Consider the following 230686-nt stretch of genomic DNA (forward strand, 5'->3'; position numbering starts at 1 on the left):
GGTGGCTCATCACGACGCCCTTGGGGCGGCCGGTGGTGCCCGAGGTGAAGATCATGTACGCCGGGTCGGCGGGGGTGATCTCCCTGCGGTGCCGGACGCGGGGCAGCGGCGCGCGGTCGACGGCGAGCCCGTCAGGGCCGAACCGGGCGAGCCCGACCGACTCGGGCAGCCCCTCGCGGCGGCCGGTGTCGGCCTGGAGGTGCAGCGCGGGCTCGACGGTGTCCACGATGGCGCGCAGGCGTTGCGCCGGGGTCTCGGGGCTGACCGGGATGTAGGTCAGGCCGAGGGTGGAGCACGCCAGGAGGGCGGTGACGGACCAGGGCGTGGTGTCGGACTCCAGGATCACCCGGTCGCCGACGTCCAGGCCCAGCTCGTCCAGCCGGGCGGCGAGCGAGGTGACCCGGCGCTCCAGCTGCCGGTAGGAGATCGTGCCGACCTCGCCGTTGGCGCACTCGACGACCGCGGGCGCCTCGGGGGTCAGCCGGGCTCCCGCGAGCAGGAATTCGTGCAGCGTCGCGACTGATTCCTGCGCGCGCGCGAATACTTCTCGGACCATGCTCCGGAACACCTCTCAACCACGGTCGAAGTCACACGGTGAAAAGACTCGCCCCGACGCTATCAGCGCAGGTAGAAGACCTGCCCCCGAGTCAAACCCCTAGCGCCCCCCTAACCGCTGGAATCACCCCCCGACCTGGTGCGGAAATCATTCCGGAAGGGTTTTTGCGGTGCTAGCTTCGGGATGAGCCGGACCATTGACCCGTGAGGTGGACGTTCCATGTGGGACCAGCGTTTCGAGGAAATCCTGCGCAAGCACCTGCCGTTCGCCGAGCCGGGTGACGAGCTGGCCGAGGACGCGGACCTGCGCGACCTCGGCCTGGACTCGCTGGCGATGGTGGACCTGCTGGCGGACCTGGAGAAGGGCTTCGCGGTGCGCTTCCGCGACGACGCGCTGAAGGCCGCGACGTTCCGCACGCCGAGCACGCTGTGGGCGGCGCTGTCGGGGCTGCTGGAGCCGTCGGCCTGAGCGGGGGGCGGCACGGTGCCGGGCTGAGCGCCCGACGCGGAAGGGGGAGGTCCCGGACGGGACCTCCCCCTTCGCCGCGCTCGGGGTGGGCGGCTCGGCCGCCGGACCTCGATCGCGCCGCGCCCTACAACCCCTTCAGGAACTCCAGCAGCACCCGGTGGAAGTGCTCCGGGTTCTCCGCGTGCGGCAGGTGGCTGGAGTCCGGGATCACCTCGTAGCGGGCGCCGGGGATCAGCTCGTGGAACGGGGCGGTGGCCCCCTCGGTGATCTCGTCGTGCTCGCCGCGCAGCACCAGGGTCGGGGCGGTGATGTTCGGCAGGAGGGGGATCACCGAGTGGTCCTTGAGGGTGCCGGTGATGTGGAACTCGTTGGGACCGTTCATGGTCCCGTACACCGTGGGGTCCGCCGAGATCTCCAGCAGGCTGGCCTCCAGCTCTGCGGGCACCGGCTGGACGCGGCACACGTGCCTCCGGTAGAAGACCTCGCTGGCCGACCTGTACTCCGCGCTGTCGGTGGTGCCCGCCGCCTCGTGGCGCAGCAGGCGCTCGTTCACCACCGGCGGCAGGGTCTTGCGCAGCTCCGCCAGCTCCTCGATCCACAGCGGGTACGAGGCGGGCGCGTTGGCGATCACCAGGCCCTCCAGGCCCTCCGGCCTGCGGGCCGCCCACTCGGCGACCAGGACGCCGCCCCAGGACTGTCCGAAGAGGACGTTCCGGTCGGCGATGCCGAGCGCCTCCAGCAGGTTCTCCAGCTCGTCCAGGAACAGCTCGGACGTCCAGAAGTCCCCACCCCGGTCCCGCAGGTGGGTGGAGCCGCCGTTGCCGAGCTGGTCGTAGTGCACCACCGGCCAGCCGTCGTCGACCAGGCGGGTCAGCGGCAGCAGGTAGTCGTGGGTGCTGCCGGGACCGCCGTGCACCGCGACGACCGGCGGGCGGTCGCCGTCCAGGTCCCCGGTGACCCGGTACCACGTGCGGTACGGCCCGAACGGCACCGCTCCCTTGGCGCTGGGGACCATCAGGTCGCACTTCCCCTCGTGTAGAAAACCCCGGTGTGACAAGGAGGAGGGGGCGCGCGGACCGGCGCGCGCCCCCGGTCCCGCCTACAGGCCGCGCGACCAGTCCCGGACGGCGTCGGCGGTGGCGGCGACGGTCGACTCCATCATGGTGAAGTGGTCGCCCGGCACCTCCACGAGCTGGTGCGGCGCCTCCCACACCGCCCGCCAGGTGCCGTCGCCCTCCTCGCCGGTCAGCGACTCCTGCGGGCGGACGAACAGCACGGGCGCGGCCAGGTCCGCCACCGGGCAGCCCGGCAGCAGCTCCGAGTAGCGGCCCATCGCGGAGAGCCGGGCGCTGCCGAACTCGCCGAACTCCGACTCCCGCGCCAGCAGCGAGTTCATCATGGCCCCGAAGAACGTGGCCGACGTGTCGCCGGTGGTCGGGTAGGTGTCCAGCAGCGCGACCCCGGCGGGGCCGTGCCCGTCCCGCTCCAGCAGCGCCGCCGTGGCCTGCGCGAACAGGCCGCCGGAGGAGTAGCCGATCAGCACGTACGGGCGCCCCGCCTCGGCGATCGGGCGGATCGCCTCGGCGAAGTGCCCGGCCGCCGCCGCTGCGGTGGCGGGCAGCGCCTCACCGCGCTGGAAGCCGGGCGTGGGCAGCACGAGCACGTCCCGCTCGTCCCGGAACCGGGCGGCGAAGCGGGCGTACTGCTGCGGCCCGCCCAGCGCCATCGGCGAGGCGAAGCACACGATCACGGGCCCGCCGTCACCGCTGGTCAGCCGCACCGGCGGCTGGACCGGACCGGCCTGCGCGACGCTCTCGAACGAGTCGCGGACGTGCGCCGCCGCGCTGATCAGGGCGAGGCCCTGGGCGACCCGGCCCGCGTCCACCGCCTGCCGGAACAGGGCGCTGAGCGTGTCCTCGCCCGACTCGGCCCGCGCCGGTGCGGCCTGGGCCGTCCCGGCGGCGGGCGCCGAGGCCAGCTCGACGCGCAGGTGCGCGGCGAGCAGGGCGGGCGTGCCGTGGTCGAACACCACCGAGGTGGGCAGCCGCAGGCCGGTCGCGGCGCCGACGGCGTTGCGCAGCTCCACGGCGGTCAGCGAGTCCAGGCCCAGCTCCACGAACGCCCGGTCCGGCTCGACCGAGTCGGGACCGTCGTAGCCGAGCACCGAGGCCGCGCAGGTGCGGACCAGCAGCCGCAGCCGCTCGTCCTGGCTCTCGTCGTCCAGCCCGGCGAGGGCCCTGCGCAGGACGTCCGGGTCGGCCGTGGCCTGACCGCCCGAGGAACCCGCGCGGCGGGTGGGCAGCAGGCCGGTGAGGATCGGCGGGACCTGGCCGGGCGCGGCGTCCCTGAGGTCGAACCGGACCGGCGCGACCACGGGCGCGGGCAGCGCGCACGCCGCGTCGAACAGGGCCAGGCCCTCCGGCTCGGCCAGCGGCAGCACGCCGCCGCGCGCCATGCGGCCCCGGCCGGAGTCGCCGAGCGCGCCGGTCATGGCGCTGTCGGCGGCCCACAGGCCCCAGGCCAGGGACTGCGCGGGCAGGCCCGCCGCCCTGCGGTGCGTGGCGAGCGCGTCCAGGAAGGCGTTGGCCGCCGCGTAGTTGGCCTGCCCCGCGCCGCCGAGCAGGCCCGACGCGGAGGAGAACAGCACGAACGCGGTCAGGTCGGTGGTCAGCTCGTGCAGGTTGAGCGCCGCGTCGACCTTGGGTCGCAGCACCGCGTCGACCCGCTCGGGGGTGAGCGAGGCGAGCACGCCGTCGTCCAGCACACCGGCGGTGTGCACGACGGCGGTGACCGGGTGGGTGGCCAGGAGCCCCGCCAGGGCGTCCCGGTCGGCGGCGTCGCAGGCGAGGACGTCGACCCGCGCGCCGAGGGCGGTCAGGTCGGCGGCCAGCTCGGTGGCGCCGGGCGCCGCCGGGCCGCGCCTGCTGGCCAGCACCAGCCGCCGCACGCCGTGCGCGGTGACCAGGTGCCTGGCGACCAGCGCGCCGAGCGCCCCGGTGCCGCCGGTGACCAGCACGGTGCTGTCCGCGTCGAACGAGCCGCTGGGCTCGCCGACCGCGACCGCCCGCGCCAGCCTGGCGGCCCGCAGCTCGCCGCCGCGCGCCACCAGCTGCGGCTCGCCGGACGCGAGCGCCTTCGGCAGCGCCCGCGCCGACTCGTCCTCGCCGTCCAGGTCGACCAGGACGACCCGGTCGGGGTTCTCGGACTGGGCGGAGCGGGTCAGGCCCCACACGGCCGCGCTGACCGGGTCGGAGCCGTCCTGCGCGCCCCTGGTGAGCACGAGCAGCCGGGCCGCCGCGCGGCGGGGCTCGGCCAGCCACGCCTGGAGGGTGGCGAGGGCGCGGTGGGCGGTGGCCCGGACGGAGGCGGCGTCGAGCGGGCCGCCGGGCGCGAACTGGACCACGACCACGTCGGGCCCGTCGGCGTCGTCGGTGGCGTGGCCGAGCGCGGTGAGGTCGGTGTGCGCCTCCACCTCGCAGCCCTGCGCCTTGAGGGCCGCGCCGACCCGCAGGTCGTCGCCGCCGAGCAGGGCCCAGCGGCCGGTGACCGGCTCGGCGGTGACCCGCGCGGGGGTCCACTCAAGCTGGTGCAGGGCGTCGCCGCGCGGGGCGGTGCGGCCGGTGAAGGGGCGCAGCGCCAGCGAGCGCACCGACACCACCGGGGACCCGGTGTCGTCGGCCAGCTCCAGCGCGGCCTCGTCCCGGCCGAGCAGGGTGATCCTGGCCCGCAGCGCGCCCGCGCCCTCGGCGTGCTGGGCGACGCCGGAGAAGGCGAACGGGAGCGCGGTGGGCGCGTCGGCGCCGCGCAGCAGGCCGATGGCCTGGACGGCGGCGTCGAACGCGGCCGGGTGCAGCCCGAACGCGCGGGCGTCGGCGGTGGCGGCGCCGGGCAGGGCGATCTCGGCGAACAGCTGCTCGTCCCCGGCCTGCCAGACCCGGCGCAGGCCCTGGAACACCGGGCCGTAGACCAGCCCGGCCTCGGCCATCTCCGGGTAGAGGCCGTCGACGTCCAGCTCGGTGGCGCCGGGCGGCGGCCACTCGGTGAGCGCGACCCCCGGCTCCGGCGCGTCGGGGACCAGGACGCCCTCGGCGTGCGTGGTCCACGGGTCGTCGTCGGCCGCGTCCTGCTCCCGGCCGTGCACGGTGACGGCGCGGTGGCCGTTCGCGTCCGGGGCGGAGACGCTGACCTGGACGCTGACCCCGTCGTCCTCGGGCAGCGCCAGGGGCGCGTGCAGGGTCAGCTCGGCCAGCGCGCCGCAGCCGACCCGCTTGCCCGCCTGGAGGGCCAGCTCGACCAGGCCGGTGCCGGGCACCAGGACCGCGCCGCCGACGGCGTGGTCGAGCAGCCACGGGTGGGCGTGCCGGGAGAGCAGGCCGGTGGCGAGCAGGCCGCCGGTGCCGGGGAGGGTGGTGGTGGCGGCCAGCAGCGGGTGCGCGGCGGCGCGCAGGCCGGTGGAGGTGACGTCGCCGCCCTCGGTGGCGCCGTCCATCCAGTAGCGCCTGCGCTGGAACGCGTAGGTGGGCAGGTCGACGCGGCCCGCGCGGCGACCGGCGTAGAACGCGGTCCAGTCCGCCGACGCGCCGGTGACGTGCAGCCTGGCCAGCGCGGTGGCGGCGGTGGTGGCCTCGTCGTGGCCCTTGCGCTGGGCCGGGACGAGGGTGGCGGTGGTGCGGTCGGCGGCGAGGCCGGTGAGCACCCCGTCCGGGCCGATCTCCACGAACCTGGTGGCGCCCGCCGACTCCAGCGCGGCGAAGGCGTCGTCGAAGCGGACGGCCTGGCGCACGTGCCGCACCCAGTGGTCGGCGGTGACCAGGTCGTCGCCGGTGGCGGGCGCGCCGGTCACGGTGGACACGACGGTGATCACCGGCTCGTGGTAGGCGATCTTGTCGGCGACCTCGCGGAACTGCGCGAGCATCGGCTCCATGAGCGGCGAGTGGAAGGCGTGCGAGACGCGCAACCGCTTGCTGCGCCTGCCGTCCAGGGCGGCGGCGACCTGCCCGACCGCGTCCTCGGCGCCGGAGACGACCACCGAGGTGGGGCCGTTGACGGCGGCCACGCTGACCCGCTCGTCAAGCAGGGGAAGGACTTCCTCCTCGGTGGCCTCGACCGCGAGCATCGCGCCGCCGGACGGGAGCGCCTGCATCAGCCTGCCGCGCGCGGCGACCAGCTTGCAGGCGTCCACCAGGGAGAGCACGCCCGCGACGTGCGCGGCGGCGATCTCGCCGATGGAGTGCCCGGCCAGGAAGTCCGGTCGCACGCCCCAGGACTCCAGCAGCCGGTAGAGGGCGACCTCGAACGCGAAGATCGCGGGCTGGCTGTACCCCGTGCGGTCCAACAGCTCCTGGTCGTCGCCGAGGACGACCTGGTCGAGCGGGCGGTCGAGCAGCGGGTCGAAGTGGCCGCAGACCACCTCGAACGTCTCGCGGAAGACCGGGAAGGCCTCGCGCAGCCCGCGCCCCATGCCGATCCGCTGCGCGCCCTGCCCGGTGAACAGGAACGCCAGCTTGCCGGAGCCCGCGCGGCCCCGCGCGGTGGTCGGGGTCTGCGCTCCGTCGAGCAGGGCGCGCAGCCCGGCCAGGAGTTCGGCGCGGTCGCCGCCGACGACGGCGGCCCGGTGCTCCAGCGCGGCCCTGCGGGTCGCGGCGGCCAGCGCCACCTCCACGTCGTCGTGCGGCGCGCCGTCCACGAACGCGAGCAGGCGCTCGGTCTGCTCGCGCAGGGCCTCGGCGGACTTCGCCGACACCACCAGGGCGACCGGGGCCGCGCTCTGGTCGGCGGCCGGGGCGGCGGGCGCCTCGGGCGCCTGCTCGGCGAGGTCGGGGGCCTGCTCGACGATGACGTGCGCGTTGGTGCCGCTGATGCCGAAGGACGACACGCCCGCGCGGCGCGGACGACCGGTCTCCGGCCACGGCCGGGCCTCGGTCAGCAGCTCGACCGCGCCCTCGCCCCACTCGACCTTCGCCGAGGGCTCGTCCACGTGCAGCGTCTTCGGGATGGCGCCGTGCCGCATGGCCATGACCATCTTGATGATGCCCGCGACACCGGCTGCGGCCTGGCTGTGGCCGATGTTGGACTTGATCGAGCCGAGCAGCAGCGGCTCGGGCCGGTCCTGGCCGTAGGTGGCGATGAGCGCCTGCGCCTCGATCGGGTCGCCGAGGGAGGTGCCGGTGCCGTGCGCCTCCACGGCGTCCACTTCGGACGGTCGAAGGCCCGCGTTGGCCAGCGCGGCGCGGATGACCCGCTGCTGCGACGGGCCGTTGGGGGCGGTGAGGCCGTTGGACGCGCCGTCCTGGTTCACCGCCGTGCCGCGCACGACGGCGAGCACCTGGTGGCCGTTGCGGCGGGCGTCCGAGAGCCGCTCCACGACCAGCGCGCCGACGCCCTCGGACCAGCCGGTGCCGTCCGCGCCGGAGGCGAAGGACTTGCAGCGCCCGTCGGGGGCGAGCCCGTTCTGGCGGGAGAACTCCACGAACGTCTCGGGCGTGGACATGACGGTCACGCCGCCGACGACCGCCAGCGAGCACTCCCCCGACCGCAGCGCCTGCGCGGCCAGGTGCAGCGCGACCAGCGACGAGGAGCACGCGGTGTCCACCGACACGGCCGGGCCTTCGAGGCCGAAGGTGTAGGAGATGCGGCCGGTGACCACGCTGCCCGCGTTGTGGCCGGTCAGGTAGTCGTGGTACATGACGCCGGCGAACACGCCGGTGGGGCTGCCCTTGAGCGAGGCGGGGTCGATGCCCGCCCGCTCGAACGCCTCCCACGAGGTCTCCAGCAGCAACCGCTGCTGCGGGTCGATCAGCACGGCCTCGCGGGGGCTGATGCCGAAGAACTCGGCGTCGAACTGGGCCGCGTCGTGCAGGAACCCGCCCTGCGCCACGTAGGTGGTGTCGGGCCGGGTGCGCGTCGGGTCGTGCAGCCTGCGCACGTCCCAGCCCCGGTCGGTCGGGAACGGGCCGATCGCGTCGGAGCCGTCGGCGACCAGGTCCCACAGGTCCTCGGGCGAGCGCACGCCGCCGGGGTAGCGGCAGGCCATGCCGACGATGACCACCGGGTCGTCGCCGGTGGTGGCGCGGACCGGGGCGGCGGCGCGCTCGGCGGGCGCGCTGCCCGCCAGCTCGCCCAGGACGTGCTGGGCGAGCACGCGCGGGGACGGGTGGTCGAAGACCAGGGTGGTGGGCAGCCGCAGCCCGGTGGCGGCGGAGACCGCGTTGCGGAACTCGACGGCGGTGAGCGAGTCGAAGCCGAGTTCCTGGAAGGCCCGGTCGGGGTCGACGGCGGTGGCGGAGGCGTGGCCGAGGACGGCGGCGGCCTGCGCGACGACGACGTCGAGCACGGCGTCGAGCGCCTGCTCCGCGCCCAGGCCCGCGACCCGCTCGGCCAGCTCGCCGGTGGGCGCGGCGCCCGCGGCGGCGGTGCGGCGGGTCGGACCGGCGAGCGCGCGCCACAGCGGGGCGAGCGCCTCGCCCTGGTTGCGCAGCCCGGCGGGCTCGACGCGGACCGGGGCGACGAGCGCGCGGCCCGAGGCGAGCGCGGCGTCGAACAGGGCGACACCGTCCTCCTCGGACAGCGCGAGGACGCCGCCGCGCGCCATGCGGGCGATGGCCTCGGCGTCCAGGCCGCCGGTCATGGAGCTGCCGTCCAGGTCCCACAGGCCCCAGGCGATGGAGGTGGCGGGCTGGCCGTTGGTCCTGCGGTGCTGGGCGAGCGCGTCCAGGTAGGCGTTGGCCGCGGCGTAGTTGCCCTGGCCGGGCGCGCCGAGCACGCCGGAGAGCGAGGAGAACACCACGAACGCGGACAGGTCACCGGTCAGCTCGTGCAGGTTCCACGCGGCGTCGGACTTGGGGCGCAGCACGGTGTCCAGGCGCTCGGGGGTGAGCGCGGTGACGACGCCGTCGTCGAGCACACCGGCGGCGTGCACGACGGCCGACACCTCGATCCCGTCCAGGGCGAGGGCGAGCGCGTCCCGGTCGGCGGCGTCGCAGGCCTTCAGCGCCACGCGGGCGCCCAGCGCCTCCAGCTCGGCCACGAACCCGGCCGCGCCCTCGGCGGCCAGGCCCCGGCGGCTGAGCAGGACCAGGTCCCGCACGCCGCGCGCGGCCACCAGGTGCCGCGAGACGACCTTGCCGAGCGCGCCGGTCGCGCCCGTGACGACGACCGCGCCCGAGCCGAAGCCGGGGTCCTCCGCGTCTGCGGGCGGGGTGGCGCGGACGAAGCGGGGGTAGTGGCCGACGCCGTCGCGGAACACCACCTGCGGCTCGCCGGAGGCCAGCGCGACCGGCAGCGCCCGCTCCAGGTCGGTCCAGTCGTCCAGGTCCACCAGCAGGAACAGGTCGGGGTTCTCGGCCTGCGCGGTGCGCACCAGGCCCCACACCGCCGCACCGGCCAGGTCGGGGGCGGCCTCGCCGCGCACCGACACCGCGCCCTCGGTCACCACGACCAGGTGCGACGCGGCGAACCTGTTCTCCGACAACCAGGTCTGGAGCACCGCGAGCACCCGGTGCACCTCGGCGCGCGCCGAGTCCGGGTCGGCGCAGCCCGCGATGGGCAGCACCACGACGCCGGGCGCCTCCGCGCCCACCTCGCCCCACGCGGTCCAGGTCACCGGGTCGGCGGCGCCCCGCTCCAGCGCGGTCCAGCCGACCTCCAGCAGCGAGCCCCGGCCGGTGGCGGCCCGCCCGGCGTCGCGGGCCTGGCGCAGCGCCAGCGCGTCGACGGTGAGCACGGGCGCGCCGGTCGGGTCGGCGACGGCGAGGGCGACGGCGTTGCCGGTGGGCGTGACGCGCACCCGCACCGACGACGCGCCGGTGGCGTGCACGGCGACCCCGTTCCAGGCGAACGGGAGCGTGGCGGGCCGGTCCTCGCCGCCGGTGAGCGCGATGGCGTGCAGCGCGGCGTCGAGCAGCGCCGGGTGCGCCTCGTAGCCGGTGGCGTCGACCTCCTCGGGCAGGGCGACCTCGGCGAACACCTCGTCACCGCGCTTCCAGGCCGCGCGCAGGCCCCGGAACGCGGGCCCGTACTCCAGCCCGGCGGACGCCAGGCCGTCGTGCAGGCCGTCGAGGGCGACCACCTCGGCGCCGGTGGGCGGCCACTCGGTGAGCGCGGCGCCCGCCGGGGCTCCGGGGGCCAGCACGCCGGTCGCGTGCCGGGTCCACGGGTCGCCGGGGGTGGCGTCGTCGCGGGAGTGCACGGCGAGCGCCCGGCGGCCGGTCTCGTCCGGCGCGTCCAGGGTGACCTGCACCTGGAGCGCGGCGTCGTCCGGCAGCGCGAGCGGCGCGGCGAGCGTCAACTCCTCCACCGAGCCGCAGCCCACGGCCGCGCCCGCCCTGGTGGCGAGTTCGAGGAAACCCGTGCCGGGGAACAGGACCGCGCCGCCCACGCGGTGGTCGGCCAGCCACGGGTGGGTGCGGGTGGAGAGCCTGCCGGTGAGCACGACGGTCCCGGAACCGGCGACGGTCATGGCCGCGCCGAGCAGCGGGTGGTCGGTGGCGTCCATGCCCGCGCCGACCGGGTCGCCGACGACGGCCGGGTCGTCCATCCAGAACCGCTCGTGCTGGAAGGCGTAGGTGGGCAGGGCGACGCGCCGCGCGCCACGTCCGGCGAAGAAGGCGGCCCAGTCGACCGGGACGCCGTGCGCGTGGACCTGGGCGAGCGCGGTGACCAGCGCGGCGGTCTCGGCGCGGTCTCGGCGCTGGGCCGCGACGAGGGCGGCCCGCTCGGCGGTGGCCTGGGCCATGCCGGTGAGCACGCCGTCCGGGCCGACCTCCAGGAACCGGGTGGCGCCGCGCGCGGTCAGCTCCCGGACGCCGTCGGCGAACCGGACGGCCTGGCGCACGTGCCGCACCCAGTAGTCGGCGGTGACCAGGTCGTCGTCGGTGGCGAGCGCGCCGGTGACGGTGGAGACGACGGCGGTGGTGGGCGCGTGGAAGGCGATCGTGGCGGCGACCTCGCGGAACTGCGCCAGCATCGGCTCCATGAGCGGGGAGTGGAAGGCGTGCGAGACGCGCAACCGCTTGGTGCGACGGCCTTCCAGCTTCGCGGCGATCCCGTCCACCGCGTCCTCGGCGCCGGAGAGCACCACGGCGGTCGGGCCGTTGACGGCGGCCAGGCCGACCCGGTCGGTGAGCAGCGGGAGGACTTCCTCCTCGGTGGCCTCGACGGCGAGCATCGCGCCGCCGGTCGGGAGCGCCTGCATCAACCGGCCGCGCGCGGCGACGAGCTTGCAGGCGTCTTCGAGGGAGAACACGCCCGCGACGTGCGCGGCGGCGATCTCGCCGATGGAGTGGCCCGCGAGGAAGTCCGGCTTGACGCCCCAGGATTCGAGCAGGCGGTAGAGGGCGACCTCGAACGCGAAGATCGCGGGCTGGCTGTAACCCGTGCGGTCCAACGACTCCTGGTCCTCACCGAGCACGACCTCGGCGAGCGGGCGGTCGAGCAGCGGGTCGAACAGCGCGCACGCGGCGTCGAAGGACTCCCGGAACACCGGGAACGCCTCGCGCAGCCCGCGTCCCATGCCGACCCGCTGGGAACCCTGGCCGGTGAACAGGAACGCCAGCGCGCCGTGCGCGGCGGTGCCCCGCACGAGCGCGGGCGAGGTGTCGCCGTCGACCAGGGCGCGCAGCCCGGCGAGCAGCTCGTCGCGGCTCTCGCCGACGACCACGGCCCGGTGGTCCATGCCCGAGCCGGGGCGCACGAGGGCGAGCGAGTGGGCCAGGTCGAGCGGGTCGACCCCGTTCTCCACCAGCGGGATCAGCCGCGCGGCCTGGTCGGGCAGCGCGCTCGCGGCGCGGGCCGACAGCAGCCACGGCAGCGGGGCGGCGGGCTGCTGCGGGACGCTGGTCACGGCGGGCGCGGCGACCTCGGGGGCCTGCTCGACGATCACGTGCGCGTTGGTGCCGCTGATGCCGAACGAGGAGATGCCCGCGCGGCGCGGGCGGCCGGTCTCGGGCCAGGCCAGCGCGTCGGTGAGCAGCTCGACCGCGCCCGCGCTCCAGTCGACGTGCGTGGACGGCTCGTCCACGTGCAGGGTCTTCGGGATCACGCCGTGGCGCATCCCCATGACCACCTTGATGATGCCCGCGACACCGGCGGCGGCCTGGGTGTGGCCGAGGTTGGACTTGATCGAGCCGAGCCGCAGCGGTTCGTCCCGGTCCTGGCCGTAGGTCGCCAGGAGCGCCTGGGCCTCGATGGGGTCGCCGAGGGTGGTGCCGGTGCCGTGCGCCTCCACGGCGTCCACATCGGACGGTCGCAGGCCCGCGTTCGCGAGCGCCTGCCGGATGACGCGCTGCTGCGACGGGCCGTTCGGGGCGGTCAGGCCGTTGGACGCGCCGTCCTGGTTCACCGCCGTGCCGCGCACCACGGCCAGCACCTCGTGCCCGTTGCGGCGGGCGTCCGAGAGCCGCTCCAGCACGAGCACGCCCACGCCCTCGGACCAGCCGGTCCCGTCGGCGGCGTCGGCGAACGGCTTGCAGCGCCCGTCCGGGGCGAGCCCGCGCTGGCGGGAGAACTCCACGTACATCTCCGGCGTCGCCATGACGGCCACGCCGCCCGCGAGCGCCAGCGAGCACTCCCCCGACCGCAGCGCCTGCGCCGCGAGGTGCAGCGCGACCAGCGACGACGAGCACGCGGTGTCCACCGACACCGAGGGCCCTTCGAGGCCGAAGGTGTAGGACACCCGGCCGGTGACGACCGCGCCGGAGCTGTGGCCGGTGACGTAGTCGTGGTACATGACCCCGGCGAACACGCCGGTCGAGCTGCCCTTGAGCGAGGCGGGGTCGATGCCCGCCCGCTCGAACGCCTCCCACGAGGTCTCCAGCAGCAACCGCTGCTGCGGGTCCATGATCACGGCCTCGCGCGGGCTGACGCCGAAGAAGCCGGGGTCGAACAGGGCGGCGTCGTCCAGAAACCCGCCCTGCGCCACGTAGGTGGTGTCGGGCCGGGTCGAGTGCGGGTCGTGCAGCTTGGCGACGTTCCAGCCCCGGTCGGTCGGGAACGGGCCGATCGCGTCGCGGCCGTCGAGCAGCAGCTCCCACAGGTCCTCGGGCGAGCGCACCCCGCCGGGGTAGCGGCAGGCCATGGAGACGATGACGATCGGGTCGTCGTCGGCGCGCTTGGTGGCCACGACCTCGGCCTGGCCCGCCGAGCCGGACAGCTCGGCGAGCAGCAGCTCGACCAGCGCGAGCGGGGTCGGGTGGTCGAAGACCAGGGTCGCGGGCAGCCGCAGGCCGGTCTCCGCGCCGAGGCTGTTGCGCAGCTCCACGGCGGTGAGCGAGTCGAAGCCGAGGTCCTGGAAGGCGCGGGCCGGGTCGACCGCCTCGGGCGAGCCGTGGCCGAGGACGGAGGCGACCCGCGCGCGCACGAGGGCCAGGACGGCGGCGCGGCGCTCCTCGTCGGTCAGGCCGGTGAGGCGGCGGGCCAGCTCGGAGCCGGTGGCGGCCGTCGCGGACCCGGCGCGCCGGGCGCGGCGGCGCACCAGGCCGTCGAAGGCGAGCGGGGCGTCGTCGCCGAGGGCGCGCAGGGCCCGCAGGTCGAGCCGGGCGGCGACGACGGCGGGCGCGGTGGTGGACACGGCCGCGTCGAGCAGGGCCATGCCCTCCTCGGCCGACAGCGGCAGGACGCCGTTGCGGGACATGCGGGCGAGGTCGCCCGCGTCGAGCGTCCCGGTCATGGCGCTCTCGACGCCCCACAGGCCCCAGGCGATCGAGGTCGCGGGTTGGCCGTTGCCCCGGCGGTGCTGGGCCAGGGCGTCCAGGTAGGCGTTGGCGGCGGCGTAGCTCGCCTGTCCGGGCGCGCCGAGCACGCCGGAGAGCGAGGAGAACACCACGAACGCGGACAGGTCGCCGGTCAGCTCGTGCAGGTTCCACGCGGCGTCGACCTTGGGGCGCAGCACGGCGTCCACGCGGGTCTCGTCCAGCGCGGTGACCACGCCGTCCGCCACGACCCCGGCCAGGTGCACGACGGCCGAGACGTCGACGCCGGTGAGCGCCTCGGCGAGCGCGTCCCGGTCGGCGGCGTCGCAGGCCTTCAGCGCCACGCGGGCGCCCAGCGCCTCCAGCCCGGCCACGAGCTCGGCCGCGCCCTCGGCGTTCGGGCCGCTGCGGCTGAGCAGGACCAGGTCCCGCACGTCGCGCTCGGCCACCAGGTGCCGGGCGACGATCCGGCCGATGGCGCCGGTCGCGCCGGTCACCACGACCGCGCCGGAGCCGAACCCGGCCCGCTCGGCGGCGTCGGGCTCGGTGGCCAGCCTGGCGGCGGACAGCACGCCGTCGCGCCAGGTCAGCTGGGGCTCGCCGGAGGCCAGGGCGGTCGGCAGCGCCCGCGCCAGGTCGGCGGCGGGCACGTCGAGCAGCAGGAAGCGGTCCGGGTTCTCGGCCTGCGCCGAGCGGACCAGGCCCCACACCGCCGCACCGGCCAGGTCGGTCACCGCGTCGCCGACCGCGCCCTCGGTGACCACGGCCAGCCGCGAGGCGGCGAACCGGTCCTCGGCCAGCCAGGTCTGGAGCGCGGAGAGCGCGCGGTGCACCTCGGCGCGCGCGGACTCGGGCGCCACGCCGCCGGACACCGGCAGCACCACCACGGGCGGGACCTCGTCGCCGAGTCCGTCCCAGGTGGTCCACTCCACGTCGTCGGCGGCGGTGGTGTCGACCGGCTTCCAGCCCAGCACGCGCAGCGGCGAGCGCCCGGCGGCGGCCGGGGTCGCGGCGGTGGTGGCGCGCAGCACCAGCGAGTCCACGGTCAGCACGGGCGCGCCGGTCGGGTCGGCGGCCAGCACCTCCACCCCGCCCTGGGCGGCCGGGGCGAGGCGCACGCGCAGGCCGGACGCGCCGGTGGCGTGCACGGTCGCGCCGGTCCAGGCGAACGGCAGGCCCCGGTGCTCCTCCAGCGCGCCGAGGCCGAGCGCCTGCAGGGCCGCGTCCAGCAGCGCCGGGTGCACGCCGAACCGCTCGGCGCCGTCCGGCTCGGGCAGCTCGACCTGCGCGAACAGCTCGTCGCCGCGCTTCCAGGCCGCGCGCAGGCCCCGGAACGCGGGGCCGTAGTCCAGGCCGCCCTCGGCGAGGCGCTCGTGCAGGCCGTCCAGCTCGATCGCCTCGGCGTCCGGGGGCGGCCACTGGGTCAGCTCGAAGTCGGCCCTGCGGCGGGACTGGGACAGCAGGCCGGTGGCGTGCGGGACCCACGGGGCGTCGGCGTCGCCGTCGTCCGCGCGCGAGTGCACCTCGAACGCGCGGGCGCCGGTGTCGTCGGGCGCGCCGACCGCGATCTGCACGCGGACCGCGCCGCGCTCGGGCAGCACCAGCGGCGCGGCGAGCGCCAGCTCCGCCACGGAGCCGCAGCCGAGGTCCTCGCCGACGCGGGCGGCCAGCTCCAGGAAACCGGTGCCGGGGAACAGGATCGCGCCCGCGATGACGTGGTCGGCCAGCCACGGGTGGGTGCGGGTGGAGAGCCTGCCGGTGAACACCGCTCCCCCGGACCCGGCCAGCGCGGTGGCCGCGCCGAGCAGCGGGTGGTCGGTGGAGTCGAGACCGGCGGCGGTGACGTCGCCGGTCGCGGTGGCGGACTCGATCCAGAACCGCTCGCTCTGGAAGGCGTAGGTGGGCAGCTCGACGCGGTGGGTGGCGCGGCTCGCGAAGACCGCCGACCAGTCGATCGGCACGCCGACGACGTGGGCCTGCGCGAGGGCGGTGACCAGGGCGGTGGTGTCGGCGCGGTCGCGGCGCTGGGTGGCGATGAGCGCGGACTGCTCGGCGGTGGCCTGGGCCATGCCGGTGAGCACGCCGTCCGGGCCGACCTCCAGGAAGCGGGAGACGCCCTGGGCGCGCAGGAAGGCGACGCCGTCGGCGAAGCGCACGGCCTGGCGGGCGTGCCGCACCCAGTAGTCGGGGGTGGTCAGGTCGTCGCCGGTGGCGAGCGCGCCGGTGACGGTGGAGACGACGGCGGTGCCGGGCGCGTGGAAGGTGAGGGAGGCGGCGACGGCGCGGAACTGCGCCAGCATCGGCTCCATGAGCGGCGAGTGGAAGGCGTGCGAGACGCGCAACCGCTTGGTGCGCCTGCCTTCCAGCTTCGCGGCGACGGCGTCGACCGCGTCCTCGGCGCCGGAGACGACGACGGAGGTGGGGCCGTTGACGGCGGCGACGCTGACCCGCTCGTCGAGCAGGGGGAGGACTTCCTCCTCGGTGGCCTCGACCGCGAGCATCGCGCCACCGGCGGGCAGCGCCTGCATGAGCTTGCCGCGCGCGGCGACGAGCTTGCAGGCGTCCTCCAGGGAGAGCACGCCCGCGACGTGGGCCGCCGCGATCTCGCCGATGGAGTGTCCGGCCAGGAAATCCGGCTTCACGCCCCAGGATTCGAGGAGTCGGAAGAGCGCGACCTCGAACGCGAACAGCGCGGGCTGGCTGAAACCCGTGCGGTCCAACAACTCCTGGTCGTCGCCGAGGACGACCTCGGCGAGCGGGCGGTCGAGCAGCGGGTCGAACAGGGCGCAGGTGGCGTCGAAGGACTCGCGGAAGGCCGGGAACGCCTCGCGCAGCCCACGCCCCATGCCGATCCGCTGCGAGCCCTGCCCGGTGAACAGGAAGGCGGTGCGGCCCGCGTCGACCGCGCCGCGCACGGCGTTGGCGGACAGCTCCCGCAGCCGGTCGGCGGCGCCTGCGGTGTCGGTGTTGTCGGTGGCGCCGTCCACCAGCAGCACGGCCCGGTGCTCCATCGCGGCGCGGGTGGTGGCCAGCGCCGCCGCCACGTCCACGGCGGCGGACGCCGGGTCCAGCTCGTCGGCCAGGCGCGCGGCCTGCGCGTCGAGCGCGGTCGCGGTGCGGGCCGACAGCAGCCACGGCACCGGCGTGCCCTCGGGCCAGCCGGTGCCCGGCTCGGGGTCCTGAGCGGGGTCGGCCTGCTCGACGATGATGTGCCCGTTGGTGCCGCTGACGCCGAACGAGGAGACGGCGGCGCGGCGCGGGCGGTCCAGCGCGGGCCACGGCTTGGACTCGGCCAGCAGCTCGATGTGCCCGGCCGACCAGTCGACGTGGCTGGAGGGCGTGCCCAGGTTCAGGGTCTTGGGCAGCACGCCGTGGCGCACCGCCATCACGGCCTTGATGATGCCGCTGACGGCCGCCGCAGCCTGCGCGTGGCCGATGTTGGACTTGATCGACCCGACCCACAGCGGGTGCTCGGCGGTGCGCTCGCGGCCGTAGGTGGCCAGGAGCGCCTGCGCCTCGATGGGGTCGCCGAGGGTGGTGCCGGTGCCGTGCGCCTCCACCAGGTCGACCTCGGTGGAGGACAGGCCCGCGTTGGCCAGCGCCTGCAGGATCACCCGCTGCTGCGCGGGCCCGTTGGGGGCGGTGAGGCCGTTGGAGGCGCCGTCCTGGTTGAGGGCGGAGCCGCGCACGACCGCCAGCACCTCGTGCCCGTTGCGGCGGGCGTCGGAGAGCCGCTCCAGCAGCAGGACGCCGACGCCCTCGCCCCAGCCGGTGCCGTCCGCCTCGTCGGAGAACGGCTTGCAGCGCCCGTCCGGCGCCAGGCCGCGCTGGCGGGAGAACGCGACGAACGCGCCCGGCGTGGACATGACGGTGACGCCGCCCGCGAGCGCCAGCGAGCACTCGCGCTCGCGCAGGGCCTGCGCGGCCAGGTGGATCGCGACCAGCGCCGAGGAGCAGGCCGTGTTGACCGTCAGCGACGGGCCCTCCAGGCCCATGGCGTAGGAGACCCGGCCGGAGATCACCGCGGAGGTGCTGCCGGTGCTCATGTACGCCTCGACCTCGTCGGGCAGGTCGGTGAGCCGGTCCCAGTAGTCCTGGCCGCCGCAGCCCAGGTAGACGCCGACCTGCTTGCCGCGCAACGAGTCCGGGTCGATCCCGGCCCGCTCCACGGTCTCCCACGAGGTCTCCAGGACGATCCGCTGCTGCGGGTCCATGGCCAGCGCCTCGCGCGGGGAGATGCCGAAGAAGCCCGCGTCGAAGTCGGTGGCGTCGTGGACGAACCCGCCCTCGCGGACGTAGCTGGAGCCCGGCCGCTCCGGGTCGGGGTCGACCAGCGCCTCGGTGTCCCAGCCCCGGTCCTCGGGGAACTCGGTGATCGCGTCCACGCCGTCGGCGACGAGGTTCCACAGGTCCTCGGGCGAGCGGACCCCTCCGGGGAAGCGGCAGCCCATGGCCACGATGGCGATCGGCTCCTGGTCCTCGGACTCGGCCTCGCGCAGGCGCTGGCGCGTCTGGTGGAGGTCGGCGGTCACCTTCTTCAGGTAGCCCAGGAGCTTCTCTTCGTTCGCCATCGTGGTCCTCACCAAGTCTGCCGTGCCGGAAGGGAAGTGACGTGCCTGGCGAATCAGGCCATGCCGAGTTCGTTGTCGATGAAGTCGAAGACGTCGTCGGCGGAGGCCGCTTCGAGCTGGTCGGCCACGGCGGGCCCACCGCCCGCGACGGCCTGGTCGAGCTTGGTGAGCAGTGCGCGCAACCGGGCGGTGACGTGCCCGGCCTCGATCTCCTCCGGCGCGAGGCCGGACGCGGCGATCTCCAGCCGGTCCAGCTCGGCGAGCACCGAGCCGACGGGGCGCTCGCCCTCGTCGACCAGCTCGCCGTGCAGCAGCTCCACGAGCGCGGCGGGGGTCGGGTGGTCGAACACGGCGGTCGCGGTGAGCCGGACGCCGGTCGCGGAGCTGAGCACGTCGCGCAGCTCGACGGCGGTGACCGAGTCGAAGCCGAGGTCCTTGAACGCCCTGGTGGGCTGGACCTCGTCGGTGGTGGCGTAGCCGAGGGTGGCGGCCACGTGCGAGCGGACCAGGTCGAGCAGCAGGGCGCGCCGCTCGCCGTCCGGCAGCGGGGCGAGCCTGGCCGCGAGGTCGGAGCCGGTGCTCTCGCCGCCGAGCTCCTCCGCCGGGTCCAGCGCGGCCTTCACCTCGGGGATGGCCTCGATGAGCGGTCGGGGGCGGGCCAGCGCGTAGGCGGGGGCGAAGCGGGCCCAGTCCATGTCGGTGACGACCAGGTGGGCCTCGTCGCGGTCCAGCACGCCCTTCAGGGCGGCGAGGGCCAGCGCGGGGTCCATCGAGCCCAGGCCCATGCGGGCCAGGTGGTCGCCGGTCTCGCCGGAGGACATGCCGCCGCCGCCCCAGGTGCCCCAGGCGATGGAGGTGCCGGTCAGGCCGCGCGCCCGGCGGCTGCGGACGACGCCGTCGACGACGGAGTTGGCTGCGGCGTACCCGATCTGACCGCCGGAGCCCCACACGGCCGCGCCGGAGGAGAACACGACGAACGCGTCCAGCTCGCGATCGGCCAGCAGCTCGTCCAGGTGCAGCGCGCCCAGGACCTTCGCGTCGGCCAGCTCCGCCAGCTCGGCGACCGAGGCGTCGTCGACGCCCGCCTCGCGGCGCATCGCGCCCGCCGCGTGGAAGACCGAGGTGAGGTCGGGCAGCGAGGCGACGAGTGCGGCGACGGCGTGCCGGTCGGCCACGTCCAGCGCGACGACCTCCACCTTGCCGTCCAGCTCCGCGCACAGCTCGGCCGCGCCGGGCGCGTCCGGGCCGCGACGGCTGGCCAGCACCACGTGCTCCGCGCCGGTCTCGACCAGCCAGCGCGCCAGGTGCGCGCCGACGCCGCCGGTGCCGCCGGTGACCAGGACCGTGCCGCGCGGGGACCAGTCGGCGGCCACCGCGCCGCCGGGGGCGCGCACCAGGCGGCGGGCCAGCGTGCCCGCCGGGCGCACCGCGACCTGGTCCTCGGCGCCGGAGAGCGCGCCGACCAGCCGCTCCACCACGAGGTCGTCCACGTCGGCGGGCAGGTCCACCACGCCGCCCCAGGTCTGCGGGCGGTCAAGGCCCAGGACGGTGCCGATGCCCCACAGGGCGCTCTGGCGCGGGTCGGCGGGCTCCTCCAGCCCGGCGCCGACGGCGCGCGAGGTGGCGAACCACAGCGGCGCGGTGACGCCCGCGTCGTCCAAGCCCTGCACCAGCGGCACCGAGGCGGCCACGCCGCGCGAGAGCGACGGGAACAGCGGGTGCGGCCGGTCGTCCAGGCCCAGCAGGGACAGCACGCCCTCCGGCTGGCCGCCCGCGACGGCGGAGCGCACCAGGTCGGCGGCGGCGGACCGGTCGAACCCCTCCACCGCCACCGGCAGCACGTCCGCGCCGCGCGCGGTCAGGCCGTCCACGACGGCGATGACGCGCTTGTCCTCGCGCAGCGACTCGGGCACCACCAGCAGCCAGGAGCCGGTGGCCACCGGCGGGACCGGCTGGTCCACGGCCCGCCACTCGATCCGGTAGCGCCACGAGTCCACGGTGGACCGCTCGCGGAAACCGTCGCGCCACGCGGACAGCGCGGGCAGCACCTCGCCCAGCGCGGCCTCGTCCACGGACAGCTCGCGGGCCAGCGAGTCGACGCCGCCGGACTCCAGCGCGGCCCAGAGCGCGGCCGAGGCCGGGTCGGCCTCGGCGGCCGGGGCGTCGGTCAGCCAGTAGTGGGCGTGCCGGAACGCGTAGGTGGGCAGCCGGACGGCGCGCGCGCCGGGCAGCAGCGCGGCGAAGTCCGGGCGGACGCCGCCGCGCACGTGCAGCTCCGCGAGGGAGCGGGTGAAGCGGGCGAGGCCGCCCTCGTCGCGGCGCAGCGTGCCGGAGACGACGGTGGGCTGCTCGCGGGCGTCCAGGGTCTCGCCGATGCTCGGCGCGATCACCGGGTGCGGGCTGACCTCCACGAACACCGCGTGCCCCGACTCGGCGAGCGCCTGCACGGCCGGGGCGAACAGCACCGGGGAGCGCAGGTTCGAGTACCAGTAGCGGGCGTCGAGCTGGCCGTCCGCGACGAACTCGCCGGTGACCGTGGACAGCATCGGGATCGCGCCCGCGCGAGGGCTGATCGGCGCGAGGTCGGCGAGCATCCGCTGCTCCACCTCGGCGACCTGGGCGGAGTGCGAGGCGTAGTCGATGTTGACCCGCCTGGCCCGCACGTCCCGCTCCTCCAGGATCGCGGTCAGCTCGGCGAGCGCGTCCAGGTCGCCGGAGACGACCGTGGAGGCAGCGCCGTTGACCGCGCCGAGCGACAGGCGGCCCTCCATGGCCTCCAGGTACGGCTCGACCTCGGCCAGCGGCAGCCCGATGGAGAGCATCCCGCCGCGACCGGCCAGGCTCTCCCGGATCGCGATGCCGCGCAGGGCGACCACGCGCGCGCCGTCGAGCAGCGACAGGTGGCCGCCGACGACGGCCGCCGCGATCTCGCCCTGCGAGTGGCCGACGACCGCGTCGGGCCGCACGCCGTGGTGCTCCCACAGCACGGTCAGCGACACCAGGACCGCCCACAGCGCGGGCTGCACGACGTCGCCGCGCTCCAGCGACGGGGCGCCCTCGCCGCCGCGCACGGCCGCGATCAGGTCCCAGTCCAGGAACGCCGACAGCGCCTCGGCGCACTCGGCCATCCTCGCGGCGAACACGGGCGAGGTGTCGAGCAGCTCGGCGGCCATGCCCTCCCACTGGGAGCCCTGGCCGGGGTAGGCGAACACGACCTTGCCGACCACGTCGGCGGTCCCGGTGACCAGGGACGGGGACGGCAGGCCCTCGGCGAGCGCGGCGACCCCGGCCGCCAGCTCGGCGGCGTCCGCGCCGAGGACGACGGCGCGGCGCTCGAAGGCGGTGCGGGTGGTGGCCAGCGACCAGCCGACGTCGCGCGGGGAGCCGGTCTCGTGGGTGGCGAGGTGGTCGCGCAGCCGGGCGGCCTGCGCCCGCAGGGCGTCGGCGGTGCGGCCGGACAGCACCCACGGCACCACCGGGAGGGCCGGGACCTCGGCGGTCTCGGGCTCGACGACCTCGGGGGCCTGCTCCAGCACCAGGTGCGCGTTGGTGCCGCTGATCCCGAACGACGACACCCCGACCCGGCGCGGGCGGCCGGTGCTCGGCCACGCCGTCTCCTCGGTGAGCAGCGCGACCGAGCCCTCGGTCCAGTCGACCTCGGGTGAGGGCGCGTCGACGTGCAGGGTGCGCGGCAGGACGCCGTGGCGCATGGACAGCACGGCCTTGATCACGCCGCCGACGCCCGCGGCGGCCTGCGAGTGGCCGATGTTGGACTTGAGCGAGCCCAGCAGCAGCGGCTGCTCCCGGTCCTGCCCGTAGGTGGACAGCAGCGCCTGCGCCTCGATCGGGTCGCCGAGCCGGGTGCCGGTGCCGTGCGCCTCCACCGCGTCGACCTCGCGCGCGGACAGCCTCGCGTCCGCCAGGGCCGCGTGGATGACGCGGCGCTGCGATGGCCCGTTGGGGGCGGTGATGCCGTTGGACGCGCCGTCCTGGTTGACCGCGCTGCCGCGCACCACGGCCAGCACCTCGTGGCCGTTGCGCAGCGCGTCGGACAGCCGCTCCAGCACGAGCACGCCCGAGCCCTCGGACCAGCCCGCGCCGTCGGCGGCGGCGGAGAAGGACTTGCAGCGGCCGTCGGCGGCGAGCGCGCGCTGGCGGGAGAACTCGACGAACGTGTCGGTGGTGGAGATGACCGTGGCGCCACCGGCGAGCGCGAGCGGCGTCTGACCGGAGCGCAGCGCCTGGCAGGCCAGGTGGATCGCGACCAGCGACGAGGAGCAGCCGGTGTCGATGGTCAGCGCGGGCCCCTCCAGGCCCAGGTGGTAGGCGACCCGGCCGGAGACCAGGCTGCCGGAGCCGAAGCTGTTGGGGTAGTCGTGGTAGACCACGCCCGCGTAGACGGCGGTCCTGCTGCCCTTGAGACCGGCCGGGTCGATGCCCGCGTCCTCCAGGGCCTCCCAGGCGGTCTCCAGCAGCACCCGCTGCTGCGGGTCCATCTCGGCGGCCTCGCGCGGGCTGATGCCGAAGAAGCCGGGGTCGAACAGCGGCGCGTCGTGCAGGAAACCGCCGCGCCGCACGTAGATGCCGCCGGGGGCGCCGGGATCGGGGTGGTAGAGCCCGTCCACGTCCCAGCCCCGGTCGGTCGGCATGTCGGAGGTGGCGTCGACGCCCCCGCGCAGCAGCTCCCACAGCTGCTCGGGGGAGTTCGCGCCACCGGGGTAGCGGCAGCCCATGCCGACGACGGCGATGGGCTCGCTCGCCCGGTCCTGCAGCTCGCGCAACCGCTGGTCGGTGTCGTGCAGCTCGGAGGTGACGCGGCGCAGGTACTCGCGGAGCTTGACTTCGTTGGAGGACATCGAACCACCGTTCACGAGTTGCCGAGCTTGTTGTCGATGAAGCGGAACAGGTCGTCGTCGCTGCCGTCCTCGATCAGCCCGACCACGTCGTCGGCCTGCCCGGCGGGGGTGATCAGCGCGCGCAGCCGGTCGATCGCCTCGGCGCGCACCCGCTCGTCCACGCCGTCGGCGAACGCGGCCTCCAGGCGGGCCACGCCGTCGAGCACCGGGTTCCCGGCGGTGGGGGCGAGCTCGCCGCGCAGCAGCTCGGCGAGCGCGATGGGGTTGGGGTGGTCGAAGACCAGGGTGGCGGGCAGCTTGAGCCCGGTCTCGCCCACGAGCGCGTCGCGCAGCTCGACGGCGGTGAGCGAGTCGAACCCGGATTCGCTGAACGACCGCTCCGGCCGCACCGAGTCCGCGTCGGCGTGCCCGAGGACCAGGGCGACCTTGGCGCGCACCAGGTCGAGCAGCGCGGTGAGCTGGTCGGCCTCGGACAGCTCGGCGAGCCTGGCGGTGATCTCGCTCGGGTCGGCCGGGGTCGTGGTGGTGGCGCTCTCGTCCGGGGTGAGCGCGGCGCGCGCCTCGGGGACGGTGTCGATGAGCGGGCGGGGGCGGGCGAGGGCGTAGGCGGGGGCGAACTTGGCCCAGTCCACCTCGGTGACGACGAGGTGGGCCTCGTCGCGGTCGAGCGCGCCCTGCAGGGCGGACACGGCCAGCAGCGGGTCCATCATGCCCAGGCCCAGGCGGGAGAGCAGGGTCTCGGCGTGGCCGGAGGCCATGCCGCCGCCGCCCCAGGAGCCCCAGGCCACCGAGGTTCCGGTGAGGCCGCGCGCCCTGCGGTGCCGGACGACGCCGTCGATGACGGAGTTGGCCGCGGCGTACCCGATCTGGCCGCCGGAGCCCCAGATCGCGGCGCCGGAGGAGAAGACCACGAACGCGTCCAGCTCGCGGCCCTCCAGCAGCTCGTCCAGGTGCAGGGCGCCCACGACCTTGGCGTGCGCGATGTCGGCGAGGTCGGCGATCGTCGCACCGTCCACACCGGACTCCTCGCGCAGCGCACCGGCCGCGTGGAACACGGAGGTGAGGTCAGGCAGGGACTCCACCAGCGCGGCCACGTCGTCCCGGTCGGCCACGTCCAGCGCGACGACCTCCACCTTGCCGCCCAGCTCCGCGCACAGCTCCGCCGCGCCGGGGGCGTCCGGGCCGCGACGGCTGGCCAGCACGACCCGCTGCGCGCCGGTCTCGACCAGCCAGCGCGCCAGGTGCGCGCCGACGCCGCCGGTGCCGCCGGTGACCAGGACCGTGCCGCGCGGGGACCACCGCGCGGTGGTCTCGCCGCCGGGGGCGCGCACCAGACGGCGGCCGAAGACGCCGGAGCGGCGCACCGCGACCTGGTCCTCCCCCGCGCCGGAGAGCACGCCCGCGAGCCGGTCGAGCACCCGCGCGTCGGTGAGCTGGTCCAGCTCGGCGGGCAGGTCCACGACGCCGCCCCAGGTGCGCGGCCGGTCGAGGCCGAGCACGGTGCCCACGCCCCACAGCGCGGTCTGGCGCAGCCCGCCGGGCCGGTCGAACCGGTCGACGGCGACGGCGCCGGAGGTGCCGAACCAGACCGGCGCGGTGACGCCCGCGTCGTCCAGGCCCTGCACCAGGGTCACCGAGGCGGCGACGCCCAGCGAGAGCGACGGGGACAGCGGGTGCGGGCGCTCGTCCAGGCCCAGCAGGGACAGCACGCCGTCCGGCGTCTGACCGCCGAGCGCGGCGCGGACCCGGTCCGCGATGTGCGCGCGGTCGGCCTCGGCGACGTCGATCTGGACCACCCGCGCGCCGCGCGCGTCCAGCGCGTCCGCGACGGCGTCGACCCGCTCGTCGTCCGGGCCGACCAGCAGCCAGGTCCCCTCCACCGCCGGGACGTCCTCGGCGAGCGAGCGCCACTCCACCCGGTAGCGCCAGGAGTCCACGGTGGACTCGTCGCGGATCCTCCCGCGCCAGGCCGACAGCGCGGGCAGCACCTCGCCCAGCGCGGCGGCGTCCACCGCGAGGTCGCGGGCCAGCGAGTCGAGCCCGCCGGACTCGACGGCGGCCCAGAACTGCGCGTCCCGGTCGTCGGCGACGGTGGTGGCGGTCTGCTCGGGGGCGTCGATCCAGTAGCGCTCGCGCTGGAAGGCGTAGGTGGGCAGGTCGACGCGGCGGGCGCCGCGCCCGGCGTGGAACGCGGTCCAGTCCACGTCGCCGCCGAGGGCGAAGAGCTTGCCCACGGCCGTGGTGAGGGTGACGACCTCGTCCCGGTCGCGGCGCTGCGCGGCGATCGCGCCCGCGCCGCCGACCAGTCCGGTGAGCACGCCGTCCGGGCCGATCTCCAGGAACCGGGTGACGCCCTGCTCGGTCAGCGCGGTGACGCCGTCGTGGAAGCGCACGGCCTCGCGGACGTGCTGGGCCCAGTGCTCGGGGTCGGTGAGGTCGGCGGATTCGGCGAGGTTGGAGACCACGGGGATGGTGGGCGCGCTGAACGCGATCCCGGCCAGGACGGTCCGGAACTGCGCCAGCATCGGCTCCATGAGCGGCGAGTGGAAGGCGTGCGAGACGCGCAACCGCTTGGTGCGCCTGCCGTCGAGCGCGGCGGCGATCTGGCCGACCGCGTCCTCGGCGCCGGAGACGACGAGCGAGGTGAGGCTGTTGACCGAGGCGATGCCGACCCGGTCGGTCAGCAGCGGCAGCACCTCCTCCTCGGTGGCCTCGACCGCGAGCATCGCGCCACCGGTCGGCAGCGCCTGCATCAACCGGCCGCGCGCGGCGACCAGCCTGCACGCGTCTTCGAGGGAGAACACCCCGGCCACGTGCGCCGCCGCGATCTCGCCGATGGAGTGCCCGCTCAGGTGGTCGGCGCGCACGCCCCAGGACTCCAGCAGCCGGTAGAGCGCCACCTCGAACGCGAAGATCGCGGGCTGGCTGTACCCGGTGCGGTCCAGCGGCTCCCGGTCCTCGCCGAAGACCACCTCGGCCAGCGGCCGGTCCAGCTCCCGGTCGAACAGCGCGCACGCCGCGTCGAAGGCCTCCCGGAACACCGGGAACGCCTCCCGCAGCTCGCGCCCCATGCCGGGGCGCTGGGAACCCTGCCCGGTGAACAGGAACGCGGTCAGCCCGGACCCGGCGCTGCCGGTCACCGCGTTCGGCGCCGCCTGCCCGGCCGCGACGGCGCGCGCCCCGGCCAGCAGCTCCTCGGCGCTCGCCCCGACCACCACGGCCCGCTGCTCCAGCGCGGCGCGCGTGCCGCCCAGCGACAGCGCGACGTCGGCGGGCGCGAGGTCGGCGACCTCGGCGGCCAACCGCGCGGCCTGCGCGGCCAGCGCGTCCTCGCCGCGCGCGCTGATCGGCCACGCGACCACGTCGGTGCGCACGCGCACCACCGGTTCGGCGGGGGCGGGCTCGTCGGCGGGCGCCTCCTCCAGGATGGTGTGCGCGTTGGTGCCGCTGACGCCGAACGAGGACACGCCGATGCGGCGCGGCTTCTCGCGGGCGGGCCACGGCCGCGCCTCGGCGAGCAGCCGGACGTTGCCCTCGGTCCAGTCCACGTGCGTGGAGGGCTCGGTGATGTGCAGGGTGCGGGGAAGCACGCCGTTGCGCAGCGCCAGCACGGACTTGATGACGCCCGCGACGCCCGACGCGGCCTGCGCGTGCCCGATGTTGGACTTGATCGAGCCCAGCCACAGCGGCTCGGTGCGGTCCTGCCCGTAGGTCTTGAGCACGGCCTGCGCCTCGATCGGGTCGCCGAGGGAGGTGCCGGTGCCGTGGCCCTCCACCGCGTCCACGTCGGCGGGCGCGAGCCCGGCCGCCGCGAGCGCGCTGCGGATGACCCGCTGCTGCGCCGGGCCGTTCGGGGCGGTCAGGCCGTTGGACGCGCCGTCCTGGTTGACCGCCGTGCCGCGCACCAGCGCCAGCACCGGGTGCCCGTTGCGGCGCGCGTCGGACAGCCGCTCCAGCACGAGCACGCCCGCGCCCTCGGCCCAGCCGGTGCCGTCCGCGCTGTCCGAGAACGGCTTGCAGCGCCCGTCAGGGGCCAGGCCGCGCTGGCGGGAGAACGCGATGAACGGGGTCGGGGTGGCCATCACCAGCACGCCGCCCGCGAGCGCCAGCGAGCACTCGCCGGACCGGAGCGCCTGCGACGCCAGGTGGATCGCCACCAGCGACGAGGAGCAGGCGGTGTCCACCGACACCGAGGGGCCCTCGAAGCCGAACGCGTAGGACACCCGGCCGGAGAGCACGGCGGCCGAGGTGGCGGTGGCCAGGAACGCCTCCACCTCCTCGGGCGCGTGGTCGAGCAGGTCGGCGTAGTCCTGGCCGCCGGTGCCCGCGAACACGCCGACCCGCTTGCCGCGCAACGACTTCGGGTCCACCCCGGCTCGCTCGACGGCCTCCCAGGTCAGCTCCAGCAGCACCCGCTGCTGCGGGTCCATGGCCAGCGCCTCGCGCGGGGACACGCCGAAGAACGCGGCGTCGAACGAGCCCGCGTCGTGCACGAACCCGCCCTCGTGGACGTAGCTGGTGCCCGGCCGGTCGGGGTCGGCGTCGTAGAGCGCGGCCGAGTCCCAGCCCCGGTCGGTCGGGAACGGGGAGATCGCGTCCACGCCGTTCGCGACGAGGTCCCACAGCTGCTCGGGCGTGCGGACGTCGCCGGGGTAGCGGCAGGCCATCGACACGATCGCGATGGGGTCGTCGTCCACCGGGGCGGGCGCGGTCTCGACCTCGTCGGCGTCGCGCGCGCCCACCAGCTCGGCGCGCAGGAACGCGGCCAGCGCGACTGGCGTGGGGTGGTCGAACACCAGGGTGGCGGGCAGCCGCACCCCGGTCGCCGTGCCGAGCCGGTCCCGCAGCTCGACGGCGGTCAGCGAGTCGAAGCCGAGGTCCTTGAACGCTCGGCCCGGATCGACCCCGGAGGGGTCCGGGTAGGCGAGGACGGCGGCCACGTGGGTTCTGACGAGGTCCGCCAGTGCGCGGTGCTGCTCGGACTCGGGCAGCGCGGCCAGCCGTCCGGCCAGTTCGGACCCCGCCGGGGTCGGGTCGGTCCCACCGTCCAGGGCGAGGATCTCGCGGACCTCGGGCAGCGCGTGCAGCAGCGGCCGGGGCCTGGCGGCGGAGTAGGTGGGGGCGAAGCGCGACCAGTCGAGGTCGGCGACGACCAGGTGGTGCTCGTCGTGGTCCAGGGCGCGGCCGAGCGCGGCCGTGGCCAGGCGCGGGTCCATGGGCGGGATGCCGTGCAGGCGCAGCGCCTCGCCGAGGGCCTCCTCGTCGACCATGCCGCCGCCGCCCCAGGTGCCCCAGGCGATGGAGGTGACCGGCGCGCCCCGGTGGTGGCGGCGGTGGGCGAGGGCGTCGAGGCGGGCGTTGGCCGCCGCGTAGCCGGACTGGCCCGCGGAGCCCCACACGGCCGCGCCGGAGGAGAACAGCACGAACGCGTCCAGCTCGCGGCCGTCGAGCAGCTCGTCCAGGTGGTGGGCGCCCGCGACCTTCGCGCGGCCGGTGGCAACGAAGTCGGCGAGCGGGGTGTCGCCCAGGTGCGCCTCGTCGGGCAGCGCGCCCGCCGCGTGCACCACGGTGAGCGGGCCGTCGGGCAGGCCGTCGACCAGCGCGGCGACCTCGGCGCGGTCGGCCACGTCGCAGGCGACCAGGGTGGTGGTGGCGCCCAGCGCGTCCAGCTCGGCCGCGAGCTCCCGCGCGCCGGGGGCGTCCTGGCCTCGGCGGCTGACCAGCACGAGGTCCCTGGCGCCGCGCCCGACCAGCCAGCGCGCCACGTGCGCGCCGACGCCGCCGGTGCCGCCGGTGATCAGCACCGGGCCGCGCGGGGCCCAGTCGCGGGCGGGGGCCCCGGTGAGCGGGGCGCGCACCAGCCTGCGGGCCAGCACGCCCGACGGGCGCAGCGCGACCTGGTCCTCGGCGCGGTGCGCGAGCACGTCCACCAGCCGGTCCAGCGCGGCGCTGTCCACCTCGGCGGGCAGGTCCACGACGCCGCCCCAGGTGAGCGGGTGGTCGAGGCCGAGCGCCCCGGCCAGGCCCCAGACGGCGGACTGGGCGGTGGAGGTCAGCTCCTCGAACGGGTCGACGGCGACCGCGCCCCTGGTGAGCAGCCAGGTGGGGGCGGTGACGCCCGCGTCGCCGAGCGCCTGCACCAGGGTGATGGCGCGCTCGACGCCCTCGCTGATCGTCGGGTGCTCGGCGTGCGGGGTGTCGTCCAGCGCGACGAGCGCCAGCACGCCCTCCACCTCGGCGCCGCGCAGCTCCTCGGCGAGCGCGGCCCGGTCGTGGCCACCGGGGTCCACCGGCACGACGGACGCGCCGCGCGCGGTGAGCCGCTCGGTCGCGGCGGCGACCAGCGGGTCGCCCTCGGCGGCGACGAGCAGCCAGGCGCCGGACAGCCGCAGCGCGGGCGGCTGGTTCACCGGCCGCCAGGTCACCCGGTAGCGCCAGGAGTCGGCGACGGCCTTCTCGTTGCCGCGCGCCCGCCACCCGGCGAGCGCGGGCAGGACCCGGTCGACGTCGTCGGGGTCGGCGCCGAGCAGGTCGGCCAGCTCCGCGTTGTCGACCGCGCGCCAGAACTCCTCGTCCGCGCGCTCGACCGGGGCGGCGGTGGTCTCGGTGGGCTCCAGCCAGTAGCGCTGGACCTGGAAGACGTGGGTGGGCAGGTCGACGCGCTTGCCACCGGGGTGCGCTGCGGCCCAGTCGACGGCCTGGCCGTGGGCGTGCGCCCGCGCGACGGCGGCGGCCAGGGCGGCGACCTCGTCGCGGTCGCGGCGCTGGGTGGCGGCGAGCGCGGTGGTGTCCGGGTCCAGGAAGGCGCGGGCCATGCCGGTGAGCACGCCGTCCGGGCCGACCTCCAGGAACCGGGTGACACCACGGGATTCCAGGAACGCGACCCCGGCGTGGAAGCGCACGGCGGCGCGGACGTGCCGCACCCAGTAGTCGGCCGAGTCGAGGTCACCGGCGGTGGCGGACTCGCCGGTCACCGTGGAGACCAGCGGGATGCTCGGCGCGTGGTAGGCGAGGGTCGCCGCGACGGCGCGGAACTCCTCCAGCATCGGCTCCATGAGCGGGGAGTGGAACGCGTGCGAGACGCGCAACCGCTTGGTGCGGCGGCCTTCCAGGGCGGCGGCGATGCGGGTGACCGACTCCTCGGCGCCGGAGACGACGACGGAGGTGGGGCCGTTGACGGCGGCCACGCTGACCCGTTCGTCAAGCAGGGGAAGGACTTCTTCCTCGGTGGCCTCGACGGCGAGCATCGCGCCATCGGCGGGGAGCGCCTGCATCAACCGGCCACGCGCGGCGACCAGCTTGCACGCGTCTTCGAGCGAGAACACCCCGGCCACGTGCGCGGCGGCGATCTCGCCGATCGAGTGCCCGGCCAGGAAGTCCGGCTTCACGCCCCAGGACTCCAGCAGCCGGTAGAGCGCCACCTCGAACGCGAAGATCGCGGGCTGGCTGAAACCGGTGCGGTCCAACGACGCCTGGTCGTCACCGAGCACGACCTCGGCGAGCGGGCGGTCCAGCAGCGGGTCGAACAGCGCGCACGCCGCGTCGAAGGACTCCCGGAACACCGGGAACGCCTCCCGCAACTCGCGCCCCATCCCCACCCGCTGGGAACCCTGGCCGGTGAAAAGGAACGCGGACAGCCCGCTGCTCGCGACCCCGGACTCCACGGACGGCAGCGGTTCCCCGGCGGCGATCGAGCGCAGCCCGGCCACCAGGTCCTCGCGGGTCGAGCCGACCACGACGGCCCGGTGCTCCAGCGCGGCGCGCGTGGTCCCCAGGGACAGCGCCAGGTCCAGCCCGTCCGCGTCCCCGTCCGCGACGAACGAGGCGAGCCGGTCGGCCTGCGCGGCGAGGTCGGTCGCGCCGCGCCCGGACACCGGCCACAGCCGCACCGGGAACCGGACCGGGTCGTCCTCCTCGGCCACCGGCTCGGGCTCGGGTGCCTGCTCGACGATGGTGTGCGCGTTGGTGCCGCTGATGCCGAACGAGGACACGCCCGCCCGGCGCGGGCGCCCGCCGGTCTCCGGCCACGGCCGGGCCTGCGTCAGCAGCTCCACCGAGCCCGCGCTCCAGTCGACCTGGTCGGTGCGGTCCTCGGCGTGCAGGGTGCGCGGCATGAGGCCGTGCCGCACCGCCATGACGACCTTGATCACCCCGGCGATGCCCGCGGCGGCCTGCGGGTGGCCGATGTTGGACTTGACCGAGCCCAGCCACAGCGGCTCGGTGCGGTCCTGCCCGTAGGTGGCGATGAGCGCCTGCGCCTCGATCGGGTCGCCGAGCACCGTGCCGGTGCCGTGCGCCTCCACCAGGTCGACCTGCGCGGCGGACAGCTCGGCGTCGGCCAGCGCGGCGCGGATGACCCGCTGCTGCGCCGGGCCGTTGGGCGCGGTGAGCCCGTTGGACGCGCCGTCCTGGTTGATCGCGGAGCCGCGCACCAGCGCCAGCACCGGGTGCCCGTTGCGGCGGGCGTCCGAGAGCCGCTCCAGCACCAGCACGCCCGCGCCCTCGGACCACGCGGCGCCGTTCGCGCCCTGGCCGAACGAGCGGCACCGGCCCTCGGGGGACAGCGCGCGCTGCTTGGAGAACTCCACGAACAGCTGCGGCGTGGCCATCACCGCGACGCCGCCCGCCAGCGCCAGCGAGCACTCCCCCGACCGCAGCGCCCGCGCGGCCAGGTGCACGGCCACCGACGACGAGGAGCAGGCGGTGTCGATGGTGACGGCGGGGCCTTCGAGGCCGAAGGTGTAGGCGACGCGGCCGGACACGACGCTGCCGGAGGTGGTGCTGTCCGGGTAGTCGTGGTGCATGACGCCGGTGAACACGCCGGTGGCGGTGCCCTTGAGCGTGGCCGGGTCGATGCCCGCGCGCTCGAACGCCTCCCAGGTGGTCTCCAGCAGCAGCCGCTGCTGCGGGTCGGTCTCGACGGCGTCGCGCGGGCTCATCCCGAAGAACAGCGGGTCGAACTCGGCGGCGTCGTGCAGGAACCCGCCCTCGCGGGTGCAGGTCTTGCCCGGCTTGCCCGGCTCGGGGTCGTAGATGCCCTCCACGTCCCAGCCCCGGTCGACCGGGAACCCGGAGATCGCGTCGACGCCGTTCGCGACGAGGTCCCACAGGTCCTCGGGCGAGCGGACCCCGCCGGGGTAGCGGCAGGCCATCGACACGATCGCGATGGGCTCCCGGTCGCGGTCCTCCAGCTCGCGCACCCGCCGCCTCGCCTGCTGGAGGTCGGTGGTGGCCCGCTTGAGGTAGTCGCGGAGCCTGTCGTCGTTCGCCATCGGTGTTCCACCCATCTTCAAGCGCCGTCGGGACCGGTGACCGAGGTCAGGAGATGCCGAGTTCGTTGTCGAGCACCGCGAACAGCTCCTCGTCGGTGGCCTCGCCGAGGTCGTGGCCCGCGTCCTCGGCTCGGCCGCGCGCGTCGTGCCAGGTGCGCAGCAGCGCCTCCAGGCGGGCGGTGACCCTGGCCGCGTCCTCGTCGGCGACCGAGGCGAGCGCGGCCTCCAGCCGGTCGGCCTCGGCGAGGACGGACCGCGCGTGGTCCTCCTCCACGACGAGCTGGCCCAGCAGCTCGCGGGCGAGCGCCTGCGGCGAGGGGTGGTCGAAGACCGCGGTGGCGGGCAGCCGCAGCCCGGTGGCCGCGCCGAGGAGGTTGCGCAGCTCGACGGCGGCCAGCGAGTCGAAGCCCAGTTCCTTGAACGCCCTGGTGGGCGTGACCTCCTCGACCCCGGCGTGGCCGAGGACGGAGGCGGCGTGGGCGCGCACCAGGTCGAGCAGGAGCTGCTCGCGCTCGACGGCGGGCAGCCCGGCGAGGCGGCTGGCCAGCGGCCGGGCGTCGGCGCCGGACGCGGTGAGGGCGGCGCGGCGGGCCGGGACCCGGACCAGGCCGCGCAGCACGGCGGGCAGGTCGTCCACGCGGGCCCGCAGCGCCATCAGGTCCACCCGCATCGGCGCGAGCGCGGCCTCGCCGGTGGCGAGCGCGGCGTCGAACAGGGCGAGGCCCTCGGCGGGCGGCAGCGCGGGCATCCCGAGCCGCTCCATGCGGCGCAGGTCCGCGTCGTCCAGGTCCGCGCCCATGCCGCTGCCCGCCCACAGGCCGAACGCGAGCGAGGTCGCGGGCAGGTCGTCGGCGTGGCGGTGCTCGGCCAGGGCGTCCAGGAACGCGTTGGCGGCGGCGTAGTTGGCCTGCCCGGCGCCCGCGACCACGGCCGCCGAGGAGGAGATCAGCACGAACGCGGCCAGTCCCTCGGTGAGCCGGTGCAGGTTCCAGGCGGAGTCGACCTTGGCGCGCAGCACCGCGTCGACCTGCTCGGGGGTCAGGTCGGCGAGGAGGGCGTTGTCGACGACACCGGCGGCGTGCACGACGGCGGTGAGCGGGTGCTCGGCCGGGATCGCGGCGAGCAGCGCGGTGAGCGCGTCGGCGTCGGCGGCGTCGCAGGCGGCGATGGTGACGTGCGCGCCCTCGGCCTCCAGCCCGGCCTTGAGCTCGGCCGCGCCGGGCGCGTCCTGACCCCGGCGGCTGGTGAGCAGCAGGTGGGTGACGCCGTGCTCGGTGACCAGGTGGCGGGCCAGCAGGCCGCCGAGGCCGCCGGTGCCGCCGGTGATCAGGACGGTGCCGTCGGGCCGCCAGGTGGCGGCGGTGGTCTCGGGCAGCACGGCGCGGTGCAGGCGCGGCACCAGGATCTTGCCGTCGTGCAGGGCCAGCTCCGGCTCGCCTGAGCCGATCGCGGCGGGCAGCAGGTCCTCCGAGCCCGGCTCGACGTCCACGACGGTGAAGCGGCCGGGGTTCTCCGCCTGCGCGGCGCGCAGCAGGCCCCACAGCGGGGCGCGGGTCGGGTCGGCGGGGACGGCGGCGCGGGTCAGCACCACCAGGTGCGAGCCGGTGAGGCGGTCGTCGGCGAGCCAGCCGGTGAGCAGCGCGAGCGCGGCGTGGGTGGACTCGCGGACCTCGGCGGGCACGTCCAGGTCGCCGCGCGCGGGGGCGATCGGGGCGAGCACGACCTCGGGCGGCGGGGCGCCGCCGTCCAGGTGGGCGCGCAGGGCGGCCAGGTCGGCGTGCGCGGTCGCGGCGGTGGTGGGCCACCGGCCGAGCACGGCCCAGTCCTCGGCGGTCGGCACCGGGACGGCGCCCGCCTTGGCGGGCGTCCAGCGCAGCCGGAACAGCGACTCGTGGTAGCCGCGACCGGCGGTGCCGCCGAGCTGCTCGGCGGACACCGGGCGGACCACGAGCTGCGCGATGGTGGCCACCGGCGCGCCCTGCCCGTCCGCGACCGCGACGGAGAGCTGGTCGGGGCCGGTCTGGGTGATGTGGATCCGCAGCTCGGTGGCGCCCTGCGCGTGCAGGGTGACGCCGTTCCAGGCGAACGGGAGCGGGGTGCGCTCCTCGGAGCCGTCCGCCAGGTTGGCGTGCAGCGCGGCGTCGAGCAGGGCCGGGTGCAGGCCGAAGCGGGCGGCGTCGGCGTGCGCGGACTCGGGCAGCACGGCGTGCGCGAACAGCTCGCCGTCCGCCCGCCGCCACAGCGCGCGCAGGCCGCGGAAGACCTCGCCGTAGCCGTAGCCGTTGTCCGCCAGGCGCGGGTAGAACCCTTCCAGGTCAACGGCTTCCGCGCCCTCCGGCGGCCACGCGATCAGCTGCTCGGGCGCGCTGTCGCGGGCGGTGCCGAGCAGGCCGGAGGCGTGCCGGGTCCACTCCTCGCCGGGCTGGGCGCCCTCGGGGCGGGAGTGGATCGCCAGGGTGCGGCGGCCGTGCTCGTCGGGGGCGTCGGCGGTGACCCGCAGCGCCAGCGCGCCGGTCTCGGGCAGCGGCAGCGGCGCTTCGAGGGTCAGCTCCTCCACCAGGTCGCAGCCGACCTGGTCGCCCGCGCGGACGGCCAGCTCGACCAGGCCGGTGCCGGGGACGATCGGGGTGCCGTGCACGGCGTGGTCGGCGAGCCAGGCGTGGGTGCTCGCGGAGAGCCTGCCGGTGAGCACGACGCCGTCGCTGGCCGGGGTCTCCACGACCGCCGTCAGCAGCGGGTGCTCACCGCCCTGCAGGCCGAACGAGGTGGCGTCGCCGGACGGGCCGTCGGACTCCAGCCAGAAGCGCTTGCGCTGGAAGGCGTAGGTGGGCAGGTCGACGCGCTTCCCGCCGCGCCCGGCGTGGAAGGCGGCCCAGTCCACGTCGACGCCGTGCGCGAAGGCGGTGGCGACGCCGGTGGTAAGGGCGACGACCTCGTCGCGGCCCCGGCGCTGGGTGGCGGTGGCCGCGCCGCGCTCGACCATGCCGGTGAGCACGCCGTCCGGGCCGACCTCGACGAAGCGGGTGACGCCGTGCCCGGCCAGGTGCTCGAGGCAGGCGTGGAAGCGCACGGTGTCGCGGACGTGGGAGACCCAGTACTCGGTGGTGGCGACGGCGTCGGTGGCCGGGCTGGCGCCGGAGCTGGAGGCGAACGGGATGAGCGGGGAGTGGAAGGAGACCTTGTCGGCGATGCGGCGGAACTCGTCCAGCATCGGCTCCATGAGCGGCGAGTGGAAGGCGTGCGAGACGCGCAACCGCTTGGTGCGGCGGCCGTCCAGCGCGGCGGCGACCTGGTCGACGGCGGCCTCGGCGCCGGAGACGACCACGGCCGTGGGGCCGTTGACGGCCGCGAGCCCGACGTGGTCGTTCAGCAGCGGCAGGACTTCCGCCTCGGTGGCCTCGACGGCGAGCATCGCGCCACCGGCCGGGAGCGCCTGCATGAGCCTGCCGCGCGCCACGACCAGCGCGCAGGCGTCCTCCAGGGAGAACACGCCCGCCACGTGCGCGGCGGCGATCTCGCCGATGGAGTGCCCGGCGACGAAGTCCGGGGTGACGCCCCAGGACTCGAGCAGCCGGTAGAGCGCGACCTCGAACGCGAACAGCGCGGGCTGGCTGAAACCGGTGCGGTCCAGGGCTTCCCGGTCGTCGCCGAACACGACGTCCGCGAGCGAGACCTCCAGCTCGCGGTCCAGCAGCGCGCAGGCGGCGTCGAACGCCTCCCGGAACACCGGGAACGCCGCGCGCAGCTCACCTCCCATGCCGATCCGCTGGGAGCCCTGGCCGGTGAACAGGAACGCGGTGCGGCCGGTGTCGGCCGTGCCGCGCACCGAGCCAGGCGCGCCCTCGGCGAGCGCGGCGGCGAAGTCCTCGGGGGTGCGGCCGACGACGGCGAGGCGGTGCTCGAAGTGGGCGCGGGTGGTGGCCAGCGAGAAGGCCACGTCGACCGGGTCGAGCCCCTGCGCGGCGCCGCGCAGCCTGCGGACCTGGCCGGCCAGCGCCTCGGGGGTGCGGGCGGACAGCACCCAGGGCACGACGTCGGTCTCCACGCGCGGCTGCTCGACCTCGGCGGGCGCGGCGTCGGCCTCGGCGGGCGCGGTCTCCGCCTCGGCGGGCTCGGGGGCCTGCTCCAGCACGACGTGCGAGTTGGTGCCGCTGATGCCGAACGAGGACACGCCCGCGCGGCGCGGACGGCCCGTCTCCGGCCACGGGGTGGCCTCCAGGGGCAGCCGGACCGCGCCCGCCGTCCAGTCCACGTGCGTGGTGGGGGCGGTCACGTGCAGCGTCCTGGGCACGGTGCCGTGGCGCATCGCCATGACGACCTTGATGACGCCCGCGACCCCGGCTGCGGCCTGGGTGTGGCCGAGGTTCGACTTGATCGACCCGAGCAGCAGGGGGTGCTCGCGGTCCTGGCCGTAGGTGGCGAGCACGGCCTGCGCCTCGATCGGGTCGCCGAGGGAGGTGCCGGTGCCGTGCGCCTCCACGACGTCCACGTGCTCGGCGGACAGCCCGGCGTTGGCCAGCGCGGCGCGGATGACGCGCTGCTGCGAGGGGCCGTTGGGGGCGGTCAGGCCGCTGGACGCGCCGTCCTGGTTGACCGCCGTGCCGCGCACGACGGCGAGCACCCGGTGCCCGTTGCGGCGCGCGTCGGACAGCCGCTCCAGCACGAGCACGCCCGCGCCCTCGGACCAGCCGGTGCCGTCGGCGTCGTCGGAGAACGGCTTGCAGCGCCCGTCCGGGGCCAGGCCGCGCTGGCGGGAGAAGTCCACGAACGTCTCGGGCGAGGGCATCACGGTGACGCCACCGGCCAGCGCGAGCGAGCACTCGTCGCGGCGCAGCGCCTGCACGGCCAGGTGGATCGACACCAGCGACGAGGAGCACGCGGTGTCCACGGTGACCGCCGGGCCCTCCAGGCCGAGCGCGTAGGCGACGCGGCCGGTGAAGACGCTGCCCGCGTTGCCGTTGCCGATGAAGCCCTCGAACTCCTCGGGCACGGTGGTCAGGCGCGAGGTGTACTCGTGGTACATCAGGCCCGCGTAGACGCCGGTGCGGCTGCCCTTGAGGGTGGTGGGGTCGATGCCCGCGTGCTCGAACGCCTCCCACGCGGTCTCCAGCAGCAGGCGCTGCTGCGGGTCCATCGCGGTGGCCTCGCGCGGGGAGATGCCGAAGAACGCGGCGTCGAAGTCGGCGGCGTCGTGCAGGAACCCGCCCGCCATGGCGTAGCTGTGGCCGCGCTTGTCCGGGTCCGGGTCGTAGAGCGAGTCCAGCTCCCAGCCCCGGTCGGTGGGGAAGGACGAGACCGCGTCCACGCCGCCCGCCACCAGGTCCCACAGCCGGTCGGGTCCGGTGACCCCGCCGGGGAACCGGCAGCCGATGCCGACGAGGGCGATCGGGTCGTTCTCCCTGCGCTCCACCTCGCGGAGCCTGCGCCGCGCCTCGCGCAGGTCGGCGGTGGCCCGCTTCAGGTAGCCCAGGAGCTTTGCCTCGTTTTCCACGCACGCCTCCAGGACAGTTCCCGCTTCGCGTTCTGACCATTCCGACACGGCGGCCGGGAATCGTCCCGGCTGTCGTTTCTCCGCTTCGCGCCGCACGTCACGGGGCAGGAGCCAGCACCGGGAATTGCTCCCGGAAAGCATTCGCTGGACACCGCCGGCACGCACGACACCTCGGCCCGTTATTGCGCGAGCCGCTTTCCACGATGACGCTACGAAAGGCCGGACAGCACGGCCAACCCCTAGCCCGCCCTTAGCTTCCCCCTAGCGGGGTTTGGTCCGCCGGGGGTCGGTCGGGGCCCCTGCCGCGCCCCCCTGCCGCACCCCTGCGGACCCCGTGGAACGACAGGATCCCGGCCACACCAGGGTGCGACCGGGATCGGGGTTGACGGCGGTGGGGAGGGTCAGGTGACGAGCGAGCCCTCGTCGTCCTTCACGGGGCTGACCAGGGCGTCCGGGAGCTCCCCCGCGCCCCCGGAGGCGTCGCGCGCGGGCTCGGCGGCGGGCTGCCCGGCGGTCTTCCCCCGGCTCTTCCCAGGGATCTCCTGGGCGCTCTCCTCGGCGGTCGCGGCCCGGTCCCCGGCGCCCGCCCCCTCCTCGGTCGGCCCCCCTGCGACAGGGGTCCCGGCGGCGGCGCCGGGGTCGACCTCGGGGGTGGCGTCGGCGGCGGCCTCGGTGACCGCCTCGACGGCCGCGTCGGGCGCGGGACCGGGGCGGGGCACCTTGGCCAGCAGGGCTGCGGCGACGAAGGTGGTCACCAGCAGCACCCCGGCCACCGACCAGGCCGAGACCTGGACCTCCAGGGTGAACGCGGTCCTGGCGGCCAGGCGCAGCGCGTCCCCGGTGGCGGCGGGCAGCGCGGCGGCGACCTCGACGGCCGAGCCGAGCGTCTCCTTGGCGGTGGTCAGCACGTCCGGGGACACCCCGGCCGGACTGAGCTCGGCGAGCTCGGACCGGTAGACGAACGCGCCGAGGCTGCCCAGCACCGCGACGCCGAGCGCGCCGCCGAACTGGCTGCCCGTCTCGGAGAGCCCGGACGCCGCGCCCGCGCGCTCCTGCGGCGCGGTGGTGACGACCAGCTCGGCGGTCAGGGTGAGCACCATCGCCAGGCCCATGGCGCTGAGCGACTGGCCGACGATGGCCTGCGCGAGCCCGTCCTCCACCCGCACCTGCGACATCACGACGGAACCGCCGACGCCCAGCAGCAGGCCGAGCGCGACCACCCGCGAGTAGCGCAGCTTCGCCACGAGCACCGGGGCGAGCACGGCCGCGCCGAGCGCGCCGGTGAACGCCTGCGGCAGCGACCACAGGCCCGCCTCGAACGGTTCCAGCCCGAGCACCAGCTGGAGGTACTGGCTGGTGAAGAACATGAAGCCGATCATCGCGAAGTTGGCCAGCACGTTGGTGGCCAGCGCCGCCGAGAACGCGGCCTTGCGGAACAGGCTCACGTCGAGCATCGGGTCGTCGGCCTTGTTCTGGCGCACCAGGAAGACCGGCAGCAGCACGAGTCCGAGCGCGATGCCCGCGAGGGGCTGCCAGCCGAGCCCGCGCTCGGCGAGCTCCTTGATGCCCCAGATCACCGGGAGCACGGCGGCGAACAGCAGCGCGGAGTTGAGGAGGTCGAACCTGCCCGCGCCGGGGTTGCGGTACTCGGGCAGCAGCAGCGGGGCCGCGACGACGAGCACCAGCATGATGGGGACGTTGACCAGGAAGACCGTGCCCCAGTGGAAGCTCTGGAGCAGCACGCCGCCGAGCAGCAGGCCGAGCGCGCCACCGGCGGAGAAACCGGTGGCCCACAGGCCGATCGCGGCGCGGCGCTGCTGGGCGTCCTGGAACATGGTGCGGATCAACGACATCGTGGAGGGCATGAGGGTCGCGCCCGCGACGCCCATGAGGGCGCGGGTGCCGATGAGCAGTTCGGGGGAGCTCGCGTAGGCGGACAGCGCCGAGGCGACTCCGAACGCGACGGCGCCGACGATCAGCAGCTTGCGCCTGCCGATGCGGTCGCCGAGCGTGCCCATCGGGATCAGCAGTCCGGCGAGGACGAACGCGTAGATGTCCGTGATCCACAGGAGTTGGCTGCTGGACGGGCCTAACTCGACGCTGATGAAGGGCAGCGCGTAGGACAGCACCGTCATGTCCATGCTGATGATGAGGGTGACGAGGACGAGGACGGCCAGCCCCCACCACTCGCGCTTGCCCGCACGTGGGCCAGGAGTCATGGGCGCAACGCTACACCGGGATCTATACGCTTGTATATGACATTCGTATGAATGATCACCAGCGGTCGGGTACGATCATCAGGTGGGCCATCGTGATCAGCTCCTCGACGGGGCGAAGAAGTGCCTGTACGAACGCGGTTACTCGAACACGACGGCACGCGACATCGTCGCGGCGTCGAACACGAACCTGGCGTCGATCGGATACCACTTCGGCTCCAAGGAGGCCCTGCTCAGCGCCGCGCTCGTGTCGGCGTTCCAGGAGTGGGGCAACGAGCTGGACCGGGTCATGGCGGAGGTCGGCTCGGACCTGACGGTCGCGGGCAGGCTGGAGACCATGTGGGCCGGGGTGCTGAAGTCCTTCACCACGCACCGGCCGCTGTGGGTGGCGGGCATCGAGGCGTTCTCGCTGGCGGAGCGGATGCCCGAGCTGCGGGAGATGCTGGCGTCCGCGTACCGCCGCGCCCGCCCGTCGCTGGGGCAGCTGACGCTGGGCGGCACGGAGGCGGACGAGCGCACCCGCCTCGCGGCCGGTTCGTTCCTGCTGGCGGTGATGACGGGGTTGACCGTGCAGAGCCTGCTCGACCCGGAGGCGGTGCCCGAGTCGGGGGACCTCATCAGGGCCGTGCGCTCCATCTTCGAGCGCTTCGACGTGCAGCTCCCCCCGGAGCACGACCCGCTGGCTCAGCCGGGGGACGCGCAGTCGGGGAACGCGGAGCCGGGGGCCGAGTAGGAGGGGGTGGCGCGTGAGGAGAGGGGTGCGGCAAGGGGTGCGCTAGGGGTTGTCGCGGGGGCGCGGTGCGGGGAGCTTCAGGGGCGTCCTGATCGGCCGGATCCACCGCCCGACCGAACGAGACCCGGCCCGACCACCCCTACCCGAACGTTCCGGGGTGAACGGTCCCAGCCGGACGCCCCGACCGGACGACCCCGGCCCGACGCCCCCTGCCGGACGACCCCGGCCCGACCGCTCCAGCCGGACAGCTCCAGCCGGACCGCCGCAGCCTGCCCGCCCAGCCGGACCAGCCCAGCCGGTCCGGACGATTCCAACGGGACGTTCCCGGCTGGACGCACCGCCGGAACCACCCCGGCCGGACGGGCGCGCTCGAACCAGCACGGCTGAGCGAAACCGACCGGACGCACCGGCTTGCCCCCTCCGGTCGAACACCCCGCCCCGTCCCGATCGAACGCCCCCAGCCGAGGAGTTCCCGTGCCAGCGACCCGAAGCCACCAGTCCGGGCGGCGCAGCGCGGACCGGCGCGCGTCCCCCACGAGCGCGAGGACCGCCGGTTCCCCGATCACGAGCGGCCTGTGGTTGCGCCGGTTCCAGCGGACCGAGGACGCGGCCGTGCGCCTGGTCTGCTTCCCGCACGCGGGTGGTTCCGCGACCTACTTCCTGTCCACCGCGCGGGCGCACGCCCCGGCCACCGACGTGCTGACCGTGCAGTACCCCGGCAGGCAGGACCGCAGGGCCGAGCGCCCGCTGGAGTCGGTCCCGCAGCTCGCGGAGCGGATCACCGAGGAGCTGCTGCCGCTGACCGACCGCCCGGTGGTCCTGTTCGGGCACAGCATGGGCGCGGTGGTGGCGTTCGAGGTGGCCCGCAGGATGCAGGAGCGGGGCGCGCCGCCGGTCGAGCTGCTCGCCTCCGGCGCGCGGGCCCCCGAGTCGCACCGGGCCGAGTCGGTGCACCTGCACGACGACGCGGCGCTGCTGGCGGAGCTGGTGTCGTTGGGCGGCACCGATTTCCGGCTGGTCGACGACGAGGTGCTGCGCGCCGCCCTCCCCGCGCTGCGCGCCGACTACAAGGCCGTGGAGACCTACGCCTGCGCCGGGGTCCCGGTGCTGGACGTGCCGCTCACGGTGCTGGTCGGCGACGCGGACCCGAAGGTCGACCTGGCCGAGGCGCGCGCCTGGGAGCGGCACACCTCGGCGGGTTTCGCGCTGGAGGTCTTCACCGGCGGCCACTTCTACCTGACCGAGCACGCCGAAGCCGTGAACGCCCTGCTGGCCGAGCGGCTGGACCGGCACCGCTAGGGCGGCGGCGGGGTGGCGCGCCGCCTCCGACGCGCCGCTCTCCCCCCGCTCCGGTCAGGACTCGGCTCGGTCCACCCCGGCTCGGCCCACCTCGGCTCAGTCCACCTTCGCCAGCCCCACCGAGCACAGGTGGGCCGCCCACCGGCGCAGGTCGGCCAGCGTCGCCGAGGGCTCGACGTCCCACCGCTCGGCGAGCCGGTCGGCCGCGCGCGCGACGTCGCCGCCGTGCCGCCACAGCTCGATCCACATCCCCGTCTCCTCGGCCGCGAACAGGAACGACGCCCCGGTCGCGGGCACGGCCAGCAGGAGCCTGCCCTCGGGGTCCACCTTCGTTACCACCGGATTGGCCAGTCGCACGCGCACTCGTCTCCCCGATCAGTGACGCCGGAGCGTCAGCGGAAGGCCCAGGGAGCCGGACTCAGGCTCCCGGACCGCAGTGCGAGGTGGGTGTCGCACCAGTCCTGCACGGCCACCCGGTCGCGCGCGGTGCACAGCACCCCGCCACCGGCGGCGGCGAACTCGCGCAGGACCGCGCGGACCACCTCGGACTCCCAGCCGTCGACCCCGTCGAAGGGGTCGTCCAGCACCAGCAGCGCCCGCCCGCCGAGCATGGCGGCGGCGAGCCGCAGCAGCAGCTGCTGCCCGGTCGAGCACGCGGCGGCCTGCACGTGGGCGACGTCCCCGAGCTCGCAGGCGGCCAGCAGCACGCCCGCCTCCCGCTCGGCCTCGCCCCGCGCGGCCCCGGAGCGCAGCGCGCAGCAGACCAGCACGTCGAAGCAGGAGAGCCGGTCCGCGACGGGCACCCGGTCGGGCACCAGCCCGACGCCGGAGCGCGCGAGGCCGCAGTCCTCCCAGGGGTCGCGCCCGAACAGGCGGACCTCCCCCTCGTCCGGGGGCAGCAGCGCGGCGGCGACGGACGCGAGCACGGTCTTCCCCGCTCCCCGCGCGCCGACGACGCCGACCAGCTCGCCGGGGCGCACCCGCAGCCCGGCGCCGCGCAGCGCGACCTCGTCCCCGAACTGCTTGGAGACCTGGGACAGGCGGACCAGCGCGCCCGTCTTCAGCGCGGCGCGGACCACACCGGTGGCGACCGGGAGCCGGGCGCCCGAGACAGTCGAAACCATGAACCCTCCCTGTGGACGCTTCCCACGCTAGAAGCGCTCGGGGACGGGCGACATGGCTCTACGACCACAGCGGGGGTGGGGATAAACCGACCTCCGTTCGGGAAGCCGGCTACTCTCGGCTCACGTCCACCCGGCACCTCTGTGGAAGGGCTAACTCCAACGAGTGAGAACGTGGGTGGCTTGGCCGAACGTCGGGTGCCCCACTCCACCGACACCCCTCGCAACTTGCATTTTCAGGAGCAAACGGGACACGCGAGAGGGTTAGAACCAAAGATCACCGCATCGAAGGAAGTCCCTGTTCGGCAGCAGGATGCCTGCGACACCGAACCCGTCACGCGGTCGTGGTCGCCCCCAACCGAGGACGACCACGACCACCGCCATCAGGGCGCTTCCAGGATCCTGTTTCTGCGCCCCTCCAAACCGTCAGCCTCAATCATCACACGGAATCCCGATCTCGCCAGCATCTCACAGAGGGCTTCAACGATGATAATGCTTGAGTTCACCGCGTAACTGAGGAGTGGATGAGGTCCCGCGCCATAGTTTCCGCGCCGCGCGGAGGTGTACGAATCAGCTTGAAACAACGGAGGCTCCCAGTACAGAGAAACCCCAAACGGAAACATCTGGCTGATCCGAATCACAGCTCCACTCCGCAAGACGTCATGAAACTCGTCAGAAATACCTGCTACCGGAATACCTAGGCCTCGTAGAGTTTTATCGATACGTTCAGCTAGCTTTCGCCATGAATCGACGGCTTCTTCGGGGGCCCGATAAGGCAAACCAAATCCGGTTTCATTGTTTTTCAAAAAATTAAAAGGATCGAAGGTTTTCATTTTTACCCACTATTTTTACTTGTTAACTTCAGAGCCCTTGCCGGTAGATCCTATCCTGAAAAAAGGTCAACAAATCTTTCGCCTCCTGCCAAGAGTCTGAAGATTTTTGACCCATATATTTCACAGAATAATAGACCGGAGTCCCCTGCGGCAGTCTGCTCCCAAAAGCTACTGCACACTTTTTGCAAAAAGATCTCTCAGTATAAACTTCGACCACTCGACTGGGGTCAATCCCAAGCCTATTGAGCTCCTGAAGAATTCTAATTTCCGAATGCTTTTCCTTTCCCGCGCTCAACATCCTGATGTAATCATCCTTGAAGAATGGATCAACCCATCCTTTAACTTTGACGACAGCAAGGTTGTTAAAAAGGCTAGAAAGTGTCGCCCCGGAGACTTTGATTCTATATTCGAAAGCTTTGTTTACAATCTCCTGACTGCCGTTTCCGTAACTTGCCAACGGAATTTCATGATAACATGGCGGTTCAGCAGCAAAACTAGAGAACTTCGCTGTGAAGCAGGATTTGAAAACATGCTTGACCGCATCGACGACGAGGCTGGTGACCCCACTGCGCGCGGCGACGCCACCAAGAAACTCGAACTGCGTAAGCGCACTCAGCCTGGACGCCAGGAAGGCGTCCGTGGCAATACCGGTAATGAACTCAGCGCCGATCGCGACTTCCAACCCCGCACCCGCCGCCGTTGCGAGCATACCCGCCTCGGCACCAACCAAAGCACCCAACAGCGGGGCGACGCAGATCTCGGCGCAGTAGATGCCCAGGCCAATCAGGACCGCGCCGGAGACCACGAAGCCAGCGGTGGTCCACCAGTCCTCGGACTCCTGCTGGTCCTTGGCATCGGCGATCGCCTTGTTGACGAGATAGGTCAACGCGGGATTGTAGGCACCCTCAAGACAGTGGTTGAAGGCTTCTTCGCTGTCCTGCTTGAGCTGGTTGCAAACCGCGACGTTGCGCGCCGACTCTCCCTGAGGGTCAGCGATCATCCGCATCGCCCGGCTCATGCAGTCATCGCGGTCCGCCCCTTCAGGAACGTTTTTGCAGGACTCTTTGAGTTCCGCAGCGGCTTTGGCCTTCTCCGCTTCGACCTCTTGCTCCGCCTTAGCGACCGCCTTGTCCCTGGCATCGAGCGCGACCTTGATCGCAGCTTCGGCGTCCAAACCAGCGTCCAGGGCGTCCCGATAAGCCTGCTGAGCCGCCCGCATGGCGCTGTTCGCGTGCGAAGCTGCAATATTCGCCGAACTCCTGGCAGAAACGGCTGACCGAGTCGCCTCCACTGCGGATCTCGACGCACGCTCCGCCGCGTCTTCTGCAGCTTGAGCGGAGCGCTCTGCCGCTTCAGCAGAGTTCTCGGCACTCTTAGCAGATTCGATAGCTTCGAATGCTGAATTAATCGCGTTGTCGGCGTGCTGCTGCGCCTGGGTGGCGTAACCTCTTGCTTCCTCAGCAGCGTTCCGCGCTGTGGCGGCGACGGCTTGCGCGTTGGCGGCGTGCTCCGCAGCACGTGACGCAGCCGTTGCAGCCTGGGTGACCATGGTGGCGGTCGCCGCGTTGTGAGCCGCCGCTTCCCGGTCGTGCCGATTGGCGATGTGCTGACCGTTGTACCGGTACTGCCGCACCAACTCCGGACTGCCTTCCAGAGCAGCCGCCCCGAGCAGCTTCGCCTCCGGCCCGGTGTTCGGGTCAGCGATCAAGCGGTTGACCGCGATGCGATCGTCGTGCTCCCTGGCGGTGTTCTGGCCGGTGTCCAGAAATTTCAAGTAGCCTGAAACGGATTCCCCGTCCAAAGCGAGCTGCGCGGCGGCGATGAGCGTGTCGTTCTTCTGCTCGCGCGCCGTGGCCATCACCTGATTGACACGGATGCGCAATTCGGTGGCGCGCTGGGGGTGTTCGGGGTCGCGCAGGAACTGCCGAACCGCTTCGTCGCCTTCCGCCAGAGCGTTCTGCCCTGCCTGCTTCAGGCTCTCGGAGCCCTCTGCGATCAACTGCCGGGTGGTCTCCCGGTCGTCCAGCACGGCCGCCTGGCCGATCCCGGACTTCACGTACTCCCGAATCTCGTTGCCATCGCCCGAGATCGCGGTGGCGGCAGCCGCCTTGCCCCAGGGGCCTGCGGTGTCGATCAGGCGAAGCGCGATCTTGCGACCACGCGACTCAACGACCTCGACGGGCGCACCAGGAGCCTCGGCCTCGGCCAGCCAGGTGTGGACGTCCTCATCGCGCTGGTCCTCTTGGGGCGCTTTCCAGTTCCGGATGAGCCCGATCCGGTCTTCCACGTGCAGGGACTCGCGTGCGGCTGCGGTCGCCTGATCAGCTTGAAGCGCGAGGCGGTCCTCGTCGATCTTGCGGGCCGCGGCGTAGATGCGTGCCGCCTGCGCGGCAGCGTCCAAGGCAATCTGCGCTGACTCAGTAGCCGCATTGGCGTGCTGGGTAGCGAGCTCTGCGGCCTGACCCGCCTGCCCCGCGTGAGCGGCGGCATCCTCGGCCGCGAGGGACGCAGCGATCGCATCCGCAACGGCGCGCAGCGCGAGTTCACGTGCACGAGCCGCTGCAGCAGCGGCCTCGGTGGCATAGGCACGGGCGGAGGAGGCTGCCCTGACTGCCAGGGCAGCCTGCTGCCTGGACCTGTTCGCGGCAGCTTCAGCCTCGCTCGCGTCCGCGCCAGCCTGCTTCGCCCATTTCACCGACTCGTCAGCGGACTTGGCAGACTCCGACGCGTTCTTGCCTGCTGACTCAGCTGCGGAGATGGCTGCGTCAGCCTGCTTCAGCGCTTTTTCCGCTTGGTCGATGGCCTCAATCGCCTGCTTGGCCTCCGTGGAAGCTTTCGCGGCCTCGGCTGCGGCACGGCGCGCGTCACCAGCGCGTTCACGGTCACCCCGCGCCGCTGTCGCGTACTCCCACGCCTGGCTGGAGGCCTGTCCGGCCTTCACCGAGGCGGTAACCGCACGCGCCGCAGCATTGGCTGCAATCCGCGCGGCAGCGGTCGCCGCACTGGCGGCGCCGATCGCGGTGGTCGCCGCGCTCGCCGCGCGGTTGGCCGCTGTCGCAGCCTGGGCTGCGGCTTCAGCAGCCCCCGCCGCGTTGTCCTTCGCCGCTTCGGCGGCCTTGGCCGCCAACTCGGCCGCCTGCTTGGCGAGGTCGGCTTCCTGCCGGGCCCTCTCAGCACTGTCCTTCGCCGCCAGCGACTCCCGTTCAGCCTGGGCTCCCGCCTGCTTCGCGGTTTCGACCAGCTGCGAGATGGACGCGCTCTCCTGATCTCTGGCCTGCGCGACTTCCCACTCACGACTGATGAACAGCCTCAAGGCGTTGGGATCAGCTTCAGCGGCGTCCAGCGCTTTCTGCGCCGCTGCCTTGACCGCAGCGCCACCAGCAGCCGCGATCTGGTTAACCCGAATGCGCAGATCGATGTCAGCCGCTTGCACGGAAGCAGTCGCGAGGAAACTGCGCAGGGCGTCCGGATCGGTCTCGGCGGCATCCAGCGCTCTCTGGGCCGCCCCCTTGACAGTGGGACCGCCTGCGGCGGCGATCTGGTTGACCCGGATGCGCAGGTCGACGTTGGTTGCGTCGTACCAGCCTGTCCGCAGGAAGCTCTGGAGCGCGCTCGGGTCGCTCTCGGCTGCGTCCAGCGCCTTCTGGGCCGCCCCCTTGACAGTGGGGCCACCGGCGGCAGCGATCTGGTTGACCGCGATTCGGTCGTCGACCGAGGTCAGCCAGTCGAGTTTCTGGGTCAAAAACGCCTCGATGTCGGCGTCTGTCCCGAGCAGAGCCTTCTCGGCTTCGGCCTTGGTCTGAGCGCCGCTCTCCTGCCAGATCATGAGCACCTTGCCCCGTGTGCTCAGCGCGTGGGGCAAGTAAGGGGCAAGGGGCGTTTCGGCAGCGGCTGGAGCGGCCGCCGCCGACTGCGGGATCGCATTGGGGAGCAGAGCGGCTGTCAGAACCAGCGTCAGCGCTGCATGCGCCAGTCTACGACGTTTACTGAAGGGTTTCATACGCTCTTTCTTGTCAAAAAATTTAACAGGAAAACTTCCGGACAAGTAGATGACCGGTTTTGCCCAGAGATCTCCCGAAATTCAGAAAAGCATGACCCCGAGTTCACCTCCAGATGTGCAAAGTGAAGCCCAGGGTGCCGATTCAGAAAATTAACAGAAGAGGCCCACCCCGAAGAGAGCTTGACAAAAACTGAACCCAATACTATGAGGCAACAGCGCCAGCAGTAACTAGCACCACAGGATGCCCCTTCACGCCACCAAAAAGGGCCACCGCCTCCACGAGGGAGTGATCAGAATCACAGCAAGATGGTTACAACCCTTTCCGGTCAGTGGAGCGGATCTTCGGGTTCACCCAGAACCCGGTGCAGGTAGCCGCCGTCGTCCTGATGATCGACCAGAACCGCGAAACCGGCACCACCGAGAACATCCAGCATCACGCGGACCAAAACCTGGTTTGGCTCACTTCCATACCCGGTCCAGCCGTTCCCAGGAGGCATAGGCCAAGCGCTACCGGAAGGGATTTTCCAATCGAGCGTCACCCCGAAAGGAGACACTGGGTGAACGACGACCAAACCCCCGGCAGGAGCTGCATTATCTCCCGGTTCGACAACCGCCACAGAGAAGCCCATCAACACAAGTTCGACACGAGCCGCCTCGGCAAGCGCCGACCAAGATGCGAGCGCTTCCTCCGAGGCTCTGCGGGCGGGGTCACCCGAGAGCCTGGCCTCCTCGAGCACAGCGAGTGGATCCGTCATGAAGGCGGATGCTAGCGCTAGCCCGCCTGGGTGAAGACCTCGCCCTCTAGGGACGAAGGCCCTGCACGTACACAAGGGGTGATCACAGCGATACAGGCTGTGACAGAGATCATGATTGACATACAGAACGCCTTGACCTGCGGAAACAATCCACATACCCCCTAGCCTCACGGTGTCAAGGACTCGCAGAGAAGATCATCTGTTGTAGGTTCCCGCTACCCAGCCCCAAGAAGTGGCTGCAACATGATTCATTAAACGAACAACGGGGGAAACCGTGAAAGCGAGCGCGCTCGTACTTGCTGTCATAACAGCAGCAGCCCTGCTCGTAACCGGGGGAAGCGTCAGCGCCCAAGAAGTTCCTCCCTCCGACACCGGAAGTCAGCCTTCGGTGGTCGAGGACTACTCCTATCCCGGTGCTGAAAAAATCTTCACGGACACCGCAGTACGCCTGATCGCAGGTGATGGCCACATGTTGTTCGTTGATTGCGACAAGCCTCGCTCCGGGGATATCGGACTTCTACGCATCCGCTCTTCCAGTTTGCCGAACGACGGCCACTCCGGATTGGGTGTCGGCATTGACCGCGACGGCAGGGTGTGCTTTGAAATCACCGGCCGCACCGGTTACGTGACGATGACACTCCCGGCGGTCTACGAAATCCGCGGAAACGGGTACGCGCCTGGCGCAGGGCATTCGGTCACGGCTGAATTGACCACCGACTCAGGCGTCCGATCAGTTGTGGATATCCAGAAGGACAAGGCTACCCAGGTCGGCACGGGCAGCAGTTCCGCAGAGACCACCCTGCTGAAACTGGTCGCCAAGCCCTGAAGTGCGGAACCGAGGAACTGGTGAAGTGATGAAGGTTGCAAGAACCCTTGTCGGGGCTGCCGCAGTTGTGTTGGCCGCTTTCCAGCTTGGTGGCCTCGCGGTCGCGGTCTCCGGAGGAACGGAGGTCCCGCGAGGCACGCACCCCTTCCTGGCGAAGATCACCACTGAGACCGCCGGGTGCACCGGCGCGCTGGTGTCCCCGCACTGGGTCATCACCGCTGCGTCCTGTTTCCCCGGAAATGCTTCCGGAACGGCCCCGTCCACACCGCACGAGGTGGTGGTCGGTGATGTGGACTCCGGCACGGGGGCAGGGCAGGCGTCAGGCATCGTGAAGCTCGTGAAGCACCCCGATCGCGACGTCGCGCTGGTCAAGCTGGAGGTCCCCATCACCGGGGTCAGTCCGGTGGCACTGGCTACCCAGCCAGCTACCGCAGGTGAGAGCCTGCAGGTGACCGGTTTCGGACGCACCGCGACGGTGTGGGCGCCGAACCGCCCCAGGAGTGCTCCCTTCTCCGTTGAGGCCGTGTCACCGAACACGCTGTCCCTCATCGGTGCCAACAGCGTGGACACCTGCAAGGGCGACGCGGGCGGACCGGTGCTCCGCCAGTCCGCCGGGCAGGCATCGCTGGTGGCGGTGAGCAGCACGTCGTGGCAGCACGGCTGCTTGGACGTCGACGAAAGCAGGCAGGGAAGCACCGGCGCGCGAGTGGACGGCCTCGCAGACTGGGCAGCCGAGCACACCGGGGAGAGTTCCGGTCTGCGCAACGACCTCAGCGGTTGGTGCCTCGACCAGGAGTACCCGCAAGGGCCCGGCGGCACCGCGACGAACAAAGTCGGCGCCTGGGACTGCAATAGCGGGCCGAACCAGCAGTGGCACTGGCAGTGGCTCTCGCCCGACAAGGCTCGGCTGGTGAACACCCACAGCGGTTGGTGCCTCGACCAGGAGTACCCGCAAGGGCCCGGCGGCACCGCGACGAACAAAGTCGGCGCCTGGAGCTGCAACGGCGGAGCGAACCAGGAGTGGCGCATCGCGCCGACCGGTTCCGACAAACGGGTTCGCCTGATCAACGCCCTGAGCGGCTGGTGTCTTGACCAGGAGTACCCGCAAGGCGCGGATAAGCCGGGAACCCGCATCGTGGCCAGCTGGGAGTGCAACGGCGGCCGGAACCAGCAGTGGCTTGTCTTCTGATCTGTGAAGCGCTGATCTGAAGCGTGTCGGGGACTCGGCCGGTCCAGGACGTAGGCGGTGGCGTGGCAGCCGAGCGGCGACCACGCCACCGCCTGCTCGAGAAAGTGCCGACGCATCATCAGTCCTGACCAACCCAGCGTTGTCAAGCGTGCGCATGCGATCGCAGGTCACCCTGAAGTCGAGGACGATGGCACCTGCTCCGAGTCCAGGCCCCTTCTCTGAGCGGCAATAGCCGATCGCCAGCAGTGATCCTGACGCGGAGCTGCCAGGGCCCGCCCACTTCTTAAAAAAGAGGTCAAGGATCACGACTGATGCCTTGCCCAACACGAGCACAACAGCGCCCACGCAGTGGGAAAGCGCTTCCCTTCGGGTTCGCCCGCTCACGCCTCCGGGGCGAGCCGCGCCAGCTCGGTCCTGGTGCGGATGCCCAGCTTCGCGAACGCGTGCCGCAGGTGCGTGCTCACGGTGTGCGGCGACAGGTGCAGCTCGTCGGCGACCTGCCGGTTGGTGCGCCCCAGCGCGACCAGCCGGGCGACCCTGGCCTCGGACCCGGTCAGCCCGGCCCAGCCCGCGCCGGGCCCGTCGGGCGCGCGCCGCCGGACCCCGTGCCGCCGCAGCGCCCCGCGCACCCGGCCCGCGTCGTGGTCGGCCCCGGCGGCGGTCCACAGCTCCAGCGCCGAGTCCAGCAGCGCCACCCCGGCGGCGCGGTCCACCCCGGCGAGCGCGACCCCGGCGTCCTCGGCGACCCGCGCCCGCACCAGCGCCCGCTCGTCCCCCTCGTACTCGGCCGCGGCGCGGACCAGCAGCCCGGCGTCGCCCTCCAGCACGCCGCGCGCGTGCCACGCCGCAGCCCGGACCCCGCGCTCCCCCGGATGCCGCGCGCGCTCCCCCTCAAGCCGCGCCACCAGCGCCCGCGCCCGCTCCCGCTCGCCGGAGCGCAGCAGCAGCCGCACGAGCACCGCGACCTCGGCGGGCCCGTCCAGCGCCACCGGGTCGGCGCACCCGCCGTAGAAGTCGTCCACCCCGGCGTCGAGTCCGCCCACTCCCCCGCCCGCCTCGGCGACCAGCGCCCCCAGCACCGCCCCGCGCGCCCGCCACGAGGGCAGCCCGACCGCGCGCATCCGCTCGGCGGCCCGCCCGGCCTCCACCAGCTCGCCCCGGTGCAGCGCGACCTGCCCGAGCACCGAGGAGGCGAACTCGCGGAACACCGCCGCGCCGAGCTCCTCGGACAGGGTGCGGACCGACTCGGCCTCGGCGCGGGCCTCGTCCAGCCGCCCGGCGCGCAGCAGCAGCGCGGTCCGGATCACCACCCAGGTCCACTCGTTGGCCTGCTGCCCGTCCGCGCGGGCGAGGTCGACGCCGGTCCCGGTCAGCTCCCAGGCCTCGGCGAGCCTGCCCGAGGCGGCGAGCAGCAGCGCCTTGCACCCGTCGGGCAGCCACAGGGCGCGGGCGCCGGGGGCGGCGTCGCGCGCCCGGATCGCCGCGTCGGCCGCGCGCAGAGCGCCCGCCGGGTCGCACCGCTGGAACCGGGTCATCGCGTCCGTGATCAGCACCGACGAGCGCAGCACCGGGTCGGGGGAGCCCTCGGCGGCGGCGGTCGCGGCCTCGGCCTCCCTGCGGCCCTCCGCGCGCTCGCCCGCGACGACCAGCGCGGTGGCCAGCACGGCGTGCAGCTGGGCGCGCAGGTCGTCCGCCAGGCCGGGGAGCGCCAGCGCCTCCCGGCACAGCGCCGCCGACCGGGCCACGTCGGCGGGCAGCAGCACCTCGGCGAGCAGGCGGCGCAGCCGGGCGGCGGTGGCGGGGGCGAGCGCGGCGCCCGCGTACCGGTCGAACAGCGCCGACGCCTCGTCCACCTCCCCGGCGAGCACGAGCTGCGTCACGGCGTCGGTCAGCATGGGCCCCTTGGCCTCGCCGGGCCGCACCAGCTCCAGCGCCCGCGTGCTCAGCGAGGCGGCGACCACCGGTGAGCGGGGCGCGATCTCGGCCGCCGCGCGGCGCAGCAGGGCGATGGAGCGCTGGTCGCCCCTGGTGGCGGTGCGCAGCACGAGCGCGGCCACGTCGGCGGCGGGCGCGCCCTCGGCCAGGCTCGCCTCGACGGCCTGCCTGCGCAGGTCGCGCCGCAGCGGTTCGGGCAGCCCGCCCTCGACGGCCTCGCGCACGAGGTCGTGCCGGAACCCGAACCGGTCGCCGCGCTCGACCACCAGCTCGGCGTCCACGACCTCGCGCAGCGGTCCGAGCAGGGCGGCGGGGGCGCGGTCCAGCATCCGGGCGAGCTGCCCGGCGGTGAACGCGCGCCCGAGGATCGCGGCCAGCTCGACGGCCTCGCGGGCGGGGGCGGACAGCTGCCGCACCCGGCTGCGGACGGACTCGCGGAAGCGCAGGGGCGCGGCCTCGGTCCGCAGCGCCGCGACCCCGTCGCGCACGTCGACGGCGGCCTCGTCGAGCAGGCCGTTCAGCAGCTCGCCGACCAGCAGCGGGTTGCCCTGGGCGCCCGCGAGCAGCGCGGTGAGCGGGCCGTCCGGCAGGCCCCCGAGGACGTCCAGGGCGAGGTCGCGGACCGCGTCGGCGGGCAGGTCGCCCAGCCGCAGCACGGGGGCGTCGAGGTGGTCGTCCGGGGTGGGCCTGCGGGCGATGAGCCACAGCACCGGGTCGGCGGCCAGGCGGCGCACCAGGACGCGGGCGGCCTTGGCGGCGGCCGGGTCGGCCCACTGGAAGTCGTCCAGCACCACCAGCACGGGCACGTCGAGCGCGGCCCGCTCCAGGCTGTCGTGCAGCTCCCGCACGAGCGCGCCCGCACCACCCCCACCGCCCGCGCCCGGCAACCCGTCGAGCAGCTCCAGCACCTGCCAGCTCCGCTGGCCCGCGCCGGTGAACACCCGCAGGCCCGCGCCGAGCGCCCGCGCGGCGACCTCGTCCAGCAACCGGGTCTTGCCGCTGCCCGAGGCGCCTTCGAGCACGAGCGCGCCCCCGGCGCCGCGCGCGAGCAGGTCGACGCGCCGGTCGAGCTCGGCCAGCTCGACCTCCCTGCCGCGCAGGGGTGCCGGACGGCGGTGGGTCATCGGGTCCTCACTTCGGGTGCCCGCCGGGCGGCGGACGGGCGGGCGGTGGCGGCGGCGGGCGGTGACGGCAACCGGCCAACGCGGCGGGGCTCGGGCAGGTTCCTCGGGCGGGCCGGGCTCGGGCAGGCGGGGCTCAGGCAGGCGGGGCTCAGGCAGGCGGGGCTCAGGCAGGCGGGGCTCTGGGGCGGGCGAACCCTCGGGCGGGCGGGCATCCCAGACAGGTGGGGTTCTCGGCGGCCCTCGGCGGGCCCTTCGGGCAGGGGCCTCGGCGAACCCTTCGGGGCGGGGTCCTCGGGCGTGCGTTCCCGTCGCCCGACCAGCGCACCGGCCCGCCCCTGCCCCGGCCCGCGCCCCGCCAGGCCCACCAGACCCCGTCCGCGCCCCGCCTGGCCAGCCGATCCCCGCCCCGCCCCACGTCCCCCTCCCGCTCCCCTCCCCCCTACCGCGTCACCACCAGATCGCCGGTCGGCAGGGTCTGGCAGGCCAGCCGCCACCCGGCGTCGACCTCGGCGGTGGAGAACATCCCCCCGGTGTCGCTGTCGCTGGGCCCGCTGAGCACCCGCACCCGGCAGCTCCCGCACACCCCCTCCTCGCACGAGCGGGGAACGTCCACCTTCGCCCCGCCCGCCGCCGCGAGCAGCGTCTCCCCCGGTCGGCAGGGGAACTCGACGCCGTCGTCCGGCATGGTGACCAGGTACTCGTCCACCTCGGCCGCGAGCGCGATGGCGTGCGCGCGCTCCAGCCGGGTCCGCTTGCTCTCCCCCGACACGAACGCCTCCGTGCGCACCCGCTCGCGCGGCACCCCGACGTCCGCGAGCGCCCCGAGCACGTCCCGCATCATCGGCGCGGGCCCGCACAGGTGCACCCGCCCCACCCCCGCCGCGTGCGGCCGGAGCGCGTCGGCGTCGATCCGCTTCCCGCCGCCGGACGGGAAGAGCACGACCTCCAGCCCCGGCAACCGGTCGCGCAGCGCGGGCAGCTCGGCGGCGAACGGCAGCTGCCCCCGGTGCGCGGCGAGCAGCGTGATCCGACCGGTGTGCCCGGCCGTGGCGGCGGCCCTGAGCACGCTCAGCAGCGGCGTGATCCCGATGCCGCCCGCGACGAGCAGCAGCGGGCCGGGGTCCTCGGTGACGTCGCAGGTGAAGTCGCCGAGCGGTCCGGTGGCGCGCAGGGCCTGGCCGACGACGACCTCGTCGTTGAGGTGCACCGACCCGAGCCCGCGCGGTTCGCGCTTGACGGCGATCTCCACGAAGTCGCGGGACGCCGGGTCGGAGCAGATCGAGTAGGAGCGGCTGATCGGGTCCACCGCCACGGGCAGCTCCAGGGTCAGGTACTGCCCGGCGGCGAACGCGAAGGGCAGTTCGCCGCCGCCGAGGGGTTCGAGCCGGATGAGCTTGGTGTCGGGGGTGAGCGGGTCGATCGCGGCGACCCGCAGGTGCCCCTGCCAGTCGCCCGGCGCGGGGACCGGGTTCGCGATCCGCTCCCACAGCGCCCCGGTCCGCTCGGGCGGCAGGAGCATCGACGCGACGCGCAGGCCGCCGCCGAGCGCGCCGACGACGCCGGGCATCTCGGCGTCCTGCCCGGTGATCAGCAGGCCGTCGAACGGGGTGCGCGGCCCGGCGAGGGGTTCGCGCAGGCGCTCGGGCGTGGCGGGCAGGCCGTAGAAGACGCCGCGGTGGCTGTTCTGGTAGGTCTCGAAGGTGAGCGGGGTGGCCAGTTCGGCGAACGCGACCGCGTCGCTCAGCCCCGGCCACCGCGCGTCCAGCCGGTCCAGGACGCGGCGGGTGGTGTCGCGCTTGAACTGCTCGTAGGCCTCGTCCTTGCCGTCGCGCCAGCGGTCCACCGTGGACGGATCGACGAACACCAGCACCTCGGCGGTGTGGTGCCGGGCGGCGGGGTTGGTGAGGGAGGTGAAGGACGCGGAGATCGAGCCGCCGTCGGCGTCGACGAAGGAGTGGTTCTCGCCGCGCAGCCCCAACTCGGCGGGCGAGCGCTCGAACCCGAGGAACAGCACCAGGCAGGACCGCCCGCCCTCGGCCCTGAGCGGCGCGGGCAGGCCGAGCAGCCGGTAGGTGTTGTGGTGCCCCGCGTCGGAGACGACGGTGCGGGCGCGCACCTCGTAGACCTCGTCGGTGGCCGTGTCGAGCACCTCGACGCCGACCGCGAGCGGCCCGTCGGTGAGGACGCGCAGCACCCGCTGCCGCGTGCGCAGCTCGACCCCGTGCCGCCGGAGCCCGTCGAGCGCGAGCCGGGATACCTCGCCGGACCCGCCGACGGGGTGCGTGCCGCCGTCGCCGTAGTACTGGACGGCGACCATCGCGTGGTAGCCGAACGCGGCGCGGTCCGGGGTGGGGCCGTAGAGGTCGGAGCGGGCGGCGAGGATCTGGCGCAGGCGGGGGTTCTCGAACCGGGCGGCGAGGTGGTCGTCGACGGTGCGGAAGACGTCCGGGAAGCGCTCCTCGTGCGCGGCGAGGTCGGGGTCGGGGCTCATGACGAGGTCGTTGCGGGCCTGCAGGGCGCTCGCGACGTCGGCGGCCTCGGCGAAGTAGCGCGCGATGGCCGGGGCTTCGTCCGGGAACAGCGCCTGGAGCCGTTCGCGGTAGTCGTCCAGCGAGGCGGGGACGGCGAAGTCGTGGTCGGGGAAGTGCAGGACGTCGTAGTCGTGCGGCATGGGCGCGTACTGGAGGCGGCCGTCGGTGAGGTAGTCGAGGAACGGCTCGGCGGCGGCGAGGTAGTGCAGCCCGGTGTTGAACCGGAAGCGCCCGTCCCGCGAGAACTCGTGCGTCATGCCGCCGAGGACGTAGTGCTGCTCCAGCACGAGCACCCGCCGCTCCCCGAACTCGGCCAGCGCCCTGGCGACGGCCATGCCGCCCATGCCGGACCCGATGACCACGGTGTCGACTGCTTCGGACCTCATGGTGGTGCTCCCTGCTCGCGGTGGGGCGGACCCCTCGATCCGATCAAGCGGGGGCAGGGCGGCGCATCGCACGGATGAAGTATCTTGGCAGTGGCTAGATGGGGAGACCTGCGGGTGGTGCTGGTGCGCGGCAGCGGAAGCGGGCGCGCGCGGGGTGGTGCCGGGGCGTCACCCGTGCCGCGATCAGCGCCCCGGCCCTCGCCGAGGACGACGAGCACCGGCGGCGTGTCCGCACCGCCCCGAGCGCTGACGCCAGGGGGCGGCCACCCCGCCTCACCACCCCGTGTGCACGTGCCCAGCCCACCGCAGCGGCAGGTCCGGGTGCGCCGCGCGGTGCTCCCGCACCACCGCGTGCACCGCCCGCGCCGCCGCTTCGCTCGCCGCGCCCGGCGCCGGAGCCGCCCCGGCGACCGCCGCCGCCCGGTGCGCCGACTCCACCACCTCCGTCGCCACCACCGCGTCCACCGGCCACAGCGCCCCCACCGCCCACTCCGCCGCCCCGGCACGCCCGGCGGGCACGTACGACGACACCACCCGGTCCAGCGCCGACTCCCCGCCAGGCGACCCCGACGCGTGCAGCGGCAACCGCGCCAGCCCGCCCACCGGCCGCCACCACAGCCGGGGCAGCTCGCGCCCGTGCGGCCCCAGCGCGTCCAGCACCGGCCGCGCCACCGCCGTCCACAGCCACGCCAGCACCGCCTCCGCCGCCCGCTGCGAGTCGGTGTCCGTCCCCTCCACCGCCGCCGCCAGCTCCTCCCCGCGCGCCGCCAGCTCGGAGTGCGCCAGCCCCGGCAGCACCAGCACCACCACCTCCCGCCCCGGCCGCACCAGCAGCGCCCGCCCGCCGGTCGGCCCGCAGAACACGTGCGCCACCGGCCCCGGCACCACCGGCGGGGCCTCCGCGCCCACCAGCGCGTCCCCCACCAGCTCCACCAGCTCGACGGCCCGCTCCGGCCGCCCGCAGGCCAGCGCCGCCGCCCCGGCGACCGCCGCGAAACCCCCGTGCCCCACCGCCTGCGCCGCCGCGTCCTCGCGCGCCAGGTCCAGCGCGGCCAGCAGCGGCACCTGCTCCACCGCCAGCTCCACCAGCTCCAGCGCCCGCTCCGACTGCCCCAGCGCGACCCGCGCCCCGGCCGCCACGACCGCCGCCGCGAACCGGGTCGGCGGGGCCGCGCCCCCGGTGTCCTCCAGCGCTTCCAGCGCCTCCACAAGCAGCTCCGGCGCGTCCGCGCGGGCGGCCAGCGCCAGCGCCGCCACCCCGAACCGGTACCGCGAGCGGGCCGCCGACAGCTCGTCCGCCGGTTCCGCGAGCGCCCGGCGCAGCGAGTCCACCGACTCCTCCAGCGCCACCCGGTCGCCGCTGCGCTGGAAGTCCGCGAATCGGGCGCCCCCCAACGCCGACAGCACCCACGACCGCCCGAGCCCGTCGTCCCCGTCGCCCGCCGCGTCGCCGTCCCCGGCCCCGGCGCCCACCGCCGCGACTCCCCCGGACCCCGGCACCGCCTGCGCCACCACCCGCTCGTCCTCGGGCAGCGCGTGCACCCGGTCCAGCGCCACCGCCAGCGCCCCGGCGCGCGAGGTGTGCCGCACGTGCCACTCCGGCGTGGCCGCCACCGCCTCCCGCCCGGCCGCGACCGCCTCGCCGAGCGCCCGCGCGTCCCCGGTGCGCTCGTGCAGCCCGGTCAGCGCCGCGCACAGCAGCGCCCAGGACTCGGCCCGGTGCCGCTCGGGCGCGACCCGCGCCGACTCCCGGCACAGCGCCGCCGCCTCGCGCAGCAGCGCGGTGTCCCCGCTCCAGTCCGCCAGCACCATGAGAGCGCTTCCCGCCTGCGCCAGCGCGACCCCGCGCTGCAGGTGGTCGGGCGCCCGCTCGGCCGCCAGCCGCCCGTCGTCGGTGGCCGCCCGCAACAGCTCCGGGTCACCGGTGCGCACCGCGAGCAGCCGCCGCGACGTCACGTAGTTGATCATCCGGCCGGGCAGCTTCACGTGCCCGTCCGGGGTCGCCGCCACCGCGTCGTGGTCCAGGTCCACCGCCTCGCGCAGCGCGTCCAGGTCACCGGTCGCCGCGAACCGCGCCCGCAGCGCGTCCGCCAGCCCCGCGACCAGGTCCGGGTCGTTCACGGCCCCCAGCTCCAGCGCGGACCGCGCGTGCCCCTCGGCCTCGACCAGCGCCCCGACGTCCCCGGTCAGCTCCGCCAGCACCCGCTGCCGCTCGGCCGCCCCCGCCAGCGCCGCCACCCGGTCCGCGCCACCGGGCGCCACCTCCAGCGCCGACCGCGCCGCCTCCGCCGACTCGCGCAGCGGCGCCAGGTCGCCGGTCGCCTCGAACAGCCCGCCCAGCGCGGAGTGCAGCGCGGTGAGCGCCCGCGCCGACTCGGCGGCGTCCCCGGCCGAGGCCACCCCGGCCCGCGCAGCGCCCGCCGCCTCCCGCAGCAGCGCCAGGTCGCCGGTGGCGGTGTGCAGCATCCGCAGCGCGGTGCTGTGCGCGGTCGCGATCACCGCCCGCCTCGGGTCCTGGCGCGGGGTGGACGCGAGCGCCGCCCTGGACAGCTCGACCGCCCTGGCCAGGGTCTGCTCGCCGCCGGACGCCGCGAACGCCTCCAGCAGCGCGGCGCTCTCCGCCGCGAACACCCCGGCCTGGTCGCGCGCGTTCGCCACCGGCTCGGACAGCGGCGGCGGCGCGGGCCTGCGCGCCGGGCGCCTGCGCGGGACCCCCAGGCGCGCCAGCAGGTCCAGCACCGGCGCGGGCAGCGTCTCCGGGGCCTCGCGCGCCACCGGCAGCAGCAGCTCGACGGCCCTGCGCAGCTCGCGGCGGCTGCGCCTGGCCTCGGCGCGCAGCCAGTGGTAGAGCCCGAGCACGCGCCTGGCCTCCCGGTCGCCGAGCAGGTCCGGTTCGGCGAGGCGGCGCAGCCTGCGCGCGGCGAGCCGGGTGCGGCGCTCCAGCAGCTCGTCGGTGAACTCCAGCTCCAGGGCGTCCCCGACCACCGCGCTCAGGACGTCCAGGACCCGTTCGCGTTCCCCCATCAGCGACCTCCTTCGAGCTGCGCGCTCGGTCACCGTGCGTGGGAATCACGTTACTGTCACCGGCCGCGCCCGTGCGGGGTTTCCCGGCGACGAGCGGCCACCAGTGCCGGGGGACCTTCGGGACCGGGGACCGAGGTCCCGCTCCGGACACCGCCTGACCTGCGCGGCGGGCGTTGGGCCAGGTGGGCTAGCTTGGCGGGCATGGGAAAACCGACCCGGTGGGCCACCGACACCAAGCCCGGCCACTCGCAGTGGTACATCGAGCGCTTCCGCACCATGCGGCGCGACGGGGCCGACCTCGCCGGTGAGGCGCGCACGCTCGACGCGATGCTGCGGCGCGGGTCGCGGGTGCTGGACGCGGGCTGCGGCACCGGCCGGGTGTCCGCCGAGCTGCACGCGCGCGGGCACGTGGTGGTGGGCGTGGACGCCGACCCGGCGCTGATCGAGGCCGCCCGCGAGGACCACCCCGAGGTGCCGGTGCTGCTCGCCGCCGACCTGGCGGACCTGGACCTGGCGGGGCAGGGCGTGACCGAGCCGTTCGACGCGATCGTGTGCGCGGGCAACGTGATGACGTTCCTGGCGCCCGGCAGCGAGGTCGACGTGCTGCGCGGCTTCGCCGAGCACCTGGTGCCGGACGGCTTCGCGGTGGTCGGCTTCGGCACCGACCGGGGTTACCCGCTGGCCGACTTCGACGAGCACTGCGCGGCGGCCGGGCTGGTGCTGGAGCAGCGGTTCGCGACCTGGGACCTGCGGCCGTGGGACGAGTCGGCGGGCTTCGCGGTGACGGTGCTGCGCAAGCCGTGACGGGGTCCGGGGACCCGCCCCCGAGGGGTGGGCCGGGTCCCCGGAGTCTGCGGGGCGCCAGGTCGGCACAGGCCAGGTCGACGCAGGCCAGGTCAGCGCAGGCCAGATCGACGCGGCGCCGCTCAGCGGGTGGTCAGCGGGCGATCAGCAGCGCCATCTCCAGCGGCAGGTCGAGCACCCGCTCCAGCCGGAAACCCGCCGCCGCCAGCAGGTCCCGGTACTCGCCCACCTCGCGCTCCCGGCCGTGCACGTTGTTGACCATCATGTGCAGGTCGAACCCGAGCGCCAGCGGCGTGGGCACCTCGCGGATCGGCCGCTCCACCAGGCACAGCGGCTTGCCATCGGGCATCGCGGCGCGCAGGTTCGCCAGCAGGACCGCGCAGCGCTCGTCGTCCCAGTCGTGCAGGATCCGGGACAGCAGGTAGCAGTCGCCGCCGGACGGCAGCGGGTCGAGGAAGAAGTCGCCGGGCACCACGTCCGCCCGCTCCCCCAGCGCGGCCCGCGCCGAGCCCGCGACGTGCTCCCGGTCGAACAGCACCCCGCGCGCGCCGGGGACGGACTCCAGCACGAGCCGCAGCAGCGTGCCGTCCCCGCCGCCGACGTCCACGACCGTGCCGCCCGCCGGGACGTCCAGCAGGGGCGGCACGTGCGCGAGGAACCCGGTGCCCGCCGCCATGGCGCCCTCGAACAGGCGGGCGTCGTCGGGGTGGTCGGCGAAGTGGTCGAACGGGTCGGCGCCGAACACCTCGGTGAACGCGCAGCCCCCGGTGCGCACGGAGTGCGTCAGCGCGCCGAACGAGCGGTAGAACAGGCCGCCGTACACCCTGGCCAGGTCGCGCTGGGAGCCCTCGGCGCCGGTGCGCAGCAGGTCGGCGGCGGGGGTGAGCCGCCAGCGGCCGTCCTCGTGGGCGAACACGCCGAGCGAGGCGAGGAAGCGCAGCAACCGGTGCAGCGGGTCGGCCTGGGCGCCGACGCGGGCGGCGAGGTCCTCGGTGGTGCGGGGACCGTCCGCGAGGTGGTCGGCGACGCCCAGCTCGGCGGCGGTGGCCACGGCGGAGGTGCGCCACGCGCCGGTGAGCAGGGTGAGCACGTGGTGCCGCGCGGCGTCGGGGGCGGGGGCGTCGGGGGCGGGGGCGGAGGCGTCGTGAGCGGGGGCGGGTGCGGTGTCGGTGCCGGATTCGTTGGCGGACAACGGGAACGGCCCTCCGGTGGGGTTGGTCGTGCGCGGTCCGGACGCGGTCCGGTGGAACGCTGCGGCACCGACGGCCGCGCCGTCAAGATCCACGCCCCCGAGCGCTGCGGTACCGAGCGCTGCGACACCGGGGGCTGCGGCACCGGGGGCGCACCGGTCGAACACGCCCGCGCCGAACACGGCGGCGTCGAGCGCGCCCCCTGCGAACGCGCCTTCATCGAGTGCGGCACCGAACACGGCGGCGTCGAACAGGGCGGCGGCCTCGGTCGGGTCGCTCACAGCGGCTCGATCCCCAGCCGCATGATCCCTAGCCACGCGATTACCCACCTCGCGGTCCCTCGCCACGCGATTCCCCACCTCGCGGTTCCCCGCCACGCAGTTCCTCGCCGCGCGGTCCTCGGCCCCCTCTCCGCCTCCGGCCGCGTCTCCCTCACCGGCCCGGTCACCACCCGCCGCGCCCCCGTCGTCCGAGTCAGCGCCACCCGAGCCCCCACCATCCGAGTCCCGGTCCGCCGAGTCCCCGTCCTCCTCCCCCAGGTGGTGCCGCAGCAGCGCCCCGTGGTGCCCCGGCAGGGCCAGTTCCAGCCGGTGCTCGCCGCGGAAGTACAGCACCGACGTGCCCTCGTGCGCGTTGTGCCCGCCGCCGTCCGGCACGAGACCGGCCTCCAGCAGCGCGGTGTGCACCCCGCGCAGCACCACCGCGTCCCCCTCCGCGCGGAACGCCAGGTGCGCCTCGCGGTCCTGGTCGGCGGGGGTGAGCGGGTGGTCGCCGGTCAGCACGAACAGCTCCAGCTCGCGGCCGGGGAACCCGCCGCCGACCGCGCCGTGCACGATCTCCACCCGCACCGGGCGGCCCGCGCGCCTGGTCAGGCGGTCGCGGACGACGGTGCTCGGCACCGGCGGCCTCGGCTCGACGCCGAGCCCGCGCAGCAGCGGGGCCACCGCCTCGGGCGACTCGGCGCGGACCAGGACCGCCGCGTGCGCGAACTCCAGGTGCGCCTGGAGCTCCAGGGGCGCGGGGCGGCCGAGCACCAGTTCGAGCGCGGCGGCTCCGGTGGCGGTGCGGGCGAACTCGACGGCTCCGGCGACCAGCTCGCGGTCGTGGGCGGTTAACGGCGCGTCGATGGTGCAGGGCATCACGGGAGGCTCCTCGGGGTGGGCCTTGGGTCCGGCTGGGGCGTTCCGACTGTGGTCCTCGGGGTGGGCGCGGAGGCCGCGCGCTCGGCGTCACGGCTTCTCCGGCGGACGTCCGACCCTCGGTGCGGCGGAGCGACGGGGCGCGTCCGACCACAGCGGGAGAATATGCTCCCGACCCGCCCCGAATGGCCCATTCGGGGCGGTGATCATCCGATCGTGAATGCCTTTCACTCGACAGTGTGGCGCGCACTCGGCAATAGGTCGTTTGGGTATTTCCCCGCGCGTTCAGGCAACGCGGGGAACCGACTCCCGGCCGCGCGCGAGCGCCGCCGAACGGATCAACGACCGGGAACCGCGCGAACCAGTCGAGCGGGATTTCCGCAGCCGGAAACCCCTACTGGACAACGGGACTCGCCGACGAGCACCGCACCACCCCGACACCACGACCAGCGCGGACCACAATCGGAACGGGCCGGGAGGACCAATTCTGTGAAATCCACGTGAAAGCCGTGCACGCGCAGAGAGCATCGGCTCGGCGAACGGGGATCAGCATCGCCCGAACGGGTCAGAACGGAGAAAACCCCGGCGGCGGGCACCGATCTTCCGGCGCCGACCGTCGGGGTTCTCCGGCGCGGGGGTCGCCCCCAGCGCCGCACGGCTCAGATCGCGGGGACCCGGATCTCCAGCGGCTCGAACGGCTCGCCCGCCTGGTACACGTCGTTGAACAGCTCGACCCCCTCCGGCGCGAGCACGACGTCGCTCGCGCTCCAGGCCGACTCGCCGGGCTCGGCGTCCAGCGGCACGGCGGTGAAGGTGACGAGCCTGGTCCGCTCCTCGGACTTCAGGTACGGGTCGGCGATGGTCAGCTCGGCCCGCCCGTCCCGGATGGTGACCTCGGGGTCGGCGATGCGCACGTAGAGCATCCCGAAGTGCCCGGCGAAGCGCACGTCGCCCCGGAAGGGCAGCACGAGCGCGCCGTCCTCCTCGCGCGGCTCACCGGCCTCGTAGCGGATCGCGCCGCCCTCCAGCGGGTGCGCGCCCTCGCCCGCGCCCGCGCGGCCGTCGGGCATCCGCAGCACGTAGTCGACGAAGCTGCGCTTGATCGCCCAGCGCAGGCCCGGTCCCCCGGTCTCGTCCACCACGTCGTCCTGCTCGGCCACCACTGCCTCCCGCCGCGAAAGTCCACCAGCCCAGCCGACCCTACGCCGCCCGGACGCGCGCCGGGGGTCCGTCCCCGGTCACCGGGACGGACCCCCGAACCGGTTCAGCCCTTCTTCTCCTCGGCCACCAGCACCGGCTCCACCGGGTCCGCGACGACCGCCGGGGCGTCGGCGGCGGTGCGCGCCTTGACGCCGTAGGCGCCCACGAGCGCGGCCAGCAGGCCGAACCCGGCCAGCACCGGCCACACGCCGCGCCCGATGCCCAGGAACAGCATCCCGCCCAGCACCGGGCCGATCGCCGAGCCGAGGCCGAACACGAACTGGAAGCTGCCGATGTACCGGCTCTTCAGGTGCGCGGGACCGGCCATGCCGGGGTAGGCGAACACCACGGGCCCGCCGATGATCTCGCCGAGCGTCCACACCAGCGTGCCGATGACGATCACGGCCGGGCCGAGCGGCAGGCCGTACAGCGCGTACCCGACCGCCACGAGCGAGTAGGAGGTGAGCACCACCAGGCGCGGCTTGAGGCGCTGGGTCTTCTTGGTGACCAGCAGCTCCAGCAGGATCACCGCGCCGCCGTTGAGCGAGACCGCCAGGGTGTACCAGAACACCGGCACCCCGGACGCCTGCACGTCCAGCGGCAGCGTGGACATGTACTGCACGTACAGGATGGAGTTGAAGAACATCCCGAGCAGGTAGCAGAGGTACCGGACGTCCTTGAACAGCTCCAGGTAGCTGCCCGAGGGCGCGGCGCCGTCCTCGTCCGCGCCGCCCCGGCCGGAGAGCTCGCGCTCGCGCGCCTTGGTGGGCAGCGCGACGGCGGCCAGCAGCGCGTAGGCGAGCGCGACCAGCGCCTCGCCCCAGAACAGCAGGTGGTAGCTCTCGCCGCCGAGGTGGAACAGGCCGAAGCCGATCAGCGGGGCCGCCGTGGTGCCCAGGTTCAGGCCGAACCGGTACATGGCGAAGGTCATGACCTGCCGGTCCTCGCTGGTCAGCTCGGACAGCAGGGTCGCGGACGCCGGGCGGTAGACCTGGCTGACGGCGGCCACGACGACGATCGCGACGATCAGCGAGCCGTAGTTCGGCAGGTATAGCAGCGAGCCGATCAGCATCGCCGAACCGGCCATGCTGAGCACGGTGGCGTTGCGCGCGCCCAGGCGGTCGGCGAGCGCGCCGCCGATCAGCACGCCGATGACGCTGCCGACGCCGTACGCGCCGAGCGCGGACGCGGCCTGCGCCTCGGTGTAGCCGCGCGCGGTCAGGAAGAGGACGAGGAAGATGTTGAGGAACCCGCCGACCTTGTTGACGAAGACGCCGCCCAGCACGGCTTTCACCGCTAAGGGCGCTTCGACGAAGGTCTGCCAGATCCCGGCGGGCTTCGGTTCGGCGGGAGTGGTCTCGGTAGTCATGGCTTCATCACTTCTGGGCGACGGGGCGGGTGGGTCGGAGGGGTGGTGCGGGTCAGGCCGCCGGGTTCAGGCCGGGGTGACCGAGAAGGCGGCTTCGGCGGCGTCGAGCTGCCGGGCGACCTCCTCGCGGGTGGCGCCGAGGGCGACGGCGAACCCGACGCGCCCCCAGACCGTCCCCTTGGGCGGCGGGGAGACCACCGCGCCGGGCTGGGCGACGACGACCGCGAGGTGCAGGTCGGCCGGGAGCGCCGCCTGGTCGAAGCCGAGGGCGCCGATGGTGGTGTCCTCCTCCTCCACGTAGAAGAACCGGATGCCCGCGACGCCGGAGCGGGTGCGGGTCAGGTCCGGCGTGCCGCCGGTGGCCGCCGCCGCGGCGGCGAGGCCGGGGTCGACGCCGGTGGCGAGCTTGCCGAGGTAGGGGATCATGTCACCGCCGAGCCTGCCGTTGACCTCGATGACCTTCGGGCCTTCGGCGGTGAGCATGAACTCGGAGTGGGTGAAGCCGTCGGTGAAGCGCAGCGCCTCGTGCGTGCGGCGCAGCGCGTCGACGAGCGCGGGGTCGGTGAGCAGCGGGTCGTCGGCCGAGACGAAGTGGCCGACCTCCTCGGCGTACGGGTGGTAGCCGACGACCTTGCGGCCGACGAACAGCGGGGTGACCACGCCGTCCACCACGGCCGAGTCGACGCTGATCTCCTCGCCGGAGACGAACTCCTCCACGAGCACGGGCTGGTCGGTGTCGAACACGACCGGCTCGGGGCCCTCGGCGGCGAGGGTGAAGGCGAAGTTCGCGCGCACCTGGTCGGCGTCCTCGACCTTGATCACGCCGAGGCTGGCGCCGAGGCCGCGCGGCTTGAGGATGGCCGGGTAGCCGAGCCGGTCGGCGGCGGCGACGGCCTCGTCGACGGTCTTGACCGGGACCGATCCCGGTTGCGGCACACCGGCTTCGGCGAGCGCGGCGCGGGTGCGGCCCTTGTCGCGCAGGCCCCACACCACGTCGGGGTCGCCGTTGCGCAGGCCGAGCGCCTGGGCGGCGAAGGAGGCGGCGTGGATGCGGGCCTCGTCCCAGCAGAGCACGCCCGCGACGGGGCCGGTGGTGGCGACCTCCTTGGCGGCGGTGGCCAGCGCCTGGCCGTCCATGGTGCTGGGCAGCACGGTCCAGCCGTGCGCGTGCTCGCGCTCCCAGGTGGGTTCGGCGGTCAGGAACAGGTGCACCCGGTACTCGGCGCTGATCGGGCCGAGCAGGTACTCCCGGTAGGTGCGCATCCCGGTTCCGACCAGGATCAGCAGCGGGCGCGGGTCATCGGGTTCGGTCATGGCGTCCTCGTTTCGGCGGCGGGGTTCTCGGTGCGGGACAACAGCGGTTCGGGACAACAGCGGTTCGGGACAACAGCGGTTCGGGACGGCGCGGGAGCCCGGCGCGGCCGGTCGGCCGCGACGGGCGGTGGTCACGGGTGGGTGCTGAAGACCTTCTCCCGCTCGGTCTCCTCCTCGGTCACCGCGATGCGCCGGACGGCGTGCCGGAGCGTCGGCGGGGCCATGAGCGAGGTGACGACGGCGACCAGCACGACGATCGTGTAGCCGGCGGTGGTGAGCACCCCGAGGCGCAGCCCGGCCATCGCGACGATCACCTCCACGACGCCGCGCGCGTTCAGCCCCGCGCCCAGCGCCAGCCCCTCCCAGTGGCCGAGCCCGCTCAGCCTGGCCCCGAGGTAGGCGCCGACGAACTTGCCCGCGATGGCGATGGCCAGCACCGCCAGCGCCGCCAGGAGCACGGCCGGGTCGGCCAGCAGGGTCAGGTCCATGCGCAGCCCGGCGGTGGCGAAGAAGATCGGCGCCAGGACCGCCATGGTGAACGTGCGCAGCGGGGCCAGCTTCGCCCGGTTCAGCAGCCCGGAGGAGCTGAGCAGGATGCCGCAGACGAACGCGCCGAGGATGGCCTCCAGGCCGAGCGCGTGGGTGCCTGCGGCGGACGCGATCAGCAGCACGGCGACGACGGCGACGGTGGTGGCCGGGTCCTCGGAGCGGTCGGCGCGGGTGAGGGCGGCGCGCACCAGCGGCCTGCCGATCAGCAGGGCGACGGCGGCCACCAGCGCGAGGCCGCCGAACGTGAGCAGCAGGTGCCCGCCGCGCAGGCCGGTGGTGGCCATGGCGGAGACGATGGAGAGCAGCGACCAGCCGACGACGTCGTCCACGGCGGCGGCGCTGATGGTGAGCTGGCCGATGTCGCGGTGCAGCAGCCGCATCTCCAGCAGGGTCTTGGCGATGACCGGGATGGCGCTCACGCACATGGCCACGCCGAGGAACAGCGCGAACACCGGCCGGTCGGCCTTCTCCCCCATGAGCGAGGCGGGCAGCGCGAAGCCGACCGCGACGCCGAGGGCGAGCGGCAGCAGCAGGCCGCCGAGGCTGACCCCGGCCGCCTTGGCACCGGTGCGGCGGATCAGCTTGGTGTCGATGTGCATCCCGGTGAAGCCGACCAGCAGCAGCACGCCGACCTGGCCGACCGCGTCCAGGAGGTGGATCTGCTCGGCGTCGGCGGGGAAGAGCCAGTCCGACACGGCGGGCGCGAGGTTGGCCAGCAGGGACGGGCCGAGCAGGATGCCCGCCGCCAGCTCGCCGACCACGGCGGGCAGGTTGACGCGGGCGCACGCGCGGCCGAGCGCGAAGGCGACGCCGAGCAGGACCGCCAGCTGGAGCAGCAGCACCAGCATCGGGTGGGCCGCGATGGGCGGCGGGGGCGCGGCGGTGATCACGCCGGGTCCTCGGCGTAGTACCAGTTCTCCGGGTTGATCATGCCGTAGGGGTTGATCGGGCCGAACCCCTTGAGGTTGTTGGCCACCTCGAAGAGGCGGATGGGGAAGTTGGGCGTGAAGATCACCGGCACCTGCTCGGCGATGTAGTCCTGGTACTCGTAGAGCACGTCCAGGTCGTCGGTGGTGACGGTGCGCTCGATCAGCGCGTCGGCGGTGGGGTCGGTGTAGAAGCCGAAGTTGCCGCCCGCGCCGGTGGAGAACAGGATCTCGCCGGTGGGGTGGTGGTAGGCCCAGCCGCCGTTCCAGCAGCACATCTCCCACAGGCACGGGGTTTCCTCGGTGGGCACGCACGGGGCGTCCTCGGCGACCAGGACGGAGCCGTAGACCTCGCGCAGGCGCAGCTCGATGCCCGCTTCGGCGGCGGCGTCGCGGAAGCCCTCCATGAGCCTGGTGAGGGCGGGTCGGCCCTCGACGTAGCGCATGAGCAGGGTCAGCTCGGTGCCCTCGGGGATGCCCTCCCCCGCCTCGCCGGGGCCGGTGCCCGCGCGCACGCAGACCGCCGGGGTCCGGCTGGTGTCCCAGCCGTTGGCCTCCAGCAGCTCCTTGGCGTGCTTGGGGTCGAACGGGAGCGGCCAGGCGCCCTCGCGCTGGCGCGGGGAGACGTACTCGGTCTTGGGGTACATCGGGACCGGGCCGTTCTGCCGGTAGGCGTAGCCCTGGTAGATGTCGCGGACCGCGCTGTCCTGGTCCAGGACGCTCTGCAGCGCCTGGCGCAGGTAGGTCTGGGCGAACATCTTCCCGACGACGGTGGGGTTGTTGTAGTTGAGCGAGATGTACCGGATGCAGAACGCGGTCTGCGGGTGCATCGTGTAGTGCTCGGCCAGCGGGTTGGGGCCGCCGACGACCGGGTCGACGGCGGGCTCGGTGGCGAAGCTCAGCGGCAGGTAGCCGACCTGGAAGCCGCCCTCGGCGTCCGGTCCCTTCTTGAGGATCTCGTACTGCTCCTCGTCGGAGAAGGTGGGGATCTGCCGGAACTCGTCCAGGTGCGGCTTGTTCGGGCCGGAGTAGTGCTCGTTGGGCACGAACGTGACGACGCCGTCGAGCGTGTAGCTCTTGAGCCGCCACGGCCCGGAGACGACGCTCCACACCGGACTGTCGGCCCACCTGGTGCGGTGCTCGTTGCCCTCGTTGATGATGTCGCCCTGCTCGGCCATCAGGTGCTCGTAGACGGCCTCGACGTCGGCGAGGTCGCCGGAGGCGTTGGCCGGGCCGTCGGCGGTGCGGTCCCAGGCCTTGGGCAGCGGGGTGATGGTGCTGAGCTGGTTGTGCAGCACCCAGTGCTTCGAGTAGGGCTTGTCGAAGGTGAAGAACACCTCGTCGTCGGCGAGCTTGCCGTACTCGGTGAGGTTGTCCGGGAAGTAGCCGGGGACGTACTCGCCGTACCGGGCGCCCTTGACCTTCATCAGGTTGACCCAGAACAGCACGTTGTCGGCGCAGACGGTCTCGCCGTTGGACCACTTCCACGGCTTGATCCGCACGCGCGCGGTGCGGCCGTCCTCGCTCCACACCGGCTCCTCGCCGATGCTCTGGTGGTAGTCGACGTTCGGGGTGCCGTCGCTGCCGAAGTAGTACAGCGTGCGGTACATCAGCGCCTGGAACTCCAGGATGTTGCGGGTGCCCATGCGCTCGGCGGGCGTGAACGGGAAGATCACGGCGGGCGGGAAGCCCGGCGCGCAGGCCCAGGTGACGACCCCGCCCTTGCGGGGGACGTCGGCGGTCGTCGGGTCGGCGGTCAGGTCGGTGGCGGACTGTGCCGTGGTCATGTCTCGGTGCTCACCCGTCTCGTTCGGCGCACCGCGCTGCGCGCTGGTGCGCTCGGCCGTGCGCTGCTGTGCTGTGGGCTGGTGTGCTGTGCGCTGCTGTGGGTTGGTGCTCGGCGGCGCGGGGCCGCCGCCGGGCGCGCGGGGCCCGGCGGCGACTCCGCGCTAGGCGCCAGTCCCGGTGCCGATCTCCTCGATGACCGAGGTGCCCCGGTCGGCGTGGGCGCCGAAGCGCTCCCACACCTCGTTGAGCCGGACCCGGCCGTCGGCCAGCACCTGGGGCGTGCTGGTGCAGTGGCCGGAGACGACCCGGTTGTCCTCCAGGACCATGCAGTAGGCGAAGTCCAGCCTGCCGTCGGGCAGCACCGTCCCGGTCAGCGTGCCGCGCCGGGCCCTCCCGCCGAGGAACTCGCCCCAGAACAGGTCGCCGTCCTGGTGGTAGACCGCGACCCTGGACTCCTCGGGCGCGCCGTCCGCGACGGGGGAGAACCTGCGCCCGTCGTAGTCGATCGTCCTCGCCCCGGTGGTGGTCATCGCGCTCCCCCGCTCGTCCCGCGCAGTTCCAACGTGCAGCACTTGGCGCTGCCGCCCGCCTTGAGCAGCTCCGACAGGTCCACCCCGATGGGGGTGAAGCCGCGCGCGGCCAGCGCCCGGTGCAGCCCGAGCGCCTCCTGGGCGAGCACGACGTGCTTGCCGTCCGAGACCGCGTTGAGCCCGAACACCTCGGCGTCGTGGTCGTCGGCGAGCACCGCGTCCGGGTACAGCTCGCGCAGCACGGCCCGGCTGGCGGCCGAGAACGCGTCCGGGTAGTAGGCGACCTCGTCGTCGGACAGCGCGGCCAGCGCGGTGTCCAGGTGGTAGTAGCGCGGGTCCACCAGCTCCAGCGGCACGACCTCGCGGCCGAACCAGGTCGCGGCCTCGGCGTGCGAGCGCGGGTCGGTGCGGAAGCCGTTGCCCGCCAGCACCCTGCGGCCGACGACGAGGTAGTCGCCCTCGCCCTCGTTGACGAACTCGGCCCGGTGGCACGGGAAGCCGCGCTCGCGGAACCAGTCCAGGTAGGCCGGTCCCTCCGGGACGCGCTCGGCGTGCCGGAAGCTGGCGGACAGGACCTTGCCGTCGACGACGGTGGCGCCGTTGGCGGCGAACACCATGTCGGGCAGGCCGGGCAGCGGGTCGATCAGCTCGACCCGGTGGCCCAGCCCCAGGAAGAGGCTGCGCAGCCGCTCCCACTGCAGGACCGCGATGGCCGCGTCGGTGGGCTTCTCCGGGCGCATCCAGGGGTTGATCGAGTAGGTGACGTCGAAGTGCTCCGGTCGGCACATCAGGTAGTGCCTGGGTGTGGCCACGCGCATGGGCGGCGTCCTCTCGTGGCGGTTCGGTCCGGCGCCACCGCGTGCGGGCGGCGCCGGTGGGCTGGAACCGGTCGGGCCGGAACCGGTGCGGCTACCGGAAGTCGACGGTGACGCGCTGGGCGAAGTCGGCCATGGTGGCGAAGGCCTCGGCCTCGGAGTCGCCGGTGGTGCCGAGGAACCCGAGGATGGTGTTGCCGTTGGGGGGCCGCTTGATCACGTCTCCGGGCCGGGCGGTGATCTTGAGCAGGAAGACCCGGTCGGACTCGGCGACCTCCTGCGGCACCACGACCTCCTCGACCACGCCCGCACCGGAGATCAGGCACATGGAGGTGGTGTGGGTGCCGGTGGGCTGGAAGTGCCGCACGGCGGGCGCCTTGCCCGCGCCGATGTCGACCACGGCGGCGATCGGGTCGTGCCCGGCGGTGATGCGGGCGATCATGTCGAGCCCGCCGCCGCCGACCCGCGCCGCGATCTCCAGCAGGTAGGGCTTCCCCCGGTGGAACCGGACCTCGGCGTGCATGACGCTGCGCCGCAGGCCCTGGGCGAGCGCACCAGCCTTGACCACCGCGTGCACCGCCGCCAGGTCCTCGGGCGACATGGAGGTGGGCGCGTGGTGCACGTCGTCGTCGAACGTGCCGCCCTCGGCGGTGATCCGGTCGACCACGGACCCGAGGTAGACCTCGCCGTCCCAGGCGACCGCCTCCATCAGGTACTCCTTGCCGTCCAGGAACGACTCGACCAGCAGGGCGTTGGGCCCCAGGTCGATCCCGTCGGCCTCGGAGTTGGCCCAGAACAGGTCCTGGATGCCCTCGGCGGCCTGCGCGTAGTGCTCGGCCAGCTCGGCCTCGTCGTCGCACTTGAAGACGAAGTGGCTGCCCGCGCCCAGGGTGGGCTTGACGATGACGGGGAACCCGAACTCGCGGGCGGCCTCCCTCGCCTGGTCGAGGGATTCGACGTGCCGGAAGCCGGGGATGGGCGCGCCACCGGCCTCGTGGGCGCGGCGCATCAGCAGCTTGTTGCGGCTGTTGACGGCGGCCTCGCGGCCGATGGTGGGCAGGCCCAGCTCCTCGGCGATGACGGCGACGGCCACCACCGCCGCCTCGGAGAAGGTGATCACGCCGTCGAAGTGCTCGGCGGCGTGCCACTCCTTGGCGACCTCGACCATCCGGTCGATGTCCTTGGAGCCGACCAGGCGGTAGCGGTCGGCGGGCCAGAAGTCCTCGGTGCCCTCGCCGTTGAGCACGTGCAGGTCGACGCCGAGGTCCTGCACCTGCCGGTAGCGGGAGTGGTAGTAGTCCAGGTACTGGCGGGTCTCGACGGTCAGCAGCTTCACGGCGGCCTCCTACCGGGCGCTGTCGATCAGGGTGGTCGGCCGGGTCGGCGAGTCGGTCGCGGGCAGCCGGGGGAACCGGAACGCCGGGACCTCGGTCGCGGGCCTGCCGCCGAGTGCGAGGTCGACGCCGAGGCCGGTGAGGCGCTCGGCGGTGTCGACCAGGATCGGCGCGGTCCACGCCAGCAGGGTGCGGGCCTCCAGCAGCAGGTCGCCGGGGGCGGTGGGCGAGTGGCCGTTGCGGGCCGGGTCCACGGTCCCGGCGAGCGCGCGCAGCCTGGCCAGCTGGGTGATCGCGGTCTCGGCGGCGCGGCCGAGGGTGAAGCCGGGCAGCTCGTAGCAGAGCCGGAACCGCTCGTCCATCGCGGCGGCGCGCCTGCGGCCGTCCTCGGTGGTGGGCAGCGCGGTGCCGTCGACGATCCCGCCCAGCACCAGGGAGGTCGTGTCCGCCAGCGCGTTCCACGGGTCGACGAGCCTGCGCGTGGTGACCGAGTGCAGCTGCTCGCGGCTGAAGTTGGTGCGCTGGAACTCGGGCGCGGTCAGCGCGAGGTAGAACCGCACCAGGTCCCTGGGCACCTCGGCGAACAGGTCGGCGCCCCAGATGAGGTGGCCCCGGCTGGTGGAGAACTTCTCGCCCTCCAGGTCGTAGAACTCGTTGCAGACGTTGGCGTCCGGCGTGGTGTAGCGGTCGCCGTGCGCCATCAGCATCACCAGGTCGACCAGGCCCCAGTGGTAGACGTTGTCGAAGCCGTGGAAGTAGACCAGCTCCGCGCCGCTCTCGGCGCGCCACAGCTCGTCGGCGGCGCCGGGCGGGTTGCCCTGCTCGGTGGCCGCCCACCAGGTGCTGTACATCGCGGCGGGGACGGCCTCGACCCACGGGTAGACGATCTGGCCGGGGGTCTCCGGGAACGGGGCGGGGATGCCCCAGGAGCCGGGGAAGGTGACCGGCACGTCGGGCAGCGGGCGGGCCAGCAGCTCGCCGATGAGCTGCTTGGCGTGCGGGCGCCAGCGCGGGGTGCGCGAGGCGTAGTAGGAGGAGAGGCGCTCGCGGTACTCCTCCAGCGGCAGCACGAGGATGCGCTGCTCCCGGTAGACCACCGGGTCGCTGGGGTCGACCGTGTACTTCGGGTCGATCAGCTCGTCGAAGTTGTTGGGGTGCCCGCAGTTCTCGCAGGCGCCGCCGCAGCTGCCGGACAGGCACACCGGGCAGGTGCCGCTGACCAGGCCGTCGTACAGGAACACGCCCGCGTTCTTGGCGTAGGGCAGGCGCACGGTGCGCGGCTGGAAGCGGCCCGCGGCGTGCAGTTCGAGGAGGTAGTCGAGCACGGTGCGGCGGTAGCGCTCGTCGATCGGCGGCAGGCCGGGGACGAGGGTGCCCGCGGCGGCGAGCGAGCGGCTGATCTGCTCGGTGGAGGCGCGCACCAGCTCCTCGGGGGCCAGGCCCCTGCGGTGCGCGGTGGACACCACGTAGCTCTGGCTGTCGTCCGTGCAGGTCGTGTAGACCACGGGTCGGCCGGTGGCCTTGAGGTAGCGGGCGTACACGTCGGCGGACAGGTAGGGGCCCGCGAGGTGCCCGACGTGCAGGTCGCCGTTGGAGGTGGGCGTCGCCGCGATGACGACGGCGGGCCGCGCGGTGGTCACCGGCTCTCCGCGTGCCTGGCGGTGAACTTCTCGGACAGCTCGGCGTCCCACCAGATCGAGTAGAACTGGAAGTCCTCCTCGCCCCGGTTGACCACCTGGTGCTCCTCGTGCGGGGTGAAGTGCACGACGTCGCCCGCCTTGAACTCGGTGGTCCCCTCGGCGGTGACGATCTCGGCGGCGCCGGTCATGGCGACCCAGATCTCGTACTCGTGGTGGCCGTGCGCGCCGGACTCGGCGCCGGGGCGCACCACGCACCAGGAACCCTCGAAGGGGGCGTTCAGCAGCTCCCACGGGACCAGGCGCTGGGCGACGAGCCCGTTGTCCTGCTTGAGGTTCTCCCGGTCTAACTTGCGCAACTCCATCATGGCGGTGCGTGCCTTCCTGGCGGGGTGGGGTGTGGTCAGGAGCGGACGGCGTCGAGCAGCTCGGGCTGCGGGCGCGCCTGCGCCGGGGCCTGGATCTGGGCCTGGGACTGGGCCTGCGCCTGGGCGGGCGCGGTCGGCGCGCGGTCGTCGGCGCGCAGGTCGGCGACGATCTCGCTGGAGCGGATGGCGAGCACGCTGATCAGCGAGTCCGCGATGCCGTGCGTGGCCTCGTTGACGCCCTGCAGGTACACGCGGGCGCTCACGTGGCCGGGCAGGGTGACCCGGTAGTTGCGGGTGACGGTGAAGTCGTCGGCGCCGACCGAGGCGGCCAGGTTCCTGGTCACCAGCGGCATCTTCTGGCTGTAGCCGGTGCCCAGCAGCACGACGTCGCAGCGCAGCTCGGTGCGGGAGCCGTCCTTGCGGTCCACCAGGGTCAGCACGACCTCGTCGCCCTCGGAGCGGGCGTCCGCGACCTCGACCATGGTGATGACGGACATCCGCTGGTCGCCGCTGAGCTTCTCCAGGTAGATGGTGCGGTAGAGGTTCTCCAGCGTGGCGGGCGAGAGGCCGCCGTAGTTGGTGCGGTGCATCTCGCGCAGCAGCTGCTCGCGGGCGTCCGGGAGGGCGCTGTTGAAGGTGTCGACGAACGAGGGGTAGAACAGCTCGTTGGTGAACTTGCTGCTCTCGTAGCCGTTGAGGCCGATGGAGCGCATCACCATGGTCACCTCGGCGCCGGGCAGCGCCTGGTGCGACTCCCAGAACATCTCGGCGGCGGACTGCGCGCCGCCGACGACCACGACGCGCTTGGTGGTGGCCGGGTCGAGCTGCTTGAGGCGCTGGGCGAACTCGATGCTGTGCGCGACCTTCTCCTGCGGCAGGCCGAGGAACTCGGTGGGCACGTGCGGGTCGCGGCCGGTGCCGAACACCAGCGAGCGGGCGCCGGTGGTGGAGCCGTCGGAGAAGCGCACCAGCCACGAGGTGACCTCGCCGCCGACCTCGGCGCGCGGTTCGACCGCCACCACCTTGCGGCCGTGCAGCACCCGCACCGACTTGAGGGAGGCGGCGACCCAGGACAGGTAGTCGGAGATCTCCCTGCGGTACGGGGTGAACGTGCCGAGGTTGATGAACTCGTCCAGCCTGCCGTTGGCGTGCAGGAAGTTCAGGAACGAGAACTCGCTGCGCGGGTTGCGCAGGGTGACCAGGTCCTTGAGGAACGACACCTGGCTCTGCGACCAGGGCAGCAGCATCCCGCGCTGCCAGGCCACGGTGTCGTGCTGCTCGACGATGGTGGTGTTCGCGGCGATCTCGGGCGCGAGCTCCTCCAGCGCCACGGCGAGCGCGAGGTTCGCGGGTCCGGCGCCGATCGCCAGCAGCTCGACTTCCTGGTGCTCCACGGGTTCTCCCATCTTCGGTGGGCGGTGGCGGTAGGACCGCCGCCCTCGTCGACCCGCCGCGGCGGCGGCGGGGTGGTGCGGACCGCCCCTGGTGCGGGGCCGTCCCGGTCAGACCGGCTCGAACTGCGGGCTGACCAGGTCGACCACGTCGGCGACGGTCCTGGCCGCGTGGAAGGCGCGCAGGTCGACGCGCACCCCCAGCCCGGTCTCCAGCTGGGACAGCGCGTCCAGCGAGCTGGTGCTGTCCCACTCGTGCGCGGCGAGCACGGGGGTGGCGCGCAGCTCGCCCCGGCTCACCTCCAGCACGTCGCTGAGGATCTCCAGCACGGCTTCGGCAACCTCGCTCATCCGAGGACCCCGTTCCCTTCCTTCACCTTGTTCCCGGTCGACCGGCCATCGGCCCTCGAACCCCGAGGCCGGTCGACCGCTCCGTGCTCCCGCCCCGGCGGCGCGGTTGTCCGGGCGGCGGCGTCCGCGTGGTGCGCGGGCAGCGCCGCCCGATCCGCGAGCGCGGTGGAAGTGCTTGTGCGGCAAGAAGATCGATCGGATCGGCGGGCGATCCGCGGTCCCGCTCGGCGCTGCGGCCGGCGCGGGCGAAACCGAGTATTCACCGGGACCCGTTGTCCGCCAACAGGAATTCCCTATGTCCCCGATAGGCGGCGGGCTCCGGGGAAGCGGGCGCGCCGAGGTCACCCGACGCGGCGCAGCTCGCACCGGGTCAGGGCGCGGGGCATCGCCGCAGCGGGTCGGTCGGGGGTCGTTCGGATACGTCCGCGCAGGTGGGAGAACTGCTCATCACGCGGGACGGCGGACGCGCGGTCGGCCGGGAAGGGGCCGGTCGCGCTCGTGGTCCACTCGGGACCTTCAACGCTCCACTGAGGACTTCAGACGCCGCGAGGGCTCACGCGGCGAGCTCGCGCGCGGCCACCCGACTGGCGGCCAGCACGGTCTTGACCGATCCGCCGCTGCCACCGGCGAAGGTGCGCACGCCGCCCTCGACGCGCAGCCGCAGCCCGCCCGGCGGCCCGTAGCCGTCGCAGGAGGCCACCGCGCGCACCGGTTCCGGTCGGACGCCGAACCGGCGCAGGACGGCGGCCGTGACGTCCTCGGCGTGCCCGGTGTCGACCTCGACCCGGTCGGGGTCGACGTCCCAGCGGTCGCAGCCGAGGCCGAGCAGGAACCGCCCCGGCGCCCACGGCCTGCCGAACAGGCCGGTGACGTCGTCGACGAAGACGGCCAGGCCCGGCAGCTCGACGCGGTAGACGCCGAACTGGATCTGCTTGGTGCGCCACTGCCCCGGCGCGAGCGCGCCGGTCCAGGCGCCCGCCGCGACCACGACGGCGTCGTACCGGCGCTCGGTCCCACCCGCCACGACGGTGTCCGCCCCGGCGCGCTCGACCCTGGTCTCGCGCACGGTCGCGCCGTGCCTGGCCAGCCAGTCCAGCGCGCGCACGCGCAGCCCGGCCGGGGACAGGAACCCGGCGTGCCGCTCCACGACGGCGGTGGCCCCGTCGCCGCCGGCGAACCCGTAGCGGCGGGCCGCCTCGGCGGAGTCCACGACCTCGGCGGAACCTGGCAGCAGCTCGCGCACGGCGGTCAGTTCCGGCGGTCCGGCGTCCGGCGGCAGCAGGTAGACCGAGCCGGTCTCCCGGTAGCCGGTCCACTCCAGCAGCTCGGGGCTGTCGCGCAGCTCGGCCAGGCCGAGCGCGGCGAGCCGGGAGGCGCCGGGATCGCGCTCGTAGCCGCGCACCAGCCCGCCGGACACCCCGGAGGCGTCCGGAGTGGACGGTCCGAGGGTGAACACCTCGACCTCCGCCCCGTGCTCGCGGCGCAACCGCAGGGCGAGCAGCGCGCCCGCGATGCCGCCGCCGACCACCCCGACCTTCACCTGCGCACCTCGGCCGCGCGGAGCGCGCCCCCGGCGGCTCCGGGCGACGCGGTCCAGTGCGACGCGGTCCCGGACAAGGCGGTCCCGGACAACGCGTTCCCCGGCGACGCGCCCCCGGCTCCGGGTCTCCAGAGGATCAGATTCCGCATTGCATTCCCCCTCGCTGGTCAGGAGGGATAGTAGGGGGCGCAGGAGGGGAGTCAATGGGGACTGCGAACAATGTTTGCACCCCCACAAGGAACCCCTATGGGGTGCTGACCCCCTGAGCCGACCGGAGCACCCGCATTGGAACCCCCGGCACAGCGACTCACCGTTATCCCCCTCTTGATCAGCAGCGATGCGCCGGGGCGCGCACGGGCTTCACAGACTGCCCGCGCTCGCGGGTGACCCCTCTGAATCGATTTCAGCGCGGGCGGACGGGCCTTGATCGCGGCGACCGAAAGCCTTTCAGCGGGGTTCCTTTTGTCCGTTTCGGCCGCGCTCGGCGCATCCCCCGAACGGGGCCGGTGAACACGCCGCCGATCTTTCCGCCGCGCGGGCGCCCGGCGGATCACCCGGCGGGCGGGACCCACCCCCTGGTGTGCACGAGGTAGCAGTACTCGTCGAGGACCTTGGCCAGCGACCAGCCGGTGCGGCCGAGCCCGGCGACCAGCGCGGGCTCGGCGACGACGCCTGAGGCCTCGGCCGAGGCCTCGGCGAGGACGGCGCGGGCCCAGGCCCGGCCGGTGGCCAGGTGCGCGCGGTAGGCGCGGCCGTCGCGGGCGCCGTGCAGGCCTTGGGCGATCAGGTTGTCCCAGGGCATGAGGGCCTTGGGGCGCAAGGCGAACAGCAGCTTGGACGCGGCGGTCGGGCCGAGCGTCCTGGTGGGCGCGGCCGGGGAGGTGGCGAGCGCGGTGAAGCAGGCCGCTAACGCGTCGAGCCGGTCGTCGGCCAGGTCCGCGAGCCAGGCGCCGGGCTCGGGCAGCTCGGCGGACCAGCCGTCCCACCAGTCGGCGATCGCGGCGTCGAACACCCTCGGCTCGCCGGGGCGGGGCTTGCGGATGCGGCAGCCCCACGCGTTGAGCCAGGCGTGCGCGGCGTCGCGGTGCGCGGGCAGGGCGAGGTCGATCGCGGGCGCGGTGGCCAGCTCCAGCACCCGCCAGGACGGGTCGGGCTGGTCGGGCACCGGCGAGAAGGCGAGGGCGGAGGCGCGCAGCGCGGCGAGGGTGGGGGTCACGGGCGGCAGGGTAGCCCCGTTCGCGCGTCCCTCCGGGGTTCCGCCGCGAGAGCGCCGTCGGAGCGGGGCGTTCGGCCCTAGTATCCGGGGATGACCGAGCACCTGGCCAAGATCACCAGCGTCGACGACGACTACCGGCACTACCCCAAGGAGGTCGTCCCGCTCCCGGAGCGCGACCTGGTGCTGCCCGACGCGCACCTGAAGTGGTACGAGGTCCGCAAGGCGGAGGCGAGCATCCCCGACGCGCTGCGCGCCGAGGCGCACGAGTTCCTGTTAGCGCGGGTCGCGGACCGCGATCTGGAGATCTCCGGCAACCTCGGCTTCGTCGTCCACCACCTGTGCGGCGAGGCGTTCCACTTCCTGATCGCCTGCACCTGGCGCAACAACAACGAGATGTGGCTGTCGGTCTACGGCAGGGACACCGCGCGGCAGGACTCGTTCGAGCGCGTGGAGCAGGGCAGGCACCTGCAGGTGGTGTGCGTGTGGGAGATGGGCGCGGTGCTGCACGAGCAGCGGGCGTGGATCGACTACCTGAAGTCGGCCCGCGACGAGGCCGCGACGCGCGCGTACCTGGACGACCGGTTCGCCGGAACGGTCTGAGGCGGGCGGGCGGGCGGGCAGCCAGGCAGACGGGCAGGCAGACGGGCGGGCGGCGCGGACCGGTGCGCCGCCCGCCCGATACGCCCGCCCGGTAAGCCCGCCCGGTGCGCCCGGCTGGCGCGCTAGGTCCATGCTCCCCGCCGCGCGCTCCCCGCCCAGCACTCCCCGCCCGGCGCCCCCGCCCCGCTCAGCCGAAGCGGCCGTTGACGTAGTCGGAGGTGCGCTGGTCCTCGGGGCGGTGGAACATGTCGTCGGTCCCGCCCTGCTCCACGACGTGCCCCGGCGCGCCGTCCTCCGCGAGGAAGAACGCGCAGCGCTGCGAGACGCGGGCCGCCTGCTGCATGTTGTGCGTGACGATCACGATCGTCACCTCGGAGCGCAGCTCGCCGATCGTCTCCTCGATGCGCCGGGTGGACGTCGGGTCCAGCGCCGAGCACGGCTCGTCCATGAGCAGCACGTCCGGCCGCACCGCGAGCGAGCGCGCGATGCACAACCGCTGCTGCTGCCCGCCGGACAGCGCCCCGCCCGGCTGCCGCAGCCGGTCCTTGACCTCCTTCCACAGCCCCGCCTTGGTCAGGCACTCCTCCACCAGCGCGTCCCGGTCGCCGCGCGCGACGGACGTGCCGGTGAGCTTGAGCCCGGCGGTGACGTTCTCCGCGATGGACATCGCCGGGAACGGGTTGGGCTTCTGGAAGACCATGCCGATGCGGCGCCGCGTCTCGGTGATCCGCTCGCCCTGCCGGTAGATGTCGTTGCCGTTGAGCCGGACCTCACCGGCGAGCGCGGCGCCGGGCACCAGCTCGTGCATCCGGTTGAGGATGCGCAGGAACGTCGACTTGCCGCAGCCCGACGGTCCGATCAGCGCGGTCACCTCACCCGCGTTCATGGTCAGCGAGACCCGGTCGAGCACCTTGCGGGTCCCGAACCAGGCGGAGACGTCGACCGCGTCGAGCGTGGCGCGGTCGACCGACTGCGGGGTGTTCATCACGGCGGTCACGGGCGCGAGGCTAGGCGCGGGGTTCGTCCTGGCGGTGAACGCGCGGTTCACCCGGCATGGCCGAGCACGAGTTGGTGGGGCGTTCACCCCGGCGGTGAGGCGCGAGAGCGCAAGCTTCCCACGACCGTGGTGGTGATCGTCCGGGTGACCGGGAAAGGTTCCCCTCGGCTCCCACCGGGGCCAGGAAAACGTTGAGGGACAAGGAGAACTCCCGATGCGCTCCACCCTGATCAAGGCGGCCGTGGTGGCCGTGGCGCTCGTCTCGGCGGCCGGTGCCGCCCAGGCTGACCCGGCGTCCGGCGTCGTGCCCTCGGCCACCGACCTGGTCGGTGTCGGATCCGACACCAGCCAGGACGCGCTGAACCTGCTGGCAGGCCACTACAACGCCACCTCGCCCGCGGCGAAGGTGCACTCCTGGAACGCCACCGGCACCTCGCCGATCACCCCGAAGGCGGGTGCCCCGTCGATCACCCGCCCGAACGGCTCGTCGGCGGGCATCAGCGCGCTGATCGCCGACGGCACGGCGCACAACCTCGACTTCGCCCGGTCCTCGCGCAAGCCCAGGGCCACCGAGTCGAACTACGCCTTCATCGAGTTCGCCCGCGACACCGTCACCTACGCGACGGCGACGACGAGCACCGTGCCCACGACGCTGACCACGCTGCAGCTGAACCAGCTCTACAGCTCGGCTGCGGGCAGCGCCGCGTGCGCCTACAACGCCTACCTGCCGCAGGACGGTTCGGGCACCCGCTCGTTCTTCCTGGAGAGCATCGGCGTCTCCTCCCCCGGCACCTGCGCCAAGTCCGTCTTCAACGGCAGCCCGGTGCAGGAGCACAGCGCCGCCCCGGTGCTGAACGACCCCACCGCGATCGTCCCGTTCTCGGTCGGCCGCGCGGTCGGTCTCTCGGGCATCAAGGTGAACTCGGTGAACGACGACGTCCGCCCGGTGGGCAAGCCCGCCGCCGAGACGGCCACCGTCCGCCCGTCCGACGGTCAGCTGGCCGAGCCGGGTCAGACCGCTGTCAAGGCCTACGACCGGGGTCTGTACAACGTCATCCGCGTCACCGACCAGACCGTCTCGAAGTTCTCGTCGTTCTTCGGCACCCTCGGCTGGGTGTGCAACAGCGTGGCGGCCGAGAACGACCTGATCGCCTCGGGCTTCCGCCTGTCCGACAACTGCGGCGTCCGCGCCTGACGCACGGGTAGCCCGCTCGGGCCCGGTGACCGGTCGCGGTCACCGGGCCCTCCTCGCACCACCACACCTCCACGAGAGGAAAGTCCCTTGCGCGCCATCGCTTCCGCTGCGGCTGTCGCCTCCGTCGCCGCGCTCACCGTCCTGCTCCCCCAGACCGCGAACGCCACCACCGCCCCGGTCGTGGTCCCCGGTTACGAGTTCAGCCTGCTCGGCCAGCACAGCCTCCCCGGCGGCACGAGATACCGGGGCACCGAGGTCGGCGGCATCACCGGCGCCGACTACGACGCGTCCACCGGGGAGTTCCGCCTGCTGGCGGGCGACCCGAGGTCCCCGCGCTTCTACACCGGCAAGCTGAACGGCCACTGCGCGCCGAAGCTCACCGCTGTCACCTCCTTGCGCCAGGCCGAGAACACCGACCCGCAGGCCCTGCGGCACGACAGCGCCACCGGCACCCTGCTGTGGACCGACGGTGGCGGGGCGCAGGACCCGTCGGTGCGCGAGGCGGACAAGCGCGGCGGTTTCGTGACGCGGCTGCCCACCCCGGCCACGCTGGCGGGCGCGAGCGGGCTGACCGCGCTGGCACCGTCGGCGGACGGCACCGGCGTGCTGGCCGCGCTGTCCCGTCCGCTGGCCGCCGACGGCCCGGCGGTGCGGTTCACCCAGTACGAGCGGGCTTCCGCCACCGCGCGAGCGCAGTACGCCTACCTGCCGGAGACGGGCGCAGAGGTGACCGAGCTGCTGGCGGTGGCGGACACCCGGTACCTGGTGCTGGAGCAGGTCGAGGCGGGCTCCGCGAAGCTGTTCGAGGTGGACTTCGCGCTGGGTGCGACGAACATCGCCCGGCGGCCCGCGCTGGACGGCACGACCTACTCGCCCGTGGTCAAGCGCGAGGTGCTGGCGGTGTCCGCCCTCGGCCTGCGCAAGGTGGACGACCTGCAGGCGATGACCTGGGGCCCCGAGCTGGGTGACGGCGCGCGGACCCTGGTCCTGGTGTCGGACAACGGTCTGGACGACTGGCGCCGCACGCAGTTCATCGCGGTGAAGGTCGAGCTCGGCTGATCCCGAACGCGCGGAACGGGCCCGGTGGGATTTTCCCACCGGGCCCGTTCGTCTTCCGGTCCGCTCAGGTCACTCAGGTCACTCAGGTCAGGTTCGGCAGCAGCACGACCGCCGCGTGGTGGCAGACCTGCCAGGAGGTGGCCAGCACGGCGGGCGCCCCGACGAGCCAGGTCTCCCAGCGCCCCCACCGCAGCGCCGCCCAGGTGGCCAGGCCCACCGAGGCCAGCAGCACCTGCGCCCACAGCACCAGCGACACCAGGGCGCTGGAATCGCCCTTGAGCACGCCCTCCTCGACGCCCAGGGCGGTGGTGCGCCCCGACCCGGCGGCGGCGGGCTCGTCGAGCAGGGTGGCGTCCAGGTACACCGCGCGGTCCGCGCCGAGCGGCAGGCCCCACTGGGCCTCCCCCTCGGCGGTGGCCAGCACCAGCCTGCCGTCGCCCTTGGCGGGCGGGGCGGGCACCGGGTCGCCCGCGCGGCGCACCCGGTCGACGCGGTAGGTGAAGCGGCCCTGCCCGGTGGTGGCGACGATCTCGTCGCCCTCCCGCAGCTCGGTGATCCGCCCGAACGCCCGGCCGAAGCTGACCGAGCGCCCCATCAGCACCGAGACGCCCGGCTGGCCGGGCAGCGGAGTGGTGCGCAGGTGACCGGGCGCGTCGGCCAGCAGCGCGCCGGAGGTGCCCTCGACGACGACCTGGGTCAGGCCGAGTCCGGGCACCTCCAGCACCGCCACGGGCCTTCCTGGCTCGATCGCGCCGCCGGTGGGCATCTCCACCGCCGCCAGCTCCTCGCGCGCCCGCTCGTAGAGCACGTCCTGCGAGCGCTCGAACCGGATCGGCCCGACCACCAGCAGGTAGGCGACGAAGTCCAGCAGCAGCAACGAGAGCAGCAGCAGCGCCCGCTTGGCGAAGACGACCTCGGTCCGCTGGGTCACACCGCGTCCCGGCGGAAGAGCTTGCGCAGCCTGCGCGTCAGCGGGTGGTCGGCGTTGCCGAAGGTCGACACCAGCGGGGCGAGCGCGCCCGCGAGCAGGCCGACGCCGAGCAGCCCCGGCAGCAGCCAGCGGCCGACGGAGTTGCTGTCGCCGCGCGTGGCCACGCTGGTGATCGGCCGCGCGCTGGGCTCGGGGCTGCCGCTGGAGGCGGTGGTCGGGGGCGGGGTGCTGGTCTGGTTGGCGGCGGGGTTGCTGCTGTTCTTCGTCCCGGAGTTGGACTTGGCGGGGTCGCGCTGGTCGGGCAGCAGGTTCCCGGCGGGGTTGTCGCCGACGCCCGGCGGCGGCGGGGGGACCTCACCCGCCTGGTCCCGCACCGCCTTGGCCGCGTTGCGGGTCTGCTCGCGCAGCGGGTCGGACAGCGCCAGGTAGCCCAGTGGCAGGTCACCGGGCGCCGTGCCGTACCTCTGCCCGTCACCTGCGGCGTGCTCCAGCAGTTTCGCGTACTTCTCCGCGCTGTCCTTCGGCATCCCCGCCGTCTGCACACCCGCGTAGACCACGGTCGTGCCGGGGTAGGCGCGGCTGTCCAGCTTGGTGTGGTCGATGGCGAGCATTCCGGTCTTCGCGTCCAGGGTGGTGGACTGGAGGCCGTAGGACATGGACTCGGTGGTGGGGGCGACGAACTCGCCCTGCGGGGTGCGCAGCGCGGCGGAACGCATCCCGAAGACCGCGACGTCCGGCAGGTCCGTGATGGCCAGCAGCGCCCTGGTGCCCGCGTTCTGCCGCTCCGGCCGCTTGTAGAGGATCTTGCCGTTCTCCTGCGAGGGGGTGGTGGTGGCGGTGGGGCGGACCTGCACCAGCGCCACGGCGGCGGCCACCACGGAGGGCACCTGGTTCGCGGCGATGTTGAACCACAGCTGATCCGGGTAGCTGGACGCGTCCGCCGGGACTCTCCAGTCGTCGCGCAGCTCGACCTGGGCGTACGGGAGCGCCTGCGCCTTGAACTTCGGGTTGACCACCATGCCCCACTCGTCGGGCTTGCCGCCCAGCCACTCGACGGCCTCCCGGTCCGAGGCGAGGTAGGAGGTGAGCGCCCAGGTGAGGTCGAGGTCGCCCTGCACGAGCAGCGGGTACGTGGACGAGTTGATGTTCATGGAGTGCATCAGCAGGTCCGGGTTGGCCTTGGCGAACTCCGGGTCCGTCCCCCACCACTTCGGGTTGGCGGCGATGCCGGGGTGCTTCTCGATGCCCGGCGCCTCGGCGGTGTAGGACTGGGTGAGCATCTTCATCAGCAGCCTCGGCGTCAGGTTCAGCGACGTGACCTCGGTGTTGTCGCCGTTGTCGACGACGAAGCCGACGCTGAAGCCGGTGGTGGCCACCGGGGCGTAGACCACGGGCACCGGCGACTCGCCCTCGGGTGGCCGCGTGGTGAGCACGGCGGGGGCCACGCCCGAGGCCAGCGCGGACTGGAACTGCCTGCGCGCCTCGCCTTCGCCCAGCGAGGTGTACCCGAGCCGGAACAGACCTTCGTCCAGGCAGAACCGGGGCCGCCAGCTCGACATGAGCTGGCCGAGGAAGGGCGAGCCGACGGTGCGGGTCTCCGGCTTCCCGTCCAGCTCGCACACCTGGGCGCTCTTGCGGAAGCTGAGCGGGAAGGAGAACCTGCGCGCCCAGTTGGTCGGGCTCTTCCAGGTGTTGGAGTCGCGAGCGCCCGAGGCCGTGCCGGTGCAGCTGCGTCGGACGGTGGACCAGGGAATCTCCTCGACGGGCCTGCAGTGCGGGTCGCCGACCGGCACGACGACCAGCGAGCAGGTGCCCGCGTCCGAGCAGCCCAGGCTCGGCAGCTGGTCGCCGGGCAGCAGTTCGATGTCCGTGCTGCCGGTGCCGTCCGCGCGGGTCGTGCCCTGCATGACCGGGGGCAGCACGTAGTTGTAGGTGTCAGGTGACAGGTCCGGCGGCGGGCCCGCCTTGACCGAGCCGTCCGGCCAGGCGATCGGTCTGCCCTGGGCGTCCACCTCGACCTGGTTCCACGAGTAGCGCTGCCCGTCGCGGGCGGTGAACGACAAGGCGGACACCAGGTTCCGGTCGTCGGCTCCCGCGTCGCCGTAGGCCACCCGGTCCCACGCGGTGGCGTCGGCGAACGTGGCGTGCTCCATCGTCCGTCCCGCGCCCCAGCACCGCTGCTGGGTCACCTCGGAGGCCTCGCCCCAGCACTGCAGGACGACGACCGGGTAGCGCCCGGAGCTGTCGGTGGGCCGGAACCCGTCCCAGGACACCTTGACCCGCTGCCGCACCAGGTCACCGGTCTGCGAGACGGTGACGGAACCGGTGCCCGGCGCCGCGTCCTTGCGGTAGTGCTCGTCGAAGTCCTGGCTGATCGTGACCGGCTGCCCGCTCGGGGGCCCGGCCACCACCTCGGCGGCGACGACCGGCGCCGACGCCACGAGCAGACCGGCGACCAGCGCCAGCGCGGTGGTCTCGCGTCTCACTGCGCACTCCCCTGGTTGTTGCGCCTGCGCGCGATCGCGCGGGCGACGAAGGTCGGGACGACGAGCACGAGCAGCAGTTCCAGCGCGGCCAGCGCGGCCAGCGCGTCGTCGCCGCTGCGGGAGGACGCCAGCTCGGTGGCGCTGCCCGCGACGGCCGTGCCGTTGCCATTGCCCTGGCCCTGGCCGACGGGCAGGCCGGTCAGCGGGTCGATCGCGGCGTCGTCGCCCGCGCCGTCGGGGACGCCGTCGCCGTTGGCGTCGCCGCCGGTACCGTTCCCGTCGCCGTTCCCGCCGCCCTGGCCGTTCCCGTTGCCATTCCCCTGGCCGGTGCCGTTCCCGGTGCCGCCACCGCCGCCGTTCCCGGTGCCGCACGGGCCCTGGCCGACCTTGTCGCACGCCTCCGGCATGGGCGCGGTCTTGGCCAGCTTGTTGTTGTCCGGGTCGCTCGGGTCGAACGTGGGGTTGCCGCAGTCCTCCGGCTTGAGGGTGCTCTGGTCGGCGCCGGGGACCTTCCGCACCTGCTCGAAGCCCGCGCGCACCAGGTTCAGCGGCAGCGGCGAGTAGCCGAGGTCCGGCATGGCGACCTGGCCCGTGCACAGGAAGTACCGGGCGAACGCGCCGAGCGTGCGCCCGGACGCCTTGGTGAGCTTCCCGTCCTCGGAGATCGGCAGGATCATGTACGAGTAGGACGACAGCGGGTAGGTGCGCGGGTCCGGGCTGCTGTAGACGCCGTCGAGGATCTGGGTCAGGTACGTCTCCTTGGACGCGTCCCGCTCGATCTGCGCCGACTGGAGCGCCACCGCCACGTTCTGCGCGGTGGGCGCGACGAAGTAGTCGGCGGCGTTCTTCACCTTGACCACGGGGTAGTTCAGCGCCGTGGCGTACGAGTACTCGACGTACCCGATGGCGCCCTCGCCGTACTCGGCGGAGATGTAGCCCGCCATCTGCGAGGACCCGCTCTGCGCCACCGCGCCCTTGAACTCCGGGTAGTACGAGGTGAGGCCGCAGGGCTTGTTGCGGTTGACGTGCTCGGCGAAGAACGGGCAGTACTTGTCCTTGTGCTGCTTGGACATCCACAGCGTGAACTGCGCCGTGGTGCCCGAGCCGTCCGAGCGGACCACCGGGACGATGCGCTTCTTCGGCAGCTTGCGGCCGTTGTTGTCGGCCGTGATCCGGTCGTCGGACCAGTCGGTGATCTCGCCGGTGAAGATCGCGGTGATGGTCTCGCCGCGCAGCCGCAGGTCGCGCACGAGCTGCCCGCCCACGCTCAGCTTGTACATGAACGCGGTGCCACCGGCGACGATCGGCATGTACGCGAACGGCCTGCCGTTGGAGTTGTCGGCGTTGCCGGTGACCGGGTCGACGCCCTGGAACGGGATCTCCGAGACGGCGAAGTCGTTCATCTTCTGCGCGAAGTCGAGCCTGCCCGCGCTGGAGCCGGAACCGGAGTAGCTGACCGGCATCCCGTTGGCGTTGACGTCGGCGATCCACTGCTTGATCGCGTTCTCGCTCCACGACGAGCCCGAGCCGCGAAGCGGGTAGTAGCTCTGCGCCTGCGTCGGTGGCGGGGCCACCATGAGCAGCAGGAGCAGCACGAGCGGCAGGCGCTTCACGCGCGTCCTCCTCGGGAAGACCGCTGCGCGACCAGGCGCGCGACGATGAACAGCAGCAGGACCAGTGCGAGCAGGATCGAGGCCGCGCCGAACGCGCGGACCTGGTCGACCCGCTCGGAGGAGCGGGCGAGGCTGTAGGTGACCAGGGGCAGCGACACCATCGGCCCCGACGTGGGGTCGGCGTTGAGGTAGGTGGTGTACCCGGCGGTGAGCAGCACCGGCGAGGTCTCGCCGATGCCGCGCGCGATGCCCAGGATCAGCGCGGTGGCCAGCGAGGGGCGCGCGGTGGGCAGGACGACCCGCCACACCGTGCTCCACTGCGAGGCCCCCAGCGCCAGGCTCGCCTCGCGCAGCCCGTCCGGGACGACGCGCAGCACGACCTCGGAGGCGCGGGCGATGATCGGCAGCATCATGACGCTGATGGCCAGCGACGCGGCCAGGCCGCTGCGGTCGAAGCCGCCGACGACCAGGACCGTGACGTAGACGAACAGGCCCGCCACGATCGACGGCAGCGCGGTCATGGCCTCGACGACGGTGCGCACGGGCCGGGCGAGCCTCCCGCCGACCTCGTTGAGGAACACCGCGCAGCCGACGCCCAGCGGCAGGGTGATCACGACCGCGATGGAGATCTGGACCAGGGTGCCGACGAGCGCGTGCAGCACCCCGCCCTCCTCCAGCGGGTCGAGCGGCCCCGCCGCGCTGAGGTCGTCGGTGAAGAAGTTCAGGTGCCCCAGCGCTTCCGCGCCGCGCCAGAACGTGTAGCCGACCACCAGCGCCAGTCCGACGCCGAGCAGCGCGGCGAGCGCGTGCACGACCGCAGCGCCCACCCGGTCCTTGACCACGGAGACGGGGTGGCGCAGCGCGGTGACGGAGGCGTACAGCAGCACGAACGCCAGGTACCAGCACACGACGAAGCCGAGCCGGCCCGTGGCGGGCAGCAGGTTCAGGTAGATGATCCAGACCAGCGCCAGTGATCCGACGCCCGCGCCCGCGGCGGCGAGGACGTCGTCCAGCGTGCGTCCCCCGACGCGGCGCGGCACCGCCTCCGGTGGCGCCTCGCCCGGCGCGTCCGGCCGGGCCTCGGGTTCGACGACCGTTGTCATGTCTTTCCTCAGATCTCGGCGCCCGCGCCGCTGCGGCTGCGCGCCACGACGATCGAGGCGAGGACGTTGACCAGCAGCGTGAACAGGAACAGCACCAGCCCGGCGGCGAGCAGCGCCGAGAGCTGGAAGGGGCTCGACTCGCCGAAGCGCAGCGCGATGAGCTGGGAGATGGTGTTGCCGCCCTTCTCCAGCAGGCGGAACTTCACCTCGAACGCGGGCGAGATGATCAGCGCGACGGCGATGGTCTCGCCGAGCGCCCGGCCGAGGCCGAGCATGGTGCCGCCGATGATGCCGCCGCGCCCGAAGGGCAGCACCACCGAGCGGATCACGCCCCAGCGGGTGGAGCCGAGGGCGAGCGCGGCCTCGCGCTCCCCCTGCGGGGCCGAGGAGAACACCTCGCGCATGACGGACGCGGTGATCGGGACGACCATCATCGAGACCACCACGCCGCAGATGAACGTGGACGAGGTGTAGGCGGTGCGCTCCCACACGGCGGCGTCGAGATCGGTGTCCACCCTGAAGAACGGCAGGAAGCCGAGGTGGGTGGCGAGCCACCGGGACAGGTGGATGATCTCGGGCTGGAGGAAGAAGAACCCCCACAGGCCGTAGACGACGCTGGGCACGGCCGCCATCAGGTCGAGCAGCGCCACGAACGTGCGCTTGAGGCGCAGCGGCGCGTACTCGGTGATGTAGAGCGCGGTGCCGAGCGCCACCGGGATGGTGATGGTGATGGCGACGAGCGCGACCTGGACCGTGCCGAGCGCGACGGACAGGATGCCCAGGGTGTTGGACTCGGGGCGCCACGTGTTCTCGGTGAAGAAGCTCCAGCCGAGCACGCGCAGCGTCGGGACCGCCTGGTAGGCCAGGAAGGCCCCGATGCCGCCCATGACGAGCAGCACGAGCACGCCGGTGGTGCGGGCGACGCCGCGGAAGACCCGGTCGGAGAGCGGGATCGCGGGCGCGGTGGAACGGGGCCGATCGACTTCGGCCGTCATTGGACTTCTCCCCCTGCGTGCGGCGGTTCCGGGAACGGCGTCGCCTTCCCGGCATTCGAGACGGTGGCTGACGGCGGTGAACGCTCACCCAACGGGACGTTGGCGCCACACGTCGGAGCCGCCTCGGCTCGACCTGCCGCGCTTTCCCGTTCGGTATAAGGCGAGTTCGGGGTCCAGTCCGGCGTCGACGGCGCGCGTGCCGAAGCGGTTGGCGGCCAGCTCGGCGTCCACCCGGCGGGCGAAGCCCTGGGCGGACCGGGCGAGTTCCGCCAAGCGCCACCACCACGAGCCGTCGTCGGCGTGCCCGATGACGAACCCGGCGAGGGCGGCGCGGGCCCGGACGACGGCGACCTCGGCGCGGGCCGAGGCGAGGTCGTCGTGCTCGCGCACGCACACCCCGAGCACCCGGTTGTTGCCCCCCATCAGCCGCCACCGGATACCGCTTTCCGCCATGCGGTAGCACTGGAAACGTGTCACGATCGCCCTCCCGGTAACCGGCTCGGCCCGAGCCGGTGCGGCCGGGGACGGTTCCCACCGAGCCGGTCCCCGTTCAGCAGGGGGAGACGTTCACGCCGGGACGGTAAGCGCGGTGGTCCTGCGGGGTGAGCGCCACACGCACGGTCGGTTAACGGGAGCGGTCGCGCGCCGGGCGCCGGCTCCACCCTGGACCGCACGGCCGAGCGGGGGCGGCCGTTCGCGCGGGAGGCGGGGCCGGTCGGCGGATCACCGGAACGCGCCGGTGCCGCCGGGCGGCGGGAAAGCCCTTGCGGGACAACGGGTGTCGGCGGGCACGGGCGGGACGACGAGACGCGAAAGGCTCGTTTCCGCTTGGCGCGCAAGGACTTCCGCTGAGCGGTTGGCGCGCGCCGGTCGCGGGAGCGCGGTCCGCCGCGCCGCACTTCCGCGCCGCGCCCGACCGGTCACCCTCCTCGCGCCACGAGCCCGCGCCGCGCCCCGCCGGACGCCCCTCGCACCAGCACCACGGGCAGCCGCGCCCCGGCAGCACGGGCAGCACGGGCAGCACGGGCAGCACGGGCAGCACGGGCAGCCGCACCGCACCCTCGTGCCGCACACGACCGGGCGTCCCCTGCCCGGCACCACGAGCCGCCACACCGGACACGCGCCCCCACCGGATGCCCCTCGCACCAGCACCACTTGCAGCCGCGCCCCACCCTCGTGCCGCACCCCACCGGACGCCCCTGCCCGGCACCACGAGCCGCCACACCGGACACGCGCCCCCACCCCGTGCCGCGAGCCGCCGAACCGCACCGCGACCTCACCGGACACCCCTTCGCCCGGCGCCGGGAACGCGGGCCGCCGCGCCGCGCTCCCGCGCCTCCGGGCGACGCGTCCGACCTCCCGCGCCGACCCCGGTTTCGCGCGTCCCCGAAGCCGGTCACTCGCCGTCGCCCCCCGATGCCTTCGGGTAACCGTCGCCCGCCCCCGCGCGCGCTTGTCGCCCCCGGCCGCGCGCCGGATCATCACAGTGTTGACACGAGTCGAGCGGCAGGGAAGGCAGGGCGATGGGTCAATCCGAGGCTGCGGGCGGCCGAGGCGCGCCCCGCCGGACGCAGGCCCCCGCGCTGCGCCGGACGTCCGCCGAGCCGGGGGTCCGGCGAGCCCTGGGCCCACTGGCGCCGTGAGCGCGCGACTGCTCGTGGTCGACTCCGCCCCGTCGGGCGGGGAGCTGGCGGCCGAGCTGCGCGGCCAGGGCTACGCGGTCTCGGCCGTGCGGACCGGGACCGAGGCGAGCCACGCCCACCTCGGCGCGGACCTGGTGCTGCTGAACCTGGAGCTGCCCGACGTGGACGGGCTGGAGATCTGCCGGGCCATCCGGTCGGCGGGCGACACCCCGGTGATCGCGATCGCGGGCCGGGACGCCGAGCTGGACCGGGTGCTGGCGCTCCAGGCGGGCGCGGACGACTGCGTGGTGCGCACCTGCGGGTTCGGCGAGGTGAGCGCCCGGATCGAGGCGGTGCTGCGCAGGGCGAAGCCGCGCGCGCCCGAGGTGCCGGAGCAGATCTCGCTGTGCCCGCTGCACATCGACCTGCGCGCCCGCCGGGTGTCGCTGGACCGCGCGCCGGTCGCGGTGACCTCCAAGGAGTTCGACCTGCTGAGCGCGCTGGCCGCGAACCCGGAGGCGGTGCTGTCGCGCAAGGAGCTGATGGCGCGGATCTGGGACGACAACTGGGCCGAGACCAGCCGCACCATAGACACGCACGTGAGCAGCCTGCGCGCGAAGCTCGGCTCGGCGAACTGGATCAGGACGGTGCGGGGCGTCGGCTACCGCATCGGCCGCCCGCACGGCGCCGAGTGGCCCGAGGAGCACGACACCCCCTAGATATTCGGACAAATCCACCACGAGAACCCGTCGCGGCCACCGGCCGGGGCGGGTTCTTGACATTTCCGGCGACCAGCCCTGACGTTGATTTTGCATTCTTGACGCACGTGACAACCCCCTGACGAAGTTTCACAAAGGCGTGAAGTTGCGGGTGTTGACGCTGTTCGCAACCCTGGGCAAGCTTTAAACCTGTCAGGCGGAATCGGACGGAAAACCTTTCGAGAATCACGCCGGACGATTCACCGAAAACTTTCACGACATTCCTCGCGGCCCATCCGCGCACCGATCCGCCCAGGGAGGACGGGAAACACATGGACAAGCCCACCGCGGCGGGGGACACCCCCGCGCTGCTGACCCCGGCGGCCAGGTCGACCCGGCCGCTCCCCAGCATCTCGGACGCCACGCTGCGCGACTCGGCGCACATGGCGGGCGTCGAGTTCGGGGCGGAGGACGCCGCCCGCATCGCGCGGCTGCTGGTGCGGACCGGCGTCGAACTGGTCGAGGTCGGCATGGTCTCGGGCGCCCGCTCCGGCGACCGGCACCTGATCGAGGCCGCGCACGAGGCCGTCGGCCCCGAGCGCTGCCTGACCCTGGTCATGGTGCGCGACCGCCAGCAGACGGCGGCGGCGCTGGACGAGGCGAAGCGGCTCGGGGTGCGGTCGGTGATGTTCTCGATCCCGACCTCCGCCGAGCACGCCGCGCTCAAGCTCGCGTCGCCCAGCCCGAAGTACCTGTTCAGCCTCGCCGCCTCGGCCGTCGAGATGGCCAAGGAGCGCGGGTTCCACGTCACCTTCTCCGGCGAGGACGGCGCGCGCGCCGAGCGCGGCAGGCTCGTCGACTACGTCGCCTCGGGCTTCGCGGCGGGCGGCGACCGGTTCCGGCTCGCCGAGACCGTCGCGACCCTGGCGCCGTGGCAGGTGCACGACGTGATCTCCGACCTGGTCGCGATCGACGGCTCGCAGATCGAGATCCACTCGCACAACATGCTCGGCATGGCCACGGCCAACTCGCTGGCCGCCTACGAGGCGGGCGCCGAGTGGATCTCGGTGACGGCGGGCGGCATCGGCGAGCGCGGCGGCAACGCGCCGCTGGCCGAGGTGCTGACCTCGCTGCGCGTGGTCTACGGCGACGAGCGCTTCGACCTGACCGGCCTGACCGAGCTGACCGAGGCCGCGCTGGCGGGCGCAGGCCTCGGCGAGGCGTTCATGTCCGGCCCGACCGCCCCGCACGCGTTCGCCTACGAGCTGCCCGGCCAGCTCACCCACCCGGCGGCCTACGAGACGCTGCCGCCCGAGGTCGTGGGCAACAGCAGGCGGCTGCGGGTGCGCACCCGCTTCAGCGCCCCGCTGCTGACCTGGGCGCTGGGCGACGCGACCCCCGAGGGCCTTGACGTCGACGCGTTCGGCGCGTGGCTGTCCCGGCGGCAGGAGGCCGACGGCCGCCCGCTGCTGGACCGCGCGGCCATCCGCGACCGGGCGGTCGAGTTCACCGCCGAGCACCGGGCCGTGCTCGCCGCGGAGCTGGCCGCCGGGCTCCCGGCCGACAGCGCCGCGCCCGCCACCGGGGACGCCGCCGCGCTCGCGGCCCAGTCCCCCGCCTGACCCGCACCACCCACCGGAGGCGCTCCCCCGCCCCGGTGCGGGCCTGACGCCCGTGCCGGGCGGGTGGAGCGCGCCCACCCAGCGGTCCGCGCAGCGCGGACCGGAGAGGACCGACGATGACCACCACCCCGATGCTGACCGGCACCTGCCCCGAGTGCGAGACCCCGCTGTCCACCCCGCCCGTGCTCCAGGGCGAGACGCTGTCCTGCCCCGAGTGCCTGCTGACGCTGCGCGTCGACGAGGTCGGCGACGGCGCGATCGCGCTGACCATGGTCGAGGTCGCCCTGCGGGACTGGGGCCAGTGACCACCGCCCGGACGCGAGGAGAGGAGCTGTGATGGGCGGCAGGGTCGCCATCATCGCCGACCGGGTGGCCTGGGAGGAGCGCGGGCTGATCGAGGTCGGCCCCGCGCACGGCCTGGAGTTCACCTGGGTCAACGACGAGTCGCTGTGCCTCGGCGCCGAGGACGCCCCCGCGCTGCGCGGGTTCGACCTGGCGCTGGTGCGCAGCCGCAGCTACACCAGGGGCGGGCTGATCGCCTCGCTGGCCGCCTCGGCGGGCGTCCCGGTGCTCAACGGCCCGGAGGCCATCGCGGCGTGCGAGAACAAGCTGGCGCTGCGGGCGCTGCTGCGCGCGAGGGGCGTGCCGGTGCCGGACTTCCGGCTCGTGCTGTCCCGGCGCGACTTCGAGAGGGCCACGGCCGAGCTGCCGTTCCCGCTGGTGCTCAAGCCGATCTTCGGCGGCATGGGCAAGCGGGTGGCGCTGCTGCGCGAGCCGGACGTGGCGAACTCGGTCTACGACTACGTCGAGGACCTGGGCCACGCGTTCGAGCAGGCCTGCCTGGTCGAGCCGTTCGTGCGCGGCGGTTCGGTGCGCTGCCTGGTGGTGGGGCGCGAGATCGTGGCCACGGCGGGCTTCTCCAGCGGCGGGTCGGACTGGCGCAACAACGCGGCCATCGGCTCCGAGCAGACCGCCGTCGAGGTCGACCCGCTGATCGCGAAGATCGTGGACGACGTGGTGGGCGCGCTCGGCGAGGGCGTCTACGGCGTGGACCTGTTCCACGACGGGGCGGGCGGCTACACCGTCAACGAGGTCAACCACGCGCCCGGTTTCCGGGCCGTGGCGACCACGACCGGCGTGGACGTGGCCACCGCGATCGCCCGGCACGTGCGGGAGGTGCTCGGGTGAGCGGGCGCGTGCGGGTCGGCGTGGTCGGCGCCTCGGGCCTGGCGGGCGGCGAGCTGATCCGGCTCGTCGACGCCCACCCCGACCTGGAGCTGGCCTTCCTCGGCGGGTCGGGCAGCGCGGGCGCGCGTCCCGCGCAGCTGCACCCCGGTCTGCGCAAGGACTTCGGGCTGGTCGTGGAGCCGGTGGTGGACTCGGTCGCGGACCGGGTGGACGTGCTGCTGCTGTCCACCCCCGCGCCGGTGTCGGCGGTGCTGGCCGAGCGGTTCGCCGACCGGGTCCCGGCGGTGGTCGACCTCAGCGGGGCGTTCCGCGTCCGCGACGAGGAGACGCACCGCCGCTGGTACCCGAAGGTCCCCCGGTCGGCGGAGCTGGCGGACCGGTTCGTGCACGGCGTCCCCGAGCTGGTGGGCGACCGGTTCGCGGACGCGCCGCTGATCTCGCTGGCGGGCTGCTACGCCACCGCGATCACGCTCGGCATCGCCCCGCTGCTGCTGGAGCTGGGTTTGTCGGTGGAGCACGTGCTGGTGGACGGCAAGAGCGGCTCCAGCGGCGGCGGGATCCACCTGCGGACGGCGGACCTGCACCCGTTCCGGGCCGGGGCCATCGCCCCGTACTCGCCGGGCGGGCACCGGCACGCGGCCGAGGTCGCCGACTTCTTCGGCGGCAAGGCGGGCGCGGGCCGGGTCGGGCGGATCTCGATGTCGGCCTACGGCGTCGCGAACGTGCGCGGGCTGCTGGCGAGCTGCTACGCGCTGACCGACGAGGTCCCGGACGAGCGGACCCTGCTGCGCGCCTACACCCGGTTCTACCGGGGGCGGCGCTTCGTGCGGGTGCGCAGGCCGGGCGAGACGCTGATCCCGGTGCCGGACCCGCAGGCCACGCTGGGGTCGAACTACTGCGACGTCTCGGTGGTGCCCGACGAGGAGGGCGGGCGGATCGTCGTGCTGGCCGCGCTGGACAACCTCGTCAAGGGCGCGGCGGGTCAGGCGCTGCAGGCGGTGAACCTGCGGTTCGGGCTGCCCGAGGACGCCGGTCTCGGCATGGAGCCGGTGATGCCGGTATGACGCCGGTGGGCGCGACCCCGGTCGTGGTGAAGCTGGGCGGGAGCTGCCTGGAGGACATGGCGGGCGACTGGTGGGCGGACCTGGCCGCGCACGCCCGCGTGGCGCCGGTGGTGCTGGTGCACGGGTGGTCCAAGCCGCTCAAGCGGTTGCGCGCCCGGTACCGGGACCCGTCGGCGGTGCTGCGGGACCGGTACGGCAACCAGAGCAGGTGGACCACGCCCGAGGTGGTCGAGGACATCCTGGCGGTCAGCGCGGGGCTGGCGGTCGAGGTCGCCGACCGGTTGCGCCCGCACGGCGTGGCGGTGGACCGGGTGCTGGGCCGCGACGGGCTGCTGAGCGCCGCGCCGGGCGAGCGCTGGTACTGGCGGGACAAGCGGTTGGTCGAGATCGACAACCTGGTCGGTCCGATCAGCGGCGTCGACCCGGCGGCGCTGGGTGGGCTCGCGCCCGGCCGGGTGGTGCTGGTGACGCCGCTGGCCCGCGACGAGCGGGGCCGGACGGTGAACACCGACGCCGACCGGGCCGCCGCCGCCGTGGCGGGCGCGCTCGGGGCCCCGGCGCTGGCCTTGGTCACCGACGTGCCGTTCCTGCTGATCGACGGCGAGCCGGTGCGCGCCATCAGCGCGACGAGCGCGCGGCTGTTCCGCGACAAGCACGCCGTGGGCGGGATGCGCAAGAAGCTGCGGGCGGCGGACGAGGGGCTGGCCGGTGGCGTCGAGCGCGTCGTCATCGGCTCCGCCCCGCTCTCCGAGCTGCTCGCGGGCGCCACCGGGACCGTGATCACCCCCGACGAGCCCGCCGGGCTCGTCGCCGCGGCGGCCGAGACCTCCGCCTAGCGCAAGGGAAAGGAAGGTGGGGCCGATGACCAGCCCCCGCGTGCTCGTGGTGGACAACGGGAGCCTGTCGATCCCGCAGGTCCGCCGGAGCTTCGAGGCACTGGGCGCGCAGACCGACCTGGCGCGCGCCGACGAGGTCCCGGACGCGCTGCCCGCGAAGTACCAGGCGCTGGTGCTCAGCGGCACGAAGGTCCGCGCCTACGACAGCGACCACTACCGCAGGCTGATCGACCTCGTGCACGGCTCGGCCGTGCCGGTGTGGGGGATCTGCGGCGGGATGCAGATCATCGCCACCTCGGCGGGCGCCGAGCTGGTGGAGGGCCGGTCGCGGGTCGGCACGCACGAGGTGCGGGTGGACAAGACCGAGCCGGTGTTCGCCGACGCCAAGCCGACCGTGACCCTGTTCCAGCGGCACATGCTGTACGTGAAGGCCGCGCCGCCGGGGTTCACCGCGATCGGCTGGTCCGACGACGCGCCGGTGGAGTTCCTGCGCTCCGACGACGGGCGGGTCTACGGCTCGCAGGCGCACCTGGAGTTCCGCGAGGACGGGCTGTCCGTGCTGCGCGGGTTCGTCTCCCTGTTCTCGTAGCGGCACCACGGACCGTCCACAAAAGATCGTCCTTTTCGGACTATCAGTCAGCACTAAGCGAGGGGAAGCAGAAAACGATGACTGCTGTCGATGTCAACCCCGGCGCCGTCGCGGTCGCCGAGGAGCCCGCGTTCGCCGTCGAGCTCAGGGGCGACGACAAGAGCATCCGGGGTTGGGTGATCGCCGACTCGCTGGTCGAGGGCTGGGCGATGGGCGGGGTGCGGTTCACGCCCGGCGTCACCGAGTCCGAGGTCCGCCTGCTCGCGGCGGGCATGACGCAGAAGCTCGCCCTGGTCGGCTTGCCGGTCGGCGGGGCCAAGGCCGGGATCGTGGACGACGGGCAGGACAAGGACGCGATCCTGCGCACGTTCGGCCGCACCGTCGCGCCGCTGCTGCACGGCGGCATCCACCTCGGCGCCGACCTGGGCGTGACGCCCCGCGACCGCAAGGTGTTCTTCGAGGCCGCCGGGTACGACCCGCGCAGGCGGCCCCGCGCCAAGCCGATGCCCTACGACTGGCGCACCTACTACGAGCCGCTGGTCGACGCGACCGGCGACGGCGTCGGGCGGGCGGCGGTGGCCGCGCTGGAGGTGCTGCGGCGCGACGGCGCGGGCAGCGTGGTGGTGCAGGGGTTCGGGTCGGTCGGGCGCGCGGTGGGCCGCTTCCTCCAGGCGCGCGGGCACCGGGTGGTCGGGATCGCGGACGAGTTCGGCACCGTCACCGGCGCCGACCTGCCGGTGGACGCGCTGGTCGCGATCACCGACCACCTCGGGCGGATCGACCGCTCCCGGCTGCCCGCCGGGGTGTCGACCAGCTCCGAGCCGGACGCCTGGCTGGACGTGCCCGCCGACGTGCTGGTGCTGGCCGCGCAGGCGGACGCGATCAACGGCGGCAACGTGCACCGGCTCAGCGCGCGGCTGGTGGTGGAGGGCGGCAACATCGCCACCAGCCCCGAGGCCAAGGTCCGCATCGCCGCGTCGGGCTCGATCCTGGTGCCGGACGTGGTGGCGAACGTGGGCGGCGCGGCGGCGGCCGGGTTGGCGCTGACCGGGACGGTGCCGTTCGAGCTGCCGGGGCAGGCCCGCAAGGAGTGGGTGTTCGAGTGGATCGGCAGCCGGGTCGAGCGCAACACGCGCGACCTGCTGGAGATCGTCGACGGCGGCTCGGCGGACCCGCTGGGCGAGCTGCTGGCCGCGCGGCGCGGGACCCGCCCGTGACGGCGGACCTGGCCGGGGCGCGCGGGACCCGGTCGGCGCGGGGCGGATCGGCGCGGGACGGGTCGGCGCGGGGCGGGCCGACCTTCCTGGACGACCTGCGCCGCCGGGCCGACGAGCGCGGCGGGCACGCCGCGCTCGTCGCCCGCCGGGCCGCCGACGGCGCGAGCGACGTGCTGGACTACGCCGGGCTCGCGCGGCTGGTCGACCGGTACGCGGCGGCGCTGGGCGGGCTGGGCGTGCGGCCCGGCGACCACGTGGCCGTGCAGCTGCCGAACCGGTGGGAGGTCGTGCCGCTGACGTTCGCCTGCTTCGCGGTGGGCGCGGTGGTGGTGCCGCTGCAACCGGACACCCCGGAGGACGGGCTGCGGCACCGGCTCGCGGCCACCTCGGCGCGGGTGTGCGTGACCACGCCGGAGTGGGACGGGCGGCCGGTCGCGCCGGTCGTGGCCGGGCTGCGCGCCGAGCTGCCCGCGCTGCGGCACGTGCTCGTGGTGGGCGGGGCGGGCGGAGTCGCACCGGACCGGGCGCTGCCGGACGGGGCGGTCGACTTCCACTCCCGCTTCGGCGGCCTCGACTCGGCGCGGACCCCCGCGCCGCGCCCGAACGGCGCCGAGCCCGCCCCGCTCGCGCCCGGCGACCCGGCGGTGGTGCTGTTCACCTCGGGCACCACCGGCGCGCCGAAGGGCGTGGCGCACAGCCAGGACTCGCTGCGCGCCGCCCTGCTCGGCTACGCGGGCGCCCTGGGCCTGGACGACCGCTGGGTCGTCGCGGTGACCTCGCCGCTGGTGCACTACTCCGGCTTCGCCCAGGGCTTCCTGGCCGCCGCGCTGGTCGGCGGCACGGTCCTCGTGCAGGACGTCAAGGACCCCGACGCGCTGCTCGACCAGGTCCACGAGCACCGGGCCACCATGCTCTACGGCCCGCCCACCACCGCCGCCGCGATCGTCGCGGCGCAGCGGGCCAGGCCGCGCGACGTCTCCAGCGTCGAGCGGTTCGTCATCGGCACGGCGGCGGTGCCCCGGTCGCTGGTCGAGGACGTCCGCGACGTGCTGGGCGCGCGGGCGCACTCGCTGTGGGGCCTGTCGGAGTTCGGGCCGATCACGCTGACCCGCCCCGACGACCCGTGGGACGCGCCCGCCACCAGCCACGGCCGGGTGGTGGACGGCATGGCCGTGCGCATCGACCCGACCGGGCTGCCCGGCGACGGGTCGATCGGGCGGCTGTGGACGCGCGGCGCGTCGAGCGCGCTGGGCTACCACGGGCGGCAGGACGTGTTCGACGCGCAGCTCGACGACGACGGCTGGTTCGACACCGGCGACCTCGCGCAGGCCGACGGGCGCGGCGGGATCAGGATCGTGTGCCGCGCCGAGGACGCCGTGGTCAAGCGGGGCCGCGTGGTGCCCGCCGTGACCGTGGAGGCGGTGCTGCGCGCCCACCCCGACGTCGAGGACGCCGTCGTGGTCGGGATCGGCTCCAGCGGCGCGGAGGAGGTCCTGCTGGCCGTCGTCGTGGCGGCGGCGGGCCGGACGTCGACCGCCGGGGCGCTGCGCGGGCACGTCGCGGCCGAGGGGCTGGCCGAGGAGTTCGTCCCGGAGCGCGTGGAGTTCGTGGACGCGCTGCCCAGGACGTTGACCGGGAAGGTGCGCAAGGCCGAGCTGCGCGCGCTCTTCCGCTGACACCGGGAGGTTCCGCTCGTGCTCGACACCGTCATCCCGTCCGCGACGCTGGCCGCCGACGCGGTGCTCGCCGCCCGGCGGGCCGCGCGCCTGCCGGTCACCGCGCTGGCCAGCGGCGAGATCGGCCTGCCCGTGCACCCGCTGCTGATCGGGGCGCTGGTGGGCGCGGCGCACCACAACGGTTACGGGCCGGTGGCGGGGAGCGCGGGCCTGCGGGCCGCCGCCGCGGGCCACTGGTCGCGGCGCGGCCTGCCCACCGACCCCGACCTGGTCGTGGTGGGGCCGGGGAGCAAGCCGCTGCTGTACGCGCTGCTGCTGGCGATCGGCGGCGACGTGGTGATCCCGGCGCCCGGTTGGGTCAGCTACGCCGCGCACGCCGGGCTGGCGGGCGCCAGGGCCGTCCCGGTGCCGACCAGGCCGGGCGAGGGCGGGGTGCCCGACCCGGAGCTGCTGCGCGCGGCGGTGCGGGCGGCGCGCTCGCGGGGCCGGACCGTGCGGTCGGTGGTGGTGACGGTCCCGGACAACCCGACCGGGACCGTCGCGAGCGCCGCGACCGTGGAGGAGCTGGCCGTGCTGGCCCGCGAGCTGGACCTGGTCGTGGTGTCCGACGAGATCTACCGCGACCTGGCGTTCGACGGCGCGCCGGTCTCCCCCGCCGAGCACGCGCCGGAGCGCACCGTCGTGACCACCGGTCTCACCAAGAGCCACGCGCTGGGCGGGTGGCGGGTGGGGGTGGCCCGGCTGCCGGACGCCGGGCTGCGCGAGCGGCTGCTGGCGGTGGCCGGGCACGTGTGGTCGAGCACGAACGCGCCCGCCCAGGCGGCGGCCCAGGTGGCGTTCGACGAGCCGCCCGAGCTGGTGGCGCGGGTCGCGGCGGCGCGCGGGCTGCACGCGGCGGTGGCGGGCGCGCTGCGCGGGGTGCTGGTGCGGGCGGGCGCGGAGGTGGCCCCGGTGCGGGCGACCTGCTACCTGTACCCGGACCTGGCGCCGCTGCGGGAAGCCTTGTCCGCCAACGGTTTGCGCACCGACTCGGAGGTCGTGGCGCGGCTGCTGGAGCGGCACGGCGTCGGCGTGCTGCCCGGCTCCGCGTTCGGCGAGGCGCCGGAGCGGCTGCGGTTGCGGCTGTCCACCAGCCACCTCTACGGCGACGACGACGCCCGTCGGCTCGCCGCGCTGGACTCCGGGGACCCGGCAGCGCTGCCGTGGGTCTCGTCCGCGCTGGACCGGGTCGCCGAGGCGTTCGCCGACCTGGTCCGCTGATCGTCCCCGGCGATCGTCCCTGTTTCCCTTCGGCCGCCGAGGAGGCGCCATGTCTGTCCTGTTCGAGGTAGAGCACCGGGGCGAGCACCTGGTGGGGTTCGGCCTGCCCGCCGAGGGCGAGCCGCTGCGACTGCGGCGGATCGGCCTGGCGGAGCTGCACGACGCCGTCACGTCGGGCCGGGGGCTCGGTGAGCACCTGGCCGAGGGCGCCGAGGAGGTGGTGGCGCCCGCGAACGAGGTGCGCTTCCTGCCGCCGCTGCTGCCATCGCACACCGGCAACTCGCTGATCAGCGGCTTCATGAGCACGCACCGCTCGAAGTACGACCGGGCGCCCGAGCCGGACGAGCCGTTCAGCGCGCCCCGGTGGCTGATCAAGGGCATGGGGTCGTGGCTGCGGGTGTCCGGCGACCCGCTGGTGGTGCCCGCGTCGACCACGACGCTGCTGGAGGAGCCGGAGATCGCGGTGGTCTTCGTCAACGACGAGCACGGCGTGCCGCACTACGCGGGCCACTCGTTCGGCAACGACCTCAACGACATCGGCCTGCACCTGCGGAACCCGTGGGGGTGGACGCCGTACTCGAAGCTGTGCGACACGTCCATCTCGCCGTTCCTGTTCCCGACCGACCCGCCGGAGACCGCGACCGGCACCACCACGATCACCAGGGACGGCGAGGTGTTCTGGCGGGGGCCGTTCTCCTGCGGCGGCGACTCGCTGTTCCAGCGCATCCCCGACATGCTGGACAACCTGCTCTCCTACCCGGCGCTGCGCCGCCCGCACCTGGTGAACTACGTGCTGCTGGGCGCGGACAAGGCGAGCTTCCACGAGGGCAGCTTCATCGCCGACGGCGACACGCTGACCCTGGACTTCACCAGCCACGGCGTGACCCTGTCGAACCCGGTGCGGTACGCCGAGAAGGTCTGACCCCACAACGGGAAACCCCACCGGGACGGCCCCGCGCTCCAGTGCGCGGGGCCGTCCCGGCGCGCTCACGCCGGGGCGCCGTCGAGCGGCACGGGGTCGAGCTTGAGGTGACCGACCCAGTCGAAGTCCGCGTGCGCGGCGGGGCCGAGGCCGAGGTTCTCGGCCATCTGCTCGCGCAGCCGGTTGGTGGCGAAGCCGCCGATGACGTTCATCTGCGCGTCCCGGTACATCCGCTCCACCGGGTGCCCCGCCGTGACGCCGAACGCGCCGTGGATCTGGACCGCGCGCGTCACCACGTCCACCGCCATCTCGGTCGCGTAGGCCTTGAGCGCGCCGATCAGGTGCTTGGCCGACCGCCCCTGCGCGCGCTCGGTCATGGCCCGCACGGCGAGCAGCCTCGCGGCCTGGACGTCCGCGAGCGAGTCGGCCAGCTGCGCGTGCACGCCCTCCATGTGCGCGAGCGGGCGGCCGAAGGACTCGCGGGACAGCGCGTGCTCGGCGCTGGCGCGCACGGCGGTCTCGGCGATCGCCACCGAGGAGATGCCGATGAGCAGCCAGCCCCAGGCCATGCCCTCGGACAGCATGTCGAACGGCACCGGCACGACGTTCTCCGCCGACACCCTGGCGTCGTCGAACTTCAGCACGCCCCAGGGCATCCCGCGCAACCCCATGTGCGGCAACGAGTCCCGCTCCACGCCGGGCTGGTGCAGGTCCACGAACGCCAGGCACCAGCCGTCCCCGACCCGGCCGTCCGCGTCCGCCCTGCGGGCGAGCACGACGGCGAGGTCGGCGTTGGGGGCGTTGGTGATGCGGGCCTTCTCCCCGCGCAGCGCGAAGCCGTCGCCGTCGGGGCGCACGGTGGTGCGGTAGGTGCCCGCGTCGCTGCCGGACGCGCGCTCCACCACGCCGAAGGCGACCACCTTCTCGCCGCTGACGATGGGCCGCAGCAGGCGCTCGTGCGTCGCGACGTCCCCGTAGGTGGAGATGAGCTTGGCGCACAACAACCCGGAGACCGTCGTGGACCAGAACGTGCTGGGGCACGCGGCGGCCAGCTGCTCCATCGCGGCGGCCTGCGTCGGCCCGTCCGCGTTCGCGCCCCCGATCTCCTCGGGGTGGAACAGCCTCAGGTACCCGCTGGAGGCCAGCTCCGCCCAGCTCTCCTCGGGGATGACGCCGGTGGCGTCCACCTCGGCCGCGCGCGCCGCGATGGCGCTGAAGTCGAACCCGCCCGCGCTCTTGCTCACCACTGCCCCTCTCGTCGATCCCGCTCCGCCTGATCCGTCCGATGCCGGACTGTCCGGACCCGGACTGTCCGGGGCCGGTCTATCCGGTGCCGGTCTATCCGGTGCCGACCCGCCCCGCGCCGACCCGCCCAGCACCGGTCCGCCCAGCCCCGGTCCGCCCGGTGCCGATCCACCCCGCACCGCCCCATCCAGCGCCACCGCGCCCGACACAGCCCCGTCCAGCGCCACCGCGCCCGACACAGCCCCGTCCAGCGCCACCGCGCCCGACGCCGCCGCGCCCAGCACCGCCCCGTCCCGCCCGACCTCGCCAGAACCGCTGCGCTCCAGCACTTCCCGCTCCCCCGCGCTCAGCCGAGCCCGAGCACGGACGCGGCGATGACCGGTCGCAGCACCTCGACGCCGCCGGTGTCGGCCAGGAACAGGGCGTCCCGGTGCGCGCGCTCCGCGGTGCGCTCCCGCGCCGTCCCGGTCGCGCCGCACAGCTCGGCCGCGCGGTCGACGGTGAAGCGCGCCGCCGCCGAGGTGAAGTGCCGGGCGGTGGCGGCGTGCAGGTGCGAGGGCTCGCCGTCGTCGAACGCCCGCGCGGCCCGCTCGACCAGGCCCCAGGCCAGCTCGCAGCGCGCGGCCATGTCCGCGAGCGACAGCCGGGCCGACTGCACGTGCGAGACGGGCCTGCCGAACAGGGTCCTGGCGCCCATGCGCGCGGGCGCGTCGGCGGTGAGCGCCCGCATGACCCCCACCCACAGCGCGCTGGTGAACGTCCAGTCCAGGCTCGCCAGCAGCGGCTCGACCCCGGTCCCGGCGCGGCCGACCCCGCCGAGCACCGCGTCCGCGCCGACCGGGACGCCGTCGAGCACGACCCCGCCCCAGCCGCCGGTGGGCACGGCCAGCGGCGCGGCGGCGTCGACCGACAGCCCGGTGGCGCCGCGCTCCAGCAGGAACGCGGTGCGCGTGCCGTCGCCGTGCCCGGCCACCACGACCAGGTGGTCGGCGGACGCGGCCTGCGGCACCAGGTCCAGCGCCCCGGTGAGCACCCAGCCCGGACCGGTGGCGGTGGCGCGCACCCCCGGTTCGGCGGCCCAGCCCCTGGTCTGGCGCAGCGACACCGCGCCGATCCGGCTGCCCGAGGCCAGGTCGGGCAGCAGCCGGGCGCGCTGCTCCGGGGTGCCGAACGCGCGCACCGGCGCGGTCGCGAGCACCGCGTGGCCCAGCGCGGCGAGGCCGAAGCCCACGTCCCGGCCGCCCTCGCCGAGCGCCGCGAGCGCCTCGGCCACCTCGGTCGCGCCGCGCCCGCCGCCGCCCAGCGACGCGGGCACCAGCGCGCCGGTCAGCCCGGTGCCCGCCAGCGCGGCGAACAGACCGGGTTCCCAGCGGCGCGCCGCGTCGCGGGCCTCCGCCGTTGGCCGCACCCGCTCGTGCGCGAACCGGCGCACGGCGTCGGTCACCGGCGGTGCGGCTTCGCGCACCTGCTCGATCGTCATGGCACTCCTCCTCCGCTCCCGACAGGCGCTCTCGCTTGACGGGAATCTTGCGGTCCCACATTCCTCTGACATTTCCCTACCTCGCACAACCGAAGTCAGAAAACCACTCGCGATACCACCCCACAATGGTCAACCCACTATCATCGGTGATCGTTCGGGCAATCATTCCTCGACCGATCGGGGGACCATGGACCTGCGCCAGCTGAGCTGTTTCGTCGCGGTCGCCGAAGCGGGCAACTTCCGCAGGGGCGCGGCGCGCGCCCGCGTTCCGCAGCCGACCGCGACGCAGCTCATCCAGCGGTTGGAGCGGGAGGTCGGGCACCCCCTGTTCGACCGCGCGACCCGCCCGGTCGCGCTCACCGCCGCAGGTGGGAGGCTCCTGCCCGAGGCGAGGCGGGTGCTGGCGAGCGCGCGCGAGGCGCTGCGCGTCGCGCGCGGTGAGTGCGGCGGGAGCCCGCTGCCGGTGCGGGTGGGAACGGCGGAGGAAATGGGTCCGCGATTGACCGACCTGCTGCTGCGAGTGCGCGATTCCCACCCAGGTCTGCGGGTTGAGCTGCACGCGGAAAAAGCCGACGACCGGCTCAGGATGGTGCGCGACGGCGAACTCGACGCGGCTTTCGTGCGCGTCCGCGAGGAATATCCGGGATTGCACCTGGAACGGGTGTGGTCGGACGAGCTGGTGGTCGCGCTGTCGACCGCGAACCCGCTGACCGCCGACCCCGCGCTGGGCCTGGCGCGGCTGCGCGACCTGCCGCTGCGACTGCCCCGCGACGTGGACCCGCTGCTGCGCAGGGCGGTGGTGGGCGCGTGCGAGGCGGCCGGGTTCTCCCCGGTGCCGGGACGCCCGTTCACCACCGGCCAGGACGGGCTCGCGGAGCTGGGCCTGGACGCGGGCGCGTGGACGGTGGCGCACCCGGCGGCGGCGCGGCGGGCCGAGGGGGCGCTGGTGACGCACCGGTCGCTGACGCCCGCGCTGGTGGTGCCGGTGTCCCTGGCGACCAGGGGTGAGGCCGGTGACGCGCGGGCGCTGACCCTGCTCGCGGCCTGCCGGGACGTCACCCCGGTGTGACCGGCGAGGCGGCACGGCGGGCAGCGGGTCGGGGCGGCGGGCAGCAGTCGGAGCGGGTGGCTGGCCGAAGGCGGGCGATCGGTGCGGGCGGCAGGCGGCGGGCCGAGCGGTCGGGCGACGAGCGGCAGGTCAAGCGGTCAGTCGGGCTCAACCCCGGTTCGGCATCCCGGTCGACCCGTTCGGCACCCCGGTCGGTCACCCCGGCCCGCAGTCAGGTCACCACCGGTCGCACCGCCGGGCAGTCCCGCCCGACAGCCTCGCCAGAAAACCTCCCGCCAGGCAATACCCGCCAGGCAGTCCCCGCCGGGCGACCTCCGCCCGCCAGCCCCCACCAGGCAATCCCCGCCCGACAGCCCTCACCCGACAGCCCCGCCCGCCGCCTGCGCGGCGGGCGGGGCGCGCTCAGCCCTCGCCGATGCGGAAGCCGACCCCGCGCACGGTGACGATCCAGCTCTTCGCCCCGAGCTTGCCGCGCAGGCTGCTCACGTGCGTGTCGAGGGTGCGGCTGGCGCGGGCGCCGGGGAACTGCCCCTGCCACACCGAGGACATCAGCTGCTCGCGGGGCACCACCACCCCCGGTTGCGAGGCGAGCTGGTAGAGCAGGTCGAACTCCTTGCGGGTGGTGTCGATGACGCGCTGCGCCAGCTCCACCTCGCGGGTGTCGGCGTTGACCCGCAGCGCCCCGTGCTCGATGGCCTCGCGCAGCGGCAGCAGCAGCTTGGACGCGCCGCCTGACGGGCGGCGGGGCGCCGGGATGTCGACGGACGGGCGCGCGGGCGCGGTGCGCCGCCGCATGATCGCCTCGATGCGGGCGGTCAGCTCCCGCACGTCGAACGGCCGCTCCAGGCAGTCGTCGGCGCCCGCCCGGAACATGCGCACCCGGTAGGACTCGGTGCCCGCGCAGGTCAGCCCGATGACCGGGGTGTCCGCGACGGCCCGCACCCTGTCGCACACCTGCGGCCCGTCGATTTCACCCGAACCCACGTCGAGCAATATCAGTTCCACGTCCCGCGCCAGTCGCACGGCCGCGTCACCGTCAAGCGAATTGATTGTTGTGAAACCACGGCGTTCCAAACCCAGGGCGAGCTCTTCCGCACTCGTCGACTCGGAACTCACGATCAGCACGCGCAGCAATTTGTCCCCCAGTCGCGGACGCCAACCGGCATTGGCTCCGAGGAAAGTAGAACCGACCCGATGATCGTGTCAACGGGTCGGTTCATTGGTACTCCCGGAGCCTGCGGAAGCATTGCACCACATGGCCGCAGAGAAATCCGGAGAGCGAATCGGGAGGTATCGCGCGGGGCATGGGAGGCCCGGCTCGACCGCGCTCGCGCAGGCGCTCGGAGGGGCTCCGACGTGCGGCGGGGACACGCGTCACCCGCGCGTCGGACGCCCGCTCGCAGGAAGGCAGCGCCCCGTTCGGCGCACCGGGGTCAGGCGGGCGCGGATCAACCGGGCGCGGACAGGGCGAGCGCAGGCCGGGCGAGCGCGGGCCGGGCGCGAGCAGCGGTCAGGCGGACGTGGCCCGGTCGAGCTTGCCGTCGAGCGCGTCGCGCACGAGCCCCAGGTACTCGCTGATCGCGTCCCGGTTGCGGGTGAGGCAGTTGATGCGCGCCTCCATCCGCTCGCGCTCGCGCTCCAGCTGCGCGATCGTCTCGGGCATCAGCTCGTGGTCGAGGAAGTCGTGGATGTTCCTCGGCTTGTGCAGGCACGGCAGGAGCTGCTTGATGATCCTGGTCGGCAGGCCCGCGTCGAGCAGGCCCCGGATCTGGAGCACCCGGTCGACGCTGGACTCGTCGTACTCGCGGTACCCGTTGGCCACCCGCGTGGACACGATGAGCCCCTGCTCCTCGTAGTAGCGCAGCAACCTGCGCGAGGTCTCGGTGCGCTCGGCGAGCTGTCCGATGAGAATGTGACCCACCTCATATCACATCCACTGGACCTTCACACTGGTGTGAAGGTCTGACGATCTCCAGCATGGCGACTGCTGACACCACCGTACCGACCGGCTCACCACCTGCGGAAGCAGGTGGCGCGAAGCTCCCCATGCTCGCGCTGATCGCGCTGTCCACCGCGGCCTTCCTGGGCATCCTCACCGAGGCCCTCCCGGCGGGCGTGCTGCCCGCGATGAGCGCCGACATGGGCGTGGGCGAGTCCGCGATGGGCCAGGTCCTCACCGTCTACGCGATCGCGTCCTCCATCTCCGCGATCCCGCTGTCCGTGCTCACCGCGGGCTGGCGTCGCAAGCCGCTGATGCTGGGGTCGATCGCGACCTTCGCCGTGGCCAACACGGTGACCGCCGTGTCGTCGAGCTACTCGCTGACCATGGTGTTCCGCTTCATCTGCGGTGTCGCCGCGGGCTTCATCTGGGCGCTGCTGGTCGAGTACGCGCGCCGCATGGCACCGCCCCACCTGCAGGGACGCGCGATCGCGATCACCATGGCGGGCGTGCCGCTGGCGCTGTCGCTGGGCATCCCGGCGGGCACCCTGCTGGGCAACGCGTTCGGCTGGCGCGTGACGTTCCTGATCATGACCGGCATCGCGCTGCTGCTGCTGGCCTGGGTGTCGGCGTCGGTGCCGGACTTCCCCGGCCACAAGGCCGAGCACCGGGTGCCGATCCGCAAGGCGTTCACCAGGCCCGGCGTGATCGCCGTGCTGTTCGTGGTGGCGGCGTGGGTGCTGTCCCACAACATCCTCTACACCTACATCTCGACGTTCCTGATCGACTACGACATGGGCGCGCGGGTCGACTCGGTGCTGCTGGTGTTCGGCATCGCGTCGCTGGCCAGCATCCTGGTCGTGGGCGCGCAGGTGGACCGCAGGCTGCGCCTGCTGACCATCGTCAGCGCCGCGCTGGTGGCGGTGTCGGCGGCCATGCTGGTCGGCCTGGCGGACGTCCCGGTGCTGGTCTACGTCGCGGCGGCCCTGTGGGGCCTCGGTTGGGGCGGCGTGACCACGCTGCTCCAGACGGCGGTGACGGACGCGGGCGGCGACAGCGCGCAGGCGCTGCTGGTGACCACCTGGAACGGCTTCATGGCCGGTGGCGGCGCGGTGGGCGGCATCCTGCTGGACACCCTGGGCCCGAGGTCGTTCCCGTGGAGCGTGCTGGCCCTGATCGTGCCCGTCCTGTTCGTGGTGGTGATCGGTCGCCAGCACGCGTTCCCGGCGAAGCGCCCCGGAACCGCGTGAGCCACCACACGGGCCCGGTTCCGCGCCCCCCACGCGGAACCGGGTCCCGGAAATCCGGAGCGGTCGCGGAGGGCGCCCGCGACGCCCGGTGATTCCGAATTGACCGGAGGGCCGGACGGGTTCAGCCCGGAAGGCGGGGAAGAACGACCTCCGAACAGGGGACAGCCGCAAAAAGGGAAACGGGCGGCGATCCGAGGCCGATTGCCGGCCCCGGATCGCCGCCCTTTCCCGCGCCGTGCGTCGAACGGTCTACCCCAACCAATCGAAAGGGACATACCCCCCGGCGCGGCGGCGATCCGGGAAATCTTTTTCACCGTCGCCCCCGAGCGCCGGGGCATTCCGCGGAACCGCAGCGGTGCGGTCACCGCTAGGCGACCTCGGCGACCTCCCCGAGGTCGATCCGCGCCCTGGCGAGCGAGAGCATCCCGCACCCGTAGGCCTTGGCCCGCCCGATGCCGCTGCCGACCGCCTCGCGCAGCTCGTCCGCGTCGGTGACCACGAGGTGCCCGTCGAACCGCACCGCGTCCACGGTGATGGGCCGTCCGGCCTTCTTGCGCCCGGTCATCCTGGGCGCGGACCACAGCGTCACGTCCGGCGCCCCGTCGGACCGCGCGCGCAGCGCGAACCCGTGCCGCTGCCCCTTGCGCGCGAGCCACGACACCTGCGCCTCGGGCGTCCGGTGCGCGACCCGCAGACCCCGCCCGCCCGGCTCGGCGGGCACGCTGTCCTTGGTGGCGTTGGCCAGCAGCCGGAACGCCAGCACCCGGCCGGGCTCGATGGCGTCGAGCAGCGGGTCGAGCGAGCGCACCTCGGCGGGCTCGGTGAGCAGGGTGTCGGGTAACCCGGTCCAGTCCGGCTCGGTCAGGCTCTGCACGTACTGGGTGTAGCCCTCGGTCGTGGGGTCGAGCCGCCACAGCACCCCGTGGGTCTGCCTGGCGGGCGAGCCGTCCTCGACCCTGGGGTAGCCGGACATGACGGTGCGGTGCATCTCGTGCAGGTTCGCCAGGTCCCGGCGGAACTCGCGGGAGCGCACGTCGACGGTCAACTTGGTCAGGAACACCGCGCGATCAACCTTCCTCGGTCAGCTTCTCGGACAGCGCGAACCGCCCCGCGCGGACGGCGCGGGGTCGGGTGGCACGGGTGCGGGCGGCGCGGGGAGCGCGGCGCGGGGAGGGGTGGCCGGGCTCGTCGCGGCGGTCAGCGGAAAGCGCCCCGCTCGGGGCGAGCACATCGCTGATCGGCGCGGGACCCGGCGCGCGGGAGAGCGCGGTTCGAGCCGAGCGGATCATTCCGGGACGGGCGTTGGATAAATCGGGAATGGATAACCGGCGCGCACCGGGACCGTGCAGGCGCCCTGCGGGGCCGACCGGGCACCGCAGGCCGGAGCGCACCGCCCCGACCAGCGGGAACGCCCGCGCGCCCCGCCCCAACGCCTCCCCGGACCAGCCCAGGACCTGCGACGACTTACCCCACGCGGCCCACACCGGTGGAACCGGCTCGCCCACACCACCCTCCCCCACGCGCACTACCGCCCAGGAAGGACATGCAATCACAGGATTGCGCCCGGCGGGACGCGAGATAGCGGAAAGGGGCCGAAAGTCCCGAGGCAAAACAATTCGCCGCACAATTGCGGTCAGGCGTTCCGGTGCGCCGGGGAACCCGACCGGAGCGGTGCTCAACGGTCGGCGGAACGGGAACGGGAACGGGTGGCCGGGGGCCGGAGACGGCAGCGCCCCGCGCGGCGTGACGCCTGCGGCGGGGCGGGATGGGACGGGGTGGGACGGGGGCGTGCCTGGGGACCGGGGGCGCCGGCCGGTCCCCGCGGACCGAGCCGGCGTCGTCCCCCTCTGGCCTACCTCAGTGCTGGACCTTGTCCAGGTGCAGCATCTTCGCGATGACGGCGTCGAGCTCGCCGTCGTTGAAGATCTTCTTCCAGTCGTCCTTGACGATCGTCTCGCGGCCGTAGTCCATCGCGATCAGGCAGGCGTCGGAGAACGGGTTGTCACCCTTGAGGGTGTTCGCGAGCGCGACCTGGACGTGGCCGAGCAGCATGGCGCGGGCGGCGGGCTCGGGGACGCCGACGGTGTTGACGGTCTCCTCCAGCGCCTCCTTGAGCAGCGCGCCGACCATGCAGGCCACCGTCTCGACGAGGGTGGGCTCCAGGTACGCCAGCTGCTTGACGGTCACCCAGTGCACGTCGATGACCGGCGCGTACATGGTGCGGATGACCTCGGCGGCGACGGCCTGGGCCGCCTCGTCGCCCGACTCGATCGCGGCCACGACGTCCTGCGCGGCGGCGATGCCGCCGAAGGTGTCGGCGACCTCCTCCGGGGTCTTGCGCTGGAGGAACACCGACGGGTGACACGGGTGGGCGACGACGAACTCGACGTCGTCGCGCTTGGTGAGCAGACCGGCGTACGCGGCGGCCGGGTCCAGGGTCAGCACGATGGCGCCGGACTTGAGCTGCGGCACGACCTGCGCGGACACCGGGCCGAGCGCGATGTCCGGCACGGCGAGGATGACGACCTGGGCGTCCTTGACGGCCTCGGCGGTGTCGGTGACCTCGCGGCCCGCGTCCTTGACCCGAACCTGACCGGGCTCGGAGTTCTCGCTGTAGAAGACCGTGTGGGAGGTGCGCGCGAGGTTGTTCGACACGCGCATACCCATCTTGCCGCCCGCTCCGATGACGGCGATGGTCAGGTTCTCGGTCATGGTCGTGTGCTCCTCAGGTAGTCCACGCTGTGCGCGGTCCACTGTTGTTCGGTCTTGCGGGTCACGTCCTCGTCGCCCTGCCAGGGCAGCCAGTGCTCGACGATCTGGTTGACCCCGCGCTCGTCGGGGCGGACCCGGTCGAGCAGGTGGTCGTAGTCGAGCAGGCCGGTGCCCATGAGCGCGCCCGCGAGCTGGAAGCCCACCCAGCCCTCGCTGCGGGTGAACGCGAAGTCCTTCGAGTGCACGTTGAGCACGTGCTCGGCGCACCGGTCCACCACCGCGATCGGCTGCTCCAGGGCGGCCACGGTGTTGGCGGGGTCCAGGCAGATCCCCACGCGCGGGTGGTCGACGCCCTCGACGAGGTCGACCAGCGCGGACGTGGACACCTGCTCGTAGGTCTCCAGCGCCAGGTCCACGCCGCGCTCGGCCAGCTCCGGCGCGATGGCGCGCAGGTCGGCCAGCGCCTCGGCGGGGGTGGGCCGGTGGTCGGCGGTGTTGACCATGCTGCGCAGCACCTTCGCGCCCAGCACGTCGGCGATGTCCAGGTAGCGGCGCAGGTGCTCGGGCCGCAGGCCCCTGGTGCCCAGCTCGAACGCCACGCCCGCCGCGTCACCGGCGGCGCGCAGGGCGCGCAGCTGCTCGGCGTCGAAGTCCTCGATGGCCGGGTGGTCGCAGATCTGGAGCAGCCCCACGCCCAGCTCGGCGGTCTTCCCGACCACCTCGACCAGGGTCAGCGGCTTCTCCACCCGGGAGGACAGCTGCCAGAAGAACGCGTAGGTGCTCAGCCCGATGCTCATGCCGGAACCCCCTCCACCTCGGCGACCTCGTCCAGCACCCGGCGCAGCGCGGCGGGGTCGTGCGCGAACCGGCCGAGGAACAGCCCGTCGGCGTCGCCGCCGAGCGCGGAGTACAGGCCGGGCCCGGCGCTGCCGCCGTAGATGACCCGGCTGCCGGGCCGACCGGCCACGTCCCCGCGCAGCGCCGCGCACACCGCGCGGACGTGCTCGTGCGGGGCGGGCTCGGCCGCGCCGATCGCCCACACCGGCTCGTAGGCCAGGGTGATCGGGCCGGGCAGGCTGGCGGAGTTGACCAGCGCGGACGCGAGCTGCGCGCGGCACACCTCCACCGCGTGCTCGACGGTGCCGCGCACCGGCTCGCCGACGCACAGCACCGGCTCCAGCTGGTTGCGCAGCGCGGCGGCGAGCTTGGCGGCGACGATCCGGTCGTCCTCGGTGAACAGCCTGCGCCGCTCGGCGTGGCCGACCTCGACGTACCGGCAGCCGATCTCGCGCAGCGCCACGCCGCTGACCTCGCCGGTGTAGGCGCCCTGGTCCTCCCAGGACAGGTCCTGCGCGCCGACCGCGATCCCGGTGTCACCGGCCGCCGCGACCAGCGCGGAGAGCTCGGTGAACGTCGGCAGCACGAACAGCTCGGCGGTCCCGGAGGCGAGCGCCGGGTGGCCCGCGACCAGGGACAGCACCTCGTCGAACCACTCGCGGGTGCGGCGCGGGCCCAGGTACATCTTCAGGCTCACGCCGATCGCCACGCGCGGGCGGGGGGCTGGCATCAGCGCGTCCCCGCGGTCTCGCGGCCCTCGTCGTACTCGGTGATCAGGGCGACCTTCTGCGCGGAGGCCGAGCCCTCGTCGAAGCGGTACTCCAGCCACTCGCGGGCAAGGCGGCGGGCCAGCTCCAGGCCCACGACGCGCTGGCCGAAGCACAGCACCTGGGCGTTGTTGCTGAGCACGGCGCGCTCGACGGAGAAGCTGTCGTGCGCGGTGACGGCGCGCACGCCGGTCACCTTGTTGGCGGCGATGGCCACGCCGAGGCCGGTGCCGCACACCAGCAGCGCGCGGTCCGCCTCGCCCCTGGCGATCATCTCGGCGGCGGAGACCGCGACCGCCGGGTACGGGGTGTGGCCGTCGGAGTCGACGCCGACGTCGACGACGGACACGACGGCGCCGCTGGCCTCCAGGTCCCGCTTGAGGGCTTCCTTGTACTCGAAGCCGGCGTCGTCGGAGCCGACGACGATCCGGAGCTGCGCGGTCATGCGTGGTCCTCTCGAACGGGTGGTGATGTGTCGCGCCGGTGCCCGCTGCCCCCGTCAGGAGGCGGCGAGCACCCCGGCGACGGTGGTGACGACGAGCGCGAAGGAGATCGCGCCCGCGTCGGGCGTGCCGAGGCTGCGCTCCACGTGGGTGCGCGCCCGGCCCATGCGGGGCTTGAGGTCGGCGGTGGCCTTGGCTGCGGCGTCGGCGACGCGCGCCGACGTGGTCCACGGGTCCGCGTCGCCCGAGGCGACGGCCTCGGCGAACGCGGTGCGGTAGGGCACCAGCGCGTCGACCATGGTCTTGTCGCCGACCTCGGCGCCGCCGAGTCCGAGGATCGCGTCGACGGCGGCGGCCACGGCCTTGGCCGGGTCGCCGGGCTCGGCGTCGCCGAAGGCGCTGCCCGCCGCGTACAGGGCGACGCCCCACAGCGCGCCGGAGGTGCCACCGGCCTTGTCGGCCCACTCGTCGCCCGCGATGCGGAGCGTGGTGCCGAGGCCCGCGCCCTTCTCGACGGCGCGGGCGGCGGCGGCAGCGGCGGCGGTGATGCCGCGCTGCATGCCGATGCCGTGGTCGCCGTCACCGGCGATGGCGTCGATGCGGCCCAGCTCGTCGGCGGCCTCGTCGATCGCGGTCCTGGAGGCCTCGATCGCGGCGGCGGCGCGCTTGGCGGCGGCCTTCGACGCTTCGGTGGCGGCCGGGATGGCCTCCTCCAGGTCCAGGTGGGCCGCCTCGCCCGCGGCGGGGTCGGCGCTCGCCGCGGGCGCGGGGGTCTTGCGGTAGCCGGGCGAGTCGGCGGGAGCCCGCCAGTACCCCTCCAGCTCCTCGTCCAGCCAGACCAGCGAGAGCGAGAGCCCCGCCATGTCGAAGCTCGTGTAGAACTCGCCGACCTCGGGCTCGACCAGCTCGATCCCGGCCTCGGCGAGCAGTCGCGCCACCTCGCGGTAGACGACGAACAGCTCCTCGTACTTGACCGCGCCCAGGCCGTTGAGCAGCACCGCCGCGCGGGCGGGGCCCGCGACGGGGGCGTGCTCCAGGACCTTGCGGACCAGGACGGCGGCCATCTCGTCGGCGCTGGGGACGTCCTGCTCCTCGGTGCCCGGCTCGCCGTGCACGCCCATGCCGATGGCCATGCGGCCCTCGGGGACGGTGAACAGCGGGTCGGAGGCGCCGGGGAGGGTGCAGCCGCTGAACGCCACGCCGATGGTGCGGGTGCTGGCGTTGGCGCGCTCGGCGACCGAGGCGACCTGGTCCAGGGTCAGACCGGCCTCGGCCGCCGCGGCGGCGAGCTTGATCACCGCGAGGCCACCGGCGAGACCCCGCCGGGTGGCGAGGTCCTCCCGGTCGGCCACCGACACGTCGTCGGTGACCGGGACCGTGCGGCTGGGGATGCCGTCGGCGATGAGGCGCTGCTCGGCCTGGCCGAAGTTCAGCACGTCACCGGCGTAGCGGCCGAAGACGAACAGCACTCCCGCGCCGTTGTCGACCGCCCTCGCCACCGACCGGACCTGGCGGGCGGAGGGGGACGCGAACACGTTCCCCATCGCCGCGCCGTGGGCCATGCCGGTTCCGACGAGGCCGCCGAAGGCGGGGTAGTGCCCGGAACCGCCACCGGTGACGATGGCGACGGTGCCGGGCGCGCCCTGGGCGACCCGAACGACCCCACCGGGTACCCGGCGGACACGGGTGGCGTTGGCCGCCACGAAGCCGTCGACCAGCTGGTCGGCGAACTCGGCGGGGTCGTTGCAGAGCCGGGTCATGCGGACTTCTCCTCCAGGGGGGCGGCGGTCTTGGCGGTCCGGCCCTGGCGGTCGAGCACGACCATCAGGATCGCGGAGAGCAGCATGAACCCGCCGACCACGAACATCGGGACGGTGTAGGCGCCGGTGGCGTCGTGGATCGCGCCGGTGATGTACGGGGCGGCGAAGCCCGCGATGTTGCCGACGGTGTTGATCAGCGCGACACCGGCCGCCGCCGCGGCGCCGGACAGGAACTGGGTCGGGATCGACCAGAAGTTCGGCAGCGCGGCGAAGATCGCGCAGGCGGTCACGGTGATCACGGCGATGGTCGCGGCGGGCGAGCCCGCGTACAGCGCCAGGGGGATGCTGATCGCGCCGACGACGGCCGGGATGGAGATGTGCCAGGTCTTGACGCCGCGCTTGGTGGCGTCGCGGGACCAGAGGTAGAGCACGATCGCGGCCGGGACGTACGGGATGGCGGTGATCAGGCCCTTCTCGATCAGGCCGAACGTGACGCCCGCGCTCTCCTGGAAGCCGGAGATGATCGTCGGCAGGAAGAAGGCCAGGGTGTACAGGCCGTAGATGAAGCCGAAGTAGATCAGCGAGAGCATCCACACGCGAGCGGAGCCGAAGGCGGCCTTGAGGCCGTGGTGCTTCTGCGGACCCTTGCCCGCGTCCTCCTTGGAGAGCGCGGTGGTCAGCCAGTCCTGCTCCTCCTTGGTCAGCCACTTGGCGTCCTTGGGGCTGTCCGCGAGGTAGAACCAGGCGATGATGCCCACGATGATCGCCGGGGCTCCGACGCCGAGGAACATGAAGCGCCAGCCCTCGAGGCCGAAGAAGACGTCGTGCTGCTGGATCAGCCAGCCCGCGAGCGGGGCGCCGACGACCGTGGTCAGCGGCTGGGCCAGGTAGAACAGCGCGAGGATCTTGGTGCGGTAGCGCACCGGGACCCACAGGCTCAGGAAGAGCACGGCGCCGGGGAAGAAGCCAGCCTCGGCGACACCCAGCAGGAAGCGCAGGGTGGCGAGCTGGGTGTAGTTCTGCACCCAGGTGAACAGGACGGCGACGATGCCCCAGGTCACCATGATGCGGGCCAGCCAGCGGCGGGCGCCGAACTTGTGCAGGGCGATGTTGCTGGGCACTTCCAGCACGATGTAACCGAGGAAGAAGATACCTGAGGCGAAGCCGAACTGGGCCGCGGTGAGCGCCAGGTCGGAGTTCATCCCGTTGGGCGCGGCGAAGCCGATGGCCGTCCGGTCCAGGTAGTTGATGAAGAACATGAGCGCGACGAACGGAACGAGGCGCATCGCGACCTTGCGGATCGCTGACTTCTCGACTGCGGTGGCCGGTGTGGCCCCGGTAGCCGTGCTGGTGTCCACAGTGACTCCTCGCATGGGCATCTGACACCACTGTCAAGCCTGCGGACAGGACTTGCTCGTTGTGGTGCGGCGACCGCTGCGTCGACCCTCGGCTCGGCGGCGGCGCCGTTCGTGTTGCCGTGAAGTATCACCACGCACCGGTCAACCAGTCAACCGGTTGACCGGTTAACCGGTAACAATTCTGTAGCGCGGCATTCACTAGGATCGGCACGTGCCCGCGTTTTCCAAGGACCCCATCACCGGTCTCCCCGAGGCCATCGGCGACGTCCACACCGGTGGCTCGCTCGCCGCCGGGGTCGCCCAGGCGCTGCTCGCCCACTTCACCCAGGGTGGGGTGTCGGCGGGAGAGCGCCTTCCCCCGGAGCGCGCCCTGGCCTCGGCGCTCGGCGTCGGCCGCTCGGCCGTGCGCGAGGCCTTGGCAGCGCTGGAGCTGCTCGGCGTCGTCGTGGTCAAGCCCGGCTCCGGCACGTACCTGCGCGGCGACGCCTCCGAGCTGCTGCCCAAGACGCTGAGCTGGGGGTTGATGCTCGGCGAGCCGCAGACCCAGGAGCTGATCGAGGTCCGCCACGGCCTGGAGACCTACGCGGTGCGGCTGGCCGCGAGCCGGGTCACCGACGAGGAGCTCGTGCGGCTGGGCGGGTACCTCGACACCATGCGCGCCTCGGTCGACGACCTGGGGCGGTTCGTCGAGGCGGACATGATGTTCCACATGGACATCGGCCACATCGCGGGCAACGAGGTCCTGCACCACCTGCTCCAGAGCATCCGGTCGCTGATCAGGGTGTGGGTCGAGCGCGGCCTGCGCGACCGGCCGCACGCGGAGCTGTCGATCCAGGAGCACAGCCGCGTGCTGGAGGCGCTCAAGGCTCGGGACCCGCAGGCCGCCGCCGAGGCGATGGCCGCGCACATGACCACGGCGGGACGGCGGCTGAGCAGCTCGCTCCCGTCCGAGGACGCTCGGGCGAGCGACGCGCGGTAACCCGAGCGGGGGTGGGACCGGGGCGGGTCGGCGGACGACTCCCCCGGTCGTCTTCTTTCCGGGAAACCACCCGCCAGGGTGAAGCAGGCCGTCCCCGGCGCCACAACGACCCCACCGGCACCGCGCGCACCGCGCGGTCGACCGCGCCGAACCCCTCCCTTGATCCACTGTGGACTATCCACACGAAACCGCTCACACGCGCGGGTGTCGCCTGATAGAACGAAAACAGGCCAACGGGACCTGCGAGGCGTAGCGCAGGGGGGAACCCGCGCACGCCTGAGCACATCCTTGTGGAGCGACATGTCCGGTGGGGGTTACCGCACCGTGCCCGAAGAACTCCGGGGCACGGCGAAGAGCATCGGCGGCGCGGTGGACGGCGTCGTCGGCCCGCACTGGCGACCGCCGTCCGGCGACTACGGCCACGCGGGCGTCCAGGGCGGCTGGGCCGACTTCGTCGAGCGGGCCGCGAAGCGGGTGGCGGAGCTCAGGGAGCGCGCCGAGGAGCACGGCCGCGCGCTGGAGGCGTCCGCGAGCGCGTACGCCGAGCAGGAGGCCGGGGTGTCGGCCGGGATGCGGGCGGTGGACTGGGAGCTTCCGGTCGGGACGGTCGGCTCGGGCGCGGTCGGCGGTGTCCTCGGTGGGATCGCGGGTGGTCCCACCGGCGGGATCGCGGGTGGCGGAGCGGTCGGGGACGTCGTCGGCGGGGCTGGGGCCGGGACGGTCGGCGCGGTCGGCTCGGGCGCCGTCGGCTCGGGCGCCGTCCACGCCGCCGCGCCGGTCGACGGCCGGATCGGTCGCAGGCTCGGCGGTGGCCACCGGTGAGCGCGCTCGGGCGGACCAGCGACCCCCGCGCCCTGATCCCCGGCCTGCCGGAGGCGATCGGCTCCGACCTGCGGCTGCTGGTCCAGGGTGTGCGGGCGGTGTCCGGCACCGGCGCGGAGCTGGGGTCGATCGACGTGGCCGGGTGGGCGGGCGAGGCCGCCGAGGCGTTCCGGGACGCGTTCGGCGCGGAGCCGCCGCGCTGGCTGGCGGCCGTCGAGGAGCTCGGCGAGGGCGGCGAGGCGCTGGCCGACTACGCCACCGCGCTGGTGCGGGCGCAGGCCGAGGCGCAGCGCGCGATCGAGCTGCACGCCGCCGCGAAAGCGCTCTCCCGGCTGGCCAGGTCGCACTTCCTCGCGCAGATCGCGAGCGGCCTGGTCGGCACGTTCGTCGACCCGGCGGCCGGGGTGTTCGAGGAGGCCGAGCGCATCCTGCGGGACGCGCGGGACGAGCTGGCGAAGGCCGGTGGACTGGCCGCCGGGAAGCTCGGCATGACCGAGGGCTCGGACGGGAGGCACACCCGGTCCGGCGGGACGAAGTTCGGCGACGGGGTGGATCCGGCCTGGAAGGGCAAGCCGACCAAGTTCGGCCACGGCACGTCGCCCGGCCTGAACGAGGGCTTCGCCGAGGGCGTCACCGCGCTGCTCGGCCGGCTGGGCGTGGACGTGCCCACGGGCGAGTGGTCCGGTGAGGCCGAGGCGAAGGTCTGGGGCGTCGACGGCGAGGGGTCGTTCGACGACGGGCTCTTCTCCGGTGACGGGCGGTACGGCGCCGACGCGCTGGGCGTGAGCGCGCAGGCCGACGCCAAGTGGGGCGCGAGCGGCATCACCGCGACCGCGAGCGCCGAGGCGTACCTGGCGAAGGCGGAGGCGTCCGGCCAGGTCAGGATGGGTGAGCACGCCTCGGCCTCGGGCAGCGCCGAGGGCTACCTCGGCGCGACGGGGTCGGGCCGGTTCACGCTCAACGCGTCGGGCGTGCGGGCCGAGGTGGACGCGTTCGCGGGCGCGCGGGCCAAGGCCGAGGGCAGCGTCGAGGTCGCGGGCGTCGGGGTCGGCGGCACGGCCGAGGCGTGGGCGGGCGTCGGACTGACGGCGGACGCCCAGCTCGGCATGGGGCCGGACGGCGACTTCCACATCGGCGGCTCGTTCGGCGCCGGGCTCGGACTCGGCGGCAAGCTCGGGTTCGAGTTCACCGTGGACCCGAAGGCCGTGGTGTCGACGGTGGCGGACGCGGCGGGCGCGATCGGTGACGGGCTGAGCGCGGTCGGTGGCGCCGTGGACAATGCCGGGAAGCAGGTGACGAGGTTCTTCGGCGATCTGTTCTAGCGGCGCCCGCCGCCGACGAAGTCCGCAGTGGACCTCGGGTCCACCTCTAGGAGGAGCAAGCAGATGGCCACCACCATCCCCGTGCCGATCGCGTTCGCGCTGCCGCAGGGCTGGATCGCCGCGCCGCCGGACGAGGTCGGTTCCCCCGGCGCCGCGTTCGTGGCGCTGCGCCCGCCCGCGATCGACGGGTTCACCCCGAACATCAGCGTCACCGGCGACTTCGAGACCAGGTCGCTGGTGGAGCTGGCCGACGAGGCCGTCGAGCGGCTGCGCGAGGGCGTCGGCAGGCTCCAGGTCGGGCAGCGGACCGAGGTCGGCACCGAGGAGAGCCCGGCGCTGACCCAGACGCTGCGGATCCAGACCGTGCTGAAGGGGAGGACCACCGACCTGGTGCAGAGCCAGGTGCTGATCGGGATGCGCGGCAGCGAGGACCCGACGAAGGTGGTCGTGCTGCGGGTCATCCTGACGTCGACGCTGGAGCGGTTCGAGTCCGTGGTCGAGGAGTTCCGGCAGTTCGTGTCCACCATCAAGCCCGACCAGACAGCGGGAGGACGGCCGTGACCGACTGGGCGGAGCACCTCACCGCCAGGATCGAGGCGATCGACCTGGCCGCGCGGGGCACGAAGGCGCGCGCGGAGAACTACCGCCGGATGGCCGAGGAGCTGGCGGAGGTCACCGGGACCGCCGCCTCGGACGGCGGGGTGGTGACCGTCGTCGCCGAACCGGGTGGCGCGGTCCGCTCGGTCGTGTTCGGCGCGGCCGTGGCCACCACCGCACCGGCCGAGCTGTCCGCGCTGGTCACGCGCACGATCGCCCGCGCCCAGGCCGACGCGCACCGCGCGCAGGCCGAGGTGGTGCGGCGCAGCCTGGGCGACACCGAGCTGCTGGACCGCGTGCTGGCCGAGGACGCCGCCCTGTTCGGCGACCTCCCCCCGCGCGACCCCGGCCCCGCCGCGCCGGTGACCGCCCCCGCGCCGGGCCGGGCGGGCGCGCCGTCCCCGCAACCGCCCCGCCGCCCCGCTCCGGGCCCCGACGACGACCTGGGGGAGCGCAGCGTCCTGGGCCAGGCCTCCTGGTGAGCCCGTTCTGGGCGGTGACGATCGCGCTGGTCGGGTCGGTGCTGGTCACCGGCGTCGTGATCGGGTTCGCGCTGCGGGCGAGGCGGGCGCAGCGGGCCGAGCTGCTGCGCCAGGTGCGCGAGCACGGCTGGGAGTTCCGCGAGCGCGACGACCGCTGGGTGGGCGTGCACCACGAGCTGGAGCGCCACGTCCCGCTGGTCCCGGTGCTGCTGGGCCCGCAGCCGGTGGTGCGGGCGCGGAAGGCCAAGGACGTGCTGACCGGCGAGCACCGGGGCCGCCGCTTCGCGCTCATCCGGTTCGCCGTCACGCGCAGGGAGAACACGTCCCAGACCAGGTGGGTGGACGAGCAGGACCTGTGGGTGCAGCTGCCCGCCCCGAGGCCGACGCTGCGCGTGGGGCGCGGGACCGCGCTGTCGAACCGGATCAACGCCGCGATCGCCCCCGGCGTGTTCCTGCTGGGGCACCCGGAGTTCGACCGGGAGTACCAGGTGACCTGCTTCGACGAGGCGTTCGCCAGGGCGGTGCTCACCCCGGAGGTGGTGGCGCACCTGCTGAGCACCGGGAACCGGGGCTTCTGGGTCCGGGGCTCCTGGCTGGGTGGCTTCCCGTCCTACCGCGAGCTGAGGGACGTCGCGGGCGTGCTGGACGCCTACTGCGACCTGCTCGACACGATCCCCCGGCACGTGTGGTCCTGACCTTCACCCGGACGGCCGACCCGCCCTGCGCGCGAGGGCGCGCTCTGCTGTGCTCTCGACCGGCCGCGCCCGGCGGCCGGTGAGGTGGTGGGGTCGTGCTGCTGCGCGTGCGTGCCGGGGGCGACGCCGAGGCGTGGCCGTCGGACGCGTTCTGGACCGGGCTGGCCGCGGTGGTCGTGGCGCTCGTGCTGGTCGCCGTCCTGCTGGTGGTCATCGCGGTGGTCGCGTTCAAGGTCATCAGCCGGACCTTCGGCGGCGAGGGCGGTGAGCAGCGGATCATCGCGTTCGCCGTAAAGCGGTTGCGCAAGGAGGCGGCCAAGAACGGGTGGCGGGTCAGCGAGGACGACACCCACGCGGCCCGGCTGCTCGACGAGCGGCGGAACCACCCGCTCCCCGGCGTCGAGCCCGAGCCACCGGTGGCGAAGGCGCTGGTCGCGCTCACCGGAGCCCACCGGGGCAGGCGGTTCTGGGCCGGGGCGTTCGAGGCGGCGGACGAGGAGGACGGCGACCTGGTGGTGTGGTTCGACCTGCCCGCGACCAAGCCCGCGCTGGACGTGCGGGAGCGGGACGACTGGGAGCCCGACGGCGAGGAGCCGCGCGAGGACGCCGACCCCCGGGAGGACGGCCTGCTCACCGGCAACGCCGACTTCGACGCCCGCTTCCTGGTGCGCGCCGCCGACCCCGACCACGCGCGGGCCGCGCTCACCCCAGAGGTGATCGCGCACCTGCTCGCGTCCCGGTCCCTGGCGGGCTTCTGGGTGCGCGGCCGGATGGTCGGGATGGACGTCCCGTTCGGCTTCTCGTTCCGGGGCATCGCGCTCGCCTCGCTGAACAAGGCGGTCGACCTCGTCGAGCTCATCCCGGACCGCGCCCTGCGCTGAGCAGTCCCGCGCCGAGCAGTCCCACGCTGCCCCTCCCCTCCCCCGCCCCGAAGTCACCTCCGGGGCGCGAGCAGCGCGATCACCGCCTCCGCCGCCGGTTCGGCGAGCGTCTCCAGCCCCCGCCCCTCCTCCACCGCCGTCGCCATCAGCTCCCGCAGCCCGCCGATCAGGATCGTCGCCCACTGCTTGTCCACCGGCCGCAGCCCCGCCGCCCGCAGCTCCTCCGTGTCGCACAACCGCTGCACCATCACCACGAAGTGGTCGGTGACCTCCCGCTCCAGCGCCCGCGCGGCGGCCCCCAGCGACGGCAGGTCCCTGATCCAGCTCAGCGTCAGCTCCGGCGTGGCCCCTGCGGCGTCCAGCCACGCCCCCACCGCCTGCCCGACCTGCTCCTCCCACGGCGCGCGCGGGTCGACCGCCTCGGTGATCCGCACGATGATCCGCTGGTTGGCCTCGGCGAGCAGCCGCGCGTAGCAGGCCTCCTTGTCGGCGAAGTGCTCGTAGAAGGTCCGCCGCGAGGTCCGCGCCCGCCGCACGACGTCGGCGACCGTGGTCCGCCGGTACCCGTCCTCGGCGATGCCCTCCGCCAGCGCCCGCAGCAGCCTGCTCCGGAACCCCGCCGCGCCGGTGCTCGTCACGCTCCTGACGTTATCGGGCGCGGGCGGGCCGCCGCGCCACGGCCTGCCCGCCCGCAGTCGCGACCTTGTGGTCCGGACCACACCGCGCGTAACGTCCGCAGCGGGGTACGCAGGTGTACCAAGCCACCGAGGAGGCCCTTGCGTGAGCGAGCACGTGGACGTCCTGATCGTGGGCGCGGGCATCTCCGGGATCAGCGCGGCGCACCACGTGCTGCGCGCCTTCCCGAACCGCTCGTGCGCGGTGCTGGAGGCCAGGGACTCCCCCGGCGGCACCTGGGACCTGTTCCGCTACCCCGGCGTCCGCTCGGACTCGGACATGCACACCCTCGGCTACCGCTTCCGCCCGTGGTCGCTGCCCGAGTCGATCGCGCCGGGCGGGGCGATCCTGGACTACCTCAAGGACACCGCCGCGCGCTCCGGCGTCACGGACCGGATCCGCTTGCGGCACAAGGTCTCCCGCGCCGAGTGGTCGAGCGCGGACAACCGCTGGGTGGTGCACGCCGAGCACGACGGCGAACCGGTCGTGCTCACCTGCGACTTCCTGCACCTGTGCGCGGGCTACTACCGCTACGACCGGGGCCACCGGCCGGACTTCCCCGGCCTGGCCGACTTCGGCGGCGCCGTGGTGCACCCGCAGCTGTGGCCGGACGACCTGGACTGCGCGGGCAAGCGCGTGGTGGTGATCGGCAGCGGGGCCACCGCGATCACCCTGGTCCCCGCGCTGGCCCCGGAAGCCGGGCACGTCACGATGCTCCAGCGCTCCCCCGGCTACGTCGCGTCGCTGCCGAACGACGACCGGCTCGCACGCGCCCTGCGCCGGGTGGGCGCGCACGGGCTGGTGCGGTGGCGCAACATCGCGCTCAGCTCCGGCCTGTACCACCTGAGCAGGCGCGCCCCGAAGCTGGTGAAGCGGTTGCTGCTCAAGGACGTCGCCCGCAGGCTGCCCGCGAACTACCCGGTGCGCGAGCACTTCTCGCCGCGCTACGACCCGTGGGACCAGCGGTTGTGCGTCGCCCCGGACGGCGACCTGTTCACCGCGATCAGCAGCGGCCGGGCGTCGGTGGTGACGGACCGGATCACCCGCTTCACCCGCACCGGCGTCGAGCTGGAGTCGGGCCGGGAGCTGCCCGCCGACGTGGTGGTGACGGCGACCGGCCTGACCCTGCTGCCGCTGGGCGGGATCGACCTGGTGGTGGACGGCGAGCCGGTGAGCCTGCCGGACAAGCTGGTGTACCGGGGCACGATGCTCAGCGACGTGCCGAACCTGGTGTTCACGGTCGGCTACACGAACGCCTCGTGGACGCTCAAGGCCGACCTGGTCAGCGAGTTCCTGGTGCGGGTGCTGCGGCACATGGCCGAGCACGGCCACCGCAGGTGCGCGCCGCACACCGACAACCCGGCGATGCCGACCCGCCCGCTGCTGGACTTCTCCGCCGGGTACGTGCTGCGCTCGGTGCACGAGTTCCCGAGGGCGGGCGCGGAGGGGCCGTGGAAGCCGGTGAAGGGCTACCTGCCGGACATCGTGTCGCTGCGGCACCGCCCGGTGGCGGACGGCGTGCTGGCGTTCGGCTCCTGAGCAGTCCCAAGCCCCCGGTCCGTCTCAAGTCCTTGAGCCACCCCAAGCCCCCGGTCCGCCCCAAGTCCCCGGTCCGCCTCAAATCCTTGAGCCGCCTCAGGTTCAGGTTCCGGCGACCCCGGCGTCCCGCAGCGCGGCCCACACCCGGTCGCGGCGCAGCGGGAGCCGGGTGAACCGGACCCCGGTGGCGTCCAGGACGGCGTTGGCCAGCGCGGGCGCGACCGGGTTGACCGGGCTCTCGCTCATCGACTTGGCCCCCAGCGGCCCGTACGCGTCCCCGTTGTCGCTGAACCACACCTCGGTGCGGGGCACGTCCGCGAACGTCGGCACCCGGTACCGCCGGAGCACGTCCGTGCTCACCGCCCCGGCCGCGTCCAGCAGCACCTCCTCGAACAGCGCCGCCCCGAGCCCCTGCGCGACCCCGCCCTCGACCTGCCCCCGGCACTGCAGGGGGTTCACCACCCGACCGGCGTCGGCCGCGTGCACGCTGCGCAGCACCTCGATCTCCCCGGTCCCCGGATCGACGGCGACGGCGAACCACTGCGCGTTGAACGCGACCGACCGGGGCGTGCCCGCGAAGCTGCCCCGCCCCTCCAGCTCCACCCCGGCGGCGCGCGCTGCGGCGTGCACCTCCTTGAGCGGCAAGGGTTTCCCGCCCACGAGCACCGCCTCCACCCCCAGCTCGCACGCCGAGACCCCGACCCCCGCGAGGGAGGCCGCGAACCCCAGCACCCGGTCGGCGAGCCGCTCGGCGGCGGCGAGCACGGCCTTGCCCGCGACGACCAGCCCGGTGGAGCCGAACGCCCCGGTGTCGTAGCCGACGGCGTCGGTGTCGGCCTGCCGCACGGAGATCCGGTCCACGACGGTGCCCAGCGCGTCGGCGGCGAGCTGCCGGTGCGCGGTGGTGGTGCCGTTGCCGAACTCGGCGGTGCCCACCGCGATCTCGTACCCGCCGTCGGGCCGCACCCGGACGGCGGCGTCGGCGTGGTGCCCGCGCGGCGGGGTGGTGGCGATCATCGACACGGCGCCGCCCTGCCCGACCAGCCACCCCGGCGGCGCGGCGGGCGCGGGTTCGGCGCGGGCCAGCCTGATCCGCTCCAGGCACTGGTCCAGCCCGTACCCGGCGATGTGCAGGTCCTCCTCCTCGCCGAGCGCGGTGACCAGGACGTCACCGCCCCGCACCAGGTTCCGCTCCCGCACGTCCAGCGGGTCCAGCCCGAGCCGGTGCGCCACGTCGTCCACAACGGACTCCACGGCGAACGTCACCTGCCCGAGCCCGTACCCCCGGAACGCCCCGGACGGCACGGTGTTGGTGCGCACCGCCACGCCCTCCACCTTCTTGTTGGCGCACCGGTACACCGACACCGACTCGCTGCACCCGTGGAACAGCACCCCCGGCGCGTGGTTCCCGTACGCGCCGGTGTCGGACACGACGTCCAGCCGCAGCGCGGTGAACGTCCCGTCGGCCCGCGCGCCGAGCCTGGCCCGCACGGTGAACGGGTGCCGCACGGTGGTCCCGGTGAACTGCTCGCCCCTGGTGTGCTCCAGCCGCACCGGTCGGCGTAGCTTCAGCGCGGCGAGCGCGACCACGTCCTCGACCAGCACCTCCTGCTTGCCGCCGAACCCGCCGCCGACCCGCCCGGCGTGCACCCGGACCGCGTCCTGCGGCAGGTCGAACAGGGCGCACAGCAGCCTGCGCGCCAGGAACGGGGTCTGTGTGCTGGAGCGCACCACGAGCCGGTCGTCCTCGAACCAGGCGACCGCGCCGTGCACCTCAACGCTGGCGTGCTGCACCCGCTGGGTGCGGAACTCCCGCTCGCACACCACGTCCGCCTCGGCGAACCCGGCCTCCACGTCGCCGACCTCGCCGGACAGCCGGGCCACGACGTTGCCGTCCGGGTGGGCGAGCGGCGCGCCGGGCGCGAGGGCGGCGTCGGGGTCGAGCACGGCGGGCAGCGGCTCGTACCCGACCACGACCAGGTCGCGCCCGGCCTCGGCGGCGGCCTCGGTCTCGGCGACCACGGCGGCCACCCGCTGGCCGGTGAAGCGCACCACGTCGTCCAGGACGCGGGTGTCGGCCGGGTCGTCCTCGACCAGCTCGTGCAGCGCGGTGGAGAAGCGGCGCGCGGGGGCGTCGTGGTGGGTGAGGACGGCGACCACGCCGGGAACGGCGAGCGCGGCGGCGGTGTCGATCGAGGTGATCCGGGCGTGCGCGTGCGGGGAGCGCACGAGCTTGAGGTGCAGCGCGCCGGGGACGTCGACGTCGGCGGTGAACGCGGCCCGGCCGGTGACCACGTCGGGTCCGGCGGGCGCGCCGAGGCTGCTGCCGACGGCCGCGCCGGGCGGGGCGTCCTGGACGTTGCGCACGCCGCGCACGGCGTCCTCGATCGCCCGGTACCCGGTGCAGCGGCACAGGTTCCCCTTGAGCGAGCGCGGCAGGTCGGCCTCCTGCTCGGGGGTGAGCGCGGCGACGGTCATGATCATCCCGGCGGTGCAGAACCCGCACTGGAACCCCTGCGCGTCCAGGAACCGCCGCTGCACCGGGTGCGGCTCGCCGTCCGGTCCGGCCAGCCCCTCCACGGTGGTGATCTCGGCGCCGTCCGCGCGCAGCGCCGGGTACAGGCAGCTGTGCACGGGCAGCCCGTCGACGTGCACCGTGCACGCGCCGCAGTCACCGGCGTCGCAGCCCTTCTTGACCCCGTGCCAGCCGAGTTCGCGCAGGTAGGTGCGCAGGCACTGGCCGGGGCGCGGCTCCCGCTCGGCGGGGTGGCCGTTGACGCTGGTGGAGAACCCCATCACTCGCCCCCCAGCTCGCGGCGGACCTGCTCGGCGAGCCGCCCGGTGAGGTGCCGCCGCCAGGCGGGGTCGCCGTGGACGTCGTCCACCCACTCGGGGACACCCGCGACCAGGGCCGCGACCTCGTCCGCCCCCGGCACGCCGGGGAAGTCCAGGACCACCGGCGCGGGCACGGAGGCGGTGAGCGCGAGCCGGAACCGGTCGCCGTCCAGCACCCCGACGACCAGCGCGGCGGACCGCCCGTGCGCGTGCAGGGAGAACTGCCGGAACGCGGTCCTGGCGCGCAGCGCGGAAGCGGAGATCGTGATCGACCGCAGGTAGCTGCCGCGCCCCAACCGGGTGACACCGGGGGCGACGACGAACCCGTCGGCCACGAGCCGCTCCCCGCCGTCCGGCAGGACGACCCGGCACACCCCGCCGAGGGCGGCGGTCAGCGCGATCACCGGCCCGGCGGGCAGCGCGGCGCACAGGTTCCCGCCGACGGTGGCGGCGTTCCAGATCTTGAACGAGGCCAGGAACGCCCGGCAGCACTGCTCGACCAGCGGAACGCCGCGCTCCCGCCCCCAGTCGACGAGCTGCGCGATGGTGCAGGTGGCGGCGATCTCGACCCCGCCGTCCGCCAGTTCGGTGACGGGCGCCCAGCCGAACCGCGTCAGGTCGACCAGCCGCCGGGGCCGCAGCGCGGGCTCCCCGAACACGACCGTCCCACCCGCGAGCCACACGTCCCCGTCGCGCCACTCCCCCACCTCACGCGGGTCGCACACCTCGACCACGCCGCTCAGGTCCACGCCCCCTCCTCACCCCGACAGGTGCACCGGTCTACCCGCCGCAGGTTGCGCGGGGGAACGCGGACCCCGCAGCAGCGCGGGAGACCACCCGGAAGGGCTAACCGGGGCAGCGGTCTTCCGAAGCGACCCGACAGCCACCGGACCGACGGCAAGACCCGCCCACCGCCCAGGACCCGCCACCCACCCACAGCTACCGCCCACCGCCAGCCGACCACCAGCCGCCACCCACATCCAGTCGCCCGCCGCTCGCATCCAGCCGCCGTCAGCGAGCCGCGCCCGGTCACCCCGCCGCCCGCCAGCCGCCCCCGATCACCCCGCCGCCAGCACCCGCCCGCTCCCCGCCCCCCGCTCCCCCTCCCGCAGCGGCACGCCGACCCCCGGAGCCCTTCCCCCTGCCCTATTCCCACCTCCCCCCACTCGTGCGGTTTCCCACACCCCGGCGATTCGGCGCGTCCCCGAGGGGTAACAGTGTTTGAGTAACAGTGTTGTCAATCGTTCGACCGAAAGAGGGGCAAGGCATGAAGGCGGCGGTGTACTACGAGAACGGCGGTCCCGAGGTCCTGCGCTACGAGGACGTCCCCGACCCCCAGCCGGGGCCGGGCGAGGTGCTGCTGCGCGTGGCCGCCGTCGGGGTCCAGGGCGGTGACCTGCTGCACCGGCAGCTCGCCCCGCTCAAGTCGACCCCGCACGTGGTCGGCTACCAGGCGTCGGGCACCGTCGTCGCGCTCGGCGAGGGCGTGACCTCGCTGGCCGAGGGCGACCGGGTCGTGGCGTTCATGCAGTCCGGCTCGCACGCGGAGCTGGCCGTGGCCCAGGCGGGCAACGCCTACCGCGTCCCCGAGAACCTGGACCTCAAGCTCGCGGCGGGCATCCCGGTCGAGTTCGGCACCGCCGACGACTGCCTGTTCGAGTTCGGCGGGCTCCAGGCGGGCGAGACCGTGCTGATCCAGGCCGCCGCGGGCGGCGTCGGGCTCGCGGCCGTGCAACTGGCCAAGGCCGCGGGCGCCACGGTCATCGGCACCGCCTCGCAGCCGGACAAGCTGGAGCGCCTGGCGCAGTACGGCCTCGACCACGCGATCAACTACCGCACCGAGGACGTCGTCACCAGGGTCATGGAGCTGACCGGCGGCCGGGGCGTCGACGTCGTCGTCGACCCGGTGGGCGGGCGCACCCTGGAGGGCAGCGTCGCGGCGCTGGCCTACCGGGGCCGCATCAGCTGGGTCGGCCAGGCCGGTCGGGACGCGCAGCCGCCGAACATCGGCCCGCTGATGTTCAAGAACGCCTCGATCAACGGCGTGTACTTCGGCGGCGAGATGGCGCACAACCCGGCGCGCACCCGCCCGCTGGTCGAGCGGCTCATCGCGCGGGTCGCCTCGGGCGAGCTGACCGTGGTGCTGGACAAGGAGTTCCCGCTGTCCGAGGCCGGTGACGCGCACCGCCACATCGAGGGCCGCACCGCCTTCGGCCGGGTCCTGCTGCTCCCCTGACCCCGGAAGGGTGACCCCGGAAGGCTGAACCTGGGACGACCGACCCCGGACAGCCGGGAGCCCCCGGCGCCTGCGCGGCGACGGGGGCTCCCGACGGGGCTCACTTGGTGGTGCGCTCCAGCTCCGCCAGCGCGGAGGCGAACGCGAAGTACTTGTTGGTCCCCAGGTCCCGGACCGTCTTGATGCCGAGGGCGGCCAGCTTCTCGCCCGCCGCCTCGCTGACCCCGGCCAGCGCCGCGACCGGCGAGTCGAGGATCTCGGTCAGGCCCAGCTGCTCGTACGCCTTGTCGAGCTGCTTGTCCAGGTCCAAGGAGAAAGCCACCGCACGTCCCCGTTCGCAGAGTTGTCGATCTTGACACACTCACCGTATCGGGCGATAACTCCGGTTTGCCCGCACCAGTGCGGACATCACTCGATCAGCCCAGTGACTTTACTCTGCGCAACCGGACCGACGTGATGGCCCGCCGCTCGACAGCCAGGACCTCCACGCCCCACCCGGACACCTCGGCCCGTTCACCCGCCCGTTCGGGGATGTGCCCGAGCACGGTCAGCAACAAGCCCGCCACGGTCGTGTAGTCACCCTCCGGGGCGCCGGGCAGCTCCACGCCGAGGTCGACCAGGTCGTGCACCGGGAACGAGCCGGGCAGCACCAGCGCCCCGTCGTCCTCGCGCCGCACGGCCATCACGTCGCGGTCGGTCTCGTCGTAGATCTCGCCGACGATCTCCTCCAGCAGGTCCTCCAGCGTGACGATGCCGTCGACCGCGCCGTGCTCGTCCACGACCAGCGCGAACTGCTCGTGGTCGGTCTTGAACCGGCGCAGCGCGTCGGACACCCGCAGCGAGTCGGGGAACACCACGGCCGCCCGCACCAGCTCGGCCAGCGGGGTGGTGTCGGACAGCAGGTCGCGCAGGTGCACGACCCCGACCAGGTCGTCCAGGTGACCGCCGCGCGCGACCGGGGCCCTGGAGTGGCCGGACGCGGCGAGCTTGCCGCGGGCGGACGGCACGTCGAGCGCCGCGTCGAGCACGACGACGTTGCGCCGGGGCACGAACACCTCGCGCAGCCGACGCTCGTGGATCTCCAGCGCGCCGTTGATGATCATGCGCTGCTCGCCGTTGAGCCCGCGCTGCGCGGACACCAGCTCGCGCAGCTCCTCGGGTGACATCTCCTCCGCGTCGGTCTCGGCCTTGCCGCCGAACACCCGCACCACGGCGTTGGTCGAGGTGCTCAGCAGCCAGATGACCGGGCGGGACACGGTCGAGAGCAGGTGCAGCGGCTTGGCCACGAGCAGTGCCCAGCGCAGCGCGTACTGCATGGCCAGCCGCTTGGGGGCCAGCTCGCCGAACACCAGGGTCACGAACGTCAGCACGATCGTGACCAGCGCGACGGCGACGGCGTCGGCCGCACCGCCCAGGAAGGACAGCAGCGGCACCAGCGGAGCGGCGAGCGAGACCGCCGCCGTGGCCGAGGCGAGGAAGCCCGCCAGGGTGATGCCGATCTGGATGGTCGCCAGGAAGCGGTTGGGGTCTCGGGCCAACCGCACGAGTGTCCGACCAGCCGACCCGCCCTCGCGCTCCAGCGCCCTGAGCTGCCCCTCCCGCAGCGAGATGAGCGCCATCTCGCTGCCCGCGAACAGCGCGTTGAAGAGCAGCAGCACCACGACCAGCGCGATGTTGAACCCGTACCCGTCCACCAGACCCCAAACCTCTCGAAGCGGAATAACGGGGAAACTACCGGCAGTAGCCAATAGTTCCCCAAGGGTGCACGGACGCAGCCGCGCGCGCGTCGCGAGCGCCCCCCCGCGCGCCCACCGCGCACCCCCGGCGCGCGCCCCGAATGACCACGCGCGGTAACCGGGCGACCGCGCCGGGCATTCCCGCCGGACCCCACCCCTACATTCCTCCGGGGACGCCCCCCGATTCCTGACGCGGACCGGCCCCGTTCCGGGCAATCGATCATGAAATCGGTCCGTGATATCGCCGCGCGCACCCCCGCCATTTCCTGACGGCGACAGCGCGCGGACCTGCGCGGGAACCGGAACGCGCACCCCCTCATTCAACAACCGGTGATCAGACGATCACCCGGAGGAGTCACCCGTAAACCCGGAAAAGCGGAATCGGGTGATCGCGCGGGAAAATGGGTAGGTTGTCCCGGTGCACATCCTGGTCGTGGACGACGAGGTCGCGGTCGCCGAGGCCGTGTCGCGCACGCTGCGTTTCGAGGGCTACGAGGTCACGACCGCCCAGGACGGGGCGCGGGCGCTCGAACTCGTGCGCTCGCTGCGCCCCGACGGGGTGATACTCGACGTGACCATGCCGGTGCTCGACGGCCTCGACACCTGCCGCGTGCTGCGCGCCTCCGGCGACACCACCCCGGTGCTCATGCTGACCGCCCGCGTCGAGGTCTCGGACCGGGTCGCGGGCCTGGACGCGGGCGCCGACGACTACCTCGCCAAGCCGTTCGCGCTGCAAGAGCTGCTGGCCAGGGTGCGCGCCCTGGTGCGGCGCGGCGGCTACGCGGGCAGCGCGGCCCGCTCGGAGGCGCTGCGCTTCGCCGACCTGCTGCTGGACGCGGGCACCCGCGAGGTGCGGCGGGGCGAGCGGCAGGTGGCCCTGACCAGGACCGAGTTCTCGATCCTGGAGACGTTCCTGCGCAACCCGAGACTGGTGCTGTCCAGGGAGGCGATGTTCCGCACCGTGTGGGGCCACGACCTCGGCGCGGGCTCGAACGGCCTGGACGTGTACGTCGGCTACCTGCGCCGCAAGCTGGAGCAGGAGGACGAACCGCGCCTGATCCACACCGTGCGCGGCGTGGGCTACGTGCTCCGCGAGGACCCGCTGTGACCAGCCAGAACCCCGACACCCCGACACCAGGCAGCACCTCCGGCGACCACTCCCGCCCAGACGACTCCTCCGGCGACTCCCCCGCCAGCCACACCCCCACCGATCACTCCCCCGCTGGCCGCTCCTCCACCGACCACTCCCTCGCCGGTCACTCCTCCACCAGTCATTCCCCCACGCCGCCCACACCCGCCTCCTCAACTGCGAACAGTTGGCAGTCAACAGTTGGCAGCCCCACCAACACCAACCCCACCGATCACACCCCCACGCCACCCGCATCCGCCTCCCGAACTGCCAACAGTTGGCAGTCAACAGTTGGCAGCCCCACCGACCCCACCCCCGGCCCGCCCGGCCAATCCAGCCACCCACCTGGCCACTTCAGCCACCCCAGCGAGCCCAGCCAGCAGCCCAGCCAGCAGCCCAGCCACCCCAGCCACCCCAGCCACCCCAGCCAGGACCCCGGCCCTCATCCCCCCACCCCACCAGCCCTTTCCCGCCTGGTGGACCGCCTCTCCCTGCGCTCCCGCTTCGCCCTGCTCGCCGCCGCCGCAGCGGTGCTGGTCGTGGTCGGCGTGGCCACCGCGTCCTGGTTCCTCGTGCGCGTCCGGCTCAACCAGCAGTTCGACGACCAGCTCCGCGCCTCCGCCGAGCTCGCCGCCCGCTCCACCTCCGCCCAGGACGCCCTGACCGTGCTGCGCTCGGACTCCCCGCCGCGCCGGGGCCCCGGCGGCGGTCCCGGCGGCAGGCGCTCCGACCTGGTCGTCCAGTTCGTCTCCGGCGACGGCGAGTCGACCACCGCAGGTGGCCCGAGGTTCCCCGTCACCGCCGAGGCCCGCCGCCTCGCCGAGGGCGCCAGCTCCCGCGTGGAGGAGACCGAGATCGGCCGGGCCCAGTACCGGGTGTGGACGGTCGCCCACGACGGCGGGCTGGTGCAGGTCGCGCGGGACGCCGAGGGGATCGAGGCCACGTTGCGCGTCCTCGGCCTGCTGCACGGCGCGGTCGGCCTGGTCGGCGTGCTGGTCGCGGCGCTGCTGGGCCGCTCGGTCGCGCGGACCGCGCTGCGCCCGGTGGACGCGCTGACGGCGGGCGCCGAGCGGGTCGCCCGCACCCAGGACCTGACCGCGCGGATGCCGGTGGCCGGGCGCGGGGAGCTGGCCAGGCTCGCCGAGGCGTTCAACGCGATGCTGTCCGCGCTGGCCGAGTCCCGCTCGGCGCAGCGCAGGCTGGTCGAGGACGCGGGCCACGAGCTGCGCACCCCGCTGACCAGCCTGCGCGCCAACGTCGAGCTGCTGCTGCACGCCGAGAACTCCGGCCGCGCCCTGCCCGAGGCGGACCGCAGGCGGCTGCTCGTGGACCTGGACGCCCAGTCCGTGGAACTGACCGCGCTGGTCGCCGAGCTGGTGGAGCTGGCCAAGCAGGACGGCGAGCCGGAGCGGTTCGAGCCGCTGGAGCTGTCGGACGTGGTCGCGGCGGCCGTCGCCAGGGCGCGGGCGCGCGCCCAGCACGTGGTGATCGAGGTCGACCTGGCCCCGGTGCGGGTGCTCGGCGACGCGGCGGCGCTGGAGCGCGCGGTGCTGAACCTGCTGGACAACGCGGTGAAGTGGAGCCCTCCGGGCGGGGTGGTGCGGGTGTCGGCGCGCGCCGGTGAGGACGCGGTCGTGGAGGTCGGCGACGCGGGCCCCGGCATCGCCGACGAGGACCTGCCGCACGTGTTCGAGCGCTTCTACCGGGCCCCTGCGGCACGGGCGCTGCCCGGTTCCGGCCTCGGGCTGGCGATCGTGGCGCGGGCCGCCGCCGCGCACGGCGGCGCGGTGTGGGCGGGACGCTCCCCCGAGGGCGGCGCGCTGCTGCGGCTGGCCCTGCCGCCGCTTTCTCACCCGAACACCGGCGTTCTCTCACCGTCCTCTCACGAAGACCGGGCACCTTGGGGATAGCACGGCCACCGGAGCAGGGGTTTCCCACGATCCGGGCGGCCGGTCCCACACCCGACCAGCCCACCCGACCAGCCCACCCCGGATCAGCCCGGTCCAGCGCAGCGGCAGGAAAGCGAACCACGATGACCACTCCCGAGCAGCCGACCCCCAAGCAGCCCGAGCAGCAGCCGGAGCAGCCGACCCAGGAGCTCCCGAGCACGTCCGCGCGGCCCGAGCCCGAGCCAGCCGCCACCGCCGCGAGCGAGCCCGTCTCCGCAGCTCAGAGCACCTCCGCCGGGGACGGCGAGCCGCGCGCCCGAGGCCGGTTCGGCGCCCGCGTGCGCACCGTCGCGCGGCACCGGGCGACCGGCCTGGCGGCGGTTCTGGTACTGGGCCTGGCGCTGGGCGCGGGCGGCACGGCGCTGGCGCTGCACGGCGGCCGGGGCGGCGGCGACCGCCCCGCGCACTCCGGGTCGGCGAACGGCGACGTCCGGGGCAAGGGCGACCACCGGGGCGGCGAGGGCCGCGCGGAAGGCAGGCGCGGCGGCCCCGGAAATCGGGAAGACCGAGGTGGCGACCACCGGTACGGACCCCACCGGGGTGATGGTCGCGGCGCCGACGGTGAAGGCCGCCGAGGTCGCGACAACGGCGGAAACAACTCCGACCGGAACCGGGACAACAGCGAGAACAACGGCGAGAACAACAGCGGCGGAGACGGCGACAACTGACCCGTTCCGCACTGCGGCCCACCGCCCCCGGCGCCCTCGGACTTCCGAGCGGAACCGGGGGCGGTGTCATTCAGCCCACACTTCCCGGCGCATCCCCTAACCCCCCTGGGGATGCCTCCGGAAGCCCCCGTTCGGGGTGGGAAGAAGGTCCACATGGTGGACGCAGCGCGACTTGTTGATCACGAGTGGGTCATTGCTGAGGTGAAGATTTAGTTTCACTCGTTCGGTCGATTTCGGAACGTCGCAGCTCAGCGACCATCCACCCTCAGTTCACACACCGTCTTAACATCGCTAAGTGTGACGACCTCAATACGGGGGTATCAGGCAGGGTTAAGCTCCACGCCGTGATCTCAGACGGCGAGGACGACGAGAGGTCGTGGCACCGGTTCGGGCCGGAGTCGACCGAGCGGCGGATGCTGGAGCTGCTCGGCGCCCGGTACGCGGCGCACCTGCGACCCCGGACGTTCACGCTGCCCGACGACAGCCGGGTCGAGGTCGAAGGAGTCGATCCGAGCGGCACCATCCTGGTGCAGCTGGTCGCGAACCAGGGCAACTACAAGTCCCACCACCGCAACAAGGTGATGGCGGACATGTTCAAGCTCATCTGGTTGCGCGACTCGCTCCTGCCCGGCGGGCACGCGGTCTTGTGCGTGAGCAGCACCGTCGCGCAGGCGTTCTCCGGCTGGGTGGCCGCAGCCGCCCGCGACAGCCGGGTCGAGGTTCTGCTCTACCAGGACTCAGGCGAACTGGTGCCGCTGGTCGCGGCGCCGGCCACGCCGTAACAGAACGGCAACACCATGGTGGCTACCGGACGACAACGGCACGGTACAATGATCGGGATTCGGAATTCCGCAGCGCAGACTCCCTCGCGCCGCACGCTCTCCGGAGTCCAGAACGGGACGACTCTTCAGGAGAGCACCATGCCTTCTGTCTACCCCGCGGGCTTCGTGAAGCAGGGGGCAGCGCAGTGACCGGCTCGGCGATCGAGGTTCGCGGCGTTCACCGCGAGTACGGGAGCGGGGCGGCGAAGATGGTCGCCCTCAACGGGGTTGACCTGTCGATTCCCTCCGGCAGTTTCGTCAGCGTCATCGGGCCGAGCGGGTGCGGGAAGTCGACGATGCTCCGCCTCATCGCGGGCCTGGAGGTCCCCGACGACGGCGACGTCAGCGTCTACGGCGTCAGCGCGGAGCAGGCGTGCGCGGCCAAGATGATCGGTCTCGTCCCGCAGGCGCCCGCACTGCTGCCGTGGCTTTCCGTGCTCAGCAACGTCACTCTACCCCAAAAGGTGAACCGGGGCGCGGCCAAACGGCGGAAGAAGATCGCCCAGGCAGCGCACCGAGACGTCGACGTGGCCAAGCCGGACATGATGGACCTGCTCAAGAAGGCAGGCCTGGGCGACGCCACGCACAAGCTGCCCTCGGAGCTGTCCGGCGGGATGCAGCAGCGGGCCGCGATCGTGCGCGCCTTCGGCCTGCGCCCGGACGTGCTGCTGATGGACGAGCCGTTCTCCGCGCTGGACGAGTTCACCCGCGAGAGCCTGCAGGGCCAGCTGCTCGACATGTGGGAGGGCCTCAAGACCACGGTGGTCTTCGTGACCCACTCCGTGGGAGAGGCCGTCCGCCTGTCGGACACCGTGGTGGTCATGGCGGCCCGGCCGGGCCGCATCACCGACATCGTGCCGATCGACCTGCCCCGGCCGAGGGACACCGAGCTGATGAAGTCTCGCGAGTTCCACGACCTGGAGGACCTGGTGCGGGACAAGCTCCGCGCCGGCTGGGGAATGCACGCGGCGTGAGGACGGAATCCGACATGACCTCGATCGAGGACAAGCCCACCGTGCGCGTCGACCTCGCGGGCGTGGGCAAGACCGGCAAGTCGTCCCGCAAGCCGGGGCAGTCCAAGCTCAAGGCCGCGCTGCACCCCAAGGTGTGGTCCCCGCTGGCCGTGATGCTCGTGGTGCTGGGCTTCGTGTGGGAGCGGACGGCGGAGACCATGCCGTACCTGCTCCCCCACCTCAACAAGGTGGGCGCGGCGCTCACCAAGGACCCCGCGAAGTTCTTCGACAACGCGTGGTGGACGCTGCAGGAGGCCATGGTCGGCCTGCTGATCGGCTTCACCGCCGCGTTCGTGCTCGCGGTGCTGACCAGCGAGTGGGGCGTCGCCCGCAGGGCGGTCATGCCGATCGCGGTGGTGCTGAACGTGACCCCGCTGGTCGCGATCGCCCCCGTGCTGGTGGTGGCCTTCGGCTTCGGTCCCGAGCCCAAGCTGATCGTGACGGCGCTGATCTGCTTCTTCACCCTGCTGATCAACATCTCGACGGGCCTGCGGTCCGTGCCGCCCGCGGTGCTCCAGGTGTACCAGACCGTCCGGGCCTCCCGGTGGGAGATGCTCTGGCGCATCCGCATCCCCAACGCGCTGCCGTACATCTTCGCCGGGCTGCGCATCGCGTTCCCGCTGTCGATCGTCGGCGCCGTGGTGGCCGAGATGTCCGCGCCAGGGGCCTCGCTGGGCCTCGGCACGATCATCAGCATCTCGTCGTCGATGAACCGGCTCGACATGGTCTTCGCCTCGATCACGATCCTGGCGGTCATGGGCTCGCTGCTGCTGCTCGTGGTGACCACCGTCGAGCGCAAGGTCCTGCACTGGCACGAGTCCACCAAGCAGGGCGCCAAGTAGTCCCGAGCTGAGGCCCGCCGAGCAGGCGGGCCCCGGCCTCCCACCCCGGAGGCCGTCCCAGACCCCCGCCCACCCCGAGGGCGGGTTCGCAAGGAAACACCTGCTGCACCCCAGCACCGGTCACACACCGGTGCGGGTTCCGCATGTCACCTTCACGAGGAGCACCCCTTATGAGGCACCCCCTTGCCCGCGCAGGCCTGGCACTGACCACGGCCATGGGCGTGGCGCTGGCGGCGAGCGGCTGCTTCGCCGGCAGCGACAGCTCGTCCAGCGGCAACGAGAACGCTCCTGCCGCGAACGTCGCGGAGGGCAGCCAGATCTCCGACGAGCGCTGCCAGAAGAACAAGGACGCCGGGAAGATCGTCTACCTGACGGGCTACCAGTACCAGGCGTCCGCCTCGATCCTGGAGTACATCGCCGCCGACAAGCTCGGCTACTTCAAGGCGCTGTGCCTGGACGTCGAGATCCAGCCGGGCACCGGCGACAGCATGGGCAACGCCCGCATGGTGGCCGCCGGTCAGGTCCAGGTCACCCCGATCTCCCTGCAGGAGATCATCGGCGCGCGCGTCGAGGGCGAGGGCTCGAAGATCGTCGGCATCAGCGCGTACTCGTCGTCGGGCCTGGACGTCCTGATGACCAACAAGGACGTCAACAACCTGACCCAGCTCGAGGGCAAGATCCTCGGCCACAAGGGCAAGGTGCCCACCAGCGTCGAGGCGATGCTGAAGAAGGCCGGGGTCAAGTACGACGCCGTCCAGCAGGTCAAGGTCGGCTACGACGCGACGGTCCTGCCGCGCGGCGAGGTCCAGGCGCTGACCGGCTTCATCTCCAACGAGCCGAACCAGCTCGCGGCCCAGAACAAGGAGGTGACGGTCTGGCGGCCGTTCACCTTCGGGATCCCCAGCTCCATCGGTGGCATGGCCGCGAACCCGGACTTCGTGCAGAAGCACCCGACCGCGGCCCAGGACTTCATGCGCGCGGGCTTCCACGCGTACGACTACTGCGCCGATGACGCCAAGGTCTCCGAGTGCGTCGGCTACGCCACCGAGGCGGCGGGTGGCGCGAGCGACGCGTACGACCCGAAGCACCAGGAGAAGATCTGGAAGACCGAGGTGGCGGAGATCGAGGCCACCCGGACCAAGACGGTCGCGCTGGGCGCGCTCGACCTGGGCCACATCTCGTCGCTGGTGACCTTCCTCAAGGAGGCGAAGGCCATGCCCGAGTCCGTGACCGAGGACACCGCGAAGACCTACTTCGACACCAGCGTCGTCGAGGGCCTGTACGACGCCGACCAGCTCATCTGGCCCGCGCCCTGACGCGTGCCTAGGCACCACCGCTCAACCTGAAAGGCGAAGCCCCGCTATGTCGCGCAAGGACTACGGAATCTTCCTCCCCATCGGCAGTGGCGGGTGGATGCTGTCCACGACGGCCCCCCACCCGCAGGCCACCTACGAGTACAACAAGCGGGCGGCACTGCACGCGGAGGACATCGGCCTGGACTTCATCATGTCGATGGCGAAGTGGCGGGGCTTCGGCGGCACGACCGACCACTGGGGCGAGAGCCTCGAGTCGATGACGATGATGTCCGCGCTCGCCGAGGCCACCAGCCGGGTGCAGGTGTGGGCGACCATGCACGCCAACGTCCACCACCCGGCGATCGCGGCGAAGATGTACACCACGCTGCAGCAGATCTCCGGCGGGCGCGCGGGCATGAACATCGTCAACGGCTCCTACGCGGGTGAGTTCACGCAGTTCGGCCTGTGGGACGCCGAGCTGAGCCACGCCGAGCGGTACCGCATGACGCGCGAGTGGACCGAGGCCGTCAACCGGCTGTGGACCGAGCACTCGGTCTCGTTCGAGAGCGACTTCTTCACCTTGGACGAGGCCGAGTCCCGGCCGCACCCGGCGACCAAGCCGACGATCATCAGCGCGGGCCGCTCGGCGTCGGCCCGCGAGTTCCAGGCCCGGTACGCGGACGGCGCGTTCCTGGCCTCGGACACGCTGGAGGAGATGCGGGAGTACTCCCGCGACGTGCACGCCAAGGCGGAGTCCTTGGGGCGCAAGGTGAAGACCTTCTCCATGCTGACCGTGGTGCAGGACGAGACGGACGCCGCCGCGACCGAGAAGGTGCGCGCCTGGGGCGCGGGCCTCGACCGGGAAGCGCTCACCTCGATGCGGATCGCGTGGGGCATCCCGGAGCAGCAGGCCCGCTCGTGGGCGGAGGACGCGAAGGGCGAGCAGGCCTTCCAGACCCCGTACGTGAGCGGTGACGCCGACACCGTGCTGGAGCACATCCGGCACATCGTGGGCGAGGCCGAGCTGGACGGGCTGATGCTCATCTTCCCCGAGTACGACCAGGACATGGTCCTGTTCGGCGAGACCGTGCTGCCCCGGCTGCGCGAGCTCGACGGGGCGGCGGGCTGATGCCCACCCGCGAGGAGATGCTCGCCCACCTGACGGCGCCCGCCAGGCGTCCGGCGCTGCTCGTGGTGGACGTGCAGAACTCCTTCGCCGACCCGGAGCTCCTGGCCTCCTGGGGGACTCCCCCGGAGGCGCTGGAGCTGGTGGCGAGCGCTGTGGCGGGCACCGACCGGTTGGTCGGGCTCGCCCGCGCCGCGGGTGTCCCGGTCATCTGGATCGAGCTTGCCAGCGACCCGGCCCGCCCCTGGCGGGCCAGCGCCTGGCTGCGCACCGGCGACCCGGACACCCCTTACGGGCCGGACGAGCCGTGCGTGGCCGGGACGGAAGGCGCGCGCTGGTACGGAGTGGAACCCGGTGCCGGGGAGGCCAGGGTCGCCAAGCGCGGCTACAGCGGCTTCCACGGCACCGGGCTCGCCGACCTGCTGCACGAGCAAGGGATCGACTGGGTGACCGTCGCGGGTCTGACCACGGAGTGCTGCGTGGCCGCCACCGCGGTGGACGCCTTCCAACACGGATATCCGGTCGTGGTGGCCACCGACGCGGTGGCCGCGTACGACCTCGACGTTCAGCGCGCCGCGCTGAACCAGCTGGAACTGACCTCGGCCGTGCTCGCCAGCTCCGCCGATCTGCAACGGACGTGGGCGTCCTGGGGCGCCGCACGACTGACGGGAGCACTTCGGTGAGCGGTATGCGCATCGCGTTCGACCTGTCCTTCACGCACACGGAGGGGCGCTGGGCGCGCCCCGGCTCGTGGGAGGGCCGGGACTTCCCGGACGTGCGGATGTTCATGGAGCTGGCGCAGACCGCGGAGCGGGTCGGCGTGGACATGCTGTTCTTCGGCGACGGCAGCGGCATCCCGGACACCTGGCGGGGCTCGATCGAGCCCGCCGTGGAGTGGGGCATCCAGTGGCCGCGCCAGGACATGTCGCCGGTGATCGCGGCGATGTCCACGGTGACCTCGTCGATCGGGTTCGGCCTGACCTACTCGTCGACGTTCATGCACCCGTTCTACGTGGCGCGGCTGCTGAACTCGCTGGACCACGTCACGAACGGGCGGGTCGCGTTCAACGTGGTCGCCTCGACGCGCGGCGCGGACGCGGCGAACTACGGCTACGACAAGCTGCTCGACCACGACGTCCGGTACGAGCGGATGGAGGAGTTCGTCGAGGTGTGCCAGGCCCTGTGGGCCTCGGTGGCGCCCGACGCGATCGTCCGCGACCGGGCGACGGGCCGGTTCGCCGACCCGTCGAAGGTGTCCCCGATCAACCACCGGGGGAAGTTCTTCACGGTGAAGGGCCCGCTGTCGGCGGTGCCCAGCCCGCAGATCTCCCCGGTGCTGGTGCAGGCGGGGAACTCGCCGCGCGGCATCGCGGCGTCGGCGAAGTTCGCCGAGGTGGTGTTCGGCTTCGGCGCGAACCTCAAGGGCCAGCTGCGGCACCGCGCGCTCCTCGACGAGGCGCTGGTCGCCGAGGGCAGGGACCCGGCGAGGGTCGGGATCCTGTGGGCCAACCAGGTCATCGTGGGCCGCACGAACGCCGAGGCGCGCGCCCGGCGGGACGAGGTCCTGGCGTTCTGGGACCACGAGGCGGTGGGCGCGTACCTGTCGCACAACACCGGGTACGACTACTCGACGCTGCCGGAGAAGTTCGCGATCGGCGAGCTGCGCGACCGGATCCACGCCGCGCAGGCGAGCCAGGCGGGTCTGGTGTCGTCGCTGGCCGCCGAGCTGGGCGACGAGCACGTGCTCAGCCGCGCGGAGTTCTTCGAGCACGGCTGGCGCAGCGCCACCGGCATCGACCACACGGTCGTCGGTGACGCGGCGACGATCGCGGACGCGCTGCAGGAGAACTTCGCGGCGACCGGGTCGCGCGGCGGCTACATGCTGTCGAGCCCGACCGGGATGCCGTCGGGCTTCGACGACATCGCCGAGCTGCTGGTGCCCGAGCTGCGCCGCAGGGGCGCGCTGGGCGCGCCCCGCTCGGGTCGCACGCTGCGCGAGAACCTGTCGGCGTGAGCACGTCGACTCCTCGGGGTCGGGACTGGCTCGCCCTGGCCAGTCTCTGCCTCGGCTTCTTCCTGCTCCTGGTGGACAGCACGATCATCTCCGTCGCGCTGCCCGCGCTGATGGCGGACCTGGGCGCCGACGAGGGCACGGCGATCTGGGTCAACAGCTCCTACCTGTTCGCGTACGCGGTGCCGCTGCTGGTCGCGGGCAGGCTGGGCGACCGGTACGGGGCCCGCGCGGTGTACCTGGCGGGCCTGGTGCTGTTCATCGTCGCGTCGCTGGCGTGCGGGCTGGTGTCCGGGCCGCTGGCGCTGGTGGCGTGGCGGGTCGTGCAGGGCCTGGGCGCGGCGCTGATGACGCCGCAGAGCATGACGATCATCCGCAGGCTCTTCGCCTTCCCCGCGCTGGGCGTGGCGATGGGCGTGTGGGCCTCGGTCGGCGGTGTGGCCTCGGTCAGCGGCCCGCTGCTGGGCGGGGTGCTGGTGGGCGCGTGGGGCTGGGAGTCGATCTTCCTGGTGAACGTGCCGATCGGACTTGTCGCGCTGGTGGCCGCCTGGTTGTGGCTGCCGCGCGCTGAGCCGCTGCGCACGGCGATCCCGGTGACCGGTGTGCTGGTCAGCGGGCTCGGGGTGTTCGGCGTGGTGGCCGGCATCCACGGCGGGGTGCTTCCGCCGTGGATGCCCGGCTGGGTGGCGGTGCTGGCCGGGCTGGTGCTGGTGGGCGGCGTGGTGTTCGCGCAGCGCGCCGAGCCGGACCGGGCGCTGGTGCCGGTGCCGCTGTTCCGGGACCGGGGGTTCGTGATGGCGTCGGTGGGCGCGGCGATGTCCTCGTTCACGGTCGGCGCGGCGATGATCCCGGTGATGCTGCACCTGCAGGGCGCGCGCGGGCTGGACTCGATGTCGGCGGCGCTGGTGCTGATCCCGATGGGCGTGGTGTGCGCGGCGACGGCCCCGTTCGCGGGCCGGTCGGTGTCGGCGCGCGGGCCCCGGTTCACGGCGCTGATCGGCTCGATCTCGCTGGCGGTGTCGGTGCTGCTGGCGGCGGTGCTGGTGGCGGTGTCGGCGCCGATCTGGGTGTTCTCGGCGGCGCTGACGGTGTTCGGGTTGGCCAACGCGTTCGTGTGGGCCCCGATGTCGGTGGCGGCGCTGAACTCGGCGCCGGACCGGCTGATGGGCGCGGCCTCGGGCGCGTTCAACGCGATCAAGCAGGTCGGTGCGGTGGTGGGCAGTGCGGTGACGGCCGCGCTGCTGGCGGTGACGTCCCAGGGCGCGGCGCTGGCCGCGCTGGGCGTGGCCGCGCTGGTGTGCGTGCTGGCTTCAGCTCTGCTCGGGAGGAATTCGGTGGAACCGCTGGGACGGGTGTCCGGGGTCGTGGTGCACGGCGCCGGGCGCGGCAAGGACTTGGGCTTCCCCACGGCGAACCTGGACTTCGACGCGTCGGCCTCGGTGCCCGAGGACGGCGTGTACGCCGGGCGGTTCACCCTGCTGGACGGGCCGGACGCGCCGGTGGTGCTGCCCGCGCTGGTGTCGATCGGGTCGAACGAGACGTTCGAGGGCTCGGCCCGCACGGTCGAGGCGCACGTGCTGGACTTCGACGGCGACCTGTACGACCGGCGGGCCGAGGTCGAGCTGGAGTCGTGGATCAGGGGCCAGGTCGGGTTCTCCTCGGTGGAGGCGCTGGTGGAGCAGATGCGGCGGGACGAGGTCGTGGGGCGGGCGCACTTCTCCTCGGCCGGTCCGGCCGGTTCCGTCGCGTCGGCGGGGCCGAGCGCGGCGGACCGCTGGAACGACCGGGTCGGCGGCGAGGAGCCCCGCTCGGGCGTGCTGGTGGCCGAGCGGACCGGGTCGGTGACCGAGCCGTACACCGACGACGTGGTGGCGCTGCGGCAGGCGTTCTCGGCGTTCCCGTCCGGGGTGGCGGCGATCGCCGCGCTGGTGGACGGCGAGCCGGTGTCGCTGGTGGTGTCCTCGTTCAGCGTGGGCACCTCGCAGGAGCCGCCGCTGGTGCTGTTCGCGGTGCAGCTGAGCTCCACGACGTGGCCGACGCTGTCGACCGCGCCGCTGCTGGGCGTGTCGGTGCTGGGCGAGGACCACGCCGGGAAGGTGCGGCAGCTGGCGTCGACGAAGGACCGGGGGAACCGGTTCGGCGGGCTGGAGACGGCGGTGTCGGACTCGGGGGCGGTGTTCCTGGAGGGCGCGCCGCTGTGGCTGGAGTGCGCGGTGGAGCACACCTACCCGGCCGGGGACCACGAGATCGTGGTGCTGCGGGTGCGGGGGCTGCGCTCGGACCCGGCGCACCGGCCGCTGGTGTGGCACCGGTCGGCGTTCACCACGCTCGCGGACGAGCGGGACCGGGAGCGCGTCGCCGGGTGACCCGGTGATCGGACGGCGGGGGGCGGGTCTTCGGACCCGCCCCCTTCTTCTTTGGCCCGTCCTTTATTCGGCGCGGGGCGGGTTCGGCGCACGTTCCGCCGGTCCGGCGGCCTCGCGCGGACCGGTCGTTCGCGGCGCTCCCCCTTCGCGCGGCGAGGTGGCCGCGAACCGGCGCGGGTGACGCCCCGGCCACGTACAGTGATTGCTCTCCAGTCCCGACCGCTGGGTGTGTGATCGTCATGCGCATCGTGCTGGACACCGATCCCGGCGTCGACGACGCCCTCGCCATCCTGTACCTGGCCGCGCACCTGGACGAGGCCGAGCTGGTGGCGGTGGGCAGCGTGCACGGGAACGTGCCCGCGCCGCAGGCCGCGCTGAACGCGCTGCGGGTGCTGGAGCTGGCCGGGCTCGGCGGGGTGCCGGTGGCGGTGGGGGCGCGCAGGCCGCTGGCGCAGCCGCTGTACACCTCGGAGTTCGTGCACGGCCTCGACGGGCTGGGCGGGCGGGCCGGGCCGCCGCCGTCGCGGCAGCCGGTCCCGGTGTCGGCGGCCGAGCAGCTGGTGGCGCTGGCCAGGGCGAACCCCGGCGAGCTGACCCTGATCGCGCTGGGGCCGCTGACGAACCTGGCGCTGGCGGTGCTGCTGGAGCCGGAGCTGCCCGCGCTGCTGCGGTCGGTGACGGCCATGGCGGGGGCGACGGCGGTGCCGGGCAACATCACGCCGTACGCGGAGGCGAACGCCTGGCACGACCCGGAGGCGGCGGCGATCGTGCTGGACGCCGGGTTCGACCTGACGCTGGTCGGGCTGGAGGTGACCGAGTCGGCGCGGGCGGACGCGGACTGGCTGGACCGGCTGGCGGCGCTGCGGACGCGGCGGGCGCGGTACGCGAACGCGATCCTGGCGCACTACGTGGAGTTCTACACGCGGGTGATCGGCAGGCGCACCTGCACCCCGCACGACCCGCTGACCGTGGCGGTGGCGCTGGACCCCGGCCTGGCCACGCACCGCGAGCTGCCCCTGGGGGTGGAGCTGACCGGGACGCACACGCGGGGGCAGATCGTGGCCGACCGGCGGCGGATCACCACGACGGCGCACATCGAGAGCACGATCGACGACACGCCGAGGCCGGTGAAGGTGCTGCGGACGGTGCGGTCGGAGGTGTTCCTGGAGCGGCTGCTGGAGGCGCTGGCGCGACCGGACTAGCCGCGCCCGCGCCGGTCTCAGGCGTGCTGGGCGAGCTGGATCAGGTTGCCGCAGGTGTCGTCGAGGACGGCGACGACCACGGGGCCCAGCTCGACCGGCTCCTGGGTGAAGCGGACGCCGAGCGCGGTGAGCCTGGTGTGCTCGGCGCGCACGTCGTCCACGGCGAACGAGGTGGCCGGGATGCCGTCGGCGACGAGCGCGTCCTTGTACGGCTTGACCGCCGGGTGGCTGGACGGTTCGAGGACCAGCTGGGTGCCGTCGGGGTCGTCCGGGGAGACGACGGTGAGCCAGCGGGCCTCGCCCATCGGGACGTCGTCCTTGAGCCGGAAGCCGAGCACCTCGGTGTAGAAGCGCAGGGCCTGCGCCTGGTCGTCGACGAAGACGCTGGACAGGTGGATCTTCACGGGTTTCCCCCGGGTGGTCCGGGCCGGAGCCAGCGGGTGACCAGGTGCTCCAGCGGTGCGGTGTTGAGGTCGTGGAACTTGTAGCGGCCCTCGCGGCGGGTGCGGACCAGGTCGGCTTCCTCCAGGACCGCGAGGTGCTGGCTGACCGCCTGCCGGGAGAGGCCAAGGCCGTGCTTGGTGATGAGTCGGGTGCAGAGCTCGAACAGGGTCTGGCCGTCCCGGTCGACCAGCTCGTCGAGGATGCGCCTGCGGGTCGGGTCGGCCAGCGCCTTGAACAGCTCCTGCGCCACGCAGGACACCATAGGCAAGTGAACGCTTGCCTATCAAGGGGGTGCGGGTAATCCGTTCGGGCGATCCGGTGGGCGCCGGGGAATTCGGTTGCCCGCGTCCGGTCGCCGCGAGCAGGATCGGCGTCCGTGAAGAGCGGGTTGCGGGCCATCGCCCAGGAGACCGTGGAGATCACCCGACGCGGGTCGTACGTCGCCGGGGGCCGCGAGGTGGTGATCGGCGAGGCGGTCGCGCGGGCCGTGGCGGGCACGGTCCTGCACCTGCCGGACGAGCCGCTGGCCGTGCCGCCCGCCGGGACCGCCCCGAGCGCCGAGGCGCGGGTGGAGGTGACCGGCGAGTCGACCCTGGAGGCGGCGCGGCGGTTGGGCGAGGACGTGGCGTGCCTGGTGTTCGCGTCGGCCCGCAACCCCGGTGGCGGCTTCCTGAACGGCGCGCAGGCCCAGGAGGAGGCGATCGCCCGCTCGTCGGCGCTGCACGCCTGCCTGGAGTCGGTCCCGGCCTTCTACGCCCACCACCGCGCGCACCCCGAACTGGTGTACACCGACCGGGTGATCCACTCCCCCGGCGTGCCGGTGTTCCGCGCGGACGACGGCGCCCTGCTGCCGCAGCCGCACCGGGCGGCGTTCCTGACGGCGGCGGCCCCGAACCGGGGCGCCGTGGCGACCAACCAGCCCGACCGGCTCGCGGACGTCCGCCCGGCGCTGCTGCGCCGCGCGGAGCGCGTGCTGCGCGTGGCCGCCCACCACGGCCACCGGCGGCTGGTGCTGGGCGCGTGGGGCTGCGGGGTGTTCCGCAACGAGCCGGGCGAGGTGGCCGAGGCGTTCGCGACGGCCCTGGCGGCGTTGCCCGCGTTCGACCACGTGGTCTTCGCGATCCTGGACCGCGCGCGGGACTCCCCCGTGCGCGCCGCTTTCACGGCCCGCTTCGGCGGGTCGTGACGGGCGGGCGCTCTTTTCCGCCGTCCACGTCCCGAGGAGTTCCTGTTGCCCGATGGCCCGAACACCCCCTCCACCGCGTCGGGGGCTGCCGCGCTGGACGCGCTGGACGCGCTGGACGCCGAGCGCCGGGCCCTCGGCGCACCCGGCCCGGTGGTGCGGGAGATCGCCGCGGACGGCCGGTCCTGCCGGATCGTGTTCGCCGACCTGGGCGGTGACGCCCCCGACCCGACCGAGTCCCAGCGGGCCGAGTCCGAACGGGCTGAGTCCGAGCGAGCCGGGTCCGAGCGAGCCGGGTCCGAACGGGCCGGGTCCCAGCGAGCCGAGTCCGAACAGGCCAAGGCCTCGTGGGCCAGTTCCGAGCGAGCCCGGTCCGAGCTGGTCCGGTCCGAGGTCGAACTGGCCCGCGCACGCGGCTGGTCCCTGGAGTGGAAGACCTACGGCCACGACCCCGGTGTCACCGAACTCCTCCCCCACCTCCTCGCCGCCGGTTTCCAGGCCGAGGACACCGAGCAGGTGCTCGTGCTGCCCCTGGACGCCCCACTGCCGACCCCGGCGCACGAGGTCCACCGGATCACCCCCGACCGGCTGCCCGACTACGCCGAGATCGCCTCGGCCCTGGGCCGCGCCAACGTCCAGGCCGAACTCGACCTGGTGACCGCCGAACTGCTGAACGATCCCGATGGGATGAGCGTCCACCTCGCCTACGTCGACGGCGAACCGGTCTCCTGCGGCCGGGTCTACTACCGACCGGGTGGCGCGTTCGCCGAGCTGGCGGGCGGTCGCACGAAGCCCGCCTTCCGGGGCCGGGGCCTGTTCACCTCGGTGGTGGCATCCCGCCTCCACGAGGCCAGGTCACGCGGTCGCCGCCTGGCTGCCGTGGACGCCCTGCCCACGTCCGAGCCGATCCTCACCGCCCTCGGCTTCCGAGCGATCACCTGGACCCGCCCGTACGTGCTCGACTGACCGGGCCTGCCCCGCACCCGTCTGCCCCGCACCTGCCTGCCCCGCACCCCCTACTCGGTACGGGGTCGCCTCCCTCTTCCGAGCGAGGCGACCCCACCCCGTCACCCCGACACCCCGTCCGCGTCACTCCAGGTGCAACCGGGGCCAGTCGGCCAGGTCAGCGAGCATCCCCCGGTCGTGGGTCGCGACGACCACGGCGGCGGGCGTTCCCCGCAACGCCTCGGTCAACTCGTCCACGAGCGCGGCCGACAGGTGGTTCGTCGGTTCGTCGAGCACGATCAGGTTCGGCCGGGTCGCCAACCGCAGCGCCAGGTCGACCCGCCGCCGCTGCCCCTGCGACAACCGGTCCACCGGCGTGCCCAGCACGTGCCCGTCGAGCAGCCCGAACGCACCCAGCGGCAGCACGCCGTCACCCAACCGGGCGTGCAACTCCCCGACCGTCACCCCCGCGGGCCACGCGGGCACCTCCTGCGCCACCACCGCGACCCGCGCACCGGCGAGCCGCCGCACACCCCCGGTCGTGGGTTCCAGGTCCCCGGCGAGCACGGAGAGCAACGTCGACTTGCCCGCCCCGTTCCCCCCGGTGATCAACAACCGGTCGCCCCCGTCAAGCACGAGGTCGACCGGCCCGCGCAACCGCCCTTCGACGGCCACCCCGTCGACCCGCGCCAGCGGTTCCCCCCGACGCACCTCAACCTCGGGCCAGCGCAACGAGGGCGGCGGTTCGGGCGCGGTGATCCGGTGCGCCTCCAGCGCGTCCCGCTCCCGGTTCAACGCCCGCACCACACCGGGCGCCCGGCTCTGCCGCTGGTGCCTCCCGGTCCCCTTGTCGGGCCGCCACCCGGTGCTGAGCCGGTCACGCGCCCGGTCGACGGCGTCGGAGAGCCTGCGCCGCTCCTCGACCTGCTCCCCGTGTTCCCGCGCCCACCTCTCCAGCTCAAGCCGCCGCCCGTCCCGCCACCCGGAGTAACCGCCCGCGTAGACCCGCGCCGCGCCGTCCCGACTGGGGTCGAGGTCCAGGAACTCCTCCGCGACGTCCCGCAACAACACCCGATCGTGACTGACCACCGCGAACCCGCCCTGGAAGCCCCGCAACCGCTCGGTCAGGAACGCCACCCCGGCGGCGTCGAGGTGGTTGGTCGGCTCGTCGAGCAGCAGAACGTCGTGGTGGGCCCCCAACAAGCAGGCCAGCCGAACCCGGTACCGCTGCCCCACCGACAAGGTGGCCAACGGCCGCTCCCGGTCGGCGCAGGCGGACAACGCCTCCAGCGCGACGTCGACCCGCCGCTCGGCGTCCCAGGCGTCGAGCCCGGTGGCGGCGTCCAACGCGGTCGCGTACCGGTCATCGGCGCCCACGACCCCGGCGGCCAACTCCTCACCGGCGAGGTCCAGCGCCCGAAGCGCGAGGCGCGACCCCCGCAGGGCCGCCCCGGTCAACGTCCCGACGCTCTCCCCACCCCGGACCTCCAGCGCCTGCCGGGCGAGCCCCACGACCCCAACCCGCCGCACCGTCCCGGAATCGGGCGCCAGAACCCCGGCGAGCACGTGCAACAACGTGCTCTTCCCCCGCCCGTTCTCCCCGACGACCGCCAACCGCGACCGCGCGGACACGGTCACCGACAGCTCCCGCAACACCTGCCGATCCCCGAGCGCGACACTGATCCCGTCAGCCCGAACATGCGCCCGCGCCCCAGCCAGGAGAGGAACCCCGGCAACTTCTTCAAGCTCCGCAACGTCCCCAGGCCCGCTGCCGGCCCCGCTCACAGCCCTGCTGCCAGCCCAGTCCCCACTCCCACTGCCAGCCCGGTCATCGCGCCCGCGCCGCCCTTTACCGGCCCCGTTGCCGAGCCCACTCTCGCTACCAAGCCCGCGCCCGGCCCCGCTGCCAACTCCGCGCCCATTCCCGTTTCCGCGCCCGCTCCCACCGCCGAGCCCGAGCCCGTTCTCGCGCTCGTCCCCGTTCTCGGGCACGCTCGCGCCCCCGCAGTCATTCCTGCGGTCGTTGCCATCCCTGTTCCCCACGCCGGATGCGCGCAGGGGTGATCCACCCAGTGGGTGCGTCATGGTGTGTTCTGCTCCGCGACTCGGATTGAGCCGGGCAGCACTCTAAGAGCCGCCCGGCAATGGCCGGTACGGCGGCAGCAAGGGGTGTCAGTCCTCCCGCTCCGCCGTCAGCGGAGCCGGATCCTCACCCAGCACACGGGCCCAAATCGCACCATGCCCCCAACCCTAATCCACCCGGCAGACCACCCCCAACGGTTTTACCGTCACCCGATCGACCGATCTCTCACCAGGAGGTGCTCCCGTGCCGCACTGGCCCGTGGTGGCGTTCGACGACGACGGCTACCCCTACCTCCTCCGCGACCAGACCGCCCTCACCGGCTGGGCCGAGTCCCCGGAAACCGCCCTCCCCGAGTTCGGCGGCGCGGTCGACTCCACCGGTCAGCCGCTCGACCTGGTCTTCGACGCGGACACCCCGCGCCTGATCCCCTCGGACGGCGAAGGCCCGCCGCTGCACGACCTGGTCCTGCGCGCGAAGCAGGAATTCCCCGGCCTGGCCCCGCTCGCGGGCCCGGCGGCACGAATCCCCCACCTCACCCCGGCCGAACTGATCGCCGCCCTCCACGCCTCGGCCCCGCTCATCCGCACCTCGCGCTGGTGACCGCTCACCGGGGCAGAACGTCCGCCGTGCCCAGCGCCTCCCCCGGCAACCCGCCCGCCCGCGCCCGCAACCCGTCCAGCGCCACCGCCAACGTCCGCTCGCAGGCGAACGGCGCCGGTTCCACGTCCTCGCACAACGGCCGCCGCAGCAGCAGCGAGAACAGCCGGATCACGTCCCCCGCCCCCACGTCCGCCCGCAGCGCCCCCTCAGCCTGCGCCGCCAGCACGAGCGCGTCGATCGCCGCGAGCACCCCGTCCCGCAGCTCCAGCGCCGCCGGATCAGCCCGCAGCGCGGCCCACGTGCGCGGGGACAGCACCGCCAGCCGCACGCTCAGGTCCAGCTCGGCCGAGGTCCGCAGCAACCGCACCAGGGCGTCCCACGCGGTCGGCTCCTCGGCGACCGCCGCGTCAGCCTCGGCGAGCGCGCGGGCGAAGTTGTCCAGCACCACGGCCCGCACCAGCGCCGTCCGGTCGGGGAAGCGCCGGTAGAGCGTCCCGACGCCGACCTGGGCGCGCCGCGCCACCTCCTCCATCGGCACGGTCTCGGGGTCGTGCGCGGCGAAGATCGCCTTGGCCACGCCGATGATCCGGTCGCGGTTGCGCCTGGCGTCGGCGCGCAGCGGGGGCCGGTCGTCGACGGGCGGATCGGCGCTCATGGGGGAATCCTGCCACCCGGTTGTCGCCTCGACGCCGGGCAGCGCCGGAACTAGCGTGGGCGACAAGCGGAAGGAAACCCTCCGAATCCCCGCACACCGGGAGGCCCCCGTGACCAGTTCCCCGGAAGAGCCGCTGCCCGTCCCCCAGCCGAGGCCCGGCCCGTACGAGCCGCCCGCCGGGTACCGGAGTCGCGGCAGGGTCTCCAGGGCGCGGACCCCGATGGGCGTGGACACGTGGCTGGTCACCGGCTGGCACGACCTGCGCGCGGTGCTCGCCGACCCGAGGTTCAGCGCGGACCGCGCGCACCCGGCGTTCCCGAGCGTGGTGCCCGGCCAGCGCGGCCTGACCACCCGCAACGGCCGCACCACCCTGATCGCCCAGGACCCGCCCGAGCACACCCGGTCGCGGCGGGCGGTGCTGGGCGAGTTCACCGTGCGCCGGGTGCGCGCGATGCGCCCGCGCATCGCGGAGATCGTGGACGAGCACCTGGACGCCCTCCTGGCGGGCCCGCGCCCGGCCGACCTGGTGACCGCGCTGGCGCTGCCGGTGCCGTCGCTGGTGGTGTGCGAGCTGCTCGGCGTGCCGTACGCGGACCACGCGTTCTTCCAGGGCCGCACGGCGGAGCTGGTCCGGCGCGGCACGTCGGCGGCGGACCGCGCGCGGGCGGCCGAGGAGGTCCAGGAGTACCTGAGCGCCCTGGTGGCGGCGAAGCGGCGGCAGCCCGGCGACGACCTGCTGGGCCGGTTGATCGTGAAGCAGCGCGCGGCGGGCGGCGAGGACCACGACGACCTGGTGCTGCTGGGCACGTTGCTGCTGCTGGCCGGGCACGAGACCACGGCGAGCACGATCGCGCTGGGCGCGCTGGCGCTGCTGGAGCGGCCGGAGGTGGCGCGGGAGCTGCGCGAGGAGCCGGGGCTGCTGCCGGGGGCGGTGGAGGAGCTGCTGCGGTTGCTGAGCGTGGTGGAGACGGCGACGTCCAGGCTGGCGAAGGCGGACGTGGTGGTGGGCGGGCGGCTGGTGCGCGCGGGCGAGGGCGTGATCGGCCCGGTGCAGACCGCGAACCACGACCCGGAGGTCTTCCCGGACCCGCACGTGCTGGACGTGCGGAGGCCGCAGGGCAAGCACCTGGCGTTCGGCTTCGGCCCGCACCAGTGCCTGGGTCAGCACCTGGCGCGCGAGGAGCTGCGGATCGTGTTCGGGGCGCTGCTGGAGCGCGTGCCCACCCTGCGCCTGGCGGTCCCGAGGGAGGACCTGGACTTCAAGGACGACGCGAACGTCTACGGCCTGCACGCCCTGCCGGTGACGTGGTGAACGACGCACGGCTCCCCGTGGACCGCCCCCACCGGGTCGGGTCGCTGCGGGGAGCACGCCGCGGTCTTCCCGTGGGAATCCGCCCTTCGCCGCGAAGTGGATCAAGCTTCCTCCACGGACCCCTCGGGGCGCAAGCCGGCTAGGCGGGGTTGCTCTTTTCGGGTGGCGCGAGCCTGCGCAGGACCTCCTGGCGGTCGCGGGACTTGAAGTCGCGCAGCAGCGGCCCGTGGTCGACGGCGGGCCGGTCGCGCAGGACCCGCGCCGCGAGGTCGACCGCCTTGCCCTGGTCGGTCTCGTAGGCGAGCGCCAAGGCGCTGCGCAGCCGCTTGTCCCCTCCCGGTTCCACCCCCGCTTCCGCGACGCGCTCGCACAGGTCGAAGCAGGCCTGCCGATCGTCCACCTTCTCCGCGGCCACGAGCCTGATCTCGTCGCTCACGTCCATCCGGATGAACTCGCGGAACAGGACGACCCCCATCGCCCGGCCGTTCTTCTGCGCGGCCTCGGCGTACTCGAGCTTGTCGTGCGGGGTGGCTCGGGGATCGTCGAAGAGCACGCGGCAGAACCGGGTGGCATCGGCGCCGGTGAGCTTGTCCTTCGCCAGGGCGAACGCCCGCTTGCGGATGTCGTAATCCCACTCGCCGTCGTCCAGCAACCAGGTGTAGTAGCGGACGACCTTGACGGCGGTGGCGCGCAGGCACTCCTCCTCGATCCGCTTGATGGTGGTCAGCACGTCCGGGGAGCGGCTGGGCTTGTGCCGGTGGACCAGCTCGTCGCAGACGTCCACCACCCGCCGGTCCCCAGGGTTCGCCTTGACGGCGATGAGCGCCTCGTCGAGGCCGAGCGGGTTCAGGTGGGCGATGTCGATCAGCGGCTCGGGCGGGCCTTGCAGGTTCAGGTGGCAGAAGTGGGCTGCGTCGAAGCGCAGGATCGCGGGGTTCGCCGCGTTCCTGTGGAAACGCACCAGCTCCGCGTTCAGCCGCTCGCGCTGGAGGTCGAGCAGCAGCCGCATGACGGACTTGCGGGTGGCGCGCTGCCCGAACTGCTTCAAGTGCTCGAAGAGCACCTCGACGGCGTCCGCCCTGCGGTGGGGCAGAAGCCTCTTCGCGGCGTGGAGCCTGGCCTCCTCGCCGTGACGGCGGTCGCGCGCGTTCTTGGCGTAGACCTGGAGCGCGCCGTCGAGGTCGTGCGCTTCGAGGAACCCCGCCAGGGCATTGCGGACGTCGCCGTCCTCGGCGTCCGCGAGGGCCAGGTCCAGCAGGGTGAGCGCGAATCGCCGGTCGCGGTCGTGCGCCTTGTTCCAGAACTCCTCGCGGTAGCCCTTCACGAGCGGGTCGACCATGAACGCGACGAGCGCGGGACGTCCCCCTTCCCGGTCGAGTTCGAGGAGGTGGAGCGCGAAGGCAGCGCGTTTGGGGCCTGCGGCGCCCCGACGCCTCACCTCCGCGCCGAGGAAGTCGACGGCCTCTCCGGGAGTCAGGGCGTAGAGCTCGCCGACCCGCCGGTTCAGCTCCGGGCTGATCGGCAGGCTCAAGCGCCGCTTCAGGTAGGTCACCGCCTCGACGACCAGCGGCCTCTCCAGGACGACGCCGTACCGGTTCATCTCACCGAGGACTCCGACTCCCATCCCACGCCACCACGGACGCAGCAGCCGCCGGAACGCCTTCGTCAGGTCGTGCCCCTGGTCCTGCCAGTGAGCCGCCAGCGCGATCCGGGCGGCGCGGTGCCGCTCGGATCGGAACTTGCGGGGGGCGAGCTGCCCACGTGCGCCCCAGGCCGCCGGGTCCGGATAGTCGCGGGCGAGGTCGCGACCCGCGAAGAAGTCCACGAGGTCCCGGTCTCGGAAGTCGACGCCCTCGCGGTCCGCGGCCACCAGCCCGGTCCGGTTCAGCACCTCGATCACGGTGTCCCGCCACCGGTCGACGTCCTCGGAACCCGCCACCCCGACGCCCGCTCGACGGACGACCAGGGCCAGGGCCTCCGCCGGGCCTCCTCCGCCGAGCACGAGTTCACGCGCGAGGTCTTCGAGGAACGGCTCGGGGTTGAAGGGCGGCGCGGTCGCCCCGACCTCGGCCGAGCACCGCTTGGCAAGAGCCAGGTGCTCCCGGAAGGGCGTGTCGCTGCGGACGTCCTGTTCGGGCTGCTCTGTGGGCACCCGGCCGAAGCTAAACGACATACCCCGCCCCTCCTCCGCACTTCAGCGGAAGCTCTGTGACCAGCAGAACAACCGCTCGCACGACTTGAAGCTTCAAGTTAACCTTGTCCTATGCCCCCCGCAGCCCCCCGCTGGCTCGACGCCGAAGAACGGCGGACCTGGCTCGCGCTCGCCAGCGTGCTCATCCGGCTCCCCTCCGCGCTCGACGCGCAGCTCCAGCGCGACGCGGGCATCAGCCACTTCGAGTACCAGGTGCTCGCCTTCCTCTCCGAGCAGCCCACCCGCTCGCTGCGCATGAGCGAGCTCGCCGTCGTCACCGAGGGCTCCCTCTCCCGCCTCTCCCACGTCGTCAAGCGCCTGGAGCGCCAGGGCTGGGTCACCCGCACGCCCGACCCCGACGACGGCCGCTACACGCTCGCCGTGCTCACCGACGACGGCTGGGACAAGGTGGTCGACACCGCGCCCGGCCACGTCGAGGAGGTCCGGCGGCTGGTGTTCGACCCGCTCTCGGGCGAGCAGCAGCGGCACCTGCGGGAGATCGGGCAGCGGGTGTGGTCCGCCATCGAGCCCGACGGGTCCTGCCCCGGTTCCTGAACGCACCCGAGAAACCACCCGGAAACCAGTCACAGCAAGGAAAATCCCATGATCGTCGTCACCGGGGCCACCGGCCAGCTCGGCCGCCTCGTCATCGCCGCCCTCCGCGAGCGCGGCGCCGCCGTCACCGCCGCCGTCCGCGACCTGGACAAGGCCGCCGACCTCGGCGTCCCCGCCCGGCTCGCCGACTACGACCGGCCGGAGACGCTCGCCGCCGCGTTCGAGGGGGCCACGCGCGTGCTGCTGATCTCCGGCACCGACCCCAACCGCGCCGAGCAGCACCGCGCCGTCGTGGACGCCGCCCAGGCCGCCGGGGTGGAACTGCTCGCCTACACCTCCGTGCTGGGCGCGCCCACGAGCACGCTGGGCGTCGCGCCCGACCACGTGGCGACCGAGGCGCACATCCGCGCGTCCGGCGTCCCGTTCGCCTTCCTGCGCAACGGTTGGTACCACGAGAACTACGACCAGACCGCGCGCCAGGCCGCCGGGTCCGGCGTGCTCGCGGGCGCCGCGGGCAACGGCCTGGTCGCGTCCGCCTCGCGCGCCGACTACGCCGAGGCTGCGGCGGTCGTGCTGACCGGCGACGGGTTCGCGAACACGGTGCACGAGCTGTCCGGCGACACCGCGTGGGCGATGCCGGAGCTGGCCGACGCGATCGCCTCGGCCGCCGGGACCGGGGTGGTCTACCGGGACCTGCCGCTGGCCGAGCACCGCGCCTCGCTGGTCGCGGCCGGGCTGCCGGAACCGGTGGCGGACTTCGTGTCCGGCATCGACGCCTCCATCGCGCGCGGCGACCTGGCCGCCACCCCCGGCGAGCTGGGCGCGCTCATCGGCCGCCCCACCACCCCGCTGCGCGAATCCATCGCCACCGCGCTGAAGCAGGCGTGATGTTCGCCCAGCCCCCTGCGGGCGCGTACGACGCCTTCCTGCCCGCAGCGCTGGAGAGCGCCCGCGCGCACCGCGAGTGGACGCCGTCCGACGGGCCGCTGCCCGCGCTGTACCTGAGCCACGGCGCGCCGCCGCTGTTCGACGACGCGCCGTGGATCGGGCAGCTGTTCGCGTGGGCCCGGTCGCTGCCCAAGCCGAAGGCCGTGCTGATCGTGTCCGCGCACTGGGAGGACGCGCCGCTCAGCCTGTCCGCGCCGGAGGCCGGAACGCCGCTGGTGTACGACTTCGGCGGCTTCCACCCGCGCTACTACCGGATGCGCTACGAGACCCCGGACGCGACCGCGCTGGCCCGCAGGGTCGCCGCGCTCATGCCGGACTCGGAACCGGTGCACCGGCACCCCGCGCGCGGTCTGGACCACGGCGCCTGGGTGCCGCTGATGGCGATGCTGCCGCTGGCGGACGTGCCGGTGCTCCAGCTGTCCATGCCCACGCACGACCCGGCGCGGCTGATGGAGCTGGGCGCCCGGCTCGCCCCGCTGCGGCAGGAGGGCGTGCTGCTGATCGGGTCCGGGTTCATGACGCACGGGCTGCGGTTCGCCACGCGGGACATGTTCCTGCACAACGAGGTTCCCGGCTGGTCGTCGGACTTCGACGCGTGGGCGGCGGAGGCGCTGGGACGCGGCGACGTGGACGAGCTGGCGGCGTTCCGCACGCGCGCGCCGGGGATGCCGTACGCGCACCCGACGCCGGACCACTTCCTGCCGATCTTCATCGCGCTGGGCGCGGCGACCGATCCGGCGCAGCGCGCGGTCACCGCGATCGACGGGTACATGATGGGGTTCGCCAAGCGCTCGTTCCAGCTGGGCTGACCCACCGCGCCCGTGCCGCCCACCGCCGCGGCACGGGCGCCCCGCCCGTCAAGTCCACTGTGGACGGACCCTAGCCGCGCAACCCCGACACCGCGATCCGCAGCGCCTCCCGGACGGTGTCGACCAGCCCCTCCGTCCCGCGCAGGGCCACGTGGTGCTCCACCGCCGCCCGCAGCGCGCCGTTGACCACGGCCGCCCCGACCCGCGCGTGCAACCCGCCCGCGGGCAGCGCGGACGAGCGGGTCAGCGCGGCGGCGAACACGTCCTCCGCGTCGTGGTGCACCCGCAGCCAGACCGCCCGCAGCGCGGGCTCGTCCACCACCAGCCGCAGCAGGGCCTGGGTGGCGGGCGCGTCGGCCATCACCTCGCCCGCCGCCGCGCCCGCGCGGTCGAGCACGGTCGCGATGTCCTCGCCGAGCCGCCACTCCAGCAGCGCGGCGGCCACCACGTCCACCCCGGTGGTGAGCAGGGGCCGGACGCAGTCCTCCTTGCCCTCGCAGTAGCGCCAGAACGTGCGCGTCGAGATGCCCGCCGCCTCGGCGATGTCCTCGACCGACGTCGCGGCCACGCCCCGCGCCGTGAACAGCCGGACCGCCTCGCGGGCGATGTCCAGCCTGGTCTGCGCCTTGCGCCGCTCGCTGAGCGGCGGACGACCACCCCTGGCCGCCCCCACCTGTGGTTCCACGGGCGCACAGCCTACTATTTGGCACGACGTGACAGATTGGCACGACGCGCCACGAACGGGCGTGACAGGAGTGGGCACATGAGCGGCAGTGGGCTGGCGGGCGTCGGTGTGATCGTGACCGGCGCGGGTTCGGGCATCGGGCGGGCGGCTGCCCTGCTCTTCGCGGCCGAGGGCGCGAAGGTGCTGGTGGCGGACCTGGCGGCGGAGGCCGCGGAGGCCACCGGGACCGCGATCCGCGAGGCGGGTGGCACCGCCGAGGTCGTGGTGGGCGACCTGGGCGAGCAGGCCGTGGTGGACCGGGTCGTGGCGACGGCGGTGGAGTCGTTCGGCGGCGTCGGCGTGCTGGTGAACAACGCCGGGATCATGGACCGGATGAACGCGCTCGGGGACGTGGGCGACGCCGAGTGGGAGCGCGTGATCCGGGTCAACCTGACCGCCCCGTTCCTGCTCAGCCGGGCCGTCCTCCCGCACATGCTGGCGGCGGGCAAGGGCGCGATCGTGAACACCGCGTCGGAGGCGTCGCTGCGCGGGAGCGCGGCGGGCGCGGCCTACACGGCGTCGAAGCACGGCGTCGTCGGCCTGACCAAGTCGCTGGCCGTGATGTACCGCGACCAGGGCGTCAGGGCGAACGCGATCGCGCCCGGCGGGACGAAGACGGGCATCTCGGTGCAGGTCGACCCGGAGGCCTCCGGCCCCAAGGTGCTGGGGCGGTACATGGGCAACCTGGGCCGGGTGTCCGAGGCCGAGGAGCAGGCGGCGGCGATCGTCTTCCTGGCGTCGGACGCGGCGAGCAGCCTGAACGGCGTGATCCTGCCGGTGGACAACGGCTGGTCGGCGGTCTGAGTCGGCGGTTGGAGGCTGGAGTCTGAGGCTGCGGTCTGAAGCGGAAGCTTGAGGCTGCGGTCTGAGAAGCGGCCTGAGGCGGCAGCTTGAGGCTGCGGCCTGAGAAGGCGGTCTGAGGCGGGACTCCGGGCGGGGCGGCGGGAACGGTCCCGCCCGGAGCACGGAGCACGGAGCGCGCGGCACGGGGGGGCGCGGCGCGGGGGGCGGTCCCGCCCGGCCGCGCCGGAACGCCCCCGGCACCCGCCAGAACGAACCCCGGCTTCGCTTTCACCGCCCTGAAGCGTTCGCCCGCGCTGCTATCCCCCGGTTCCCACCTGCGCTGGAGTGGCTCTTGCCCCGCACCCGGACGCGAGGGAGCAGCCCATCGACCCGCGCACCGCCGCCACACCAGGACCACCGGACTCCCGCAGACCGGTGGCAGGTCGCACGCCCAACACCGGGGACGCCGACGCCGAAGGCGGTTTCGAGGCCCTCACCCGCCGCCTCCTGAGCGCTCCCACCGTCCAGGGGACCCTCGAACAGGTCACGGACGCCGCAGTCCACCTGGTGAGCGGCGCCGACCTGGCCAGCGTCACCCTGCGCGACCGGGACGGCCGCTTCTCCACCCCCGTGCGCACCCACCCCGTCGCCGTGGCGCTGGACGAGGTCCAGTACCGCGCGAAGTCCGGCCCCTGCCTGGACGCCGCCGTCCCCGATGGCCCCGGTTTCGCCGCCAGCGACGACCTCGCCACCGAGCGGCGCTGGCCGGAGTTCTCCAGGGCCGCCCACCACGAGGGCTACCGCGCGATCACCTCCACCGAACTGCTCCCCACCCCCGGCCAGGGCATCTCCGGCGCGCTCAACATCTACTCCCGCGCCGCGCACGGCCTGAGCGACGCGGACCGCCACACCGCCCTGCTGCTCGCCACGCACGCCTCGCTCGCCCTCGCGCACGCCCGCGTCGCCGAGCTGGCCGACCTGGCCCGCGCCGTGGACAGCCGCGACGTCATCGGTCAGGCCAAGGGCATCCTGATGACCCGGCGCGGGATCGGCGCCGACGAGGCGTTCGCGCTGCTGCGCCGCACCTCCCAGGAGCTGAACGTCAAGCTCGTCGACCTCGCCCGCACCCTCGTGACCAGGCACGACGAGATCGATCCCAGCTGACCGCGCCCCGGCGGGGTTGCGCTCAGACCTGAGGTGAGTACCGTCGGTGGGGTAGCGGTTCAACTAGCAGCCGCGGTCCACCCACCCGCACGACGAGCACGCGGGACAGGTCGACCGGCGCGCTCGAACCCGCTGGCCGTCCTCGTCCCGAAGAGGAGGCCGATCGTGCTCACCACCCGACATAGCAGCGATCCCGTGACGATCACCGCCAGCTCCAGCTCCGAGGTCACCGTCGTGACCGCGACCGGTGAGCTCGACGGCGCGATCACCGACCGGCTCCGCGACCACCTCGCCGAGGTCGTGGCCGACACCCCGCCCGCCCTGATCATCGACTTCGGCTCGGTGAGCTTCTGCTCCGCCGCCGTGCTCGGCGTGCTCGTGGAGATCACCGCCGCCGCCGACACCGCCGACGTGCCGTGGGCGGTGGTCAGCGACCAGCGCGCGGTCCGCAGGCCCACCACGCTCAGCGGCCTCGACCCCGTCCTGCTGCCGATGACCAGCGTTCCCGAGGCGTGCGCGTCCCTGCGCACCCTCATCAGCGCCTGAGGCGCACCTCCCAAGAGCAGCGCCCCGATCGCATCACCGACGAGCGAGATCCGCCCGGTGGACGCGACCGGGGCGTCCGGCACTCCTGGCTCGCCCACCACGAATACCGCCCCGCGCGGATAGCACCCCCGAGCGGGGGTAACCGGCCGCCATGAGGATCCTGGTCACGGGCGCTTCCGGGAACGTCGGCACCGCCCTGCTCCGCCGCTTGGCCGCCGAGCCGGACATCGCCGTGCACGGCGTGGCGCGGCGCAGGCCCGCGTTCGGGCCCGCGGCGGGGGTGACCTGGTCGCAGGTCGACCTGGCCGAGGAGGGCGCGGAGGCCGAGCTGGCCGAGCTCGCCTCCGGCGCGGACGCCGTGGTGCACCTGGCCTGGAAGATCCAGCCCGGTCACGACGAGCAGGCGCTGTTCCGCACGAACGTCGCGGGCAGCGGCCGGGTGTTCGCCGCCGCGCGCGAGGCGGGCGTGCCGCACCTGGTGCACATGTCGTCGGTGGGCGCCTACTCCCCCGCCACGCAGGTGCTGCGGGTGGACGAGGAGTGGCCCACCAACGGAATCCGCACCTCCTCGTACAGCAGGCACAAGGCGGCCGTGGAGCGGCAGCTGGACGCGCTCGACGGGATCGCGGTGGCCCGCGTGCGCCCGTCGCTGATCCTGCAGCCGGACGCGGCGGCCGAGATCCACCGGTACTTCCTGGGGCTGCTGGTGCCGCCCGCGCTGTTCCGGCTGCGGCTGCCCGCGCTGCCGCTGCCACGGCGGTTGGCGGTGCAGTTCACGCACGCCGACGACGTGGCCGAGGCGGTGCTGCTGGTGCTGCGGGAGCGGTTCACCGGGGCGCTGAACGTGGCCGCCGAGCCGGTGCTGGGGCCGCGGGAGCTGGCGGCGGCGGTCGGGGCCAGGCACGTGCCGATCTCCCCGAGCGCGCTGCGGACGCTGGCCAAGGCGACCTGGAAGGCCCGGTTGCAGCCGACCGCGCCGGGGTGGGTGGACCTGGCGCTGGCGTCGCCGCTGCTGGACACCGGGCGGGCCCGCGCGCTGGGCTGGACGCCCAGGCACGACGCCCGCGACGTGCTGCGGGAGTTCGTGCGCGCGCTCGGCAGGCACCAGGGCGAGTCCACCAGCCCGCCGCTCAACAGCAAGTCGAGGCGCGGCGCCAAGGACCTGTGACCTGGGCGGGCGTCCCCCGGAAGTGAGCTGCGTCGCACGGCGGGAACGCTCCGGAGTCGGCCGGGAACGTACCGGGTGTGGGGCCCGATCGGGTCCCCGTTCCCCGATCGGAGTCACCCGGTGCTGCCCACCCAGTCGCGTTCCACCCTGCCCGAAGACCGACGGCGCGCCCTCGGCCTGCCCCACCTGCTGTGGGCCGTCGTGGCGCTGTCCCTGGTGGTCCACGAGTGGTCGCGCTCGGGCTTCGCGCTGATCGACCTGCGGGTCTACCGGGTCGGCGGCGAGGCGTGGCTGAGCGGCGTTCCGCTGTACGCGCCCGGTTTTCCCGCCCCGCTCCAGGGTCCTGAGCTGCCGTTCACCTACCCGCCGCTCGCGGCGGTGCTGTTCGCGCTGGTCGAGCCGCTGCCGTGGACGGTGGCCGCGGTGGCCTGGACGGTGCTGTGCGTGCTCGCGCTGACCGCCGTGTGCGTGCTGGCCGCCCGCAGGCTGAACGCGCCGCCGCAGCTGGGCGTGCTGGTCGCGACGGGCGCGCTGCTGCTGGAGCCGGTCCGGGCGACCCTGGACTTCGGGCAGGTCAACCTGTTCCTGATGGCGCTGGTGGCGTTCGACTGCCTGGTGGAGAGGCCGGTGTGGCGCCGGGGCGTGCTGACCGGGATCGCCGCCGCCGTGAAGCTGACCCCGCTGGTGTTCCTGATCTTCTTCCTGGCGCGCGGGGACCGCAGGTCGGCGGCGTGGGCGGCGGGGACGTTCGCGGGGGGCGACGCGCTGGGCTTCCTGCTGGCGCCGTCGGACAGCGCGGGCTACTGGTTCGGCGCGCTGCTGGACCCCGGCCGCATCGGCGGGATCGCCTACGCGAGCAACGTCTCGGTGCGCGGCGCGCTGCACCGGCTGGGGCTGCCCGGCGGGGTGGAGCCGGTGCTGTGGCTGCTGCTCGCGGCGGGCGTGGCGGCGGTGGCGTGGCTGGCGGCGCGGCGGCACGAGCCGGTGACCGCGCTGGTCGCGGTGTCGGCGGTGGGGCTGCTGGCGTCGCCGATCTCCTGGTCGCACCACTGGGTGTGGGCGGCGCCCGCGCTGGTGGTGGCGGCGCACGCGGCGTGGTCGCCCTCGGCGCGCCCGGTGGTGAGCCGGTCGACCGCCCGGTGGGTCGTGGTCGGGCTGGGCGCGGTGTTCCTGGCGGGCGCGCAGTGGCGGTTGCCGAACGGTGGTGACCGGGAGCTGGGCTGGGCGTGGTGGCAGCACCTGGTGGGCTCGGGGTACGCGTGGTGCGCGGTGGCGGCGCTCGCCTGGCTGGCGTTCAGCGGGCGTGCGAGGCTCGCGTGACCCTGTTCACGCTGCGGGAACGCGGGGGCGGCTCGTGGGCAGGTAGCGGTGTGCGAAGCAGAGCAACCGCCTCACCGGGAGAGGTGCGCGTGGGCCTCCTGGACGAGGAGGCGGTCGAGCGGCTGTGCTCGGGCACGGCCGACCGGCTGCACCGGTACCTGGCGCGCCGGTCGGGGCGGAGATCGCGGACGACCTGGTCGCCGAGGCGTTCCTGGTGCTGTGGCGCGACCGCGCGGGGCAGCCGCACGAGCCGGACGCCACGGTGGCGTGGCTGTACGGGTGGCGACGAACCTGGTGCGCAGGCACGTGCGGACCGAGGAGCGGCGGTTGCGCGCGTGGACGCGCGAGCACGCCCGGACCGTGCCGGAGGAGGACCCGCTGGGGCGGGTGGACGACGTGACCGACGCCGAGGCGCTGACCGGGCCGCTGCGGCGGATGCTGGCGGACCTGCCGCGCGAGCAGCGGGACGTGCTCACGCTGGTGGCGTGGGGCGAGCTGACGCCCGCGCAGGTCTCGGCGGCGCTCGGGATCGGGGAGAGCACGGTCCGCACCAGGCTGCACCGGGCGCGTGCGAAGCTGCGGACCCGGATCGCCGCGCACCTGGGACAGGAGAGGACAGGGGATGTCTGACCGTCGGGACCTCGGGGCCGCCGGGGGCGGTGAGCGGCCGGAGGAGCTGGACCGGTTGCTGGACCGGGCGCTGGGGTTGGTCGGGGCGGACGAGCCTGGGATGTCGGACGCGGCGCGCGAGCGGGGGTTGAGCGCGTTGCGGGCGGTGACGCGGGCGAGGGGTGCGGGGGCGGTCGGGGAGGCCGGGCGGGACGCCGGGCTGGCGGATGGGCGGGACGCTGGGCTGGAGGACTGGCGGAACGCTGGGCAGGCGGGTGGGCAGGACGTTGGGCCGGAGGACAGGCGGAACGCTGGCCCGGCAGACGGGCGAGCAGCTGGGCGGTTCGGGGCGGATCGGTCTGCTTCGGGACGGGGCGGTTCGGACCGGCCGGGCGCGGATCGACTCGGCTCAGGTCGCACCGGCTCAGGTCGCCTCGGCCCAGGTCCGCTCGGCCCAGATCGGCCGGGCGCGGAGCGGCCGGGTGCGGATCGGCCCGGTGCCGGTCGGGTCGGGGCGAGCCGGGTCAAGGTGCTGCTCGGCGCCGCGGCGACGGCGCTGGTGGTGCTGGGCGCGAGCCTGCTGGCGCCCTCGGCGCGGGAGGGCTCCGACGTGGAGGCCGCCGCCGCGCTGCAGCGGGTCGCCGAGCTGGTGGTGGAGCCGCCGAGGACCGGCTACCGGTACGTGAAGAGCACCTACCGGGACCTGCACGTGGTGGAGCCGGACGGGACCGCGTACGTGACCACGAGCGTCCAGGAGCGGTGGACGCCCGACGACCTCGCCCAGGAGTGGGTGGAGCGGTTGACGCAGAACAGCGAGGTGGCGTGGCTGCCCGGTCACGCCGGGGAGGGCGAGCCGCCCGCCCGGTACGGGCAGGAGGTGCGGCGCGGGGCGTGCGGGCGGTTCCCGGAACTGCCGGAGGACCGGTGCGTCACCGGTTCGTGGGACAACCCGATCCCCTCGTTCGTGGCCGGGTTGCCGACCGATCCGGAGCAGCTGTACCAGCGGTTGCGGGCGAGCGCGTGGCAGGGCTCGCCCCAGGAGATCCTGGTGCTCGTCGAGCACGCTCTGGGCAGCGGGATGCTGCCCGCGTCGACGCAGGCCTCGCTGCTGCGGGCGCTGGGGCGGGTGCCGGGGCTGCGGATCACCGAGAACAGCGTGATCACGCTGGACGGCAGGCGGGGGACGGCGTTCGGGGTCGAGGTCGACGACGACCTGCACGAGATCCTGATCGACCCGGCGACCGGCGCGCTGCTGGGCACCCGGCAGCTGGTGACCGCGCAGGACGGGCCGCTGATGGCCGGGGCGTGGCGGTCGGCCGGGTCCACCACGGTGGAGTCGGTGACCACGAACGAGGTCCCCTGATCAAGCGACCGCCGGAAGGGGCACCTCTTTCGGGGGTCACACCGGGAAGCGCACCCCGGTGAGCCGTTCGGACAGCTCCCACAGCCCGCGCTGGGCGTCCTCGTCGCGCGCCCGCGCCGCGACCGGCACCGGGCGCGGGCTGCCGACCAGCTGGAACGGCCCGCCCGGCCCGTAGTGCTCGCCGCCTCGGGCGACCGGGTCGGTGGCCGCGCGCAGCACCGGCAGGGCGCCCTGCGCGGACCCGTGCGCCAGGATCTTGCCGACGACGGCGACCGGCCGGTGCATCGGCGTGGTGGAGTCGCGGAAGAACGCGGTGGCCACCCCGCCGGGGTGCGCGGCCAGCGCGCTCACCGAGGTGCCGCGCAGCCTGCGGTCCAGTTCCAGGGTGAACAGCAGGCTGGCCAGCTTCGAGCCGCCGTAGGTGCCGGTGGCGCGCGGGTCGGCGGCGTCGAACCGCCCGATCCGGTGCGCGATGCTGGCCAGCGACACCACCCGCGCCCTGGGCACGCGCAGCATCCACTCCAGCACCAATCCGGTGAACGCGTAGTGCCCCAGGTGGTTGACCCCGAACCGTGCGGTGAACCCGTCCTCGGTGGTGCCCGCACCGACCACACCGGCGCTGTTGACCAGCAGGTCCACCCGTTCGTGCCGCCCGATCAGCTCGTCGGCGGCGGCGCGCACGGAGGTGAGCGAGGCGAGGTCGAGCTTGAGCACCTCGACGCGCCCGTCGATGCGGGCGACCGCGTCGCGGGCCCGCCCGAGGTGCTCGCAGGCGAGCACGACCAGCGCCCCCTTGCGCGCGAGCGCCCGCGCCACCCCGAACCCGATGCCGTTGCTGCCCCCGGTGACCACCGCGACCCGCCCGCGCTGGTCGGGCACGTCCCGTTCCGCCCACTCAGCCATGACACCCTCCTGAGCTGAATGAACCACCGCGCGGGGGTGACCGGCCAGGGCCCAAAGGCGGTGCCCCGAAAGGGCGTTCAGCCCAGCCGGGCGCCACCGGGCGTGACCCCCGTCAGCGCGCGCCGGGCACCTCCCCACCCACCCCCAACGCCCGCTCGACGGCCAGCACCGCGGACCCGGCCGGAACCCCGAGCTCCCGCACAACCGCCGCGAACCGCTCGGCCGCCTCGTCCAGCAAGGCCGCCCCCCGCTCGACCGAGCCCCCGTCCCGCTCGGCGACCACGGTCCCGTTGGCCCGCCCCGTGCGCACCCACCCACCCAGCTCGAGCTCCCGGTAGGCACGGGCGATGGTGCCGGGCGCGAGCCCGAGATCCCGCGCCAGCCGCCGGATGGCGGGCAACCGCGCCCCCGCTACCAGCGCCCCCGCGCTGACCAGCCGAATCACCTGGTCGTGCACCTGCCGCCACGGCGCGACCCCGCTGCCGGTGTCCACCACCACCCGCAGCGACGTCACCGAACCCGCTCCCCCACCCGCACCGGCCGCACGATCAGGTACCACCCGATCAGGGCGGGGTAGAGCAGCAGATCGGTCCACTCGAACTCCCCGAGCATGTTCCCCGGCCCGGCGCACACCACCCCCGCCACCGCGATGGCGAGCCCGAGTGCGACCCGAGCGCTGCGCGCCCTGAGCGCGGCGTCCACCGCCCAGTCCCCCTCGGGCGGCTTGCGCACCGCGAGCAGCACCACGGCCCACCCCGCGAGCCCGGCCACGCACGCGGACCCGACCGCGACGCCGGGCGGCACGAGCGCGGGGTCGAGCGGCACCGCGCGCACCACCACCAGCCACCCGAGCAGCAGCCCGTGCAACCCGATGGCCCACACCGGAACGAGGTCGAGCACCCCCCGGCGCTCCAGGGAGGCCTCCCGCCGAACCCCGCTGACACCCCGCTGCGCGACCACCTCGGCGAGCAGCCCACCGAGCAGCACCGGCAACAACCAGACCTGCCCCGCGTCAGCGGCGTCGGGCAACCCGAGCGCCTCGGAGAGCAGCGGAAGCCCGAAGATCAGCACCGGGTACCAGAGCCTGCGCCGCCGCAAGTACCGCAACGCCAACTCGACCTGCCGCTCGTCGGGCTCGGCGACCCCCCACCGCCGCAACACCGCGACCCCCTTCTTGGGCTCGGGCCAGAGCAGCACCAGGAGCGCGAAGGCCAGCACCCCGTTGAAGGCGACGAGCGCGAACACGTTGTCGAGCTGCACAACAACCCCTCCCCGGACCGCTTGTACCAAACACACGGTACAAGTGGACGGGGAGCGGGGTGATCCACCGATCGGCGGATCGGCCGCCGACAAGATCGATGTCACGCGGGGGGTGCGGCGGACGACTTCACCCCCATGAGTACACAGTGGACGCTCGGCCCACCGACCCGGTTGAGCCGACTGGAGAAGAGGGTGATCGAGGCGGCTCGACGTGGCGAATGGGCCACAGCGACGGGCTGGCTCCCCCCGGAAGAACTGACCAAAACCGAAATACGCGAGTTCCAAGTTCGTGCAGAGGTCATCCGAAACCTCCTGCTAGGGGAATACGGGAAGTTGGACCCGAACGGTGTCCAAATCCGACATGTGCGCGTAATGAACCAGTTGAACCTGAACCACATCACAACCACGACCCCGCTCGTCATGAAGTCGTGCGCATTTCCCGAACCGATCACCTGCACCAATGCCCGACTGCGCGAGTTGAACTTGTCCGAGAGCGCGCTGGCAGGCCTTCACGCCGACGGTCTGCACGTAGACGGCGACCTTTTCATGCGCCGGTCCACAGTTCGCGGAAACGATGAAACGGGAGCCCTGGTCCTGCGAGGAGCGCACATAAGCGGTCAACTGGTCCTCATTGGAGCGAGGATAACCAATGGTTCCGGACCCGCCCTGAACGCCGATACCCTGCACGCGAAAGGCGGACTCTTCCTCGCAAGCGCCGAACTGCGCGGCAACGGCGAAGACGGAACATTGCGCTTGAAATGCGCCCACATCAGCGGCCAACTGGATCTGGACAACGCGAAGGTGCGCAACGACTCCGGACCTCTGCTTGTGCTGGTCGAGACGCAGGTGACCGAAGTGCTGACGCTTCCCACCACAGTGGTCTGCCCCACCGGCGGGGATTGGACCTGGCAAGGCCCTTGCGCGGAGAACGCGCGCCAAGCGCAGTTGCAGCGCCTGGAGTTTCCGCGCCTGGCACGTGCCTCATGGGAGGAATGGTTGCACCTGCTGGTCCACCACACCAAAAACTACGAGCCGCAGCCCTACCAGAAATTGGCCGCGATAGAGCGCACCTCAGGACACGAGAAGAACGCCCGAGAGATCCTGATCGTCCAGCAGGACGAACTGCACCGTCGCACCCCCAAAGCGCTGGGAGGGTGGTGGGCGCAGCTTCGGCACAGGTTCTGGGGCTGCGTGGGCCGCTACGGATACCGAGCGCACCGCCTGCTCTTCGCCCTGCTCTTTCTCCTGATCCTGGCAGGCTGCACGGCTTACGCCGCAGGCCAGGTACCCACCGGGTCCGGCCACTACGCCGCCGAACGCACCAGCCTCACGAGCACGCACCCGGAGGGACAGGGCTCTCGGTGCTCCACGGTGGAGCTGATCGGCCTGGGCATAGACCGAGGCCTCCCCCTGGGCGCGACCGGCCTCCGAGCCCGCTGCGACCTGGACACCGCCGTCGGCTGGGGCAAGGGGTTCACCCTGGCGCTGTGGGTGCTCCAAGCGCTCGTCTGGGCCTTCGCGACGCTGGCCCTGGCCGCCTACACCGGCCTGATCCGCAAACCGGCCTGACCCACCCCGGCCCCCACCATCACCCCGTGACCGGAGCCAGCAACAACCCCGTGATCGCGTCCACCAACCCGGTCGCCGCGTCGTCCCAGCTCCCGCGAGGCGTCTCCACGCCCTCCGCCAGGGCCCGCTCCCGCTCCGCGAACACGTGCACCATCAAGTGCCGCAACATCTGCGCCCGGTCCCGCCGCACCGCCACCGGCACCTCGCCCGGCAGGCTGCGCTGCAACCCCTCCAGCACCAGCCGCATCCCCGGCGTCGCCATCGCCTCCTCGGACATGATCGCCCGGAACGCCGGATCGGTCATCACCTGCGCCCCGAACCGGGCGTACCAGGTCGGTCCGCCGATCGAGTCCAGGTGCGTCGTAACCGGTCTGACCAGGCAGTCCACCCACTCCCGCAGGCCCGCCCCGTCCTCGACCGCCTCCACCATCGCCAGCCGCAGCCGCTCCATGGGCTCGGTGTGCTTCACGATGATCGCCCGCACCAGGTCGGCCTTGGCGCCGAAGTGGTAGCCGACCGCCGCGTTGTTGCCCTGGCCCGCGGCGGCGCTGATCTGGCGGTTGGACACCGCGTAGAGGCCGTGCTCGGCGAACAGGCGCTCCGCCGTGGCCAGGATCTGCTGGCGCGTCGAGTCGACCCGCACCGCCCGCACACCCCTGCCGACCACGGTCTTCACAGCTGCCTACGGTACATCCCCACCCCTGCGCAAGCCTCGCGGGCACGCCGCCCGGCCGTCCACTCGGGACGGCCGGGCGGCGTTCAGCGCAGCACCAGCGGCTCCAACCGGAGCAGGACCTCGTCGGACATCTCGGGCACCGGCCGAGCGCCCTTCACCGCCGCGAGCGCCACCTCGCCCCCCGCCCTCGCCCACACACACAGCGGGGCACGCCCGCGACCGTCCACAAGAGACAGTCGCGGCAACGGGACCCGCGTCAGGCGGCGGAACCCACGTGCTCGACCTCGGCAACGCGCCGCCGACCCCGCACCAGGTCGACCAGCCCGACGACCAGCGCCAGCAGGATCAACCCGATCGTCACCAGCAAGCTCGTGGTGATCGCGTGGTCCCACCCGCCGCTGCCCAGCGCCGCGAAGAACACCGCGCCCGCAGCCGAGATCCCGACCGCCGACCCGATCCGCTGCCCGGTCTGGAGCACCCCGGCGGCGGTGCCGCTCTGCCTCGGCGGGACGTCGTGCAGCGCCAGGGTCTGGTTCGGCGCGATCACCAGCCCGTTGCCGATGCCCGCGACCAGCATGGGCAGGGCGATCGCGAGTCCGATGCGCTCGGGCGCGCCGCGCAGCACCAGGTCGACCACGATCAACCCGGCGGCCTCCAGCGCGAGGCCGACCACGACGACGATCCGGCCGTGCCGCCCGACGAGCCTGCCGCCGATCGCGGCGGCCGTCGCGCCACCGACCGAGTACGTGGTCAGCGCGAGCCCGGCCTGCAGCGGCGTGTACCCGTGGCCCTGCTGGAGGAACAGGGTGAGCACGAAGAAGATCGAGGTGAACCCGGCGAAGTAGACCAGCCCGAGCGCCACGCCCGTCGAGTAGCCGCGCGTGCGCAGCAGCGCGAAGTCCACCAGCGGGTGCCCGTGCCTGCGCTTGGCCGCGCGCTCCCACGGCACGAACACCGCGACCAGCGCCGCCGAGACCGCGAGCAGCCACCACGGGGCGGTGGCCGGGTCGTGCTCGGACAGCACGAGCGGCAGCATCAGCGAGACCACCGCGCCGCCGAGCAGGACCGCGCCGACCGCGTCCAGCGGCTTGCGGGCGCCACCGGTGGCGGCGGGCCGGTCGCGGGGCAGCAGGCGCAGGCCGAGCAGCAGGGCGAGCGCGCCGAGGGGCAGGTTCACGTAGAACACCCAGCGCCACCCGCCCGCGCCGCCGCCCCACTGGAGCAGCAGGCCGCCGAGCAGCGGGCCGACCGCCGTGGACAGCCCGACCACCGCGCCGAACAGGCCGAACGCCTTTCCGCGCTCGCGTCCGGGGAACAGCTGCTGGATGAACCCGGCGACCTGCGGGTTGAGCAGGCCCGCCGCGACGCCCTGGAGCAGCCGGGCGGCCACCAGCCAGGTCCCGTCCGGGGCCAGGCCCGCGAGCGCGCTGGTGAGGGTGAACAGGGCGAGCGCGATCAGGAACATCCGGCGGCGGCCGAGGTCGTCGCCGAGGCGACCGGCGGAGACCAGGACGAGGCCGAAGGCGAGCGCGTAGCCGGTGACCACCCAGGACAGCTCGGCGGTGCTCGCCCCGATGCCGCGCTGGATGGAGGGCAGGGCGACGTTGACGATGGTGACGTCGAGCAGGGTCATGAACCCGGCGAGCAGGCAGACCGCGAGCGCGCGCCACCGCTGGGGGTCGGGCTCGCCGGGCTGGTCGCCCCCGGCCTGCTCGGGGCGGGGCCCGCCGGGCGGCGGCTGGTCCGGTCGCCGCTGGTCGGCGCGGTGTGGGGGCGTGCTCATGCGGGGGCGCTCCGGGGACTGGCGGGGATCGGGGAGGGGGCGGTGGCCGCTGCGGGCTCAACCCACCACCCGGTCGACCCTAACCGCCGCGCGGACCGCGCAGGCCGCTCCGGGCGCGCGTGAGGTGCCGCACACTTCCCAGTCCTGCCAGTGGAAAAACCGCGTTCCGGACCAAAGGGGACGCATCGGATCGGACGCCTGCGGAATACCGGCGCGGTCGCGCGGGGTTGGCACCGACGTGGAACAGACTCAGCTGCAGGCGGAGCCCGCCGAGAGCGTGACCGAGGAGCAACCGACCGGTCTGGTCGTGCTGGGCGGGGCCGACGCGCAGGCGTGCGGCGTGGACGGGGTGTGCCGGTGAGCGCCGTGCGGGTCGAGGTGTGGTCGGACATCGTCTGCCCGTGGTGCTACATCGGCAAGCGTCGCTTCGAGAGCGCGCTCGCCGAGTTCGACGGCGAGGTCGAGGTCGAGTGGCGCAGCTTCCAGCTCGACCCGAACGCTCCGGTGGGCAGGTTCCAGCCGACGCCGGACCACCTGGCGGCCAAGATGGGCGCGTCGCGCGAGCAGGTCGAGGGCATGATGGGCCAGGTCACGGCGGTCGCCGCCGAGGTCGGCCTGGAGTACGACCTGATGAACTCGGTCTCGCTGAACACGTTCGACGCGCACCGGGTGCTGCACCTGGCGAAGTCGCACGGCCTGGGCACCGTCGCGCACGAGCGGCTGATGCGGGCCAACCTGGTCGAGGCCAGGACCCTGGACACCCCGACGCTGGTCGAGCTGGCCGCCGAGATCGGCGTGCCCGCGCAGGAGACCGAGCGGGTGCTGGCCGGTGACGAGTACGCGCACGAGGTGCGGGAGGACTTCTCGCAGGCCCGCCGGTACGGCGTGTCGGGCGTGCCGTTCTTCGTGCTGAACAGCGCCTACGGCGTGTCCGGCGCGCAGCCGACCGAGGTGTTCGCGCAGGCGCTCCAGCAGGCCGCGCAGGGCTGATCCACAACCGCTCCCACCACACCGCCGCGCGGGTCCCTCGTCGGAGGGGACCCGCGCGGTGGCGCGTCACGACCGGTCGTCGAGCGCGGCGCTGAACACCGCGTGGGCGGCCTCGTCGAACAGCACGAACCGCACCAGCTCCACGCCCGGCGCGTCGGCCTCGGCGACGGCGGCGACCGCGATCCGGGCCGCCGAGTCGAGCGGCCAGCGGAAGATCCCGGTGGAGATGGCCGGGAACGCGACGGTCGTGGCGCCCAGCCCGGCGGCGACGCGCAGCGAGTTGCGGTGGCAGTCGGCGAGCAGCTCGGAGCGGTCCTCGTCGGCGGAGAACACCGGTCCGACGGTGTGCACGACCCAGCGCGCGGGCATCCGCCCGGCCGTGGTGGCGACCGCCTGACCGGTGGGCAGCCCGCCGCCGAGGTGACCGGCGCGCAGCTCGCGGCACGCGGCGAGGATCTCCGGGCCGCCCGCGCGGTGGACGGCCCCGTCGACGCCGCCCCCGCCGAGCAGGGAGGAGTTCGCCGCGTTCACCACGACGTCGGTGTCCTGCTGGGTGAGGTCGCCGACCACGCACTCGATCCTGGGCATCCCCCGATCCTGCCACGCGCGCGGGTGAGCCCCCGGTCCGCCGAACGCGTGGCGCTCCTCCCCCGACTGGGCCCCGAGGGGGGCGCCGCCGCAGGGGTCACCGCCGCAGGTCGACCAGGTCCGGTCGCAGCGCGAGCACCAGGAACTCGTGGGCGTGCGCGAACCAGGCCTCCACCAGCGCCCGCTCCGGTCCCGGCCGCCGGGGCAGCCTGCGGGCCAGCGGCAGGGCGATCAGCCAGTCGTCCACCTCGGCGCGGGTGAGCACGAACGGGGTGGGGGTGGCGCAGCGCTCCAGCGCCCTGCGGACCGGGGCGGCGTCGCGCAGCTCGGCCTCGTGGCGGGCGCGGAAGTCCTCCGACTCGGCGCGGGACGGGCAGGCGTCGGGGAAGAGCGCGGTGAGCACGTCGCGCGGCGGCCTGCGGCGCAGCAGGGAGCGGCGCGGCTCGGGGTAGACGTCGTCCTCCAGGAAGCGCGCGAGCAGCCCGAGGTGGTGGGCCAGGGTGCGCGCGACGTTGTCGGACATGCGCACCAGCACCCCGTCGCCCACCGGTGAGGCGTCGAAGTGGTCGATCTCGTGGTTCACCCGGCGGGCCTCAGCGCGGCGTGCAGCCCGTGCCGCTGCAACCGCACCACGAGCTCCTCGGCGGGGTCCCGGTCGGCGAACTCGGCGACCGGGAGGCTGCCCTCGGTGTGCACGCGCCACGCGGCCCCGGTGGCGTCGAGGCCGCAGTGGGCGTCGAGCGCGTAGCCGGCGGTGGTGAAGGTGTTCACGTCGTCGTCCAGCACGACCACCCGCCACCCGCCGCCCGCGACCACGGGGTCAGCGCTGCCGGACGACGGTGGCGAAGTCGGTGGTGCCCGCGCCGATGCGGTGCTCGCCGACGTGGATGACGACCCGGTCGCCCGCCAGCTCGGCGGCGATGCGGACCAGCACGACCCGGCCCCGGCCCGCGAGGTCGTCGGCCAGCTCGCCCGTGGCGCGCACGAGCGCCCCAGGGTCGATCCCGGCGGCGGCGAGCCAGCGGTCGAGCGCGGCCCTGGCGCACGGCAGCAGGTTCGGCTCGGAGGGGACGGTGAGGTTGAGCGGAATGGGCGCCGCACCGCCACGCGGCGCGGGCACGGCGATGTCGACGGGTTGTGCGCTCATCTGCCCTCCCCGATCTCGACGACAGCCCTCCTGGAATACCAGGGGGTACCCAGGATGGCAGGCGGGGTCACCTGTTCGCGCGTCCGAACAGCCGCACTACCCCGGCAGAGTGTCCACCCGGACGGGTCATGGCGTGTCACCGGGGTGGTGGAATCGATCAAGTCAGGGGTTCGGGCCGGTGGGGCGGTGGTGTGGAACCGGGTGCGGAACGGGGCTTCGGGCGGCTGTTCACCGGCGCGGTGGCGGTCCGACCGGTCAGTCGCGCGGCAGCGCGCGCACGCCCTCCAGCAGCAGGCTCACCCCTCCGGGGTGCCGGGGGTCGTGGGCGAGGGCGCCGCTGAGCACGTCGGCGGAGGCGACCACGCGCGGGAAGCGGTCGGCGGGCAGCGCGAGCGCGCGGGCCAGGCGTCGACCGGCCGTGGCGGGACCGGCGCCGCAGCCCGAGGCCACGGCCACCGCCGACCCGAGCAGCACCAGCGCCAGCTCGGCGGCCTGCCGCCCGGTGAACCCGGCCCGTTCCAGCAGGGCGAGCGCGCGCTCGGCCAGGCCCGCCCCCGCCGCACCGGACAGGACCCTGGTCTGGACCAGCGGCGCGAGCGCGGGGGTGAGGTGCAGCGCGCCGACCAGGTCCTCCAGCAGGGCGCGCAGGTCCTCGGCCCAGTCGGGGCCGTCCTGGCGCAGCGGAACGGCGGCTGCGGCGTGCTCGGCGAGGGCGTCGAGCAGGGCGTCCTTGTTGGTGAAGTGCCAGTAGAGGGCCATGGGCGTGACCCCGAGCTCGACGGCGAGGCGGCGGATGGTGACCGCGCCCAGCCCCTCGGCCCCGCTGATCGCCGCGGCCCTGAGCACGACGGCGGCGCGGGTGAGCCGGGGTGCCGTGCTTCGGGTCGCCACCTGACGACCGTACTCAGCGGAAAGCCTGCGGGAAGCGGACTTCGGGGGCAAGACTGTGTGAAAAGCCTTGCGCCGCAGCGCTGTTCGCCCGGCCGGGGGCGGGTTCTTCACCGATGACGCGGAGAGCAGGGCCGGGAGGCGGTCCTCCCGGCCCTGGGCGACCCCGAGCGGTACCGGCCGCCGGACGGGGAGAACGCGGCCGGGGACGGGGTCAGGCCATCGCGACGGCCATGACGGCCATGCCCAGGCTCATCGCGCTCTCCACGGCCGGGGCCACCGCGCGCCGCCGCCGGGCGCCGGGGGCGCGGCCCGCGTCGAGCGCGCGGGCCAGCCAGGCGGTTCCGGCGATCGCGAACACCACCGCGAGGGCGAGACCGACCGCGCTCACGTGCGCGGGGACGCCCGCGCCCGCGTCGACGGCGGTGGTCGCGGCTCCGCCGTGGTGGTCGTGCGCGCCGCCGCCCCCGCCTCCGGACGGTGGTTCGCGCATGGCCAGCGGCATCACCACGACCATCCACGCCATGCCCGCCATCATCACCGCGTGGTGGACCAGCTCGACCCGGCCGTGCCCGGCGCAGGCCCGGCCGCCGATCGCGGCCAGCGCGGCGAACCACAGCGCGGCGACGGCGAACAGGGCGGTCTGCGGCACGGGCGCGAACGCCATCGTGGCGGGCCAGGCCATGAGGATCATGGCCCCGCACATCAGGGCGTGCAGCACGGAGCCGACCCGCTCGACGAGCCCGCCGTCGCGCCACAGGCGCACCAGGTGGAAGCCGCAGGCCACCGCATAGGCGGCGGTGAGCGCGACGCGCAGCACGATCTCGTCGATCACGCGGGGACCCCTCGTTCTTCGGTGTTCGCCGTGCCCTCGTCCGGGAGTCCATCGTCCGCCGACGCGCCGGGTCCGGCTTCCGCCTGCGTGCCCTCCTGACGGGCCTCGCGTTCCTGACGGGCGCCGAGCACGACGTCGAGCGCGAGGAAGGCCAGGAGCGGGATGCCGAGCAGCGGCAGGTGGTAGCCGACCACCGCCGCGAGCACGGCGACCGGGGCGAGCACCCGTCCGGGGGTCCGGCGCCACCCGCCGCGCGCGGGCGCCCGCCCGAACCGGGCGCCGCCCCTGGTGGGCCTGCGCTGCCACCACATGCGGTAGCCCCAGAGCACCAGTGCGACCAGGGCGAGCGCGAGCGCGGTGAGCACGAGCTGGTTGGGCAGGCCGAACAGCAGGCCCATGTGGGCGTCGATGCCCCAGCGGGTGAGCTTGGCGGCGAGGGGGTAGTCGGCGAAGCGCAGCACGTCCAGGACCTCGCCGGTGACCGGGTGGATCGCGGCCGAGTCCTGCTTCTCCGGCCAGCTGCGCTGCACCTGCTGCACGACGTACGCCTTGCCCTCGGCGGGCGGGCGGACCTCGACGGGGTCGGTGAGGCCGACGGCGAGCGCGGCGTCGCGGGCGGCCTGGAGGCCGATGTCGGGGCCGTCGGCCGCCGCGTCGACCGCGCTGGTGACCGCCGGGGTGGTCCAGTCCAGCGCGGTGCGGACCTCGCCGACGGTGGCGCCCGCGTAGGCGGACCAGGTGAGGCCGGTGGCGGACAGGAACAGCAGGCCCGCGGCGGCCCAGAGGCCGACCGCGCCGTGCCAGGACAGGACTCGGCGGCGGCCTGCGGGGGCGGGGCGCGGGAGGACGAGCTCGCGCTTGTGCTTGCGGCGCCTGCCGATCCACAGGGCGAGGCCCGCGAGGACGACGACCCAGAGCCAGCTGGCGGCCAGTTCGCTGTAGAGCCTGCCGAACTCGCCGAGGTGCAGGTTGCGGTGCAGGTTGTCGATCCAGCCGCGCAGCGGGAGGGCCTGGCCGGAGCCGTAGGTCTCGTGCTGTCCGCGCACCTCGCCGGTGTGCGGGTCGACGAAGACGGTGTGGTTGTAGCTCTCCCGCTGGCCGGGGAGCTTGAAGACGACCTGGGTGCTGTCGGTGGGGGTCGGGCCGGGGCGGACGCCGGTGAGCCTGCCGTCGGGGACGAGGGCCCTGGCGATGTCCGCCTGCTCGTCCAGCGGGAGGGTGGTGTCGGCGGCCGGGACGCGCAGCTCGTGGTCGTAGACGGCGCGTTCGAGCTGGGAGGTGAAGACGTAGGCGATCCCGGTGACGGCGGCGACGACCAGGAACGGTCCGATCAGGACTCCGGCGTAGAAGTGCAGGCGCAGCAGGAGGGCGCGGAGCGCGGGCCAGGCGGGTTCGCCGGTCGTGCCGGTCGTGCCGGGCTCGTCGGGACCTCCGGGTGTGGCGGGTGTGCCGGGTTCTTCGGATTCGTCGGGTGAGGCGCGGGGCGTTCCCCGTTCGGCGATGGACATCGTGCTCCCTTCGGTCGCCGCTCAACCGCACCAGTCGGACGAGTGGGGCTTCCGGTTCCGGGGAGTGGGGAGTTCGGCGCGACGACCAGGTCTCGTTCGAGCGGCTTTCGAGTGGTTTTCGACTAGGTTTCGCAACATTTCGCAGGGTCCTTACGTGCCTTTTCCCGAAGCTCATGGGCGCTGGGAGCCTTGTCACGCCGGGTTGTCACCGTATACGTTTCGGTCAAGGCTCCTAAAACTTTCAGCCACTCCTCCCCCACGAAGGTGCTGAACCATGAAGCTGACATCGAGGTCAGTTCCGAGGGCCGCCTTAGGCGCTGCCCTGCTGTCGGTCACGACCCTGGGCGCCGCGCTGCTGGTGAACGCGCCCGTCGCGCAGGCGGCGACCACGCTGGGCGCGTCGGCGGCCGAGAGCGGCCGGTACTTCGGGGCCGCCGTGGCGGCGTACAAGCTGAGCGACTCGGTCTACACGGGCATCCTGAACTCGGAGTTCAACTCGGTCACGCCCGAGAACGAGATGAAGCTCGACGCGACCGAGCCGACGCAGGGCCAGTTCACGTTCACGAACGCGGACCGGATCGTGAACCACGCGGCGGCGCGCGGCATGAAGGTGCGCGGGCACACCCTGGCGTGGCACTCGCAGCAGCCGGGCTGGATGCAGTCGATGGAGGGCGCGCCGCTGCGGTCGGCGATGCTCAACCACGTCACCCAGGTGGCCACGCACTACCGGGGCAAGATCGACTCGTGGGACGTGGTGAACGAGGCGTTCGCCGACGGCGGTGGCGGCGGCAGGCGCGACTCGAACCTCCAGCGCACCGGCAACGACTGGATCGAGGCCGCCTTCCGGGCCGCGCGGGCAGCCGATCCCGGCGCCAAGCTCTGCTACAACGACTACAACACCGACGACTGGACGCACGCGAAGACGCAGGCGGTGTACCGCCTGGTGCAGGACTTCAAGACCAGGGGCGTGCCGATCGACTGCGTGGGCTTCCAGTCCCACTTCAACCCGGCGAGCCCGGTCCCGTCGAACTACCAGACGACCCTGCAGAACTTCGCCGCGCTGGGTGTGGACGTGCAGATCACCGAACTGGACATCGAGGGCTCGGGTTCGGCGCAGGCGAGCAACTACGACCGCGTGACGCGGGCGTGCCTGGCGGTGGCCCGGTGCAACGGGATCACGGTGTGGGGCATCAGGGACACGGACTCCTGGCGGGCGTCGGGCACCCCGCTGCTGTTCGACGGGAGCGGGAACAAGAAGGCGGCGTACACGTCGGTGCTGGCCGCTTTGAACGGCGGCACCACGCCACCGACGTCGACCACGACTACGACTACGACGCCTGGTGGTCCGGCGGGGTGCACGGCGACGGTGTCGCTGAACTCGTGGAGCGGCGGGTTCGTGGCGACGGTGAAGGTGACCGCCGGGTCGGCCGCGATCAACTCCTGGAACGTGACGACGAACCTGCCGTCGGGGGTGTCGGTGACCGGGTCGTGGAACGCGGAGCGGACCGGGACCAGCGGCGCGGTGCAGTGGCGGAACGCCGCGTACAACGGGAAGGTGGCGGCGGGGCAGTCGACGGAGTTCGGGTTCCAGGGGACCGGGAGCGCGGGGACGCTGACGCCGAGTTGTTCGGCGGGTTGAGGTTGGTTGCCCGGTAGGGGTTTTGGGGCCCGGTGCGCTACGCGCCGGGCCCCTGCTCTTGGGGGCGGCGTTCGCGGACGCGGTCAGCTCGTGGGCTGCTCGGCGACACGGGGGAACCAGTCCGGGACGTAGTCGGGCTCGCGCGGGAAGCGCTCCAGGTCCAGGGCGAACGCCTCAAGAGGCGCAGGCGGGGAGAAAGACGGTTCCTGCTCCCACTCGTAGCTGATCGAGTACTTGCCCGGTCGCTCCAGCTTGTAGTACCCGCTGAACCAGGTCCCCTGCCCCTCGGCGTACATGCCGCTGCGCAGCTCCTGGAAGAGGTACCAGACGTCCTCCGGCGGGAACCACTCCCTGGTCCCCCCACCTGCGACACGCAACCCGACCCGCGGCTCCAGGTGGGCGCCGACGTGGTGGTGCTCCAGCTCCAGGTACTCCCACTCCACAGGAAGGGAGTCGAGGAGCATCCCGGTCATCCGGTCCAGGACTTCCTTCTGCTGCAACGGGTTGAGCTTGCGCCACTTCGTCATGCCCGGTGGTCCTCTCGTTCCGTTGCTGTCGACCACTTCCGATACTGGACGCTGACGCTAGAGCGCGCCACGTTAGCGACCGCAGCAGTTTCCCTGGCGATCTGCTCTTCGAGTTCCTTCAGCCTCTCGGCAGAAAAATCCAGGTACACCGCGTGACGTTGCACATGAACCACATCGAGACCCTGCCCCCACCGACACGCGGTTCGCTGCCCTGCGATCAACTCTTGGGTCGCTCCACAGCAGGGGGAAACCAATCAGGAACGTAGTCCGGCTCACGCGGGAAGCGCTCCAGGTCCAGGGCGAACGCCTCAAGAGACGGCGGTGAGGGGAAAGCCGGTTCCCGCTCCCACTCGTAGCTGATCGAGTGCTTGCCGGGAAGCTCGAGCCGGTAGTAGGCGCTGAACCACGTCCCCTGCCCCTCGGCGTACATGCCGCCGCGCAGGTCCTGAAAGAGGTACCAGACCTCCTCCGGCGGGTTCCACTCCCTGGTGCCACCCCCCGCGACGCGCAACCCGACCCGCAGATGCAGGTGGGCGCCGACGTGGTGGTGCTCCAACTCGAGGTACTCCCAGTCCGCAGGCAGGGACTCGAGGACCAGAGCGGTCAACTCGTCCAGGATCTCCTTCTGCTGCAAGGGTGTGAGTTTCGGCCATTCCGCCATGCCCAGCGATCCTCTCGTTTCGGTGTTGTCGACCACTTCCGATAGTCGCGCTGGGACTACAGCGCACCACGCTCACGGGGCCACGTGCCAGCAGCGACGTGGTGCGGCAGGTACTCCGACTCCACCGTCACCGGGATCCGGACCGCATTGGCAAACACCGTCAACGCCAAGGGCCCCAGCGCGAAGAACCCCACCGGATCGGACTCCTCCTCATCGGTGGCCGTCCAGTACTCCCGGTGCTGGACCAGCGCCTCCTCCAACGCCAGGTTGAACCGCTCCGAATCCCGATCACCGATCTCCTGGAAGATTCCCAGGACCGGCACCACGATCTTCAACGCGTACGTGCGCATCAACTCCGGCACAACCGCCGGATCAGTCGCCCGGAGAGCAGCATTGATCGCCTCAGCCGCTGAGGAACCACTGCGACTGAACCGGCGGATCACCTCAGCCAGCGCGTACAAGTACTCCGGAACGTCCTCCTTCGACGCACGCAACAACTCCTCCGGCACCGCAATGAGCCGCTGGATCAACGGCTCGTTCATCGTGACGTACGCCAACCACACCGACGTCACCCACTGACCCGCATTCGAGTAGTGAGAGGGCCCAGCGCCAGTGGTCCGCACCACCTGATCGCCCAGCTCCACCTCGACCGGCACGCCCTCGTCAGCGGACGCGACCTTGAAGATCGCCTCACCCACCTGACACGCGAACAACGCACTGTCCCACGTATCACCACTCGCACCACGCGGATCAACAGCGAACGAATGCCCCAGACGCGCCCACGCCGTGTTCATGAGCATGTTCAACCACCATGGCGAGTGCGCAACCGCGCCGATCAGCCCAGTGATTTGCTCTTCCAGATCCAACAACTTCTTCGCCGAGAACTCCGGATAGACCTCATGACGTGGTACATGCCCCACAAGCGCACCTACTCCCTCAGGTCGGGAACTCCCCGAGCCACGTGCGCCGCACCAGGTGCTCGGGCAGGTAGCCGGACTCGACGTCGATCGGGAACTCCGCGTCGTGCGCCATGCACGTCAACGCCAGAGGAGCGAGCGCGACGCACCCTGCCGAACTCCGATCGCGCTCGTCCTCCTCACCGCTCCAGTAGGAGCGGTGCGCTTCCAAAGCCCCCACGAGCGCTTCGTTGACCCCCTCGTGCTGATCAGCCAAGAACCGGTGGAACAGGTTGATCGGCGGGTACAGCAACTTGAGCATCAGCTCACCGGCGGCAAATCGCGCGCGCTCGGGATCAGTCCCCTCGATCGCCGCCTGCAACTTCGCCCCGATCCCCTCCCCCTCGTTCCAGTAGGTCTGGAGGGTGTCCACCCAGTCGTACACGTAGCCATCCATCTGGGCGCCCGAAGCGCGGAGCACTTCGATCGGCGTGCTCGCCAACATCGTCAAACGGTCCTGCTCACGACAGATCACCGACAGCCAGAACACCGTGAGCCAGTTCGCCGGATGCGCATGACGCCGCGTGCTACCAGTGGGAACCGTCATCAGGTCCCCACAGATCCGGCACTCCACCGCACTCCCCGGCTCGGCGCCCGCCGCAGCGAAGATCGCCGCCCCGAGCTGCATGGTCAGCACGAGGCTTTCCCAAGTCTCGACCTTGTCAGCGGCCGGATCCACCAGACAGCGCAGCTCAAAAACACCCGCAGCCTCCTGGAACGCCTGGTTCAGCAGATCAGGGTTCCCCGAGATCAGCCCCAACGAGTCGTCCAACATCTCCAAGCCGAACGCGAGGCCACTTTCATAGGCAGGATGCTTGAACTCATGACGTGCCACCTCGACAACCACCTGGTCACGCCTCCAACGCGAGCTTGCGCTTCAACCATTCAGGAATCCTCCCCTCCGCACGGGGAAAGTGCTCGAGGTCCAACGCGTACGCGCTCCCCCTGAGCGGCGGGGTGAAAACCGGCTCGCTGTCGTAGTCGTACTCGACCCGGTACCGCCCAGGCGGTTCAACCGTCACGGTGGCGGTGAACCACGTCCCCACGCCCTCCGCGCACATCCCACCGCGCAACCGCTTGAGCAGCCGCATGGCCTGCGCGGACGGCACCACCCTGCGCTGCTCACCACTCCCATCCGCGCACAGGAACGTAGCGGTGTCGACGCCAACCGTGGACCGGAAGGACAACTGGAGCCACCGCCACCCGGCAGGCGCAGCGGACACCAGCTCCCCACCGACCTCGTGAACGATCTCCTGCTGCTCCACAGGCCCCAGCACTTCGCTCATCGAACCCTCCGGAACCACATCTCACTCGAACCAGTCGGGAACGTGCTCCTCGGTGCGCGGGAACAGCTCCAGCTCACGGGCGTACGCCTCACCGGGCGGCGGCACGACGAAGTCCGGCGCGGTGTCGCGCCGGTAAGCCACCGAGTAGCGATCCGGGTAGTCCAACCAGAAGGTGGCCTGGAACCACGCCCCGCGCTCGGGATGCGCCATCCCCTCCCGCAACACCGCGAAACGCTCCCGCACGTCATCCGGCGGCAACCACCCGTACAAGCCACCGGTCTCCATGCGCAACAACCCGGAGAACGCCGTGTACTCCCCAACAGCCCCGTACACGACCTGGAGGTGGTTCCACCCGGCGGGCAACTCGAACGCCAACCGCTCGGTGATCGCGGCCAGCACCCGCTCCTGCTCCTCGACGCTCAACACCTCACCCACGCCCCGAACCCTCCATTTCCGCCTCGGCGAGCCGCGCGCGCAACCACTCGGGCCGGTGCTCCGGCGAACGCGGGTACACCTGCTGATCGACCACCCACGCCGACGCGGGAATCCCCGGCGACCAGCACGGGTCGTGGTCGTAGTTGAACAAAGCCCGGTGTTCCAAAGGCGGATCGACCGTGTACCGCATCGAGAACCACGTCCCCCGACCAGGCTCGTACATCAGGTCACGCAACTCGCGCAACGCAGGCTCCACAGTGGACGGCAATCGCACTGCGACCTGTGTGCCACCACGCCGCAGCACAGTCAACGACGAGTGGCCGTACTGCGCGTCACCCCAGTACTTCAGGTCGATCCGAAACCAGTCCGCCGGAACCACGGCCACGAGATCCACGCCAACCTGGCGCAGCAACCGCTCACCCCGCTCATCACCGCACATCAAGCACCCGAGCGCTCCCGGAACCACTCCGGCACGTACTCCGGATCACGCGGGAAGCGCCTCAGCTCCAGAGCGATCTCGTCAGGAGGCGGCACCGCGGAGAAAGCAGGCTCCCGCTCCCACTCGTAGCTCACCGAGTACCTACCCGGCCGTTCGAGCCTGTACAGGAGGCTGAACCAGGTCCCCTGCCCCTCGCAGCACATCCCACTGCGCAGATCCTGGAAGAGATACCAGACCTCGTTCGCCGTGTCCCAGTTCCTGCCACCGCCACCCGCGACGCGGAGCCCGACCGCCAGTCTCATGTGGTTGCCGACCTGGTGGTGCTGAAGTTCGAGATACTCCCAGTCCTGCGGCAAGGCGTCCAGAACCATCCCGGTCACCTCGTCCAGGATCTCCCCCTGCTGCAAGGGGTTGAGCTTCTGCCGCTTCACCATGTCCGGCGATCCTCTCCGTTCAGCGCTGCCGAGGGCGCGCTACGCGCTCGGCGGAGCGATCTGCGCCTGGTGCTCGGCCTCAGCGATCTCCGCGAGCCGCAACTGCTCCCGGAGCCAGTCCGGGACGTGCTCGTCGTCGCGCGGAAAGGCCTCCAGGTCCCTGGCGTACGCGACCGGGTGCAGCGGGGGCTTCCAGCCGGGCTCCTCGTCGAAGTTGAACTCGACCCGGTGCTCACCGTCCGGGAACACCGTCAACCTCGCCGACAACCACGTCCCCCGCCCCGGCTCGTACATCAGCCGCCGCGCCCGCACGAGATCGTTGCCGACCACCTTCGGCAACCGCATCGACAGAGGCGCGCCCCCACTGTCGGAGCTGACCCGCACCCCGAACAGGTGCATCATCGTGCAGAGGTGGACATCCACATCGACCCTGGTCCACCCATGGGGAGCCTCGGCCGCGAGCGCCGTGACAGCCCGCTCCAGGTGCATCGACCCAACTCCTCGCTCAGGAACGCCCTCCCCCGCGAAGGACCGGCCCAGCGTAGTTGCCGCACCAGCGCCCGACACCGCTTTCGCCGTTCCTCGTGAGTCAGCCCTCAGCACGCTCACGGTCCGGCTGATCGGCGCGGTTCATGGACACCTTCTCCCGCCCATCGCTGAACAGCTCCGCCACAGCCGAGTCCCACGGCCCGTGCTCACCGCGCAGGCTCATGGCGCTCAACTCCCGAAACCGCTGGGCCACCGCCCGAGGCGGATCCCACCGCGTCATCACGCCCGCCACGTCCTGCACGAGCGCGCCCACCTCGGCGTGCTCCCCGATCTCGCGGAACCGCACCTGCGCGTACGCCCACCCCGGAGGGAGCACCTGGCGCAACTGCTTGGCAATCCGCTTGACCTGCTCCACCTGCTCCTCGCGCCCCGCCCGGTCCGACAGCGCGGAAGGCTCGATCCCCAACGCCTCCAAGGCCCAGCGCGGGGTGTTCTCCGGGCTGCGTGGCCACCGGAGCAGGTCGTCAGCCAGCACGGCGGGATCGATCGGCGGATCCCAGACGGGATCGACGTCGAAGTTGAGGTCCACGCGGTAGTAGTCCGGCGGGGTCATGGTGAAGCGGATGGAGAACCAGGTCCCGGCTCCGGGCTCGTGCAGCAGGTGCCGGAGGTCGACGAACGGATCGCGCACCTCCACCGGCATCTCCACCGGCACGAAGGACCCGTCAGCGAGCACGGTGGCGAAGGTGAAGTCCTCCACGTCAGCCGCGAACGACACCTTCAGATCCATGACCGCCCACCCCGGCGGCGCGACCGTGAGCAGCTTGCCACCGACCCAGTCGAGGGCACGCCCGGCCTGTTCTTGGCGCTCTTGCTGGGACACGAGGGGAACTCCTGAGGTGAGGGGACGACCGATTATCAGCCGTTCTCGGCCTCGGTGGCGGCGATCCCGATCGAAACACTGAAACTCCGCAGGACATCTCAGCACCGCACTGGCCGCACAAGAACTGGTCGATCACCTGACAACGTTCGTCGACCAGGTCCCGGTTCTCCCGCGCCTTCCAGTCGTCAACCTCGCCGCAGATATCTTTGTGGCGGCCTGCTCCCACAACCGTCTGACGATGTCTCCTCGAATCGGCTCCCGCACAAGCAGCTCAGGGTCTCCCTTGACACGACAGCAGAAAACCCCGAACTGCTCCGCGGTGAGCGTCAGGACCCCGAGCGGGTCCGGAGCCAGTCAGGAACCCGCTCCGAGCCGGGCAGCTCCAACTCCACGAGGTACGCCTCGTCCGAAGGCGGATCGATCCAGGTCGGCTCCTCCGTGCGGTTCGTGGACACCTTCTCCCGACCGTCGCCGGAGAGCTCCACCTTCGCGGAGAACCACGGCCCGTGCTCGGTGCGCCGGGTCATGGTGCGCAGCTCGCGGAACCGCTCGGTCACCGCGCGAGGCGGGTTCCACTGGACCATCGCGCCCACCGCGTTCTGCACGAGCGCGGCGACCTCAGCGTGATGCCCGATCTCGCGGAACTGCACCTGCGCATACCCCCAGCCCGCAGGCAGCACTTGGCGCAACTGGTCGGTGACCCGCTTGACCTGGCGGCTCTGCTGCTCGTAGTCCACCGAGACCGGCAGGGCGGGCAGCTCGGCACCCAGCGCTTCGAGCACCCAGCGCGGAGTGTCGTCCGGAGTGCGCGGGTAGCGGCGCAGGTCCTCCACCAGCACGTCCGGCCCGATCGGCGGATCCCAGACCGGGTCGACCTCGAAGTTGAAGTACACGCGGTAGTTGTCCGGCGGGGACATCGTGAAGCGGACCGAGAACCAGGTGCCCTGACCGGGCTCGGCGAGGAGGTCGCGGACGTCCACGAACGCCCTGCGCACCTCGGGAGGCATCTCCACAGGCGCGAACGAGCCGTCGCCGAGCACGGTGGCGAAGGTGAAGTCCTCCACATCAGCCGCCAGCGACACCTTCAGGTCGAGGACAGCCCAACCTGCAGGCGCGACCGAGAGCAGTCGACCGCCGACCCAGCCCAGGATCAGGTTGGTCTGCTCTTGGCGCTCGTACTTGGTCTGCCTCGGCTCACCCACGCCGTCACGGGATTCCGGCACCGCCTCCTGCTGCTGGGGCCGCTGCTGCTCCGGGGGGTCCGGGTGGGACATTGAGGAAGCTCCTGCAGTGGACAACGATCTCATTGGTCGCCTGGTCCAGGCGCTGCTCGACAACGTACAGCCGATCCGGGGTCCTTCCGTGACTGGCATCGCTCGGCCGGACGCGGACGCGTTCAATGCCTTCGCCCGCCCGGTGCGCGGCTGCGCGGTCCATCTCCAACTCAGTCCTGCGGCAGTTCCGCATCGGATCGGGCCAGCGGAATACGCCGAGCGGCACGAGTCCTGGTCCACCGCCTGCTCCCGGTTCGACGCCCGGGGCAGAAGTCGACCAAGGAAAAAGGGCGGCCTCGCCCACCCCGCAGAGCGTGCTGCGGGTGATGCGTCGTGGCCTGCGAGGGTCAAGGCCGTTGTCAGCCGTTCTCGGCCTCAGTGGTGCCGTCCAGGATGGAAGCAGGCAGGTAGTCGGACGTGACGGTGATCGTGATCCCCATGTCCTGCGCGATGGTCGCCAGCGCCAACGGCCCCAGCGCCACATAGCCCTCGGCGGAGGCGCGGCGCTCCTCGGTCCTGCTCCAGTAGGCCTTGTGCGCGTTCAACGCGTCGACGAGTGCAGCGTTGAACGCGGGCTCGGAGTCCGGCTTGGTCAGGTGGTGGAACAGGGCCAGCACCGGGAACCTCAGCAGGTTCGCGACCTCACGCTCGTCGGGATCGGTCACCACCTCCGGGGCGCTGTTGCGCAGCGCGTCGCTCAGCGCCTCCCCAAGCCCGTCCGAGCGCCGGAGAAATGCCTGGAACAGCCGCACGGTGTCGAACACGTACTCCGGCGCGGGATCAGCACGCAGCACGTCGACCGGGAACCCCGCCAGCGAGTCCAGGATTCCCCGGTCCCGCGCCACGATCGCCAGCCACAACGAGGTCAACCAGTTCTCCGCCGACGAGAGGTGCGCGGGGACCGGCCCGGAGACCTCGATCTCCCGGTCCACCATCCACACCGCAGCGGACTCGCGTCCCTCCAGCGCGGCGACGGTGAAGACGGCGGCGCCTGCGTCCAGGGCAGCGCGGAGCGCGAGCCACGTCTCCCGCTCCGCACCCGCGGGATCGACGACCGCGCGGTGCCCGAACAGCGCCAGCGCGGTGCTGAACTGCATACCGAGCATGGCCGCGTAGCGCTCGACTTCAGCGACCCCCTCGACCACGTCCTTCGTGAACCGCGGCAGCACCCGAGCAGAGGCGTGGGGGTAGGTCTGGTGCCGCTCGACTTCAACCACGATCAGGGAACCGATCACTCTGGCTCGCCGGGGTGCAGGCCTCAACACCAGAGAGCGCCATGCTCACAGAGCCACGCCCCAGTCTCAGTTCTGATTTCCTATCGCCGTCAACTCTCGCGCGCCGCGCCTTCACGCAACCAGTCGGGGATGTGCTCCTCGGAGCGGGGGAACAGCTCCAACTCCCGCCGGTGCGCCTCAGGGGACGGGAACTCCACGAAGTTCGGCGGCGCCGTCGTCCGGTTGTAGAAGATCGAGTAGCGGTCTGGGTACTCCAGCCGGTAGATGGCGTCAAACCACGTCCCACGCTCGGGGTGCGCCATCCCCTGCCGCAACGCCGCGAAGCTCTCCCGAACGTCATCCGGCGGCTGCCAACCGTACATGGCCCCGTTCACCATGCGCAGCAGCCCGGAGAACGACACGTCCTCACCAACAGCCGCGTACACGACCTGGATGTAGTTCCACCCAGCGGGCAACTCGAACACCAGCCGCTCGGTGATCGCGGCGAGCACCTCGTCCTGCTGCTCGGAGCTCAACGGCTCACTCATGATGTCAGTTCCCCTCTTCCGCCTCGGCCAGCCGCGCGCGCAACCACTTGGGCCGGTGCTCCGGCGAACGCGGGTAAACCTGCTGGTCGACCACCCACGCCGACGCGGGAATCTCCGGCGACCAGCGTGGATCATGGTCGTAGTTGAACATCACCCGGTACTCGAGAGGAGGATCGACCGTGTACCGCATCGAGAACCACGTCCCCCGCCCAGGCTCGTACATCAGATCGCGCAACTCGCGCAACGCAGGCTCCACAGTAGAGGGCAGCGGCACCGCGACGGATACCCCACCTCGGCGGAGCACGGTCAAAGAGTGATGACCGTACTGCGCGTCGCCCCAGTACTTCAGGTCGATCCGGAACCAGTCCGGCGGAACCACGGCAACGAGATCCGCACCGACCTGGTGCAACAACCGCTCATCCCGCTCAGGACCCTCCTGGGACCGGTGGGATGAAGTGGGGGTTCCTGGCTGGCCTTGGGACATTGTTGAACGATCTCCCCTCAGTGCGGTTCAGGGCTGGGGACTCCGTGGACAGCGTCCACCTGGCGTGCAGCACGTCCGGGGTGCGGACGTCCGCTGTTTGGCGTTCCGCCCAGAAGTCGAACCGGTCAACCGTCACACCGGGTGTCGCCCCCATGCTGGCGAGATCTTCCTCCATACCACGCCAGGTCTCGCTCTTCGGTCGCCCCTCCACCTCCCAACCGCTGTTCTCGTACGCCCACTGCGGCACGTGGTTGATCCGCTCTCCAGGACCGCCCGCTTCGAAGGCGATGATGTGGCCACCTGCGAACCGGAACAGCGGGCGCGTTTCAGGCGTCCAACTCGGACGGTTGTAGTCACCCTGCACCCACTGGCCCGCCGAGTTCTTACCGCCTGTGGCGATCTGCCCCACGTCCGTCTGCAGCCGGCCATCTGAATCAAACCCGCGTCGAGGCCCCCAGTGCGTCGGGGCGTTTGTGCCCGCAGGCGGATACTCGGGCCTGCCGCTGGCGGCGATGGTGTCCCCGTGCTCGTCAGTCCGGTACAACTGACGGGGTTCCCTCGGGTCGTAATGGTGCCTCTCCAAGTTCCTGGGCCCCACCGCGTAGGTGGTCTCAGGACGTGGAACGTCGAGGTTGCCCTTCCACGTGGCAGCAGTGCCCAACTCCGGGTTGAAGCCCTTCTCCCGGTTTCCCGACCATGTGTGCACATGCGAGAATCGGCCGTTCTCATCCGTGTAGAACGTACCGTGCCACTTGCCATCCGGGTCGTACACGTCGTAACGCGTGTTCGGCTCTCTCGGCGGCGTATCCGTGAGTGAGAACGGCCCGTCCTGCCTGGTGTCGTAGCCCCGGACGGGTTCGGCCATGCGGTAGTTGCCGTCCTGGTCACCGGGCGGATTCCACTCGACCGCAGGCGGGTAGTCGCCGCTGTCGAATCCTTCGAAGCGCTGCGGCGGGTAGCTCTGGGACGCTGTGGAGGGCGCTTGATCTCGCGGCTCCGGGACCGTCGCATCAGGCGCCGGACCGGAGGGAACTTCCCGTTCCCTTGACGACGGAATTTCGAACGTCTGCGCGGCGTTGTGGCCGAGCTCGACCCGGTAAACCGTGCCCGGTTTCAAATTCGACAGATCAGGGTTGACCGGTGCCGTGAAGGGGTCCTTCCCGAATCCGGAGTTGGACGCATTCGTTTCGATGTGGGTGATGTTCCGGCCGCTATCGGTGTAGTAAATGCCACGCGGGTTGCCGTCGGTGTCTGTGACGACCATGCGCGAATTGGGTTCGAGCGGCGGCCTGCCGTTCAGGTCAGCCACTCTGGCGTCAGGGGCGACGGACAACGGCACCTCAGGCAGCGGCTCACCGTTGCGCTGCGTCGGAGGATCCCAGACAGCCTGCCTCTGCGGCGTGCGCTCGTGGTGCTCTGAGTCGTTCACCGGCTTGCGGGGCATCGCACGATCGCGGGCATCGTCGGCGTCGGTGTGGTCGGCGCGGTCGGTGTCGCGGGTGCCGGGGACGTAGCCGTCGTCGCCTGCGCGGGTGGTGGTGCCGTCGGGGCGGTGGGTGTTCCACTCGCCGTTCGGGGGGATGCGGGGGCGGCGGGTGCCGTCCGGGCCCACCTCGGCGTCGCTGGTGTAGACGCGGCCCGCGTTGTCGGTCCAGGCGGGTTTGGTGGGGGCCAGGACGTCGGCGTTGGTGTGGCGGGCCAGGCGGTCGGCGAAGGTGTTGGAGCCCGCGTCGCAGCCGATGAGGCGGATGGGGGTGCGGCCGTCCCAGCCGGTGCGGCGCAGGAGGTCGCCGTACTGCTCGGGGGTGTAGGTGTGCGGGCCGATTCTTGCTCGGCCGTCCGGGGTGATGTGGACGTCGGCGGTGAAGTAGCGCGGGTCCGCCGGGACCCGGTGGGGGAGGTCGCCCATGGTCGGGTCGCCTCGGTGGTGGGAGACGCCCGACGGGGTGGTTTCGCCGTGGCGGGCGTGGGCCTCGTCGATGGGCGGGGTGTCGTGGTGGGGCTGGACGCCGTTGTCGGGCGCGTCAGGGCGATTCGGGTCCGGGTGATGCGCGTCGGGGCGGTTCTGGGCGGGGTGGGGTGCGTCCGGGCGGCCTGCGTCCGGGCGCGAGGGGTCTGGGCGGCCTGCGTCCGGGGTGCGGTGTGGGGCGTCCTGGCGGGGTGGGGTCCACGGTTCTGCCGCGCGTGGGCGGGCGCCGTCCGGGGTTGGGGCGGTGGGACGGGTGGGGTGCGGGGTGCCGCTCGGGGTGGGGCTGTGGTTCGGGGTGTTCGCGCTCGGGGTGGTGTTGTGGCCGGGGGTGTTCGGGGAGTGCGGGGTGCCCGGCGTGCCGTGTGGCTGGGTGGTGGGGGTGTGCGGGGACGGGGTGTGGGCGGGGGTTGCGTTGCTCGTCCCGGTGTGGCCCGGGGTGTGGTTCGAGGGGCGGGCGGGGTCCGGGGTGCGGTTGGTCGGGACGCCCGAGTTCAGGTCGCCGCGTTGACCCGGCGTGCCCGTCCAGCCTGGGCCGCCCTGGCGCGGGGCGCCGGACGGGGCGGTGTTCGGGGTGCCGCCGCCCGACGACGAGGGGGTGCCGCCCGCGTGGGTGGGCTGGGTCGGGATCTGCGGCTGAGCGGGCTGGGTGTGCTGCGGGGCAGCGGGATGGGTCGGGCGGGGCGGGGCGTCCGGGGTCGAGGAGGACGTCGTGGTCTGACCCCGTGGCGTGGGGGACGGGACGTCGGGGCGCGGGGTGGTTCCGCCGCCGTTGGGGGTGTTCGGGTGGCCGGGCGTGCCGGACGGGGTGTTGCCTGCGGGCAGGTCGGGATCACGGCTGGGGCGTGGGGTGCTGGGCATCGGGTCGCCGACGTCCCGGCGGGGCGCGGACGTCGGGGTGTCCACCGGGGCGTGCGAGGAGGTCGTGGTGTCCGCGGCGGGACGGCTCGACGGCGACGGGGTGGTTCCGCCGTCGGGTTGGGTGGTGCGGCTTGGGGCGCCCGATTCCGGGGTTGTGCCGCGTGGTGCGGTGCCCGGCGTGTCGGCAGCGGACGTGTCGGTGCGCGGGGTGTTGGTGTCAGGGGTGTCGGCGTCGGGGGTGTTCGTGGTCGGGCGGGCGGAGTCCGGGGTGTCCGCGCCGGGACCGTCAGGGGTCGCGGGGGAATCAGGGGAACCAGGGGCGTCAGAACCCGGAGCATCGGGACCGTCGCCCCGGCCGCCGGGAGTGCTCCCGCCCGGCAGGTCCACCCCTCCCCCACCGCCACGCCGCACGAAACCGCCGGGGATCACGCTGCTCGGGTGCAGCACGTCCAACCCGGTCACCTTGCCGGCGATCTTGCCGACCACCTTGGCGATCTTCTCGAACACCTCCACCAGCCTCGCGATCATCGGCGAGACCTTCTTGATGGTGTTCAGCAACTTCTGCACGATCTCCGCGATCCGCGCACCCCACTTCGAGATCGCCGTGATCGCCTGCGCCACGATCACCGGCGTCCCGAACCCCAGGGAGAACACCGCCTCCAACACCCAGGCGATCAGCTTGCCCACCAGGTCGGCGATCAGGTCGCGCACGAACTCGCGCACGAACGCCACCACCATGCCCATCAACCCGACCACCGTGCCGACCGCGCCCGCCGCCGACGCCGCGCCCGACAGCGCGTCGCCGTGCTCGGCCGCGCTGCGGTGGTAGGCCTCGGCCGCCGGACCGGTCCAGCCCTCGGTGCCCGTGGCGACCGCCGACGCGTAGTCGGCCGCCACCGCCTTCAACTCCTCCGCGACGTTGTTCCACGTCTGCGAGTACGAGTCGATCACCGGCGGGTTCCCCGCGAGCCAGTCCAGCATCTGCTTGAGCGGCTGCATGTGCTCCATCAGGAACGACGCCGCCGACGACAGCAGCGTCCCGAACGGGTCCACCGCCAGCGACGCCGCGTCCGCCACCAGGCCCACCGTGCCCAGCCCGGCCTCGATCCAGTTGCCCTCGGCGAAGCCCTTGTAGGTGTCCATCGCCGACTCGGCCAACGAGATGCCCGTGGCCCACCCGTTGTCGCCGGTCCCCGCGTTGAACAACCCGTCCGGCTCGGCCGGAGCCTGCGCCACCAACGGATTCTCGCCAGCCACAGCCAACCGCCCCCTCGGTCGCCGTCGGGCCGCGTCGGTCACCACTCCGACGTGCGTCACCCGAACGTGCGGCACGATTTTGACCCAAAAGGGGGCAGGGCAACCGCGTTTCGTCAAAAGACGCCGGAAATTCACGGTCAGGGAGGACAAGGAACGTCGCACGAGAGAGTGTGCGCCACGTCACAGCGCTACAGCGCAGCACAGCCCCCACCTGGACACTCAAGCCAGGTGTGACGACCAGAACCCGCAGACGAACCTCAGGGGTGGTGGACGGCGCGGGACCACCCGACAGCGCCGGAACGGCGTGGGAGAGCGACGCCGAGCTGTGGCGGCGCGCCGCGCACGAGCCGACCGAGGCCGCGCGCGCCGCGTTCACGGCGCTGTTCGAGCGGCACGCCGAGGCCGTGTGGAACCACGCGCACCGGCTCACCGCCTCGTGGACGGCGGCCGACGACCTGCTCTCGCAGGTCTTCCTCGCCGCCTGGCGCTCGCGCGCCAAGGTGGTGCTGACCCGCGACTCCGCGCTGCCCTGGCTGTACACCGTGACCGCGAACCTGGTGCGCACCGAGCACCGCTCCGGCTCGCGGCTGCGCCAGGTGCTGCGCCTGGTCGGACCGCCCGCGCCCCAGCACGACCACGCCGAGCGGGTGGCCGACGCGGGCGCCGCCGAGGACCGGCTGCGCCGGGTGGTGGCCGCGGTCGACCGGCTGCCCCGCTCCGAGCGCGAGATCGCCCGGTTGTGCCTGCTCGGCGGGGTGGGCACGGCCGACGCCGCGCAGCTGCTGCGCATCACCGAGGCGAGCGTGCGCTCCCGCGTCGCCCGCGCCCGCGCCCGTCTGCGCGACCTGACCGAGGAGGACGACCGTGGCTGAGCACGGGACCGAGCACGACGCCGAGTTCGCCCCGCCGGAGCGGCGGCTGCCCGACGCGACGCGCGACGCGGCGCTGCTGCGGTTGCGCGAGGGCATGGCGGAATCGCCGCGCCGGGTGCCTGCGGCTGCGGCCGTGGTGGGTGCGCTCGCGCTGGTCGGCGCGGGACTCGCGGGGGCCTTGGTCGGTGAACTGCGCACCGACCTCGGGACGGCCGGCTCCAGCGAGCCGCCGTCCCCGGTCCAGGAGTTGCTGATGCCGGACAACACCAAGCACTACCGGGTGGAGACGGGGCCGTCGAGCGATGAACCCGTTTGTCGCCCGGAAGGGGAAGGGATTCCCCCGGTCGAGGGGTGGACGAGGCTGGTCACCGGGCAGCACCTCGGGGTCGTGGTGACCGTCTACGACACGCCCGCCGGGGTGCTGTTCTGCGAGCGCACGCCGAGGTCGACCAGCTGGACCGGACCGGTCGCCGATCCGGGCGAGCTGGCGGTCGCGTTCACCACCGCCAACGGCACGATCGCCGGGTTCACCGACGCCGACGAGCGGCCGTTCGGGCTGTTCGACGGGCAGCGGTCGGCCTACCCGGCGCGGGCGGGGCGGATCTTCCTGGCGCCCGCCGAGTTCCGTCCGGGGAGCGGGCTGGTGGCCCAGTACGAGGTGCGCGACTCGGCGGAGCTCCAGGTCGAGCAGCCGCTGACGCCCCCGGCCGTGGCGGAGCGGCGGCTGCTGGCGGACGCGGGCACGGGCACGGGCGCGCCGTGGACCTGCCGGAACGGGCGGGCGCCGCTCGTGGACCCGGAGTTCTGGATGGCCGGGCCGGACGTGCCGGTGCGCGCGGGCGAGTCGGTGCAGGTCGCCCGGATGGGCGACCTGCTCGCGGTGTGCGCGCCGGACGACGCGCCCCTCACGCACGAGCCGCTGGTGGAGGAGCAGAACCCCGGCCCTGGGCGGGTGCACGGTGGCGGGCTGGTCGGGGTGACGGTGTTCCACAGCTTCACCTCCGAGCTGAACCCGGAGTCCGGGCTGGTGCAGACCTCGTCCACGTCGCGGGCGCTGGCGGGGCTCGTGCTGGACGGGCGGGTGACGAGCGTGGAGCTGGTGACGCCGAACGCGCCTCCGGTCTCGGGTGTGCTGGAGGGCGGGTCGTTCGTGCTGGTGAGCGAGCTGCTGGCGGTGGACGAGCGGGGCGCGTCGAGCGCGGAGCTGGTCACGCGCGACGCGGACGGGCGGGAGGTCGGGCGCGTGGCGGTGCCGCCGATGTAGTTCCGCGCGGCGCTCAGCGGGAGGCGGGCGGCCAGGCGGTCCGGTCGAGGGCGGTCCCGATCGTCTGGCTGCCGGTGAGGCGGGGGGGTAGCCAGGCGCGGTGGCGGGGTCCGGCTCGTGCGCCGCTCGGCGTCGGCCGGCTGCGCCTCGGTGCGCGGCGAGCAGGGGCGCGGGGGGCGGGGGCCAGGGGGCGGGCCGTCGGGGAGGCGGCTCCGGAAGCGCCACACGCCTTCGGACAGCACGAGCTGCCAGGTCTCGCGCACGCCGGGGTGGTCGAGCACCAGCGAGCGCACGAGCCGGGTGGCGGGCTTCGCGGCGCATTCGTCCACAGTGGACAGAACAGGTCGGGAAAGCCCGCCCCCGCACCCCGGAGCGCTAGGCCGGGAACGCGGCGTCCTTCCGCGAGGTCAACCAGTTCGTCCAGTCGAGCACGTCCTGGAGCGCCTGCGGTCCACCGATGCGGGCGGCGGCCAGGCGGGGTGGCAGGGTGTCGGCGGCGCGCAGTCGGGCCCACTGGGCGGCGCTCAGGGTCAGCGCCCGGACGTCCAGCTCCCCCAACGACTCCACGTCGACCACGTCGGCTCCCGAGAGGTCCAGGAACAGCAGTTCCGGCAGCGCGGGCAGGTCCGCCACCCGGACCGGCAGGCCGCGCAGGGACAGGTCCCACAGCGCGGGATGACCCGCCAGGACGGCCAGGTCGGCCTCCGGGGCGTCCACGGTCAGCGACGCCACGTGCTCCGGCACCCACAGGCGGACCGGGCCCGCGCAGCGGACGACGTGCAACTCGCGCAGGTTCGGCAGGGCGCGCAGCGGGGTCAGGTCCAGTTCGGGCGCGTCGTTGAGGTAGAGGCCCTGGATCAGCTCGGGGTGGGGCAGGGCGGCGACGCGGGTCGCCAGGTCGCCTCCCGGCTTGCCGAACCACCAGTGCTCCGGCGACCGGTTGTACGGGTAGCTCATCTCCTCGCCCCGGCGGTGGGTCTCGACGGTGGTGGTCAGCAGGGCGGTCGCGGACTCGGCGATCAGCTCGACGCCGTCCGATCCCCGGCCGTGCGAGAGGAGCTGGCCGTGGTGGCCGAGCGGGCCGGGATCGAGGTCGACCGCGCACTCGTGGCCGCCGCTGTCGGACGCGATCACGACCCACCAGTCGTCGCGCGTCAGCGTGCGGACCGCGCCCAGCGGTTCCGGCTCCGGGAGGACGTGGTCGTCGAACAGGTACTCCTGGATGTAGTCCCAGCAGCCGGGTTCACCCCACAGGTATCCCTCGACGGTCCGCTCCAGGGGGTGCAGCGCGTAGTTGCCGAGGATTCCGGGGGCGTTCGGGTCGCTGCCGATGACCAGGTGGAGGGCGCGGACGTCGTCGGGCAGGCGCAGGCCCATCCGCTGCTCCGCGGCGACCAGGTCCGCCTCGGTGCGCGGTTCGCCGAAGACCGCGTCCTCACCGGTCATCGCGCGGTGGCAGGCGGCGGCCTCGGCCACCAGCCCCCGGATCCGCTCCAGCACCTCGGGATCGGTGGGGCGGGGATCGGGGGCAGCGGCCGGAGGCCTGGGCATCCCCGGCGCGGGGTTGCCCACGGGGCGGAAAGCGGGGTCCAGGACGAAGATCGGGGGGACGCCGGGGGACGGCACGAAGGTGTGGCTGAACACCCAGCCGCCCGCGCCGTCCAGGACGACCCGGAGGAGCAGCCACCGCTTCTCGCCACGGGGGCGCAGCGCGGTCTCCAGCGCCTGCGCCAGCTCGCGGTGGTCGGGCGCGAACGCCAGGCCGGGCCGCGCGGGGCGGTGGGAGAGGTTCCCGCTCGCGAGCAGCACCTGCCAGGTCCCGGACACGTCGGGGAAGTCGCGGACCAGCGCGCGCACCAGCCCGGCGGACGGCTCCTCGCTGCGTTCAGCCATGCCGGGCAGTGTCCCCCCGGCCCGCGACGAGCGCAGCGGCTCAGGCCGGTGGCGGCGCGGTGCTCTCGCGGTGCACCAGCCACGTCGGCACCAGGCTCGTGCCGACCTCCTGCGGCTCGTGCCTGACCTGGCGCAGGACCCGTTCCACGCAGCGCCTGCCCACCTCGGTGAAGTCCTGGTGCACCGTGGTCAGCGGCGGGATGTAGGAGGTCGCGTCGGGGAGGTCGTCGAAGCCGACGATGCTCACGTCGCGCGGCACCACCTTGCCCTTGGCGTGGAACGCCCGCAGCAGGCCCAGCGCCATCTGGTCGTTCGCGGCGAACACCGCCGTGCAGCCGGGTTCGTCGGCCAGTTCGAGGCCGATCCGGTAGCCCGACTCCGCCGACCAGTCGCCCCTGCGCAGCGGCGGCACCGGCAGGCCCGCCTCCTCCAAGGTCTCGCGCCACGTCTGCGCCCGGCGCTCCGCCGCGAAGGACTCCTCGGGGCCCGCGACGTGCCAGACGGTGCGGTGGCCCAGGTCGATCAGGTGTCTGGTGGCCAGTCCGGCGCCGTGCGCCTGGTCGGTGTCGACCACGTTGTAGCGGTCGCCGCCGTTCGAGTCCACGACGATCACCTGCACGCCCGGCGGCAGGGTCACGGTCGCGGCGTCGAGCAGGTGCACTTCCATGATCACGATGACCGCGTCGACGGCCAGCTCGTCGAGCCTGGTGAACGCGCCCAGCACGCCGTCCTGGGTGGGCACCGCGACCGGGATGAGCGTGATCGCGTAGCCCTCGGCGGCCGAGTGCGCGACGATCGCCTCCAGGGTGCGGCTGTTGCCGACCGTGGCCAGGGTGAACAGGATGACGCCGATGGTGCGGAACTCGCCGTACTTCAGCGCCCGCGCGGCGCTGTTGGGGCGGTAGCCCAGTTCCCGCATGGCGGTGAGGACCTGCTCGCGGGTGCTGCCGACGACGCTCGCGTGGCCGTTCGCGACGCGGGAGACGGTCTGCGCGGACACCCCCGCGAGCCTGGCGACGTCGGCCATGGAGACGCGGCGGCGCGCTCCCGGCTCCAGCGGGGTCCTGCGGTTCGCACTCACGCCTGCTCCTCCCCAGGGTCGGCACTGACCCGCGCGGCACCGCGCCCGGTCCTCCCCCGTTCCGACGCGTGACATCGTTGTCGGTTCCCGAGTTCGGTCGAAACCGGGGCGGGTTTGGGAAGCCCCGCGCACCGAGGGGCGGTGCGCGGGGCGGTCCGTCACGCCTCCGTGTGGCCCAGTTCGGGGCCCGACCTGAAGTGCGCGACGGTGGTCGCTGCGGTGGCCGTCTCCAGCACCGCCAACTCGTTGCCACCGGCGCGGAGCACCGGCGCGGGCACGTACAGCGTGCGCTGCGGCCCCAGGGACCAGTAGCGGCCGAGGCAGAACCCGTTGACCCAGGCGATCCCCTTGCCCCAGTCCAGGGTGTCGAGGAACAGGTCGGCGGGCTCGTCCAGGTCGAACCGGGCGCGCCGCAGCACCGGGCCCGCGCCGCCGTCCGGCGTGGGGGCCGCGTCGGGCGGGGTGTCCAGCGCGATCGGCAGGACGTCCCAGCCGGTCAGCGGCTTCCCGTTCAGGGTCGCGCCGCCGATGACGCCCTTGGCCTCGCCGAGGCGCGGGCCGTAGTTGACCCGGCCCATGTCCTCGACCAGCAGCACCAGCTCGCCGCTGGCCTTGTCCAGGCCGAGGGCGCGCTCGTGGTTCTGCCGCAGCAGGGTTCCGACCGGCTGGCCGTCCAGGAACACCGACACGCGGTCGCGGACCTCGCCCAGCACCAGCGTCGCGGGCACGTCGCTGTCCACGGTGGTCCGGTAGAGGGCCATGCGGGGCATGGACTCCAGCTCGTCCAGCTCGGGCAGCGCCTCGTGCCGCTCCCAGGTCCCCCACGACTCGGGGGCCTTGAGGGCGTACGCGCCCGCGTCCAGCTCGACGCTGAACTCCGGCGCGGGCTTCGCGGGCGGCGGCACCTCGTCGGGGACGGGCGCGTAGCGGGCGATGACCTCGCGGAACGCGTGGTACTTCGCCGTCGGGTTGCCCGCCTCGTCGAGCGGGGCGTCGTAGTCGTACGAGGTGATCGTCGGCTGGTAGACGCCCTTGTCGTTGGCGCCGCTGGTGAGGCCGAAGTTGGTGCCGCCGTGGAACATGTAGACGTTCACCGACGCGCCCGCCGCGAGCAGCGCGTCCAGCTCGGCGGCGCTGTCCTCGGCGGAGGTGGTGTGGTGCCGGTCGCCCCAGTGGTCGAACCAGCCGTCCCAGAACTCCGAGCACATCAGCGGCCCGGTGGGCTGGTGGCGGCGCAGGGTCTCCAGGCGCTCGGCGGCGCGCGAGCCGAAGGAACCGGTGCGGTGCAGGCAGTCCAGGCTGCCCTGCGACAGCATCTCGTCGGTCGGCTGGTCCACGGTCGTCAGCGGCACGGTGATGCCGCACTCGCGGGTCAGGTCGACCAGGTGGCGCAGGTAGAACTTGTCGGAGCCGTAGGCGCCGTACTCGTTCTCGATCTGCACCAGCACGACCGGGCCGCCGCGGTCGATCTGCAGCGGGGTGACCACGTCGTAGACGCGGCGCAGGTACGCGCTGACGGCGCCCAGGTAGCGGGGCTCGCTGCGGCGCACGCCGACCTCGGGGTCGCGGTAGAGCCACGCGGGCAGGCCGCCGTTGTCCCACTCGGCGCAGATGTACGGGCCGGGGCGGACGATCGCGTGCATCCCGGCGTCCGCGACCAGGCGCAGGAAGCGCTCCAGGTCGAGCATCCCGGTGAAGTCGTAGGCGCCCTCGACCGGCTCGTGGAGGTTCCACGGCGTGTAGGTCTCGATGGTGTTCAGGCCCATGAGGCGGGCCTTCTCGATCCGGTCGGCCCACAGGTCGGGGTGGACGCGGAAGTAGTGGAGGGCGCCCGCGAGGACGCGGTGCGGCTCGCCGTCGAGCAGGAAGTCGTGCTCCCCGATGGTGAACTCAGCCATGGTCGGTCACCACGAGCACGGACCAGGACAGCGGGGACAGGGTGGCGGACAGTGTCGTTCCTTCCTCGGACGCCGTCGCGGTCGCGCCGTCCAGCGCGGTGGGTGCGACTGGCTGGGAGTGCTCGGTGTTGGCGGTGTGCCGGTCGCCGCCGGGCGGGATCGTCACGGTGCGGGCGTCGGTCAGCCGCAGAGCGGCTCCGCGCAGCCGCACCGACACCTCGACGGGCTCGGTGGTGGAGCGGTTGACCAGGAACACCGCGCCCTGACCGGTCTCGGCGTCGTACGTCGCCGAGGCGTCGACCTGGTCGACGGGGCCGTGCAGGGCGGTGTCGATGCGCGGGCTGCCGTCGACGGCGAGCTTGAGGCTCGTGCCGGTCGCGTGCGCCGCGGTGAGGCTGAAGGGGTGGAACGTGGTCTGCCGCCACGCCGGGCCGCCGGGCTCGCTGCGGATGGGCGCGATGACGTTGACCAGCTGCGCCAGGTTCGCCATGGAGACCCGGTCCACGTTGCGCAGCAAGGAGTTCAGGAGGGTGCCGACGACGACCGCGTCGGTGACGGTGTAGGTGTCCTCGATGACGCGCGGGTGGTGCGCGGGCGGCTGGGCGCGCAGCGCGGGCTGCTCGACCTCGTTCCAGTGCCGCTGGTCCCAGGCGTTCCACTCGTCGACGCTGATGCCGATCTTCTTGTCCAGCCCCAGTTCCGCGAGGGCGCCGTCGATGATGGCGGCGGTGCGGCGCAGGTAGCGGTCGAAGGCGACCGAGCTGCCCAGGTAGCTGTCGGCGTCGCCGTCGAACTCCTGGTAGTAGGCGTGCACGGAGATGTGGTCGACCAGCGCGGCGGTGTGCGCGAGGACGGTGCGCTCCCACTCGCCGAAGGTGGGCATCTCCTCGTTGGAGGAACCGGCGACGACCAGCTCGACGCGCGGGTCGATCATGCGCATCAGGCGGGCGGTCTCGGCGGCGAGGCGGCCGTACTCGTCGGCGGTCTTGTGGCCGATCTGCCAGGGGCCGTCCATCTCGTTGCCCAGGCACCAGAGCGTGATGCCGAAGGGCTGCTCCGCGCCGTTGGCGCGGCGGCGGTCGCTGAGCGCGGTGCCGCCGGGGAGGTTGCAGTACTCCAGGACGTCGGCCGCTTCCTGGATCCCCCTGGTGCCGAGGTTGACCGCGTACATGGGCTCGACGTCGGCCTTGCGCGCCCAGTCCACGAACTCGTGCAGGCCGAAGGCGTTGCTCTCCAGCGTGTGCCACGCCGGGTCGAAGCGGGTGGGGCGGTCCTCGACCGGGCCGGTGCCGTCCTCCCAGCGGTAGCCGGAGACGAAGTTGCCGCCGGGGTAGCGGACCACGGTGGGGCCGAGCTCGCGGACCAGCTCCAGGACGTCCCCGCGCAGCCCCGACTCGTCGGACTCGGGGTGGCCGGGCTCGTGGACGCCGGTGTGCACCGCGCGTCCCATGTGCTCGACGAACGAGCCGAAGAGCCTGCGCGGCACCGCCCCGATGGCGTCGGTGACGTCCGCGTCGATGCTGACGACCATGTGGTCCGGTCTCCTGTCCTGGCGGGGTCCGTGGTGCTCGCGGGGAGGTCGGGACGCGGTCCCGACCTCCCCGCGTCAGCGGTGTCAGCCGGTGGTGACGGTGAAGCCCTGCTGGTTGCCGTACTCGACGATCGCGTTCTGCCACGAGGTCAGACCCGCGTTGAGGTCGGTGGCGTTGGCGTAGGCGCTGCCCGCGTTGTCGTTGAAGATGCTGTTGGCGTACAGCTGGAACGGCAGGTACTGCCAGCCCTTGACGACGTCCTTGCCCGCCTGCGACAGGACCTGGTTGATCTTCTGGCCGCCGAAGTACTCGGACTCGGCGTTCAGGAACGCGTCCGACTCGAGCTCCTTGGTGGTGGCCGGGAAGCCGCCGAACTCGATGAACTTGTCGATGCCGCCCTGCTCGTGGTTCAGCCAGCGCACGAAGCCCGCCGCGAGCGCGGGGTTGGCGCTCTGCTTGATGACGGACTGGCCGCCGCCGCCGTTCTCGGCGGTCGCGGGCTTGCCGTCGTAGGTCGGCATCGGGGCCACGGCCCACTTGCCCTTGCCGTCAGGCACGGAGGACTCCAGGATGCCGGGCATCCAGGCGCCGTTGATCATCGTGACGATGCTGCCGTTGCCGAGGCCCCGGTACCACTCGTCGGACCAGCCGGTGATGGTGGGCGCGGTGAGCTTCTTGGAGACCAGCTTGTTCCAGGTCTCGGTCCACTTCTTGGCGCCCTCGTCCTGCAGGTTCACCTTGACGTTGGTGCCGTCGACGGTGAACGGCTTGCCACCGGCCTGCCACACCATGCTGGTGGCGAAGCCCGCGTCACCGGAGTCGGCGGTGATGAACTTGGTGGGGTCCGCGGCGTTCAGCTTCTCGGCGGCGGCGACGTACTCGTCCCAGGTCTTGGGGACCTGGATCTGGTACTGGTCGAACACCTCCTTGTTGTAGAACATCGCCATGGGGCCCGAGTCCTGCGGCAGGCCGAACAGGCCGCCGCCGACCTTCACCGAGTTCCAGGTGGAGGCGGTGTAGTCCTTCTCGTAGTCGTTGAAGCCGAACTGCCCGAGGTCGAGCAGCGAGTCGGTCATCGCGAACTGCGGGAGGGCCTGGTACTCGACCTGGGCCACGTCGGGCGCGCCCGAACCGGCCTTGATCGCGTTCTGCAGCTTGGTGTACTGGTCCTTGTTGGTGCCCGCGTTGACGTAGTTCACCTTGACCTGCGGGTACTCCTTCATGAAGGCGTCGACCTGCGCCTGCGCCGAAGGGGTCCAGCTCCAGTAGGTGATCTCGCCACCGGCCTTCAGGGCGGCGTCGACGGCGTCAGCGGTGCCGGTCATGCCCGCGGGCTGGTTCCCGGCGGCGTCGTTGCCCGAGGAGCAGGCGGTGAGCGCGGTGGTGAGCGCGGCGGCCATCGCCACGGCCACCCGCGCGCGGCGGCTGGTGGTAGACATCGGGGGGTTGTCCTCTCGCTTCATTGGGAGACTCGGGTACCGCTCGGGGGTTACTGCTTGACGCTGCCCGCGCTCAGGCCGGACTGCCAGAACCTCTGCATGAAGAGGAAGGCCGCAACGAGGGGGATGATCGTGATCAGCGCGCCGGTGATCACGAGGTGCTGGACGGGCTGGGCGCCCGCGCCGACGGAGGCGGCGTTCCACTGGTTCAGACCAACGGTCAGCGGGTACCAGTCCGGCTCGCTGAGCATGATCAGGGGGAGGAAGTAGTTGTTCCAGGTCGCCACGACCGCGAACAGCGCGACCGTGACGATGCCGGGGGCGAGCAGGCGCAGCGTCACCGAGAAGAAGATGCGCACCTCGCTCGCGCCGTCCAGGCGGGCCGCCTCCATCAGCTCCTCCGGGATCGCGTCCACCGCGTAGGTCCAGATGAGGTAGAGGCCGAACGGGCTGACCAGGGACGGGATGATGATCGCCCAGGGGGTGTTGGTCAGGCCCAGCTCGCTGAACAGCAGGAAGGTCGGGACGGCGAGCGCGGTGCCGGGGATGGCGATCGCGCCGAGCACGATGGCGAACACCACCGAGCGACCGCGGAAGCGGTACTTGGCCAGGCCGTAGCCCGCGGCGGTGGACAGCAGCGTCGCGCCGCCCGCGCCGACCACCACGTACAGCAGGGTGTTTCCCAGCCAGCGCAGGAAGATCCCGTCGTTGTACGTGAAGGTCTGCTTGATGTTGTCGAACAGCGAGAACGAGTCGCCGAACCACAGGCCGGACGAGGTGTAGAGGTCCGGCTGGCTCTTCGTCGCGCTGATGATCAGCCAGGCCAGCGGCACCAGCGAGTACAGCACGAAGATCGCCATGACGCCGGTGAGCAGCACCGACTTGCGCTTGGGGTTCAACACGGTGGTCTCACGCTCCCTTGCGCGAGCCGCGCAGCTGCACGATCAGCGCGATCACGGTGGTGATGACGCCCATCAGGATGGCCACGGTGGCGGAGTAGTTGTACTGCTGGCCGTTGAAGGACAGGTTGTAGGCGTACATGTTCGGCGTGTAGTAGGTGCTGATCGCGTTGGGCGTCAACGGGCGCAGGATGTTGGGCTCGTTGAACAGCTGGAAGCTGCCGATGATCGAGAAGATCGTCGCGACCACGATGGAACCGCGCAGCGCCGGGAGCTTGACGCTCGTGATGGTGCGGAACGTGCCCGCGCCGTCGATCGCCGCAGCCTCGTACAGGTCCTTCGGGATGATCTTCAGCGCCGAGTAGAAGATCAGCATGTTGTAGCCGATGAACTCCCAGGTGACGATGTTGCCGATGGAGAACAGCACCCAGTCGCCGGAGAGCGGCACCAGCGTCTTGCTGCCGAGCAGGCCGTTGATGTCGGCGGCCAGGCCGAACGTGTCGCCGTAGATGTAGCCCCAGATGAGGGTGGCCACGACCGCGGGCACCGCGTACGGCAGGAAGATCACGATGCGGAAGAAGCCCGCCGCGTGCAGCCGGGCGCTGTCGATCGCCAGCGCCGCGACGAGCGCGAGCAGCAGCATGATCGGCACCTGCACGACCAGGAACACCGAGACCCTGGCGAACGACTCCCAGAACTTGGCGTCGCCGAGGACCTGGACGTAGTTGTCGAACCCGACGAAGGTGCTGCCGCCGAAGAAGGCCTGCTCGCGGAAGAGGCTCAGCCCGATCGCGTATCCGATCGGCGCGAGGAAGGCCAGTGCGAACACCAGCAGGAACGGCGCCACGAACACCCATCCGAAGCGGTGCGTGCGTCGCTGCTGCGAACGCGCTCGGCGTGCCGGCCGTACGACGGCCGGTACCGACGTGGACGTCATCGTCCCCCCGTTGGTCCGCCGCGAACCCTGAGGTCACGCGGGATGTTTACGCAAACATTTGCCGGGACCGTAACCCCTGGGCCGTCGCGTGTCCAGACACCGTTCTGAGACGTTCGGGCGCACCGGGTGCTCCGACCGGCCCCTCGCACGGGCGCGGCGCGCGGACCACGCGGAGCGGCGGCCCGTCAACGGCCGGCCATTCACGGTGGAATTTTCCGGTTGAACCGTTGATCGATTCAGCACGTACCCCCCTAACTTGTCCGAACCAATTAGGGGAACGCTCTCCGGCCTGCATCCCACCCTTATGTCGTGGATTACTGCCAAGATCGTTGACAATTCCTGCGGAGGTTCGTAGTTTTCGTCGCCGTAACCCGTCCCACTCGGGAGGAGCGCAGTGCGCACCAGATCCAGGAAGACGTTCCACCTCGCTCTCGCGGCGCTGGCCGCGGTGGCGGTGGTCGGCGTGGTGAACGCGGCGACGCCGTCGACCGCGCAGGCCGCGGGAAGCACTTTCCCGAGCGCCAAGGGAACGCCGCAGCCGGTGTCGAAGACCATCGAGGTCGGCAAGTCGCTCGACGGCGGGATGAAGCGCTACTACGGCAGCGGGAAGCTCGGGGGTGACAACCAGAAGGAGGGCCAGGACCCGTTGTTCGTGCTCTCCGACGGGGCCACGCTGTCGAACGTGGTGATCGGCTCCCCGGCCGCCGACGGCGTCCACTGCCTGGGAACTTGCACGCTGAACAACGTGTGGTGGGAGGACGTCGGCGAGGACGCGGCCACCCTCAAGGGGTCGAAGTCGTCGCAGAAGATGACCGTGAACGGCGGCGGGGCCCGCAAGGCCTCGGACAAGGTGTTCCAGCACAACGGGCCGGGCACGGTGCACATCAAGAACTTCCAGGTCGACGACTTCGGGAAGCTCTACCGCTCGTGCGGCAACTGCAAGACCCAGTACAAGCGGAACGTGATCATCGAGAACGTCACCGCTTACGCTCCGGGCAAGTCGATGGTGGGCATCAACACCAATTACGGCGACACCGCGAAGATCACGAAGCTGACCGTGGTCGGCGACTCGAAGAAGAAGCTCTCGGTGTGCGACAAGTACACCGGGACGACCAAGGGCGAGCCGAAGAAGACGGGCAGCGGGCCGGACGGCAAGCACTGCCAGTACTCGACCTCGGACGTGACCTACAAGTAGTTCCCGGCAAAGCGCCGGACATCCCGCGACAGGGCGGGGTGTCCGGCGCTTTTCGCTGTGCGGGCAACGGTTGCGCAGGGTGACCGGGGTCACGCGCACGGGACGCCTAGCGCAGATTGTTGCGCTTTGGCAACGGCCGTTCAGGTGGTGTGCGACGGGTGTGGTTCGGGTGCGTTCCGGGTGCGCGTCAAGGGTCGTTCGGGCCTCGGGGCGGGGGTTGGACGTCCGGGGCGGGGGCGGAAGGAAGTCCTCGGGACGCCTCCCTTCCGCGCTGGAGGCGCGTCGTGACGAGGCGCCTGCCGCACGAGGACGGCGGAGCGCGGTCGGCGGGCAGGCGGTGAGCTGGTCGCGGCGCACGACGGCGGACGGGGCGGATGTCGTGGAGGTGGCTCAGCGGCGCCCCAAAGCGTTTGCGGCGGATACGGTGGCCCGGCAGCATCGGGCCCCGTGACCGCCTTCCTGGAGACCGCTCGACTGCGCCTGCGCCCGTTCACCCCGGACGACGCCGAGAACCTGCGAGCGCTCGACTCAGACCCCGACGTCATGCGGTTCATCAACGGCGGGCTGCCCACCAGCCCGGACGTGGTGCGCGAGCGGGTCCTGCCCAGGTTGCTGCACGTCCACCCGTGCCTGGGCACGCGCGGTTACTGGGCGGCCGAGGTGCTCGGCAGCGGGGAGTTCCTGGGGTGGTTCGAGTTCCGGCCGCTCGTCGAGGACTCGCCCGCCGTCGTGGAGCTGGGGTACCGGTTGCGCAGGTCGGCCTGGGGGCGGGGGTACGCGACCGAGGGGGCGCGGGCGCTGATCGACAAGGGGTTCGCCGAGCTGGGCGTGGAGCGGGTCACCGCGAACACCATGGCGGTCAACAGCGGGTCCCGGCGGGTGATGGAGAAGTCGGGGCTGGTGTTCCTGCGGGCGTTCACCGGGGAGTGGCCGGACCCGATCGCGGGGTCCGAGCACGGTGAGGTCGAGTACGAGCTGACCCGCGCCGGGTGGAGCGGCGGGCGGTAGGGGGTCAGTCGGCCTCGGCCAGGTCCGCCAGCAGGTCGGCCACGCCGCCGCGCGCCCGGCCGACCACCCGGCCGCTGGTGCGGACCACCACGTCGGTCTGGCCCGCCGCCCGGAAACCGGCGGACACCAGGCGCCACCACAGGTCCCGGTCCTCGCCGCTGTCCAGCGCGCGGTAGCCACCGACGGCCAGGAAAGCGCTTGCCCGCACCCCGAAGTCGGCGCCGTGCACGGTCGGCCTGGTCTCGCGCGCGACGAAACCCCGGTAGCGCCGGGACAGCTCCGCCTCCAGGCCCACCACCTCGACCGGCCCGGTCACCACGTCGGCGCCGTCCGCCGCGCGCGCCAGGTGCCGCGCCACCCAGTCCGGTCCGACGACGCTGTCCGCGTCGCTGCCCAGCAGCCACGTCCGCGCCGGGTCCCCGCCGAGCAGCCCGAGCACGTGCCGCGCGCCGAGGTCGCGCACCTGCCCGAGCGCCAGCTCCGCGCGCTGCTCCAGCACGACCGCGCCCGCCGCGCGGGCGCGCTCGGCCGTGTCGTCCAGGCACCGGTCGGCCACCACGCACACCACCGACCGCACCGGGCACGCCTCCAGCGCCCGCAGCGCCGCGCGCACCGCCTCGCCGACCGTGCCCGCCTCGTCGCGCGCGGGCACCACCACCCCGACCGCGTCGATCATCGTCGGCGCAGCGCGTGCAGGACGTAGTCCCGCTCCACCCGCTCCACCACCGGCTCCAGCTCCGGCCGCGCCAGCAGCACCCGGTGCGCGGCCTCGCCGTCGCGGGGCGCCTCGGGGGCCCAGTGCCGCCAGTGCACCGCCACCAGGTCGCCGCCGGGCTCCAGCAGGCCGAGCAACCGGTCCAGGCTCGCGTCCAGGTCGTCGTCGCCCAGGTAGTAGAGGATCTCGCTCAGCACCACCAGGTCCACCCGCTCGTTCGGCACCGACCCCGGCAGCGCGCCGTGCAGCACCCGCGCCCCGCGCGCGGTGGCCAGCGCCCGCCGCACCGCCCTGGGCACCGGGTCGAACGCGGTGACCCGATCGCACCGGGCCAGCAGCTCGCGGGTCAGCTCGCCCGCGCCGCAGGCGGGTTCCAGCGCGTGCCGGTACCGCTCGCGGGGCAGCGCGGCCAGCAGGGCGGCGCGCTTGTCCTTCTCGTACCGGGAACCCGCGGTGTCCCAGGGGTCCGCGCTCCCCCGGTACAGCTCGGTGAACCGGGTCAGCGGCGCGCTGGCCGTGCGCGGCTCGCGGAAGAGCACCTCGTCCTCGCGGTCGAAGTGGGTGAGCATCGACGAGTCCACGATCGGCTCCTCACCGTGCGGGCCGGGTTCCAGCTGGGAGGTGAAGGCCTTGAGGCCCGACGACTTGCGCTCGCGCTCCTGCGGCGTGAGCCGGTGCGCCGAGGCGAGCTGCCAGGGCAGGGCGGAGTCGACGCCCATCCAGTGCCACATCCAGATCGGGTAGGACCACCGGTGCGCGCGGGCGGGCGCGGCGGCGAGCGCGGCCCTGCCGACGGCGGCGTGGTCGGGGTGGGGGTCGTGCGGCCAGGGCAGGAGCACGACGTCGGCGTCGCGGGTCAGCTCGCGCAGGCGCTCGACCAGCTCCGGTTCGACGTCGGCGAGCCCGGAGTCGGGCAGCCCCAACCAGTGCGGTTCGACGCCGGTCAGGCCCTGGGCCTCCAGCGCGGCGACCATCTCCCGCCTGCGCCGCGCGCCCAGCTCGGCGCGTCCGGCCGCGTCCAGCGCGGGGAACGCCGCCTCGCCGTCGCTGGCCACGACCAGCCGCACCCGCGCGCCACCGGCGTGCAGCCGCTGCACCACCCCGCTGGCCCCGAGCGTCTCGTCGTCGGGGTGGGCCGCGACGACCACCGCCACGCGCGGCTCGCCCAGGTCGAGCGGGGGCAGCGCGAGGGTGGGCAGGAACCGCGCCCACTCGTGCTCCGGGGTCACGCTCTCGCCCACGCGCGCTCCTGTCCGACGCCGTCGACCTGGGAAGGACTTCCTCCTGCGGCAGCGATTCCCCCGTCGCCGGGGGTGGCCGCCGCTCCCGTGGCGCCACCCCCGGCTCCCCCGGCGACGCGGTCCCCGTCCGCGCGCCTCGCCTCGAGCACGAGCCGACCCAGTTCCGCGAGGTCCCGCTCGGCGTGGTGCTGCCGCACGTACAGCTGGAGGTCCGCCAGCGCCTGCGCGAAGCCCCGGTCCCAGGACAGCGGTCCGGGTCCGGTGGCGCGCGGCAGCAGGTCCATGACCGTCCAGGCGGTGCGCTCGGCGCTGGCGCGCAGCGCGTGCACCGCGATCGCGGGGTCGGCGTCGGGCCTGGCGTCGATGCCGTCCGCCGTGGCGCGCAGCAGCGCGGCGGTCCCGCGCAGCGCGGTGTGCAGGGCGCCCAGGTGCGCCAGGCGGTGCTCGTCCACCCGCGCCGAGGAGCGCAGGTGCCGGACCAGCCGCTCGACCAGCCCGGCGCTCCCGCCGTGCCACACCGCCGCGACTCCCCCGCCGCCCCAGAGGAAACCGGGTCGGCCGGTGTAGAAGCCCGCGGGTCCGACGACGCGCGTGGCGGGCACGCCGTCGAAGGTGACGTCGGCGCTGTCCGAGGCGTCCATCCCGATGGCGCGCCAGGAATCGCCGTCCCGCAGCACGCGCGGGTCGGTCAGGTCCACGTCGACCAGGACGTCGCCGTCCTCGCGCGCCGCGACGACCAGTGCCCGGTCGAGCCCGTGCGCGCCGGAGCAGAACCGCGTGGTCCCGGTCAGCGCGCCGTTCTTCAGCACCGCGCCCGTGCCGCCCGCCTTGGACGCCCACACGCCGTGGAGGCCGGGCAGGACGTCCTCGCCCGCCTCGCGCAGGATCGCCACCGCGTCGACGTGGCCCTCGGCGAGCCGGGCGAGCGCCAGGTCCCGCCGCCCGAGCGCGGCCAGCGCCTCCCAGCGGACGGCGGTCGAGCCCTGCCCCGGCTGGGGGAGGTCGAGCGCGCCCAGTTCCAGGAGTTCGCGCAGGGAGTGGACGACCGAGGCGGCCGTGCGGTGGTCGGGCATGACCGCAGATACCTCTCGCCGACCGGTTCAAACACGAAGTGCGTGTGACCGCCACCACCCTACTGTTGGACACTCTGTCCAGAAGTAGGACACATCGTCTACATTCCATCCCATGACACCTGAACCCGATCCGAGCGCCGACGCGATCCTGACCGCGCTCAAGTTCGTGCTGCCCGGACTGGCCGCCACGTTCGGCCGGTCCTGCGAGGTGGTGCTGCACGACTACCGCGTCCCCGAGCACTCGGTGGTGGCGGTGGCGGGCGAGGTGACCGGCCGCCACGTGGGCGGCGCGATGAGCGAGATCGGGCTGTCCGTGCTGGCGCGCGGCGACGACGCCGAGCCGATCGTGGGCCAGCTCACCCGCACCCCGTCCGGTCGCCTGGTGAAGTCGTCCACGCTGCCGCTGCGCGACGCGCGCGGCCGGGTGTTCGGCGCGCTGTGCGTGAACCTGGACGCCACCGCGCTCCAGCAGGTCGGCGACCTGCTCAGCGACCTGCTCGGCGGGACCGCGCAGCCCATGCCCACGACGTTCACCGACGACGTCGAGCAGGTGCTGGACGCGGTGATCCGCGCCGAGACCCCCGGTGACCCGGCCGCGCTGCCGAGGGCCGACCGGCTGCCGCTGATCGCGGCGCTGGACCGCAGGGGCGTGTTCCGGCTGCGCGGAGCGGCCCCGAAGGTCGCCGCGCGGCTGGGCGTGTCCCGCGCCTCCCTCTACGCGGACCTCGCCGAGTGCCGCAGGACCACCGACTCCGGGAAGGAGCCCACCGCATGACGCCGCCCACCCCGCACCTGCGCCTGGACCGCGAGGTCCTGCGGCGCAACGCCGACCGGTTGCGCGCCAGGATCACCGCGCTGGGGTCCGCGCTGCGCCCGCACGTGAAGACCTCGAAGTCCCCCCGCGTGGCGGAGGTCCTGCACGGCGGCGCGCCGGGGCCGATCACGGTGTCGACGCTGCGCGAGGCCGAGGTGTTCGCCGACGCCGGGTACGACGACGTGCTGTACGCGGTCGGGATCGCACCGTCCAAACTGGACCGGGTGTGCGCGCTGCGCGAGCGCGGCGTGGACCTGGTGGTGCTGCTGGACAGCGTCGAGCAGGCGGAAGCCGTTGCGGCGCGCGGGGTTCCGGCGCTGCTGGAGGTGGACTGCGACGGTCACCGGGGCGGGGTGCTGCCGGACTCACCGGCGGTGCTGGAGATCGCCGCCGCGCTCGGTGACGACCTGCTGCGCGGGGTGCTGACCCACGCGGGCGAGTCGTACTTCCGGTACACCCCCGAGGCGCTGGCGCAGGCAGCCGAGCACGAGCGCGCCACCGCCGTCCGGGTCGCGGAGTCCTTGCGGGCCAACGGGTTCGCCTGCCCGGTGGTGAGCGTCGGCTCGACCCCGACCGCGCACGCCGCGCGCGACCTGACCGGCGTCACGGAGGTCAGGGCGGGGAACTACGCGTTCTTCGACCTGGTCATGGCGGGCGTCGGCGTGTGCGGGCTGGCGGACCTGGCGCTGTCGGTGGTGGTCACCGTGATCGGGCACCGCCGTGAGCGCGGCTGGATCATGACCGACGGCGGCTGGATGGCGACCTCCCGCGACCGGGGCACCGGGGTGCAGGCGGTGGACCAGGGGTACGGCGTGGTGGCGCTGGAGGACGGCGGGGTGGTCGAGGACCTGCTGATGGTGGGCGCGTCCCAGGAGCACGGGGTGCTGGGGATGCGCGAGGGCAGCGCCCGCGAGCTGCCGGACTTCCCGGTCGGCACGAGGTTGCGCGTGCTGCCCGTGCACGCCTGCGCCACGGCGGCCCAGCACGGGGAGTACCACGTGGTCGGCGGCGGGCGGGCGCCCGAGGTGTGGACGCGGGTGAACGGGTGGTGAGCGCGGTGCGGGTGCTGGCGGAGGAGCGGAGCGCCGAGCTGGCGACCCCGGAGCTGGCGTTCGGGGCGGCGCGGGCGGCGCTGCTGGCGGCCGTGGACGGGGGCGCCACGACGTTCCCGGTGGTGGTCGCCCACGCGCACGAGCGGGCGAACCGCTTCACGGTGAAGTCCGCGTCCACGCCGGAGGTCGCGGGCGTGAAGGTCGGCACGTACTGGCCGGGCAACGCGGACGTCCCGAGGCACAGCTCGACGATCCTGCTGCTGGACGGCGGAACCGGCCGGTTGGCCGCCGTGGTGGAGGCGGGCGCAGCGAACGCCCTGCGCACGGCGGCGGCGGACGCGGTGGCCGTGGAAGCCCTGTCCCGCGCGGACTCCCGCACGCTGGCGATCTTCGGCGCGGGCCACCAGGCGCTGCACGAGTGCGTGGCGGTGGCGCGGGTCCGGCGGCTGGAGCGGATCGCGGTGGTGGCGCGCGGCGGAGGCGAGGAGTTCGTGTCGGCGCTGCGCGCGAGGGGCCTGCCCGCCGAGCTGGACACCCCGGAGTCGGCGTGCGCCAGCGACGTCGTGGTCACCGCGACCACCGCGCGCGCCCCGCTGTTCGACGCGCGCTGGCTGCGCCCCGGCGCGCACGTGTCCAGCATGGGCTCGGACGCGCGGGGCAAGCAGGAGCTCCCGCCCGAGCTGCTGGCGACCGCGACCCTGTTCTGCGACCTGCCGACCCAGGCCGGGGAGGTCGGCGAGCTCCAGCACGCCCCGGCCGGGGCACCGGTGACCGCGCTGGGCCACGTCCTGTCGGGCGCGGCGCCGGGAAGGCGGTCGGCGGAGGAGATCACCGTGTTCGACAGCTCGGGGCTGGCCGTGCAGGACCTGCACCTGGCGCTGGCGCTGCTGGCGGCGGACCGGGCCGGGGAGCGCGGCGGGAACTGATCGACGCGGCTGTTTCGCCGCCGTTCGACCACACCCGCGCGCCGCGTCGAGCTGAATTCCTTCGACGTCGTTTCACCTACCTGAATCCTTTGCGCCGAAGGAAATCCCCCGTTGACAGCGCGCATTTCCGGTCCGTAGCGTCCGTTCCGCCCCGCACTCCGGTTCCGCTGCCGCGAGACCTCGGGAGGAACAACAAAGGTGTTGACTCGTCGAATCCTGTCCGGAATGGGCGCGCTGCTGCTCGCCGCGGTCGCGGTGACGGCAGGCGCGGGGACCTCGTCGGCCGCCGGGAGCACGTTCCCGTCGCCGAACGGCTCGCAGGGGGTCGGGGCGAAGATCAAGGTGTCCGGGTCGTACGACGGTGGCCTCAAGCGGTTCTACGGCACCGGCGACCTGGGCAACGGTGGTCAGGACGAAGGGCAGTCGCCGCTCTTCGAGCTGGCCAACGGGGCCACGCTGTCCAACGTCGTGCTCGGCTCGCCCGCCGCCGACGGCGTGCACTGCCTCGGCACCTGCACGCTGAACAACGTGTGGTGGGAGGACGTCGGCGAGGACGCCGCGACGCTCAAGGGCTCCTCCTCGTCGCAGAAGATGACCGTGAACGGCGGCGGGGCGCGGAAGGCGTCGGACAAGGTGTTCCAGCACAACGGGCCGGGCACGATCCACATCAAGAACTTCCAGGTCGACGATTTCGGGAAGCTCTACCGCTCGTGCGGCAACTGCGGCACGCAGCACAAGCGGAACGTGATCATCGAGAACGTGACCGCGTACTCACCGGGCAAGGTGCTCGCCGGGATCAACACGAACTACGGCGACACCGCGAAGTACGCGAACGTCACGATCGTCGGCGACAGCAGCAAGAAGATCGTGGTGTGCGAGAAGTACAAGGGCGTCACGAGCGGCGAGCCGAGCAAGATCGGCAGCGGGCCGGACAGCACGAACTGCCTGTACTCCAGCTCGAACATCACCTACCGGTAGCCGGGCGGCGAGGTGGCCCGTTAGCGGCCTCGGCGGTCCCGCCCCGCCCTGCGAGGGGCGGGGCCGCCGGTCACGCCACCGCGCGCGGGGCGGGCTGCTCGGCGTCCACCCGCACCGCCCGCACCAGCGGCGCCCAGTCGCCCGGCTCGGCCTCGGCCGCCGACAGCAGGTCCAGGAACGCCCGCAGCACCGCGCGCGGCCTGCCGAGCTGGTCGGCGCAGTGCCTGGCGAACTCGCGCAGCGCCTCGTCCGGCAGCGCGCTCGGCCCGCCGCCCGCGTGCACGTCCCGAACCGCCTCCAGCAGCCGGGTGAACTCCTCGCCGTCCAGCGCGCGCAACCGCACCACCGGGCCGAACAGGTCCTCGCCCGCCGAGGGCAGCGCGGTGCGCAGCGCCTCGCAGGTGTGCAGCCCGTAGCGGGGATCGGTGAGCGCGCTGGGGGTTCCGGCGAACAGGTGCGCCAGGTGCGGGCTGGCGCCGCCGAGGCTGTCCTCCACGATCCGCCGCACCGCCTCGTGCTCGGCGGCCCGGTCCCCGGCGGCGGCCAGGGTGTCCAGCTCGTCCAGGCACACCAGCAGACCCCGGTAGCCCGCCATCGTGGCGAACCGGGCCAGCAGCTTGAGCCGGTCGGCCAGCGGCACGTCGTCCAGGGTCTCGCGCAGGCCGAGGGCGGCGCGGGCGCGGGCGGGCGGGCACTCGCCGCGCAACCAGCGCAGCGCGTCCACGGCCAGCAGCTCGTCACCGGTGTGGTGACCGCGCCAGTAGGCGGCGACGGCCTCGGCGAACCCGTGTCCTCCCGGCAGCTCGGCCAACCGGGCGGCGCGCTCGCGGATCACCCGCTCCGGGTCCCGGCCCCGCTCGCGCGCCACCGTGACGGCGGTGGACGCGAAGCGCTCGACGACGGCGGCCAGCGCGCCGCCGCCGTGGCGGGCGGGGGTGGCGGTGGAGCGGGTCAGCTCGGTGTACAGCGAGCGGGCGCCCTCGGCGGTGGCGACCAGGGACCGGTCGGCGGTGAGGTCGGCGCGCAGCGCCACCAGGCGGCGGTCGAGCGCGAGCCCGCGGACCAGGTTCAGGAAGAACGTGGTGCCCGAACCCGGTTCGCCGATGACGAACCGGGCGGTGGAGCCGCCGTCGACGACGCGGTCGAGGTCGCGCTCCAGGGCGCGCGCCTCGCGGTCCCGGCCGACCCTGAGGTGGTCGAGCCCCAGCAGCGGAACGGTCTTCGCCCGCAGCGACCGCAGGACGGCGGCGCGCTCGCGGGGGCTGGCTGCGGTCATGCGAGGAGCTCCCCCAGTGCGGTGTCGTTGACCAGCAGGCCGTGCTCGCCGGGTTCGGCCACCGGTTCGCCGCAGGCCGCGACGGCGGCCTCGTTGAGCGCGTCGAGCGCGCCGATCGGGAGCAGGTGCAGCGCGGCGCAGCGGCGGTCGAACTCGGCGCGCGGCCAGACCGGGCGGGCGGCGAGCTCGCGCAGGAGCGCGGAGTGGCCCGCGTCGAGACCGGGGACGAGGTCGACGGGGAGGACGGCGCTGCGCGGGGGCGGGGTGGTGGGGTCGTCCTCGGCCAGTGCGGCGTGGAGGTGGGAGGTGGTGGGGTCGGCGGGTTCCTGGCGGGGGTCGGGGACCGGGGAGGGGGTGGTGGGAGGTTCGGCGGGGGACGGGGACGGGGGCAGGGCTGCGGGCGGCTCGGGTGACAGGTCGACGGTGGTGAGTTCGAGCAGGGCCGGGACCTCGGCTGCGGCGGGGAGGACGGTCGGGACGGCCTCCGCGTCGGGTGACGGTTCGAGGAGCTGGACCTCCACCACCTCCGCCGGTTCCGGGGGCGCTTCGAGGGCCGGTGCCGGGTCGGCGTCAGGGGTGGGTGCGTCGAGCGCCGGTGTGGCCTCGGGTTCCGGTGCGGGCGGCAGTTCCGAGGTCGGTTCCGGTGCGGGCAGCGGTTCCGGGGTCGGTTCGCTCGGGTCCAGCGCGGCGCGCATCCGGCGGAAGACCTGGTCAACGCCCGGTGGCGCGGTGTCGACGCGGGCCGCGCCCGCCGCCAGGTCGGCGATGTGCACGCGCTGTCCCAGGGTGAGCCCGCCGAGGCGCTGCGGCGGGGTCGGGGCGCCGGGGGTGAGCAGCAGGACGGCGTGGGCGTTCAGCCTGGCCACCTCGCCGCCGGTCAGGCGCAGCGCGGTCCCCAGGTGCGCGGTCAGGTCGACGCGCTCCGGCTCGGACAGGCCCTCCCCCTGCGCGGCCAGCCGCAGCAGGGTGGACGCGGCCCGGTACTCGGGGGTCGCGGCGTGCGGCAGCTCGTCCCCGTCGGGCACCCGGAACAGGGCGGCCGGGCCGGTCGCGCGCGGGTCCTCCAGGCCCGTGCGGGCGTCCGGCTCCAGGCCGACGCCGAGGTGGCCCAGGAGCGCGGGCGCGCCGATCGCGCCCGTGCCGTCGAACCCGCCCGGCCACAGCGCCACCAGGTCCGCCAGCTCGAACACGCCGAGCGCGGCCCCCTCCGGCAGCACGCGGGACACCAGCGCGCGAAACGGGTCCAGCGCGGGTTCCCCGCCGGTCACCACGCAGCTCGGCAGCAGGGCCAGCGCGGGCGGGGTGCCCTCGGCGTCCGGGTCGTCCGCCAGCAGAGCGGCGTGGGCGTCCAGCTCGTCGGCGCAGGTGTCGAGCAGCTCCGCCAGCGCCCTGGTCGGGGCGGGGGTGGTGAGCACGTCGGGCAGGTCGGTGGGCACCTCGGCGGTCGGGATGCCCTCGGCGGTGGGGCGGTAGCGGACGGTCAGCGGGGGCGCGGCCGGGTTGATCAGCAGGCCTTCGCCGTGGCGCTCGTGGTAGCGGGCGGTGAACAGCTCGCGGAACCGGGCGCGGGCGCGCGGGGCGTCCAGGGCCGGGTGCAGCAGGGCCCAGGCGTGCGCCCACTCGACCGGGACCGGTTGACCGGCGGCGGCCAGCTCGCCCAGTGCGACGCGGAGCGCGAGCGGCGGGTCGGGGCGGTCCCAGCGGGCCGGGTCGGGCAGGGGGCGGTCGTCGAGCAGGACGTCGACCAGGTCGAGCAGGGCCGTCGCCGAACCGTGGAACGGGCGGTGGCGGCCGTAGCGGGAGCGCAGGTCGCGCAGCTCGGCGCGGACGGCGGGCAGGTCGGCTCGGGCGCGGTCGGCGACGACGCGGTGCTCGAGGCCCGCCAGGAACAGGAAGACGTGGCCGATGGGGACGGCGCGGTCGCGGCGGCCGGTCGCGAGCCAGCGCAGGTGCGCGGCCCGGTCGCGGGGGGTCATGGCGTGGTAGGCGGGGTCCGGGTCGCGGCCAGTGGCCTCGGCGGACGGGCCGACCGGGAGGGTGGGGTCGATGACGTGGCCGGTGCCGGGGGCGCCCGCGCGGCCGAGGTAGAGCAGGCCGCCTTCGAGGGTGTGGCCCGCGAAGTGGACGGCGACGCCCTCGGGGAGCCAGAACGGGGGTTCGGCGGGGGCGGGGTGGTCCTCGGGCGGGGGCTGGGGCGCGGGAGCCGCTGTTGGGGCGGTGAGCTCGGGGACGACGGCCGGGACGAACGGGCGCACGCGGTCGGCGGGCGGGGGTTCGTCGGCGGGGGTCGGGTCGTCGGCGGGCGGGGGTTCGGCGGGGCCGGGGGTGCTCGTGGCGGGTGGGGCCGGGTCGTTGTCCGGGTCGTCGTCCGGGACGGTGCTCGGGGCGTCGTCCGGCGGGAGGAGCGCGACGTCGGCGGGCTCGAAGGTGCCGGTGGCCGACGCGTAGTGCTCGAGGTCGTCCTCCGGTTGCCGCCGAGCGGCTGCTCGCTCGGCGGGACCGGGTGAACCGGTCGGCCCGTGGACCGGGTCCGGTTCGTGTTCGGGGTGTTCCGAGTCGGGTAACCCGAGCGCGCGCCGTAACCGATCTGCCAACCCCATCGGGCCTCCCCCGCCGAACGCCGGTCCGGGATTGCTCCGGCCGGACCAGTTGTCGCTCTGTCAGCCGCTACGTCGCACACGGGGTGATCACCGTTAGCCCTCGAACGGGTGAACCAACCCCACGCACCGGCAGCGGCGTCCTGAGCCGAACGCCCCCTTGACGCTCACCCGCTCGGCGGGCAGGCTCTATGAAGATCGTTTGTTAGCGCTAACATCTGTTCAACGGAGAACCGATGCCCACGGCCCGGCGCCGCCAGTCCCCGCCCGCACCCCCGACCGCCGCTCCGACACCCGGTTGGGCCCCGACCTGCCCGCACGCCACCGGACGCGCGACGGGAACGGCCGCACGGGGACGCGTGGAACGGCTGCGGGCCGCACCGCTCCCGATCACGGCACTGCCCGGAACCGACGCGCTCGCGCCCGAACCGACCCGACCCCCGCCCGGTTCCGGCCCGGTTCCGCGAGCCGCACGCGCGCGGCGGGGCGCGCCTGAGCGAGGAGCCGTTCCGGCGCACGGTCGGACACCGGGCCCGTCGCCCGACCGGACGGCCTGGCGGACACCTCACGCGTCGCTCGGGCCACCGCTCGGACAGACGACCGGACAGACCCCCGACCCGCCACCCGGCCGGACAACTGACCGGCCGCTCGATCCACCACCCGAGCGACAGTCCGGCCGAGCGCCCCGCTCGCCACTCGGTCCGGAGCCCACCCCCACCGCCGACTCGTTGCCGCCGACTCGTCGCCGCCCGTCCGAGGGCTTCACCTGTCAACAGTTGGCAGTTACGAGACCGGTGGCACGGCGCCCAACCACCGGAAACCCGGTCGCCGCGCGCTCGGCACCAGCCATCCCAGGCACAGGCCCAGTGCGCCACCCCCAGCCCGCCCAGCGGGCCCCACAGGCCGCCCAGCGCGGCCACCCCGACCTCGCCTGCGGCAGGGCAACCCCCCGCCTCCGGCGATCGGCGGGCGGCGAGCACGCCCGCCGCACACCCGTCAGACCCCTACAACACGAGGACGTGGCTGTGAGACTGGTTTCCCCCGGCGGTTCCGCGCCGATGACCGCCCCCCGCGCGGCGAGGGCGGCGTGAAGGCGCGTGCGGCGCTCGCCGCGATCGTGGTCGCCTCGGCGGCCCTGTCCCCCGTCGGCGCGGCTCAGGCGCAGGCGCAGCAGGCGGACGTGACCGTGCGCCCCGACCCGACCTACCGGCAGGAGCCGTTCCAGGGCTGGGGCACGAGCCTGGTCTGGTTCGCCAACGCCACCGGGCAGTACCCGAACTCCGTCCGGAACGAGCTCGCGGACCTGCTGTTCTCCGCGCAGGGCCTGAACCTCAACATCGCCCGCTACAACATCGGCGGCGGGAACGCGCCCGACGTGCCGCCGTACCTGCGCGCCGGTGGCGCGGTGCCCGGTTGGTGGAAGGCGCCCGAGGGCACCACCCGCACCGACACCGAGTGGTGGGAGCCCAATAACCCCGAGCTGTTCGACGCCGAGGCCGACCCCGGTCAGCGCTGGTGGGTCGACAAGATCAAGTCCAAGGTCGACCGGTGGGAGGCGTTCAGCAACTCCCCGCCGTGGTTCCAGACCGTCTCCGGTTACGTCTCCGGCGGTTTCGACGCGAACGCCGACCAGCTGCGCACCGACAAGATCGACGAGTTCACCGCCTACCTCGCGCAGGTCGTCGAGGAGATGGAGGACGCGCACGGCATCGAGTTCGACACCGTCGACCCGTTCAACGAGCCGAACACCAACTACTGGAGCACCCGCCTCGGCGCGGACGGCAACCCCACCGGCGGCAGGCAGGAGGGCGCGCACATGAGCCCCGCCCTGCAGGCCAAGGTGATCCCGTCGATGGTGCAGGCCTTGCGGGACAAGGGCTTGACCGCCGCCGTGTCCGCGCCGGACGAGACCAACCCCGGCACGTTCGCCGCCGACTGGGCCGGGTACCCGGCGTCGGTGCGCGCGCAGGTCGGCCAGCTGAACGTGCACACCTACGGCACCGGCCAGCGCACCTCGGCGCGCGACATCGCCAAGGGCGCGGACAAGCCGCTGTGGATGAGCGAGGTCGACGGCTCGTGGGGCTCGGGCCAGAGCTTCACCAGCATGGACCCCGGCATCGGCATCGCCGAGCGGGTCGTGGACGACCTTCGGGAGCTGGAGCCCCGGTCCTGGGTGCTGTGGCAGGCGATCGAGGACTACGACAACATGAAGCCGGGCGGGGAGTCGCCGCAGGGCGCGAACTGGGGCGTCGTCCAGGTCCCGTTCTCCTGCACCACCTCGGACTGCGAGGTGCGCACCAACACGAAGTTCGACACCCTGCGGAACTTCACCCACCACATCAAGCCGGGTGACCGGATGATCGGGGTGAACACCACGACGGACGTCGTCGCGATGCGCGGCGAGTCGCTCAAGACCGTGGTGCACGTGAACAAGGCCGAGCAGGCCAGGACCGTGGCGCTGGACCTGCGCTCGTTCAAGCGGATCTCCAAGAACGCCAAGGTGCAGCCGGTCGTCACGGACGAGTCGGGCGCGCTGGTCGAGGGCGCCGAGGTCGCGGTGCGCGACGGCGTGGCGACGCTGACCGTGCCCGCGCGGTCGGTCACCACGTTCCGGGTGTCCGGGGTCTCCGGCGCGATCGGCTCCGAGGCGCTGGGCGCGGAGGACGCGTACCGGCTGACCGGCGTGCAGAGCGGGAAGTCGTTGGCCCCCAACGGGACCGCGCTGGTGCAGCGGAACTCGGCCGAGGTCGACGACCAGTACTGGGAGCTGGAGCGGCTGGACAACGGGTTCGGCAACCGGGTGCGGTTCGCGGTGGTCAACGCCGGGACCGGGCAGCGGCTCGCGGCGGTGGGCGGCGAGGCGGTGCTGCGCTCGGCGGACGGGCCGGAGGCGCGGTGGATCATGTCGTCCACCGGTGACGGCACGTGGACGCTGGTGAACGCGGCCACGGGCGCGATGCTGGACGTGGTGAGCCAGTCGACGGCGGACGGGGCGAAGGTCGGGCTGTACACGCCGACGTCCGGCCCTAACCAGCGCTGGACGGCGACGCCGCGCTAGTCGTCGTGCGAGGAGGGCGCCGTTCCCCGGCAGGGGGGCGGCGCCCTCGTCGTGGGCGGGCGGGTCGGGTCGTGGGCGGGTCCGGTCGGGTCGTGGGCGGGTCAGCCGGGGAACGGCCAGGGGTTGGGCGCGCACACCTTGCCGTCGTTGGGGACGACCCCGCCCTGCGCGGACCCGGCGGTGATCAGGTTGATCTCGTCGTTGGACGTGCTGAACGTCTGCTGCATCATCACCGGCGCGGGCGCGCCGTGCTCGGCGCAGGGCACGTGGCCCTGGCCGAGGGCGTGCCCGACCTCGTGGTTGACCACGTACCGCCGGTACCCGTCCAGGTCGCCGAGGTAGGCGACCGCTCCCCTGGCCCAGCGGGCGGCGCTCAGGTCGACCGCGCCGCCGTCCCGGCAGGACACGTCCACCGGGATCTGGAAGCCGCAGCGCTCGCGGGCGGTGGCCTGGGAGGTGAGGCGGACGCGGAAGTCCGGGACGCCCGAGTCGACGCGGCGCAGCGCGAACCCGGCCGAGATCCAGCCGCGCGGGTCGGCGAGGGTCTGCTGCACGAACCCGGCGAACGCGTGCTCGTCGACCTGGACGCCGTCCTCGACCTCGACGGTGTAGCTGAGCGCCGATCCGCTGCCCGCCTCGGCGAAGGTGCCGGGGACGACGTGCCAGGTCCCGTTGCCGCGCTCGGGGAACGGCCCGCCGTCGGGCAGGTCGGACGAGCGCTCGTAGACCCGTCGCGGTTCGGGCTCGGAGTCGACCGCCATCGGTTCCGCCCGCGCCAGCTCGGGCTCGGCGGGTTCGACGGCGTCGGGCGCTGCGGGGTCGGACGCGGCGGTGTCGGACGCGGCGACGTCGTCCGGTTCGGCTTCCGCGACCGGTCCGGTGGGCGGCTCCGCTGGCGGCGCGGCCACGCCTGCGGCCGTGAACACGACCGCCGTGGCCAGGCACGCCAGGAGCGCCGGGGTGACCTTCATGCCCACAGGGTGCCCACTAATCGTGAAGATCCTGTTTTGTTCGCGCTTTTCCCCCGTGAAGGCGGTGCATACTGCGGCCGTGCGCGCACGCATCCTCGTCGCCGAGGACAACCCCCACCAGGCGGAACTCATCCGCCGCTACCTGGAGCACGACGGGCACGACGTCACCGTGGTGGGTGACGGGCGGGCGGCGATCGACGAGGCCCGGCGGAGCGCGCCGGACCTGCTGGTGCTGGACGTGATGATGCCGGGCGTCGACGGGCTGGAGGTGTGCCGGGTGCTGCGCGCCGAGTCGGACGTCCCGATCGTGCTGCTGACCGCGCGAGCGCTGGAGGACGACGTGCTGCTCGGGTTCGACCTGGGCGCCGACGACTACGTCGTGAAGCCGTTCCGCCCCAGGCAGATGGTGGCGCGGGTGCGGACGATCCTGCGCAGGGCCGGGCGGTCCGCCGGGCCCGCGCCGTCGCCGGTGCTGCGGGTCGGGGACCTGGTGGTGGACCCGGTCCGGCACGAGGTGCGCCTGGCGGGCGAGCAGGTCCCGCTGACGCCCGCGGAGTTCCGGCTGCTGTCGGTGCTGGCCGCGCAACCCGGCCGGGTGTTCACCAGGGCGCAGCTGCTGGACGACGGGTTCATCACCGCGCGGACGGTGGACGTGCACGTGATGAAGCTGCGGCGCAAGGTGGAGCGCGATCCGCGCGCGCCGGAGCGGCTGCTGACCGTGTACGGCGTCGGCTACAAGCTCGTGTGAGCGACGGCGTGCGCACGGGGCGCAGGCACAGCCTGCTGGTGCGGATCTCGGCGATGTCGGCGCTGATCGCGGCGTGCTCGATCGCGGTGACGGCGTGGTTGGCCTCGCAGGCCACGACGGGCGCGATCCGGCAGGAGCAGGGCGAGGCGCTGTCGGTGGACGCGCGGATCTACGACGAGCTGCTCGGGTTCGCCGCGACGCACCCCGGCTGGGACGGCGTGGAGTCCACTGTGGACCGGTTGGCGGCGGAGACCGGGCGGCGGGTGGCGCTGACCACCCCGAGCCGCGCGGTGCTCGCGGACTCCGGCGGTCCCGGCGCGCCGGAGCTGCCGGTGAACCCCAAGGTGCAGGTCGACCCGCTGACGGTGAACGCGGTGCTGAAACCGGACGGCGGCGGGCAGATCGACCCGCGCGCGGTGGGGCCGTTCGCGCTGGGCGAGAAGGTGCTGGCGCGCCTGGAGGCCAGGCTGGAGCACGTGCGGCGGTGCTCGTCGGTGGTGGTGCGGCGGTTGCCGAGCGGGCGGCCGTGGGTGGCCGAGTCGGTGGTGTCGCCGTGGACCTCGGCCGCGCCCGACGGCGTGGACGGCGCGGACCCGGCCTTCCCGTGCGACGCGCTGGGGGTGAACGTGCCGCTGGAGGAGGAGCTGCCCGCGCTGGCGGACCTGGAGGCGCGGGTGACCGGCTGCCTGGCGCGCACCTCGTCGAAGCAGGACCAGGCCGTGCTGCGGTTGCTGGCGAAGCGGGACGCGGGCTGGTACCTGCGCGACGAGGTGGTGCTGGAGCAGGAGTGGTCGGCGTGCGTGCTGGCCTCGCGCAAGGAGCAGCTGGCCGCGCACGTGGCCGCGCCCGCGCTGCTGTTCCTGACCGCGCCGACCGGAGGTGAGCCGCAGCCGATCGACCTGTCCACGGCGGGCGCGGCGCGGATCGCGGTGACCGGCGCGGGAATCCTGGTGGTGGCCGGGTTGGCGTCCTGGGGGACGGCGACGGCGGTGGTGCGGCCGGTGCGGGCGCTGACGGCGGCGGCGCGGCGGATGACCGGCGGGGACCGGGCGGTGCGGGTGCGCGAGCCCAGCGGCGAGGTCGGCGAGCTGGCGGGGGCGTTCAACGCGCTGTCGGAGCGGTTGGCCGAGGTGGAGCGGCAGCGGAAGGCGATGGTGAGCGACGTGGCGCACGAGCTGCGGACGCCGCTGGCGAACATCACCGGGTGGTTGGAGGCGGCGCAGGACGGGTTGGCCGAGCCCGATCCGGCGCTGATCGCGATGCTGCTGGAGGAGGCGTTCCTGTTGCAGCACATGGTGGACGACCTGCGGGACCTGGCGCAGGCGGACGCCGGGGCGCTGCGGTTGCACCGGGAGCCGGTGGACGCGGCGGAGCTGGTGGCGCAGACGGTGGCGGCGCACCGGGTCGCGGCCGGGGCGCAGGGGGTGCGGTTGGAGGTGGCGTGCGCCGGGGGGCTGGTGCTGCACGGCGATCCGGTGCGGTTGCGGCAGGTGCTGGGGAATTTGGTGGGCAACGCGGTGCGGCACACGCCGTCCGGCGGGTCGGTGGTGGTGCGCGGGCGCGGCGGGGGCGGCGTGGTGGTGCTGGAGGTGGTGGACACCGGGGAGGGGTTGGCGGAGGAGGACCTGGCGCGGGTGTTCGACCGGTTCTGGCGGGCCGACCCGTCGCGCAACCGGGCCACCGGCGGCAGCGGGCTGGGGCTGGCGATCAGCAGGCACCTGGTGGAGCTGCACGGGGGTTCGGTGACGGCGGAGAGCGAACCGGGGGTGGGGTCGGTGTTCCGGGTGGTGCTGCCGGTGGGGGACGCCGACGTGTGACGTCCCCGACCGGCGGCGTCCTCAGCCCGCGAGGGTGCGGAGCGAGACCTCCCACAGCCGGTCGGCGGCCTCGGGGTCGAGCGCGTGGTCGGCCACGCCCCGGTTGGTCCCCGGCACGAACGGGCCCGCCTCGGCGCAGTCCTCGAAGTACTTGCCGCCCAGGCCTTCCAGCTCGGGCGCGGTGGCGACGTAGACCGAGGTGGCCGCGCCCTGCTCGGGGGTCTTGCGCCGGACCTCGGTGACGCCCGCCGCCGCGCGGGCCCGCGCGATCTCCTCCGGGTCGACGTGGCGCTGGAGGTTCGTGCTGATCGAGCCGGGCATCAGGGCGTTCACCGTGATCCCGTCGGCGGCCCACCTGGCGGTGGCGCTCACGCCGAACAGGACGTTCGCGGTCTTGCTCTGCGCGTAGGCGTCCCACGCCTGGTACTCGCGCTCGGCGCAGTGGACGTCGTCGAAGACGACCGGCGAGCGGTGGTGGGAGCTGGAGCTGACCGAGACCACGCGCGCGCCGCCCGCCGCCGCGAGGTGCCGGTGCAGCCCCTTGGTGAGGGCGAAGTGGCCGAGGTGGTTGGTGGCGAACTGGAGCTCCCACCCCTCGGGGGTGCGGGTGAGCGGGCAGGCCATGACGGCGGCGTTGTTGACCAGCAGGTGCAGCGGGTCGTCCCAGTTGGCGGTGAAGGCGGCCACCGAGACCTGGTCGGCCAGGTCGAGCGGGGCGACGCGCACTGCGGTGTTCCCGGTGGTGGCGGTGATGTCGGCGGCGGTGCGCTCACCGGCGGCGCGGTCGCGGACGGCCAGGGTCACCTCGGCCCCGGCGGACGCGAGGGCCCTGGCGGTCTCGACGCCGATGCCGGAGGCGGCGCCGGTGACGACGGCGCGCTTGCCGGTCAGGTCGATCCCGGCCACCACCTCGGCGGCCGTGGTGGAGGCGGTGAAGCGCGGTGCGGTGTTCGCGGTCATGGTCTCCCCGAGCGCTGGGCTAGGATGAAGCGGAGGTTCCTCCGCTTCTCCGAGACTAACCGGAGGTTCCTCCGCTTCGCAACCGATCCCGGAGGACGCCGCCGTGACCGACCCCGACCAGCGCCCGCTGCGCGCCGACGCCCAGCGCAACCGCGACAAGCTCCTGGCCGCCGCGCTGGCCGCGTTCACCGAGCGCGCCGACGCGCCCCTGGAGGGCATCGCGAAGCAGGCGGGCGTGGGCATCGGCACCCTCTACCGGCACTTCCCGACCCGCGAGGCGCTCATCGAGCAGGTGTACCGGGCCGAGCTGGACCGGCTGTGCGACGCCGCGCCGCACCTGCTGACCACCGCGCCACCCGAGGTCGCGCTGCGGCGGTGGATGGACCTGTTCCTGGACTACCTGGCCACCAAGCGGGGGCTCGCCGACGCGCTGCGCGCGGTGATCACCGGCGCGGAGACCCCGTTCCCGCACGCCAGGAAGCGGCTGCTGGACGCGCTGAGCGTGCTGGTGGACGCGGCGGTGCGGACGGGCGCGCTGCGCGACGACGTGCCCGCGCTGGACGTGCTGGTGGGCATGGCCGGGATCGCGAACGCCACCGACGACGCCGCGCAGGCCGGGCGGCTGCTCGACCTGCTCGTGGCCGGGCTGCGCGCCGGGCGCTGAGCGCTTTCCCGGCAGGGGGAGGAGAACCGGCCGCGACGGCGGCGCAACCCCTACTCCCGTGGCGTGTTTCACGGTGCCGCACAACGGTTTCTCACCGCCTCCACACCGATCCCGCACCCACCGCAGGTGGAGTCGATCTTGCCGTGGGATCGGGTCTAGGCTCTCCCCCTGACGATGGCGGCGGTGCCGATTCGGCCCTGGCACAGTGGGGTTTTCGCGTGGTGAGGAGATGGCGCGCGGCGTGCGGCGCGGTGGCGGCGGCGGCACTGGTGGGCACGGGCGCGGCGGCGGGCCCGGCGCACGCGCAGGACGCCGGTGAGATCGCGGGCACGGTCTGGATCGACAAGGACCAGGACCGGCAGCCCGGCGAGCACGAGGCGCGCCGGGCGGGCGTGACCGTGACAGCGCTCCAGCGCTCCACCGGTGAGCGCAGGACCGCCACGACGGACGAGCGCGGCGACTTCCGCTTCACCGGGCTGCCGCTGGGCGCCTACGAGGTGGAGGCCGACCGCACCGGGTACGCGACGCTGGCCGACCGCACCTGGGACGTCGAGCTGACCTCCGGCTCCCCCAGGGCAGGGCAGGCGTGGTTCCCGCAGCAGGGCGGCACGCTCGGCGGTCAGGCGAGCGTGGACGCGGACGACGACGGCGCGCGCGACGCCAACCCCGAGCGGGTCGCGGTGACCGTGCACCTGTGGGGGCGCGACCTCACCGGGGCGGAGGTCCGCGCCAGCACCACGACCTCCGACTACGGCTGGTACCACTTCGACGCGCTGGCCACCGGCGTCTACCAGGTCAGGGCGGAGGTCCCGCAGGGCTACCGGCTCGCCAGGCCGAACGCGGGCGCGGGCTCGTCCGGCGCGCACACCGACTTCGACCTGCTGGGCGCGGACGCCACGAGCCTGCCGGTGCGGTTCGCCGAGACCGGCTCGCGGTACGCGGCCGTGGACATCGGCTTGGTGCGGGGTGAGGGTGTCGCTTCGGAACCGGTGCTGGTCAACGCGGCCAGCGGGTGGTGCGCGGACCAGGAGATGCCCGGCGGGGCGGTCACCGCAGGGGTCGCGGCGGGCGACTGCCACGGCGGCGACAACCAGCGCTGGAAGCCCCGGTGGGTGGAGCCGGACGTGGTGGAACTGGTGGACGCGCGCACCGGGTTCTGCCTGGACCAGGAGTTCCCCGGCGGAAGGCGGACCAGCGGGGTCGGCGCGTACCGGTGCCACGGGGGCGCGAACCAGCGGTGGCGGGTGAGCCACGACGAGCAGGGCGGCGAGCCGTTCACGGCGGTGAACCTGGCGACCGGGGAGTGCCTGGACCAGGAGTACCCGACCGGGACGCCGACGACGGGGGTCGGGGCGTACCGGTGTCATGGTGGGGCGAATCAGAGCTGGGTGGCTCGGTGAGGTGAGGGGGTTCGGGGCGCACCTACGGGCTGCAAGCCGACCGCACTCCCAAGCTGTGGTTGAGCTGCTTCGCGGGTTGACCACCTCGCAGGTTGACCACCTCGCAGGTTGACCGCTTCGCGGGCTGCGGGGCGAGCGCAGCGAGCCCGCAGCTCCCTGATCCCGCGTCCCTCTTCTCCGTTTGGCCTGGCGCAGCCCGAGCACGCTTGTCAAGATGCCGCCGCATTGTGCGGCAGATCGCCCGAGTCATACGGCGTCTTGACAAGCGTGCTTGCCTGAAAGGAGGCCAAACGGAGAAGAGGGACCCCGCCCATCGCAGGGGTACAACGGGACCAACGGCGGAAGAGTCACCGGCCGGCAGAGCTCGTGTCCCCTCTTTTTTGGAGGTCTGCCCCGCCGGCGAGGCGTTCTTTTTAGCTTTTGACTTGGCTTTTGACTTGGGTTTTAAAGTCAAAAGATTAAAGTCAAGAGCTACAAGCACGCCTCGCCGGCGGGGCAGACCTCCAAAAAAGAGGGAGACAGGCTCTGCCGGCCGGTGGCCGTTGGGTTGGTGGTCCCGTTTACCACTGCGATGGGCGGGGTCCCTCTTCTCCGTTTGGCCTCCTTTCAGGCAAGCACAGGCGTCAAGACGCCGTTTGACACCCCGGTCTGCCGCTCAGTGCGGCGGCATCTTGACACCTGCGCTCGGGCTGCGCCAGGCCAAACGGAGAAGAGGGACGCGGGATTGGGGCTGCGTGGGCTCGCTGCGCTCGCCCCGCAGCCCGCGAAGCGGTCAACCTGCGAAGCGGCTTGGTGCGGTGAGGGCCCGCGTCGTTCGTGACGCGGGTCCCTTTTCTCGCCCCAACAAGGAGATCAGCGCCTCTCCCAGAAGTTCAGCGCCCGACCTGCGGGAGCGCCAGGTTGCGCGGCAGGTCGGGGCGGCCGAACAGGAAGCCCTGCCCGAAACCGCAGCCCGCCCTGCGCAGCCACTCCGCCTGCTCGGGCGTCTCGATGCCCTCCGCGACGGTCACCGCGCCCAGCACATCCGCCAGGTCGATGATGCAGCGCACCACGCCCGCCGTGCGGCCGGTGTCACCGAGCGCCCAGGTGAACGACTTGTCGATCTTGACCACGTCGAACGGGTAGCGGTGGAGGTAGCTCAGCGAGGAGTAGCCGGTGCCGAAGTCGTCCAGCGCCACCCGCACGCCGGTCTCCCGCACCGCCATCAGCGCCCGCATCGCGGCCTCGTCCGCCCACACAGACTCGGTCACCTCGATGGTCAGCGCCGAGGCCTGGAGGCCCGACACGTCGAGCGACTTCGCCAGCGCGGCCAGGAAACCGGGCGCGGACAGCTGTCGGGTGGACACGTTGACCGTGACCCCTAGCTCCCGCCCCGCCGCGCGCCACCCGGCCGCCTGCGTGCACGCCGAGGTGAGCACGCTCGACCCCAGCGGCACGATCAGGCCGGTCTGCTCGGCGAGGCCGATGAACTCGCCCGGTCCCAGCAGTCCGCGACCGGGCCGCTCCCAGCGCACCAGGGCCTCCGCGCCGGAGATCGCCGTGGTCGCCAGGTCGACGATGGGCTGGTAGTGCAGGACGAGCTGGTCGGTGCCGATGGCGGCGCGCAGGTCGAGCTTGTCGCGCTGGCGGGCCAGGGCCTGCTCACCCATCTCGCGGCGGAAGTGGCGGGCGCGCGCGCCGCCCTCGCGCTTGGCCACGTACATCGCGGTGTCGGCGTCGCGCAGCAGCTCGGCGGTGCCGACCACCCCGGCCGCCGCCGAGGACACGGCGACGCCGATGCTGGCCTGCATCCGCACGTCGTAGCCGAGGTCGGACCAGGGCTTCTCCAGCTCCGCCAGCACGGCCTTCGCGAGCTGCCCGCAGGCCTGCTCGTCGAGGCCGGGTGCCAGCACGGCGAACTCGTCGCCGCCGAGGCGCGCGGCGACCGCGTCCGGTTCGACGGCGGCGCGGATGCGGCGGGAGGCGGCCACCAGGTACTGGTCGCCCACGTCGTGGCCCTCGGTGTCGTTGACCTCCTTGAACTGGTCGAGGTCGAGCACGAGCAGGCCGACGTCGCCCGCGCGCAGCGCGCGGTCCAGCAGGTGCAGGAAGTGCGAGCGGCTGGTCAGGCCGGTGAGGACGTCGCGCTCGGAGCGGTGCCGCAGCTCGTCCTCCAGGCGGCGGCGGACGCTGATGTCCACGGCGGCCACCAGGGTCCGGTCCTCGTCGCCCGCCTGCTCGACGCGCACCGGGTGCAGCGCGAGGACGCGGTCGCGGTCGGCGACCCAGACCTCGACCGGCTCGGCGTCGGCGTCGCGGCAGCCCTTCTCGCACACCGCGATGTTGGGGCCGTGCGGGCAGGGCACGGCGGCCCCGTTCTGGCCCGCCCAGTCCAGCAGGAACTGGGCGC

173 protein-coding genes and 2 pseudogenes (2 of these 175 only partly in view) are annotated in these 230686 nt (G+C 73.5%); 74 read left to right on the plus strand and 101 right to left on the minus strand.

Annotated elements, in window-relative coordinates:
• Positions 1–556: the start of an AMP-binding protein gene (locus LV78_RS01095; RefSeq protein ID WP_253842623.1), read on the minus strand. 1034 nt of this gene lie to the left of the window's left edge; the window shows 556 of its 1590 coding nt (coding positions 1–556); it begins with the start codon at positions 554–556; its stop codon lies off the left edge, out of view.
• A gap of 219 nt (positions 557–775) precedes the next feature.
• Here LV78_RS01095 and LV78_RS01100 point away from each other — a divergent pair, with 219 nt between their 5' ends.
• Positions 776–1024 (plus strand): phosphopantetheine-binding protein, encoded by a 249-nt coding sequence (locus LV78_RS01100; RefSeq protein ID WP_253842624.1) that lies wholly within the window; start codon positions 776–778, stop codon positions 1022–1024.
• 124 nt (positions 1025–1148) lie between these two features.
• On the opposite strand, the gene LV78_RS01105 is transcribed toward LV78_RS01100, so the two are convergent.
• The 6 genes and pseudogenes from LV78_RS01105 to LV78_RS01130 form a co-directional block, all read right to left on the minus strand.
• On the minus strand, positions 1149–2039 hold the full coding sequence (locus LV78_RS01105) for a proline iminopeptidase-family hydrolase (protein WP_253842625.1): 891 nt from the start codon (positions 2037–2039) through the stop codon (positions 1149–1151).
• 84 nt (positions 2040–2123) lie between these two features.
• Positions 2124–18296, minus strand: coding sequence for an SDR family NAD(P)-dependent oxidoreductase (locus tag LV78_RS01110; RefSeq protein ID WP_386935576.1), 16173 nt, complete (start codon positions 18294–18296; stop codon positions 2124–2126).
• Between the two features lie 38 nt (positions 18297–18334).
• On the minus strand, positions 18335–23152 hold the full coding sequence (locus tag LV78_RS01115; RefSeq protein WP_372494759.1) for a type I polyketide synthase: 4818 nt from the start codon (positions 23150–23152) through the stop codon (positions 18335–18337).
• The gene (locus LV78_RS01120; protein ID WP_344621170.1) at positions 23149–32409 is read right to left on the minus strand and encodes a type I polyketide synthase; all 9261 of its coding nucleotides are present in this window, start codon (positions 32407–32409) and stop codon (positions 23149–23151) included. The genes LV78_RS01115 and LV78_RS01120 overlap by 4 nt, the downstream gene beginning before the upstream one ends.
• A gap of 46 nt (positions 32410–32455) precedes the next feature.
• Entirely contained in the window at positions 32456–37900 is a 5445-nt protein-coding gene (locus LV78_RS01125; protein ID WP_253842628.1) for a type I polyketide synthase, read from the minus strand.
• A 698-nt stretch (positions 37901–38598) separates the two neighbouring features.
• Positions 38599–40119 (minus strand): annotated as a pseudogene (locus tag LV78_RS01130) (MFS transporter); the annotation flags it as partial.
• An 82-nt stretch (positions 40120–40201) separates the two neighbouring features.
• Between LV78_RS01130 and LV78_RS41450 the strand changes: the two are divergent.
• Together LV78_RS41450 and LV78_RS01140 are read left to right on the plus strand one after the other, a co-directional pair.
• Positions 40202–40849, plus strand: coding sequence for a TetR/AcrR family transcriptional regulator (locus LV78_RS41450; RefSeq protein WP_253842630.1), 648 nt, complete (start codon positions 40202–40204; stop codon positions 40847–40849).
• A 474-nt stretch (positions 40850–41323) separates the two neighbouring features.
• Positions 41324–42148, plus strand: coding sequence for a thioesterase II family protein (locus LV78_RS01140; RefSeq protein WP_308208654.1), 825 nt, complete (start codon positions 41324–41326; stop codon positions 42146–42148).
• 96 nt (positions 42149–42244) lie between these two features.
• Here the strand turns inward: LV78_RS01140 and LV78_RS01145 are convergent, their stop codons facing one another.
• The 5 genes from LV78_RS01145 to LV78_RS01165 form a co-directional block, all read right to left on the minus strand.
• The gene (locus tag LV78_RS01145; protein ID WP_253842631.1) at positions 42245–42511 is read right to left on the minus strand and encodes a hypothetical protein; all 267 of its coding nucleotides are present in this window, start codon (positions 42509–42511) and stop codon (positions 42245–42247) included.
• A 29-nt stretch (positions 42512–42540) separates the two neighbouring features.
• Positions 42541–43272: an ATP-binding cassette domain-containing protein gene (locus LV78_RS01150; RefSeq protein WP_253842632.1), complete on the minus strand. Its 732-nt coding sequence runs from the start codon at positions 43270–43272 to the stop codon at positions 42541–42543.
• A 380-nt stretch (positions 43273–43652) separates the two neighbouring features.
• A complete protein-coding gene (locus LV78_RS01155) occupies positions 43653–44102 on the minus strand; it encodes a hypothetical protein (RefSeq protein ID WP_253842633.1) in 450 nt (149 codons plus the stop codon).
• 28 nt (positions 44103–44130) lie between these two features.
• Positions 44131–48102: a nucleic acid/nucleotide deaminase domain-containing protein gene (locus tag LV78_RS01160; RefSeq protein WP_301305615.1), complete on the minus strand. Its 3972-nt coding sequence runs from the start codon at positions 48100–48102 to the stop codon at positions 44131–44133.
• A 326-nt stretch (positions 48103–48428) separates the two neighbouring features.
• Positions 48429–48857 (minus strand): hypothetical protein, encoded by a 429-nt coding sequence (locus tag LV78_RS01165; protein WP_253842635.1) that lies wholly within the window; start codon positions 48855–48857, stop codon positions 48429–48431.
• 388 nt (positions 48858–49245) lie between these two features.
• Between LV78_RS01165 and LV78_RS01170 the strand changes: the two genes are divergently transcribed.
• On the plus strand, positions 49246–49683 hold the full coding sequence (locus LV78_RS01170) for a hypothetical protein (protein WP_253842636.1): 438 nt from the start codon (positions 49246–49248) through the stop codon (positions 49681–49683).
• Between the two features lie 28 nt (positions 49684–49711).
• Positions 49712–50872 carry a trypsin-like serine protease gene (locus LV78_RS01175; RefSeq protein WP_253843215.1) on the plus strand — a complete coding sequence of 387 codons (1161 nt, stop codon included), beginning with the start codon at positions 49712–49714 and terminating at the stop codon, positions 50870–50872.
• Positions 50873–51252: 380 nt separating this feature from the next.
• Here the strand turns inward: LV78_RS01175 and LV78_RS01180 are convergent, their stop codons facing one another.
• From LV78_RS01180 to LV78_RS01190, 3 genes are all read right to left on the minus strand, one after another.
• Positions 51253–53931: a LuxR C-terminal-related transcriptional regulator gene (locus LV78_RS01180; protein WP_253842637.1), complete on the minus strand. Its 2679-nt coding sequence runs from the start codon at positions 53929–53931 to the stop codon at positions 51253–51255.
• Positions 53932–54370: 439 nt separating this feature from the next.
• Positions 54371–56848, minus strand: a complete 2478-nt coding sequence (locus LV78_RS01185; protein WP_253842638.1) for a 2Fe-2S iron-sulfur cluster-binding protein — start codon at positions 56846–56848, stop codon at positions 54371–54373.
• A gap of 273 nt (positions 56849–57121) precedes the next feature.
• On the minus strand, positions 57122–59872 hold the full coding sequence (locus tag LV78_RS01190) for a hypothetical protein (protein WP_253842639.1): 2751 nt from the start codon (positions 59870–59872) through the stop codon (positions 57122–57124).
• Between the two features lie 201 nt (positions 59873–60073).
• Here LV78_RS01190 and LV78_RS01195 point away from each other — a divergent pair, with 201 nt between their 5' ends.
• Positions 60074–60676 (plus strand): class I SAM-dependent methyltransferase, encoded by a 603-nt coding sequence (locus LV78_RS01195; protein WP_253842640.1) that lies wholly within the window; start codon positions 60074–60076, stop codon positions 60674–60676.
• A gap of 133 nt (positions 60677–60809) precedes the next feature.
• Here LV78_RS01195 and LV78_RS01200 read toward each other — a convergent pair whose 3' ends face one another.
• The 15 genes and pseudogenes from LV78_RS01200 to LV78_RS01270 all read right to left on the minus strand — a co-directional run bounded on the left by LV78_RS01200 (position 60810) and on the right by LV78_RS01270 (position 79333).
• A complete protein-coding gene (locus tag LV78_RS01200; RefSeq protein ID WP_253842641.1) occupies positions 60810–63005 on the minus strand; it encodes a methyltransferase in 2196 nt (731 codons plus the stop codon).
• A 659-nt stretch (positions 63006–63664) separates the two neighbouring features.
• Positions 63665–64165 (minus strand): HtaA domain-containing protein, encoded by a 501-nt coding sequence (locus LV78_RS01205; RefSeq protein WP_253842642.1) that lies wholly within the window; start codon positions 64163–64165, stop codon positions 63665–63667.
• Between the two features lie 104 nt (positions 64166–64269).
• Positions 64270–65574, minus strand: a complete 1305-nt coding sequence (locus tag LV78_RS01210) for an MFS transporter (RefSeq protein WP_253842643.1) — start codon at positions 65572–65574, stop codon at positions 64270–64272.
• 66 nt (positions 65575–65640) lie between these two features.
• Entirely contained in the window at positions 65641–66888 is a 1248-nt protein-coding gene (locus LV78_RS01215) for an ATP-grasp domain-containing protein (RefSeq protein WP_253842644.1), read from the minus strand.
• 131 nt (positions 66889–67019) lie between these two features.
• Positions 67020–68327 carry a cation:proton antiporter gene (locus tag LV78_RS01220; RefSeq protein WP_253842645.1) on the minus strand — a complete coding sequence of 436 codons (1308 nt, stop codon included), beginning with the start codon at positions 68325–68327 and terminating at the stop codon, positions 67020–67022.
• Positions 68324–70150, minus strand: a complete 1827-nt coding sequence (locus LV78_RS01225) for an ABC transporter substrate-binding protein (protein ID WP_253842646.1) — start codon at positions 70148–70150, stop codon at positions 68324–68326. Before LV78_RS01225 ends, LV78_RS01220 begins: the two co-directional genes overlap by 4 nt.
• A gap of 162 nt (positions 70151–70312) precedes the next feature.
• Positions 70313–70681, minus strand: a complete 369-nt coding sequence (locus tag LV78_RS01230; protein ID WP_253842647.1) for an avidin-fold protein — start codon at positions 70679–70681, stop codon at positions 70313–70315.
• Positions 70678–71502 (minus strand): annotated as a pseudogene (gene ddaH / locus LV78_RS01235) (dimethylargininase); the annotation flags it as partial. The pseudogene ddaH and the gene LV78_RS01230, both read right to left, overlap by 4 nt.
• A gap of 88 nt (positions 71503–71590) precedes the next feature.
• The gene (locus tag LV78_RS01240) at positions 71591–72832 is read right to left on the minus strand and encodes an ATP-grasp domain-containing protein (protein WP_253842649.1); all 1242 of its coding nucleotides are present in this window, start codon (positions 72830–72832) and stop codon (positions 71591–71593) included.
• 9 nt (positions 72833–72841) lie between these two features.
• The gene (locus LV78_RS01245) at positions 72842–74470 is read right to left on the minus strand and encodes a class I tRNA ligase family protein (RefSeq protein WP_253842650.1); all 1629 of its coding nucleotides are present in this window, start codon (positions 74468–74470) and stop codon (positions 72842–72844) included.
• Entirely contained in the window at positions 74467–74832 is a 366-nt protein-coding gene (locus LV78_RS01250) for a cupin domain-containing protein (RefSeq protein ID WP_253843216.1), read from the minus strand. Before LV78_RS01250 ends, LV78_RS01245 begins: the two co-directional genes overlap by 4 nt.
• A 38-nt stretch (positions 74833–74870) precedes the next feature.
• Positions 74871–76229, minus strand: coding sequence for a lysine N(6)-hydroxylase/L-ornithine N(5)-oxygenase family protein (locus LV78_RS01255; RefSeq protein WP_253842651.1), 1359 nt, complete (start codon positions 76227–76229; stop codon positions 74871–74873).
• 108 nt (positions 76230–76337) lie between these two features.
• Complete coding sequence (locus LV78_RS01260; protein WP_015801483.1) at positions 76338–76577, minus strand: acyl carrier protein; 240 nt, start codon at positions 76575–76577, stop codon at positions 76338–76340.
• 553 nt (positions 76578–77130) lie between these two features.
• Positions 77131–78117 (minus strand): NAD(P)/FAD-dependent oxidoreductase, encoded by a 987-nt coding sequence (locus tag LV78_RS01265; RefSeq protein ID WP_253842652.1) that lies wholly within the window; start codon positions 78115–78117, stop codon positions 77131–77133.
• A gap of 550 nt (positions 78118–78667) precedes the next feature.
• Positions 78668–79333: a hypothetical protein gene (locus LV78_RS01270; protein ID WP_253842653.1), complete on the minus strand. Its 666-nt coding sequence runs from the start codon at positions 79331–79333 to the stop codon at positions 78668–78670.
• Between the two features lie 90 nt (positions 79334–79423).
• On the opposite strand from LV78_RS01270, the gene LV78_RS01275 reads away from it, so the two are divergent.
• Entirely contained in the window at positions 79424–79933 is a 510-nt protein-coding gene (locus LV78_RS01275) for a hypothetical protein (RefSeq protein ID WP_253842654.1), read from the plus strand.
• Positions 79934–80120: 187 nt separating this feature from the next.
• Here LV78_RS01275 and LV78_RS01280 read toward each other — a convergent pair whose 3' ends face one another.
• A complete protein-coding gene (locus LV78_RS01280; protein WP_253843218.1) occupies positions 80121–80918 on the minus strand; it encodes a phosphate ABC transporter ATP-binding protein in 798 nt (265 codons plus the stop codon).
• Positions 80919–81144: 226 nt separating this feature from the next.
• Here LV78_RS01280 and LV78_RS01285 point away from each other — a divergent pair, with 226 nt between their 5' ends.
• Positions 81145–82125, plus strand: a complete 981-nt coding sequence (locus LV78_RS01285) for a substrate-binding domain-containing protein (RefSeq protein WP_253842655.1) — start codon at positions 81145–81147, stop codon at positions 82123–82125.
• 87 nt (positions 82126–82212) lie between these two features.
• Entirely contained in the window at positions 82213–83184 is a 972-nt protein-coding gene (locus LV78_RS01290; RefSeq protein WP_253842656.1) for an esterase-like activity of phytase family protein, read from the plus strand.
• Between the two features lie 82 nt (positions 83185–83266).
• On the opposite strand, the gene LV78_RS01295 is transcribed toward LV78_RS01290, so the two are convergent.
• The 6 genes from LV78_RS01295 to LV78_RS01320 all read right to left on the minus strand — a co-directional run bounded on the left by LV78_RS01295 (position 83267) and on the right by LV78_RS01320 (position 90789).
• Positions 83267–84115 (minus strand): sortase domain-containing protein, encoded by an 849-nt coding sequence (locus LV78_RS01295; protein ID WP_253842657.1) that lies wholly within the window; start codon positions 84113–84115, stop codon positions 83267–83269.
• Positions 84112–86601, minus strand: a complete 2490-nt coding sequence (locus LV78_RS01300) for a hypothetical protein (RefSeq protein ID WP_253842658.1) — start codon at positions 86599–86601, stop codon at positions 84112–84114. Before LV78_RS01300 ends, LV78_RS01295 begins: the two co-directional genes overlap by 4 nt.
• Entirely contained in the window at positions 86598–88214 is a 1617-nt protein-coding gene (locus LV78_RS01305; protein ID WP_253842659.1) for a substrate-binding domain-containing protein, read from the minus strand. Before LV78_RS01305 ends, LV78_RS01300 begins: the two co-directional genes overlap by 4 nt.
• On the minus strand, positions 88211–89317 hold the full coding sequence (pstA, locus tag LV78_RS01310; RefSeq protein WP_253842660.1) for a phosphate ABC transporter permease PstA: 1107 nt from the start codon (positions 89315–89317) through the stop codon (positions 88211–88213). The genes LV78_RS01305 and pstA overlap by 4 nt, the downstream gene beginning before the upstream one ends.
• Positions 89318–89325: 8 nt before the next feature.
• The gene (gene pstC, locus LV78_RS01315; protein WP_253842661.1) at positions 89326–90312 is read right to left on the minus strand and encodes a phosphate ABC transporter permease subunit PstC; all 987 of its coding nucleotides are present in this window, start codon (positions 90310–90312) and stop codon (positions 89326–89328) included.
• Between the two features lie 84 nt (positions 90313–90396).
• The gene (locus tag LV78_RS01320) at positions 90397–90789 is read right to left on the minus strand and encodes a hypothetical protein (RefSeq protein WP_253842662.1); all 393 of its coding nucleotides are present in this window, start codon (positions 90787–90789) and stop codon (positions 90397–90399) included.
• 1162 nt (positions 90790–91951) lie between these two features.
• Here LV78_RS01320 and LV78_RS01325 point away from each other — a divergent pair.
• From LV78_RS01325 to LV78_RS01375, 11 genes are all read left to right on the plus strand, one after another.
• Positions 91952–92653, plus strand: coding sequence for a response regulator transcription factor (locus LV78_RS01325; protein WP_253842663.1), 702 nt, complete (start codon positions 91952–91954; stop codon positions 92651–92653).
• A 311-nt stretch (positions 92654–92964) separates the two neighbouring features.
• Positions 92965–94254, plus strand: coding sequence for a hydroxymethylglutaryl-CoA lyase-like TIM-barrel protein (locus LV78_RS01330; protein WP_253842664.1), 1290 nt, complete (start codon positions 92965–92967; stop codon positions 94252–94254).
• Between the two features lie 116 nt (positions 94255–94370).
• Positions 94371–94559 carry a hypothetical protein gene (locus tag LV78_RS01335; RefSeq protein WP_253842665.1) on the plus strand — a complete coding sequence of 63 codons (189 nt, stop codon included), beginning with the start codon at positions 94371–94373 and terminating at the stop codon, positions 94557–94559.
• A gap of 31 nt (positions 94560–94590) precedes the next feature.
• Positions 94591–95442: an ATP-grasp domain-containing protein gene (locus tag LV78_RS01340; protein WP_253842666.1), complete on the plus strand. Its 852-nt coding sequence runs from the start codon at positions 94591–94593 to the stop codon at positions 95440–95442.
• The gene (gene argC, locus LV78_RS01345; protein ID WP_253842667.1) at positions 95439–96506 is read left to right on the plus strand and encodes an N-acetyl-gamma-glutamyl-phosphate reductase; all 1068 of its coding nucleotides are present in this window, start codon (positions 95439–95441) and stop codon (positions 96504–96506) included. Before LV78_RS01340 ends, argC begins: the two co-directional genes overlap by 4 nt.
• Positions 96503–97342 carry an amino acid kinase family protein gene (locus LV78_RS01350; protein WP_253842668.1) on the plus strand — a complete coding sequence of 280 codons (840 nt, stop codon included), beginning with the start codon at positions 96503–96505 and terminating at the stop codon, positions 97340–97342. Before argC ends, LV78_RS01350 begins: the two co-directional genes overlap by 4 nt.
• 25 nt (positions 97343–97367) lie before the next feature.
• Positions 97368–97931, plus strand: coding sequence for a type 1 glutamine amidotransferase (locus LV78_RS01355; protein ID WP_253842669.1), 564 nt, complete (start codon positions 97368–97370; stop codon positions 97929–97931).
• A gap of 77 nt (positions 97932–98008) precedes the next feature.
• A complete protein-coding gene (locus tag LV78_RS01360) occupies positions 98009–99148 on the plus strand; it encodes a Glu/Leu/Phe/Val dehydrogenase dimerization domain-containing protein (protein WP_253842670.1) in 1140 nt (379 codons plus the stop codon).
• Positions 99145–100824 (plus strand): AMP-binding protein, encoded by a 1680-nt coding sequence (locus LV78_RS01365; RefSeq protein ID WP_253842671.1) that lies wholly within the window; start codon positions 99145–99147, stop codon positions 100822–100824. The genes LV78_RS01360 and LV78_RS01365 overlap by 4 nt, the downstream gene beginning before the upstream one ends.
• Before the next feature lie 18 nt (positions 100825–100842).
• Positions 100843–102084: a pyridoxal phosphate-dependent aminotransferase gene (locus LV78_RS01370; RefSeq protein WP_253842672.1), complete on the plus strand. Its 1242-nt coding sequence runs from the start codon at positions 100843–100845 to the stop codon at positions 102082–102084.
• Between the two features lie 49 nt (positions 102085–102133).
• Entirely contained in the window at positions 102134–103006 is an 873-nt protein-coding gene (locus LV78_RS01375) for a hypothetical protein (RefSeq protein ID WP_253842673.1), read from the plus strand.
• 65 nt (positions 103007–103071) lie between these two features.
• Here the strand turns inward: LV78_RS01375 and LV78_RS01380 are convergent, their stop codons facing one another.
• Together LV78_RS01380 and LV78_RS01385 are read right to left on the minus strand one after the other, a co-directional pair.
• A complete protein-coding gene (locus LV78_RS01380; protein ID WP_253842674.1) occupies positions 103072–104250 on the minus strand; it encodes an acyl-CoA dehydrogenase family protein in 1179 nt (392 codons plus the stop codon).
• A gap of 347 nt (positions 104251–104597) precedes the next feature.
• Positions 104598–105731: an acyl-CoA dehydrogenase family protein gene (locus tag LV78_RS01385; RefSeq protein ID WP_253842675.1), complete on the minus strand. Its 1134-nt coding sequence runs from the start codon at positions 105729–105731 to the stop codon at positions 104598–104600.
• A 187-nt stretch (positions 105732–105918) separates the two neighbouring features.
• On the opposite strand from LV78_RS01385, the gene LV78_RS01390 reads away from it, so the two are divergent.
• Positions 105919–106800: a LysR family transcriptional regulator gene (locus tag LV78_RS01390; protein ID WP_253842676.1), complete on the plus strand. Its 882-nt coding sequence runs from the start codon at positions 105919–105921 to the stop codon at positions 106798–106800.
• Positions 106801–107202: 402 nt separating this feature from the next.
• Here the strand turns inward: LV78_RS01390 and LV78_RS01395 are convergent, their stop codons facing one another.
• Positions 107203–107925, minus strand: a complete 723-nt coding sequence (locus tag LV78_RS01395) for a response regulator transcription factor (RefSeq protein ID WP_308208655.1) — start codon at positions 107923–107925, stop codon at positions 107203–107205.
• A gap of 385 nt (positions 107926–108310) precedes the next feature.
• A complete protein-coding gene (locus LV78_RS01400; RefSeq protein WP_253843220.1) occupies positions 108311–108712 on the minus strand; it encodes a MerR family transcriptional regulator in 402 nt (133 codons plus the stop codon).
• Positions 108713–108777: 65 nt separating this feature from the next.
• Here LV78_RS01400 and LV78_RS01405 point away from each other — a divergent pair, with 65 nt between their 5' ends.
• Entirely contained in the window at positions 108778–109989 is a 1212-nt protein-coding gene (locus tag LV78_RS01405; protein WP_253842677.1) for an MFS transporter, read from the plus strand.
• 367 nt (positions 109990–110356) lie between these two features.
• Here the strand turns inward: LV78_RS01405 and cas6e are convergent, their stop codons facing one another.
• The 7 genes from cas6e to LV78_RS01440 all read right to left on the minus strand — a co-directional run bounded on the left by cas6e (position 110357) and on the right by LV78_RS01440 (position 117866).
• Positions 110357–111049, minus strand: coding sequence for a type I-E CRISPR-associated protein Cas6/Cse3/CasE (cas6e, locus tag LV78_RS01410; RefSeq protein ID WP_253842678.1), 693 nt, complete (start codon positions 111047–111049; stop codon positions 110357–110359).
• Positions 111050–111846: 797 nt separating this feature from the next.
• Positions 111847–112701: a phosphogluconate dehydrogenase C-terminal domain-containing protein gene (locus tag LV78_RS01415; protein WP_253842679.1), complete on the minus strand. Its 855-nt coding sequence runs from the start codon at positions 112699–112701 to the stop codon at positions 111847–111849.
• Positions 112698–113498 carry a sugar phosphate isomerase/epimerase family protein gene (locus LV78_RS01420; RefSeq protein ID WP_253842680.1) on the minus strand — a complete coding sequence of 267 codons (801 nt, stop codon included), beginning with the start codon at positions 113496–113498 and terminating at the stop codon, positions 112698–112700. The genes LV78_RS01415 and LV78_RS01420 overlap by 4 nt, the downstream gene beginning before the upstream one ends.
• Positions 113495–114268 carry a triose-phosphate isomerase family protein gene (locus LV78_RS01425; protein ID WP_253842681.1) on the minus strand — a complete coding sequence of 258 codons (774 nt, stop codon included), beginning with the start codon at positions 114266–114268 and terminating at the stop codon, positions 113495–113497. The genes LV78_RS01420 and LV78_RS01425 overlap by 4 nt, the downstream gene beginning before the upstream one ends.
• Entirely contained in the window at positions 114268–114750 is a 483-nt protein-coding gene (locus LV78_RS01430) for a ribose-5-phosphate isomerase (RefSeq protein ID WP_253842682.1), read from the minus strand. Before LV78_RS01430 ends, LV78_RS01425 begins: the two co-directional genes overlap by 1 nt.
• Before the next feature lie 54 nt (positions 114751–114804).
• Positions 114805–116508 carry a dihydroxyacetone kinase family protein gene (locus LV78_RS01435; RefSeq protein WP_253842683.1) on the minus strand — a complete coding sequence of 568 codons (1704 nt, stop codon included), beginning with the start codon at positions 116506–116508 and terminating at the stop codon, positions 114805–114807.
• On the minus strand, positions 116505–117866 hold the full coding sequence (locus tag LV78_RS01440; RefSeq protein ID WP_253842684.1) for an MFS transporter: 1362 nt from the start codon (positions 117864–117866) through the stop codon (positions 116505–116507). The genes LV78_RS01435 and LV78_RS01440 overlap by 4 nt, the downstream gene beginning before the upstream one ends.
• A 211-nt stretch (positions 117867–118077) precedes the next feature.
• Here LV78_RS01440 and LV78_RS41455 point away from each other — a divergent pair, with 211 nt between their 5' ends.
• From LV78_RS41455 to LV78_RS01475, 7 genes are all read left to right on the plus strand, one after another.
• Entirely contained in the window at positions 118078–118845 is a 768-nt protein-coding gene (locus LV78_RS41455; protein WP_253842685.1) for a FadR/GntR family transcriptional regulator, read from the plus strand.
• A 300-nt stretch (positions 118846–119145) separates the two neighbouring features.
• Positions 119146–119667: a hypothetical protein gene (locus tag LV78_RS01450; RefSeq protein WP_253842686.1), complete on the plus strand. Its 522-nt coding sequence runs from the start codon at positions 119146–119148 to the stop codon at positions 119665–119667.
• Positions 119664–120989, plus strand: coding sequence for a putative T7SS-secreted protein (locus LV78_RS01455; RefSeq protein WP_253842688.1), 1326 nt, complete (start codon positions 119664–119666; stop codon positions 120987–120989). Before LV78_RS01450 ends, LV78_RS01455 begins: the two co-directional genes overlap by 4 nt.
• Before the next feature lie 63 nt (positions 120990–121052).
• Positions 121053–121550, plus strand: a complete 498-nt coding sequence (locus LV78_RS01460) for a peptidase M16 family protein (protein ID WP_253842689.1) — start codon at positions 121053–121055, stop codon at positions 121548–121550.
• Positions 121547–122068: a YbaB/EbfC family nucleoid-associated protein gene (locus tag LV78_RS01465; RefSeq protein WP_253842690.1), complete on the plus strand. Its 522-nt coding sequence runs from the start codon at positions 121547–121549 to the stop codon at positions 122066–122068. Before LV78_RS01460 ends, LV78_RS01465 begins: the two co-directional genes overlap by 4 nt.
• Complete coding sequence (locus LV78_RS01470) at positions 122065–122763, plus strand: DUF3137 domain-containing protein (RefSeq protein ID WP_253842692.1); 699 nt, start codon at positions 122065–122067, stop codon at positions 122761–122763. Before LV78_RS01465 ends, LV78_RS01470 begins: the two co-directional genes overlap by 4 nt.
• A gap of 95 nt (positions 122764–122858) precedes the next feature.
• On the plus strand, positions 122859–123644 hold the full coding sequence (locus LV78_RS01475) for a DUF3137 domain-containing protein (protein ID WP_253842694.1): 786 nt from the start codon (positions 122859–122861) through the stop codon (positions 123642–123644).
• 53 nt (positions 123645–123697) lie between these two features.
• Here LV78_RS01475 and LV78_RS01480 read toward each other — a convergent pair whose 3' ends face one another.
• Entirely contained in the window at positions 123698–124282 is a 585-nt protein-coding gene (locus tag LV78_RS01480) for a TetR/AcrR family transcriptional regulator (protein WP_253842695.1), read from the minus strand.
• Between the two features lie 142 nt (positions 124283–124424).
• On the opposite strand from LV78_RS01480, the gene LV78_RS01485 reads away from it, so the two are divergent.
• Complete coding sequence (locus LV78_RS01485) at positions 124425–125858, plus strand: flavin-containing monooxygenase (protein ID WP_253842696.1); 1434 nt, start codon at positions 124425–124427, stop codon at positions 125856–125858.
• 102 nt (positions 125859–125960) lie between these two features.
• On the opposite strand, the gene LV78_RS01490 is transcribed toward LV78_RS01485, so the two are convergent.
• Both LV78_RS01490 and LV78_RS01495 read right to left on the minus strand, forming a co-directional pair.
• Positions 125961–128654 carry a molybdopterin-dependent oxidoreductase gene (locus LV78_RS01490; protein ID WP_253842698.1) on the minus strand — a complete coding sequence of 898 codons (2694 nt, stop codon included), beginning with the start codon at positions 128652–128654 and terminating at the stop codon, positions 125961–125963.
• Positions 128654–129442 (minus strand): FAD binding domain-containing protein, encoded by a 789-nt coding sequence (locus tag LV78_RS01495; protein ID WP_253842700.1) that lies wholly within the window; start codon positions 129440–129442, stop codon positions 128654–128656. Before LV78_RS01495 ends, LV78_RS01490 begins: the two co-directional genes overlap by 1 nt.
• Before the next feature lie 518 nt (positions 129443–129960).
• Between LV78_RS01495 and LV78_RS01505 the strand changes: the two genes are divergently transcribed.
• Positions 129961–130929 carry a quinone oxidoreductase family protein gene (locus LV78_RS01505; RefSeq protein WP_253842702.1) on the plus strand — a complete coding sequence of 323 codons (969 nt, stop codon included), beginning with the start codon at positions 129961–129963 and terminating at the stop codon, positions 130927–130929.
• 100 nt (positions 130930–131029) lie between these two features.
• On the opposite strand, the gene LV78_RS01510 is transcribed toward LV78_RS01505, so the two are convergent.
• Positions 131030–131251, minus strand: coding sequence for a hypothetical protein (locus tag LV78_RS01510; RefSeq protein WP_096493075.1), 222 nt, complete (start codon positions 131249–131251; stop codon positions 131030–131032).
• Between the two features lie 94 nt (positions 131252–131345).
• The gene (locus LV78_RS01515) at positions 131346–132623 is read right to left on the minus strand and encodes a hemolysin family protein (protein WP_253842704.1); all 1278 of its coding nucleotides are present in this window, start codon (positions 132621–132623) and stop codon (positions 131346–131348) included.
• Positions 132624–133083: 460 nt separating this feature from the next.
• Between LV78_RS01515 and LV78_RS01520 the strand changes: the two genes are divergently transcribed.
• The 12 genes from LV78_RS01520 (at position 133084) to LV78_RS01575 (ending at position 147087) form a co-directional block, all read left to right on the plus strand.
• Positions 133084–133773 (plus strand): response regulator transcription factor, encoded by a 690-nt coding sequence (locus LV78_RS01520; protein WP_253842705.1) that lies wholly within the window; start codon positions 133084–133086, stop codon positions 133771–133773.
• Positions 133774–134270: 497 nt separating this feature from the next.
• Positions 134271–135704 (plus strand): sensor histidine kinase, encoded by a 1434-nt coding sequence (locus LV78_RS01525; protein ID WP_253842707.1) that lies wholly within the window; start codon positions 134271–134273, stop codon positions 135702–135704.
• A gap of 122 nt (positions 135705–135826) precedes the next feature.
• Positions 135827–136411, plus strand: coding sequence for a hypothetical protein (locus LV78_RS01530; protein ID WP_253842709.1), 585 nt, complete (start codon positions 135827–135829; stop codon positions 136409–136411).
• Between the two features lie 344 nt (positions 136412–136755).
• A complete protein-coding gene (locus LV78_RS01535; RefSeq protein WP_253842711.1) occupies positions 136756–137193 on the plus strand; it encodes a hypothetical protein in 438 nt (145 codons plus the stop codon).
• A gap of 185 nt (positions 137194–137378) precedes the next feature.
• Positions 137379–138206 (plus strand): ABC transporter ATP-binding protein, encoded by an 828-nt coding sequence (locus tag LV78_RS01540; RefSeq protein WP_253842713.1) that lies wholly within the window; start codon positions 137379–137381, stop codon positions 138204–138206.
• Positions 138203–139087: an ABC transporter permease gene (locus LV78_RS01545; RefSeq protein ID WP_198320468.1), complete on the plus strand. Its 885-nt coding sequence runs from the start codon at positions 138203–138205 to the stop codon at positions 139085–139087. Before LV78_RS01540 ends, LV78_RS01545 begins: the two co-directional genes overlap by 4 nt.
• A gap of 170 nt (positions 139088–139257) precedes the next feature.
• Positions 139258–140403, plus strand: a complete 1146-nt coding sequence (locus LV78_RS01550; RefSeq protein ID WP_253842715.1) for an ABC transporter substrate-binding protein — start codon at positions 139258–139260, stop codon at positions 140401–140403.
• 46 nt (positions 140404–140449) lie between these two features.
• Positions 140450–141511 (plus strand): LLM class flavin-dependent oxidoreductase, encoded by a 1062-nt coding sequence (locus LV78_RS01555; RefSeq protein WP_253842716.1) that lies wholly within the window; start codon positions 140450–140452, stop codon positions 141509–141511.
• Positions 141511–142191 carry a cysteine hydrolase family protein gene (locus LV78_RS01560; RefSeq protein ID WP_253842717.1) on the plus strand — a complete coding sequence of 227 codons (681 nt, stop codon included), beginning with the start codon at positions 141511–141513 and terminating at the stop codon, positions 142189–142191. The genes LV78_RS01555 and LV78_RS01560 overlap by 1 nt, the downstream gene beginning before the upstream one ends.
• 5 nt (positions 142192–142196) lie before the next feature.
• Complete coding sequence (locus LV78_RS01565; RefSeq protein WP_253843221.1) at positions 142197–143522, plus strand: NtaA/DmoA family FMN-dependent monooxygenase; 1326 nt, start codon at positions 142197–142199, stop codon at positions 143520–143522.
• Positions 143519–145885 (plus strand): MFS transporter, encoded by a 2367-nt coding sequence (locus LV78_RS01570; protein ID WP_253842719.1) that lies wholly within the window; start codon positions 143519–143521, stop codon positions 145883–145885. Before LV78_RS01565 ends, LV78_RS01570 begins: the two co-directional genes overlap by 4 nt.
• A gap of 239 nt (positions 145886–146124) precedes the next feature.
• Positions 146125–147087 carry a nucleoside hydrolase gene (locus tag LV78_RS01575; protein ID WP_253842721.1) on the plus strand — a complete coding sequence of 321 codons (963 nt, stop codon included), beginning with the start codon at positions 146125–146127 and terminating at the stop codon, positions 147085–147087.
• Between the two features lie 17 nt (positions 147088–147104).
• Here the strand turns inward: LV78_RS01575 and LV78_RS01580 are convergent, their stop codons facing one another.
• Both LV78_RS01580 and LV78_RS01585 read right to left on the minus strand, forming a co-directional pair.
• Entirely contained in the window at positions 147105–147491 is a 387-nt protein-coding gene (locus tag LV78_RS01580) for a VOC family protein (protein ID WP_253842723.1), read from the minus strand.
• Positions 147488–147793: an ArsR/SmtB family transcription factor gene (locus LV78_RS01585; RefSeq protein ID WP_253842724.1), complete on the minus strand. Its 306-nt coding sequence runs from the start codon at positions 147791–147793 to the stop codon at positions 147488–147490. The genes LV78_RS01580 and LV78_RS01585 overlap by 4 nt, the downstream gene beginning before the upstream one ends.
• Positions 147794–147907: 114 nt before the next feature.
• On the opposite strand from LV78_RS01585, the gene LV78_RS01590 reads away from it, so the two are divergent.
• Complete coding sequence (locus LV78_RS01590) at positions 147908–148717, plus strand: TIGR02452 family protein (protein WP_253842726.1); 810 nt, start codon at positions 147908–147910, stop codon at positions 148715–148717.
• A 45-nt stretch (positions 148718–148762) separates the two neighbouring features.
• A complete protein-coding gene (locus LV78_RS01595) occupies positions 148763–149680 on the plus strand; it encodes a GNAT family N-acetyltransferase (protein WP_253842728.1) in 918 nt (305 codons plus the stop codon).
• A gap of 123 nt (positions 149681–149803) precedes the next feature.
• On the opposite strand, the gene LV78_RS01600 is transcribed toward LV78_RS01595, so the two are convergent.
• Positions 149804–151378: an ABC-F family ATP-binding cassette domain-containing protein gene (locus LV78_RS01600; RefSeq protein WP_344621181.1), complete on the minus strand. Its 1575-nt coding sequence runs from the start codon at positions 151376–151378 to the stop codon at positions 149804–149806.
• A 607-nt stretch (positions 151379–151985) separates the two neighbouring features.
• Here LV78_RS01600 and LV78_RS01605 point away from each other — a divergent pair.
• Positions 151986–152342, plus strand: coding sequence for a hypothetical protein (locus tag LV78_RS01605; RefSeq protein ID WP_253842732.1), 357 nt, complete (start codon positions 151986–151988; stop codon positions 152340–152342).
• A 4-nt stretch (positions 152343–152346) separates the two neighbouring features.
• Here the strand turns inward: LV78_RS01605 and LV78_RS01610 are convergent, their stop codons facing one another.
• Positions 152347–152997 (minus strand): TetR/AcrR family transcriptional regulator, encoded by a 651-nt coding sequence (locus LV78_RS01610; RefSeq protein WP_253842734.1) that lies wholly within the window; start codon positions 152995–152997, stop codon positions 152347–152349.
• A 109-nt stretch (positions 152998–153106) separates the two neighbouring features.
• Between LV78_RS01610 and LV78_RS01615 the strand changes: the two genes are divergently transcribed.
• Positions 153107–154309: a cytochrome P450 gene (locus LV78_RS01615; RefSeq protein ID WP_253842735.1), complete on the plus strand. Its 1203-nt coding sequence runs from the start codon at positions 153107–153109 to the stop codon at positions 154307–154309.
• Between the two features lie 139 nt (positions 154310–154448).
• Here the strand turns inward: LV78_RS01615 and LV78_RS01620 are convergent, their stop codons facing one another.
• On the minus strand, positions 154449–156461 hold the full coding sequence (locus tag LV78_RS01620; RefSeq protein WP_253842737.1) for a hypothetical protein: 2013 nt from the start codon (positions 156459–156461) through the stop codon (positions 154449–154451).
• A gap of 111 nt (positions 156462–156572) precedes the next feature.
• Here LV78_RS01620 and LV78_RS01625 point away from each other — a divergent pair, with 111 nt between their 5' ends.
• The 3 genes from LV78_RS01625 to LV78_RS01635 are packed head-to-tail and all read left to right on the plus strand — an operon-like array spanning position 156573 to position 158812.
• Positions 156573–157055 (plus strand): MarR family winged helix-turn-helix transcriptional regulator, encoded by a 483-nt coding sequence (locus LV78_RS01625; RefSeq protein ID WP_253842738.1) that lies wholly within the window; start codon positions 156573–156575, stop codon positions 157053–157055.
• Positions 157056–157103: 48 nt separating this feature from the next.
• A complete protein-coding gene (locus tag LV78_RS01630; RefSeq protein ID WP_253842740.1) occupies positions 157104–157943 on the plus strand; it encodes an SDR family oxidoreductase in 840 nt (279 codons plus the stop codon).
• Positions 157943–158812 (plus strand): dioxygenase family protein, encoded by an 870-nt coding sequence (locus LV78_RS01635; protein WP_253842742.1) that lies wholly within the window; start codon positions 157943–157945, stop codon positions 158810–158812. Before LV78_RS01630 ends, LV78_RS01635 begins: the two co-directional genes overlap by 1 nt.
• A 70-nt stretch (positions 158813–158882) precedes the next feature.
• Here the strand turns inward: LV78_RS01635 and LV78_RS01640 are convergent, their stop codons facing one another.
• Positions 158883–159497 carry a TetR/AcrR family transcriptional regulator gene (locus LV78_RS01640; protein ID WP_253842744.1) on the minus strand — a complete coding sequence of 205 codons (615 nt, stop codon included), beginning with the start codon at positions 159495–159497 and terminating at the stop codon, positions 158883–158885.
• Between the two features lie 78 nt (positions 159498–159575).
• Between LV78_RS01640 and LV78_RS01645 the strand changes: the two genes are divergently transcribed.
• The 7 genes from LV78_RS01645 (at position 159576) to LV78_RS01675 (ending at position 166489) form a co-directional block, all read left to right on the plus strand.
• Complete coding sequence (locus tag LV78_RS01645) at positions 159576–160340, plus strand: SDR family NAD(P)-dependent oxidoreductase (protein ID WP_253842747.1); 765 nt, start codon at positions 159576–159578, stop codon at positions 160338–160340.
• A gap of 414 nt (positions 160341–160754) precedes the next feature.
• The gene (locus tag LV78_RS01650; RefSeq protein ID WP_253842749.1) at positions 160755–161483 is read left to right on the plus strand and encodes an ANTAR domain-containing protein; all 729 of its coding nucleotides are present in this window, start codon (positions 160755–160757) and stop codon (positions 161481–161483) included.
• Between the two features lie 195 nt (positions 161484–161678).
• A complete protein-coding gene (locus LV78_RS01655) occupies positions 161679–162029 on the plus strand; it encodes an STAS domain-containing protein (RefSeq protein ID WP_253842751.1) in 351 nt (116 codons plus the stop codon).
• A 151-nt stretch (positions 162030–162180) separates the two neighbouring features.
• Positions 162181–163197 carry an NAD-dependent epimerase/dehydratase family protein gene (locus tag LV78_RS01660; RefSeq protein ID WP_253842753.1) on the plus strand — a complete coding sequence of 339 codons (1017 nt, stop codon included), beginning with the start codon at positions 162181–162183 and terminating at the stop codon, positions 163195–163197.
• Positions 163198–163317: 120 nt separating this feature from the next.
• On the plus strand, positions 163318–164517 hold the full coding sequence (locus LV78_RS01665) for a glycosyltransferase 87 family protein (protein WP_253842755.1): 1200 nt from the start codon (positions 163318–163320) through the stop codon (positions 164515–164517).
• 267 nt (positions 164518–164784) lie between these two features.
• Positions 164785–165147, plus strand: a complete 363-nt coding sequence (locus LV78_RS01670; protein WP_253842756.1) for an RNA polymerase sigma factor — start codon at positions 164785–164787, stop codon at positions 165145–165147.
• On the plus strand, positions 165140–166489 hold the full coding sequence (locus LV78_RS01675; protein ID WP_253842758.1) for a CU044_5270 family protein: 1350 nt from the start codon (positions 165140–165142) through the stop codon (positions 166487–166489). The genes LV78_RS01670 and LV78_RS01675 overlap by 8 nt, the downstream gene beginning before the upstream one ends.
• 36 nt (positions 166490–166525) lie before the next feature.
• Here LV78_RS01675 and LV78_RS01680 read toward each other — a convergent pair whose 3' ends face one another.
• From LV78_RS01680 to LV78_RS01690, 3 genes are all read right to left on the minus strand, one after another.
• Positions 166526–167392 (minus strand): oxidoreductase, encoded by an 867-nt coding sequence (locus tag LV78_RS01680; RefSeq protein ID WP_253842759.1) that lies wholly within the window; start codon positions 167390–167392, stop codon positions 166526–166528.
• A gap of 112 nt (positions 167393–167504) precedes the next feature.
• Entirely contained in the window at positions 167505–167906 is a 402-nt protein-coding gene (locus LV78_RS01685) for a GntR family transcriptional regulator (RefSeq protein ID WP_372494762.1), read from the minus strand.
• Positions 167903–168652: a hypothetical protein gene (locus LV78_RS01690; protein WP_253842760.1), complete on the minus strand. Its 750-nt coding sequence runs from the start codon at positions 168650–168652 to the stop codon at positions 167903–167905. The genes LV78_RS01685 and LV78_RS01690 overlap by 4 nt, the downstream gene beginning before the upstream one ends.
• A 192-nt stretch (positions 168653–168844) precedes the next feature.
• Between LV78_RS01690 and LV78_RS01695 the strand changes: the two genes are divergently transcribed.
• A complete protein-coding gene (locus LV78_RS01695; RefSeq protein WP_253842762.1) occupies positions 168845–170221 on the plus strand; it encodes a hypothetical protein in 1377 nt (458 codons plus the stop codon).
• 19 nt (positions 170222–170240) lie between these two features.
• Here LV78_RS01695 and LV78_RS01700 read toward each other — a convergent pair whose 3' ends face one another.
• Positions 170241–170897: a TetR family transcriptional regulator gene (locus LV78_RS01700; protein WP_253842764.1), complete on the minus strand. Its 657-nt coding sequence runs from the start codon at positions 170895–170897 to the stop codon at positions 170241–170243.
• Positions 170898–171153: 256 nt separating this feature from the next.
• Positions 171154–172680 carry an MFS transporter gene (locus LV78_RS01705; RefSeq protein WP_253842766.1) on the minus strand — a complete coding sequence of 509 codons (1527 nt, stop codon included), beginning with the start codon at positions 172678–172680 and terminating at the stop codon, positions 171154–171156.
• A gap of 238 nt (positions 172681–172918) precedes the next feature.
• Here LV78_RS01705 and LV78_RS41460 point away from each other — a divergent pair, with 238 nt between their 5' ends.
• On the plus strand, positions 172919–173041 hold the full coding sequence (locus LV78_RS41460; RefSeq protein WP_256373513.1) for a hypothetical protein: 123 nt from the start codon (positions 172919–172921) through the stop codon (positions 173039–173041).
• Positions 173038–173670 carry a DsbA family oxidoreductase gene (locus tag LV78_RS01710; protein ID WP_372494763.1) on the plus strand — a complete coding sequence of 211 codons (633 nt, stop codon included), beginning with the start codon at positions 173038–173040 and terminating at the stop codon, positions 173668–173670. Before LV78_RS41460 ends, LV78_RS01710 begins: the two co-directional genes overlap by 4 nt.
• Before the next feature lie 66 nt (positions 173671–173736).
• Here LV78_RS01710 and LV78_RS01715 read toward each other — a convergent pair whose 3' ends face one another.
• The 7 genes from LV78_RS01715 to LV78_RS01750 form a co-directional block, all read right to left on the minus strand.
• A complete protein-coding gene (locus LV78_RS01715; protein ID WP_253842768.1) occupies positions 173737–174258 on the minus strand; it encodes an O-acetyl-ADP-ribose deacetylase in 522 nt (173 codons plus the stop codon).
• A 97-nt stretch (positions 174259–174355) separates the two neighbouring features.
• Positions 174356–174841 carry a DUF2017 family protein gene (locus tag LV78_RS01720; protein ID WP_253842769.1) on the minus strand — a complete coding sequence of 162 codons (486 nt, stop codon included), beginning with the start codon at positions 174839–174841 and terminating at the stop codon, positions 174356–174358.
• Positions 174838–175074, minus strand: coding sequence for an ATP-dependent Clp protease adaptor ClpS (locus LV78_RS01725; RefSeq protein WP_253842771.1), 237 nt, complete (start codon positions 175072–175074; stop codon positions 174838–174840). The genes LV78_RS01720 and LV78_RS01725 overlap by 4 nt, the downstream gene beginning before the upstream one ends.
• Positions 175075–175078: 4 nt before the next feature.
• Positions 175079–175405, minus strand: coding sequence for a hypothetical protein (locus LV78_RS01730; RefSeq protein ID WP_096493044.1), 327 nt, complete (start codon positions 175403–175405; stop codon positions 175079–175081).
• A 255-nt stretch (positions 175406–175660) separates the two neighbouring features.
• Positions 175661–176296: a TetR/AcrR family transcriptional regulator gene (locus LV78_RS01735; protein WP_308208656.1), complete on the minus strand. Its 636-nt coding sequence runs from the start codon at positions 176294–176296 to the stop codon at positions 175661–175663.
• Between the two features lie 211 nt (positions 176297–176507).
• Complete coding sequence (locus LV78_RS01745) at positions 176508–177128, minus strand: DUF5134 domain-containing protein (RefSeq protein ID WP_253842772.1); 621 nt, start codon at positions 177126–177128, stop codon at positions 176508–176510.
• On the minus strand, positions 177125–178636 hold the full coding sequence (locus LV78_RS01750) for a PepSY-associated TM helix domain-containing protein (protein WP_253842774.1): 1512 nt from the start codon (positions 178634–178636) through the stop codon (positions 177125–177127). The genes LV78_RS01745 and LV78_RS01750 overlap by 4 nt, the downstream gene beginning before the upstream one ends.
• Positions 178637–178910: 274 nt before the next feature.
• Here LV78_RS01750 and LV78_RS01755 point away from each other — a divergent pair, with 274 nt between their 5' ends.
• On the plus strand, positions 178911–180275 hold the full coding sequence (locus LV78_RS01755; RefSeq protein WP_253842775.1) for a glycoside hydrolase family 10 protein: 1365 nt from the start codon (positions 178911–178913) through the stop codon (positions 180273–180275).
• Positions 180276–180358: 83 nt separating this feature from the next.
• On the opposite strand, the gene LV78_RS01760 is transcribed toward LV78_RS01755, so the two are convergent.
• The 15 genes from LV78_RS01760 to LV78_RS01830 form a co-directional block, all read right to left on the minus strand.
• Positions 180359–180802: a hypothetical protein gene (locus tag LV78_RS01760; RefSeq protein ID WP_253842777.1), complete on the minus strand. Its 444-nt coding sequence runs from the start codon at positions 180800–180802 to the stop codon at positions 180359–180361.
• A gap of 217 nt (positions 180803–181019) precedes the next feature.
• Complete coding sequence (locus LV78_RS01765; protein WP_253842779.1) at positions 181020–181463, minus strand: hypothetical protein; 444 nt, start codon at positions 181461–181463, stop codon at positions 181020–181022.
• A 56-nt stretch (positions 181464–181519) separates the two neighbouring features.
• Complete coding sequence (locus tag LV78_RS01770) at positions 181520–182329, minus strand: immunity 49 family protein (protein WP_253842780.1); 810 nt, start codon at positions 182327–182329, stop codon at positions 181520–181522.
• 70 nt (positions 182330–182399) lie between these two features.
• Positions 182400–183266 (minus strand): immunity 49 family protein, encoded by an 867-nt coding sequence (locus LV78_RS01775; RefSeq protein ID WP_253842782.1) that lies wholly within the window; start codon positions 183264–183266, stop codon positions 182400–182402.
• Between the two features lie 4 nt (positions 183267–183270).
• The gene (locus LV78_RS01780; RefSeq protein WP_253842783.1) at positions 183271–183705 is read right to left on the minus strand and encodes a hypothetical protein; all 435 of its coding nucleotides are present in this window, start codon (positions 183703–183705) and stop codon (positions 183271–183273) included.
• A gap of 21 nt (positions 183706–183726) precedes the next feature.
• A complete protein-coding gene (locus tag LV78_RS01785; protein WP_253842785.1) occupies positions 183727–184140 on the minus strand; it encodes a hypothetical protein in 414 nt (137 codons plus the stop codon).
• Entirely contained in the window at positions 184133–184534 is a 402-nt protein-coding gene (locus LV78_RS01790; RefSeq protein ID WP_253842786.1) for a hypothetical protein, read from the minus strand. Before LV78_RS01790 ends, LV78_RS01785 begins: the two co-directional genes overlap by 8 nt.
• 44 nt (positions 184535–184578) lie before the next feature.
• Positions 184579–185013: a hypothetical protein gene (locus LV78_RS01795; protein ID WP_253842788.1), complete on the minus strand. Its 435-nt coding sequence runs from the start codon at positions 185011–185013 to the stop codon at positions 184579–184581.
• 39 nt (positions 185014–185052) lie between these two features.
• The gene (locus LV78_RS01800; RefSeq protein WP_253842789.1) at positions 185053–185502 is read right to left on the minus strand and encodes a hypothetical protein; all 450 of its coding nucleotides are present in this window, start codon (positions 185500–185502) and stop codon (positions 185053–185055) included.
• A 100-nt stretch (positions 185503–185602) separates the two neighbouring features.
• Positions 185603–186385 (minus strand): hypothetical protein, encoded by a 783-nt coding sequence (locus LV78_RS01805; RefSeq protein ID WP_253842791.1) that lies wholly within the window; start codon positions 186383–186385, stop codon positions 185603–185605.
• Positions 186386–186711: 326 nt separating this feature from the next.
• Positions 186712–187659, minus strand: a complete 948-nt coding sequence (locus tag LV78_RS01810) for a hypothetical protein (protein ID WP_253842793.1) — start codon at positions 187657–187659, stop codon at positions 186712–186714.
• Between the two features lie 359 nt (positions 187660–188018).
• A complete protein-coding gene (locus tag LV78_RS01815) occupies positions 188019–188894 on the minus strand; it encodes an immunity 49 family protein (RefSeq protein WP_253842795.1) in 876 nt (291 codons plus the stop codon).
• A gap of 89 nt (positions 188895–188983) precedes the next feature.
• Positions 188984–189421 carry a hypothetical protein gene (locus tag LV78_RS01820; protein ID WP_253842798.1) on the minus strand — a complete coding sequence of 146 codons (438 nt, stop codon included), beginning with the start codon at positions 189419–189421 and terminating at the stop codon, positions 188984–188986.
• A gap of 4 nt (positions 189422–189425) precedes the next feature.
• Positions 189426–189830: a hypothetical protein gene (locus LV78_RS01825; RefSeq protein WP_253842800.1), complete on the minus strand. Its 405-nt coding sequence runs from the start codon at positions 189828–189830 to the stop codon at positions 189426–189428.
• 16 nt (positions 189831–189846) lie between these two features.
• Entirely contained in the window at positions 189847–193968 is a 4122-nt protein-coding gene (locus tag LV78_RS01830) for a DUF8616 domain-containing protein (RefSeq protein WP_253842801.1), read from the minus strand.
• Positions 193969–194219: 251 nt separating this feature from the next.
• On the opposite strand from LV78_RS01830, the gene LV78_RS01835 reads away from it, so the two are divergent.
• Positions 194220–194861 carry an RNA polymerase sigma factor gene (locus LV78_RS01835; protein WP_253842803.1) on the plus strand — a complete coding sequence of 214 codons (642 nt, stop codon included), beginning with the start codon at positions 194220–194222 and terminating at the stop codon, positions 194859–194861.
• On the plus strand, positions 194854–196125 hold the full coding sequence (locus LV78_RS01840; RefSeq protein WP_253842805.1) for a hypothetical protein: 1272 nt from the start codon (positions 194854–194856) through the stop codon (positions 196123–196125). Before LV78_RS01835 ends, LV78_RS01840 begins: the two co-directional genes overlap by 8 nt.
• A gap of 375 nt (positions 196126–196500) precedes the next feature.
• On the opposite strand, the gene LV78_RS01845 is transcribed toward LV78_RS01840, so the two are convergent.
• The 7 genes from LV78_RS01845 to LV78_RS01875 form a co-directional block, all read right to left on the minus strand.
• Entirely contained in the window at positions 196501–198018 is a 1518-nt protein-coding gene (locus LV78_RS01845; RefSeq protein WP_253842807.1) for an SMI1/KNR4 family protein, read from the minus strand.
• Between the two features lie 40 nt (positions 198019–198058).
• Positions 198059–199099 (minus strand): LacI family DNA-binding transcriptional regulator, encoded by a 1041-nt coding sequence (locus LV78_RS01850; RefSeq protein WP_253842810.1) that lies wholly within the window; start codon positions 199097–199099, stop codon positions 198059–198061.
• Between the two features lie 158 nt (positions 199100–199257).
• Entirely contained in the window at positions 199258–200997 is a 1740-nt protein-coding gene (locus LV78_RS01855; RefSeq protein WP_253842811.1) for a glycoside hydrolase family 35 protein, read from the minus strand.
• Positions 200990–202528 carry an alpha-N-arabinofuranosidase gene (locus LV78_RS01860; RefSeq protein WP_253842813.1) on the minus strand — a complete coding sequence of 513 codons (1539 nt, stop codon included), beginning with the start codon at positions 202526–202528 and terminating at the stop codon, positions 200990–200992. Before LV78_RS01860 ends, LV78_RS01855 begins: the two co-directional genes overlap by 8 nt.
• A gap of 84 nt (positions 202529–202612) precedes the next feature.
• Positions 202613–203968: an ABC transporter substrate-binding protein gene (locus LV78_RS01865; protein ID WP_253842815.1), complete on the minus strand. Its 1356-nt coding sequence runs from the start codon at positions 203966–203968 to the stop codon at positions 202613–202615.
• A gap of 50 nt (positions 203969–204018) precedes the next feature.
• The gene (locus LV78_RS01870; protein WP_253843225.1) at positions 204019–204828 is read right to left on the minus strand and encodes a carbohydrate ABC transporter permease; all 810 of its coding nucleotides are present in this window, start codon (positions 204826–204828) and stop codon (positions 204019–204021) included.
• 49 nt (positions 204829–204877) lie between these two features.
• A complete protein-coding gene (locus LV78_RS01875) occupies positions 204878–205804 on the minus strand; it encodes a carbohydrate ABC transporter permease (RefSeq protein WP_253842816.1) in 927 nt (308 codons plus the stop codon).
• Between the two features lie 394 nt (positions 205805–206198).
• Between LV78_RS01875 and LV78_RS01880 the strand changes: the two genes are divergently transcribed.
• Positions 206199–206999 carry a pectate lyase gene (locus LV78_RS01880; protein ID WP_253842818.1) on the plus strand — a complete coding sequence of 267 codons (801 nt, stop codon included), beginning with the start codon at positions 206199–206201 and terminating at the stop codon, positions 206997–206999.
• Positions 207000–207446: 447 nt separating this feature from the next.
• Positions 207447–208007: a GNAT family N-acetyltransferase gene (locus LV78_RS01885; RefSeq protein WP_253842820.1), complete on the plus strand. Its 561-nt coding sequence runs from the start codon at positions 207447–207449 to the stop codon at positions 208005–208007.
• A 4-nt stretch (positions 208008–208011) separates the two neighbouring features.
• Here LV78_RS01885 and LV78_RS01890 read toward each other — a convergent pair whose 3' ends face one another.
• Genes LV78_RS01890 through LV78_RS01900 form a run of 3 tightly spaced genes read right to left on the minus strand, consistent with a single transcriptional unit; the run spans position 208012 to position 211036 of the window.
• Entirely contained in the window at positions 208012–208683 is a 672-nt protein-coding gene (locus LV78_RS01890; protein ID WP_253842821.1) for a glycosyltransferase family 2 protein, read from the minus strand.
• The gene (locus LV78_RS01895) at positions 208680–209963 is read right to left on the minus strand and encodes a PIG-L family deacetylase (RefSeq protein ID WP_253842823.1); all 1284 of its coding nucleotides are present in this window, start codon (positions 209961–209963) and stop codon (positions 208680–208682) included. The genes LV78_RS01890 and LV78_RS01895 overlap by 4 nt, the downstream gene beginning before the upstream one ends.
• Positions 209948–211036 (minus strand): acyl-CoA dehydrogenase family protein, encoded by a 1089-nt coding sequence (locus tag LV78_RS01900; protein WP_253842824.1) that lies wholly within the window; start codon positions 211034–211036, stop codon positions 209948–209950. Before LV78_RS01900 ends, LV78_RS01895 begins: the two co-directional genes overlap by 16 nt.
• 112 nt (positions 211037–211148) lie before the next feature.
• On the opposite strand from LV78_RS01900, the gene LV78_RS01905 reads away from it, so the two are divergent.
• The 4 genes from LV78_RS01905 to LV78_RS01920 all read left to right on the plus strand — a co-directional run bounded on the left by LV78_RS01905 (position 211149) and on the right by LV78_RS01920 (position 214806).
• On the plus strand, positions 211149–211811 hold the full coding sequence (locus LV78_RS01905; protein ID WP_253842826.1) for a helix-turn-helix transcriptional regulator: 663 nt from the start codon (positions 211149–211151) through the stop codon (positions 211809–211811).
• On the plus strand, positions 211808–212902 hold the full coding sequence (locus LV78_RS01910; protein WP_253842828.1) for an alanine racemase: 1095 nt from the start codon (positions 211808–211810) through the stop codon (positions 212900–212902). Before LV78_RS01905 ends, LV78_RS01910 begins: the two co-directional genes overlap by 4 nt.
• Positions 212899–213828, plus strand: coding sequence for an ornithine cyclodeaminase family protein (locus LV78_RS01915; protein WP_253842829.1), 930 nt, complete (start codon positions 212899–212901; stop codon positions 213826–213828). Before LV78_RS01910 ends, LV78_RS01915 begins: the two co-directional genes overlap by 4 nt.
• A 225-nt stretch (positions 213829–214053) precedes the next feature.
• Complete coding sequence (locus LV78_RS01920; RefSeq protein ID WP_301305743.1) at positions 214054–214806, plus strand: pectate lyase; 753 nt, start codon at positions 214054–214056, stop codon at positions 214804–214806.
• A 70-nt stretch (positions 214807–214876) separates the two neighbouring features.
• Here the strand turns inward: LV78_RS01920 and LV78_RS01925 are convergent, their stop codons facing one another.
• Both LV78_RS01925 and LV78_RS01930 read right to left on the minus strand, forming a co-directional pair.
• Positions 214877–216082: a BREX system ATP-binding domain-containing protein gene (locus LV78_RS01925; RefSeq protein ID WP_253842833.1), complete on the minus strand. Its 1206-nt coding sequence runs from the start codon at positions 216080–216082 to the stop codon at positions 214877–214879.
• A complete protein-coding gene (locus tag LV78_RS01930) occupies positions 216079–218682 on the minus strand; it encodes a TerB N-terminal domain-containing protein (protein WP_253842834.1) in 2604 nt (867 codons plus the stop codon). The genes LV78_RS01925 and LV78_RS01930 overlap by 4 nt, the downstream gene beginning before the upstream one ends.
• A gap of 1084 nt (positions 218683–219766) precedes the next feature.
• Between LV78_RS01930 and LV78_RS01935 the strand changes: the two genes are divergently transcribed.
• Complete coding sequence (locus tag LV78_RS01935) at positions 219767–221737, plus strand: RICIN domain-containing protein (protein WP_253842836.1); 1971 nt, start codon at positions 219767–219769, stop codon at positions 221735–221737.
• A 101-nt stretch (positions 221738–221838) separates the two neighbouring features.
• On the opposite strand, the gene LV78_RS01940 is transcribed toward LV78_RS01935, so the two are convergent.
• Positions 221839–222708 carry a DUF3152 domain-containing protein gene (locus tag LV78_RS01940; RefSeq protein WP_253842839.1) on the minus strand — a complete coding sequence of 290 codons (870 nt, stop codon included), beginning with the start codon at positions 222706–222708 and terminating at the stop codon, positions 221839–221841.
• A gap of 79 nt (positions 222709–222787) precedes the next feature.
• Between LV78_RS01940 and LV78_RS01945 the strand changes: the two genes are divergently transcribed.
• A complete protein-coding gene (locus LV78_RS01945; protein WP_253842841.1) occupies positions 222788–223456 on the plus strand; it encodes a response regulator in 669 nt (222 codons plus the stop codon).
• Positions 223453–225273, plus strand: a complete 1821-nt coding sequence (locus LV78_RS01950; protein ID WP_253842843.1) for a sensor histidine kinase — start codon at positions 223453–223455, stop codon at positions 225271–225273. The genes LV78_RS01945 and LV78_RS01950 overlap by 4 nt, the downstream gene beginning before the upstream one ends.
• A 21-nt stretch (positions 225274–225294) precedes the next feature.
• Here the strand turns inward: LV78_RS01950 and LV78_RS01955 are convergent, their stop codons facing one another.
• Positions 225295–226233 carry an SDR family NAD(P)-dependent oxidoreductase gene (locus LV78_RS01955; RefSeq protein WP_253842845.1) on the minus strand — a complete coding sequence of 313 codons (939 nt, stop codon included), beginning with the start codon at positions 226231–226233 and terminating at the stop codon, positions 225295–225297.
• 103 nt (positions 226234–226336) lie between these two features.
• Here LV78_RS01955 and LV78_RS01960 point away from each other — a divergent pair, with 103 nt between their 5' ends.
• Together LV78_RS01960 and LV78_RS01965 are read left to right on the plus strand one after the other, a co-directional pair.
• Entirely contained in the window at positions 226337–226897 is a 561-nt protein-coding gene (locus LV78_RS01960) for a TetR/AcrR family transcriptional regulator (protein ID WP_253842847.1), read from the plus strand.
• Positions 226898–227118: 221 nt separating this feature from the next.
• The gene (locus tag LV78_RS01965) at positions 227119–228297 is read left to right on the plus strand and encodes an SdrD B-like domain-containing protein (protein WP_253842849.1); all 1179 of its coding nucleotides are present in this window, start codon (positions 227119–227121) and stop codon (positions 228295–228297) included.
• Between the two features lie 872 nt (positions 228298–229169).
• On the opposite strand, the gene LV78_RS01970 is transcribed toward LV78_RS01965, so the two are convergent.
• Positions 229170–230686 carry the 3' portion of a putative bifunctional diguanylate cyclase/phosphodiesterase gene (locus tag LV78_RS01970; protein ID WP_253842851.1) on the minus strand. 655 nt of this gene lie beyond the right edge of the window, so the window shows 1517 of its 2172 coding nt (coding positions 656–2172); its start codon lies off the right edge, out of view — the gene reads right to left on this strand; it ends in the stop codon at positions 229170–229172.

Source organism: Actinosynnema pretiosum (assembly GCF_024171695.1).
In the GTDB taxonomy this organism is placed as follows: Bacteria; Actinomycetota; Actinomycetes; order Mycobacteriales; family Pseudonocardiaceae; genus Actinosynnema; species Actinosynnema pretiosum.

Excerpts from the sequence above, each read along its gene's own strand:
- LV78_RS01800 (WP_253842789.1), bottom strand. The coding sequence starts at position 185,502 with ATGCACCTGGAGCGGGCTGTCACGGCGCTCGCGGCCGAGGCTCCCCAT.
- LV78_RS01930 (WP_253842834.1), bottom strand. The coding sequence starts at position 218,682 with ATGGGGTTGGCAGATCGGTTACGGCGCGCGCTCGGGTTACCCGACTCG.
- LV78_RS01940 (WP_253842839.1), bottom strand. The coding sequence starts at position 222,708 with ATGAAGGTCACCCCGGCGCTCCTGGCGTGCCTGGCCACGGCGGTCGTG.
- LV78_RS01230 (WP_253842647.1), bottom strand. The coding sequence starts at position 70,681 with ATGACCACCACCGGGGCGAGGACGATCGACTACGACGGGCGCAGGTTC.
- LV78_RS01390 (WP_253842676.1), top strand. The coding sequence starts at position 105,919 with ATGGACCTGCGCCAGCTGAGCTGTTTCGTCGCGGTCGCCGAAGCGGGC.
- LV78_RS01635 (WP_253842742.1), top strand. The coding sequence starts at position 157,943 with ATGTTCGCCCAGCCCCCTGCGGGCGCGTACGACGCCTTCCTGCCCGCA.
- LV78_RS01860 (WP_253842813.1), bottom strand. The coding sequence starts at position 202,528 with ATGGTCGTCAGCATCGACGCGGACGTCACCGACGCCATCGGGGCGGTG.
- LV78_RS01250 (WP_253843216.1), bottom strand. The coding sequence starts at position 74,832 with ATGGAGTTGCGCAAGTTAGACCGGGAGAACCTCAAGCAGGACAACGGG.
- LV78_RS01560 (WP_253842717.1), top strand. The coding sequence starts at position 141,511 with ATGCCCACCCGCGAGGAGATGCTCGCCCACCTGACGGCGCCCGCCAGG.
- LV78_RS01215 (WP_253842644.1), bottom strand. The coding sequence starts at position 66,888 with ATGACCGAACCCGATGACCCGCGCCCGCTGCTGATCCTGGTCGGAACC.
- LV78_RS01285 (WP_253842655.1), top strand. The coding sequence starts at position 81,145 with ATGCGCTCCACCCTGATCAAGGCGGCCGTGGTGGCCGTGGCGCTCGTC.
- LV78_RS01385 (WP_253842675.1), bottom strand. The coding sequence starts at position 105,731 with ATGACGATCGAGCAGGTGCGCGAAGCCGCACCGCCGGTGACCGACGCC.
- LV78_RS01855 (WP_253842811.1), bottom strand. The coding sequence starts at position 200,997 with ATGGCTGAGTTCACCATCGGGGAGCACGACTTCCTGCTCGACGGCGAG.
- LV78_RS01680 (WP_253842759.1), bottom strand. The coding sequence starts at position 167,392 with ATGGCTGAGTGGGCGGAACGGGACGTGCCCGACCAGCGCGGGCGGGTC.
- LV78_RS01350 (WP_253842668.1), top strand. The coding sequence starts at position 96,503 with ATGACGCCGGTGGGCGCGACCCCGGTCGTGGTGAAGCTGGGCGGGAGC.
- LV78_RS01505 (WP_253842702.1), top strand. The coding sequence starts at position 129,961 with ATGAAGGCGGCGGTGTACTACGAGAACGGCGGTCCCGAGGTCCTGCGC.
- LV78_RS01425 (WP_253842681.1), bottom strand. The coding sequence starts at position 114,268 with ATGCCAGCCCCCCGCCCGCGCGTGGCGATCGGCGTGAGCCTGAAGATG.
- pstC (WP_253842661.1), bottom strand. The coding sequence starts at position 90,312 with ATGACGGCCGAAGTCGATCGGCCCCGTTCCACCGCGCCCGCGATCCCG.
- LV78_RS01105 (WP_253842625.1), bottom strand. The coding sequence starts at position 2,039 with ATGGTCCCCAGCGCCAAGGGAGCGGTGCCGTTCGGGCCGTACCGCACG.
- LV78_RS01165 (WP_253842635.1), bottom strand. The coding sequence starts at position 48,857 with ATGACGGATCCACTCGCTGTGCTCGAGGAGGCCAGGCTCTCGGGTGAC.
- LV78_RS01330 (WP_253842664.1), top strand. The coding sequence starts at position 92,965 with ATGGACAAGCCCACCGCGGCGGGGGACACCCCCGCGCTGCTGACCCCG.
- LV78_RS01760 (WP_253842777.1), bottom strand. The coding sequence starts at position 180,802 with ATGACGAAGTGGCGCAAGCTCAACCCGTTGCAGCAGAAGGAAGTCCTG.
- LV78_RS01335 (WP_253842665.1), top strand. The coding sequence starts at position 94,371 with ATGACCACCACCCCGATGCTGACCGGCACCTGCCCCGAGTGCGAGACC.
- LV78_RS01575 (WP_253842721.1), top strand. The coding sequence starts at position 146,125 with ATGCGCATCGTGCTGGACACCGATCCCGGCGTCGACGACGCCCTCGCC.
- LV78_RS01195 (WP_253842640.1), top strand. The coding sequence starts at position 60,074 with ATGGGAAAACCGACCCGGTGGGCCACCGACACCAAGCCCGGCCACTCG.
- LV78_RS01460 (WP_253842689.1), top strand. The coding sequence starts at position 121,053 with ATGGCCACCACCATCCCCGTGCCGATCGCGTTCGCGCTGCCGCAGGGC.
- LV78_RS01795 (WP_253842788.1), bottom strand. The coding sequence starts at position 185,013 with ATGGTGAAGCGGCAGAAGCTCAACCCCTTGCAGCAGGGGGAGATCCTG.
- LV78_RS01715 (WP_253842768.1), bottom strand. The coding sequence starts at position 174,258 with ATGCCCAGGATCGAGTGCGTGGTCGGCGACCTCACCCAGCAGGACACC.
- pstA (WP_253842660.1), bottom strand. The coding sequence starts at position 89,317 with ATGACAACGGTCGTCGAACCCGAGGCCCGGCCGGACGCGCCGGGCGAG.
- LV78_RS01190 (WP_253842639.1), bottom strand. The coding sequence starts at position 59,872 with ATGGGGGAACGCGAACGGGTCCTGGACGTCCTGAGCGCGGTGGTCGGG.
- LV78_RS01675 (WP_253842758.1), top strand. The coding sequence starts at position 165,140 with ATGTCTGACCGTCGGGACCTCGGGGCCGCCGGGGGCGGTGAGCGGCCG.
- LV78_RS01660 (WP_253842753.1), top strand. The coding sequence starts at position 162,181 with ATGAGGATCCTGGTCACGGGCGCTTCCGGGAACGTCGGCACCGCCCTG.
- LV78_RS01630 (WP_253842740.1), top strand. The coding sequence starts at position 157,104 with ATGATCGTCGTCACCGGGGCCACCGGCCAGCTCGGCCGCCTCGTCATC.
- LV78_RS01150 (WP_253842632.1), bottom strand. The coding sequence starts at position 43,272 with ATGGTTTCGACTGTCTCGGGCGCCCGGCTCCCGGTCGCCACCGGTGTG.
- LV78_RS01375 (WP_253842673.1), top strand. The coding sequence starts at position 102,134 with ATGTCTGTCCTGTTCGAGGTAGAGCACCGGGGCGAGCACCTGGTGGGG.
- LV78_RS01355 (WP_253842669.1), top strand. The coding sequence starts at position 97,368 with ATGACCAGCCCCCGCGTGCTCGTGGTGGACAACGGGAGCCTGTCGATC.
- LV78_RS01275 (WP_253842654.1), top strand. The coding sequence starts at position 79,424 with ATGACCGAGCACCTGGCCAAGATCACCAGCGTCGACGACGACTACCGG.
- LV78_RS01185 (WP_253842638.1), bottom strand. The coding sequence starts at position 56,848 with ATGAGGTCCGAAGCAGTCGACACCGTGGTCATCGGGTCCGGCATGGGC.
- LV78_RS01870 (WP_253843225.1), bottom strand. The coding sequence starts at position 204,828 with ATGGCGATCTTCGTGCTGTACTCGCTGGTGCCGCTGGCCTGGCTGATC.
- LV78_RS01260 (WP_015801483.1), bottom strand. The coding sequence starts at position 76,577 with ATGAGCGAGGTTGCCGAAGCCGTGCTGGAGATCCTCAGCGACGTGCTG.
- LV78_RS01765 (WP_253842779.1), bottom strand. The coding sequence starts at position 181,463 with ATGGCGGAATGGCCGAAACTCACACCCTTGCAGCAGAAGGAGATCCTG.
- LV78_RS01175 (WP_253843215.1), top strand. The coding sequence starts at position 49,712 with ATGAAGGTTGCAAGAACCCTTGTCGGGGCTGCCGCAGTTGTGTTGGCC.
- LV78_RS01435 (WP_253842683.1), bottom strand. The coding sequence starts at position 116,508 with ATGACCCGGCTCTGCAACGACCCCGCCGAGTTCGCCGACCAGCTGGTC.
- LV78_RS01730 (WP_096493044.1), bottom strand. The coding sequence starts at position 175,405 with ATGAGCGCACAACCCGTCGACATCGCCGTGCCCGCGCCGCGTGGCGGT.
- LV78_RS01585 (WP_253842724.1), bottom strand. The coding sequence starts at position 147,793 with ATGGTGTCCTGCGTGGCGCAGGAGCTGTTCAAGGCGCTGGCCGACCCG.
- LV78_RS01120 (WP_344621170.1), bottom strand. The coding sequence starts at position 32,409 with ATGGCGAACGACGACAGGCTCCGCGACTACCTCAAGCGGGCCACCACC.
- LV78_RS01610 (WP_253842734.1), bottom strand. The coding sequence starts at position 152,997 with ATGAGCGCCGATCCGCCCGTCGACGACCGGCCCCCGCTGCGCGCCGAC.
- LV78_RS01340 (WP_253842666.1), top strand. The coding sequence starts at position 94,591 with ATGGGCGGCAGGGTCGCCATCATCGCCGACCGGGTGGCCTGGGAGGAG.
- LV78_RS01900 (WP_253842824.1), bottom strand. The coding sequence starts at position 211,036 with ATGCCCGACCACCGCACGGCCGCCTCGGTCGTCCACTCCCTGCGCGAA.
- LV78_RS01555 (WP_253842716.1), top strand. The coding sequence starts at position 140,450 with ATGTCGCGCAAGGACTACGGAATCTTCCTCCCCATCGGCAGTGGCGGG.
- LV78_RS01210 (WP_253842643.1), bottom strand. The coding sequence starts at position 65,574 with ATGACTACCGAGACCACTCCCGCCGAACCGAAGCCCGCCGGGATCTGG.
- LV78_RS01100 (WP_253842624.1), top strand. The coding sequence starts at position 776 with ATGTGGGACCAGCGTTTCGAGGAAATCCTGCGCAAGCACCTGCCGTTC.
- LV78_RS01865 (WP_253842815.1), bottom strand. The coding sequence starts at position 203,968 with ATGTCTACCACCAGCCGCCGCGCGCGGGTGGCCGTGGCGATGGCCGCC.
- LV78_RS01820 (WP_253842798.1), bottom strand. The coding sequence starts at position 189,421 with ATGAGTGAGCCGTTGAGCTCCGAGCAGCAGGACGAGGTGCTCGCCGCG.
- LV78_RS01415 (WP_253842679.1), bottom strand. The coding sequence starts at position 112,701 with ATGACCGAGAACCTGACCATCGCCGTCATCGGAGCGGGCGGCAAGATG.
- LV78_RS01780 (WP_253842783.1), bottom strand. The coding sequence starts at position 183,705 with ATGAGCGAAGTGCTGGGGCCTGTGGAGCAGCAGGAGATCGTTCACGAG.
- LV78_RS01280 (WP_253843218.1), bottom strand. The coding sequence starts at position 80,918 with ATGAACACCCCGCAGTCGGTCGACCGCGCCACGCTCGACGCGGTCGAC.
- LV78_RS01160 (WP_301305615.1), bottom strand. The coding sequence starts at position 48,102 with ATGAAACCCTTCAGTAAACGTCGTAGACTGGCGCATGCAGCGCTGACG.
- LV78_RS01920 (WP_301305743.1), top strand. The coding sequence starts at position 214,054 with ATGGGCGCGCTGCTGCTCGCCGCGGTCGCGGTGACGGCAGGCGCGGGG.
- LV78_RS01420 (WP_253842680.1), bottom strand. The coding sequence starts at position 113,498 with ATGAGCATCGGGCTGAGCACCTACGCGTTCTTCTGGCAGCTGTCCTCC.
- LV78_RS01755 (WP_253842775.1), top strand. The coding sequence starts at position 178,911 with ATGAAGCTGACATCGAGGTCAGTTCCGAGGGCCGCCTTAGGCGCTGCC.
- LV78_RS01890 (WP_253842821.1), bottom strand. The coding sequence starts at position 208,683 with ATGATCGACGCGGTCGGGGTGGTGGTGCCCGCGCGCGACGAGGCGGGC.
- LV78_RS01955 (WP_253842845.1), bottom strand. The coding sequence starts at position 226,233 with ATGACCGCGAACACCGCACCGCGCTTCACCGCCTCCACCACGGCCGCC.
- LV78_RS01530 (WP_253842709.1), top strand. The coding sequence starts at position 135,827 with ATGACCACTCCCGAGCAGCCGACCCCCAAGCAGCCCGAGCAGCAGCCG.
- LV78_RS01225 (WP_253842646.1), bottom strand. The coding sequence starts at position 70,150 with ATGACCACGGCACAGTCCGCCACCGACCTGACCGCCGACCCGACGACC.
- LV78_RS01430 (WP_253842682.1), bottom strand. The coding sequence starts at position 114,750 with ATGACCGCGCAGCTCCGGATCGTCGTCGGCTCCGACGACGCCGGCTTC.
- LV78_RS01845 (WP_253842807.1), bottom strand. The coding sequence starts at position 198,018 with ATGGCTGAACGCAGCGAGGAGCCGTCCGCCGGGCTGGTGCGCGCGCTG.
- LV78_RS01550 (WP_253842715.1), top strand. The coding sequence starts at position 139,258 with ATGAGGCACCCCCTTGCCCGCGCAGGCCTGGCACTGACCACGGCCATG.
- LV78_RS01905 (WP_253842826.1), top strand. The coding sequence starts at position 211,149 with ATGACACCTGAACCCGATCCGAGCGCCGACGCGATCCTGACCGCGCTC.
- LV78_RS01490 (WP_253842698.1), bottom strand. The coding sequence starts at position 128,654 with ATGGGGTTCTCCACCAGCGTCAACGGCCACCCCGCCGAGCGGGAGCCG.
- LV78_RS01810 (WP_253842793.1), bottom strand. The coding sequence starts at position 187,659 with ATGTCCCACCCGGACCCCCCGGAGCAGCAGCGGCCCCAGCAGCAGGAG.
- LV78_RS01875 (WP_253842816.1), bottom strand. The coding sequence starts at position 205,804 with ATGACGTCCACGTCGGTACCGGCCGTCGTACGGCCGGCACGCCGAGCG.
- LV78_RS01360 (WP_253842670.1), top strand. The coding sequence starts at position 98,009 with ATGACTGCTGTCGATGTCAACCCCGGCGCCGTCGCGGTCGCCGAGGAG.
- LV78_RS01565 (WP_253843221.1), top strand. The coding sequence starts at position 142,197 with ATGCGCATCGCGTTCGACCTGTCCTTCACGCACACGGAGGGGCGCTGG.
- LV78_RS01405 (WP_253842677.1), top strand. The coding sequence starts at position 108,778 with ATGGCGACTGCTGACACCACCGTACCGACCGGCTCACCACCTGCGGAA.
- LV78_RS01925 (WP_253842833.1), bottom strand. The coding sequence starts at position 216,082 with ATGACCGCAGCCAGCCCCCGCGAGCGCGCCGCCGTCCTGCGGTCGCTG.
- LV78_RS01450 (WP_253842686.1), top strand. The coding sequence starts at position 119,146 with ATGTCCGGTGGGGGTTACCGCACCGTGCCCGAAGAACTCCGGGGCACG.
- LV78_RS01200 (WP_253842641.1), bottom strand. The coding sequence starts at position 63,005 with ATGCCCTGCACCATCGACGCGCCGTTAACCGCCCACGACCGCGAGCTG.
- LV78_RS01645 (WP_253842747.1), top strand. The coding sequence starts at position 159,576 with ATGAGCGGCAGTGGGCTGGCGGGCGTCGGTGTGATCGTGACCGGCGCG.
- LV78_RS01910 (WP_253842828.1), top strand. The coding sequence starts at position 211,808 with ATGACGCCGCCCACCCCGCACCTGCGCCTGGACCGCGAGGTCCTGCGG.
- LV78_RS01180 (WP_253842637.1), bottom strand. The coding sequence starts at position 53,931 with ATGACCCACCGCCGTCCGGCACCCCTGCGCGGCAGGGAGGTCGAGCTG.
- LV78_RS01155 (WP_253842633.1), bottom strand. The coding sequence starts at position 44,102 with ATGAAAACCTTCGATCCTTTTAATTTTTTGAAAAACAATGAAACCGGA.
- LV78_RS01705 (WP_253842766.1), bottom strand. The coding sequence starts at position 172,680 with ATGAGCACGCCCCCACACCGCGCCGACCAGCGGCGACCGGACCAGCCG.
- LV78_RS01625 (WP_253842738.1), top strand. The coding sequence starts at position 156,573 with ATGCCCCCCGCAGCCCCCCGCTGGCTCGACGCCGAAGAACGGCGGACC.
- LV78_RS01750 (WP_253842774.1), bottom strand. The coding sequence starts at position 178,636 with ATGTCCATCGCCGAACGGGGAACGCCCCGCGCCTCACCCGACGAATCC.